This window comes from Exiguobacterium sp. s28, from assembly GCF_018618135.1.
GTDB classification, from domain to species: Bacteria; Bacillota; Bacilli; order Exiguobacteriales; family Exiguobacteriaceae; genus Exiguobacterium; species Exiguobacterium mexicanum_A.
The window spans coordinates 1-173,115 of the sequence record NZ_JACSLL010000006.1 but is presented as its reverse complement, the minus strand read 5'-3'; the positions used below and the strand labels follow the sequence as shown (position 1 = coordinate 173,115).

Genomic DNA, 173,115 nt, shown 5'->3' with positions numbered 1-173,115 from the left:
ACGCATGCGTTGTCGAAACACTAAAACCCAGCTGGCAAAGTTCTGTACTTTTCGTTGCATTATTGTGCACATTTGTATTGCAAAATACATTCGGCAGTTAGTTTGTATAAAAAACAAGAAATGAAAACAAAATCTTTTCAAAAAATACAGTCACTTTTCGATGAGGAGATTGATCAATTAAATAATTTAATTAGTTCAATGAAAGAACCACGTAACCACTCTTCACACCCTAACGCTTATCAAGTAAATTTGTACCTTTTTTCCCATAGTAAGGAGATAAAGAAAGGATTAAACAAGGTATTAAAAAAATTAGATAAACTATTAGTGATTAAAGAAAAAGATTTTAGTCGAGAAATTGAAAAACGAAATACGTGGGTCGAAAAAAAATTCTCCGAAGTACTTCCTATTAACGTTGAAACTGAAGTTGTTGTGTGCATAGTTTGACATGCAACATATACTATAACTTTAGACAACTATTTGATGTTTTTAGATATCAATAGAGGAATAAATGAACTAATCTAGAGATAAAGTTTATTAGAAATTTTGATTCAATCCTTTTTAACCACAATAAACTATCAACAATTCTTATTAGATAACAAAAAACCTCTAGAACGACATTTAACGTCGTTCTAGAGGTTTTTTGTTATCTTTCCATCCACGCCACCGTCTCCACATGCGCCGTATGCGGGAACATGTCGACCGGTGTGACTTCGACAAGTCGGTAGCCGCGGTCAGCGAGGTAACGCATATCGCGTGCTTGCGTCGCGACGTTACACGACACGTAGACGATCCGCTTCGGTGCCATCTCGACCATCGTCTCGAGGAACGACTCGGCACAGCCTTTACGCGGCGGATCAACGACGATGACGTCTGGATTGACGCCATCCTTCTTCCACTGCGGCAACACATCTTCCGCTGCGCCACACGCGTACGTCACGTTGTCGATTTCATTGACGAGCGCGTTCTGTTTCGCGTCCTCAATTGCTTCCGGCACGACTTCGACGCCATACACGTGCGCCGCTTTCCGGGCGAGGAACAGACTGATCGTCCCGATGCCGCAATAGGCGTCGACGACTTGTTCCGTTCCGGTGAGTTGAGCGTATTCGAGCGCCTTGCCGTACAGTTTCTCCGTCTGGACCGGGTTGACTTGGAAGAATGAGTGCGGGGAAATCGTGAACGTCAGTCCACCGATTTTGTCCTCAATCGTCTCATGGCCATATAACAATTTGTTCGTCGATCCTAAGATGACGTTCGTCTTGTCCGGGTTGACGTTTTGCATAATCGACGTCACGTCCGGGAGACGCTTCAAGATGTCGGCGACAATCTCGTTCACACCTTTGATTTTCGTCGTCTTCGTGATGAGGACGATCATCAATTCACCCGAATGATACCCGTAACGGGCCATGACGTGGCGGATGACGCCGCGCCCTGTCTTCTCATCGTACGCAGGCACACCGTGCGCCGCGAGCACGTCACGGACGACTTGGACGGCCTCATCGTTGCGCTCGTCTTGGATGAGACATTCCTTCATCTCGACGATGTCGTGTGAACGTGGACGATAGAAACCGGCGACGAGGCGACCGGCCTCGTCTTTGAACGGCACTTGCGCCTTGTTGCGGTAACGCCATGGTTCCGGCATGCCGATCGTCTCGTGGACGGGCACATCGAATTGGCCAAGTCGCTTCAACGCATCGACGACACGGTCCCGTTTTTGGCGGAGCTGGCCGTCATAGCTGAAGTGTTGGAGCTGACAGCCCCCGCACTGATAGAAAATCGGGCACGGTGGCTCGACACGGTCCGCACTCGCTTGTTTCACATCGATCAAGCGGGCGAACCCGTACTGTTTATTCGTCTTCGTCACGACAATCTCCACGGTCTCTCCCGGAAGTGCGTTCGGGACGAACAACGTATAACCGTCGACCCGTGCCACACCCGCGCCTTCGTGTGTGAGGTCGTGGATGTGGACGTCGAGACGGTCATTTTTTTGGACTGGTAACATGAGTCTCTCCTTTCCCGATTCAAAAAATAGTGTGTATTGGTTCATACCCGTTCCAAGCGAACGAAAAGCTCGGCGTGTGCGCCACGCCGAGCCGACTCATTCTGCTTTCTCGTTTGACACGTTGAACAGCTGTTTGATCATCTGTTCGCGTTCATACTGGGCGTTCAGGTCTTCCATCTCACGGATGCGCGCGTTCGGCGCGAGCACCGTCAAGTGACGGAACAAGTTCCGCATCTCGCCTGTGCATTCGCCGCCGTACTCACCGTCGATGTTGAGACTCATCGGTTCCGTCGTCGTCTTCATCTTGACGCGTCCCGTCTTGACGTGCTCGACGAGCGGACTCGACAAGTGTTCGCCGCGGAGCAATAAACGGACGACGTGGATGAACTCGAACAAGTTACACTTGCGCAAGATGAACAAGTCGAACAGTCCGTCGTTCAATGACGCGTGCGGTGAGATCTTCTCAAAGCCACCGACCGAGTTCGAATTCGACGTGAGGAAAATCATGACCTCGCCGCTGAACGTGCCCTCGTCGTGTTCGAGCTCGATATACGTCGGCTTGATGAGTGGAAGCTTCTCCATCCCTTTGACGTAATAGGCGAGCTGGCCGAGCGCCGTCTTCAGTTTCGACGGCACTTCATACGACAGCTCCGTCATGATGCCTCCGCCGGCGATATTGATGAAGTAATGGATGTCGCCTTTTTCCCCTTCAATCTCACCGAGGTCGACCGGCATCTCGAACCCGTCACAGATGACGTCGAGGGCACCGACGACGTTGAGCGGGATTCGCATCGCCCGGGCGAAGTCGTTCGTCGTTCCGACCGGGATGAGTCCGATCGTCGGACGCGTGTCGAGCGGAGCGAGTCCCGAGATGACCTCGTTCAGCGTCCCGTCCCCACCGGCCGCGATAATCAAGTCGAACTCGGCCTCTGCGGCCCGAACGGCCTCGAGCGTCGCGTCGCCGATCGCTTTCGTCGCGTACGTCGACGTCTCATAACCCGCATCCTCGAGGCGGTTCAAAATGTACGGGAGTTCCCGTTTGATCACTTCTTTTCCAGATGTCGGGTTATAGATGACCCGTGCGCGTTTTCGTTGCATAATGTTCTCTCCCCATGCTCAAGTCGAGCGAAAAGCGAGACACAAGTGCCTCGCCGCTTGTTTAGCGTTTGGCGATCTCTTCGTGGAACAAGCCATCGAGGAGTGCCGGGTTCGCCATCCCTTTCGTCTGCTTCATGATCTGCCCGATGATAAAGCCTTTAGCACGGTCTTTCCCGTTCTTAAAGTCTTCAATCATCTGCGGATGCGCTTCGAACAAGTCGAGGATGTAGCCGCGGAGCAAGTTCTCGTCCGAGATTTGGGCGAGACCGTTCGCTTCGACGTACGCCTTCGGCTCGGCGCCTTCTTCGATCATAGCTGTGAACACGCGTTTGGCGATCTTCGAAGAAATTGTACCTTCTCCAATCAAACGAATCAACTCCGCAAGCGAGCTCGGTGTCAATTTCATCGTCTCGATCGTATCGTCCGATTTGTTCAAGTGACCGAGCACTTCACCCATGAGCCAGTTCGCGGCCGCTTTCGGTTCGGCACCGGCCGCAGTCGTCGCTTCGAAGAAGTCCGAGAACTCCCGCGTCGACGTGAGCGCCTTGGCATCATAAGCCGACAGGCCGTAGTTGTTCATATAACGTTCGCGACGTGCGACCGGAAGTTCCGGAAGCGTGGCGCGGATGCGTTCTTTCCATTCCTCATCGATCTCGAGACGGACGAGGTCCGGCTCTGGGAAGTAACGGTAATCGGCCGCCCCTTCTTTGACACGCATGAGGATCGTCTTCTTCGCCGCCTCGTCAAAACGGAGCGTCTCTTGACGCATGACGCCGCCCGTGATGAGGAGTTTGCGGTGACGGTCTTCCTCATACTCGAGCGCCTTCAAGACGTTCGAGAACGAGTTCAAGTTTTTGAGCTCCGTCTTCGTGCCGAACGGCTCTTGACCGAACGGACGGACCGAGATGTTACAGTCGCAACGGAGCGACCCTTCTTCCATCTTGACGTCCGAGACGCCCGCGAACGAGAGCACTTCTTTCAAGCGCTCGAGGTAGGCGACGGCGTCTTTCGGTGAACGCATGTCAGCCTCACTGACGATCTCGATGAGGGGTGACCCGGTCCGGTTGAAGTCGACGACCGAGTGTTTCTCGCCCGTGTGGTTCATCTTCCCGGCATCTTCCTCGAGATGGACGCGTTCGATGCGGAACCGCTTCATCTCACCGTCGACTTCGACATCGACATGGCCGTTGAAACCGATCGGCTGGTCGAACTGCGAGATTTGGTACGCTTTCGGCGTATCCGGATAGAAATAGTTCTTGCGGTCAAATTTCGTATCGGTCGCGATTTCGCAGTTGAGTGCCATCGCGGCCTTGATGGCGAGATTGACGGCCTCTTCGTTCAATTTAGGCAAGACGCCCGGGTGTCCGAGACAAATCGGACACGTCTGTGTATTCGTTTCGGCACCGTATGTGCGCGAGCAGCCACACCAAATCTTCGACTTCGTGCTCAGCTCGGCGTGCACCTCGATCCCGATGATCGTTTCAAAGTTCATCGTACGTCCTCCTTAGAGCTGTGGCATCTTGAAACCGCCGTTTGCTTGTTCAAAAGCATGGGCCACGCGGTAGAGTGTTGGTTCACTGAAATGGTTCCCGATGATCTGTAAACCGACCGGGAGACCTTCTGACAAGCCAGCCGGTACCGAGATGGCCGGGATGCCCGCCAAGTTGACCGGAATCGTCATGATATCGTTGGCATACATCGTGAGCGGATCTTCGAGCTGGTCACCGAGTTTGAACGCGACCGTCGGCGCAGTCGGTCCGATAATTGCATCGTAGTCGGCGAATACGTTCGCGAAGTCTTGCTTCATGAGCGTGCGGACCTGTTGCGATTTTTTGTAGAACGCATCGTAATAACCCGAGCTGAGTGCGTATGTCCCAAGCATGATGCGGCGTTTCACTTCTTCCCCGAAACCTTGTTCGCGCGAGTACGTGAACACTTCTTCGAGCGCATCGGCCTCGGCGCGGCGCCCGTAACGGATGCCGTCAAACCGGGCGAGGTTCGAAGACGCTTCCGATGACGCGAGCAAGTAGTACGTCGGGAGCGCATATTTCACCGTCGGGAGCGAGACCGTCTCGACCGTCGCACCGAGCGACTTGAGCGTCTCGACCGCTTGTTCAATCTGTTTACGGACACCTTCTGACACGCCTTCGGCCATGAACTCTTTTGGAAGTGCGAGCTTCATACCTTTGATATCGCCGTGAAGTGATTTCGTGTAATCCGGTACGTCGACCGTCGCTGACGTCGAGTCCATGTCGCAATGACCGGCAATCGCGTTCAACAAGTAGGCGTTATCTTCGACCGTACGAGTGAGCGGACCGATTTGGTCGAGCGACGAGGCGAATGCGACGAGACCGTAACGTGAGACGAGACCGTACGTCGGTTTCATCCCGACGACGCCACAATAGGCCGCCGGTTGACGAATCGAGCCACCCGTATCCGAGCCGAGGCTGAACAAAACTTGACCGGCCGCGACCGTTGCCGCTGAACCGCCTGACGAACCGCCTGGTACGCGGTCTGTGTCCCACGGGTTGCGGACGACTTTGAACGCCGAGTTCTCGTTCGATGAACCCATCGCGAACTCGTCCATGTTGAGTTTCCCGATCGTGACGGCACCGGCATCATGGAGACGCTCGACGACCGTCGCGTCATGGGCCGGGACAAAGTTCTCGAGGAACTTCGAGGCACACGTCGTGCGTGTCCCTTTCGTGACGATGTTGTCTTTGACGCCGATCGGCAAACCGAAGAGCGGGTTGTCCGAGGTCTTGGCGAGCTCGTCCATCCGTTTCGCCTGTTCGAACGCGTCTTCGTTGAGCGTCAAGAAGGCACCGATTTTCTCGTCGGTCGCCTCGATGCGGTCAAATGATTCTTTGACGAGGTCGGATACCGTGACTTCGCCTTCTTTTATAAGCGTATGCAGCTTGGCTACACCGTGATCAAATAAACTCATGAAGGGCCTCCTTATTCAAAGACCGCTGGGACACGGACTTGGCCGTTCTCCCAATCAGGTGCCATCCGTTCGACTTCCTCGCGTGGAAGTGAAGGACGAACCTCGTCTTTGCGTAGTACGTTTTTCAAATCTAGGGCATGGGTCGTCGGGATGACGCCCGTCGTATCGAGTTCATCGAGTTGCTCGGCGAACTCGAGGATTTTTGTCAATTGCTCCGTGAAGTGCGTCACTTCATCTTCTGTGATCGCAAGTCGGGCGAGTCCGGCGACGTGCCGAACTTCAGCTTCTGTGATTCGAGCCAAAGGTTCCACCTCCAACAGTTTTCAATACATCGTCCATTATCATACCACTTTTTTATAAGACAAAAAAGAAAATCCCATCTCGCCAATCTTGATGTCTTTTTTGAAAAGTTAGGGAATGTCCCTGTAATATTGACTCGTTTCCAAAAACGCCTATTCGGTCCGTCCCTCAATCTCATTATGCTTAGAAAGAAGCATTCTTTTTTTCGAGGAGGATCCCTATGTCAATCCGTAACAAACTGATCGTCGCCTTCACCGTCTTGCTCGTGTTGTTGCTCGGGGTGAGCGGCTACTCATTCTATGCATTGAACGCGTCCAAGGCCGCCCAGCAAGATATGAACGTCTCGTGGGTGCCGGGAATGGATCAAATTCATCAAGTCGATAAACAGTTGCTTGAGATTCGCCAACAGATGATGCGCCACGCCTTGGTCGAAGACGAGGTGACGAAGCAAAATGTCGAAACGAACCTCGACACGGGCATCACGATTCTCGAGCAACAGATGAGCGGTTATGAGTCGACCATCATCACGAAAGCCGACCAGGAGCTGTTCGATCAAGCGACGGACCAATGGACGACATTTAAAACGAATATCGAAGAGCTCGTCCGCATCTCGAACGCGGACGGTCAAGCCGCGGCCGATGCCTATATCCGGGACACGGCGACACCGGCCGCCGATGCCCTCTCGAACACGCTCGGTCTGCTCGTCAACTTGAACCGCGACGCGATTCGGTCTGACACGGAATCCGGTGCGGCGCTGTTCGAGCAAGTCCAGTTCACGCTCATGGTCATCATGGCCGCGGCGGTCGTCTTTACAGTATTGATGATGGTATTCATCTTCCGCTCGATCTTCGAACCGCTCAACGAGTTCAAACTGAAGATGCGCGAACTCGCCACGAGCCAAGGCGATTTGACGACCGCCATCCCGGTGAAGCGACGCGACGAGTTCTCGGGACTCGCCCGCGACTTCAACCAATTCCTCGCCAACCTCCGTCAATTGATCCTTCAAGTGAACGGTGTGTCACGCGGGGTGACCGAACAATCCGCTCACATGTACGACGAATTGAAAGCGCTTGATACGTATATGACGACGACCGCCGCGACGACAGAGGACTTGACAGCCGGCATGCAACAGACGGCCGCGAGTGCCCAAGAGATGAACGCGTCGGCCTCCGACATGGAACGGACGCTCCACCATATCGTGACGATGGCCGCCGAGCGAAAAGCCGAGGCCGCACAAGTCGATGCCCGTGCCGTCGCCCTGCGTGACCATGCCGTCGAGGCGAAAGCGTCCGCACTCAGTGTCCTGTCATCGACACGTGTCAATTTAGAGAAAGCGATGCAGGACGCCAAAGCCGTCCGGGAAATCGCGACACTCACGAATGACATCCTCGACATCGCCGCCCAGACGAATCTCCTGTCCTTGAACGCCTCGATCGAAGCCGCTCGGGCCGGTGAAGCGGGACGCGGGTTCGCCGTCGTCGCCGATGAGATTCGAAAACTGGCGGAGACGAGCCGGACGACCGTCGAACGGATTCAAGCCATCTCGACGACCGTGCTCCACTCCGTCGACCATTTAAATGACACGTCGAGCGAGATGCTCGGTTTCCTCGATACGAACGTATTGAAAGACTATGATCAGCTTGAGGAAGCGGCCGAGCATTACAGTGAGGACGCCGGCCGATTCGAGACGACCGCATCAGAATTCGCCGATGCCGCCGTCGAACTCGAACAGTTGACGTCGAATATGATCGGGGTCATTCAAGATGTCGCCGTCACGGTCAACAACGGGGCGCTCGGCACGCAAGAAATCGCCGAGAAAGTGACCATGTCCGTCGACCGCTTCAGCGAGTTGAACCGGGCCACCGAGATGTCCCAACAAAAAATGGATGAGTTGAACGAGTTGATCGGTCAATTCAAAGTATGAAAAAAAGGAAGCGTCCTCGCGTGAGGATGCTTCCTTTTGATTAGGCGGCTGCTTCCCGCAATTCTTTTTTCCGCTCCAATTCGAAACGCTTCGTCTCGGCGACGACGACACCCGACAAGAACAAGAGACCAATCAAGTTCGGGATTGCCATCAGTCCGTTGAAGACGTCCGAAATGGCCCAAATCAGATTCAAGTTCGTTGTCATCGCACCAAGTCCAGCGACGAGGATATACATCATCCGATACGGAACGATCGCTTTCTCCCCGAGCAGATAATAGACCGACCGTTCGCCGTAATAACACCAGCCGATGACCGTCGAGAAAGCGAAGAAGACGAGCGAGATCGTGACGATGAGTTCCCCGATCGGGCCGAGGAAGTAAGCGAACGACGCTTGCGTCAACTCGATGCCCTGGAGCCCGCCCGTATATTGACCGCTCATGACGATTGTCAATCCGGTGATCGAACAGACGATGAGCGTATCGATCAATACTTGCGTCATCGAGACGAGCGCTTGCCGTCCCGGGAAATCGGTCTTCGCCGCAGCAGCTGCGATCGGTGCCGAACCGAGACCCGCCTCGTTCGAGAACACGCCTCGGGCAACCCCGTAACGGATGGCGGCACCGAGCGCCCCGCCGCCGATGGCTTCCGCACTGAACGTGCTCGAGAAGATGGTCGCGAACGCCGATGGGATCAACTCGTAATTGGTGACGAGAATGACGAGACCGCCTCCGACGTATGCGAAGATCATGACCGGCACGAAAATGCCGACGACTTTCCCGATTGATTTGACGCCGCCGAGGATGACGAACGCCGTCAAGACCATCATGCCGATTCCCGTCGCGATCATCGGTACCCCGAACGACGTGTTCAAGGCAAGACTGATCGAGTTCGTCTGGACACCGTTGCCGATCCCGAACGCAGCGATTGATGCGAACAAGGCGAACGTCATTCCGAGCCACCGTTTTTTCAACCCGTGCTCCAAATAGTACATCGGTCCGCCGGCGATTTCTCCCCGCTCATCGACGACGCGATATTTGACGGCAAGGATCGCTTCGGCGTATTTTGTCGCCATCCCGATAAAACCGGAGAGCCACATCCAGACGATGGCCCCCGGACCCCCGAGGACGACCGCCGTCGCGACACCGACCATGTTGCCGGTCCCGACCGTGGCCGCGAGCGCCGTCATGAGTGCTTGGAAATGTGAGATATCCCCGCGCTGTCGCTTCTGCTTCGCGACCTCTGCGTCCGTCTGCTGTTTCGGGATGAACGCTTCTTTCAAACCGACACCGAGACGTGTCACTTGGATAAATCCGAGCCGGAACGTCAAGTAAATCCCGGTCCCAATCAATAGAATCAACAAATGTGGTCCCCAGACGAGATTCGATAGACTCGTCAAGACCGCTTCAAATTGTTCCATGCTAGTTATGCCCCCTATGTATTTCTTGAATTCACTGTTCCTTCATATTTTTCAGAACATTCTCAACTTCGTCAAGTTGACGGGGCACGAAACCGAGACGTTACCGTGTAATATTTTTGTAATATACCTCTCTGACGCTTTGAATGACCTTGATTCCAAATTTAGTATTTGAAATAAATTTGTAATGAGAAACCCTAACAAAAACGGCCTCCCCTCAAGGAAGCCGTCGCCATTTATGATGTGAGCGCCGCGACGACTTCGTCGACGTGCCCGTTCACTTTCACACTGCGCCATTCCTGTTCGATATAACCGTCCTCATTGATGAGGAACGTCGAGCGGACGATGCCGTAGTACTCTTTCCCGTAGTTCTTCTTCAACTGCCAGACGCCGTATAACTCCGACACCTCATGCGTGTCGTCGACGAGCAAATCGAACGGAAGCTCGTGTTTGGCGATGAAGTTTTGGTGCTTCTTCTGGCTATCGGCCGAGATGCCGAGGACGACGGCCCCGTTCAATCTCGGTGTCGCGTCACGGAAATCACACGCCTCGGTCGTGCAGCCCGGCGTCGCGTCCTTCGGGTAGAAATAAAGGACGACTTTCTGACCACGATAGTCCTCGAGCGAGATCATGTCCCCGTTTTGGTTCGGTAATGTGAATGTCGGTGCTAACATGTTGCTTCCTCCTTATCCGAACGACGGGTCGACGAGGTTCTCGTCATAACCGTCAATCGCTTGTTCTAATTTTTGTTTGAGCGGTTCGAGCACTTCGAGATACTCGACCGGGTCTTCTGTCGCGGCTGCTTTTTGGAGCTCCGCCTCATTGTCGGTATACCACGTCCGGTACGCCTCGAAGTAGTCGGTCATCGTGTCTTGATTCTCTGGTACGGTGAGTGTCTCGGACATGAGCAAGAAGACGTTATTGTCGGCTTCAAGCGCCATATAGTCGGTTTGGGCGTTCACTCGGTCGTAAATCGGACCGGCCTCATCTTCCGGCACGTCGGCGAGACGGGCGTTCGCTTCCGGATTCACCCCGTACTCGTTCGCTTCGATGCCCGTCAGCATGACTCCGACTTCTCCGATCACGTCGGCCGGGAGCAAGGCCGGTGTGACGACGAGCTTCCACTCATCCTCTTCTTTAATGGCGACTTTCGAGAGCCGGTTCGGCAGTTCATTGCCGTCCGCGTCTTCCATCTCGTGGACGATGAAGGCGACGTCCCCGTCCTCGTTCACCCAACTCTCGTACATATCGCCTGGTGTGAGCTCGCGCGTCTTCGCGCCTGTCGCCGGGATGGCGGTCAACTCGCCCGCATAATCGATTGCTTTAAGCGCGGCCGCATCCCCGTCTTCGAGTGCTTGTTGATACGACGCATATACCGTCTCAACCGCTTCCGGGAGCGGCGCTTTCGTCTCTTCGGTCGTCTCCTCGACCGGCGCCTCTTCTCCCGTGCCGCACCCCGCAAGCAGGGCGGTGAGGGCGAGTGGCAATATCCACTGTTTCATCGAATCATTCCCTTCACAAGACGTCCTGTACCCCCATCCTACCACGACTCGATTTCGAGCGAAAACGACAAGCTTTTTTGGAAAATTGTTTCACTAGGATTTCACCAAGATTTTCGATACAATACAGACGTAAGCGCTTAACTGCTTGATCACTTTTTAAGGGGGAACGAGAATGATTCCATACAAACATGAACCATTCACAGACTTTACAAACAAAGAGAACGCCGCAGCCATCCAAGCGGCAATCGAGAAAGTGAACGGTGAGCTCGGGAAAGACTATCCGCTCGTAATCGGTGGGGAAAAAGTTACGACGGAAAGCAAAATCACGTCTTACAACCCAGCTAACAAAGAAGAAGTCATCGGACACGTCTCGAAAGCGAACCAAGAGCTCGCGGAGCGTGCGATGCAAGAAGCGCTCACTGCGTTCGACTCATGGCGTCACGTCGACCCGGCCGTCCGTGCCGACGTCTTGTTCAAAGCGGCGAACATCGTCCGCAAGCGCAAGCACGAGTTCTCGGCCTACCTCGTCAAAGAGGCAGGCAAGCCGTGGAACGAAGCAGACGCGGATACAGCGGAAGCGATCGACTTCATGGAGTACTACGCACGTCAAATGCTCGAACTCAAACCAGGTAAAAAAGTCGAGAGCCGTCCGGGCGAATACAACCGCTATGACTACATCCCACTCGGGGTCGGGATCGTCATCAGCCCTTGGAACTTCCCGTTCGCAATCATGGCAGGGACGGCCGTTGCGGCCATCGTCGCCGGTAACACGATCCTCTTGAAACCAGCTTCGACGACACCGATCGTCGCTGCGAAATTCGTCGAGGTCATGGAAGAAGCAGGCTTGCCGAAAGGTGTCCTCAACTTCATCCCAGGACCAGGCGCTGAAGTCGGTGACTACCTCGTCGACCATCCGAAGACACGCTTCATCAGCTTCACAGGTTCACGTGACGTGGGCTTGCGCATCAACGAGCGCGCTTCGAAATTGAACGACGGCCAAATCTGGCTCAAACGCGTCATCGCTGAGATGGGCGGAAAAGACACGATCGTCGTCGACGAATCAGCGGACCTCGAACTCGCGGCCCAATCGATCGTCAAATCGGCATTCGGTTTCTCAGGTCAAAAATGTTCGGCTTGTTCACGTGCCGTCATCGTCGACAGCGTGTATGACACGGTGCTCGATCGCGTCGTCGAATTGACGAACGAACTCTCGGTCGGCAACACGGAGCAGAACGAACACTTCATGGGACCGGTCATCGATGCGGCCGCGTTCAAGAAGATCACATCATACTTCGATGTCGCCAAAGAAGAAGGCAAGATCGTCGCCGGCGGAAAAGCTGACGACTCGACAGGCTACTTCGTCGAGCCGACGGTCGTCGCCGACGTCGCACCGAAAGCACGTCTCATGCAAGAAGAGATCTTTGGACCGATCGTCGCCTTCACGAAAGCGAAAGATTTCAAAGAAGCGATCGACATCGCCAACAACACGGAATACGGCTTGACGGGTGCCGTCCTCACGCGTGACCGCTCAAACCAAGAGTACGCGCGTCAGAACTTCCACGTCGGCAACTTGTATTTCAACCGTGGCTGCACAGGCGCCATCGTCGGCTATCAGCCGTTCGGCGGGTTCAACATGTCAGGCACAGACTCAAAAGCAGGCGGACCGGATTATATCCAACTCCACATGCAAGCAAAAACGACGTCTGAGACGTTTTAATCCAAAAGCCCGGCTCATTTGAGCCGGGCTGTTCACTACATAAAGGAGCGCCGACGCAACCGTCAGCGCTCCTTTTGTCATGCCCTCATCCGAGTGCTACATCTAAAATCATCATGATCGTGAAGCCGAGCATCAACGCCATCGACGCCATATCTTTATGCCCATTCTCTTGAGACCCCGGGATTACTTCTTCGACGACGACAAAAATCATCGCCCCGGCGGCAAAGCTGAGCGCGAACGGCAAGAGCGGCTCCATGACAAGCACGGCCCAAACGCCGACCAGTGCGGCCACCGGTTCGACCATGCCCGATAACTGACCGTAGAAAAAACTGCGGCGCCGGGAGAGCCCATCCCGTCTGAGCGGGAGCGACACGGCGGCACCTTCCGGAAAGTTTTGAATGCCGATGCCGATGGCCAGCGCGATGGCACCCGTTAGCGAGGCGGACGGGAAATCGGCTGCGACCGCCCCGAAAGCGACGCCGATGGCCAGTCCTTCCGGGATGTTATGCAGCGTGATCGCCAAGACGAGCAACGTGCTACGCTTCCGTTTCTGCGGACGGAAACCTTCCACTTCTTTTAAGGAAGACGTCGGATGCACGTGCGGAATCAGCTTGTCGACGACTGACAAAAACAGACCACCCACTAAAAAACCGACGGTGGCCGGAAACCAAGCCGGCATCGCGTCTTGTTCCGCCATTTCGATGGCCGGGGCGAGGAGTGACCAAAAACTGGCCGCTATCATGACACCGCCGGCAAACCCGAGCATGCTGTCCATCAACCGCTCGTTAATCGACTTCGTCATGAAGACGATGGCCGCCCCGAGCGCGGTCATCCCCCACGTGAACATCGTCCCGAGCAACGCCTGCATGGCCGGGCTCAGTTGAGCCACCCATTCCCACATCACCATCGTCTCCTTCCACCCTATCCTTTTCCCGGGACGCATGCGTCGCTAACGACAAAAAAAGAGGAGAGCTGGTTCGCTCTCCCCCGTCCAATTAAAACGCGCGCATCAAGTTCGCCATCTCGATGGCCGACGTTGCCGCTTCCCACCCTTTGTTCCCGGCTTTCGTTCCAGCTCGCTCGATTGCTTGCTCAATCGTCTCTGTCGTCAAGACGCCGAAAATGACCGGTACTTCTGACTGATAACTCGCCTGGGCGATGCCTTTCGCCGCCTCATTACAGACGTAGTCGAAGTGTGGTGTCGCCCCACGGATGACGGCACCGAGTGTGATGACGGCATCATATTTCTTGCTCATCGCCATCTTCTTCGCGACAAGCGGGAGTTCGAACGCCCCAGGGACGAACGCGAGTTCAACGTCGTCTTGTTCGACGCCGTGGCGCTTTAACGCATCTTTCGCCCCATCTAGCAAGCGCATCGTGATGAGATCGTTGAACCGTCCGACGACGATTCCGACTTTCAAGCCTTTTCCAACCAAGTTTCCTTCAAATGTATGCATCATGATTTTTCTCCTCCAAAGTGGTTCATTTTTTGTTGTTTCGTCATTCGGTACTTCTCGTTCGCCGCATGGGCGCCGACGATAATTGGGACACGTTCGATGACCGTGATCCCGCACGCTTCCAAGGCATCGACTTTTTCCGGGTTATTCGTCATGAGCCGGACGTTCGTGACGCCGAGGTCACGAAGCATGGCCGCGCTGACCCGGTAATCGCGCAAATCGGCATGAAGTCCGAGCGCCACGTTCGCCTCGACCGTATCAAGCCCTTGTTCCTGTAACTCGTACGCCTTCAACTTGTTGAGCAGACCGATGCCGCGCCCTTCTTGTCGCATATACAAGATGACACCACCTTCGGCTTCCACTTTCGCCATCGCTGTATCAAGTTGTGGCCCGCAATCGCAACGATAGGAGCCGAACACGTCGCCGGTCAGACACTCGGAATGGATACGGACGAGCGGTGCGTGTTCGAGCTCACCTTTGACGAGCGCGACGTGTTCTTCCCGGTCGAGGACGTTCCGATAGCCGATTAATCGGAAGTCCCCTTTCACCGAGGGGAGCGAGACGTCCGCCTCTCGACTGACGAGGTCCGTCTCCATATAGCGGACGAGCGCCTCGATCGTGATGAACTTTAAAGCATGCGCTTCTGCGACGCGTTCAAGGTCCGGCACCCGGGCCATCTCGCCGTCCGGGCGGATGATTTCACAGATGACGGCGACCGGTTCACTTCCGGCGAGGCGCGCCAAGTCGACCGACGCTTCTGTATGTCCGCGTCGTACCGAGACGCCGCCTTTTTTGGCGATGAGCGGGAAGATATGTCCCGGACGTTGGAAATCAGCCGGACGGGCGTTAATGTTCGCGAGTTCGCGCACCGTATGGGCCCGTTCGCTCGCCGAGATGCCCGTCGTCGAATCGACGTGATCGACGCTGACCGTGAACGCCGTCCCATGTGGATCGGTGCTGTTTGCGACCATCGGCTGCAAGTCGAGCCGGACGGCCACTTCTTCAGCCAGGGAGGCGCAGACGAGCCCTTTCCCTTCCGTGATGAGGAAGTTCATCGTCTCTGCGGTCATTTTGTCCGCGAGGACGACGAAGTCTCCTTCGTTCTCACGGTCCTCATCGTCGACGACGATAATCGGTCGTCCCATCTTCAAATCTTCGACTGCTTCTTCAATCGTGTGGAACATTACCATCCCGCCTTTCCATACCCTTGCGACGCCAGTGATTCAAGCGTCATCGGTTTTTGATTTACGAGTTTTTCCATATATTTAGCCAACATGTCACATTCCAAATTGACCGCGTCTCCGGCCTGTTTCATCCCGAGCACCGTCTCACTGTACGTGTGCGGGATGAGCGACAACGTGAACCCGCGTTCGGTGACATCAAACACTGTCAAGCTCGTCCCGTCGACCGAAATCGAACCTTTCGGGACGATGTAGCGGAGGAGCGACGGTTCGCAGCTGATGTCGACATAGACGGCGTTCGCGAGCGACCGTTTTTTCACGATGCGCCCGACGCCATCGACGTGACCCGAGACGAAATGTCCGCCGAAGCGTCCGTTCGCGGGCATGGCCCGTTCCAAATTGACGTTCGTTCCGGGGCGGACCCCGCCAAGACTCGACGCCTTGAGTGTCTCCGGCATGACGTCGACCGAGAAACTGTCGCGGTCGAACGTCGTCACGGTGAGACAGATGCCGTTGACGGAGATGCTGTCACCGAGCTTCACATCCTCGAGGACGATCTTTCCGCTCAGTGTGAGCCGCAGGGATGGACCGTTCCGTTTTACTGCCTTGACACTGCCGATTTCTTCAACGATTCCCGTGAACATCGGACCCCTCCTTTCGCATGATCAGTTTGATGTCGGTACCGACCGTCTCCACCGTTTGAACGTCGAACCGCTCAACTGCATCGAGCGGACCGTCATGATGTGAGCGGTAAAAGCTGCCCTTGCCGCCGAATACGCGTGGCGACTGATACATGACCCACTCGTCGACGAACTGTCCGTCCATGAGTGAAGTGACGAGTGTCGGTCCCGCTTCGACGAGCAGGCGGCCGATGCCGCGTGCGTAGATGTCTTGTAGGACAGCTTCGAGCGATGTGTAGTCGGCGAGCTCAACGCCGCGTTGTGTGAACGCGTCCCGCTTCACTCGATCGTCGGACGTCGTGTAGAGCAATACCGGCACATCGTTCGCCGTCCGGACGAGCTGACTCGAGAGCGGCGTGCGCAACTCACGGTCGAGCACGACCCGGAGCGGTTGCGTCGTCTCACGGTCGAGCCGGACGGTCAGACCTGGGTCATCGGCGAGCACGGTGCCGACACCGGTCAAGACGGCATCGACCGTCGACCGCAGTTCATGGACGTCCCGTCTCGCTTCTGTCCCCGTCACCCACTTGCTGTCACCGTGATCGAGCGCGACTTTGCCGTCGAGGCTCGTCGCTGTCTTCAAGATGACGTAAGGCCGCTTCGTCTCGAGCGAACGCAAGAACGCCACATTGAGCGCTCGTGCCTCACGCTCGAGCAGCCCGACCTCGACGTCAATCCCGGCCGCTTTCAACCGAGCGATGCCGCGCCCTGCGACGAGCGGATTTGGGTCTTCCATCGCGATGACAACACGCTTGATGCCGGACTCGACGAGCAGGTCGGCACACGGCGGCGTCTTGCCGTAATGCGAGCACGGTTCGAGCGTGACGTACATCGTCGCACCGTAGGCGGCAGCGCCGGCCATGCGGATGGCGTGCACCTCGGCATGCGCTTCCCCGGCCTTCAAGTGAGCACCGAATCCGACGACCCGGCCGTCTTTGACGACGACGGCGCCGACGCGCGGGTTGATGCCGGTCGATGAGGCGGACTTGGCCAATTGGATGGCTTGTTGCATGTACTGATTCATAATCTCCCTCCTTGTTTCGCACAAACAAAAAGACCTCAAGGAATGATCCTCAAGGTCTCGGTGGGAGGTGTCGGTCGTCATTTGGGCAAACCAAATAAGCGTTTTCTTTACAGAAAAACGTACGACGAACTACAGGTCGCGTGGACCTGTTCTGTTTCCTTCTCCCATCCAGACTATACTGTCGGCTCTAGAATCGCACTAGATCCACCGTTCGCACACGTGCGCCCGGGTCACGGACTTAAGGCTCGCGCCCATCACCGCCGGTTGGGACTTTCACCCGACCCCGAAGGAATATTTGTTTGTACGATTCCACTTTAGCGCAAAAATAAATCGATGGCAAAACGAAATGCGCAAAAAGGCACCGCTCGAGTGAGCAGCGCCTTCAGAATCATGCCAAGAATAGGACGACGAGGAGACCGACGATCCAGCAATAGAACGAGAAATACTTGAGCTCGCCTTTCGCCATGATGTGTTGGAACCATTTGAGCGAGATGGCCGTGAGCGCATACGAGGCGATGAACGCCAAGATGAGCGGTCCGAACAGTTCACGCGTTTCCGGATTCGTGAACAGCGCCGGTCCATCTAAAATCATCGTCCCGAGACTGACCGGGATGAATAAGAAGAACGAGAAGCGGAGGGCCGACTCTTGCTTGATGCCGAGGAGCATCGCCATGACGATCGTGGCGCCGGAGCGGCTGATCCCTGGAATGAGTGCGACCGCTTGAGCAAGACCAATCAAAATCGCGTCGCGGAGCGTGATGCCGCCGTCCCCTTTGTTCCCGCGCATGTTGCGGATGAACCAGAGCGCGAGCCCAGTCAAGATGAGCGTGTAGCCGACCGTGGCGACTCCACCGAGCGTCTCCCCGATCCAATCACCGAACAAGACACCGAGCAAACCAGCCGGGACGGTCGCGACGAGCAAGAGCCCGATGAACTTAACATCAATCATCGTCTCGTCGCTGCGATCTTTCTTAAATAAGAACGTCCACAGACTGACGACGAGACGGACGACGTCTTTCCGATAAATCGTCAAGACGGCGAGCAGCGAGGCAAAGTTCACGAATATCTCGAACGAGAGTCCCGGTAATTGGATATCGAACAGCTCTTGGAAGATGACCAAGTGACCGCTTGACGAAATCGGGATCGGCTCCGTGAAGCCTTGAATCAAACCGAGCAGTAAGTAGAACAACCATATTGTCATATCGTAATATCCTCTTTTCTTTTTTACATCAATTCCATTATTTTAGCAGACCGTCTCTTTCACTGACCAGCCTTTCAAAAAAAATTCGTTATTTTCAAAACTTTCATTGATTAGTCTGAAAATTAAATTTATTATAGAAGAGTACTCAACTGGTGCAACGGTGATGACCCCATTGGCCAGTTGGGTACTTTTTCGTACAGAATATGACATTTACGCCATCATAAAACTTTTTGTTTACAATTGAACCCATTTAATATTAAATTTGTAATAGAACTGTTACCATTTTTTCAAAGTGTAACCAGGGCTTTAGACCTATCGGTTCATAAAATCGGTTTAAAAAAACTTGAAGAATGCACTTATAAATTGTAAAAACTGGCCGATAGTATGATTGTAGAAGCAACTTCGTCATCTTTGTCGGTTCAGATATGAGTCCATGGAAGGAGGAACCATCATTGAGTCAAACGCTATCCACTAAATCCCACCACTTGTCCACCGAACAGCAGAGGATGATTCACTGTATCCGTCTACTCGGCGACTTGTTGAAGGAACGTCCCCGTCGCTCTGTGTATCGTCGCTTCGCGATGGAACAAAGCTGGCCATCTCCCGAGTCGATTATCCGACAGTTCGGGTCATGGGCAGAGGCGCTAGCCATCGCCGGCTACGAATGGCATGGAGAGGCGACCGTCGACCTCCCAGATAAAATGCCGAAGTACACGCGCGAAGATATCATCGAGACGCTCGCCCTCTACTCGCGCGACATGGGCTCGATCATCACGCTCAAAAAATATCAGGAATGGCGCAAGCTTCATCCGAAAGCACCAAGCCATTACCATATCGTCAAGACGTTCGGCTCGTGGCATGACGCCTGTGCCGAGGCCGGACTTGAAGCGAGTGTGACCTATTCCAAATCCGAGCTCTCGAACGCACTCCGTGAAGCGATTCACGAGATGGGCTTCTCTCTTTCCTTCGAGGCGTATCGCGAATGGGCAAAACGGAACAACAAACCATCCACGAAAGCCATCCTTCATCGTTACGGCTCGTGGTCGGCTGCGATTCACGCGGTCGAGTCAGAAATCTTCAATCAGAAATTATAATCTTTCATTCATAAGGAGGACGCCGGGTATCCGGTGTCCTCCTTTATTTTGTAGGTGTACCGTTGTCGCTCGTCCTTTCGGCGCCCACGCTTTCTGCAGGCAATCCCGGAGCCGCATCGCTTACGCTGCTGGGTCTCCGTCGGATTGCTGTCCTGCAAGAGTCGGGGCGCCGAGGGACGAGCGAATCGAATTCGATTTAATATTCGTTCAACGGCGCCTAGGCCGGTGCCCGAACTCCTAGGGGAGAGCGATGCAAGGATGACCCCGTAAAGCGCGGCACGCGCTGCGGAGGCATCCGCATCGCCCCAGGAACGGAGGGCATCGGCCCAAGCATCGTTCATGTTGATCAGACAAAAAAGGAGAACACCGATGAGCCGGTGTTCTCCTTCATCATTGAATCCGTTCCGTCGACGTGTCGCGATAATGGGCGACACGGTCACGGCCGTTGAATTTCGCACCGACGTACATGGCCCGGTCTGCGTGACGCAGCAACGTGTCGAGGTCCTCATACTCGTGAATCGTCTCGATGCCGATGCTCGCCGTCACCTGGACGCGAATTCCTTCCGAGCCGAACGGATGGTTGCGGAGCGCTTGGCGAATCTTCTCCCCCGTCACGATGGCAGCAGCCTCATCCATGCGTGGGAAGACGAAAACGAACTCTTCGCCGCCGTAACGCGTGACGAGATCCCCGCTTCGGATGAGACGCGTGAACAACGTCCCCGCCTCGATCAACACCTCATCGCCGAACGCGTGACCGTACGTGTCGTTGATCGCCTTAAAATGATCGAGGTCGACCAAGAACACCGACAACGGATACGATGCGACATCGTTCAACCGCTCTTTCGTCCACCGCTTGAGCGCCCGCTGGTTCGGGAGTCCCGTCATCGGATCGGTCAAACTTTCATGTTGGAGACGGTTCCGCTCGTCGATCCGTTCGAGCGACCAGGACAGTGTCTTCAACAGGCGATGGAGCTCGACGGCGATCGCCCCGTCGTAAGCCCCGTTCGCCGTCGTCGAGATCATACAGCTGACCGCGTTCGTCGTGCTCGACACCGGTTGGATGACGAGTGCCGAATGATGGAGCTCGGTTTGATGTGCCTGCAGGTCGGGATGCCACTCATGAAGCGAATCATACACAAAGTATGGTTCTTCCGCGTCGCGGTGCCGTTCGAGTGTGTAGGCGTCGGCGACGGGGGTGGACGTACGGCCGCTGATATCATAAAACGTCCGGTGCCCGTCCCGATTGACTTGGAGCCAGCCGCGCTCGAGCTCGACGACTTCCCGGAGCCCGTTCCAAAACTTCTCGATGAGCAGTTGCTCGTTGTCGACGCGGTACAGTTGCTCTTTCAACCGTTCGACTTGATCGATCTTCGACTGCGTCTCTTCGGTCTCCGTCGCTTTCGATAATCCCATCTTGAGGAGCGACAGGATGAGGAACGTCGCCATCAGCCCCGTGTATCCGAACAGTTGGAACGCCTCGATGGCGACCATCGTGAACAACAGCTCGAGCGAGATGACGAGCCAGTCAAAACGGAGCAAACGCCACATGATCGGGAGCGGGATCCGTTCCCCAATCAAGAACCGCGATAGCAGGAAACTGAAGCCGAGGACGAGGAACAAGACGGCAAAGAAGCCAATCAGCGCCGTACCTTGTTCGAGCAGATGGACGTTCGGTCCAATCTGTCCGCCGAGCCGCAAATAGACGAGCCCCGGCAAGACGAGGAGCATCGCCTCGATCAACGTATTGAGCGGATAGAAATGCAAAAAACGCCGACGTCCGACTTTGTTCGTGAACGTCCGGGCCTGAAACGTGAGTAAGAGGAGCTGTCCCATTAACAAGGCCGGCAACAGGCCGTACAAGAAGAACGTCATGAAGACGAACATCTCATGGAACGTAAAGTGAAGGTGCCGCCGCTTGAGCGGGTTCATGACGAACAGGGCGCCGAGCGTGAAGATGAACCAAAATAACGACCAATCAAACGTACCGATGCCGAGCCACATGTAGGCGAGGATTCCCATGAAGACGAGCGACCACGAGAACCAGCTTCTGATGAGGTACTTCCGAAATCGCATCGTCTCCCCCCTTTTCTTTATCATTCCTACATAGTATGAAGGGTTTTGGTGGAAGATTCCAGCCGTTGTTTGAAAGTTGTGACAATGAAAAAAGATCGCGACTCACGTCACGATCCTGTCATCACTTTGCTTTTAAGAACGAAAAACCGATCGAGCCTGACCCCGTGTGGGCCCCAAGGAGCGGTGCGAGTGTGTCGACCCGAATTTTGGCTTTGTCGCCGAGCTCACGTTTCCACGACTCGGCCAGTTCTGGCACGTTCCCGTGGAAAATCGAGACGTCCGTGCATTCACCCGAATCGATGACTTGACGGAGCGCTTCGAACAACTGGGCTTGCGCCTTCTTATACGTCCGAACCGTTTGATACGGAACGATAAGACCGTCTTCGAAGCGAAGCACCGGCTTCAATTGCAACATATTCCCGATGAGCGCTTTCGACTTCGAGATACGGCCGCCTTTTTGCATTTGTGTCAAGTTTTGCAAAATCAATTCGATGTGGACGTCCTCGGTTCGTTGTTTCATATATGCTTCGACGTCCTCGAGCGTATCTCCACGCTCGACGCGTTCAATCAACTCTTCGAGCATGAGCCCCATCGTGTAGATGCCGGCCCGTGAGTCGATGGCGAGCAGTTTGAACTCGGCGATCTCTGCGCCTTGAACCGATGCCGAATACGTCCCGCTCAAGTCCGACGACAAGTGGACGGCGATGCCCATATCATATTGATCTTTGATGCTCTCATACAAGGTGACGAAGTCGCCGATGGCCGGTTGGCTTGTCGAGACGCGTTCACCTGCGTCGATCCATTCGTACACAGTCTTGGCATCGACCTCGACCCCGTCTTTATACGGCTGGTCGCCTTTGACGACATAGAGCGGAACGATATGGATGTCCGGGTGGTGTTGAATCGAATCAGGAAGGACGACCGTGCTGTCCGTAATATAAGCAATTTTCATGTGTTAGCTCTCCTTCAATCTGAATTAGTACCTGGTAATATTATTTTATCACAGGTGAAGCGGTTTCACTTTTTTTTCAAAATTGAAATCCTATGAAGTTTCACATATTCCCGTCCGCGATGTGCTCGAAACGGGTAAAAGATAACATCGGACAAAGGAGGAATCGGTATGATTCACATTCAGCACGTCAATAAAATCTATAAGACCGGGGATGTCGAGACCGCGGCGTTGAAAGACATCGATTTGACGATCAATGACGGGGCCTTCGTCGTCATCCTCGGCCCGAGCGGGAGCGGCAAGAGTACGCTGTTGAACGTCATCAGCGGCCTCGACACGGTGACGTCCGGGACGATCACGTTCGGTGACACCATCTTGACGGACTTATCGTCCGAGCAGATGACAGCGTTTCGACGCGACCATCTCGGCTTCATCTTTCAACAATATAATCTACTCCAAAACTTGACCGTCTACGAGAACGTTCAAATCGGGGCCGATTTATCGACCGACCCGCTCCCAATCGAAGAGTTGTTGGATCAAGTCGGGTTAGCGGCTGCCCGTGACAAATACCCGTACCAATTGTCGGGCGGCGAGCAACAACGCGTCTCGGTCGCCCGGAGTCTCGCCAAAAATCCGTCCATCATCTTCTGCGACGAACCGACGGGCTCGCTTGATGAGGACAATTCAAAACGGGTGCTCGAACTGCTCGAGCGCTTGAACGAGACGTACAACAAGACGGTCGTCGTCATCACGCACAACACGGGCATCAGTGAGATGGCCGATGACGTCATCAAAATGAACTCGGGACGGATCGTGGAGTATACGCACAATCCGGTCCGAAAAGCCGCTCGCGACATCCACTGGGGGTGAGACAGATGCTGTATAAAAACGTATGGAAGACGCTCGCCGGCAAATGGATGCAGCTCCTTGCCATCGCCGTCATCATCGTCATGAGCTCGCTCACGTATACGATGATGTTTTATGGCATCAGCGGCATCGAAGTGCCGACCGAGGAGTATCTCGCCTCATCGAATCAAGAGGATTTTGCCGTCGAGATGCTGAACCGGGTCACGGAAGAAGAGGCGGCCTTGCCTGAGTTGGCGGACTTCATCGCCTCCGGCCGCTACACGCTCTCGGACTTGCGACGTGTCGACGAGGCGGCGTTCGATGACTTGATCGCGGCACGCATCGACGCCGTCGAGGGCGAGATGGACGGCGCGACGCTTGAGCTCCGCGCCTCGAAGCTATTGACCTACCCGTTCGGCTCGAGCGAACACCGCGGACTCGTCTTGAAAGAAGCGGACACGATCAACGTGTCTTATCTCGAGGCTGGCAAGCGGCCTGAGCAAAACGATGAGATCGCCATCAATGCGAAATACGCCGAAAAGAACGGGATTGAAATCGGTGATTCGCTCGACCTCGGTACCCCTTTCACGGTGAGCGGATTTGTCTTGTTCCCTGACTACACGCTCCCGCTGTTTGATGAGAACTTCTTCAATTTGGATCCCGGCACGCAGACACTCCTTTTGATGACGGACGCGGCCTACGACGAGGTGATTGGAACCGAATCGTTCCGCCTTGCCGGTGTCACTGACGGGACGGTCGTGACCGACGTCGAGCTCCCGTTCGTCATCTCGGTCATGGAAACGGAAAACATCATGCGCAGCGGCGCCATCTATAGCGAGATCTCATCTGGTAAAGCGATGGCGCTCGGCTTGAGCCTGTTCATCGTCTCGATTGCCGTCATCATCGTCGCCATCCTGATTTCGAACATGCTCGAGGCCGAGCGCGGACAAATCGGACTCTTGAAAGCGATTGGCTACAACCGCCGCCAAATCGCGGTCCCGTACCTAGTCTTCATCTTGCTGTTCGCGACGCTCATGCTCGTCATCGGCTATTTCCTCGGGCTCTACTTCGCCGAGCCGCTCAAAAATCTGTACCTCGATTTCTATCTATTGCCGTCCATCACCATCGCCCAAAGTCTGCTCGTGTTTCTCACGGCCGTCTTCGCCCCGCTCCTGTTCTTCGCGCTCGTGGCGGGAGCCGTCATCTATAAAATCATGGGCGAGAGCGCTCTCGCTTTGCTGTCGCCTCGAGACAACGCCTCACTCAATCGACTGAGCCGCATCGTCAGCCGTCTGCTCCGGAACGCCCGCGGCAAGACGAAATTCAAATATTTATACGCCGTCAAAAGCACGGGCAGCTTCATCATCTTCTTTTTCGGTATCCTATTCTCGACGCTCCTCATCGTCTTCGCCCTCATGATGAACGGGGCGGTCGACCGGATGACGGTCGGCGAGTTGAACGAGGCCGACTATGAATATGAGGCGTACACGACGACACAACCCATGCTCGAAGATGGACAAGAGCCGTTCCTCACCTACCCGTTCGCCTTCGCTCAAGACAACCTTGTCACGTTGAAAGGGCTCGATGCGACGAACACACTCTATCCTCTCGAAGACGAAGACGGGAACGAACTGGTACCGAAAGCGGATGAGATCATCGTCAACGCCTCGCTCGCCTTGAAGCTCGGCCTCGAGACCGGGGACACGCTTGACATCGAACTCGACAACGAGACGTTGTCGTACCCGATTGGGGGTATCGCCGACGAATATGCGGGCGATGTCGTCTACCTGCCTCGGGCAACGCTCAGCGAACAATTATCGGGCGGGACGACACGTGATTTGTTCAACGGGATTTACGCGACCGAACGGCCGGACGAGACGGACTATCCGACGGTCATCTCACGAAGCGGTCTGATTGAGCAGTCCCAATCGATCAATGAGTACATGAACTTGATGATGAACGTCATGATCGGCGGATCGGCCTTGATCGCCTTCAGCATCCTGTTCGTCTTGACCGCACTCACGGTCGAGAAAAATTATTACGTCATCTCGCTCTTGAAAGTGATGGGCTACGACCGGCGCGAGGTCCGCTCGATGATTCTCAATAGCTACTTCATCTACGCGCTCATCTCGGCACTGCTCAGCATCCCGATCGCCCTCGTCATCTTGCGGGTTATCATCGTCGTGTTCGCGGAAGATTATGGACTCGTCTTGCCGCTCGAGTTCGAGTGGATTTATCTGCTTTATACACTCGGTGCGGTGACGCTCCTCTTCTTCGCAAGCACGTTCATCAGCCGTCGCAAGATCGATCAGATTCCGCTCCAAGAAGTATTGAAGACGTATCAAGAATAATTTTTCGCCAAATAGGGCATAATAAGAGAAGAGACCAGGCCTCTCCCTGTGAGGGGCCTGACTATTTGAAGAAGAGGATGATTCTTATGAACCGTACACAAGTGTTGCTCGCCATTCCAGGAAACTGGTCATCGGCCGAGGCAGTCAGCGAACAAATCAGTCTACATAGCGAAGGCTACACGATGGCTGGCCTACTGCTGTTAGAAGATGAGACCGGAAAAGCGTTCACGGTCGAAGTCGTCGAGCGCGACCCGGCTCTCGCCGAAGCGATGATTCATGCCAGCTCGGGCGGTTTCACGCCGAAAATCGCGAAAGGGCTTACCCGCCACACGCATATCGTCTATTTGATCGTCGACGTCAATGACGTGACGGACATCGCGGCGGCCCGCCGTGCGGCCAATGCAATCTTGAACGCCGGCGGACTCGGCGTCATGGTCGAGACGGCTGGTGTCGCCTACTCGAAAGACGAATGGCAAGAGTCGAAAGAAGAAGACCTCGCTCTCGACTACTCGCTTCTCACAGCCATCACGGAAGAAGAAGACGCCTACGTCTCGTGGGGCATGAAAGCGTTCGGTCACGCCGACGTCGCCGTACCGGCCACGCTCGAAATTGAAGACGCGATTCACGTCGTCCATTCGTTCAACTTCCACCTCATCTCGGGTGGATCGATGTTCGGAGACGGGGACAGCTTCACGTTCGAGGACGGCAAAACGTTCACGGTCGAGATGGGTGAAGACGAGCGGACGTCCATCGACAACTTGCTCCATAACCCGTTCGGCTTGATTTACCTCGTGCCGCAGACAACTGAAGGTTGAACATGGTGATCGATTCGGACTCCCGTCCAAATCGATCTTTTTTTGATTAATCGATTATAATCGATTATAATTAATCTATACAAATAATAGATTAGAGGTGAATCATATGAAAGAGTCGCCTACGGTTGAGTTCAAGCGAGAACTTACAGACGCTGTCGTTCACGAAGTGATTGCGTTCGCCAACACGCAAGGTGGTGTTCTTTATATCGGTATAGAAGATGATGGTACCGTCCTCGGTGTCCCTAACGCACATCAACAACTCGAAGCAGTATCAAACAAGCTACATGACAACATTCAACCAGATATTCTAGTCCATTTATATTTAGAAGTGGTTGAGCTCGACAAAAAAGAGGTCATAAAGATAGCTGTGGCCCGCGGAACGAGACGCCCTTATCATTTGAAGAGAAAAGGCATGAAATCGTCGGGTGTTTTCATTCGGTACGGTACGTCTGTCACAAATGCCTCTGAAGAAAACATCCGCCAAATGATTATCGAATCAGATGGGACGAACTTTGAAACGATGCGTAGTTTGAAACAGGAACTGACTTTCGAGGAAGCTTCTCACTTTTTTGCTCAAACGAACATCAAATTTGGTGTCGAGCAACAACGTACACTTGGCCTGATGACAGATGATGGCTATTACACAAATTTAGGGCTCCTTCTTTCTGACCAATGCGAACACTCAATCAAATGCGCCCGCTATTTAGGGAACGACAAGCTTGAATTTCAAGATCGTAAAGAATTTAGTGGCTCCATTCTCGCACAAGTCGAATCCGTCTATGAATACCTTAGTCTGAACAATGCCACGTCAGCACGCTTCGTCGGTCTAAAACGGCTCGAGACCGAAAGTTATCCTAGTCCTGCTTTGCGAGAAGCTCTTGTAAATGCCGTTACACATCGCGATTATAGTTTTAGCGGTAGCATCTTGATTCATTTATTCCAAAACCGAATCGAAATCGTCTCGGTGGGCGGACTCGTGAAGGGCTTAACGATCGAGGATATCAATTTAGGTATTTCTCAGAGCCGTAATCCAAAACTAGCCAATGTATTGTATCGTCTGAAATGGATTGAAAGTTATGGTACCGGGTTACAACGAATCAAAGAAAGCTACAAAGAAAGTCTCGAACGACCATTCTGGACTACGAGTCCGAACGCCTTTGTCGTGACGTTGCCTAAACAACAGCTAACGACACCAGACTCTGACGAAAACGAACTCGAACAATGGCTTAGTCAACAGTCCGAATTTACGACAAGAGAACTCGAAGCCTATTTGAATAAAAGCAAAGGGACTGTCCGAAAACTGATCGAACAGTTGATAGCCGAACGAAAAGTGACCCGTGTCGGAAACGGGCGAACGACGCGCTACCGTACGTTAAACTAAACAAGAGCTCACAGACTTTCGTCTGTGGGCTCTTGTTTTGGTTGCGCCCGCATATCGAGCGGCAAGAAATAATGTGCGCGCCCTTCCCACCCGAGTTGATCACTCAACAGGTCGAACGACGTCCGGAAGAAGGCTTGGATGTCATCTGCCCGACTCACGTTCTCAATCGACAAAAAACATTCGCTCATCTCGGCGTCGTAGTAGGCGTCCTCAGGTTGAAGCCGCTCCGAGCCGAGGTCGGTGTATTGAAACGGATACGGCAAGATGAAGAACGTCGGCACGTCGACGGACTCATCCCCGAGCCAAAAGCCGAACTCGATCATGTGCTCGTCGAACGCCGCCTTCTCGATCACCTTGTCCTCGGGGAACGGCTCGAATTTTCCGTAGACGATGAGCGATGACACGTCGAACGTGCCCCAAAACAAGGCCGGCTTCACTTTCCGGCATCGGAGCGGGGCGAGAAACGCTGCTTGTTCCCGCGCCGCATACTGAAACAAGCGTACGCCTTCCTGGGCAGCTAAGGCGTCATAGACGAGCGGCGTCTCGTCTCGGTCGAGCCACCTGATGTCGTGCATCTCTTGCGATTTCGGGTTAATGGTGACGGTGATGCCGGATGCATGGAGTGCGTCGACCATCGCCTCATAATAGGACTTGATCGGCTTCCCGTCCGTCAGCGGAATCACGGTCGTAGCGGTTTCGACCTGCACCGTGATGACCGAGGCCGCGACGTCGACGTCGATCTCGAACAACGTCTCCCCGCTCCAGAGCGGTCCCGTCGAAAATCCATTCACGGTGAGCGGTAACGTGACGTGGGCCCATTGCGGCTCTTGCGGGGCGAGACCGAGTTTGATTTTGCCTAGAATTTGCGACACGAGATGGAGCGTGAGCTTCGTGTCCGCCCATTCGGAGTGGCGTATGATTTCCATCAGCGTTTCCTCATTTCTTCATTCGAACAAGTGACGCAGCTACTCTCCTGATTCCCTGTCCTCGACGCAAACAACCAAAAAAATCCACAGACGAGTGTCTGTGGATTCAACCGCGCATCTCTTGGAGACGCTCGAGTTGATGGGTCAGCTCGCCGATGGGGACGAACCGGGCCCGGCGGAGCGTCTCTCTGCCGTCGAGGAAAAACAGGACGACCGGGACGGTGAAAATCGAGTAGGCTCCGGCAATCTCCGGCACCTGATCCGAATCGATGGCGACCGCCTCGATATCGGGGAACTCCGTCAACATCTCCTCGACTTGCGGTTTGAGCGAGTGGCAGACGCTACAGGTCGGATGCGAGACGTAGACGAGCAATTGGTCTGTATTCGCGATCCGGTCGTGTAACGCCGAAAGTGTGGTGACAGCTTCCATCGAACTCCCTCCTTTTTTGATTACGCGTCGAGCCAAAGCACCCCGACCGTCTCAAAGCCGGCGTGGACCGCGATCGATGGGCAGAAGCGCGTCTTGACGACTTCAATGTCTGGCAATTTCGCCTGGATGAGCGCGACGAGATTGTCTTGCATTTCCGGCGCGAGTGCCGTCTGGACGAAGACACGGTTGTGGTGAATCCCGTTCGCGGCGTGGCGGCGTTCAAGCTCGGTTACCATCTCGGTGTACGCTTTTTTGAGCGACCGTGCTTTTTTGAACGGGATGACTTTTCCGGTCTCATCGAGCGTGATGATCGGTTTGATGTTCAAGATGTTAGCAAGGAACATCTCACCGGACGAGACGCGACCGCCGCGGCGCATCGTTTCCATATTCCCGATAATCATGAAGAAGTTCTTCTTGTCGCGCCACGCTCCGAGCAAGGCAACGATTTCTTCGGCTGATTTGCCTTCGGCCTCGGCGGCGAGCCCGAGTCGGACGAGCTCTTGCTGCGCTTCAAGCGCCGCGTGCGAGTCGACCGTGTATACTTTGAAGCCGGCTGCTTCTGCCGCTGCGCTCGAGTTTTTCACCGTCGAGCTCAACCCGTTCGAACAGTGGACGGCGATGGCACAGTCGTATCCTTCCTCTTTCAAGCGCTCATAGCGCGCGATGAAGTCGCCAAAAATCGGCTGTGATGTCTTCGCCTCTTTCTTTTGGTCGATCATATAGCGGTGCAAGTCTTCGAGTGACAAATCGACTTCGCTATAGCCGCTACCGTCGACGATCAATTGAATCGGAACGATATCGACACCGAGCCGGGCCGCCTCTTCCTTCGAGAAATTGGCCATGCTGTCGGTAATCCATGCGATTTTGGTCATAACAAAAATCCTCCATTGGTCGTTCAATTTTTTCCTAATTCATTATACCTCATTTTTCGGATTCGTTCCTTTTTGACTGATTTGGCCGAAAAAAGACAGCGAGACTCATCGTCGCACTGTCTTCGGCTTCGACTCATCGTGTCGAAATCAACTTCGTATGGGCAAACTCGTCATGCGGCAACTCCGTCTCTTTTCCTGCCTTGATCTGTTGGAGCGCCTTCAAGAGCGGCAGCCCAAGCGTCGCCGGATAGACAACGTCTTTATAAAGCGTCCGCTTCACGACTTGCTCGAGCGAGAGCGGGCGTCCGTCTTGGCTCACGACTTTGATGCCGACGACTTGGTCGCCGATTGTCTGCCCATTTTTGTTGAGCAAGAAATACACTTCTCCGGCGATCGTCACGAGCGTCGGCAAGTAATACCGTTTCACATCTTTTCCGGGAAACAGCTTCTTCCGAATCATCTTCTCGACGAGTTTCGCCGGCGTTTGAAAAATGAATTGATCGATTTGACTGGCAACGGCGCGTTTCCAAATTGGGACTGCCACGTTCATCATCCTCTCGTTTCGGGTCTAGCCTTTTGATTCCTCTTTTGACTTCGCTTGAAACGCAGAAAACGGACAACCCGAGCGGGCGAACAAGTTCGGCGTCACAATTTCGTCATTGTAGTGGCGATGGAACACGTGCGTCGCGGCCGGTGACATGGGCGGGATGAGCCATCCCCATTGCCCGGTCACCTCACGACCTGCGTCCTGTTCGTTCTTCTCGAACCGTTTGAACTGCTTCGCCGCCGTATGGTGATCGACGATCGTCACCCCGGCCCGCTCGAACGACTGTAGGACGGCGACGTTCAACTCGACGAGGGCCCGGTCGCGCCAAAGCGTCCGCTCTTTCGATGTATCGAGCCCGAGCGACGTGCCGACGAGGGGCAATAAATCATAGCGGTCCGTATCGGCCAAGTTGCGCGCCCCAATCTCGGTTTCCATATACCAGCCGTTGAACGGGACCGACGTGAAGCGCAAGCCGCCGATTTCGAGCTCCATATCGGCGATGGCCGGGACGGCGTGCCATTTGACCGTTCGTCCGTCGAATAAGTCGTACGCCTCGTGTCGAATCTCGACTTCGAGCACCGCATCGTCCGGCAGTTCATAGAGCTGGACCTCACGTCCGTCGGTGATGAGAAGCGGCAGGACGTCAAACGCGGTCCCGGCCCCGACCCAGCCGAGCCGTTCGGCTTGCCTCGTGATGGACAGCGAGAGCGGGTCACCAACGATCCCATCTTCCGTCTCATATGCCGCATAGCGGATGAGTTGCGCGTTCAGCAAACGGAACTCGTTCGGGAGCACGGTCATCGTCGAACGGATTTTCCCGTCGTTCGTCGCGTAGCGCAGATGGCCGACGAGCGCCTCAAACACCTCGTCGAACGTCGTCACGCCCCGGGCGTCCCGGACAGTGAGCGTCTGCCAAAACAGCCGGCCGATGCATCGGTTCGAGTTGCGCCAGGCGAGTTTCGCACCTTCCATCAACTCGTCTGTCGTGAGCGTGTACGTCCCGGTCTGCTCCAGCTCGACGGCGATCGCCTCGAGCCGATCTGTATAATCGCCTTCTAGTTGTGAGAAAAAGTGTCGGATTGCCTGCATGTCCATGTTGTCGATCTCCTCTATGTAGTCTGTCCCTCTCATCTTAGAGAAAATCGCTACGGGTTTCTAGTTTTAGCGTACAGAAAAAGCGAGCCGGTGTCGGCTCGCCTTCAGTCTGTCTGATCGATCAAGTCTTTCGCTTTTTGAATCGTGAATCCTCGCGGTTTTTCGCTCTCTAAAGCGGTCAATCGCTTCTCGAGTTCGACCGTCTGTTCATACGACGCCTCATATTGGTAAAGCCCGTTGGCGAGCTCGGTCAGCCGCGTCACTTGAATCGGTAGCGGTGCCATCCCGTCATCTAACAAGATGACGAGGCTCAGGTCACTGTCGACCGGCAGGCGGATTGACGCGTAAAAGGCGATCGTCTTGAAGCCGCGCCGCATGATGACGATTGGTGATGTGCCGACCGCGACGTCTTGGTCGCGCAGGCGTGTGATCGTGATACCGGCGTGAATCAAGCGACTCGAGGACGGAATCGTCTCGACATATTCCTCGATCGGGGTCAGCGTGCCCGCCTCGAGCGCCTGTTCGAACTCCGGCTCTTTGAGCGGACGGCTGAAAATGAATCCTTGGATGACGTGGCAGCCGAACTCGCGGAGGCGGAGCAAGTCGTCCATCATCTCGACGCCTTCGACGACGACGTTCATCCCAAACTCCTCGGCGATGAGGAGCAGGCTCCGAATGATGCCTTGGGCCTTTCGGCTTTGGTTGACGTTATGGGCGAACACTCGGTCGATTTTAATCGTCTGAGCGCTATACGCCTGCAAATAGGCAAGCGACGAGTATCCTTTCCCGAAATCGTCGAAGGCGATCGGGATGCCGAGGTCGTTCAATCGTTCGAACGCTTGTGTGATCTGTTGGGCGTCTTCTAATAGCGACGTCTCCGAGATCTCGACCTCGAGATAGCTTGCCGGGATGTGATAACGGGAGAGCATGTCTTCGAGCACATGTTCGAAATGTTCTTGGTACAAGTATTTGGCCGATACGTTGATCGAGATCGGCACTTTCTTCGGAAGCGTCATCAAATACCGGCACACTTCTTCAATCAACCAGTTCGTCAGTTCGAGGTGCAGGCTGCTCTCCTCGGCGAGCGGGATGAACTCGGCCGGCGAGATCGAGCCCCACGTCGGATGCGTCCACCGCATGAGCGCCTCGGCCCCGACGATTTGCCCCGTCCATGCGTTCACTTTCGGCTGATACATCAGGTAGAACTCTTTGTTTTGAAGGGCATCGCGCATATCCCGCAGCAGTTCATACCGCTTCAACGATTCGATGTCCATTTGTGACGAGTACAGTTCCAGTTGGGCCCCGATCTTCTTATCGGCCCGGTTCATGGCGATACAAGCGTGCTTAATCAATTCGCTCGCCTGTGTGCCGTCCTCCGGATATCGGCTCACCCCGATCGAGATACGGGCGAACAAGTCGTACACGTCGACACGGAAGCGGTGGGTCGAGAGTGAACCGAGCTTCTTGCCGAGTGCGAGCACTTCGGGGTCTTCCAAGCGCCGTGGCAACAAGATGAGCACGTTATCTGCATCGAGATGTCCAAGGAGCGCGTCTTTCGGCAAGAGACGAATCAATTGGTTCACCGTCGCGACACGCCACTCGTCGCCAAGTTCGTAACCGAACGTATGGTTGATCTCCGCGATCCGGTTGAACGACAGCGAGAACAACGTGAACGGATTGCGCTTCCGGGTCAAATGATACACCGATTCGGTGATTGATTCGCGATTCGGCATGTTCGTGATCGGGTCGAGCGAGGCGAGACGCCAAATCTCTTCTTGCTGCTCTTTCAACTGCGTGATGTCTTTGACGAGCGTCCGGAATCCGACGACATGGCCGCCTTCAGAAAAAATGGGTTCCCGATTCTCTTCAATCCATTTGACGTTCCCTTTGGCGAAAATACGGTACGAGAACGTCGACGGTTTGCCGCTCAGCGTCACTTCCCGCGCCTGCTTGATTTTCGGGACGTCGTCCGGGACGACGACTTTTTGCCAATAGTCCGGATGGGCATTGAATTGATCTTCCGTATAACCAAAGATGAGCGAGAAGCCCGGCGTCAAAAACTTGAATTGCTTCGATTCGAAATAGCGCTCAAAAATGACCGAGTCGACGATTTCACACAACTGCCTCACTTTCGATCGTTCCTTCGTCAGTTCTTCTTCGGCTGTGACCAAGTTCGTCACGTCGAACATCGCCCAGGTGACGGCTTTTCGGTCTTTCGAGACACCGACCTTCACAATCAACTCCAAATACTGTTTCATCTTCGGGTTGAAGGCGCGCAGTTGTGTCTCATATTCGAATTGCGAGTGATCGTGAAGCAACGTCTCGATCGCCGCCGCGAACGCGCCCCGGTCGTCCTCATGAATCAGGTTTCGGAAGTCCTCCCGCTTCATGTCGGCGAGCTGTCGCTTCATGTCGGCGAGCTGTCGCTTCGTCAAACCGAGCAGGTTCCCAGTCTGCGGGGAATGATAGAACGTCCCGGTCTCGAGGTCGAGCTCAATCAAAATGAGCCCAGGGATTCGCTCGAACAGTGAGCGACTCACTTTCATCCGATTGTAACGTTCCCGCAACTCCGTCTGCGTCGTCAAATCTTTGACGACCCCGTAAAGACCCGTGATGACCCGTCCCGTATAGAGGGGGGTGTTCGTGATCGACAGATGAATCGAGCGTCCGTCCGCGTTCCGCGCTTGCAGTTCGTAATGCACCGTCTCACCTTGGAGCGATCGCTGATGGAATGCTTGGACCCGTTCACTTTCGGCCTTCGGCAGCCATGAGGCCGGATGGACGAACCGCTCTTCTTCCCCGTTGAACAGAAGCGACAGTTTTTCATTTGAGTCGACGAGTCTCAAGTCACAGTCTAGGACGTAGACGGCGTCCGGATACTGATCGAGTAGCAACGGGTCGATATTGATCCGTTCCCCACGTTCCAATTGTTCAACGTTTGATTCCAATGCATGCTTCCATTGTCGGAAGAAGCCCATTTCCACCACTCCCCGGTGTGACGTTCGTCACATGAATATCGTATTACCTTGATTATATAAGATGAGGCCAGACGGATACGCTTCTGTTTTTGAAAATAAGGGGAACAATCTCTCTTTTGTACATATTTTCAAATTAATGTCATTATTTTAAGCACTAAAAAAGACCACGCACTCGATTGAGCCGTGGTCTCCCGTTTTAGCGTTGTTTCACGACGACCGAGCCGTAAGCCGGTACATCGACCGAGCCCGAGACGCGTTTAATCGTCTTCGTGCCCGCTTGTTTCCCATCGACGATGAGGTTCCATTGCCCGCTCGGCAATTTCACTTTGACCGTCTTGGCGTTGGCGTTGTGCGTGATGAACAAGTCTTTCTTCTGGCCAGGTGCTTTGTCATCGATCGAGTAGCTGATGACGTTCGCTTCGGCTTTGTAGAATTTCAAGTTTTTCTTCACGTCAACCGCTTTCGTCATGCGAAGACCTGGGTTGTCTTTACGCATCTCGATCAAGCCTTTCATGTACTGGACGTCCGCCTTACGGTCAGCGGCCCGTTTCCAGTCCATTTGGTTGATGCGATCCGGTGATTTGTACGAGTTGTGGTCGCCTTCTTTCGTGCGCATGAACTCTTGACCGGCATGGATGAACGTCGTTCCTTGGCTCGTCAAGAGAATGTTCGACGCGAGACGGTGCATCTTCGTGCGGTCCGCTTCCGACGTTTCTGGGTTCGTGAGTTCGAGCTTGTCCCAGAGCGTGTGGTTGTCGTGCGCTTCGACGTATGTGATCGCTTGCGTCGGTTCTTTCGTGAAGCCTTTGATGTCGGCGCTGTAGTCGATTTCGCCGACGATTCCCGTCTTGATGCGGTTCTCAAGGCCGGCTTTACCATTGATGAAGCCGTTGTCCGTGTCGACGAAGACACTGCCTTTCAAGCCGTCGCGGATGTTGTCGTTGAAGTGTGCGACGCCTGGCATCTTGTATGCGTTCTTCTGGTTCGCTTTCTTCGCCGGGTCGAGTGGCGTGCTGAGGTCCCACCCTTCGCCGAAGACGAGGATGGAAGGATCCACTTTGTTCAACGCCGAACGGACTTGGTTCATCGTCTTGACGTCATGGATGCCCATGAGGTCGAAACGGAACCCGTCCCAATGGTATTCTTTTGCCCAATAGACGACCGAGTCGACGATGAGCTTCTGCATCATCTTGCGTTCCGACGCGGTGTCGTTGCCGACGCCCGTTCCGTTCGCGAAGTCGCCGCCTTCAGTGTAACGATAGTAGTATCCTGGGACGATCTTGTGCAAGTTCGACGCCTGCGCATCGAACATGTGGTTATAGACGACGTCCATGACGGCGCGTAAGTTGTTGTCATGGAGGCCTTGGATCATTTGTTTCATCTCGCGAATCCGGACTTTGGCGTCATACGGGTTCGTCGAGTATGAGCCTTCCGGTGCGTTATAGTTTTTCGGGTCATACCCCCAGTTGTACGATGCATCCGGTTTCGTCTCATCGACCGAGGCCGTGTTGTAGTCGTATACCGGAATGAACTGGACGTGCGTGACGCCGAGGTCTTTCATATGGTCGAGGCCTGTCTTCGTCGCTGTCTTCTTGCCGTTGACGAGGAGACGTGTCCCCGGCTCGACGACGCCGAGATATTTGCCTTTGTTCGTGATGCCTGAGTCATACTTGTCTGACGTGACGTCAAAGATCGACAAGTCGCGGACGTGCGTCTCATAGATGATGGCGTCTGTCCGTTTCGCCAATTTCGGTTTCATCGAGTTCCAACGTTTCGGCTTCGTCTCGTTCAAGTCGACGACGACCCCTTGGTCCCCGTTCACACCGACCGCCGTCGCGTACGGGTCGACCGCGCGGACGCTGCCTGACGCGTGCTTGACGTTGTACGTGTAGCCAATGCCATCCAAGTCGCCGCGTACTTCAGCGACCCATGTGCCACGCTCGCCACGCTTCATCGAAATCGTCTTCTTCAAGTCTTTGTCTGAAGCAGGACGCGTTTTCGGCATGTTCCATAGTTCGAGCTTGACGTCTTGAGCCGTCGGGGCCCACAGGACGAACTGTGATTTTGAGTGCTTGTACGTCACGCCGAGCTTGCCGTCATAGGCGTACTTCGCATCGAACTCCGGTGAACGGAGGACGTCGCCCGCTTGGAGCACTTTATCTCCGAACGTCGGATGTTTCGCCGTGATGACCGCCGCCAAGTCGATATCGGCACTGAAGCGGACCGTGACCGATTTGTCGCCTGATTTCTCAACCGACTCGACCGTCGCACCTTCGACCGTCAATTCGCTCAAGAACGTCTCATCGATGACGCGGTTGAGCGTGAGCTCCGCTTGACGGAACGTGTCCGCTTCGAATGAGACGATTTTCGGTGAGCGATCGATCTCTGGTTCTGAGTAGTAGATTGTCGAATCGCCTTCGACGAGCCAAATCTCTTTCGCTGTGCTGAGCGCGAACCGATCTTCCCCATCTTTTTCGGCCCATTCCCCTTTTTTCGTGACGAGCCCGATGAGTTTCTTCGCGTCCGGGTTCGCGAACTTCACGTTCGCCACGCCACCGTATGCGTCCGTCTCATCGAAGTTGATGCTTTGCCCGTCACCACCGTCTGGCCATGTCCAAAGACCCCAGTCGGTATATGTATTGTCGTAACGGAAGTAATGAACTTTCATATCCACGTCCGTTGCTGCCGTCTCCCCGTCCGGGTTCGACGTATAGATCTTCGAGTCGCCTGACTTGATCCACACTTCGGCAACGCCGTCTTTGATCATATCGCTCGTGATGAAGCGGTCGTTCTCAGACCCTTTATCCTTCTCCCAGTTGTCCGTACGGACGATGAGACCGAGCTTTTCTGGTGAATCGACCGGGAATTCGTAGGCCGCCACCTTTCCGAAGTCGTCCTCGCCGTTGAAGGCGAAGGCTTTATTCGGGAAATAATCTGGGTTATTCGCCCAAAGCCATAAGTTCCAATCCGTTTGATTGTCCGGGGCCTCCTGATAGTGAACGACGACGAGCGTCGATTTGCCTTTATCGAGAGCGGACGATGACATCGGAAACATTGAGAATACTAGTGCAAACGTTAGCACAACTGCCCATACCTGTTTCCATCGCTTGTTGACCATGTGGGTCCCTCCTTGTAGCATCAATTTAGGAAAACGCTTACACAAAAATTGTAAACGTTTCCTTTTCGGAATACAATGTTTTTCTAGACAAACACCTAACGCCTTCCACTTTGCGCCATCGGTTGGGAAACCCCCTCTATTTTCCATTTGAAAAACGATTGCATTATTGGTCGATTGGACTATATATAGAAGTTAGGGGAGGAATTTTTAAAATATGTCACTTACGAACCTCATTAACAACTTGATCGCCAACGCCAGTCTGTTGCTGGTGGGCCTCTATATCATTTCGCGCCTCACGAAGCTGGGCGTGACGACGAAGCTCCCGCTCCGGCGTCAAGTCACCATCTCCTTCTTACTTGCCGGGCTATCGATTGTGATTACCCTCCACGGCGTGTTGTGGAACGCGCAAGCCGACTTTCAATACGGGTTTGTCCCCATCATCATGTCGGCGCTCTACTTCGGCCTGCCGGGTGTACGCATCACGTATGTCGCGAGCATTCTCGTTTTGCCGTTCATCTTGAGCGAGACGCTTTTGTTGATCACGTTTCTCGACTACACGCTCGCCGCATCGATTGCTGTCGCTTTCCTATGGTTCCGTGAACGAATCAAGCCGGCGCGGGACATCCGAATCGTCAATGCGATCAGCCTCGGATTCATCTCGTTGTTCTCGCTATTAAACGTCAGCAATTATAATCAAATCGAAACGTATGTGATGACGCTCCTCGCCTTCATCACCATCGGGTACTCGGCCGGATTCCTGCTCCATATCGTCTACGGGGGCATCCATAAAATCCAACGCTCGGAACGGCTCATCTCGAAATATAAAGAAGCGGCCTTCACCGACGCGTTGACCGGACTTGGCAATCGCCGCCGCTTCGAGGAAGAGATGAAGCGCGTCGACGAAGAAGTGATCAATGGAACGCAAGACGTCGCCTTGCTCTTCCTCGACATCGATCATTTCAAATCGATTAACGATACGTACGGCCATGATGCCGGTGATGCCATCTTGGTCGAATTAGGCAACCGGTTGACGAAAACCGCCCGGACCGATGACATGGTCTGCCGCAACGGCGGCGAAGAATTCTCGGTTTTATTGGCCGACTGCACGTTGTCGCAAGGGTTCGTCATCGGCAAACGCTATTTGCGGCAAATCGCCGAAACGCCGTTCTTATTGCCAGACGGATCGTTGATTGACGTCACCGTCTCCATCGGCATCGCCAGCACGTCAGAGTCCAAAATCGCCACGTCGAGCCAACTGATTAAAAAAGCCGACGTCGGCTTATATGTCGCCAAACGGAGCGGACGCAACCGACTCGGCAAGTGGAATGAAAAGAAAGCGAACTAACCCCTGATGCGCGGCATCAGGGGTTCATTAGAGTTTCTTCCATTCTTCTAACGCCTCTAAGGACCAACGATAGCTCAGCTTGAACGTTTCGTCCTTCTCATGCAACACCCGATAATATCCTGTTCCCCGCACTTCTCAGCACACAAAAAACGACGTCCGAATGATTCGGACGTCGTCTGTGTTAATTCCCGTATTTTTTAAACAGTTGATAGTTCTTGTTTCCGCCTGACAAGTTATAGACGTCGGTGAACCCGAGGTTACGGAGCACGTTTTGGGCCGCGTTCCCCGTCACACCGCCGTTGCAATAGACGACGGTCGGCTTGTCTTTGTCCATATCTTTGGCGGCCGCACGTAAATCACCAAGCGGGATGTTGACGGCGCAGTCGACACACGCCTTCTCGAACTGTGCCGCTTTGCGCGTATCGATGATTTGCATGTCCTCACCCGCATCGATCCGCTTTTGCAGCTCTCCCGGCGTGATGAGGCGAGCCGCTTTGTCCATACTGTTCGCGAGCACCATGCCCGTGTACATGACCGGGTCTTTCGTCGTCGAGAACGGTGGCGCATAAGCGAGATCGAGATGGAACAAATCATCGACTTTCGCCTTGAACGTGATCGCCGTGACGAATACGTCGATGCGCTTGTCGACGCCTTCAAAGCCGACGATTTGAACGCCGAGCAATTGGCGTGTCGCTCGGTCGCCGATTGCTTTAATCGTCATGTCTTTTCCGCCCATATAGGCAGGCTTGTCCGGTTTCGTGTTATGGAGCACTTCGATGTCGTATCCGAGCCCGCGGGCCTCACGTTCCGATAGACCGGTCTGCGCGACGGCTTGGCCGAACACCTTGAAGATGCCTGTGCCGAGGATCCCACGGTGTTCAAGGTCGCCCCCTGTGATGAGGTCACCAAGGGCACGGCCCATCTTGTTCGCCGTCGAACCGAGCGGACGCCAAATCGGTTTGCCCGTGACGAGCGAGAAACTTTCGGCGACATCGCCGGCCGCATAGACGTTCTTCACGTTCGTCTCCATCCGCTCATTGATGGCGATCGCACCCGTCTCGCCGATTGTGACACCGATCGATTTCGCCAGCTCCGTGTTCGGACGGACACCGACGGAGAGGATGACGAGATCGGTGTCAATTGTCTGGCCGCTTTCCGTGACAACGCGTTCGACATGACCATCACCGACGAGTTCCGTCACCGTCTCACCGAGCATGAGCTCGATCCCGTTCTTCTCGAGGTGATCCTCGACGCGACAAGCCATGTCTTTATCGAGTGGTGGCATCACTTGCGGGAAACGCTCGATGATCGTCACATCGATGCCGCGCAGTTTGAGCTGCTCGGCCATCTCGAGACCGATGAACCCGGCGCCGATGATCGTCGCGTGCTTCGGGTTCGTCGCGTCGACGAAGTTGCGCGTCGCTTCCGCGTTCTGGATGTTACGGATTGGGAACACGTTGTCCGAATCGACACCTGGAATCGGCGGGATGATGCTCGAGGCGCCTGTCGCGAGGACAAGGCGGTCATAGCTGTCCGTGAACGATTCGCCTGTCTCGAGGTTCTCGACCGTGATCGTCTGTGCGTCGGCATCGATTGCCGTCACGTTATGTCGTGTCATGACGTCAAGTTGATAGCGCTTCTTGAAGAACGCCGCATCGCGAGGCGTCAAATCGTCGCGCGACTCAACTTCGCCTCCGACATAATATGGAATGCCGCAACCTGAGTACGAGATATCGTAGTCGCGGTCGTAAATCGTAATCTGTGCGTCTTCATTGTTACGACGTGCTTTTGCCGCGACCGATGTACCGGCGGCGACTGAACCGATGATGACCAATTTCATAAAAAACACTCCTTAGTAAAATAGTAGGCTGATATATAGTCCGAGCAACGTGATGGCGAGCGTCGGGATCGTCAAGATAATACCGACTTTAAAGTATTGACCCCAACCGATTTTAAGCCCTTTCGTACGGAGCACGTGGAGCCATAACAATGTCGCGAGTGACCCAATCGGTGTGATCTTCGGACCGAGGTCGGACCCGATGACGTTCGCATAGATGAGCGCTTCCCGAATCTGACCGGTCGTATTCGTCAAATCGATGGCGAGCGCGTCAATCATGACGGTCGGCATATTGTTCATGACCGATGACAAGATGGCGGCCAAGAAGCCCATCCCGAACGTGGCGCTGAAGGCGTTCACGGCGAACCAGTCGATGAAGTTGGCGAGCACTTGCGTCAGTCCCGCGTTTTGCAGACCGTAGACGACGATATACATCCCGAGCGAGAAGAAGACGATCGCCCAAGGCGCCCCGCGTAGGACGGACCGAGTCGGCACGGCCGGTGAACGGTTCGCCATGATGAGGAAGAACAACGAGATGACGCCTGCGACGAGCGAGACCGGGATGCCGATGATGTCACTCGTGAAGTATCCGATGACGAGAAGTGCGAGCACGACCCACGACAAACGGAACATTTGATGGTCTTTGATGACCGAGGCCGGCTCGACGAGTTTCGATAAATCGTATTGCTTCGGAATGTCCTTTTTGAAATACAAATACAAGACGAGCAAACTTCCGGCCACGGCGAATACGTTGACGAACACCATCCGCGCCGCATATTCGGCGAAACCGATGCCGAAGAAGTCGGCCGAGACGATGTTGACAAGGTTCGAGACGACGAACGGCAGACTCGCCGTATCGGCGATGAATCCAGACGCCATGACATATGCCAAGACGACCGCGTCCGGCAGTTTGAGCGCCCGCACCATGGCGAGCACGATCGGCGTCAAGATGAGCGCCGCTCCGTCGTTGGCGAACAACGCCGCGACGAGCGCACCGAGCAACGTGATATAGACGAACAGCTTGACGCCACCGCCTTTGGCGATGCGGGCCATATGTAAGGCAGCCCATTCAAAGAATCCAATCTCGTCCAAGATGAGCGAGATGATGATGATGGCGATGAACGTGAACGTCGCGTTCCAAATGATTCCCCAGACAGTACCGACGTCATCCAAATTGACGACCCCAGTGAGAAGGGCGATGACCGCCATCCCCATCGCCGAGTAACCGATGCCGAGGCCTTTCGGTTGCTTGATGATGAGGAAGAGCGTCACCAAAAAGATAATACTAGCAATCCACTGCACAATGAGTTCCTCCAATAGTTCTCTATTTGTTTAGCAAGTCTGTTGCAAGCCGCGAAGCACGAGGCTGACGCCGTCTTCTGTCGACTCGACGTCGAGCGTGACGTTTTCCGCCATGGCTTCGGCGTCGTTCGCGACGGCGAACGTGAGGCCGTCGAAATCTTTGACGTCATCCGTCGCTTCCGGAGCGGCGACGACGAGACCGAGCGTCGGTCCACAGCACCCGGCTTCCGTACAGATGCGGACCGATTTCGTCGCTTCCTCGGCCAGTGCCGCTTTCATAAAGTCAATCGCTTCATTCGTGATGTTCATGTAACTTCCTCCTTTAGTAGTTGTGACAGTGCCGGGTAACCGACCGGCAGTTGTTCTTGCCATGCGAGTAACCTCGGGCGCGGATAGGCGCTCACACGCTCGAGCCAAGGCGCCTCGCTCGCGACTTTCGCCGTCAGCAACTTGCTCGTCACGTCGAGCGGTGTGAACGATTGGTTGACGACCCAGGCGAACGGTTGAATCTCGGCCCGTTCTAAGTCAGCGACGAGCCGCTCGGCTTCATACACTGGTGTCGCTTCAGGTAGCGTCGTGATGACGACGTGTGTCTGTTTCGGATCGCGCAGTTTCGGCAACAGGTCGCGAACCGCTTCCGGGACGACCCCGGTCGATCGTTCGAGTTCGCGGTGATAGCTCTCGGTCGCATCCAAGAGGAGAAGCGTATGACCTGTCGGCGCCGTATCGATGACGACGAAGCGGTCTTTCGCTTTCGCCACTTGATCGGCGAAGGCGCGGAAGACGGCGATCTCTTCGGTGCACGGCGAACGCAAGTCCTCTTCGAGCATCATGCGCTGCTCGTCGTTCATATCCCCCGCTTCCCGGAACACATCCATCCGGTACTTCTCGATCTCGACTTTCGGGTCGATCGCATCGACGGTGAACGTATCCGGGACGTCCAAACCGATCGTAAAGGCGACATGCGCGGCCGGGTCCGTCGTCGTCAAATGGACGGCGTGCCCCCGCTCACTGAGCGCGACGGCGACGAGCGAGGCGAGCGTCGTCTTGCCGACCCCGCCTTTCCCCATCGTCATGATGACGTTCGGTCCGTCCATCTCGATCTCGTCGACGAGACGATCGATGGATCCGTAACGGTTCGTGTCATAACGTGTATCCGGGACGGCGACCGTCTCTCCGTTCACAAAACGGCGGAGCGCCGGGACACCGACGAGGTTCTCATAGGCATATGGCAACGTGAACGTCTCGAGGTCGGCGACGCCGTCTGGAAGTTCGCGGAGCGCTTGTTGTTGACGCTCGATGAACCGTTTCGTATAGCGATCCGTCCCTTCTTTGACTGCGACGATGCCGTTGATAACGAGTTGCATCTGTTCGATCCCGATCGCGTGAAGTTCGGTCGCGGCTCGCGCCGCCTCGACGAGCGTCGACGTCTCGGGACGGGCGACGAGCAACAGCGTCGTTTCCTGGCTGTTGGTGAGCGTCTCGACGGCCCGTTTATACTGCAGTTGCTTATCGGCTAGGCCGGCGAGCGGACCGAGGCAAGACGCACCAGTCGTGTTCGTCTCTAAAAACTCATCCCACGCGCTCGGCAACGTCAACAACCGCAGCGTGTGACCGGTCGGTGCCGTGTCGAAGATGACGTGATCGTACGTCTCACGTGCCGACTCGGACGTCAACAGCTCGGTGAACTGGTCGAACGCCGCAATCTCGACCGTACAGGCACCGGACAGTTGCTCTTCCATCGACTGGATGGCCACGTCCGGCAACACGCCGCGATAAGGGCCGACCATACGTTCCATGTATTGTTGCGCTGCCTCTTCCGGGTCGAAGTTCGCGATAAACAAACCGGTTTCCGGGACGAGGCGCGGTGTCTCGTCAAGTTCCATCTCGAACACGTCCTGAAGGTTGCTCGCCGGGTCGGTCGAGACGAGCAAGACACGTTTTCCGCGGTCAGCGAGCGTCAAGGCGAGGCTCGACGCCGTCGATGTTTTGCCGACACCGCCTTTCCCGGTCAAAAATACGTAACGAGTCGGCTCGATTGTCGTGAAGTCAAAGCGATTCATTCTGACGCGCCTCCTTATTTTTTGAGCGTGATGCGAACTTTCGGTTTCTCGCCTTCTTGCGCGGCGAACGACTCGACCGGGAGTCCTGTCAATTCGGCAATCTCCTCGTTCGTCATATAGGCACCCCGTTTGACGATGTCCCCATCAACGACCGTGAGCGGAAGCGTCTCAAGCCCGTTCGCGATTGCAGCTTGGACATGGGCGTTCTCGACGAAGCGGTTCGGCTCGGAGGCGAGGTTATAACGGGCCACATCAAAGCCGCGTTGTTTCAATACGTAATGGATGGTCGCGATCCGCGTCAGTTCGGGATCAATCGACGGACCACACAGTCCGGTCGGGCAGCACATGGCTGGTTCGAACACTTCAAGTTTCATCGTTGACTCCTCCTTAAATCGCACACTCAGCGTCACAGTCACAACTCGCATCGACCGTCTCGATGTTGTCGAGCAGCTCGACGACGATCGCATAGAACGGGCTCGTCTCATTCAACCGATAGTGAATCCACTGCTTGTCGCGGCGTTCCAACAACAGCCCCGCTTGGCGCATCATCTTCAAATGACGGCTGATGGCCGGCTGCGAGATGTCGAAACAGTCGACAAAACTGCAGGCGCACTGCTCTCCTGCCTGCATTTGCTTGAGCATCGTCAAGCGGGTCGGGTCGGCGAGCACTTTGAGCACTTTACTTAAATCATCTACCGTATGCATCATCATTCTCCTTCTCTGTATAACAAATCCGTTATATAACCTTTACGTTATGAAATTACCATAGTTTTTCATTCGCGGCAATTGTCTTTTCAGAAAAAATCCGGTATGATGAAACACGTTGTGAAAACATGTGTCGGTCGAACGACTTCTTTCATATAATGCGGCGTTTGATCTTCGTGAGACTCGGAGATCAAAGTCAAAAATATATAGAGAGGTGTGTTCTTTTGGAAAAATTGAATACGATCAAACAAGATTGGCTCGGCAACGTCCGGGCAGACGTCCTTGCGGGGATTGTCGTCGCGCTCGCACTCATTCCTGAGGCGATCGCGTTCTCACTCATCGCGGGAGTCAACCCGATGGTCGGATTATACGCGTCATTCATCATCGCCATGGTCATCTCGATCGCGGGTGGTCGTCCGGCCATGATTTCGGCCGCGACCGGTGCGATGGCACTCGTCATCGTCTCGCTCGTCGCGGATCACGGTCTCGAGTACTTGCTCGCGGCCGGTATTTTGACGGGAATCATTCAAATCGCGCTCGGCTATTTCGGCATCGCCCGGTTGATGAAATTCATCCCGCGCGCCGTCATGGTCGGCTTCGTCAATGCGCTCGCGATTTTGATTTTCCAAGCGCAATTGTCGAACTTTGAAGGCGAGAGCTGGATCATCTGGGCCATCGTTGCCGCGTCACTCGCGATTATCTTCTTATTCCCGCGTGTCACGAAAATGATCCCGGCCCCGCTCGTCGCCATTGTCGTCATGACGGTGCTCGCCATCACGCTCGGTCTCGATACGAAAAACATCGGTGATATGGGAACGATCTCAGCAACGCTACCGGAATTTTTATTCCCGAACGTCCCGTTGACGTTTGACACGTTGATGATCATCCTTCCTTACTCGATCTCCCTCGCATTCGTCGGATTGATCGAATCGCTGTTGACGGCACAAATCGTCGATGACATGACAGGTACGGACTCGAACAAAAATCGTGAGTCGCGCGGTCAAGGGATCGCCAACATCATCGCTGGTTTCTTCGGCGGGATGCCAGGTTGTGCGATGATCGGCCAATCGGTCATCAACGTCTCGTCAGGTGCTCGCGGCCGTCTGTCGACGTTCGTCGCCGGACTCGCGTTGTTCCTCATGATCATGACGATGAGCGATGTATTGATGCTCATCCCGGTCGGCGCTCTCGTCGGTGTCATGTTCTTCGTCTCGTATGCGACGTTTGACTGGGGCTCGCTCAAAGCGATGCGTACCGCTCAAAAATCGGATACGGTCGTCATGCTCGTGACGGTGCTCGTCACGGTTGTCACCCACGACTTGTCACTCGGTGTATTCGCCGGGATCTTGACGGCAGCAATCCTCTTCGCCGCAAAAATCTCGAAAGTCGAACTCGATCGCAGTGTAGACGCCGATCGTGCCCGTTACATCGTGAACGGTCAGCTCTTCTTCGCCTCGACGTCTGAATTCGTCAATCAGTTCGATGTGACCGAAGACGCCGAAGCCGGTGTCAAACACGTCACGATCGACTTCTCGAATACCCATCTTTGGGACGACTCGGCCATCGGTGCCATCGATAAAGTCGTCTTCAAGTATCGCGAAGTCGGGATCGAGCCGGAACTATTGAACTTGAACAAAGATTCAGAGAAACTTCTCAATACGCTCGCGCTTCACTTGAAACAACAAGAAGCAAACGCTGGCCATTGATTTGGTCTCTACGGGAGTGGACATTCGCGTTCACTCCCATTTTTTTATCCATGGCTCTACAAAATCGCATATACTAAAAGTAGATTGTGTGAAAGAGGAGGACGTTTCAATGGGAAAGGTATTTTTAGCGGCAGACGGATCTGCCCACTCGAAGCGGGCGCTTGAGAAAGCGATTCAGCTCGCCAAGGCATCAGACGCATCGATTGACATCGTCCATGTCGTCAGCGCCAAAGAATCGAAAGAAGCCGCGCTCAACTCGACCGGAAAACTCGATCTCGAAGCGAAGCGAAAATTGATGTTACAACCGCTCTTCGATCAAATCGTTGCAGCCGGGCTCGAATATGAATATATCGAACTTCGCGGCGAACCCGACGTCGAGCTCGTCAAATACGCGAACCATCAGCCGTACGAGTACGTCGTCGTCGGTTCACGCGGACTGAACACGTTCCAAGAGTTCGTGCTTGGCAGCGTCAGCCATAAGCTTGCCAAACGCGCTCTCGCCCCGGTCATCATCGTCAAATGATGGTCACCCTTTCTCAGCCGAGAAAGGGATTTTTTCTGTTCCATACAGGAAATAAGTACTAGGTGTGGAATGGGATAGTGAACTCATTTATGAAGGAGGAACATAATTGGATATTGCCAACGACTCAAATTTATTGCTCATTTTATTACCTCTCCTCGTCCTGCAGCTCATCTTGCTCGTCGTCGCCTTGATTGACCTGCTCAAACGACAAGAGACGAACGGACCGAAGTGGGTGTGGCTCCTCGTCATCTTGTTCATCAACATCCTCGGCCCGATCGTCTACTTCCTATGGGGACGGACGAAACGATGAACGTCACCCAACTGACGAAACGATTCGGCACGTTCACCGCGCTCGACGACGTCAGCTTTTCGCTCCGACCGGGTTGCACGTCGCTCCTCGGGGAGAACGGGGCCGGCAAGACGACACTGCTCAACATGATTGCCCGCGTGACGACACCAACGTCGGGTCAAATCGTCGGGCACGACGCCATTCGTATCGGTTATTTGCCGCAGCGGCCAGCGCTCTATCCATCGCTCACCCCGGTCGAGACGATCCGTTATGCGGCCGAGTTGACCGGGGTAACGGGTGTCGACCCGGTCAATCTGCTGAAACGGGTCGGACTCGAGCCCGTCGATCGGCCAGCAGCGCACTTGTCCGGCGGCATGCGGCAACGGCTCGGCATCGCTCAGGCACTCGTACATGACCCGGAGTTGTTACTGCTCGATGAGCCGGTGTCGGCGCTCGACCCGCGCGGCCGCCGGGAAGTGCTCGACTTATTGAGCGACTTGAAGCGGGAGCGGATGATTCTCTATTCGACGCACGTGCTCCCTGACGCCGAGGAAGCGAGTGACTGGGTGCTCCTGCTCCGGCAAGGGCGCCTGCTCATGGAAGGGACCGTGACCGATTTGCTCGGTTCGAAGTCCTCGATCCAAGTCCGTCTGTTCAACGACGTCTTGACGGAAGAGGAATGGCGGACGCTCCCCGGTGTCAGTCACGTCACCCGCTCCGGGACGACGTGGGAACTCGAGACGGATGCGAAAGACGTGACGGAACGGGCGCTGCTCCAATTGCTCCTCGAACGTGGTCTCCGGCTCCAATCGCTCCATGTCGGGCATCCATCGCTCGAGTCACTCTTCTTGGAGGTGAACGCCTGATGAAACTGGCCATCTTCAAACAAGAGTGGAAAGAGTCATGGCGCAATAAGCGGATGATTTGGGTACCGATCGCCTTGATGTTGCTTGCGGCCATGCAGCCGCTCACGCTCTACTTCCTCCCGGACATATTAGCCTCGGGCGGCAACTTGCCGGACGGTGCGGTCATCGAGATCCCGACCCCGTCACCGGAAGAAGTGCTCATGTCGGCGAGCGAACAGTTGCGGCAAATCGGACTGCTCGTCGTCCTCTTGTCCGCCATGCATACGTTCAGCCACGAACGGTCGCTCGGCACGCTCGCCTGGCTCAAATCACTGAAAATTCCGGCCACGCGGATCGTCCTCAGCAAATGGGGACATTATTCGCTACTCGCCGTGATCGCGATCGGACTTGCCCAACTGAGTGCCGCCTACTACACGATCGTCTTGTTCGATTCGTTCAATGTCACCGATTTTTTGCTCGCGACCGGACTGCTCATGCTCCATTTCGTCGTCCAGCTGTCGATTTTCTTCATGCTTGCGGCGTTGCTCGAGAGCGGACTCGTCGCCCTCGTCATCACGCTCGGTCTCCACTTCATCATGTCGCTCCTCCTCGGTTGGCTCGAGTGGGATTGGATGCCATGGCGGCTCGGCTCGTTATCGGCCGAGGTGCTCATGGGCGAGAGTTTGCTCGTTTGGCCTATTGTCAGCGGCATCTTATTGATCGCCGCCACGTTGTTCATCGCCTCGAGACGGTTGTTGTTCATCAGCCGTTCATCTTGAGTTGCAAGCATCATGTGAAAGCCATCGGAAAATTCCGATGGCTTTTTAGGTACAACGAATCAAATTAAGAAATATAATTTCCTATTTATGTTACATATCATTGAATTAAAAATACAAAATGGTACACTTTCGAGTAAGTAGTGAAGCGCTTACATTTTAGAGGAGGAACTGTTATGAAGAAATGGATTGGCGGTCTCGCCGCCCTCACGCTCGTCACGTCATCAGTCGTATTGCTCGATGCCGATGCCAAGTCTGTCCCGAAAAAGCCGAAAGTCGAGCTCGGGGTCGACCGGTTGATGGACAATCCTGAAATCTTGGCGGGTAAACGAGTCGGACTGATCACGAATCCGACCGGGGTCGATGCCAACATGACGAGCATCGTCGACTTGTTCCACAACTCCGATGATTTCGAACTGACGGCACTGTACGGACCGGAGCACGGCGTCCGCGGTGATGCACAAGCCGGATCGACGATCAGCTCATACATCGATGAAGTGACGGGGCTTCCGGTGTATAGCCTGTACGGCGCGACGAAGAAACCGACGGCCGAGATGCTCAAAGACGTCGATGTGCTCGTCTTTGACATTCAAGACGTCGGCACCCGCTTCTACACGTACATCTACACGATGGCGTATGCGATGGAAGCCGCGGCCGAGAATGACATCCCGTTCGTCGTCCTTGACCGGCCGAACCCGCAAGGCGGGCTCCGCGTCGAAGGACCGGTGCTCGACCCGGCCTATTCGAGCTTCATCGGCCTCTATCCGATTCCACTCAAACACGGCATGACCGTCGGCGAGTTGGCACGCTTGTTCAACAAAGAATATCAGCTTCAGGCCGACCTCGAAGTCGTCAAGGTGAAAGGCTGGAAGCGCTCGATGTTGTACGAGGACACGGGACTCCCGTTCGTCATGCCGTCACCGAACATGCCGACGACGGACACGGTCAACGTCTATCCAGCGACCGGTTTGTTTGAAGGGACGAATCTGTCGGAAGGACGCGGCACGACGAAGCCGTTCCAGTTGATCGGTGCCCCGTACGTGAAGGCGCATGACTACGCCAAGACGTTGAACGGACTCGAGCTTCCGGGCGTCACGTTCCGCGCTGCCTCGTTCACACCGACTTTCTCGAAGAACGCGGGCAAACTGTCGCACGGCGTCGAAGTGTACGTCACCGAGCCGACGAAGTTCGAAGCGGTCAAGACCGGCATCGCCATGGTCAAGACGGCGCATGACCTGTATCCGGACGAGTTCGAGTTCCTCGCCAACGACTTCATCACGAAACTGACCGGGAACGCCTACGTGAAAGACATGATCCTCGCCGGCGATTCGCTCGAGGCGATCATGGACAAAGTCGACGCCGAGCGCGATGCGTTCTTGCCGATTCGGAAAGAGTATTTGCTGTACAAATGACAACCAGGCAGGCTCAACGGAGTCTGCCTCTTTTTGTAATCAAATGGTAATACCCATTATCGCCCTATTCAATATATTATATGGTTATATTATCGAAAAAGGAGCTTCCCATTTTGAAAAAACCTGCCTCAGTATTGCTCGCTGCCGCCTTGGCGACCGCGTTCACATTTACCCCGCTATCGACTTCGCTCACCGTCAATCCGACGACGGTCGAGGCGTCTTATCGTGAGACGGCCGTCAACACGAAAGGTTACGTCACGGGAATCAGTCAACTCAACGTCCGGAAAATACCGTCAAGCTCCGCGACAAGTTTAGGTAAAATTGTTCGGGACGGCACGATGATGGTCCGGACGTCATTCACGACGAACGGGGCAAGGTGGTACAAAATTCAATGGGGCACAGGTTACGCATACGTTCCGGCCGCATACGTCAAACTATCGACAGCCGAAGTCGCGTTCACGAAGGCGACCTACGTCGCCCCGTCGAGCGTCTACTTGAAGTCGCGTCCGCTCACGACCTCGCCGAACGTCGTGTTCCTCCGTCAAGGGATGAAGCTTGAGACGATCTCGTATCGATACACGGGCACGACGCGCTGGTATAAAGTACGCATCGGGACGAAGACCGGTTATATCTTAGCGAAGCACATCACGTTCAAAGCACCGGCGAGCGGCGTCTTGGCCGAGACGAATGAAGAGCGCCAGGCGGCCGGTTTGTCAGCGCTCTCCGCGTCGAGCGAGGCGAACCGCGTCGCCCAGGTCCGCGCGGATGAGATGGCACGGACGGGACAATTCTCCCACCAGCTCCGTGAGAACGGAAGCCTAGGGAATACGCTCGACGCCTATAACGTCAGCTATCGCGGTTGGGGTGAGAACATCTACATGGGATCGAGCGACCCCGCGCAAGCCGTCAGTGCCTGGATGAACTCGACAGGTCACCGCGCCAACATCTTGAACGAGAACTTCACGCATCTCGGTGTCGGCGCCGCTAAGAACGCACAAGGGTCGACGATTCACGTCCAAGTCTTTTTGACCAAATGAAAAACCGGGAAGTCGCATTGATTGCGACTTCCCGGTTTTTTAGCGGCGTTCGTCTTTCAGGCTTTCAAGGTTTTGCTGGGCTTGGCCCGTCTTCTCTTTGGCCGTCCCTTTCACTTGATCTTTTTGTCCTTCACGTTTGAGCGATTGATTGTCCGACGCTTTGCCGACCGCTTCTTTCGCTTTGCCTGCCGCTTTATCGATTAAGCCATCGACTTTTTTGTTAAGTCCGTCTTTCATGTAAATCTCCTCCTCGTGATATCATGTCTAATTCATGTACCACTCTGAGGAAAACTCAAACATAATGCTCTTTGACGAGCACCCGGAACCGGGGGCGGACGGTCAGCTCGATCGTCGTCACCGTGCGGTTCCGGTCCTCGTTCATGACAATCAATAGCTCGCCATGGTCGCGTCGATCCTCGAGTACCTCGACTTTCCCGACCGTTCGGAGGAGCTGATAATACAGCAACTCCCCCGTCGCGTCTTTCACGTTCACCTCGAACTCGTGATAACTTGGTGAGATTTTGAAGTAGAACGACTCTGTCCCGTTCGAGAAACGGAACACCGACTCGTCGTAATAAAACGGGAGTGTCGTGTCCATCCGTTTCGGCTCGACCGTACAAAACAACGCCCACGCCATCTCGTCCGGAAACTTCTCACTCGACTCTTCTTTATTGAACTGCCACTTTTTCATCGCGATCCCTCACTTCGACTTCCATTAATTGTCTGAATAATTCGACTATTATATTTTATTCGGCAACGGGTTCGGAAGTTCCTGCAAACGGGAACAAAACCTTGTACGCTATTTCACGTTCTTGAGTTGAAAGGAGTTGCGTCCACGTGTCCATCATCGCCCTCGATCACGTCACGAAACGGTTCGGCGAGACGATTGCCTTGAACGACTTTTCACTTCACGTCGAGGCCGGCGAACTGTTCGGCCTGCTCGGACCGAACGGGGCCGGCAAGACGACCGCCATCTCGGTCATGCTCAACCTATATCCGGCCGACAGCGGTTCAATCAAAATCTTCGACCACGCGATGCCGAAGGACGAACTGACGATCAAACGGCGCGTCGGCATCGTCCCACAGCACGTCTCCGTGTACGATCAGCTGACCGTCTTTGAAAACATCCAATTTTTCGCTGAGCTATATGGCTTCAAGCCGTCTGAAGCGAAACAAAAGACCGAGGCTGCCCTCGATTTCGTCGAACTCACCGCGCATCAAAAGAAACGTCCGCCGGAACTGTCCGGGGGGCTCCTTCGTCGTCTCAACATCGCCTGCGGCATCGTGCACGAGCCCGAACTCATCTTCATGGATGAACCGACCGTCGCCATCGATCCACAGTCGCGCAACACCATCCTCGAGAACATCCGCGAGTTGAATCGACGCGGGGCGACGATCATCTACACGTCCCACTACATGGAAGAAGTCGAAATGCTCTGCGACCGCGTCGCCATCGTCGATGAAGGGCGGATTATCGCCGAAGGGACACAAGACGAACTGAAAGACCAAGTCATGACGCTCGAGACGGCCCGCATCAAAGTCGACGCTCTCACCCCAGGCCTCCTCGAACGTCTCGAATCGCTCGAGCGAGTGAAGAAAGTCGATTACGAGGAACCGTTCCTCGAAGTGTCGCTCGAGAAAGACACCCCGCTCGCCCCGCTCCTTGACGTGCTCCATGACGAACGGGTCCGTTTCACCTCGATCACCGTCGACCGTCCGTCCTTGAATACCGTCTTTCTGGCTCTGACCGGCAAGACACTTAGGGAGTGAGTCCGATGAAACTATGGACGTTCATCAAATACGATGTCAAACAGCAACTGCGTGATCGCTCGACCATCTTTTGGATGCTCATCTTCCCAATCATTCTCATCTTCGGGCTCGGCACGATGTTGTCGGCCATCTTCAACAGCAACTTCTCGCTCCCGGTCACGGACGTCGCCTACGTCGAACAGTCGACCGACGACTATCGAGTACCGCTCGAGACGTTCCTCGCCGACGATGACATAAAAGAGTTTATCCGTCTCGTCCCGTATGACAGTCTGGCCGCGGCCGAGACCGGCGTGAATGACGGTGATGCCGACGTCACTCTCCACTTGGACGGTCCTGACGTGCGCTTACTGTACGAGGAACCGTCGACGATCGAGTTCGATGTGCTCGAGGCCGTGCTCCGGCAATATACGGACGTCGCCAATCAGCAAATCACACTCGCTGAGGCGGGCGTCTCCGCCCCTTTTACGCCTGAGTCGTTCATCGACAGTGAGAGCGTCGACTTGTCGGGCCGGACCCCGACGTCACTCGAATATTTCACCGTCACGATTTCCATCATGACAGCGCTGTTCGGCGCCTTCTACATCACGGGCATGCTCAGTGAGGAGCAACCGATGACGGGGAGCTATCTTCGGATCCAAGCCGCTCCCGTCAAACGAATCGAGTATCGCCTGGCCCGCAGCTTGAGCCGATACACGCTCATCTTCCTGCAACTTGTGCTCGTGTTTTGGTTCAGTCACTTCGTGTATCGCAGCTTCTCGCTCGACTACGTTCACTTCAGTCTATTGTTCGTCTCTTGGCTCGCCCTCGCTTTATACGGTACGGCGTTTGGTTTCTTCATCTCAAGCTTGCCCCGTATCTCGCGCGCGACGAAAGACGCGATCGTCAACGGGTTCGTCGCTATCATCATGATTCTCTCTGGCGGCTATGTCCCTGGTTTCGACCAAGTGACGCTGAGCGTCGTGCCGTGGGCTAAGTACGTCTTCATGCCGATCTTCATGCGGGAAGGGATGCTTCAGGTGCTCTTGCGCGGTGGAGACACGTCCGTGTTTTGGCAAAGTCTCGGTTGGCTCGCCATCCATCTATTCGTCTTTGCCGGGATCAGCCTGCTGTTATGGAAAGGGGTGAACCGCCGTGGTGCTATTTAGACATGTCGCCAAACGTATGCTCCGAAAAAAAGGGCTATGGGTGTTCACGTTCGTCTCCGTGTTCGGATTCGCCCTCATCCTGTCGTTCCTCAGCTCGACGTCCGCCTTGAACGCCTCGATTGGCATTCTCGACCGCGACGGCGGAACACTCGCCGGTCGTGTGATTGAAGAGGCGGGACGGTTCGGTTCGGTGACACCGCTCGAAACGGACGAGACGGATGAAGCGTTGCTACAAGGACAAGACATCGTCTTAGTGATTCCGGACGGATTCAGCGAGGCGCTCTTGGATGGCGAGACACCGCGATTGTCGTTCAGTGCGACCGAAGGGAGTGACGCCGCATTGATTGAACAAGCGCTCAATTCACACTTGTCCCGTGAGCGACAACTATTGATCGCAAGTGAGTTTGACGAGGAACGGTTCACCGAGCTCGCCGAACGTGAGACGGAAAACGGCTATACCCTCTCGAGTGAGCCGTTCCAACAGAGCGTGGCGACGACGGAGCGGACGCAGGCGTTCCTCGGCCTCTTGTCGTTCGTCATGATGTCGGCGTTCCTTCAGTTCATCCCGTTGTTCGTCGCCGACGACCGGGACGAGAAGATTTATTCGCGCCTATTTGCGGCCCCGGTCACGCCCCGGCGTTACATCGGTTCGCTGTTCGTGTCGTTTTGCGCGGTCGGGCTGCTCTACGTGCTCATGTTGCTCGCCTTCAGCGTTGTCCTCTATCGACAGGACATACTCGCGCACCTACCTGTCCTCACGCTGTTGTTTATCGTCTATTTATTCGTCTGTCTCGCCATCGGGTCGCTCATCGCCATCCTGGCGACGAACCGGGAGAAAGCGAATATTTGGCAAACGTCCGTCACGATGGCTGCTGCCATCACCGGCGGTGCCTTCATCAGTCTGACGTGGCTGCCTGATACGCTCCAGGTCGTCGGACGCTTCTTGCCGACGTACTGGTTCAATTACGGGGTCGCCCAAATGTACGAGGACCATTTCCCACTCCAATCCGTCCTCATCATGCTCGGGATGGCGCTCGTCATCTTCCTCCTCAGCGCCTGGACGTTGAAGAAACGGCCGCTCACATGAAAAAGGAGAGCCGCGATGGCTCTCCTTTTTATAATGCTTCAATCACCTCTGTAACGTCGGCACGACTTTCTTGAAAAACACCTCGACGAGTTCAGGGTCGAACTGTCGGCCTGCTTCTTCTGCGATGACCGCGAGCGCTTCGTCGAGCGTCTTCGCTTTCCGGTATGGGCGTCCCGTCATCATGACGTCGAACGTGTCCGCGATCGAGATGATGCGTGACGCGAGCGGGATCTGCTTTCCGCTGATGCCTTTCGGATAACCGTTCCCGTCCCATCGTTCATGGTGGGCGAGCACGATTTCCGACAGTGGACCATACTCCGGCACCGTACTCAAGATGTTGTAGCTCACTTCGGGATGACGTTTGATTTCACGCCATTCGGCCTCGGTCAACGTGCCCGGCTTGTCTAAAATCTCATTGCTGATCGCGACCTTGCCGATATCATGCAGTGTCGCTGCCGTGATGAGTTCGTTCACATCGGCACTCGTGAAGCCCATCGCCCGTCCGAGTTGCCGTGACAGCTCGGCGACGCGTTGCGAGTGCGCTTCCTCGCGCGGGATTTTCTCGTAGAGCGTTCGCATGATGAGCTGAATCGAATGATGGCGTCGGCTTTGTTTCTCCGACACTTTATGGTGATACATCCGGTCCTCGGCCAAATTGAACACTTCCGCGATGGAGAGTGCGTCATCTTCCTTCACCGCTTCCCCAAACGATGCCGAAATCGGCAGCCCTTCGATCGATTTGGCAAGGAACAGTTGGCTCAGGCGATCGGACAATCGGTTCGCCTCTTCAAGTGACGTATTCGGCATGATGATGACAAACTCATCCCCACCGATTCGAGCGACCGTATCCTTCCCTCGAATCTCACGTTTGAGCGTCATCGTCGCCTCGATTAACAAGCGATCCCCGACGAGATGACCGAACGCGTCGTTCGTCAGCTTCAACCCGTTGACGTCGACGACGATCAAGGCGAGCGGATAATAGTCCGGCTCGTCGTACGTGATGAGCGCCTCATCGAAGTAACGGCGATTCTTCACCCCGGTCAACTGGTCGTGATAACTCAAATACTCGATTTCCATCTCATATTTCTTCTTCTCGGTCACGTCACCGATATAGCCGTGCCAAAGGACGTGCCCTTCATCGAGCTTCTCTGGACGCGACGATCCTAAAATCCACGTCGTCCGACCGTCGGGCGTCAGGACGCGAAACTCCGCATCCCAAATCGTCAAGTTCTCGTACGACGTCTCGATGCTCGCCATCACGTTCGGATAATCTTCGGGATGGATTTTTGAGAACACGAGACCCGGGTCTTGTTTCATCTCTTCGAACGTGATACCGGTCAGCACCTCGAACCCCCGGCTAAAGAATGGGAAGTGGAAGCTGCCGTCCGGGCGCCGTTCGAACTGATAGATGGCACCGGGCACTTGATCGGACAGCTTCGTGAGCAATCGGTCCCGCTCGGCGAGTTCTTCCTCGAGCTGGACGCGTTCCGTCACGTCTTTGGCGACTGCGTAAATATAGTTGCCTTGGACTTTTGAATGCCACTCGATTGATCGATAGTCTCCGTCGATCGTCCGGTATCGGTTGACGAAACGAAAGATGTCCTTCCCTTCTTCGAGCAAGGCGAACGCTTCATTCGTCTTCTCGACGTCATCGGGATGAATCAGGCTCGTGAAGTCCATGTTCTCGAGTTCTTCGAGCGGAAACCCGAGCACACGCTCCCACGCCACGTTCAAATGGAAAATCTCATGATTGGTCAGGGACATGATGCACTCCAGGTCGACGGTGGCGAACCCTTCGAACATCGACTCTTTCGCATCTCCGATTTGCCGGTCCGCTTTTGTCATCTGTTCGAGGATGTGCACGATATACAATTCGACGAGCCCAAGGCGGCTCGCCTCTTTATTTCCTTGCATGACAATCGTCAAATCCCCGTAAAAGACACCGTCCTTCTCGATTTTAAACAAGACGACTTGGCCAAGGTCAAAAATCCGTAAAATATTTTTGATCAGTCGTTTCGGCAACACCCCGTCGACGAGCGGTAAAATGTCGTCAAACACGATTGGGCTCGGTGCCTCGAGTAACTTGGATCGTTTCGAGCTCATCGGCCATTTGCGGCCGACCGGATGGAACCCGAGGACGTCGAGACTGCGCTCGAGCAGTTCATCAATGCCCGAGAGCGCCACGGTCGAGTACGTCTGCCCATCATCATCGACTAAATTGAGCGTCACGGCCTTGGCGCCGGTGAACCCTCGAATCTGGTCGAGGAAATGTTGGTTCATTAATAATTCACGTCCCGTCGTCACGAAGCGGTGCGACACGTTGACGAGTTGTTTCAGCGCATTGTTCTCTTGGACGTGCGGTGTGATGTCGTGGAACAGCGTCGACACATAACCCGGACGCTCGCTAAAGACAGACAGTTCATACCAGGCCTTGTTGCGACGCGAGAAATGTTCGAACGTGATGGCTTCGCCACTGCCGACGGCCCGCGCGACTTGGACGATCCATTCCCGTTCGCTATATTCAAAATCTTTCAACTTGTCGGTGATCCGTCCACCGAGAAAATGTTCACGCTTTGCTTTCATGATGCGCTCGAACGCTTCGTTCACTTCATGAAACTCGTAATCGACGGGCTCCGCCGCCTCATCGTAGAGCACTTTAAACTCGACGTAGCCTTGGGGCATATGGCGCAACAAGGATTGAAATTTGGTCTGGTCTAAGTCTGCCACGTCGGTCCCTCCTCCGTTCAATTCTACTTTTCAGTTTACCTCATTTCTTACAAATTCCCTATATTTTCCGAATCGATTCTCGCCAATATGCGCACATTAAGTTTTTGTAAATGACACCTCACGGCTTGCACCTCCCCATCTCGATTGTTAGTATGATTACGAAAACCGATATCGAAAACCGATTTTAAGGAGATGATACACGTGGAAGACCGCGTTCTTCGAAAACTGTTTCTCGGTTTTATCCATATCCATATCTTGCACCACGCCTCTGAGCACCCGGTGTACGGAGCTTGGATGGTCGAGGAGCTCCGCGAGCACGGCTACTCGATTAGCGCCGGCACGCTCTATCCGATTTTGCACTCGATGGAACAAGACGGGCTGCTCGTCCGGACGAACGAGCTCGTCGCGGGTCATATCCGGAAGAATTACACGACGACCGAAAAAGGCCTCGTCGTCTTGGCGGAAGCCCGTCAAAAAGCGTATGAACTATTCAAAGAAATTAAGGAGTGAAGCACATGTCCAACCAACGCGTAACGTTCAAAACGTTACTTGAGATTTTATTCGTATCGACCCGGCTCGGCCTGACCTCGTTCGGCGGACCGGTCGCCCACCTCGGCTATTTCCATGAGGAGTACGTCCGCCGTCGCAAATGGATGGACGAACGCGCCTATGCCGACCTCGTCGCCCTCTGTCAGTTCTTGCCGGGTCCGGCGAGCAGCCAGGTCGGCATCGGCATCGGGATCGTCCGTGGCGGCATCCTCGGCGGGATCACGTCGTTCATCGGGTTCACGGCCCCGTCCGTCATCGCCCTCATCTTATTCGCCCTATTGGTATCGGGACTCGACGTCTCAGACGCGGGCTGGCTTTATGGATTGAAAGTCGTCGCCGTCGCCATCGTCGCCCACGCCATTCTCGGAATGGCCGGTAAATTGACGCCGGACGCGAAGACGCGGACAATCGCGTTCTTCGCACTCGCCGGAGTCCTGTTATGGCAGACGACCTATAGCCAAGTGCTCGTCATCTTGCTCGCCGGACTTGCCGGGTTCTTGCTGTTCAAACCGCAAAACCTCGACGTCAAGTCGGCTTCGTTCCCGCTCTCGAAACGACTCGGGGCGACGCTTCTCGGACTGTTCGGGGCGCTCCTCGTCATCTTGCCGATCTTACGGGAGACGATCGAGAGTCAATCGGTCGCCATGTTCGATAGCTTTTACCGCGCCGGGGCCCTCGTCTTCGGCGGCGGCCACGTCGTCTTGCCGCTCCTCGAGCGCGAACTCGTACCGGCCGGTTTCTTAAGTGAAGAGGCGTTCCTCGCTGGTTACGGGGCCGCCCAAGCCGTACCGGGACCGCTCTTCACATTCGCGTCTTATCTCGGGACGGTCATCAATGGCGTGCCGGGAGGTTTGCTCGCCACGCTTGCCATCTTCTTGCCGGCGTTCCTGTTGATCCTCGGCGCCTTGCCGTTTTGGGATGCACTCCGTCGCAACCCAAAAGTCGCCGGTGCGCTCATCGGTGTCAACGCTGCCGTCGTCGGGATTTTGATCGCCGCCTTCTATCAGCCGATCTTCACGAGCACGGTGAACGGTGCGGTCGACTTCGTCTTCGCTGCTTTCTTGTTCGCCATGATCGCGTATTGGAAGATGCCGCCTTGGGCGCTCGTCATCGTCGGGGTCATCGGCGGGATGATCATCGGCACGTTATAACACGAAAAAGGGACTTCTTCGCGAAGTCCCTTTTGTCATGGCCGCCATTTCCAGCGCATATAGTTGATGAACAGCTTCACGTACGCCAACTGTTCACGGACGACGTACTTCAGTTTTGTGGCCGTCGGCGTTCTCGCATACAGTGCGTCGGTCGAGAGCCCAAAGTACAGGCGTCCGACGAGCCGGGCCCGCCTCACATGAAAGTCGTTCGTGACGACGGTCAGACCAGACTCTCCACTCCAAATCGAACGGCTGAACAGAAAGTTCTCATACGTCGACGTCGACTCCGCTTCGATATGGATTCGCGCCGCATCAATGCCACGTGCCGTCAACTCCCGGGCAATGACGCGGGCCTCCGCCATCCCTTCATCAGGTCCTTGTCCCCCAGAAGCGATGAGTTCGACGTGCGGATATTGATTCGCGTATTCAGCCGCCGCTTCAATCCGGTGCAACAAGGCACGGGACGGTTGAATCCCGTTCACTTTTGCACCGAGGACGAGGACGTAGCGATACGTGCCGTCAGCGTTTCTTTGTGCCATCTCTCTCACCTGCCTCGGGATGATTATAGCAATCTTTTTAAAATCGAGGGACAACGAAGGACCGATGGAATTTCCACCGGTCCTTCGTTATAGCCGCCAAGTCACATAAAGAACTTACCAATCGGATGTGATTTCGCTTTGTCGAGTTGTTGCTTCAACGTCTCGATTTCTTTAGCCAAACCTTCTTTCTCAGATTCAAGTTGCTTCACCGTCGTTTCAAGGGTGGACACTTGCTTGTCCTTGTCACGATTCGAACGGTTCGCCGCAATTAAGTCACGTTTCACTTGGTTCGTGTTCTTACGGGCTTGATCTCGTTCTTCTTTCGTTTGCTTACGGAGCGCTTCTTTCTTATCGAGCTTCCCTTCTAGCAATTGGGCCGTCCGATAATAGTTGAGCTGTTCGTAACGGCTGTACGGATACACCGCCTCCACTTCGACAGCAGGCCCGCCATCGGCGATCACTTCTTGGAGCAATTGCTCCAGACGAGTTTGGGGGACCACGTCTCGGAATTCTTGGTCGACCAACTCGGCTGAGAATGTCGAGAGTTCAGCCCGGTACGACTCGTCCTGTAGGCGCTTGATTTCATCACCAATCGAGCCGCTCTTATAGCCGTCATACTTTTTCCCGATACCGCCAAAGTTAATTTTAGCAGCGTCACGCCATGACTCTGGAGTGATCAAGCCGTGGTAGCCTTTACTGCCGACGGCAATCGTTGGCTTTCCGACAGCCATGGCTTCGAGTGCCGCTCGACCTGGAGCGATAATAAAGTCGGCTTCGCTCATCGTCTCTGGAAGCTCTTCCTGACTGAGCCAGCCGAGCCATTCGATTTTTTGGTTCGTCCCTTCAACGGTCTCTTTATACCGTGCCTCGTACTTCTCGCGCTGAGTCCCGTCTCCAATCACATACCAATCAATCGGCATTTGTTGGACGCGCTCATCTTTCAAACCGTCTAAAAAGACGTCTAAAATAAACAGCTTATCTGGGTCAATGCGGGATGAGAACATCCCGACGAGACGTTCTTTCTTACGCGCTGGTTTTTTCGGTTGGAACAAATCCGATACCCCGTTCAAGATGACTTCTACTTTCGTGGCAATCTGTGGACAATGGTCCACCAAATACTCCGCGATTTTTTCAGACACGGCAATGACTTTTGAGATACTCGTATGGTACTGATCGATGTCATCGTGATACATCCCATGAATGACGAGCACGAACGGAATATTCTTTGCCTCCGCCACCGCGACACCGAGTTGGCGAGAGTTGAACGGGTGCGCATAGACGACGTCGAACGGCAACTCAATCAACTGCTTGATCACGTCTTTGACATTCTCGTTCGTATAGTCCGTCTCGATGACGGTCCCGCCGAGCGAGCGAATCTCATCCGCAAACGGACCTGGTTTCGAGACGACCGTGATATCGTGTCCATGTTTACGTAAATGGCGGACCGACGCTAAAATGTGAAGGTGCAACCCACCCATCGCCGAGTGGAAAAATACAGGTAACAGAATCCTCATTTGATTAATCCCTTCTCAATTTTGTGTGATATACAGCTTAGAACGACTCTTCGTAATCCCCAGACATCCCGGAGATGCGGTCGTTATGCATGAACAAGACGAGATCGACATCGTTCTCTTCGACGTAGTCCGTGATATCGACTTTTCCTTCCGCATAGCGGACGTCAATCGCCGAAACAGTCCCGAACGATTCACCGAGGAAGCCGAGCACCGGGTTGGCGTACGAGTCCTTCAAGACGAGCACGTGCAAGTCGTTGACCGGATCCTTCTGCTCGATGCGCAGCTGTCTATAGTTGTCCTTCATGAACACTTTATAGAAGTCAGAGAACCGTGCTGTTTCTTCGGCTTCTTCGCGGGCGATGACAGAGTGACCGCAGTCATCGCCATTCCGACAGACCTCGGTCGTGAAGCCATCTTTCGGTTCCAACCATTCCAAATAGTCGAGTTTCTCGACGTACGGGAGTGAGATCTCACGGGCGTGCGAGCCGAAGTACGGTTGGTCGATCTTGAACGTCTCCATGTCGGACGCCTCAAGTTTCGGTACATCCTTATAGTCTTCTTGGAGCCGCTCGATGATTTGTTGATACCCGAGGAAAGCCCCGTGGACGTTCCAATGGTGGTCGTTATAGAAATAGATGTCTTCCATCGGTTGATTGAAGATTGTCTCGCCGAGGTCGATGAGTTCGAACTCGGCCCCTTCGACCGCGTCATGTAAATTGCCGCGGCTCTCCAAGTCCCCGCTCATGACGTAATCCGGAATCAACTCATTTTTAGAGGCGAAAGCCGGTTTACTTGGAGCTGAGGCGAAGTAGACCGGGACGTCCTGTTCTTGCATCGCCTCCCCGAATTCCGGGAACAGGCGCTTCATGTTGTCAAACCCGCGCACCGGCTCGTCCGGACTGATGAGCACATCATTATCGAGGGCGAGCACCCCGTTATTGACTTGTTGTCGGAAAACGTTCTTTTGGAAACCGGCCTGGAGCCCCATCCAACGGTCACGTTGGAACACTTGGTCACTCGAATAGGTTTCAAACGCTTCCATATAGGAGCCATCGCGCACGGCCTTGACCGATGCTTCCGGTTGTTGTGCGAGTTCACGCCCTTCTAACACGGACACTTCCCGATCTTGACCGAACCAATACGTGGCCAGACCGAGAAAAAGTACGCCTAGAAACACACCGAGCAATAGAAAGTCAGCGAACCAGGACTTTTCGAGCCCTTTCGGTTTTTCTTTGATCGGGCGTGGACCAGGCTTTCGAGAATCTAACGGCTTCTGCATCGTATTGCTCCTTTCTCTTTAGAAGCGGAAGTAGATAAATGGATTGAACGTGCTCGACACGATATACGAAATCGATAAGAAGAAGAGCACGGTCACGCCCGTCACACGGACGAGTCCGACGATGCGACGAGTCGTCATCGATTTCGTCTCATCGAGTTCTTGGCTCAATAGTTTCCCGACGACGATGCGCGGGATTGGCGTTGCCCCTATGATGGCGATCGTGAGGACGACACCGTATTGAACCAAGTAGTAGAGCGCTTGTTGGTCGAATAGCGGACCGCCGTGAAGACCGAACATCGCCTGTAAATAACTGATCGCATATGGGAAATCGTCGGCTCGGAAGAACACCCAACCGATGATGACGACGAACAGCGTGAACGATAGCGATAGCCAAGACGGCATCGCTTTCAACCATTTCCCAAGAAATGCACGTTCGAGCATGATGAATACCCCATAGTATACACCCCAGGCGATGAACGTCCAGCTCGCCCCGTGCCATACACCGGTCAAGAGCCAGACGATGGCCAAGTTACGATACGTCTTCCACTCGCCTTGGCGATTTCCGCCGAGCGGGATGTAGACGTAGTCTCGGAACCAGCTTCCGAGAGACATGTGCCATCTGCGCCAAAACTCCGAAACGGAACGTGAGATATACGGGTAGTTAAAGTTCTCTAAGAAGTGGAACCCAAACATGCGCCCTAGCCCGATGGCCATATCCGAATAACCTGAGAAATCGAAGTAAATTTGGAGCGAATAGGCGATGACCCCGATCCAGGCGAGTGTCGTCGACATCTCGCCGGCCGGCATGCCGAAAATCTGGTCGGCGACGTAGCCGGCACTGTTCGCTAAAATCATCTTCTTTCCGAGACCGATGACGAAGCGCTGAATCCCAGACACGAAGTCATCGATCGTCTCGCGCCGGTCGACAATTTCATCGGCGACCGTCTGATAGCGGACGATCGGTCCGGCAATCAATTGCGGGAAGAACGAGACGTAAAGTGCCAAGTCGAAAATGTTGCGCTGGACTTGACCGTCTTTGCGGTACACGTCGATGACATAACTCATCGCTTGGAACGTGAAGAACGAGATGCCGAGCGGGAGCGGGATTTCCGGGTCGTTCAGCGAGAAGCCGAGGACGCTGTTGACGTTCTCGACGAAGAAGCTCGCATATTTGAACACCCCGAGCATCCCTAAGTTCCCGAGCACCATGAGCGTCATCCATAACTTGATTTTCTTTTCATGTTGTCGGTCACGATCGACGAGCCGTCCGAAGACGTAGTTCATCACAATCGACGCGAGCATGATCAAGACGAATCGCGGTTCGCCCCATGCATAGAAAAACAGACTCGCGGCAAGCAAAATCATATTTTTGACGGGACGCGGCGAGATGAAGTACAAACCGATGACGATCGGCAAGAAATAGAATAAAAAGACGGTTGAACTAAATAGCATCTGAGTTAGTCCCTTCCTACAAGATTACTCCTCAAACGAGAGATATAAATCGTCGAGTCGAATGGTCCGGGGCTCCGTCGTCTCAATCACATACTTGTAAGAGAGTTTGAAATACTCCGCACCTTCGACTTGAGGAATCGACTCCTCGATCTGGTTGACGCCCGGGTTGAGCGTCAACTTGAAGCGTTTGTTCGAGACACGTTCCTTATCTTTATATTGCATGAAATACATCTCGAGCTTCACGGTCGCATCGCTGAGCACGTGAATCTGTGTATCGAGGCCAATTGTCTTACAAGGGTCCATCTTGGCGTCGGGTAAAAACATTTGTGACGGCGGGATTTCAAATTTCAAATCGAACAGTTGCACATAAATCGAGTCGGACTCACTCTCCGGCATGAACGTAACTTCTGTCTTATACCCTTCTTCACGCATCCGTAAATGGTCTTTTTGAAAGCCGCGCGGATAATAATGATAAATCGCAGGGCGAATTCGTTTGACTGCCATATCGTTTCCTCCGTTTATAAGAAAAGAGTCGCCGTACGCATGTACGAGACAACTCTTATTCTTTTACATTAAGTTATTAGAAATCCGTTGCCAAAATGGCGTCGACGATGCGTCGTGACGCTTCCCCGTCACCGTAAGGGTTCGAGGCTTTCGACATCTTCTCGTAAGCCGTTGCATCCGAAAGAAGCTCATCAGCGAGACCGAAGATGACTTCTTCCTCGACACCAGCGAGTTTCAACGTACCAGCGGCCACGCCTTCCGGACGTTCCGTCGTATCACGAAGGACGAGGACCGGAACACCGAGTGACGGTGCTTCTTCTTGCACGCCGCCTGAATCCGTGAGGATCAAGTGCGAGATTGACGCATAGTTGTGGAAATCGAAGACGTCGAGCGGCTCGATCAAGTGAACACGGTCGATGTCGTGCAAAATCTCGTTAGCGAGTTCACGGACGACCGGGTTCATATGGACCGGGTAGACGACTTCGATATCATCATACTTCTCGATCAAACGACGGACGGCACGGAACATGTTGCGCATCGGCTCGCCGAGGTTCTCGCGACGGTGGGCCGTGAGCAAGACGAGACGGCGGCCTGATTCACGGATTGAGTCGAGCAACTCGTTCGTGTAGTCTTCACGGACCGTCGTTTTGAGTGCGTCGATGGCCGTGTTGCCCGTGACGAAAATCTTGTCTTCCGGTTTGTTTTCACGAAGCAAGTTCTCTTTCGACGTTTCCGTCGGTGCGAAATGAAGGTCGGCCATCACGCCTGTGAGCTGACGGTTCATCTCTTCCGGGAACGGTGAGTACTTGTTGTACGTGCGAAGACCCGCTTCGACGTGTCCGACCGCGACTTGGTTATAGAACGCCGCGAGCGATGCCGCGAACGTCGTCGTCGTGTCACCATGGACGAGGACGATATCCGGTTTCGTTTCAGCGATGACTTCACCCATGCCTTTGAGCACGCGTGACGTCACGTCATACAACGTTTGTTTGTCTTTCATGATATCCAAGTCGTAGTCTGGCTTGATTTCAAACAACTCGAGCACTTGGTCGAGCATTTGACGGTGTTGCGCCGTGACGACGACGATCGGTTCGACCCCTTCACGTTTCTTCAACTCGAGGACGAGTGGTGCCATTTTAATCGCTTCCGGGCGTGTCCCGAAGACAGTCATTACTTTTTTCATCGATTCGCTAACTCCTCTTCTGTGAGCGGCGGCAAGATATACGTCTCGCCGAGCTCTGTAGATTCGACAACGGTTGTCCGGCGTTTCAACTTATCCGCTTTAAACGCGTCTTGTTGGTCTTTCGATAAGTTACGGAACCATCTTAAAAACTTGTTGTATTCACGTGCGACTTCTTCGACCGGTCCGTATTCGCGGACCTCGCCGAACTCGAGCCAAAGTCCGAGCGTACAGAACTGCCGGACTTGTGACACGGAGTGGCTGATGAAGAAAATCGTCTTGCCTTGATCCTTGAACTCGTTCATCTTCGTGAGACACTTGTCGGTGAACGTTTGGTCACCGACCGAGAGCGCCTCATCGATGACGAGGATATCAGGGTCGATATTAATCGAAATCGCAAATCCGAGACGCGACTTCATCCCGCTCGAGTATGTCTTGACGGGTTGATAGATGAAGTCACCGATATCGGCGAACTCGACAATCTGTGGCGTCAGCTCGGCGATTTGTTGTTTCGTCATCCCGAGCATGAGCCCTTTCAATTCGATATTCTCCATCCCGCTCAAGTTCCCGTTCAAGCCAGACGAGATCGCGATGAGCGCCGTCTTGCCTTTTAACTGGATTTGACCGTGGGTGGGCGGCATGACATCCGCGAGCAGGTTCGACATCGTCGATTTTCCTGACCCGTTGATGCCGATGATGCCGACGACTTCGCCCGGCGGCACTTCAAACGTGACGTTCCGGAGCGCATAGAATTGCTTCCCGTTCGTTTTATTGAGGAAAATCTCCTTCAATTTGTCGGTCGGCTTGTTGTATAACGTATAACGTTTTGACACGTTCTCAAATTTAACTTGATACATGATAGCCTCCTCAAATGTAATCGATGAAATATCGACGGAAGCGCATATGGATCATCGAACCAACAAAGAAGAGGACGAGCACGATCGCCCAGTAGTAGAGACCATACGCCCAGTTGTTCGCGAGCCAATCGGTACCGAGGAACATCGAACGATAGCCTTCAATCAAGTAATACAATGGGTTGACTTGAAGAATATCTGCGAGACGGCCGGTCGGAACCCAAAAAATCGGCGTCAAGTACATGAGCATTCGCATGAGCGATTGCAATAAGTTTTGTAAGTCGCGCACGATGGTCGTCAGTGCGGACGTGATTAACGCTAGCGAGTAAAGTAAGGCAAGAGCACTGATCGCCAAGTAAATGAACCAAAGCGAATGCAGCCCCATCGGATAGCCGAACGCCCACATTAACACGTAGGATACCGCCACTAAAATGGCATGGCGATAAAACAACGATAACAGGACGTACGCAGGAATCGTTGAGATTGGAAAGCTCATCTTAGAAACTAACCCAATCTTCGAATAGACAGACCGAGCCGTGGAAGTGATTGCCGCGGCAATAAAGAACCAGACGACAATCCCCGCAACGAGCCATGGCAGAAACGGCACGCCATCAATCGGCCTGCCGCTTCGAATACCAAATCCAAATACAAACCAATAGACTGCGATTTGCAGCAATGGCGTGACGAATTCCCATAAAAATCCGAGGTACTGCATTGAATAGTTGCTCTTCGTCTCATACGTCGCGAGACGCATGATCAGATACTTACTCGATTGCAGTTCTGAAAGAATAGCTTTCGCGGATTTAAACATGTGAATTCACCTTGAATCAACGTACGAGATTCGTTTCCTTTGTAAATTTGTACAAGTTGCCGTAGTTTACGACAGCCACATCGTCGCCAGCCGGCTTCACGATGTTGCGCGTGTCAAAGATCATCGGACGACGCATCGCTCCGCTAAGTTCAGCGAAATCGAGTGTCTTGAACTCGTTGTGGTCGACGAGGACGAGGACGAGGTCCGCATCTTGAATCGCTTCTTCTTTCGATACGAGGTCGAAGCGGCTCGATGTCGACTTCTCGACGTGGCCGTCATGAACCGAGATGTTCACGCCGCGGTCGAGCAAGAGCTCACAGATGTCGACGGCTGGGCTTTCACGCATGTCGTCGACGTTTCCTTTGTACGTCACGCCGAAGACAGCAACTTTCGCGTCTTCGATGCCCGCAACGAGCTTCTCGACGTTGTCGGCCACGTAAGCTGGCATCGAGACGTTCGTCTCACGCGACAAGTTGATGATTTGAGCGAGGTCAGGTGACTTCGCGACGATGAAGTACGGGTCGACCGCGAGGCAGTGACCACCGACGCCAGGACCTGGGCTATGCAAGTTGACGCGCGGGTGTTTGTTTGCCATCTCGATGACGTCGAGGACGTTGATGTCGAGGTCGTTACACACTTTAGCGAGTTCGTTCGCGAGGGCGATGTTGACGTCGCGGAACGTGTTCTCCATGAGTTTCGACATTTCAGCCGTCTTCGCATCCGTCTTGACGATTTCGCCTTCGACGAATGTGCCGTAGACACGTGCGCCAGCTTCCGCACAGGCAGGCGTGATGCCGCCGACGATACGGTTGTTGTGCACGAGCTCATGCAAGATTTGTCCTGGAAGGACACGCTCTGGGCAGTGAACGAGGAAGATGTCTTCGCCGACGACGAATCCAGCTTCTTCAACGATCGGCTTGACGAAATCGTCCATCGTACGTGGCGCGATTGTCGACTCGACGATGATGACGTTCCCTTTCTCGACGAATGGAAGGACTTTACGTGTCGCGTCCAAAACGTAAGTGAGGTCGCACGACTTGTGCTCGTCATCATTGTTTGGTGTCGGTACGGCGATGATGAAGGCGTCCGCTTTCTCCGGTGAGAGTGACGCACGGAATTTACCTTTTGCGACGACGTCGGCGACGACTTCGCCAAGACCTGGCTCTTCGATGTGGATTTCGCCACGGTTCAATTTATCTACGACGTTTTGAGAGATATCTACCCCAACGACGTCGACGCCGTATTTAGCGAAGACTGCCGATGTCGGCAAACCAATATACCCAAGACCTACTGTACATACTTTCATTTGTAGTAACCTCCAAGTGTGTGTGTGCCCTGCGATTTCTCAGTGCGAGCATGTCCATCATTTTATTTCAGTTTCGACAATAAAACAATACTCATTATACTCTTGAACAAATCAGCCGAGCAATTACATTTTAATGACAAATCAATGTTTTTCCGTTTCGGACAACGCCTCTAGTATAAGCTGTTCCAGCTTTTTAGCAAGTGTTTCGACCGCGAAGTGCTCAAACGCATAGGCTTGAAGCGGTTTTGCGGCTTCGAGCAAACGGTCTGAATCGTCGGCGTATGAGCGAATGATGTCGACGGCGTCGGACACATTTTCGAGCAATAAGTCGTCCGGATAGATCGTCTCGCTTCCCGTCCAGTGACGGATGAGCGGATACGTCCCCGACGTCATCGCTTCGGCCGGAGCCAAATGGAAGCTCTCGAGATCGCTCATCGAGAGGACGAAACCAATCTTTTGCAACCATTCCGGCACGTCGTCGCCGTGGCCGTCGAACTGGACGCTCGATTGGAATTGCGGCTCTTCGAGACGGGCGAGCAACTTGTCGTAATACGCCCGCTCCTCTTCCCGCTTGTTGATCCAGTAGATCTCGTTCGGGTGATGTCCTTTAATGAAGAGTTTATAGCGGCTGTCTTGTTGTAACAGCTGCTCGAGCAAATCGAGCGCCAAATCGAGCCGCTTCAGTTTCGGGTTGACGCCGATCATACCGAGGTGGAACGTCAAATCTTGTTTCACTTTCGGCTGCGCCAAACGCTTGCCGTCGACGGCGTTATAAATCATCGTCATCTTATGGCGCGGAATGCGGAACAGACGGTACATCTCTTCGAGCATATACGGCGAGACGAGGATGATTTTGTCGATATTGTGCAAATTGTATTGGCGCGGGAACGGTGTCTCTTTCTCTTGACGGTGAATCCGGACAATCAGCTTCTGGTGCGGCAGCTTATGCTCCGAGTACCAGACGGCGTTGCCGAGTCCCCACTCACAGAAGATGATGTCGGCCTGCTCAAGACATGCCTTACTATGGTTGACGTTGTGAATCTTATGGCCATCCCATTGATCGACGAGCACGTTGAAGCGCGGGTTCTCCGAGAACTGCTTCATGAACAGCTTCAAGAACTTCAAGTCATGACCGGCGAAAACGATCGTCAACTTCTTCATCCCCCACAACTCGTCGCGCAGACGCGCGTACGTGTTCGTGAACGTGTAGTACTGGGCCATGTCGTACAGACGCTTGGCGGCCTCACGGTAGATGCTAGCGTCCGTGAGCGCGAGGCGTGCCTTGTCGATGAACTCCGTCTCCGAGTTGACGAAGAGCGGATAGTCCGCCCCGAGAATGAGCTCGTGCATCGGGTTACGGTTGAGCAACACCGGTTTTCCGAGCGCACCGTATTCGAGCAGCTTCGTCGACAGCTCGAGCGAGGCATCGAGTTCCGGATGGCGCCAAGATACGCCGACCGCACTCGACTCGATTAACGTCTCGACGTCGCGGCGCGGGATGCCTTTCAGCCACGTCACGCCTGAATCGTGACCGAGTCGATGTGTCACGTCTTTGCGGAAGTTCGGGTTGTTCGGGTCTTGATTGAACTTGTCCCCGGCGACGTGCAACTCGGCCGCCGGATGCGCGGCGCGCAGTTTCGTGAACGCCGTCAAAATCTCGCTCGAATACCAGAGCGGCGCGAATTTGCCGGTATAGACGAGGCGGTCGTTCGGTTTCGTGAACGATGGTGTCGCTTCTTTCACGTTCGGAATCATCGGGTTCAAGATGAGGAACGGCCGCTCCGTCGGGAGGAACGTCTCAAAATAATCCTTCATTGCCGACGTCTGGCAAAGCATGCGAGCCGAGCGTGAGGCGATTTGCTTCAAGCGGGCCAATTCTTCGTCCGACGCCTGCGTATGGTCGTGCGTGAAATCCGTGATATACGTCCACGTCTTCGCCATCGTGTCTTCATATGCTGACAAGTTGTAGGCGAGCTGGAAGCCGCGGATGAACGCCAAGTCGTACGACCCGCTCATCATGAGCTCATGGATGAGCTGGGCCGCTTCAGACGGTTCAAGCACTTTCTTCTCGTAATAAGGTTCGTCCTTCTTCGGCGACGTCTCGCTGAACACGTCGAGGAAACGGACGTTCGGCAACTCACGAATCGACGCCGTCACTTCCGGTTTCACGATTGAGCGTTTCAATAAGATATCGACGTGAATCGACGGGTCTTGTTTCAACATATGAACGACGGATGTCAGCCAGATGGCCGACCCGTCGATCAAGTTCAAGTTCACGTCCCCATAGACGAGGACGCGGAGCGGTGCTTTCGTCATAACGTTACCTCCTGGACCATTGCGTCGGAGAGATTAGCTCCGCCTTTGACGTATTGATACGGGTCGATGCTGAAGATGCGCTCCCCGGACTGGGCCAGTTCTTGGAGTGACGCATCTTTCGTCAACACGTCGAGCGCCTCTTTCACACTATAGAAGCGGAGTGCCGCCGGTTTGACGAGCGAGCGTGTCGGCACAGCGTCGAACACGTAGCGATAGCTCGCATCTGTGTCTTGTTTCTCGAGCGTCCCGTCAAACGTGTAATGGTCGCCTTTCGTCAAGATATTGGCGTCGGCATAACGCGTCGCCAAGATATAGTCGGACACGTACGACGGGCCGTAGTAGTCTTCCCGGTTGACGTACGCCATCCATTCGAAGCCGTCCAAAATCTCGGACAAGGCGTTGTACTGCGTCAAATAGCTGAGCATGAACGTCGAGATCTCCTCGGTGTTGTACTCGTTATAGACGTCGATGTAACCGTCGAACTTGTCGAGGAACACGACGAGATGCGTGTGGGCATAGTCTTGCGCTTGATAGATCGACACGACACGCTCCATCTCTTCTTTCGAGCGGACGATGGCGACCATGGCGACTTTGGCGTGATCGACCCGATACGGGATGCCGATCGCACCGACGACTTGGGCAAGTCGTTGCGTGTACGTGTGATACGTCAACACGTGACGCATCCCGCGCATGGCGACGTCCTCATAGAACGCGTCATCCGTCAACAGCTTCTTGAACGTCTCGTCGAGCATGGCATCTCCCTCATCGAGGAAGACGTAATCGCCAAGCATTTGTTTGACGCCAATCGAACGCGTGCTGACGACCGGTGTCGCACAGGCGAGTCCTTCGAACACACGACGCGAGAACATCGTCGGCGAATCGTTGACCGAGTTGACGTTCAGCATAACTTTGAAGCCTTTGTATGCTTTCGCGATCTGGTTATATTTCAAACTGCCGCGAATCGAGTCACGGAACTGCTCCGGGAATTGGAGCTGGTCCGTCTCGCCGCGTTGGTTCATCTCATAGTTGCGGTCATAGATGACGAGGCCGTAACGGTTCGCCGCGGCGAACAGACGGTCCATATCTTGACGACGCGACTCATGACGGTTCGCATAATACGAGCCCGCGAACGACGCGTACGGTTCACGCGTACCCGGCAAGCGAATCGGATTGTGCTCTTTCGGTTGTGCGGCGAACGGGAGCGCGCCGACGCGGTCGTGACCGCAGTCGCGGATATAATCCTCGACCCGGTTCTCGTCAGTCGTGTAGACGTAGTCAAACCGTTTGGCCGTCTCGATGAAGCGATCGTAGTGGATCGGGTCTTCCTTGTTCCAGAACACGGTCGGGATGTTGTTATGACGGCACCATTCGAGCAGGCCGTCGAGTTCTTCCCACGTGTTCGTGCCGTATTTGACGATTTTCTTCTCCCACGCCCCGGCGTTCCCTTTCCACGCCGACTCGACCATCAAGAAGTCCGGCTGTTCATCGGCAAGGACGGCCGTCCAGTTGTCCGGTGTGAACGTGATCAAGTCACATTCCGGACGGTACGATGCGGTCGTGAACTCATCGAAGATGGCCGCGACTTTCAGTTCGTGCAGCTCACGCGGCACGGCACGGAAAAGACGGGCCTCACGCACGTCGAGCCATTCCGGGCTACGCGTCCGGTCGCTGATGATTTCCTCGGTGACACGAATCCGGTCGATGACCGCTTCTCCGTCCCCGTCGACACGAAGCGCAAAACGGAGGCGACGCGCCTCTTTCTCGAACTCGAAAATTTTCTCTGAACCGAGTTGGACTTGCTGCATATTCAATCGGCCTTCCGTCGAATACGTGATGATATAGAGGACGACGTTCGTCCCTTCGCCCATCTCCCCATCGACCGTGACCCGGTAACGACTGTTCGATTTGACGTCGAACAAGAAGTCGACCGGCAACAGTTTGAAGCTGTTGTTCGTCTCGGCGTACGAGATGTAACGGCGATTGCCTTCCCCGGTCTTCAACTTGACGACGAGCTGGTCGTGTTTATGTTTCAGTTTGATCGTATCCGGCGTCGGCACCGTCCACATCGACGGTTTGAGCGACAAAATTTCTTCGCGACGGACGCTCTTCTCGCGGACCATACCGAGCTTCAATCCATGGAGCTCACCGTGACCTGAGAAACGGACGAAATAGCGGACCGTTGTATGGCTCGGTGTCAGGCGGATAATGCCACTCAGTCCGAGCGGGACCTCGATCATCTGGTCTTGGCCGTCCGCCGTGTACGTGACGACGAACAGGGAAGCGTTCGCCGTGCCGGTCACCGTCCCTTTTAAATAGAAACGATAGACGTCATCGTCCATGTCCCCGAGCGGGAAATCGATGGCACGTTTCGTGTTCACGTGCGGGAGCGCCGACTCGCCGACGCCGAAATGGACGTACTGGCTGCCGACGCCGTGAAGCAACAGTTTATCGTCTTCGAAGTCGACGACGCGGTTGATCGCCGAGATCAACTCGAGCTGTTTTGGTGTCAAATCGATGCGATAGTCGAAATCAGCGTCTTGCATATGGTAAGCCATACCTTCGACATCCCAGAGCGAGACACCGTTGACGTTCAACTCGATGACGCTATAAGAGCCTTTCCCTTCCGTCTCGATAGCGAAGCGGACTCGCGTCTCGTTCGCGAGCAAGGCGATGTCGGTCGGTGCCTGATTGTAGACGAACACGTCACGTGAGTGCTTGTTCCGTTGGTAGAGCGACACTTTCACGACGGGATTGACGTCTCCTGTCGCCTTCGCCCGAAACTGGACGTGCAGATGACGAGTTGATTTTGAGAACATTTGCTTGAGGTCAAGCGCCTCTTCTTTTCCATCCGCTCGGTACGCGAGTGCGACCGCTTCCGGCCGTGAGACGATGACGTCCGCTCCTTCTAAGTGCACCGCATTCGATGCGGTATACCAATTCGGGACGATCGGTCCCCCTTTACGGGAAATCACGCGATTGCGCGTCTTATTGATGATTCGTTTCCCGACGCGACGTGAGCGCTGTAAACCAAGATGTGCCGCACGACGTGCTTTCGTTTGCCAACCCATATGTCTTTCCTCCAAACTGCGGGGTTGTTCCCCTCGATTTCACTAATAAGGAAGCGACACATCACATGTCGCTCCCGGTTGGTCATTTTCGTTTGACGATTTTGCCGACGCGGCTTCGGATGGCCCGCACTTTAAGGAGTACTTTGCCGACTTTAGACTGTGTCAAACTTTGATATTTACGATTGATTTGAGTAAATTTCCGACTCATTTGGTGATAGCGTTTATCGGCCTTCTCGACTTCTTTCGAGATCCACTCTACCGTATAGAGCAGTTCGGCGTAACGATGCAAGAGACGTTGGTATTGTTGACCCCTGATCCGGTATTCACGTTGAAGTCGTTTATTCTCCTCGATTTGTTCAGCGAGCTGCATCTCGAGAAGGTTCTTTTCTTGTTTCAATTGTTCACTCATGGTTGTCACCTCAACGGAATACGTCGAAATATAGACGTTTCAATTCATTTTTTTGACCGCTCTCGTACAGATCGATGAACTGTTTGAAGCGCGGGCTTCTCGGTTCGAGCGGCTTGAACTGCTCATAGATGGCATATAACAGGTCCGCATTGCCGAGGAAGTCCTCTTCCCGCGACCGGCGAATGAACTGGAGATACCATAGCTCGAAGAACCGTTCAAAGCGCGTCTCGCGGTAAACGTCGAGCACACCTTCACGTTCGAACGCTTTCGCTCGGGCCGTCTCACGCAAGAGACACTTCTCGAAGTAACGGCGTGTGATCGTGTTGACGGTCGACCCGGCCACGGCCGCGTAATAATCGTGGATCGTCAAATCGACGAGTGCGACCCGTTCTGCCGACAAGAACATCTCTTGGAAGAAGAGCGAGTCTTGACCGACCGCACCGATGACTTGCTTCAATCCGTTCTCGACGATGAAGTCGCGGCGGATGACCATCGCCTGGATGCTTTGGACTTTGAAGTTGTGCTCGAGCAAGTAGGCGCGTGGATCTTCGATCATGCGAATGCCATCTTTTTCAAGCCCTTCGAGTTCAATCATCGCCTCACGGTTCGACAGCTTCAACATACTGCCGACGGCGAGGTCGAGTCCCGGTTCGCGTGTCATCAACTGATACAGCTCATGATAGCCGTCGTTGACCGCCTCGTTATCCGGGTCGAGGAACGCGATATACGGAGTCGTCGCGAGCTCGACGCCCTTATTACGGGGGCGTGAGGCACTGCCGCTGCCGCCATCCGCGAACGAGTACATGTAGACGTTCGCATGCTCACGTGCCAAGCGCTCGACGTAACGAGCCGTCTCGTTGTCGGTCGAACCATCGTCGACGAGCCAGATTTCCATGTCGTCAAACATCGAACTCCGCTTCAAACTGAAGAAGCATTTGTTATACAAGTAACGGCCGTTGTTATATACCGGCACGACGACAGACAGTTTATAGTCACGCGGTGCGTTCGGCGAAACGCTGACTTCACCTTTGACGAGCTCGTATCGGTCAATCGCATAACCTGGTAACGTGCGTGTTTTGAGCGTCCGCGTCGCGACTTCTTTTAGCGACAACTGTTCGGCGACGAACACCGAACGGTGGACGTCGGTCACGTCCGTCACATAGTCATGTTCCGGGCCCGTGACGAACGTTTCGCCGTCGAAGTAGGCCGCTTTCGTCACGAACGAGACGTCCGTGTATTTGAAGGCGTTAATCATGTCTTCCAAGTAGTACGCCTCATACGTATAGGCCGAGTCAAAGAATGCGACGAACGCCGCTTCTTGTAAATCGGTCTCGGTCACGGCGTCCGCCATGCGGAAACGGATGCTTGCATACGTCTGTGCGTCGATCATCGCTTGGAGACGCGACTCGTCACCCGAGCCGACGACGAGGACAGGGCGGGCCCCGAGTGCCTCCGTCTCGAGTCCGAGCGCGAACAACATCTCTTCAAACCGGTCGTGTAGCGTATGGCCGCCCATAACCGTGCGAACACCAGACAGTTGCTGGCGGACCATCTCGTCTTCTGTCTTGAACATGCTCAAGATTTGTTTTGCGTCCAACCGCCCCGTCGCGATGAACACGTTTGGGAAATCGTTGTTGACGGCGATATTATAGTTCGTCAAGACGAGATTGCCGCGCGCCTGTGCATCATAGATCTCTTGGGCGCAGTAAGTCGGACTGTTCTTCACTTCGTTGACATGAAGAATCCAGTCGACCGATTTTTTCAAGTCACCCATATTCGTCTCGCTGGCGACGAGATATGGACGATACGTCTCAGCGACTTCTGTATGTTGATCACGGTTCGACTTCGTCACAAAGAGTTGATGGTCCGTCTCTAGCACACCGTCCATCAATTTGTTGACGTCGTCCATGAACACGTTGCGCATCGGGAACTCGTTCGTGACGAGCACATCGTTCAGACGCGGGCGCGTCATCCCGATCGGATTGTGGAGCAGTTGGTTGACGAACGGCTTGATGACGAAGACACGGTCATGGTTGCACAGTTCCGTGTAATCTTGAACCCGTTCTTCGTTGGCCGTAAAGACGACATCACATTTTGCCGCGAGTGATGCGAAACGAGCGTAATGGTTCGTATCGGCCTCGGTGTGGAACACGGTCGGGATGTCCCGATAGTTCGCTTGTTTGATCAGTTTTTCGAGCCATTCGCGCGAATGTGAACGTGGTGTCCCCATATGCTCAAAACTTGTCGCCGCTTCTCCTGGAAGAATCGGGCTGATCATCAGGAACTCGATGTTCACACCGGCATTGATGAGTTCTAAAAACTCGGTGACCGTACTGAACGTATGGATGTTGCAGACGTTACGCCACGTCTCGGCCCGTTCGACCGGTCCGACGAACGCCACGTCGATGAGTTTCTTCTTATAGTAATACGCGGTTCCGTTCGACGACGGGAATGAAGCCACGTCGCTCGGGAATCGCTCGGACGCCGTGTCCCATTCTTGTTCGAGAGCCGTGTGGTAGGCTTCGAGTTTGGCGTCGTCCCAATACGGGAGCTGGGCTTTCTTCGTCAAAGACGGCAAGTCGTTGATGAGAACGACATCGCCTTCATCTAGTGGTTCTTTTTGTGAAATCCGTTCCCGTTCGGCACGTACCCATTTCGTGTGCGCTTGAACGTCGGACAATAATCGTCTTACATCCATTAAATTCGCCTCATTCTTTCATCATGTCGTATCGTAGGCTTCACACCTACACCCTCTGTCATAGTATCAAATATCAGATAGGCAAGCAATTTCAGTCAGATGACAATCCATTGACCCGTCCCTCTTGTCGTATACCCGACTTTCACGACCATTAACAAAAAAACACTCCCCTGAAAAAATCAGGAGAGTGAAACTGCTTAGTTTGCTGCTGTGTCGACGATGCGACCTTCCACTTTCGGCTCAACGGTTTTGAGACCGGCCACATGGTCACGCAAGTTTTCCCAGTCCGAGAGACCGAGGTCTTGAACGCGTCCTTCTGTATAAGCTTTGCCTAGTTCTTCGAAGCCGTCGCCGCCTTTGGCCGTGAAGGCGTTCGTCGCGACTTTATATGTCGTCGTGTCGTTCGCAACGAGGACGTATGCGTCGTCTTTCAAGTACTCGATTTTTGTCACGCGTTCGCCTGACGGTTTCGAGCTATCGTACGTCACTTTCAAGCCAGCCACGTGAAGGAAACCACCGTTTTCGCTCGGAAGCGGTCCGACGCTGCGCTCGAACGTTTGGTAAATCTCTGTCCCAGTGAGGTCAGCGATGGCGAGCGTGTTGCCGAACGGAAGCGTCGTGAGCACTTCGCCGATCGTGATTTCCCCTTCATCGATGGCTGCACGGATGCCGCCGCCGTTTTGCATCGCGCCGATGACGTCCGCGTTGAACGTCTTCGCTTTCGCGAGCATACCGTCTGTGATCAAGTTACCAAGCGCCGTCTCGTTTTTACGGACGCTCTCACCTGTCGTGTTACCGATGTCGCTCGTACGCGGGTTCGTGAGCGCTGCCGTCGCTGTAGCGCCGGTCGGTTGGTTTTTCAAGGCGTCGACATCTTCTTTGAACGGCGCGAGGAGTTGCGTCGCTTTCGCGTCTGCTTCAAGTTTCGACACGTCGATGACCGAACCTTCATGTGCGACGACTTTACCGTCATGGTCGAACGTGACGTCGAGTGTGCCGAGGTATTGGCTGTACTGGTACGCTTGGACGATGATGGTCGGGTTATCCGAATCCGCGTTCTTCACGACCGGTTTCGTAAGCAACGAGTGCGAGTGTCCGCCGATGATGACGTCGATCCCTTCAACTTCTTCTGCAAGGATTTGATCGTTGTCGACCGCTGGGTTGTCATCATAGCCTAAGTGCGTGACCGCGACGATGTTGTTGACGCCAGCTGCCTCGAACGCTGCCACGGCTGCTTTTGCTTCCGCGATGTAGTCTTGGAATTGCGTGTCGCCTGGGCTGGCGATGTCAGCCGTCTCTTCTGTTGTGAGACCGAAGAATCCGACTTTGACGCCGTCCACTTCTTTGATGACACCTTCATAGAGACGACCGTTGTATGGCTTGTCCGTCACCGCATCGCGGTAGAGCGATTTCAAGTTCGCATCAGCTGAGAAGTCGAGGTTCGAACTGACGAACGGGAAGTTCGCATAGCGGATGAACTTGGCAAGCTCTGCGTTGCCGTCTTCGTCGCCGCCGAGGTCGAACTCGTGGTTTCCGAGCGTCATCAAATCGTATTTCATGTAGTTCATGAGTTTCAAGTCAGCCATACCTTCAAACTTGTTGAAGTAGAGCGAACCTGAGAATACGTCCCCCGCATCGATCAAGAGAGCGTTCGGCTTCTCGGCACGAACTTGCTTAACGGCTGTCGCGCGTTTCGGCGCCAAGTCGAGTGAAGCGTGCGTGTCGTTCGTGTGCATGAATGATACTGTATTCCCACCGACCGAATATGGAAGCTCAGCTTCGATTGTGCGGCCGTTGCTCGTGAACTTCGCATGTGCCGTGAACGATCCGATTTTTGACGTATCGATGCCATGGACGCGGACGAGACGCTCGACTGTACCGTTCGCAAAGCGAACATCGAGACGAAGTGCGCTCGGCACGTTTTCCCCTTGTTTGAACGAGAGTGCTTCAGCCGGCTCGATGGCGACCGGATAGTTCAAAACGCGGACGCGCTTCTCGACTTTCAACCCCTTGCCGAGAACGATTCCTTTCGCCGTTTGATATGTACCGAGTTTGTTCATCTTGACCGAAGACTTGTACCAGTGAATCTTGGCCCCTTTGTATGTCTTGTCGAGTGACGCGTCGAGGTCCCCTCCGCGGACGAAGTCCGTTTTCAGTTTGACCGTCTTCGCTTTCGGTGCCGCGTCAGCTGTCGCTGCCGGAACGATCGATGAAGCGGTGATGGCCGCCACAGCGAGTGAAGCGTACAACTTGTTCGTTTTACGTGTGAGCATTTGATTTTCCCCTTTCAAATGTGGTGAAGCAGAACTAAAACGAATGATAGCGCTTACAATGTCTGACGGAGTACAATTGGCCTTGCTCCCTATTCCGTCTTCAGACCTATCGTTTCAGAGACCACTCTCCTCTCTAAACATATCCAATTCCACTAGTAAATACAATTAATTTTTCGTTAATTCCGTGTATCTTTTCCAAAAAATCCCCCGACTGCAACATCGAGGGATTCCTTGGAAATTGAAACACGTTAGGCAAAAAGCCTTACTCCGCTTCAATCAACTCATGAACTTGTGTGAACGGACTCGATGCCCCAGCCTTCAAATGACCGTGCTCGATTTCTTGAAGACGCAGCGCCTCAAGTTGCATCTTTGAGGCCGCGCCCCATTTGTTCGGTCCACAGTCACGGAGGGCGACCGTCCGGACCATGAACTCGGTCGTCTCAGCCGTCGCATCGAACTCGACCCATACTTGGTTCGGGCCGCCCCAGGCCGCGATATCCTCGGACAAGTACAAGACCCCGTCGACCCAAATCTCGTAGCGCATCCGTCCTAGGCCAAGGGACGACCGCTTTTCGAACGGGTTGAGCACGTTCAAGTTCAAACGATATGTCTGACCAGGTTTCGTCGTCAAGATTTGCGAGTAGACCATGTAGTCCCCTTTTTTCATCGCGTTCGCTTCAAGATGATACGACACGTTCGTCGTCAAGCGACGTACGTTCAACGGGATCGTCGACTCGTCCAACCGTCCGCTCGTGATCACCCCGTTCAACGGCATCCAGTCTTGGTCGAGCGTCGGATGCAGATAATCGCGCATCGTGTCGCGTTTGTTCACGCCCCAGAACGCGAGCACCGGCCACTCATGACCGATCACTTCATAGAACAGCTTTGCGTATAGACGGTCCCCATATTCAGGCGCGAGGAACAACTCGAGGATGGCCCGGGCGTTGAACGGAATGTACGTCTCGAAAGCGACGTCGCTCTCGGCGAGCACTTGCTGGTGCCACATGCCCATCCGGTACTCCCAATATAACAAGTCGTACGGGTCATACCCGTGGAGCGTCGCCTCGGTCAACCCGACCGCTTCAACGTAAGACGTCCATAACGCGACGACACGGTCATCTTCCCGCGACTTCCATGAATAGCAACGAATCGCGCCTTCGACGGTGAACTCGGCCGGGAGGGTACGGTTTTTCCGGTAAAAGGCACGACCGATCTCGAGGATGTTCGACCGTAGATGTCGCGTCGGCCGGTCGTTGTACAGCTTCATATATTCATAGGCGTGGGCATGACCGTGATTTGACGTCACACTTTGGCGCATCATATCGCGAAACGGTTTTGCCTCGTCCGCTTGTTCGAACGCTCGGCCGTCGACCGGGATGATACGATGGGCGAATCCGAGGTCGCGCGCCATCATCGTGGCGACTTCCGCATCGATATCGAGCGACTCGACGTGCGCCACGTTTTGGTACGTGAACGCCTCAATCTCAGCGAGGAACGGTTTCAGGAGCGCGAGCGACAGACGGCTGTCGATCCCGGCCGTGAGGGAGAAGATGATGCGTTCGTCTGTCTCGAACAGCTGATGCAACTGGTTGTCGAACCAGGTCCGGAGCGGTTCGATCGCCGCCTCGACTGGTAGCGATTCAAGCGGACGCCGTGGATAATAACGGGTCATCACACATGACCCATCGACGAAATGGTTCGGAACGAGAATCCGGATCGTCTCATAGATCGTGAAGTGACCCGGCAAGTGGTAATGGTTGTGTTGACGCAACTCGCTTGAACAGAGCGGGTGCGGTGCGGACTGGACGTCTTCTTGCAACAGCTCTAAATGACTGGCGGCCCGGAGCGGCGCTTCTGTCGTGAAGTAGACGCCGCGCATCCCTGTCGCATCGTGGTAGAGCCGGACGGATGCCTCGTCGCCACGAATGAGCACATAACGACCGCCCATGAAGTCGAGTGATTCGTGGAACGCTTCCGTCGTTTCTGCGCTCAGTCGCGCAAGCAAGTTCATCCGGTCACGCTTCATCGCTCGGATGTCAATGACATCCCCCATAGCGAGCATCCACCGATTTCCATTTTGAATCAAGTCGACCTGAGTGATTGGGTCATAGTAAAAGAAGTCACCGTTCGGCAAAGTGACCATATCCCACCCGTCACGTGTGGTCTGTGTCGGCGTCATTAAAAATCCACGTTGATAAGCTTGCATCGTTTTCCCTCATTCTATAGTAAATTCTTGCCTCGACTCGAAAAAAGATGAGCACCGGACGTGCCGGTAACTCATCGAGATTGACTGATGATGGTCATCCAAATATTAGAGGTAGAACCCGCTGCTTTTGCATAGTCAGCCGGTTTAGCCAAATTGAGCTGAACACCGTTTTGATATAAATACAAGTGGGTCACTCTCCCGCCACCAGAAGCCCCGATCGTGATGCCTCGTTTCGTGAGCGTCTCGTCCGGTTCGGCAATGATAGAGACGACCGAATCGCCGCGATCACGACGGACGATGATCGTCCCACGTTTCGGGTCGATTTCGGCCCCTGTGAAGCCCATCGGTTTATGACTGCTGTTCGAGTGTATGTATAGGCCTTTCGCATCTAACCGTAGCGCCATCCCGCTAAATCGCAAATCGTTTCCCAAGGTAGACGCATGAAGCTTCACTTTCGCCTCGGCTTCTTGGTTTTGTTGATAGATGACGCCAGATAAAATCAGACAGACCAAGACGAACGTCCTGACGAGAAATTGGAACTTTCGTCTCTGTTTCCGTTGTGCACGACTCATAATACCCCTCCAAATTATATATTATCCCTAAAGAAAATAGAACCAATATAATAATACCTTATTTGTTTTAAATTTCCATAATTTATTGGGATTAATATGTATTTTTTTCAGTTTACTACATAGTAAAACCGGCAGCGTCAGACGCTACCGGTTTCAAGATGGCTCCGCCCGAAGGCTTTGCTCTATTTAACCCTAAGGGAGGGTCAATGAATGTCAGCGCTAATTACTTAGCGATGTTCACCGAAGTGAACAATGGGTGTTTGTTGTTCGCGAGGTCGAGGACTTCGAACGCAGCACCTGGTTTGAGCGTGAGCGTTTGAGCCGTCTCAGCCGGAGTCAACACACGGTCAACCGTGATTTTGACTTGGTTCGACTGCGATCCCATGACTTCTGAGACTTTCGCAGATTTCGCGAGGTCTTGGTCGCCGACGAAGAGTTTGAAGTCTTCATAGCCGTCCTCGATTGAGTAGTCTGCGATCGACTCATCGAACGTGAGCGTGATGATCGCGTAGTCGCCTGACACGTTGTTCGACGTGAGAACTGCCGAAGTGAGACCTGGAAGGTCGTTTTCAGCGAACTTCTCGTTCAAGGCGAGTGTATCCATGACGTTGCCCGCCACGTCTTTAACGTTTTGGATTGTGAACGCGTATTTACCAGATGTCTGGATCGCGCCTTCTTTGAGCGTCAACTTGATGACGTCACGTTTCTCGTTCGTGAAGACGGCTTTCTCAGCGATCGCTTTGCCTTCGATCAAGAAGTTGCCCAAGTAGAGTGATGATGGGTCAAGTTTCTCGCTGAACTTGAGGTAAAGTGTGCTGTTGTCCTTCTCTTGGAAGTAGTAGCCATCGAACGTCGGCTTCTCTTTCTCGATTGGGCTCGATGTGATTGAGAACTTGATTGATTGAGCCGCGCTCGCGTTGCCGACGACATCCTCTACGAGGTTCTTCGGAAGCGTGACCGAGTAGTTTCCAAGTTCAAGATCCGAGATCGGCGTCTTGATTTGGTTCTTCGAGTAGTACGAAGCGTCTGTCCATGCTTTGACTTTCTTCTCGACACCGTTCGGCGTGATGTACGAACCGACCATCTCACCATCGTAGAGCGCGTTCACTTCTTCAGAGAACGTGAGGACGAGGTGGTTCTTGCCGTCGATGACTTTCACTTCTGCTCCAGTCACAGTCGGTGCAGTCGCATCGTTTGTGAAGTTGACGAGTTTCGTTGACGCTGCGCCGTAGTTGCCAGCGAGGTCGCGGAACTCAGAAACTTTCACGTCGATTTGACCGATGAACGTGCTGTCACGGACAGTGAGGACTTTGCCTGACTCGTCGAGCCATGCGTTGTCGTCAAGGTCAGCTTCGATGTCACCGTTTGTAAGCGTGATTTTCGCAACATGGTTGTAACGATCCACATAGACAGCCTCAGAGAATGTCACTGTGAGGTAGCCCGGTTTCGAAGACGACATGCCGACGACTGCAGGTGCTACACCGTCAACGACTTTCTTCTGAACGACCTTCGTCACTGGATTTGGTGTGATGAAATTGCCAGCGAAGTCACGGAGACCGACGAGTGTCAACTTGTAGTCTTTGCCTGCGACGAACTGAGCGTCTGACAAGTCAAGGATGAACGACTTACCGTCCCACGAGAGCTTGTCGACATCAACTTTGTAGCCAGCGCCAGAAGCGTCTGTCAACTCAAGTTTCTTCTCAAGCGCTTCTTCTGAGTCAACGTTGACCGGCTCAGAGAACGTGAACTTCACGCGGTTGTTTTCAAGATACTCAGGATCGTTAAGGACTGGGCGCACGTTATCTGTGAGCGTGTAGATTCCTTTGAACGGTACGAGATCTTTGCCGTCAAGACCTTTGATCTTCGAGCTGGCAAGCACGGCGTAACGGCCGTCGAATGTCTTCTCGGCGCGAACGACGAGCGTTTTGCCGTCTTTCGAGAGTGTGCCGCGAAGTCCTTTGAGGCGTTGTGCATCTGGAATGTGATCGATTTCGACCGTTCCATCTTTGAGCATGCCGTTATCGAGGAGCGTGCTCGCGTCAACCGGTTTAGAGAAGTTGATTTGAAGCTCTTTGGCGTTGAGCAACTCGACGCTTGATACCATCGGTGCTGACTCGACGACTTTATACTTGAACGATTTCGAAACCGTTCCATACGCTTTGTTCGAGTAAGTGAACGTCGCAGTGAACTCGCCGACTTGCGACGTGTCGATACCAGACCATGAACCCGGCTTCATGTAGACGCGGTCTGCGAATTTGACCGGCTGCGAGCGGATACCTGAGACGGCTTGTCCTTTTTCGAAGACGAGCATTTCTTTCGGTCCGATCACTTCTTGAGCGTAGTTCAAAACGCGAACGCGCTTCTCAACTTTGATGCCCTTCCCTTTGACGAAACCTACCGCCGTTTGGAAGACACCGAGCTTGTTCATGTTGACTGAAGACTTGTACCAGTGAATCTCTGATCCGTGATACGTCTTGTCAAGCGCTGCATCCAAGTTCCCTTGACGTACATAGTCCGAGCTGAGCTTGACGACAGGCATTGCCGCTGAAGCCGACATTGCTGGTGCGACCGCTGCCGCTGTCACTGCAAACGCTGCCGCTGCCGTGACAAATTGTTTTTTGTTTGCCATCTTGTTTAAATCCTCCCTTTGGTAAAATGCGATTTCTGCGTCTTCGACTCCCCCTCGTCCTCTCGATCACGCCTCAAGGCACCCTTACTGCCATGAGTTATGTATAGCATCGATAGGACTTGGGTCATACAAAAACAGGTATCTAAAACCATACATTGACTTTTAGCCTATGCATCGTCCCAGATTGCTTACATCCATAATATACATAACGTTTCCAATTGAAACAAGCGACTTTTTATCGAAAAAGGGAAATGATAATGCATTTTCGTATTTTTATTTAGAATATTCAAGACGCCCATTCAGAATTACCAGTGTGATTAAAATCGCATAAAATCAACAAAGTAAGCGCTATCAACGTTTTTAATCAAGATCAGACTTCTGTCATCGGATTCGATTTTTATGAAATGAATGATTAAAATATAATTTCCAGTTATCGTTTTGGATTTTACATTTAATAAACCTATATTACCTTTAATTTACATTTAATTATGTGAGTAATGTTTTTTAATAAACCAATTCATTACCAATTAAGAACTTCTACTGATTCGTCCGACACGAATTACGCTTTTCGAATAGGACTTTTGGGTCAGATGAATATGGACGATTCATAGCCGGTGAGACGTTTTTTCTTCAATACGACAGAAAATATCCAGTAAATGGTTATCGAGAAATCGGAGTATGGTTCTTGTATTGTCATTTTGCTAAATGATCACACACAAAAATCGCCCTTCCTGAGAAGGGCGATCTGAAGTATTGCTTTTTAATATCCAGCGTAGCTGAGTGATTCGATGAAGGCGCGTTTCTCGCCAGCGTAGAGCGGCCATTTGACGACTCCTTCGCTGCCTTCCACCGTGACGATAATCCGGTTCTGTGGACGGACGTTCGTTTTGATGAACTGAATGAGTTTTGCATCCGGCTCAAAGATGTACCACTCCCCAACCGAACCATCCTCATACTCCATGTACTCGACCTCTTCCGGGTCAATGTTCACTTTGTATGACTTGCTGCCGACTTGGATGCGGAGCGTATCCATATCGAGGTAACCTTCGTCTGATTCGATGTCGACGAGAAACGCCATATTCGCTTTTGATGGCTTCCCGAAGAAGACAGGCGCAAACGTCTCAGCGTAGCGGACGTCCCCTTCGCTATCGAACACCTCTTTATGAAGCGTGATTTGGCCAGGCAAACGATAGAACTTGTTGTATAGCGCATGTTGCACGCCGAGCTTGAGGGCGCCGCCTTTATTGCCGGCTCCGTCTACTACATACAACTCAATCGGTTGTCCGAGCTTTTGTTTCGGGATCTTGATGACAAACTTCCCGGTCGACATGACTGGGGCTTTATACGTCTTCGTCCCAATCTTCGCATAGACAGTTGCATACGCTTCGGCCGTACCAGTGATTGCCGTTGCGGTCGTCGTCACGCTCTGCGTAACGCGTGGACGCATCGGGGCACGACCGTCTTTGATGACTTTCGTCGAGCGCGTGAGGCTCGTCGCCCCCTTCGCGTCGACTGTCGTCGCCCGGATGACCGTGCCGATCGGAAGGACTGCTGTCGTGCGGCGATAGACGCCTTTCGCGTCATAACGTGCCGTGTACGTCGCGTTCCCGACTTGAAGCGTCAATTTTGCACCCGGTGTACCGGTCACGACGATGTGACGGGCCGTGCTGTTGACTGTGCCGATTTTCGGCGTCGCCGGACGTGCGGCCGGATCGACCGCGACGACGACTTGTGTCGTCTCGCTGACGTTTCCGGCAGCGTCACGCAAACTGACCGAGATGACTTTTCCGACCGACTGCGGGCTCATGTTGAATTGAGCCGTTCCTGCCTCTGTGACGACGCGCGTATACACTTTGCTGTTGATGCCAATCAAAGCTGTCGTACCGGCCTCGCCTTCGATGACGATTGATTTCGACGTGTGGAGCGGTGTCGAGACGACCGGTGCAAGTGGCGCCGTGACGTCGACCGTCTCGACGACCGGTGGCTCTTCTGTCGTCGAGCCTTCTGCTTGTGCTTGAAGCGGCAAGAGTGGCGAGACGATGAGCGAACCGGCTAAGAACAACTTTAAATACGATGAATGATTCATGACTTTCCTCCATTATCTAGGTTTATCATTATTTTGGTTGGTTTCCCTATTTTATTGTAATAACATCTCTAAGAAAAAGTTCGTTTTTTTAAACATCAGGTGAATGATTTCATAAAAAAACTGCTTTGGATGTACCAAAGCAGTCCTCCCTATCATACTTCATGAATCATCGTCGCCTGGCCGCCTTGCCAAAGCCACGTGTCGTTCTCTTTCACATAGACATGCAGCACCCAAAACCGGCCTTCGTAGGCGTTCGTTCCGAGGATGAAACGCTCTTCAAGCAATAGTTGCACGAGGGCGATCTCGCCTGCTACCGTCTCGTCGAACGTGACGGTCTCCTGCGTGATCCACTGGACCGACGCTGGGTCGACGAACTGATCTAAAAACGTTTCTTTATCGAACTGACGTCCGCTCGAGTCGACGTAACGAAACTCGTCGTGCATGATGCCGCGCATCGCGTCCAGGTCGCCCTTGACTTGAAGCGCGGCCCGTTCGTCAGAAAGTTGTTTTAAGTTGATTGTTTCCATTGATGTACCTACCTTTCGCGTCCATCATAACATACTCGTATGCTCGAGTCGTCCCACTCGTAATGGCCGTCTCAATTATTCGATTGTACGTAACCACATCGGTACTATTCTTTTTCTTATCCCCTATTCCCTGTATACTTAGCAATATACAATTTATCCCATTTAGAAAGGACGATGCTTATGGATTTGATCGACCCGTTCATCTGGCAACTCGTCATCGTCCCTATCCTCACCATCGGGACCGGTGTCCTCATCGCGTTACGATTCGAAAAGGCTTATATCGCCCCGCTCATCACGTTGGTGCTCAATCTCGCAATTGAAATGACGATGGGCCTCGTGTACTACGGGACGCTCACTTCTCCATCGTCTTGGAATTGGCTTTTCCCGATTCCCTCGTTTCTCATCGCCTATACGTTTCTCAGTAAACGGAAGACCGAGCGCCAGATAGAAAAACATTCCTGAGCCCTAATCATTCTGACAGTTTCGATATTGACATTCTGACTTCAGCCCGTTAAAGTAACGATAACATTCATACGAACTCGCGATGAGAAAGAAGAGTAGCGTGAAGATACGTCTCCAGAAAGCCGGTGGTCGATGTGAACCGGTGACGTGTTGCACGTGAATGGGCTTTTGAGCGTTCAGACCGATACGTAGGCTCTGACGGGTCCTCCCGTTACCGAGGACAGCGAATGATGGTTCGCGATGAGTGGGGAGGCGCGAAGTCTCTCAACGAAGGTGGCAACACGGGGAAATCTCCTCGTCCTTCATGTCCGATCGGGCATGAGGGGCGGGGAGATTTTTTGTTTGATTGCTTGGAGGTGTTCGGGTGATGTCCCGCGGATATAGGCACCACGGTCATCATAAACAAATAGTACATGTCCTGCTTCCTGATGAATGAACTGAACGGCAGGATACGACATGGCCCAGCCACGCAGTCGTGGTCTCAATGGTTGAAAGTCTTGGTGACAAATCGCCTCCAACAAACGAGACATCCGGATCTGGTCTCGATCAGCAATCGGCACGATATACGTCCAGAGCGTCTCCTCCTCTTCTTCGGAACGAATCAACGCCGTCTGAAAGCGGAGCGATTTGTCGCGAATCAATCGAAACATACCGGTGTTGCCCGGGTGATCACCATAAACATGATACACGAGCGTGAAGCCCTCACCGTTCGGAAACAAGGTGTCGAACAACCCCTTCGCTTTTCGTATCACGGCATCGAAATACGCTTGATTCAACTCATCCGATTGATCGAGAAACGGACTTAATTCTTCTTCTAGCTCGATGTGCTCAGTGAGCGCATCTCCTGAGAATTGATTCGGTTTTAAGATGTGCATCATAGTTTCCCCTTTTCTCTCAAATTATAAGGAGGTTATCGATATGAAACAACTCATCATCAACGGCGACGAACTGACACCGGTGGCAATCTTCCACCGCTTAGAAGGTAAACGAAAAGTGTTGCTCGAGAGTCGCGCCGAAGGCAAGCACGGCCGCTACTCGATCATCGCTTCGAACCCAGTCGAGACGATTCGCGCCAACGGCAACGAAGTGACCGACGCATCCGGCACGATGCACACGGAAGATCCGCTCGCCTTGTTGTCGGAACTGGTTGCGCGGGACACACCGGACGCCCCCTATCCGTTCATCGGCGGTGCCGTCGGCTATATCGGCTATGACATGCAGCGCGTCTATGAACCGATCCCGAATACCCCGAGCGAGACGCGTGGTTTGCCGGACGCCTTGTTCCAACGATATGAGACGGTCGTTCTCTATGATCATGTCGAAGAGCAGGTCATCGTGATCGACACTGGAAATGATGATGCTACAAATCGGCTAGACCACGTCAAACGAGCCCTCGAGACAGCGAAGACACACGAACTTGCCCCCGTCGTCCGCACGAGTGAACGCGTGTTGACCGGCAAAGAGGAGTTCGTCGAACGCGTCTTGCAGGCGAAAGAAGCCATCCTCGCCGGAGAGGTGTTCCAACTTGTCTTGTCCCAACGCATCGACGCGACGTTCACCGGCGATCCGTTCCACTTTTACCGGACGCTTCGGAAACAAAACCCGAGCCCGTATTTGTTCTATATCGATCTCGGCGAGGTGATCGTCCTCGGGGCATCACCAGAGAGTCTCGTTCGCGTCGAGGGAAATCGCGTCTCGACGAACCCGATCGCCGGCACCCGCCCCCGCGGCAAGACAATCGAAGAAGACGTGCGTCACGCTGCTGATCTCATTCAAGACGAGAAAGAACTCGCCGAGCACCGGATGCTCCTCGACCTCGGTCGCAACGACATCGGCCGGGTCGCCAAAGTCGGCTCGGTCACGATACCGAAACAGATGGAAGTCGAGCGCTTCAAAAACGTCATGCATCTCGTCTCCGAGGTCGAAGGTGAACTGCGCGACGACTTGAATCCGATTGACGCGCTGCGGGCCTGTCTCCCGGCCGGTACCGTCTCGGGCGCCCCAAAGATTCGAGCGATGCAGCTGATTGACGAATTGGAAACGGTGAAGCGCGAAGTATATGCCGGGGCCGTCGGCTATCTCGACGTCCGGGGCGGCTATGATTTCGCCCTCGCCATTCGGACGATGGTCGTTCAAGGTGACACGGCCTATGTCCAAGCCGGTGCCGGCATCGTCTACGACTCGGACCCGGTGTCAGAATATGAAGAGACGTTGCATAAAGCCAAATCCCTACTGGAGGTGTTCGCATGATTCTACTCATCGATAACTACGACTCGTTCACGTATAACGTGTATCAAGATGTCGCCCGGTTCAGCGACGTCTTGGTCGTCCGCAATGACGAACTGACAATCGACGCGATTCGCGACCTCAATCCGGCTGGAATTATCATCTCTCCGGGTCCAGGTGGCCCCCTGGATGCCGGTGTCTCGCTCGATGTCGTCCGCACCTTGTCCGGCACCATCCCCATCCTTGGCGTCTGTCTCGGACATCAAGTCATCGCCGAGGCGTTCGGTGGCACGGTCGGTCGGGCCGAACAGGTCATGCATGGGAAGACGTCCGTGATCGAGACGACCCCGGGCGTCTTGTTCGACGGGAGTCCGAGTGAGGTCATGCGCTACCATTCGCTCGTCGTCTTGGAGACGGACCTCGTCGTGACCGCTCGCACGCATGACGAGGTCATCATGGCGCTCGAACATCCCGAGCACCCGACATATGGTGTCCAGTTCCATCCCGAATCGACTGGAACGCCAAACGGACGTGACGTGTTCAAGCGCTTCGTCGACTTGTGCCATGCAAAAAGACCGAGGAACGCGTCCTCGGTCTGAGCGTCAGGCCTTCAAGAAATCTTCCATTTGGAAGTCATGTTTGTCGAGCATGATTTGGTCCGGCGTCACGCCATTTTGACGCAATTTGGCAATCGTCTCATGCAAGAAGTCATCGCTGCCGACAAGGTAAAACAGTCCGTCTTTGTCTGCGGCGAGCGTCTCGACCAGCTGGTAATAGTCCGGACGATTGTCGACGAACTCGGCCGTGAATCCATTCGTTGACGCGAACACATCGTTAAACAAATATTCTTTCGACGAGTCGACGTTCAACGAGTGGAGGTGCGGCACACCTTCCCCGTTCGCCAAATACGCGAGTACGAGCGGGCGGAACGTCGCAATGCCGACCCCGCACGATAACAGATAGACGTTCTTCCCTTCCCGCTTCAATGGCACGTTCGAATGCGTCTTGAAGATGGCGACCTTGTCCCCGATGTTCATGTCACGCAAGATTGATTTGAACGTCGAACATTCCGGTTTGACCCGCGTCGTGATCCCAATCGCGCCTTCATGCGGCAACGTCGAGATCGACATGTGCCGAATCAACGTCCGGTTCGGTTTGTCTTCTTGATTGAAGCCTTCGAGCGCGAAGTGCGTGTGCGCGCCTTCTTCCCACGTGAAGCCCTCGGGCAGTTCCAGTTTGAACGTGTATGTATCTCGCGCTTCCTGCACGACTTGTTGAATTGGTGTCCAATAAATCTGCATGCTGATCCCCTCCTTCTATTAATAGACCGCGATCGGTCCATACGGTCCTTGAATGATCTCCAGTTTCGTCTCAAAAATGTCAGATAGGATGTCGGCGTCCATAATCTCTTCGACCGTACCAAAGGCGGCGATGTTCCCGTCTTTCATCGCACAGATGCGGTCCGAATATTTCGCCGCGAAGTTGATGTCATGGAGCACCGTGACGATCGTCCGTCCAAACTCGTCGGCGACGTGCCGCAAGTATTCCATCATCTGGACCGAGCGAGCGATATCGAGGTTGTTGAGCGGCTCGTCGAGGAGCACGTATTCCGTCTCCTGACAGAGCACCATCGCGACGTACGCCCGTTGGCGCTGTCCGCCCGACAATTCATCGAGATAGCGATGCTCGAGCGACGTCAGATCGAGGAAGTCGATATATTTCGAGATGATCCGTTCGTCCTCTTGCGTCAACCGCCCCTTCGAGTATGGGAAGCGTCCAAAGCCCGCGAGCTGACGGACGGTGAGACGCGTCACGAAATGATTCTCTTGCCGTAAAATCGTGACGATTTTCGCCAAGTCTTTCGATTTCGTGCTCGACACGTCCATCCCGGCGACTTGGATTTGACCCGCGTCTAAATCGAGCAAACGGCCGATCATCATGAGCGTCGTCGATTTCCCGGCCCCGTTCGGTCCGATCAACGATGTGAAGCCGGCCTTCGGGATGTCAAGATTGATTGGTCCGATTTGGACATCATCCGAATACGATTTTTGTACTTGTTCCAATTGAATCATAGCGATTTTCTCCTTAAAATGACTGCCAAGAAAATGATGCCGCCGAACAGTTCGATGATGACGGACACGACACTCGGTGTATTGAGAATGTGATACATAAAGAAATACGCGCTCGTCAACACGAAGAATCCAAGCGCGAACGCCATCGGAAACACGTATTTATGATCGTACGTCGCTGCCACTTGATAGCTGAGCGTCGCCACCAAGAATCCAAAGAACGTCAACGGTCCAATCAGCGCCGTCGATACCGACATGAGAAGCGAGATCAAGACGAGCGTAAAGATGACGCTCCGGCGATGGTTCACCCCGAACGATGTCGCCACGTCTTTCCCGAGTGCGACGACATTCAAGCGATTCGAGAAACTATACAACAACGTCCCGACGACAATCACAATCGGAATGACGATCGGGAAGTAGGCGGCATCGGCATGCATGACCGATCCGAACAGACGGGCCTGCAGGACGTCGAACTCGGATGGGGCGAGCATGCGTCGCATGAACGAGGACACCGAATTCAATCCCGTCCCGATGATAATCCCGACGAGAAGCATCAGTTGCAGGTTGCCGTATTTCCCGGACAAGAGCCAGCCGTACAAGAGCAGACTCATGAGCACCATGAGGCCAACTTGGGTCAAAAAGGCACCGGTTCCCGAAAAACCGATTAATGCCCCTGCACCGAAGAAGAAGATCATACTCGTCTGAATCGTCGAGTAGAGCGCGTCGAACCCGAGTAACGATGGCGTGATGATGCGGTTGTTCGTCACCGAATGAAACGCGACCGTCGCCAAGCTTTGACAGAGCGCGGCGATCGCCATCGTGATGACGGCGACGACCCGACGCTCGACGACCGGGACGAACGACGGTGAGTCGAACGGGACCGGATTGTTGTAGACGAGTAACCCGAACGCACAGAGCAGTCCCCCGACGATAAAGAAGGCCAGGAACAACCAATAGCGGCGCTGTTCTCGTTTCGAACGGAACGCCGTCGCACACCGATCGTCTGTATGCACGGACCGACCATCAACATCGTATGCTTCCCGATGCTTCGTCTTATTTTCAATAAGTGTGCTCATCGTACCCCTCCCGTCTTCCGTTGTCTCAAGAGAATTACGATAAATACGATTGACCCGACCGTACCGAGAATGAGCGATACCGGCAATTCGAACGGCATGATGATCGTCCGCGAAATCAAATCGCTGACGAGGACCGTTCCCATCCCGATGACGCATACCCACGGCAAGTTGCTGCGGAGGTCGTCCCCGCGAAACATCGAGACGATGTTCGGGACGATCAGCCCGAGAAACGGCAGATTACCGATGACCGTCGCCACGACCCCGACCGCGAGCGCGATCAATCCCGTCGCAATCAAGATGAGACGATTGTAATTGACGCCTAAGCTCGTCGCGATGTCCTCGCCGAGACCAGCGAGCGTCAACCGATTCGCGAGGATGAAGATGAAGAACGTGACGAGGATGATGAGCCACAAGTATTCATACCGTCCGACCTGAACTGATGCGAACGACCCGACGAACCAACCTTCGATTGTCTGGCTGGCTTGAAAGAATAGACCGAGAAACGTCGACACGGCCGAGACGACCGCCCCGAGCATGAGTCCGATAATCGGGACAATCAACGACGAGCGGAGTTTGACCGAACGCAGAAACCAGAAGAAGACCATCGTTCCGATGAATGAAAAGACGATTGCCCCCGTCATCCGCATCATGAGCGTCGGAGCCGGGACGAGCAGATACACAGCGAGCAGGCCGAGCCCCGCCCATTCGAGTGTACCTGTCGTCGTCGGTTCGACGAGACGGTTCTGTGTGATCAGTTGCATGACGAGCCCCGACATCGCCATGGCGGCACCGGTCAACATGATGGCGACCGTGCGCGGAACGCGGGTGATCCAAAACATGTCCGACCCGCCTTCTTGACGAATGTCATAGACGCCGGTCACGAGCGAAAGGCCCGCCAATATGAACACCACGAGCATTGCTACGATAAAGGACTTCGTCCAAATGTTAGAAAAGGAGGGCTGAGACAATGTCTCAACCCTTGCTGTCATTGGTTTTTGCACAACGTGACTCCCTTATTTCGAAAGCGCGGCTGCGATATCGTTGAATAGTTCAGAATAAGTTTGAATCGACTCGTTGATGTACGTATCGTTCGGCGCATACACGATTTTTTCGTCTGTCACGGCTTTCGTTTTTTGGAGCGCCGGTGCGTTATCAATCACGTCCGCTGCAGGCACTGCGTCTTCCATGCTTGAAATGGCCGCATCACGGTCGAGGACGAACAACCAGTCCGGGTCACTCTCGGCAATCGCTTCGACCGAGACCTCATCCCCTTGATGGTCCCCTGTCGTTTTCGCTACTTCGAGGGCTGGTGTCCAGTCAAAGATGTCATACATCGGTCCGAAGACACGTCCTGTGTTCGGTGCCGAGAAGCCGATATTTCCGCCCGAGACGATGACTGACATCACCGTGTCTTCACTGTCGTATGCCTCTTTCACACTGTCAATCGATGCTTCGAAGCTCGCGATGAGCTCATCTGCTTCCGTTTCTTTTTCAAAGATTTGTCCGAGTGAGCGCGTCGTTGTCTCAAAGCCTTCGACCAAGATTTCACCTGGCGTGCCCGCATCTTCCGGGAGCTCGATGTTCAAATCGATGACGGCTGCTTCCGGTACCAACTTTTTAATGTCGTCGTAGTAGTCGGCGAATCGTTGGCCGACGATGACAACATCCGGATCCACACCGGCGATCGCTTCTAAGTTCGGTTCATTGTGCATCCCGACGTCCACGATGTCTTTATCATTTTTATAAGGCAAGTCCGCTGGAATCAATCCGATTGGGGCGGCGACCAAGTCGATTTCCCAATCTGAGAGCGTCTCGAACGTTCGGTTGTCGAGCGCGACGACCTTCTCCGGGTTGACAGGCACATCGATTGTTCCATGTGCGTCCGTGATTTCAACTGTTTTCGGTGCTGTCTCCGCTTCCGCGCTTCCTGCGTCTTTCGTCTCGTCCGTGCTACCGCATGCGGCTAGCGTGAAGACGATTGATGTGAGCATGACTGCTGCTTTCCATTTCCCCATTCTTTCCATCTCCCTGTGTATCTGTTTTTGAATGACGACCTTCTCAGTGAGTCCGCAACCGTTTCACGATTCTGCTCTATGTATGGATACTGACGCTTTCTCACTGATAATGATTATCATTATCGTTTTCATTGAGAAGCATAACAAACAAAAAAAGGTTGTGCAATGCCAAATTTTCAAATTGGAAATGGAAATATTATTCTTTCTATCTAATGCAAACAAAAAAAGAAAGCAGCTTGTGTGGCTACTTTCCAGATTATACGGCTATTCTTTTTCTCGTTTTCTTTTCCGACCCCAAATGCTGTAGGTGATAAATAAAACAAGTGTGTATGTGAGTGAGAAGACGATGATTTGCAAAATACCGTTCGGAAGAATTTTTGAGATGAACATGAGTGAGAACAAGATAGACATAATCATATGGGGACCGCGCCTATCTTCTGGCAAATTGCGCCAATAAATCAAGACAAGCGCTAATGCGAGCGGTCCGCACAATGCGAGCAAGATGAAAAACGGAACAGGACGCATCAAAAATGGCACGTTTGATTTATCACCCCTCATGCTTCCGAAATCCCATTAGCAAGCAACAACAGAAAAATCCAAATCGATAGCGGCACGATCAACCCAAGATTCCCAACGAGGCTGAACACACGTACCGTCTTCTCTTTCGAGAATAGGCCCCAAATCAATGTGGCGATCAAGGCGATATCTAAAGCGATATACACCCAGATGGCCGTCATCAAGTCCAAATTCGGAAAAAAACGAGCGTTCAAGGTGAACAGCGCCACGATTGTCAGAATCGAAAGTCCAAACGTTACGTAGAGCGGCGCATAGTGGCGTCGAATCATGTAATCACCTCACTCTTCTGTTGGACCATCTGTCGGCAACGAAGGATGCACGTCTCGACGTAACTATCGAGCTGGTGTGGCAAAAACATCGTATACGTCCCTTCCTCTGTCGCCTCCGCATCCCGCTCGACTTTCACGACGAGTTCACGTAGTTCATTCGTCGCATGATTTTTCAACGAAGTGAAATCGAAGACACCTAGTCGTTGAGCTAGGCGTGCATTATACGCATCAAAATCGGCATAATACATCGCCTGCTTTTCCGGGTCATTCGTGATGACTTGCTTGAGCCATCCCTTGTAGAAACCTTGTAGCCAAATCTCGTCCGCGACGAGGTGGCAATAATAACCGAGCCGGAACGATGGATTCTCGTTCGCACTGTCCACCCAGTACTGTTCGATGTCGAGCCGACGTGTCAAATCCTCATGTCGCCCCGCATAATAATGTGTGATTTCCTTCGCCGTTGACGCATCGGGTGCAAGATTCCCTAACAGAAATGTCGTTTGATCAATACCCTCTAAATATGGCCATACTTCGTTCGCAATGACGAGATGCATCAGATGAGAACCCATTCGTGCCCCTCCCTCTTTTTTCAATCAATCATCCAAAACCGATTCGGCTCTAAAAATCAGTTGCCACTTCTATCCATTATGGTACTATGGAAAATAGTGCAAAATAACCACGTCGTATTTTGATATAGGGATAAGGAGTTTTTTAATGTCACATACCACTACACCTGTCGCTGACACTGCGGGCAAAGGCCCGAAGAAGTTTCGGCCTGAAATCGAGGGGCTTCGTGCTGTCGCGGCGCTTCTCGTCGCGATTTATCACATTTGGCTCGGACGAGTGTCTGGTGGGGTCGACGTCTTCTTTGTCGTCTCCGGCTTCCTCATCACGGCCTCCCTCTTGTCACGTTATCGTCGTCTTGGGAGCGTCAACTTCTTTGATTACTTATTTGGTTTGTTCAAACGGCTGTTTCCGGCGGCGTTCTTCGTCTTGGCCGCCGTCACCATCGCTAGTTACTTTTTCTTACCGAGCGTGCGTTGGGGACAGACGATTCAAGAACTGTTCGCCTCGGCCCTCTATTTTCAAAACTGGGAGCTCGCCTTCAGTGCCGTTGACTACTTGGATGCAGGAAATGACAAGAGTCCGGTCCAACACTTTTGGGCGATGTCGATTCAAGCCCAGTTTTACGTGATCTGGTTCTTCTTGATCACCCTCGCCATCTTTTGGGTGAAGCGTAGCAAAACAGAAGACATTCGACCCAAGCTACTAGCCATCTTCATCACCGTGTTCATCCCATCGTTCGCGTATTCGGTTTGGATGACCGGTCATAATCAACCATGGGCCTACTTTGACACGTTCGCTCGCGTCTGGGAGTTCTCACTCGGCGGTATCCTGTTCTTGGTCATCTCGAAAATCCGACTCGCTCCGCTCGCCTCGACGATTGTCGGTTGGCTCGGGCTGGCCACACTCGTTTCGACGGGTCTCCTCTTAGACGTCGGTGGCGTCTTCCCGGGTTACGTCGCCCTCTTGCCGACGTTCGCCGCGGTCATGATTTTAGTCGCAGGTGAAAACGGGAGTGCGTACGGTGTCGAGCGCTTGCTCGGCTCGAAACCGCTCGCGAAGCTCGGCAGCCTGTCGTACGGCTTCTATTTATGGCATTGGCCGCTCCTGACGTTCTATTACGTCTGGAAAGGGGCGACCGACGTCTCGCTTGCGGACGGGGTCGGTATCATATTGATTTCGCTTGCGTTGTCCTACGTGACGACGTCCATCATCGAGCGCCCGGTCCGGACACTCAAGACGAAGACGAACTATCATCCGAAAGTCGTCGGGACGCTCATCGCGTTCATGTTGCCCGTCCTCGTGATGAACGTCGCTTGGCAGGCCAAAATCGAGGCCGAACAGAGTGAACAGCTCTCGCTCGCCACGTCACCGGACTATCCGGGTGGCCTCGTCTTCACGGATACGTTCGCAAACACACCAGAACTCCCGTACATCCCATTTGATGCGGACATTGTCAACGATCGCTCAGAACCGTTCTGGGACGGCTGTCACGCTCCCGTACCGGAGACGAACGTGTTGACGTGCGATTACGGTGAGACGGAAGACCCACTCTATAAAGTCGCCCTCGTCGGCGGTTCGCACTCGAGCCACTGGCATCCGGCGCTCAATACGTTCATCAAAGACGAACGGATTCACCTCGTCAATATGACGAAGAGCGCTTGCCGCTTCAGCACGGGCATCATCGGTAACTACCCGGAATGTAACGAATGGAACACGAAAATCGTTGATGCTATCGTCGAGGCGGACGTCGACCTCGTCATCACGATGGCCGATATCGGACATCAGGAGAACATCGGTGTGCCGGAAGGTTACGTCGAACGATTCAAACAACTCGAAGCGCTCGATATTCCAATCTTTGCGATTCGGGACACGCCGTTTTTCGACAATCGAGTCCCGGCCTGTCTCGCCGAGTTCGGCCGTAACGCCGATGAATGTAGCGTTGACCGCGAGAAGACGTTACCAGCTGTCAGTGACTGGGATCAGCTGGCCGACAAACCGTCCAACGTCTACTATTACGACTACTCGGATTACATCTGTGAAGAAGACGTATGCCGCCCGGTCATCGGTAACGTCGTCGGTTATGTCGACAGTAACCATATGACTAAGTCGTTCAATGAGACGCTTGCCCCATTCGTTCGTGAAGATTTGATGGCTTTGCTCCAACAATTAAAACAACCCGCAACGCAAACCGACTGACATGCGCGCTCCTCTACGAAGAGGGGCGCGTTGTTTGTGTTCACGTTCAAATCTCGACTACAATGACTTTATTGATTTTCAATAGAACGAGGAGGAAGCACATGCTAAAAATTAATTCCTTATTCCGGACCACCATCCGTATGATTCGCAATCTAGGCGACGCTCCAATGAAAGGAATGCGTTGATATGGGCTTCGTCTATCTCGTCGGTGCCATCGTCTCTGAACTGTTCGGTTCGAGCATGTTGAAGCTGAACGCGACGACAACGAGCCGCCTGCCCGTTCTCGGTGTCGCCTTCGGTTACGTGACGGCATTTTACTTGTTGTCGCTCGCCCTCCTCTCGATCCCGCTCAGTTTCGCTTATGCGTTTTGGAGCGGGGTCGGCACGGCCGCGACGGCGCTGATCGGCTTCCTCGTCTTCAAGGAACAAGTCCGGATTCAGACCGTTGTCGGCATCGGGCTTGTCATCGTCGGACTCGTCTTGATGAAACTATGAGGAGGGAAATCATGAAATCATATGGAATCTTACTGTTATCGATTGCGTTCGAAGTGCTCGGGACGTCGATGTTGAAGCTGTCGGACGGATTCACCAATCTGTTCCCGAGTCTCGTTCTCTTAATCAGCTTCGCGATTTCGTTCACGTTGATGGGCATCGTCTTGAAGACCATCCCCCTCAGCATTGCCTATAGCGTCTGGGCCGGACTCGGCACGGTCGCGACCGGGCTGATCGGGGTGTTCGTGTACGGTGAAGTGCTGTCGACCTTGAACAGCATCGGCCTGATCGTCATCGTGCTCGGCGTCATCGTCATGAATCTTGGAAAGCGGGAGGAGCAACCCCATGCTGGCTGACTTGATTGAACAACAGGAACGGGCATTGCTGACGACCGAAGTACGCACATCACCTGAGCACTTGCACCGTCTACTCACGGATGAGTTTTTTGAAATCGGCAGTTCGGGGCGCATGTTATATCGGACGGCATCTGCCGCCACAATGGACCTCGGCGAGATTCACATCACCTTATCCGACTTCTCACTGGACAGCGTTCAAGACGACGTCGTCCTGGCCACGTATCGGACCGAAGACCACTCCACTGGACACATCGCCTTGCGCAGTTCGATTTGGGTGAACGTTGATGGCCAGTGGAAGATGCGTTTCCATCAAGGGACAATCGTTCCGCCTTCTTGACACTAAATACGTCACCTCAAAAGGGCGTGTCCCAATCGACACTCCCTTTCATCATACCTGGTTCATTTTTGTACATACCTCTCATGTTCATTTTGCTTATAATCAAGCCATCCGATGAGGTGAAAGGAAGATGAACATGAGTCAACACACAAAAAAGCAATGGTTTCAATCCGTTCGTCCGAGGCGTTCCGTAGAAGAACAACTGGCCCTCAAAGCGTCGCGTGAAGCGAAATTGACGTTCGAGCCGACCATCCCGCTCGATGCCATCCGTAAAAAACGACCGACCGTCACCGTCACGTTCACGGTCGGCGGCTTCGGCGTCCATAACGAGTCCACCTTCACGTTTTTTGAAGATGGCGCGGTCAAACGGGAAATCATCTGGCGCGAAGAGTTTGACTTGAGCACGGCGATCCCCAAGTCCGGTTGGTACAACGAAACAGATGCCTTCCGCGTCCATGAGCGATTCGTGTCGCTCGTCTCCCATCGCTGGCCTGAAGTGTTCGAAGAGAAAGGATGCTTCACGATGGACGGGACGCAGTGGAACTTCACCGTGAACCGTCACGGCAAACTGTTGCACCAGCATAGTGGCAGCAACGCCTATCCTTCCAATTGGAAAGCTGTCACCGAACTGTTCGGGATCTCTTGAACGAAAAAAGAGCACCCACAGCGGGCACTCTCCATTCAGAGGGCTTGAATCATCTCGACTCGATTGCCGAACGGGTCGCGAAACTCGAACCGGTCGAATCCAGGAATCGGGATACCCGTGAGCCGCTCAATCCCTTCCGCCTCGAGCTTCTGTCCCCATTCCGCCAAATCGGTCACGGCGTAGGCGACGTGTCCTTTCGTCGACAGCCGGTCAACCCCGTCCTCGGTCCCGACGTGGACGCTACGGTCGCCGACCTCGAGCCAAAACCCGCCCCGTCCTTGAAGCGACGCCGGTTTCTCGATTTCTGGAAGACCGAGCACGCCGCAATAAAACGCACGGGCACGGGCTTCCTCCCCTTTCGGGATCGTGATTTGCACGTGATGGATGCCTTGAATCATGTCGTTTTCCCCTTTCGATACGTCAACCCCACGAACTGAAGTTTTTGGTTGAACAGGCGCGGATACGCGAGATAGCCGACCATGACCGCCGAGATCGACGCGGTCGTCAAGATCAGAAATAAGATGAGCAACTGATACAACACGGCCTCCATCGGGTCGGCCCCGCCGATGATGAGACCGCTCATCATACCCGGGAGTTGGACGAGCCCCATCGTCTTCTGCGCCTCGACGGTCGGGATCATGCTCGTGCGGATGGCGCTCTTCAAACTGCGCTCGATCGCCGCTTTCGGTGTGCCGCCGAACGACAAGATAAGTTCAATCACTTCATCGCTCCGCTCGACCTCGTCTTTGAACTTGTTCAAGAACAGGAGCGACAACACCATACAGTTCCCGATGACCATGCCGCTGATTGGGATGACTTTCTCCGGCTCGAACGGGATGATGCCGAGTCCGAGCATGAGGCCCATCGTCAACGTCTCGACCGTGACGAGCGTGAGCAGAATCATCCATGTGATGCCGGGGATGCCGTCCCCTTTCTTGATGATGTTCTGTGTCGCCGCCCCAATCATGAGCAGGATCATGAGCAACATGAACACCGGGCTGTCGCTCTCGAAGACGAACGTCAAAATATAGCCGATGATGAGCAACTGAACAATCGACCGCACCGTCGCAATCAAGATGTCGCGTTCGAGTCCGAGTTTTAAGAACAGCGCCAAACCGAGCGGGATGGCGACGAAAATCAACGAGGTCATCAGTTCGATGAACGTCATAGCTCTTCCCCCCTCACGAAACGACCGATCATCGGGTTGTCCGACTCGTCGATGAACGTCGCGTCGCCGAACTCAATCAGTTCCCCGTTTCGCAAAAACCACATGTCATCACTGACACGGCGGGCTTGATCGAGGTCGTGCGTAATCCAGACGACGGTGACCCCGAAGTCTTTTTGCAGCCTGACAATCAATCGCTCGATTTCTTTCACCGTCCGATAGTCGAGGCTCGCCGTGATCTCGTCCAATAACAGCACGTCCGGTTTGTTGACGAGCGTCCGGGCGATGGCGACCCGACTTCGTTCCCCGCCCGACAACGTCTTGATCGGTTGGTCGAGCGAGATCCCGCCCAAGTCGACTTTCTGCAACAGGTCCGCCGCCCGCTCACGTTCGAGCGTCTCGCCGAAGATGGCTTTCGGCAGGTTCATGTTGTCGTACACCGTCCCGTCAATCATCGGCGCACTTTGGAACGCCATACCGACACGTTGGCGCAACTCGATGACGTCAATCGAATCGATGTTCTCCCCTTTAAAATAAATCGCGCCGGCGTCCGGCGATAACAGGCCGTTGATGTGCTTCAGGCACGTCGTCTTACCGGCACCGCTCGGACCGACGAACGTCGTGATCCGTCCTTTCCGAAAATAACCCGTCACGTTATGTAAAATGTCTCCATGACTCACGTTCTTGAATTCAATAATATGCATCGGCGTCGCCTCCCATCATGTCATGATGTCTGTCTCAAAAATACATGTATAAGTTGTCTGAACTCACAGTCTATACCCTTCCTCGACCACAACATCACCATTCGCGTCGAGTAGCGGGGTGATGCCACTACCGGTCCCGACCCACGTCTGGATATAGTTCACGCCGGTGGCCGTATCGACGAGAATGGTGATTTGACCGAGTTCCGGCAGTTGTTCCGTCAACTTGACGTGAAACCGTTTCGTTCCCGCCGCTTCTTCTGCTGTTTTCTTTTTGAATAGCATTGTATCCCGCCTTTCCCTAGTTACTTCTCATCATATCTTTTATAATCGAAATGATAAAACAAATACCTTCTTAGAGGTGCATCGTGAAAACATATGACAAAATGCTCGTCGCCATCTATGAACCTGATTGGAACTGCCATGCCGATAAAGGGGCTTGGCTTTATGTCGCGCAACCGAAAGATACAAAAAAGGGATTGTTCCGCCTACCAAACTACATTTACTATTTTATCTCTCTTGATGAAAAAAGAATGCCGTCCGAGTATGGGGTCGTCAAAACAATTTCACCAAGCATCACCGCAAGAGATCTTGCCGAAGCTGACTACGTAAGCCGAAACAAAGACGTCTCCTCTATCACGGAAGAAATCATCGAGGAGTATGAACGATTTTTGACGACAATAAATGCTCAACCAGAACATACCCCAATGGCCGTCACGTGGTTCGAAAAGCTGTTCCCGATAAAAGAAAAAAGATTGAAAGTTCATAAGAAGTTTTTCAGCGGTCTTACAAAAGAAGAGAAAGCTGAACTCTTTGAAAACTGATTTAACCTCATGCAGGTTTGTGAGTAACTTTGTTCGAAGGCAGAATTTATCTTGTTTACATTAAAGTAATGTAAATCGTAAATCATCTATCTGCTAAACCTATTCATTTAAGGCAAAAATAAATAGGTTTATTCAATTTTGACCTAGTTCAATCTTGTAAACATAGTCATTCATGCGAAAAGTGACTAGGTTTACGAGATTATGATTATAAAACGACTCGTGTCTTCTAAAGCAACGTGAGAAAAAAACTTCATATCTCATCTGTCTCACCGCCCATGTGAAGAGTCTTATACTCATTCTAACGTCGAATGTATGTAAGGCTCTTTTTGTAAATGTTTGATGAAACAGACAAAAAAACACGCCACTCTCGGCGTGTTTTTCATGAATAGCTCCGCTCGATGACGAAGCTCGTCTTATCCCCTCTGAAGTAGGACCGTGAATATTCGATCGTGCGTCCCGAGGCATCCTCGGTCACCGTCTCGATATAGAAACACGGTGTGCCGAGCGGACAGTCGAGCAACCCACTCACTTTCTCATCGGCTAGCGCGATTTCGAGCGACTCCGTCGTTTTGGCGACATGGACGTCATGGACTTGCGACAGCGTCTGGAAGAGCGAATGCTCGGCCTGGTCTTTCGTGATGCCCGGTGCGATCTGCCACGGGATGAACGATACCTCGTACTGCGTCGGCTCCCCGTCGGCATGACGGATCCGCTCAATTTTTTGAATCGGCGCCTGTTCGTCGACGGTGAACACGTCTGCGAGTTGTTTCGTCGCCGAGACGAGTCAACCGCTCACGAAAGAAGACGGGACGTTCCGCTACACGAATCGTTTTCTGACGGAAGTGGCGCCAGACCCGGAACTTGTCTATCTCGAGTGGAAAGCCCAAATCGAGGCGTTTCGCGCGACGGGTCTCCCGCTCCATCATCTCGACAGTCATCACCACGTTCATGGCTGGCCGGCGCTTCAAGACGTCATCGTCCATCTCGCTGAAGAATATGGCACGACGTTTCGGGCCTTAACGACACTCGACGCACGCCGGGATTTGTGGGTGACCGAACGGTTCAGTGACGCGTTCTATGGCGAAGGTGTCTCTGCTAACACGCTCGATGCGATTCAACCTGGTGGCTCGATTGAGGTCATGGTCCATCCGGCCGACCTCGATCCCGTGCTCCCGACCGTCACGTCTTACCTCGACGAACGTCTCATCGAGAAAGACCTCCTCACATCGTATCAACGCCCCGGGTGGTGGGCATAACAAAAACGAGCTCCTTCACGGGGCTCGTTTTCGTCATAGCTGAAAGTGTTCCTTGATTCGTTTCGCGACCGTCGCCGCATCGAGATGTGTGTTGTTGATGCGCAAGTAGTTGTCGACGTCGAGTTCCCCGTCTCGTGAATTCAAGCGGTACAGCGTCGCCGTCTGCTTCAACTCGCCTTCCGACCAGGCGATGTCCCGCTTCGTCGGTTTATGCGTCAACCGGTTCTCCGTCGTGTTCCGGACGAGCCGTTCCTCGATGTCCGCCTCGAGCTCGACGTAATAGATGTCGGCCCCGTTCGACTCGAACAGATCGGTCACTTGTTTGATATACGCCCAATCCTCTTCCAAGTCGAACGCCCAGACGAACGTGAAGATCATCCCGTCCAAATCACTTTTCGCGACCGCGTCGAACAGCTCATGGCGGAACAGTTGGACGAGGCGACGCCCTTCCGGTGTCCCGTAACTGAAGAACGGACTGACGAGGTCGATCGTCATATGGTTATGAAACAGCTTCAAGTCGGTGATTCGTGCGAGCTCTTGCCCGACCGTCATCTTGCCGACGGCTTGCGGACCAAATAAGACTACAAATTTCATGGTTTTCCCTACTTTCCGGATGCTTTTTGTTATTCTAGCATGCCATATCGGAGACAAGATACAATATCCCACCTCATTTTCTAACATTTTCCTTTTCTAAGTCGATATAATGAGAAGTGAAACTATAGACCTGAGGTGCTACATATGTATAAACGTTTATTCAGTTTACTTCTCTTATTCAGTTTTTTCTTGGTGGCTTCCGTCTCCGCAGAAGCGACCGCCCTATTAATCAAGGTCGACACACCACTCCTCGTATCGATGGAAGACAGTGATAGCTTGACCGTGTTACCGAAAGGCACAGCCGTCACTGTTCTCGATCGGTCCGATACCCACGCCCTCGTATCAGTAGGTGAACAGACCGGGTACGTCCCGAACGAAGTCCTCGCCGAACCGGTCACGAAAACTGTCATCGCTGAAACGGACCTGCTGGATGAAGCCGGGAATGCGGTCGAGTCTTTATCATACGGTGCGACCGTGAGCATCTACGATTTAGAGGACGAGGCCACACTCCTTCGCATCGTCGGCGCGACGGCTCGATTCGTCCAACGTGCTGCGCTTGCCGATACGGCGCCTCCACTTCTTGGGGAGACACGTTATGTGAAATCGAAGACTGACTTGTATGCATCGCCGCGCACGGGTCCCGTCGTGGGGCAATTGCCACTCGGACAAACCATCACCGTGTTCGGACAAACGAACGGATATTTCCGCATCCAATCGGGTGACCGCTATCGCTATGTACCGGCGCGTGCCCTTTCAAGTCGCCCCGTCAAAACGACGGAACGGTACATCTCAAAAGATACGTCCTTGTACGCCGATGCGACCCAATCCACTCGTGTCGGGACGGTCAAGCGAGGTCAACGCATCAGTATTTACGGACAAGTCGGGAGTCGGTCGCGCGTCTTCACAGGCGGGCAGTATCGATTCGTTCAAACGAGTCATACGAGCACGACCAAACCTGCCCCATTGAAGACCGGTCAACGCTACATCACAAAAAACGCCACTCTTTACAGCGAATCGTTCAAACAAATCGGGACGTTGAAGCGCGGAGCACTCGTGAACATTTATGGGACATACGGGAAGTACACGCGCGTGTTCACGGGCGGACAATATCGCTTTGTCGCAACCAGCCTGACGAGCACGAAGAAGCCGCCGCTCTATGACACGACAGGTAAACGTTACGTCAAGTTCGATGAGGTCGAGGTATATCAGGCCGCGTCCACGTCTTCTAAACAAGTGACCGAGTTCAATCGCGGACGGTTGATTGAGACATACGGTACGAGCGGACATTACACACGCGTCAAAATTGGGACGAGCTATCGTTTCGTCGCCACTGCGTACTTGAGTCTAAACAAGCCGCTTCCGAAACCGAAAGTCGGGACCGTCTTCTACACCCAACTCAGCGGGACACCGTACTTCTCGAACGATATCGCCTATACTCGTCCAGCCGGACAGTTAGCACGCGGCGCCAAGCTCGTCGGGCTTCGCTCGATCGATGACGACTTTTGGCAAGTCCGGCTCGCATCCGGTAAAAAAGTATATGTCTTGAACCCGTATATTGCCAAGACGAAACCGAAGGCGGTCGCGGCGAAAAGCGTGAACGTCAAAGCGCATTATCACACGTTCAAACGCACACCGTTCTATGCGAATCCGTACGATACGAAACCGATCGGGTACCTCGACTCGAACCGACGGGTCTATCCGCGGTCCCTTCACGGCGATTCGTATTTGATTCAAGACAGTTGGCGACCGGTTTACGTGAAGAAGCAGGACATCCGTATGAAATCGGACCCGTTACTCGCGTCACGTGGCAACACACAAGCCGAGCGCATGATTGCGGCGGCTGCGAAACATCTCGGGACGCCGTACACATGGGGTTCGCAGTCTCCGCTCAATGGCGGGTTTGACTGTTCCGGACTCATTCATTACGCGACCAACCAAGCCGGTAAAGTCGGCGGACGGACGAACGTGAGCGGTTATTGGCAAAGCAACCATTTCAAGAACCGCCGGACGAATATTTCGAGCGGAAAACGAGGCGACATCATCTTTTTCCACGGGACGTATCGCAACGGACCGTCTCATATCGGCATCATGCTCGACAAAGAGACATTCATTCATGCCGGTGGCGAGATGCTCCAAATCAACTCGATTCATGATCCGCAGTGGCGCCCTCATTTCCTCGGCTACAAATCACTTTAATTCAAACACGCCTGACCTCATGGGAGGACAGGCGTGTTTTTTGGTAAACCCGTATGTTCGAAACATAAGATTGTGTAGAAGCGGGAAAATAGGAGTAGCCGCTATCGCTTGTCCGTCTCAAAGGGAGGCCCACCATATGCCGAAGGACCCTCAACTCGAGCGCTACGTCCTGCGCGTCTCCGTCGTCTGCTCGTTCTTTTTCGCCGTCGCCGGAATCGTCGTCGGCTATTGGCTGTCTTCCGCCTTCATTCTCTTCGATGGGATTTATTCGTTTTTAAGTGTCATTATGAGCTGGATCTCACTTCGGGCCGGCGTCTATATGTTGACGACCGATAAGCGGTTCCCATTCGGCAAAAGCTTGATTGAACCGCTCATCATCCTATTCCAGTATGGCGTCCTCTTGTACGTGATCGTCGACGCCTTCCTCGGGGCCATCGACGACGTCCGCGCCGGCGGCAATGAACTCGTCCTCGGTGGAGCTCTAGTCTATTTGGCCATCAGCGCCGCGGTGACATACGGTATCTTCCGCTACTTACGCACGTTCCAGATGAAGGCGAGCTCTGGTCTCGTCAGTGCCGAAATCGTCCAATGGCGGCTCAGCTTCATCTTGACGGGCGGGGCCCTCGTCGGCTATTTGATTGCCCAAGTGCTAGTCTGGCTGTCGTTCGACGCCATCTCTCCTTACGTCGATCCGGTCATGCTGATCATCATCACGCTTTGGCTCGTCAAGACGCCGCTCATCGAGATGTGGACCGCCATCAAAGAGTTGATTGGGATGAACACGGAGACGCCGTACAGTAAACAAATCACGCTCACCATCCTTCAAGTCGCCCATCACTATGACGTATTGAAAACGTATGTCCGGACGACCAAATCCGGCAACATGCTGTTCATCGAGATCGACCTCGTCGTCCCGGAAGACTATCGATATGACAAGATCGCCGAGCAGGACCGCATTCGTCAGAAGATTGAGGACGCGCTCGCGTTCTTGCCGTATGAGAAGTGGCTGACAATCTCGTTCACGCAAGATAATCGCTGGGCCGAATGAAAAACGAGCGACCCGCAGTCGCTCGCTTCGTTCATGCTTCAAACGCTCGTCGCAATACTTCTTCCTCCTCGGCATGTCCCAAATTCCGATTCACGACCCGCTCGACGTCGAGTCCGAGCTCCTCTTTCAACAAGTTCGCGCTCCGATCTTGGCCGATGATGACGACCTCACTCCACTTGTAATGCTTATGCAGTTTACGAATCTCTTCGGCGATGTCCCGATAGAATTGATGGATTTGGTTCTCTTTCCGGCTATCGAATTGATCCACTTGGCTGCTCGATGAAGCCTTACCGCCCGCACCGCGCCCTTGATAGCGTCTCCATTGGTCAGTGTCTAAATCAAGATCGAACACGACGACGTCCTCGACTTCACCGAGTCTGGTGTCATATGCCGTAATGCTGTCAAGCTGGGCGAGCAAGATACCCGTGTTTGGGAACTCGGCGTCGAGTCTCTCGATTTGATCCAAGTTCGGTTTGTCCCCGTAATGGAACTCGTTGTCGACATCGAGCTGTAGGAAGTGCAGTTCGAACAACCCGTCATTCCCTTCCGCGAATAAGACGATGCTACGCAACAACTTATGCTCATTACTTAATATCTCGTGTTCAGCCCGTTCGCGAAGCTGTTTGAACGCCTTCCATTTCGCCTCATCTCCGCTCGCCTCGACTTCTTGCTCGAGCCGGCGCAACTCGTTTTTCAAGTGAATCTCCCATTTGCCACGCTCACTCGGTTTCGTGCTCAAGTACAGACTGAGTACTCCCGCCTCCGCATTGTGAAGTTGCTTGATTTTACCTAGTTCAGTTGATAATGCCATGTCATTCCCTCCTTAGTAGATGAAAGCAGCAAGTATCCCCGTGATGAACACGGATGTGATGGTCACCGTCGAAAACCCAGCGACAATCATTTTCGGTAATATCTCATCCTCGATGACATGCACCTCCTCTTCCGTCTCCCCGATACTCTTCGCCGCCTCCTCGCTCAAGATGAGCGTGCCCGGGAATCCGTACAGCGCCGTCAATCCGATCGCCATCGACATCTCTTTCGAATAGCCAAGGAAGCGTCCGACGATGAGTGCGAACAACAGCAATCCAGATACCCCGAGGACGAACGAGATAGTAATCGGGACGATCAAATCGAACAATGCGCTCGGTGATAGCGTCGCGAGCGGGCCGAAGATGATGAGAAGAATCGCAATCATGATGAGACCATAGGCATCGATTCCGTTCAACGCGTTCGCTTTCAAAATCTTAAAGCGGCGCAACACAATCCCGAGAATCAAGGCGATGACGAACGTGTTCAAGTAGCCGTTCGTCCAGCCGCTCAAGACGGTCGAGATGAGGACGACTACCCCCATGACGAACAGCGTCCCCGCCGTCGTATGAAATGCGGCCGGTAAAATCGAATCGTCCGTCTCGTCATGGACGACCGCGTGCTCTTCCGGTGTGACGAGGGTGCCGTCGCGATGTGCCGTCCGGATGCGACGCGCTTCTTTCCGTAGGATAATGGATGTGAGCGGAAACCCGATCAACCCTTGCGTCGCCGCAATTAACACTGGGAAGACGGCGACCGAGACGAGACCAGCGTTTACCGCCGCGTCTTGGACGAGGATGATGGAAATCGTTCCGCCGCTTATGGCTGCGATCGCACTGAGCACGTAGTTCGTGTCGAGGAAAAACTGACCGATGCCATATAGGAAAGCAGCAATCCCGAGGACAGCGGATACCCCGATGACGAACGTCTTCCATTGTCGTTTGAACTCATCGAGGCTGATGAGCGTCCCAAGGTGGACGATGACGAGTCCGACGACCGTCTGACCGAGGGTGAGTAACGAAGAGGAAGGCAGTAAATCTTCTGGGAATAATCCTGATTTGAAGCCGATGAGAAAGATGACCGAGGCGACGAACAGAGACGACAGGAGCGCTTTCGTCTTTTTGGAGACATAGTCGCTAATCGTCCAAATCAGCATGACGATCGTGAAGGCGAGTAAGGAGTTCATGCCGGAATCCCCTTTCAGGATTGAGTCCTACATCAACGAGTTGAATCACCGGAGAACTTCGACTGTTTGCGGAGCGCATATAGTTTTTGAATGTTGAGAAATGTGACTTTGAGGACAGCGTAGAGCGGGACGGCGAGCAACATACCGACGAGACCGGCGAGACGCCCCGCCACGAGCAGGACGAGCGTGATAGTGATGGGATGAACACGAAGTGACTTACCTTGGACGAGCGGTGAGATGACGTTGGCGTCAAGTTGTTGGACGATGGTGATGGCGATGATGACGTAGATGGCTTTGACCGGTTCATCGATGAACGCGATCAAGACGGCAGGTGCGGCCCCGAGGAACGGACCAAAATACGGGATGATGTTCGTTGCGAAGATGAACAGACCGAGCGGCAGGAAGAATGGGACGTCGAGCAACCACAAAGCGATTGTCGCGAAAAAACCGACGAACGTACAGACGATGAGCTGGGCCCGGACGTAGCGTTTAATCGTCTCGTGCATGTCGTGCAGGATGTGACGGGCGTCCTGTTCATATGTCGGTGGAATCCAGCGGACGATTGCGCTCGAGAGCTTACCGCCGTCAATCAACATAAAGACGTACAAGAACAAGGCGATGAACAACGTGAACAGTCCGGAGACGATGAGGGCGAGCAGACGGCCGAGCGACCCGGCGACCGAACCGATGACGACTCCGAGCGCATCGGCCAATTGGCGGACCCACGTCTCGACGGACGTCGCGTTCTGTTCGGCGTACTCCCGAAACCAACTGTACTCTTCGAGGCGAGCGTACAATAACAGGAATTGACGATAACTCTCTTCGGCGAAGCGCGGGAACGTGTCTAGCAAGGCGAGCAGTTGCCGCGTGATGAGCGGGCCGAGCGTCAGGACGAATACGACGGTCAATAAGAGCAACAGCAACAGAATCGCCAAAATCGCGAGCGACCGGCGCTTGAACTTCAGTTCCAACCAATCGACGAGACCGACCGTCAAATAAAACAAGATGCCGGCGAATAAAAACGGGGTCAGGACGGTGGCGAAAAAGATACCGATCGGATAAAACAAGAACTCGACTTGCTTGGCCATGAACACGATCGTCAAGATGAGCAACACCCAAATCCCATTACGAAACGCACGGGTCGTCCAAAAGGGCTGCATGTCGGTTTCCCCTTTCTGAAACGTTACATTAGTTCTTTCCCGTTTTGAACAAGTTCAGTCCACCTACCTGTTTCGTATGTGCCCCCGACAAATATTTGTTTACCCCCGCTTCATATGAGGAATAGGCATATCATCTATGTTTATAAAGGAAGGTGTCATCCCGTGACTTGTCCACGCTGCGGAGCGAAGACCCGCTCGAAAACTACTGTTTGTCCGACGTGTGGCCATCGCCCGCGTCGCTTGAAATGGATTGCTGTCCCTATTGTCATCGCACTCATCGCCTTCGTCTCGTTTTTGACGAACGCCTATCTCACCGACACTCCGCGCTCGAGTGAATCGCTCGCCGACAAAGTCGATTTAAACATCACCGAAGATACGGTCTCGGCCGACGGGGCCACCACCGTCGACCTCGAGACGTTGCAAGATAGCTTATATACGATTGGAACGGGCTCCGGCTTTTTGATTAGCCCGCAAGACGTGTTGACAGCGGCCCATAACGTCGCCGGCATCACTCGCGTCACATTGAAACAAGGCGATGAGACGGTGAATGGCACCGTCGTCGGTCGGACCGACGCCATCGCCGTCATCCGCATCGAGAAAGTGAAGGCGACACCGCTCTCGTTCAGTCACGCGATTGTCGGACCGGACGAGCCGGTGTTAACGCTCGCGCCGGATGAGCAGATCGAAGGAACGCTCACATTCGAAGAAGACAGCTATAAACGGGAATTCGATTTACCGAACCGTGCCGTCGGCAGCCCAATCGTCACGGCCAATGGCCGGGTGCTCGGCCTTCACTTGGTGACGAAGACGCTCCCGGTCGCCTTGTTCGAACAAGACGTATTGTCGTTCCTCGAGTCGGACACCCCGGCCCCGCCCCCGACGAAAAAACGCAGTACGCCGGCCGCTGAACTGGCTCCGGTCGCACCGATCACACCGGTCCCAAAACGAGAGGACCCGGCAGAACCCGCTCCGGCTCCAGAACCGGAACCGACACCGGAACCAGAAGCTGCTCCCGAAGCTCCAACTGAAACCGAGGAGCCAGCAGAAGAACCGGCTCCGGTCGAAGAGGAAGCACCAGCCGAGCCGGAACAACCGGCCGAAGAACCTGAGACGCCTCCCGTCACAGAACAACCGACCGAACCTGACGTCCCTGTGACCGAACCGGCGGAACCGGTCGAGCCAGAGAAGCCAGCCGCTCAGGAGAAAGAAGCGGAAGCACCGGCACCGGTCAAAAAGCAAGACAAACCGAACACAAAACCAAAGACAGATCAGCCCGACACAAAGCCGAAACAAGACAAGACCGACAAACCGGTACCACCGTCCGTCACCGAGGAGAAACCGGACGCAACTGACGCGACCGAGGATGTCCCGGACGAGCCGGCAGAAGACGAAGAAAGCACGCCATCTGAATGATGGCGTGCTTTTTCATGTGTCTTTTCGAGAGCGCCGCTGCACGTTGCCGACCGCGGCCCCGAACAACAGCAGGATGATCGACAACATCCAAAACGGCATCACGTCCTGCAACAACCAGACGATCAGCGCACTGATGGCGATGACGACGCCCATCCATAAGAAATTCGACTGTCCCATTCAATTCACCTCGACACCATCATAGCACATCGATTCGATGCGCCGTCGCCCGGGGCGGCAGCGAGCGGGTCATCTTCTCATCATGCTCGACGCGCACCTGTTGACCGACGGCGAGCGGTGTCTCGTCCTCTCGTAGCGGCTCCTCCCAATGAAATACGATCCCATCGAACGGCTCGGCATCCAAGTTCGGCGCGACTCGAATCCGCGTTGGCTCGAGCTCGACGATATACCCTGTGAACGTGACCATCTCCATTCCTCCCTTTCCTCGGAAATCCTTCCCTTTTCTTTTCCCATTTTTTGAAATTAATCTACTCGTCCGTCCAATTGCTCGGTATAATGAAGCCACACTCATGAACTTGGGAGGGACCCTCATGAAACACACCATCGATTTACACCATCCAGATTTTCAACGCACCTTCCTTGAGATGATGCTCCTTGAAGAACTGATTGACGATTATAACGCCGAGTCCATCGAGTCGCTCATCGTCCGCGGCGAGACGCACTTTCCCGAGGACCCGTTCTTCCCGGCGATGCGGGCGTATCCGCTCATCCGCGAAGGCGAGTTCGGCCGGGCCCGCGCCGTGCTCGAAGCCGCGGGCGAAAAAGGCGACCATTACATGATCCACTGCCTTCATGGCCTCTTGAGCGATGATACGAATTTCACGTTCGAGGCCGAGCAGCATTTCCTTCGCGCCGTCGAACGCTATCCGGACGTGCCGATGGTCCAACGCGCGATTGCCGTCCATTACTTCAACCGCAAGTTTTACGGGGAGGCCGGACTCCACTTGATGCATTACGTCCGGCTCGCCGGGTTCAACGAAGAGACCGTGCCAATGCTGCTCGAATTCTTCCAAGCGTTCGATGAGATCCCGCTCGAGATGAACGATGAGCTCCTCAAGGTGGCCATCGGATACTTGAACGCGAACCCGCGCAACCCGCGCGCCCACTCGCTCTATGCGTCCATCTGTAGCCATCGGGTCGAGATGCTCGTCAAGCGGTTGCCGGAAGACAATCATCAGCTCGACGACGAGACGATCGCGATGCTGCTCGAGGTCGAAGAGCACGGCATGTGGAGCGCGACATATGACGACAGTGAGGACCATATGTTCCGCGCCATGTTCGCCGATTATATCGACAACGTCGTCTTGCCGAACACGTCGAAACTCTATGTATATCGCTTGCGTCTCCGCTACTGGTACCACCGGCTCACGCACCGCTTGACCGGGGGTTACGGGGACTCGATGCGTTCGTCGTAAACAAACAAGGGGTCCTGCCACCGCATGTCGGTGACTGGACCCCTTGTTTTTATCCCATATACGGATGAATCGGTCCGCGCAACTCGAACGAGTAGTCCTCGTGGTTAACGATACCGACGACCTGGTCGCTTTCGAGCAACTGCATCAAAAACTCGGCCATCTCTTCGGCCGTATGATACTTCTCGACGTTTTGGCTATAATCAAAGTCCTCTTCTTCGCGGGCACGGTTCGCAAAGCCGGTCTCCGTCGCGGCCGGTGCGAGCACTTTCGCCCGCAGTTTGTCCCCGTCGTTCATGAGCTCTCGGGCGAGCCCTTCCGTGTACGCACTGACGAAGAATTTCGACGCGCTGTACGTGACGCCTTTTTTGGCGATGTGATAGCCGACGACGGACGCGACGTTCACGAGCGTCGCCCCTTCGACGTTGTGATAGTCCCGGACGTACAGGCTCGAGAGCACCGTCAACGCCTCCACGTTCAAGCGGATCATGTTCTCGATTTTTCCGACCTCGACGTCTTTCACGAGATTCGAGTCTCCGAACCCGGCGTTATTGACCCACGTCTCGATATCGAGATCGGCGAGTGACTCATACAATCCGTACACGTTCTCGCTATAAGACAAGTCTTTCGCTTTGATGATGACGTCACTCTTCGGTGAAATCGATTTGATCTCACTCCGCAGCTTCTCGAGTTCATCGTGACGACGCGCCACGAGCACGAGCGACTTCCCTTGTTTGGCGAATTGTTTCGCCGCTTCATAGCCAATGCCTGAACTTGCCCCGGTGATGACGGTATATTTCATAATCCTGTCCCCTTTTCACTGTAATCGAGATCGATATCTCTCTTCGGCAATTCCCCTAACCCTGCCCCCTCAATCCTTGGAACACGCAAAAACCGTCCTCCCCTGGACAGGAAAGGACGGTCCACATTACGTTTGGAAGCGACCGATGAGCGTCTGCAAGTCACCGGTCATATTGCCGAGCGACTCGGCGACACCGTTCAACTCTTGAATCATCGCGAGCTGGGCGTCGGCCGTCTCACCGACACTACGCATCGTCTCGGCCGTGCCTTCACTGTCACTCGCCATATGGATTGCCGCTGTCGCGACTTGTTTCGTCGTCGTCGCAATCTCGCTCGAGGCGACCCGGATCTGTTCCGTGTTCTCGACCGAGGCGTGCAATTGCCCGACGATTTGTTGGAACGACGCCGTCGCTTCTTCGAGCAACGCCGTGTTCGTCTCGACGCGACGGGCACTGATGGCGTGACGTTCGAGCACCGCATTCGATTGCGTTTGAATCGATTCGATCAAGCCGGCGATTTGGGACGCCGATTGTTTCGACTGTTCCGCAAGCTTGCGGACTTCTTCGGCGACGACGGCGAAGCCTTTCCCTTGTTCCCCGGCCCGGGCCGCTTCGATGGCCGCGTTCAAGGCGAGCAGGTTCGTCTGGTCGGTGATCGACTGGATGACCTCGGTGATGAGGGCGATCTCGTCTGACTGTTGTTTCAACGCCGTGATCGACTGGCCGGTCACGACCGTCTCCGATTCGAGCGCGAGCACTTCTTGCTTCGCTTGTTGAATCGTCTGTTCCCCGCGTTCGGCGAGCTTCAGACTCGTCTGGACGTCTTGACTGATCGTCCCGATCGACGTGGCGATCCGCTCGACGCCTTCGTCGGCCGCCGCGACCGCCTGTCCGCTCTTCGAGGCAGCCGCCGCCTGGTTGACCGTCTCACCGACGACTTGTTCAATCATCCGCGTCGTCTCCTCTGTCTGCGACGACATCTCTTCCGTGCTCGCGTACAGTTCTTCCGACTGCGCCGTGATTTCTTGGGCGTTCCGGCTCACTTCGTCGATGAGTTCGCGGAGATTGCCTTTCATCTGGTTGAAGCCAAGCATCAACTCGCCGATTTCATCGCGCGTGAGCGCTTGTAGGTCAGCACGTGTCAAATCACCGTCAGCGACGATGCCGACCTCGTCCGATAGTTGGCGAAGCGGGACCGTGACCATGCGTTGGAGGAAGTAGCCGGCGCCAAGCGTGAGTACGAAAATGATGACGGCAATCACTGCAGAGTATATCAATGCACTTTGACCTCGGCTCTCAAGCTGCGCTTGCTTCGCCAACATCGCGGCTTCCGATTCGGCTTGCATCGTCTCGCCTGACTCAATGATCGATGCCGTCACATCCGGCATCAACCGGAGCGCGAGTCGGTCCACCGTCTCTTGATCATCCGCGTCGATTGCTTGAATCAACTGTTGTGCTAAGTCATCGTAACCTAACGCGTATGACATCAAGTTCTCTAGTTCTTTCGTCTCTTCTGTCGAAGGCGAGAGTTCTAACAGGGCGTTGATTGCTTCTTTTTTCTCTTCTGACCCTTGCTGCTCTGCTTCAAGCCGGGCCGGCTCTTGTTCAAGAATATAACCACGCAGGCCATACGCCTGACGGACCATCCCTAACGATAGTTCATCGGCCGCCTTCATCCGCATGACATCTGATGAAATCATTTCTTCATATCGGCTCGTCGCATCGTTCAGCGCCATCAGATTGTAACCCATCCCGATTACGACGAGTAAAAGAATCATTCCAATCCCGCCAAACAGTTTCTGCGTCAATGTGAGTTGATTTAGCCTTTTTTTCATCTTCTCGAGGAACGCGTCCTCTCACACCTCTATTTCTATCAAATTTTGGAATCACATGATTTCTATCGGTTTGTGCAAACGGTTTTCCACATTTGTTTCCAATTCTTTTATCGATTGACCTTATTTACGAGTCTTATGTTCCATTTTTTGTCACAAAAAAACCGCAGCTCCTCACGGCTGCGGCCTCGTTTCATAACTTGAACTGTGACACACGATTCGAAAGTTCGATCGCTCGTTGTTCGGTTTCGTGCATCCGAGTTTGGACGTCGTTGAACCGCTCGACGGACAGTTGGACTTTCTCCGAAATCGATTGCGTCCCGTCCGCCCCTTCCGTCACGGTCGTCGCGACTTCTTGGATGACGTGGAGGATACTGTCGGTCATATGGCGGAGTTGGAGCGCGTTCGTCTCGAACGTCTGTGCCGTCTCCCCGAATACGGTCGCATCCGCTTCATATTGCGTGGCCGACTCCTCGAGCCGGTCGTAATCGGCGAGCACTTTCGTATCGAGGAACGTCAACATATCAGCCGAGCTCGTGTTGAGCCGGGCGACCGAGTCGATGACCGTATGCGATACCGCTTGAATCTCGTTCACCGTCTGGCGCGAGTTCTCGGCGAGCTTACGAATCTCCGAGGCGACGACGGCGAAGCCGCGACCGGCATCCCCGGCCCGGGCCGCCTCGATCGATGCGTTCAAGGCGAGCAAGTTCGTCTGGTCGGCGATGGTTAAGATGGCGCTCGTCAAGACGCGAATCTGTTCGACCGACTGCGCGCCTTTGATCGCCTCGTCGAGCTCGATGCGCTTCTTGTCGATGATGGCGTTCGCTTCTGTCTTCGAGGCGACAGCCTGCTCACGGAGCGCATGGGCCCGACGCTCGACATCGCTCGCTGTCTTGGCGCTCTCGTTCGAGAGGTCGACGATTGTATCGATGGATCCACCCATCTCGACCGTCGACGCACTCATCTCTTGCGACGACGCGGCCGTCTCTTCCATCCCAGCCGTCAATTCTTCGACCGTGCCTGACGTCTCTTCCATATAACGGCTCAATTGTGTCACTTCCGTCGCCACTTCTTTCGACGACACCAGGACGACTTTCGCCGTCTTGTCGACATCGACCATGATGTCGCGCAACGTGGCGAGGAACGTGTTGAACGAGCGGCTCACTTGAGCGATCTCATCGTTCGACGTGACCGGGATGGCCATCGTCAAATCGCCGCCTTGCGAGGCCAATTCGTCAAATTTCTCTTGGAGCACCCGCATCGGTTTGATGATTGAGCGCAATAAGCTCAGTCCGAGAAACAAGAGAAGGACGAACGCTCCGATCGTCACGACGAGCAGTGCGATGAGCGACTGCCCGAACTCGCGTTCCATGTCGGCGCCGACGCGTTCTGATCCTTCCGAGTTATAAGCAACGAGTTCGTTCAGGCGTTGCGTGAAGTTATCGTATGTCGATTGTGACTGGGCGTCATAATACGAACGGGCCATGCCGTTATTGCCGGACGTGCTGAAGATGAGCATGTTGTCCGATACGCGCTGATACATCTCCCACTGCCGACTGAAGTTGGCGAACAGCTCTTTGTCTGTCTCGCCCGTCGCCGTCTGTTCGTATTTCGGGGCAATCTCATTGATGCGCGTCCGAATGTCTTTCATCTCGGTCATCAATTCTTCTTTCGCGGCCGCGTCTTCGGTCACGATGTGTTCGAGCTCGAGCGCGCGATAGTTCGCCGCGAGCGTATTCAGTTCATGGGCGTAGTCGAGCCCTTTGCTCCAGTTATTGACGATATCATCGCCTTGCCGGTTCGCATCGGCGAGCGATAAGAGCGAGTAGCCGCCGACCCCTGCGACCATGAGGAGCGCGAGGATGACGAGTCCCCACAGCTTTTGACGGATGGTCAGGTTCTTGCCGGTCACCCGCTCCCCTTCACGCGTGCTCGACTTTCGCCACTTCGGTTTCCATTGAAAGCGCCGGACGTTCAAACGGTTCCGCAACACCTTCCACTTCTGTTTCACTGACATATGTATCTTCCCCTCTCGCGTGCAACGTTTCTTCCTATATCGTCTTGACGTCGAGGAATCTAAAGGAAATTGACCAAAATAAAAAAAGATGACTGAAAACTCAGTCATCTCTTGACTCGTTATTGGACGTTCAACACGGTTTGCGTGCCTTCGATCATCTTGATTTCTGTCCATTTGACGACGCTCTTGCCGAGTGGGTCGTTGGCGACCATGAAGTCGGCGAGTGCTTGAACTTTTAACGGATCGACCGGTTGTTTCACGTTATTCAAACGGAAGCGTGATACTTTATTGAACATATCCAAAAATGCGATTTCTACTTTAGTCTCAGTCATGGGTTAGTCCTCCTTGGATGTGGGTGTGATTAGACGAGATCGTATTCGCGAACGACCGACACGGTGAAATCTTCTTGCTCGGTCAAGTCGAGCATGAGGTGGCCGAACGCCTCGGCGTTGTCAGCCGTGAGCGCCGCCCGGATCGGACCGAAGCGCTGCGTTTTCTTCGTCGGTTTCAAGCTGTTCAAATCATGGTGCGTCGTCAAGACGAGCGTCGCTTTCTTTTCAGTCAATACGGCCATGGGGGATGGCTCCTTTCAGGGATGGATTACGATTCGGATGGATAGGTCGAGTCGAGACGCTCGAGCAATTGAATCATGCGCTCAAGGCGCGTCTCAATCCGATGGAGCAGATAGAGCGAGACGACGATCGGGAAGCCGAGATTCGAGATGAGTTCGGGCCAGCTCATGTGCCCACCCGCTCATCGGACAAGGCTCCGGCGGAACGCTTTAATACACGCATCAGGGGTTCCTCCAATTAGAACGTCACGTGGAACTCACGCGACACGACGTATGCGGCGGATTCGACCGCAAGAAGCGGGATCAACAGATCACCGAACTGCTTGATCTCCTCGGTCTCCATCCGCGCACCGAGTGGACCGAACCGGACGAGCTGACGCTTTTCTTTGCCGTCAACGAGCCGCTTCGTGTCGAGATAAAAGACGCTTGCGTATTCTCGATACACTGCCATATGTCTCACCTCCTTCGCCCCTATTAACCGAAGTTGGTGAATGTTTGCTCATATTTAGTTGTTACCTTTTTGTAACGACTATAGACCCATTCTGAATGAAGGCGCATTCATCGTCTCGAATCGGCTTTATTCCTTGAATTTACATACCAATTAGGGTATCTTAATAGGCGTCAACCGAATTTTGAAAACACGCCTAAAGTCCCACGAATTCATTTCCCCACTTTGAAAAAACTGACAGTTAATTACTTGAAAATGGGGTACTATACGGAGGAGGGCATTTTCGAAATGACCAGTTTGACTTGAAGAAGGAGATACTCTAGATGAACAGCTTAGACTTCGCACTCAACACTTCTATTCCTTCCGCTCAACTCGACTTCGACCATACCGACCTGACGTTTTACGCGACCGACTGGGATGATTATCGCCCTGAAAACGCGAAGCCGTTCCTGTACAACGAACGCCCATTGACCGTCTATCCACTAAAAGAACTGAGCCGTGCGTTTCATGTCGCCGGGATTCCCCGTAGCCAGCAACAGCTGATCAAATGGGAAACCGACGGCGTCTTGCCACCGACCCCGTTCACGATGGGACGCAAGCGCTTCTATACGGAAAATCAGATTCGGACTATCGTCGACATCGCATTGGAATGCGGACTACGGCCCCGGACACACGTCAAAAAGACGAACTTCTCCGAGTTGGCCCATAAAGAATTGGCGTACATACTCCAGTTAGAATTAAAAACCAAACTGCCGCATGAATGAGCGGACATGAGACAGCCCTTCCTGACGATTCAGGAAGGGCTGTTTTTGGATGGACGAGGGGCGATGGCGCTCAAATACAAATCAAGCGATGTTTCGACCTCTGTAGCGACCAGATTGATAAAGTCGTTGTACATTTCTGTCGTATGCGCCCGATCTCGCGCATTGTAATAACTCAGGCGATTTTCGACTTTGATGACGACAGGCGGATAACCGGACTTCATCAACTCCAAATTGAGCAATAACCGAGACGTACGACCATTTCCATCAATGAACGGATGAATCCCCACGAACTTAGCATGCAATAAAGCACCCCGTTCAACTGGATGCATCGTATTCGTCTCTGTTTCATACCAATTTATCAGCTGCTCCATCTGTTCTTGAATGAGATAAGGAGGCGGCGGCACATGAGCGACTCCGGCAATAAACACTTGCTGATCCCGATAGACGCCTGCATACGCATCATCAATGCCTTTCAAGACGAGACGGTGCAAATTTTTAATTTGCCACTCCGTCAGCGGCTCTTCACGTCGAACAATTTCTTCGACGTAGGAAATGGCATCTTGGTGGTTGATCACTTCTAGATGTTCTCGCATCGTCTTCCCGCCAACCGTTATACCTTCCAACACCACTTTGGTCTCGTTGATTGTCAACGTATTTCCTTCAATGGCATTCGAGTTATATGTCCATTCTAAAAAGAGTTTTGCTCTCAAACTTTGAAGCGTATATGTCGGCAGCGGTCGGCTTTGATCTAGTTGCTCTTTTTTATTCGTCAGTTGCTCAAACATATAGCCCGCTTCCTTTCTTAAAGTGTTAGTGATTCTATTATACGCTTGTTACCCAGAGCAAGTCGATTTCGATGGAACGCCCCAATTCATGACACATGCGAAAAAGCACGATATCTCAATTCCCACAGACGGGTTATGCATCGTGCTTTATTTTTTATAACTTCTCTCGTGCCGCTTCGGGGATGTCCGCGACCGACACTTCGTCGTATGACGTAACCTCATCTTTATTTTTGACGTACAACTTCAAGTACGCCCCGTTCCGAAGTTCTTTCGCCGCTGTAACGTGACCGCTTGTGGGTCCCCGTCCTTCGTCAGCGCTTCCGTCGAGTAGACGTAGCGGCGGACGACGTCACCCGAGTCGAGTGTCGTCTCTTCCACTTCCGTGACCTCCCCGACTTGCACGTAGACATGATCCTTCCCAATCCGTTGCCAATCGATATTGACGAGCCCAATGATGACGACGATGAGCGCGAGGCTCGCGATGATTCCTTTTTTCATGATGTTCTCTCCTTCATATCACTTGTTTCGTGAACCGTCGTACGGTCAACACGTAGTAGAGCGCATAAATCGCGCTGTATACACCCATCCAGACGAGCACCGGCACCGTGAAATCCATCGCCAGCAATCGTGAGAATGCGACGAGGGCGACCGAGGCGTGCACGATCCCGAGTGAGAACGGCGCCCGGAACACAACGGCAATCTGTTGACGGATCGTCCGTTTCACATCCCGCTTCGAGATCCCGACTTTCCGCAACACCGCGTATTTGGCCCTGTCCTCCTCGGCCTCGGTCATCGTCTTGAAATAAATGATGCTGCCGGTGGCGACGAGGAAGACGAGTCCGAGGAAACTGCCCACGAACAACAGCGCGCCGTGCACGATCATCGCCTCGCTATACAACGCCGTCGCGCTCGAGAAGTTCGCCTCAATCGACAACGACTCGGATAAGGCGGTCTGCTCTTTATAATCGGCGACCGAGACGGCCTGATACGCCAACGCCTCTCCCGGCAGTGCCGTAAACACGTCGTCCGGCGTGACGAGCAGCAAGCCACCGAACGTCATGACGTTGAGCGGTGTCTTCTCATAACGGGAGGCGACTTCAGGTGTCACGCCATCAAGCTCGACCGCGGTCACGTTTTCTGAGAACCGCTCGTCATAGAACGGGTCAATCAAATAGACCTGGTCAGAGGCTAGCGTTTCAGGTGTATCCCAGCCCATGTCGGACGCGACGTCACGGAACGTCGACTCGTCGATGACGCCATATTCACGTTCTCCCATCTCTCCAGCGACACGGATCGACTTCTAGGGGATTAGCAAGCAAAGGGAGACCCAGCAGCGGCAAAGTCGCGATGCGCCTCCCTGCTTGCCCCAGAAAAGCGAGTCGTATCTGGGCGGACAAACAAAAACCGCAGACATTTGATATGTCTACGGTCCATTCAGAAGGATCCGCTCAACGGAGCGAATCCTTTTTCGTTGTGTCATAATCCTCAATCCACGTCTCGAGCTCGTCAACCGGGAGCGGACGTGAGAACAAGTAGCCTTGCATCTCGTCACAACCGAGCGAACGGAGCGTGTCGAGCTGTTCCGGTGTCTCGATGCCTTCGCACACCGTCTTCAATTCGAGCCCACGAGCGAGCTCGATGATTGACTGGACGATGACGTTTCCGGTCGGGTCGTTGTCCGTCACTTGGATGAACTGACGATCAATTTTGATCTCGTGGATCGGATAGTGCTTCAAATAGACGAACGCCGAGAATCCGGTCCCAAAGTCGTCAATCGAGATCGAGAAACCTTGTTCCCGGAAGGCGATGAAGCGTTCGATGACGTGCTGTTGATTCTCCATCCCGACGCTCTCGGTGATCTCGAACGTCAAATAGTTCGGACAGACGTCCATCTCTTTGACGATTTGGCCCAACTTCTCGACGACCCCGTCCGATAGAAAATGACGAGCCGACAAGTTCAGTGCGAGTTGATACATCCGTCCCGAGGCGTGCCACGTTTTCAACTGACGGCATGCCTCGGCGAGTGCCCATTCCTCGAGGGCGATGATGACGCCCGTCGACTCGGCGATCGGGATGAAGTCGAGCGGTGGGATCAACCCGTGTTTCGGATGAATCCAACGCATCAATCCTTCAAATCCATTCAGTTTTCCGGTCGCCGCTTCGATCTTCGGCTGATAATAGAGTGTGAACTCGTTCAAGGCGAGCCCTTTACGGAGGTTCATCTCAAGCGTCAGGCGTGCCGCCGCTTTCTCGCTCATCTCCTCTTCGTAAAAAGCGATTCCTCCACGCTGCACGTGACGCTCATTGGCCGTGATCCGAGTCGTATCCATCATCTCGAGCGTCGAACGTGACTTGTCCTCGATCGAGATAAAGGCGCTCATCGTCAAGACGACATCGAGTTCCCCGACTGCGAACGGCTCGTTCGTCACCGTCTCGCAAATCAAATCGGCGTATCCTTTGACTTTGATTCGGTCCCCGTAAGGCGTCCATAGCAAGAAACCGGATTGAGAAATCCGCGCCAAGAGCGAGACGTCGACGACTTGCTGGATTCGTTCTGACAGTTCGATGACGATCTCGTCTGCCCGTTGGATACCGATCGCCGTCTCGACGGAGCGGAACTCGTCCGCCCGCAAATAAATCAATGACCCGAGCTGATGCGGCGTCTGTTCCCGGAGCGCGTCCACCCGTTCGATGAAGCCGTTCAAGTTCATGAGTCCGGTCTGTTCATCCGTATAGGCGAGCTTGGCGAGATGGTCGTCGATCTCTTGGCGGTCGAGCCGGAGATAAAGGATGGCGATAAAATCGGACAGCGTGCTGACAATCAATTCCTCGATAAACGTCCATTGCCGCGGCTCAAACGTCTCGCAACAGATGACCCCTTTGGCCCGATTGTTCGCATAGATCGGCGCGTCGAGCATCGAGTACACCCGCTGCCCTTCCACGAAATGTTGTTGGTACAAGTCCTTCACCCACTCATGGGTCCGGACGTTCTCAAACGGCAACACCCGGTTCGTCCGCAGGGCGTCGAAATAGACAGGTGCGTCCCCACGCATGACCGTCAATGCCGGTTCACTCGGGCCACTCTCTTTCGAATAGGCGACTTGGCAACTGATCGATGCGTACGTCTCGTCAAAGTGCCAAATCGAGACCGTATCGACGTTGAGCATATCGGAGACGACTTCGCACATGTAATGAAGCGTCTGTCGCACCGCTTCCTCCGTCACGTCGGGCATCCGGACGAGTTCGAACAGTTTCTCTTGATGTTGTCGGTATGTTTGTGATGAATTGTTCCCCTCGTTCATAAGTCCCCTACTCTCGTTCAAACGTTTTGCATTCATGATAGCACGAAAAGATATATAAATAGGTTTCCAAAATTCAACAGAAAGTCAATTTTCGATTACCCTGTTTCTTTAGTACTTCTTCTTCGTCCACGCCCAAAATTATTGACCTTATTTTCAACGGAATCCACTGATTGAGCCATTTCCACCATTGCTTGCCGTATGTGTAAACCCTACAATAAACTTGTATCGTTTTACCTGTCGATAATTGTCAATTGAAATTGAAGAGAAGGAAGTGACCCCATGTCCCCTAAGTCCGGCCTCATGTACTCATTCGCAGCCATCGCCGCCGTAAGCATCATCGCCCAGGCCGACGAAGTCGCAGCAGCCAGCACACACGTCGTCCGTGCCGGTGACACACTTTGGTCGATCAGCCAAACACATAACGTGTCGGTCGCCCAGTTGAAAGCAAGCAACAACTTAAGCTCTGACCGTCTCGCCATCGGCCAAACGCTCAAATTGAGCGGGAGCGCCCCGAGCACATTAAAACCCGCCGCTACAACGGCGACGTCAAGTTCGACGCAAGTGACGACAGACGCCTTGAACATGCGCCTCGCCGCAGGCACATGGCATAAAGTGCTCGTCACGATCCCGAAAGGCCAGGCGCTCAAGCCGATTAAAACGAGCGGTGCCTGGACGAAAGTCAGCTATGGCGGAAAGACCGGGTGGGTACATAACGGCTACTTGACGACCGCATCCGTCAAACCGGCCACACCGAGCACAACGACTCCAGCCACACCGTCTACACCGGTCACATCAAGCGATGCTACCGTGACGACAGCCGACTTGAACATGCGCCGCGCCGCAGGGACGTGGCACGACGTACTCGTCACCATCCCGAAAGGCCAAGCGCTCACACCGATCAAAACGAGCGGCACTTGGACGAAAGTCAGCTATGCCGGGAAGACCGGTTGGGTACATAACGGCTACTTGACGAATTCATCCGTCAAACCGACTACTCCAACGACGCCGAGCCAACCGGTCGCACCGTCGAAGCCGGCCATCAAAGAAGAGAGCATCAACCAGTCTTACGTCACGACGGCGAATTTGAACGTCCGTCAAGGCCCAGGGATCGGTTACGCCCTCGTCACGAACATCCCGAACGGCACGACCGTCAAAGCGACGAAACAGAGCGGCACGTGGGTGTACGTCACGTATAACGGCAAGAGCGGTTACGTTAGCACCGGCTACTTGAAACAGACGACGACAGCACCGAGCGCGCCGGTCACTCCGAACGCCGGAGACGGTGGTGCGGGCAACGAATCGTTCGACTATGTCGTCAATACACCATCGCTCAACGTCCGCGCCTCGGCCTCGACAAGCTCTGCCGTCATCGGCAGCGTCACGGCCGGACAGACGCTCCGGGTCGTCCAAACGTCGAACGGCTGGCATCAAATCTATATCGGCAACACGACCGGTTTCGTCGCGGCGTCATACGTCAAAGCGGTGCCGAAAGGTTCTACGACGGCACCGTCAGGCTCGTCTGACGGACTAGCGAAGAGTCTTGCCGCCATCGCGGTCGCCAAGAAATATGTCGGCACGCCTTACATCTGGGCGTCCTCGAACCCGGCCAACGGTGGGTTCGACTGCTCTGGACTCATCTATTACGCCTACAATCAGGCAGGCTACAGCGTGCCCCGCACGAACGTCGCCACGTATTGGTCCGGGTCTTATTTCGGGACACAGCTCAGCAAGACGTTCGTCCCGAAAGCAGGCGACCTCGTCTTCTTCGAGAACACGTACACGGCCGGCCCGTCACACATGGGTATCATGATCGATTCGGACACGTTCATCCATGCCGGGACGTACGGACTCGGCTACAACACGATCAGCAAAGAGCCATATTGGAAATCACGCGTCATCGGCTACAAACGACCGTGACCTTCGGCGCATTGGAAGACCCGACCTTTGTCGGGTTTTTTTTCGTGGGGCAGGATTTCCCTCGAAAGACTCGAACACGAAAGATAGAATGGGAAGAGAAAGAAGGAGGTGTCCGATGGGAAATAATCGATTCGCTAAAATTCCGTACCGAACTTACACGATGGCCCTCGCCGTCGCTTGTCTCATCGGCGTATTGTTATTCGGGCTCGGACTGAGCTATTACTGGAAAGAAAAGCACGTCGCCGTCGATGAAACGGTGCGCGACTTGAATCATGCCTCTGACTTGGCCGGGGTCGAGTCGTACCTCGTCTTGCATCACGCGGCCAAACTGTACGAGGCGAACTCCGAGCAACCGACCGCCCTGTTGTCGACCCCGTACCGTGAACGGGCGCTCCAATACAATCTTCAATTGCTCGACGACTTCGAGACCGGGGTCGATGAACGGGAACGGGACGCCCTGCTCCGTTTCTCTGAACAGCTCGAGGACACGTTGAACGAAGACGGGTCGAGCCGATTCGAGTCCGTACCGTTCGACGTCATCGAGTCGATCAATCGGCGCTGGCTCTACCAAGGTCTCGAGCGGACCGCCCAGGCGAACACCGCCTATGAATTGACCGACGCCGTCATGCGGATGCAGATGGCGTTCGTCGAAGGTGTGACGAACCTGCTCGCCGAGACGCCGGACCGAGACCAGCTCGACTTCGAGGTCTCGACGATCGCGAACGAGGCTCGACTGATCGAAGACATCGTCGCGACCGATCCGTCGCTGAAAACCAAATCGGTCGAAGACTTGATCGAGAGCGCGCTCGCCCTCGGACGTGTGACGGCCGCCAATTCGACACTCGAGGCCCGTTACGTCAACGGGACGAGCTTCTATGAGGATTCACACGCCGCCCTTCAAACCGTGCGGTCGACGGCAGATGACACGCTCATGGCCGAGCGTGACCGTTACGGTACGCTCGCCATCGCCGCCCTTCTCATCACGATTCTGTTGTCGGCCGGGCTCCTGCTCGCCCTATGCTACACACGCAAGATGTATGCCCACGACTTGGCGCACTTGAAGGCCCGTGCCCTCGCCATCGACCCGAGCACGGAACCGGTCGCGGAATCGTTCCCGCCGAACCATGACTTCCGCGGCATCGAGGACGAACTCCGAGAGATTGCCGTCAGTGTCCACTCGACGGTGCACACGCTCGAGACACAATCGGACGACCTGCTCCGGTATCACGAGCGCTGGTCGTCGCTCTTCTCCGAGACGGGACTCGCCATCGCCTTGATCGATGACACGTACGACTTCATCGAACGAAACGATGTGTTCCGCCAGTTCTTTGGGGAACGCAACTTGTATGAGATCAACCAACTATTCACCGACACGGGACGCCGCCTGTTGCGCGAGGCGCTCGCCGGGGTGACGGAGAACGGGACGAGCGCGCAGTTCATCTTGCACTTGAAAGGTGAGCATGTCCGCTTCTTGAACGTCAAAATCATCCCGCTCAAGCGCGGCGAGACGCTCACGTATTACCTCATCCTCGAAGATGAGACCGAGCGCGTCGAGCGTGAGCGCAAAGTCGACCGGCTCGTCCGCTTCGACCTCGCCACCGAGCTCTATAACGAGTACGGTTTCCTCCGCGCGTGGGAGAAACAAGACATCGACGGCACGTTCCTGTTGATCAAACTGAACGACTTCCACCACCTCGTCGACTGGTATGACCCGACGTATGCCGACCTGCTCATGACCGAGTTCGCCCGACACGTCGAGGACCGGCTCGAGAAGTACGCGCACCACTTGTTCGGCCGCTACCGTGACGATACGCTCATGCTGTATGTGAAAGGGCTCCGTAACGTCGACGAGACCGAGTTGCTGGAGCTGTTCCCGACCGAGCTGTTGATCAACCAGAAACGCCAGACCGTGCATCTTCAAATCGGGGCGACCCATACGACGCCGAACTACAACGACTGCCTGTTCGAGGCGACGAAGGCGCTCCAACACGCCAAAGAGACGCGGACGCCTTTCGTCTGGTACGACTCGAGCATCCTCGCCCAGCTCCAATGGGCCGCCTTGATTGAACAGGCGCTACCGGAGGCGATCGAACAAGGTCATATCACCGTCGCCTATCAACCGCAAGTCGAGTTGAAGACGGGCCGTGTCGTCGGGGCCGAGGCGCTCGCGCGCTGGCAACACCCAGACATCGGCTACGTGCCGCCGAATGAGTTCGTCCGCATCGCCGAACGGTCCGATCAAATCCTTTGGTTATCGCATTCGATCCTTGATTTGGTCGTGCAACAGCTCGTTTCCTGGCGCGATACCCCGTTCGCCGACATCTCGTTGTCGTACAACTTGTCGGCCCATTCCGTCGACCCGTCGATCGTCACGAAGCTGCGTGACTTGGTGGAGACGTATCCATGGCTCCCGGATCGGTTGAAAATCGAGCTGACCGAGTCGGCCGACATCATGTCACACACGAACGAGCTCGAGCGGCTCGAAGATATCGCCGACCTCGGCTATTGCCTGTCGATCGACGATTTCGGTACCGGCTACGCCTCGTTCGAAGCGATTTGGCACTTGCCGATCCAAGAAGTGAAGATCGACCGCATGTACGTCAGCGGAAAAGCGAAGGACAGCACGTCGTTCCTCCGCGCAGTCTCCCGCTTCGCGAGCGAACAAGAACTGACCTCGCTCGCTGAGGGGATCGAGACGAAGCAAGACTTGGACCGCATCCTCGCCGAAGGCGTCGAGCTTGGCCAAGGTTATTACTACGCCCCGGCCCTCGACACGATTGCGTTCGAGGCGTGGGTAAATGAAAAAAGAGGCCGTCTCACTTAAGTGAGGGCCCCGCTCGACCGGCTGACACATGTCAGCCGGTTTTTCGTTTGATGAGATTAAAGACGAGCTTCAGCACGATCAACAGTCCGATGACAGGCAGGATGACGGGCAGCGAACCGCGCGGCAATAAGCCGAACACGATGAACACCGTCATCCCGATGGCGAAGAACAGCTTGACGCCCCGCTCGTGTCCCTCGAACTTCTCCCAGCGCCAGACGAGAAGCAGTAACGTCAGCGGCGCGAACAAAAACGTCAAGAAGAAGAACGGCATATGACGTGTGTACCAGGGTTGGGTCATTTCAATCGTACCTCCTCATACAACGCTTCCGTCGCTTCGTTCGACTCAACGTTCACGTAGATCGGCTTGCCGCTCCAGTCGATGCGAACGGCGGCCTCGATATCCCGGTCGAGGAAGACGAGCACGTCCTCCCCGCCTGTCGTCCGGAAGTGACCGGTCAAGCGTGAGCCGACGGCGGCACCGTTCGTCCGGCGGTCAAGGCTCGGCCGATACGTCAACGTGACGGTTTCGATGTCATCGTACGGAATCGTCTCGCCGTAACTGCCCTCGATGACGAGCGCCGAGTCGGTGAACGTCACCTCGGTCGGTTGGTTGAACCAGAACAAGAGACCTCCGACAAAACCCAAGATGAGCGTCAAGACGAGGACGAGCGGGATGAGCCGTTTTTTGCCGCCGGGACGAAGTTTCCCGCGCTCATCAAAAATATTCCCGTCATACTTTTGGCTGCGCCAAAGCGTGACGACGACGAGCAAGACGATGAGCAGGAAGAACGGCTCGAGCGGGATGTCGAGACCAGACATGTCGATGGCGGCGATGACGAGAAAGATGCTTGCGATGCCGTAACACATGAAGCCGAGCAATCGTGCCACCGCCTTGATGTCCACACGCGCCTTGTCCTCACGCTTCATCGTGTTATATCCCGAGATGAGGAAATGCCAGCCCAAGCGATGGACGGCAAATCCGAGCAAGAATAAAATGAGTGCTGCAATCACGAGTCCCCACATAGAGGTGTCCCCCTTTCTACTATAGTGTACGAGAAAAACGGGCCGAATGTTTCAAAATCATAAGGCGTGCCAATGACTTGGACGATATTTTATACTGGAGTCAGAACGCTCAAGGAGGAATTCGATGTATCGGACAAAAGCAGACTTTCTACAAGATTGGACCAAGTCCTCGACCGGCACGCTCGACGTGCTTCGCGCCGTCACCGACGAGGCGCTCGGCCAGGAGATTGTTCCCGGTCATAACTCACTCGGCTGGATCGGTTGGCACGTGACGACCGCGCTCGGTTATTTCACGAACTTGCTCGGCTTCCGGCTGTCGGCCCTGAAGAGTTTGACACAACCGACCGACGCGGCACTGATCGCCGATCAATATGCGCGTTACGCCGATGAGATCGCGAAGGCGGCCGAACAGTTCTCGGACGAGTACCTGCTCGAAGAAGTCGACGTCCACGGCGCGAAGCAACCGCGCGGTGCCGTCTTGCGCATGATGATCGACCATCAGACGCACCACCGCGGCCAAATGACGGTGCTCCTCCGTCAAGCCGGACTCACGGTCCCTGGCGTCATGGGCCCGACGAAAGAACAGATGAAGGCGTGAAAAAAGGCGAGGCCCCGCGGGGTCTCGCCTCTCGTCACATCGATGACGGCGTATTCGCCTTGTTTTGCATCCGGCCAATCCCTTCGTATTGGACAGTACCCGGGTCGCGTGCATATTTCCATGCGTTACGAGCGTCAATCAACCGTTTTGTCCGCATCCCATCGAACGCTTCCGGCTTCAAGTTGACGAGCTCGTCCCATTCCGTGACGAGGATGGCGACGTCCGCTCCTTTGAGCGCCGCCTCGACCGTCATCGCCTGTGGATAATCCCACTTGGCGAGCGGATCGTAGCCGATGATGTCGATTTCACGCAGCGCCAAGTGGCGAGCGAGCGTGACCGACGGTGCGTCACGCATATCGTCCGTGCCCGGTTTGAAGGCGAGACCGAGGAAGGCGACCTTGAGGCCGCTCTTATGCTCGACTTTCGAGGCGACGTAACCCATCTGGGCGTCGTTCGAGTGCATGGCGGCACTGATGACCGGCAAGTCGAGCTCGTTCTCGTGGGCGACGTTCAAGAGCGCGTGCATGTCTTTCGGGAAGCACGAGCCCCCGTAACCGAGGCCGGCGTTCAAGAACGAACGTCCGATGCGCGGGTCGAGACCCATCCCGTCGGCAATCGTCGTGATGTCCGCCCCGGCCTTGTCGGCGAGACGTGCCAAGTCGTTGATGAAACTGATTTTCGTGGCGAGAAACGCGTTCGAGGCGTACTTGATGAACTCCGCGTCAATCGGCGACGTGCAGACGAGCGGGACGCCGAGGCGTCCATAGATGCCTGCGAGTTCCTCGCACATCTCGAGGTTGTCACTGCCGATGACGACACGGTGCGGTTTCAACACGTCGGCGAGCGCGCGCCCTTCTTGGAGAAACTCGGGGACGATGGCGAACGTGTGGGCCGGGTACATGATCGACAGCATGTCGGTCGTCCCCGGTGGCACGGTGCTGCGGATGATGATCTTTTGTTTCGACTTCACCTCGGACAAGGCCGCGTCGACGAACGTCAAGTCACAGCTGCCGTCGCTCTTGCTCGGCGTACCGACCGCAAGGATGAGGTAGTCGACCGTTTCTGTGTCGGCGATCGAGTCTGTGAACGTGATCGAGCCGGGATAGTCACGTAACACGTCTGCCATGCCCGGCTCGTGGAACGGGACGTCCCCGCTCATGAGACGAAGCAGTCTCGGTTGATCTTTCTCGACACCGATGACCTCATGCCCCGCTTTCGCCAGTCCGCACAGGGTGGCCAGTCCGACATAGCCAAGGCCGATGATTCCAAATTTCACGATAGTTCCTCCTTCAATAGTCTTCTCCTAACAGTAACGAAAAGCGGCGAGCAAGGGAAGGCTCTAACACTCTGTGAATATTCTCTGCTATAATGAGTCAAAATGAGGCTAGAAAGGAATAACCGCATGGGATTGCTCGCTTTCTTTTTGATTTCGCTGTTCGTGTTCTACTGGTTTCCTATTCGAGGTGGACTCAAGACTTTCCTGCTTATCTTGATCATGATCAGCGGATGGCTGTCGATTTTCGAGCTCGTCGCGATCATTGAAGCCCGTCCATGGGTCGCTGCCCCGGTCCTCGCGCTCATCGGTTTGTTCGTTTGGAAGTGGCGCAAAGACAGACAAAAGAAACAAAACAAGCAACAAAGCATTTGACAGCGTCGAGTGCTTTTTTCAGTTGCCACATAACTTTTTAAGAATGATGGGAAAGTATTTTTTTGATGCTATCATACTTGCATCGCACCGTTTTTTTGAAAATAAGGGGAGACTATTATGACTTTTTACGGGCTCGACATCGCACCTTGGATCGAACCACTGGCCCAGTTCGTGTTTTGGTATCCGTTCTTCATGGCGCTGTTTTGGATCTCGGGCGCCCTCTTGTTCAGCTTGACGCGAGAGAAAGAGGAAGAACTCGACTTGAACGAGCGGGAATGGCCGCTCATCAGCATCTTGATTCCTTGTTATAACGAAGAAGAGACGATCGCCGAGACGATCGAGTACTTGGACCGCCTCACGTATCCGAACTTTGAGATTATCGCCGTCAACGATGGCAGCCGCGATAAGACCGGCGACATTCTCGTCGGGCTCGCCGACGACTACGAGCGTTTGCGCGTCATCGACTGTCACGAGAACCGGGGCAAGGCGAACGCGTTACATATGGCCGCCCACGCCGCCCGCTCCGAGTATTTGCTATGCGTCGACTCGGACGCGTTCCTGAGCGAAGAGGCACCGTACTATCTCGTCCGTCACTTCTTGAACCGCGGCGAACGCGTCGGGGCCGTCACCGGCAACCCGCGCATCCGTAACCGCGACACGCTCCTCAGCCGGATGCAACTCGTCGAATACTCGTCGATCATCGGCTCGATTAAACGCACACAGCGCGTCATGGGGAAAATCATGACCGTCTCCGGCGTCATCGTCATGTTCCGGAAGAAAGCATTGCTGTCGGTCGGGCTCTGGGACCGCGACATGATCACGGAAGACATCGCCGTCTCGTGGAAGCTCCAGAAGAACTTCTGGGACATCCGCTACGAGCCGCGCGCCCTCTGCTGGATGCTTGTCCCGGAGTCGATCTCTGGTATTTGGAAACAGCGCGTGCGCTGGTCGCAAGGCGGACAGGAAGTCGTCTTGCGTCACTTTGACATCTTCAAAGACTGGCGCCAGCGACGGATTTGGCCCGTCTATATCGAACAGGTCATCAGCGTCCTCTGGGCGTATGCATGGCTCATCGTCACGGTGTATCTGTTCGTGACGGCCGACACGTGGCAGGACATGTTGATTTGGTTCACATACAACTCGTTCGCGCTCGTCCTCGTCAGCCACGTCCAGCTCATCATCTCGCTCTGGAACGACGCCCGTTATGATAAAGTGTTCAAATATTACCTCTGGGCCGCTTGGTATCCGGTCATCTACTGGATGCTCAACACGTTCGTCGTCATCGCGGCGACGCCAAAAGCGATCAAGGCCCGTGTGAAAGGAGGTTATGCGACATGGACTTCACCAGACCGGGGGACACGGAGAAGCAGCCTGTAAGTGAGTTATATGATTACGAGCAAGAGATTCTCGTCAAGACGAAACAGAACGTGTTCCGCAAAGGGATCGAGCTGTTGCTCACGGTCGTGTTCTGGTTCTACACGTTCATCGTCACGTGGTTCTTCTTGAGCGCCGTCGTCGACGTGAACGACCGTTATATCGCCGTCCTCAAGACCGCGATGAACGTCACGAACGCCGACATCCGCGAACTGCTCTACTTCGGACTCGTCTCGTCGTTCGTCGCCGCCCTATTGCTCTTCCTTTGGCGGACGTACAACAAGCGCAAGTACGGCCCGCTCAACCGCCGCCAGATGCCGACAGACACGACGCTCGACGATTGGCTCAAGCTCGACTTGATGGAACCGGAAGATATCGCTCGACTTCAATCGGATAAGGTCATCGTGTTCACCGAAAATCCAGTGAAAGAGTTGAAATGATGCGCTACTTCAAATGGATATTCGCGCTCCTATTGATTGGGGGCATCGCTTGGAAAGTGTACGACGTGTCCTCGACGACACATGAGGACGTGCCCGATGCGGCGCTCCTCCCGACCGAGGACGTCTGTCTCGGGCTCAACTATCACCGGGTCAAACGACCGAACACGTGGAACAAGCTCGTCGAGAACGTGACCGGCTCGTCCGAACTTGTCCGCTATAACGTCTACGCCGACGAGTTCGAACAGCAGATGACGTGGCTCCAAGAGGAAGGCGTTCACTTCGCGACACAGGACGACTTGCTCGGCTATCGCGCCGGTGAGCCGATTCCGGACAAATGCGTGTGGATCTCGTTCGATGATGTCGACCATACCGTCTACGAGAACGCGTTCCCGATTTTACAAGCCAAGCAAATCCCGTTCACGCTGTTCATCATCACCGGTCACGTCGGCGAGGCGTTCCAAAACTTGGACCTCGCCCCGTGGACCGAATTGAAGGACATGCAGGCGAGCGGACTCGCCGACTTCGGGACACATACGCATGACATGCATTATGTCAAAGACGGAGGCGCCGTGTTCTTGCCGGAAGATATGCAAGACGAGCTCCGGCAAGATTTGGAGACAAGTGTCGCCGCCATCGAGAAGAATCTCGGGACGCGCGTCACGACGATCGCCTATCCGTTCGGCAACACGAGCGACGCCGTGACCGAGACGGTGCAAGACCTCGGCTTCGAACAGGCGTTCATCTTGAGCCCAAATCCGATCACGCCGGACAACGACCCGTTCTATTCGAACCGGTACTTGCTCGATGCCGAACTGTTCGAGCTGTTCGTCAAACCGTATTTCGAGAATTGATGATGCACCCCCTCGTCACTGACGAGGGGTTATTTTTAGTCTTCCGGTACCTCGACTTCGTCGCCCGCTTCGATGGTGCCGTTCATGATGTGTTCCATTTCCTCCAAACTGAACGCGTCCACGAGCTGGATACCGTCGACATACACCGTCGGCACGTACTTGACACCAAAGTCGCGCGTGAACAGCCGTGAGTTCTGGATGCCGATATCGACGTGGTTCTCAAGCAGTTCGTCCACATTCAGGTTGAACTCAGAGGCGATTTTTTGGACATGGGCTTCCGTCCCGAAGCCGTCCGACCCCGAGTCGTGTCCGATGGCGCGCTGCACTTCATAGTAGCGGTCCGGGATGAGCCGTTCCACGTTATAATCCACGTTCGCGAGCAGTTGCGACTGTTCGTTCAACAAGACGAGTGGCTGTCCTTTGAACGTCGCCTCACCCTTGTCAATCCAGCGCTCCTCGATCTCCGGTAGTACCTCTTCCATCCACTTCTTGCACCACGGACAACTGTAGTCGAAGACGAACACGATCTCGTGCTCGCCTTCCCCGAGCGCGACTTTATCCTCGAGCGGTAGCTCGTACTTCGTGTATGTGTACAGTTTCGTCGTGTCGACGGCCTCGCTTTGGCTACAGGCTGCGAGGATGACAATCAAACCTATGAGCAAGAATAGAAATCGTTTCATGTATAAACCTCCATTTGTTCAATAATTCACATATATAGTTATAACACGTCTGCCTGACAGACTCGAGTGACGTTCTGATGAAGATTGCCTGAGCTAATGAAAAAGAAGCGCCCCGACTTTAGTCAGAATCGCTCCATCACGACAAATTCGTTCTTTTGACCGACGTCCACGAATCCGTGCCGGACGTAAAATGCAACCGCCCGCTCGTTCGTCGCCTCTACGTTCAAGCGAATCCTCCGCTTACCAATCCGTCTTACTTCTTTAAACAGCACCTCGAGCAATGTGTGTCCGCTCCTTGGCGGGGCCTCCGGCAGTACGCAAATATGACTAATGAATACGATGTCCGTGTCCATGTAAGCCGAGAGCAATCCTACGAGCCGTCCATCTTCCCACAATTCGAATGACGTCGCCCTGTGTTGAAGCTTCGAAGCGTAGTCAAACAAGTCGACCCGGTCAGACAGTTTCGTCGGGAACAAGCCGTCACACGCCTTGAGATGGGCCACGTAGTCTTCGACCGACCCGCGACCGAGCGTGATCATACGTCCTCCAACACGGCGACGCCGAACCCGTCCCGTCCGAACGCGTTTCCATTATAGAGAAGGTAATGACGTCCTTTCATCTCGAACACGTGCGGATAACATTCCATGTCGGCGTCCCAGCCATTTACGCTCCGCTCGAACCCGAGCGCCGCGTCATCCCGCGTCCAATCGACGAGGTCGTCCGAGTAGGCATACCCGAGTCGATAGCCGCGCGCCGGGTCGGTCCGGAAGCCGAACGTGTCTCGGAAGCAGAACACCATGTGATAGCGTCCGTCCGTCTCGAACACTGTCGGAAGTGCCTGGCTCTCGTTTCGGATGGCGTCTGGTACGACACGACCATGGCGCGTGAACGTCTGCCCGTCCTCGGATGTGGCGAGGGCGATTTTATATGTCCGCTCCGCCACGCCGTCCGGGCCTTCCCGCCACGTCGTCCCGTAAATGTAATACATATATTGTTGTTCGCGGGTGACGACGAACGGATCCCCGACGAGGAACGGTTCGTCCACACTTGCCGACAGAATCGGTCCGTCACCGAGCCGTTCGAACGTGACACCATTATCGTGGCTGACCGACAACCCGATCCCTGTCTCGACTGATACCGACTGGCGTCGGCTCCATCCGCTCGTGAAGCCGTACAAAGCATCGTTCGTTCGAGTGACATGGAACGGGAAGATGCCGTCCTCATCAAACGTGCCGAGCTTGCCGAGCGGGATGACGGGTTCGGTCGAGACGCGAATCACGTCGAACGTGTGCGTCATGTCGACGTAGCGGATGTGGCTCTTGAACATGTCTCCGTCTGGTTCCCGCGTCGAGAAATAGATGCGGACGAAATCGTCGAAGACGAGCGCCTGCGGGGACTGGGCGAACGCCGAGTAGTCCCCGAAGAAACCATACGGTTTAGGGTCGAAGATGTGTCCGAGCTTCTTCCATCTCATGTCGTCTCCTCCTTCCGTTCGGCGATGCCGAACCCGGCCCGCCCGACCTCATTGCCGAGATAGAGCAAATAACGTTTCCCGTTCAGCGTGAACGTGTGCGGATAGGCGACCATCTCATCGTCGAATCCCGTTTCCGCTCGCGTGAACTTCATGACTGTATCGTCCCGGGTCCAATGAAGGAGGTCCGGCGACGATGCGTAACCGAGACGATACGTCCGTTCCGGGTTCTTCCGATAATCGGTCGCCTCCCGATAACAGAAAAACATATGGTAGCGCCCGTCCTCATAAAACACGTCCGGGCTTGCCTGCGCCTCGTCGGGAAGCACGCTGTCAATCAAGTCGCGGTGCTGTTTCGTCCAGGTCACGCCATCTGTTGACGTAGCGAGCCGAATCTTATACACCGGCTCTGGTCGGTCCCCGTCCATGATCCATTCGCGCCCGGCGATATAGAACAAGTACCACGTGTCACCGAAACGTCGAATTTTCGGACCGCTCAAAATGAACGGTTCATCGAGCGTGTACGACAGAATCGGTCCCGTCCCGACGCGTTCGAACGTCTTGCCCCCGTCCTGGCTGATTGCTTTGCCGATGTTGACGTTGAACGGGACCGACACGGTGCGCGTCCACCCCCCGTAATAGGCGTGCACCTCGTCACCGACATCAATCACCGTGAACGGATAGATGCCGAACTCGTCGAACGTCCCGCGTTCACCGAGCTCAAGCACTGGTCGCTCGCTCACTCGGAGGATGGAGAAATCGTCCTTGTCGACGTCGACATAGCCGCTGTAACTGACGTAGCGTCCGTCGACCGGCTTTGGTCGACAGCTGAAGTAGATGCGCAAATACGTGTCGCGTTCGAGAACACATGGTCCTTGCGCGAATGCGTCCATCCAGTCAAGTGCCGCATCGCGTTCAGGACTGAATAAGAGGCGGCGATTGATCCATTCAAATGACGTGTTGATCGTTTTCATAGATTTCTCCCTTTCCCCGCAGAAGCTTTTTAATTTTTCGCTTACACTTGTCTACAACTTTCATACGAGCGTGTACGCGTTAAGAAGTTCACGAACTTTCGCCTTCGAATTGAACATAAGGACGTCAATCATCGATAAGTCAGGAACGAATGGGTTATTGAATTGACGATATTCGACAGGCTCCATTTTAATAAAATTTAGGGGTACACCCGCACCAGCGAACGTTTCTTTATGGTAGAGCGATTGACCGCCAATCGCGTTAATGTAATGTCCCGCATGCAAGTGTCGACACATCTCAATGACCAAACTCTCACACTTTAATGACCGATCGTAGTCAAGCGATGAAGAGACCAAAAATTCGGTTTGTAGACCTACGTAGTCACGAATCTCGGTCAATAATGTCTCAAGATAAACGGCGACGTTCTGTTCCTCATCCTGCATGATGCGCTCAAGCATTGGCATGACGTCCGCATAAAATGGGGCATGTTGATACGCATGACGCAACAATCTTAGTTGGTAGCGATCATGTACCGAATCGAGAATCCGGGCATGTTCGCGGATGTGACGATGCTGCGTCATGTGATCGATTTTTATATGAATTGGTTTGGTATGTCCTTCAAGTAAAATCCGATTTCGATGAATCCACCCTTTCTTAATGAACTGAACATCGTCAAATATCACAAATTTATCCACGGCACCCATCAGTTGAAAGTAACCCAGATAGGGGAAGTAATAGGGTTGCATAATTGCCAACTTCAATTTTGCCACCTGCCTTTAGTTTATTGTTAGCTCCCGGGCTCGAATTAACCATTCCGTCAAAATGGGATGCCGTACCATCATGTAAGGTCGTATTCGTTCTCTGCCGACGAAACGTTCGAGGTACCGATCATAACGGGGCGATTTTAATGCATCGTAGTCTCGTCTGAGACGATGTAGTCCCACTTCGAATGAGATGCGGGACACCTCCATCTCCTGATGAAATCTTTTGCCCGTGTACGCGTCGAACTCGTCGAGAAACTGTAGGAACGCCTCGATTCGTTCGATTCCTCGAGCCCGATCTGTCTCATTCCAAATCGTCGTGACAGAGCCGGCCACACCGTAGCGGTACACGCTCATCACTTCTGGAATATAGTAGGCATAACCTTGACTTGCGACGTGGAGTTTAATGGCCCCATCAAATGCAGGTGTCTCACTCAACCAGTCTGTGATAGTCGATGTCGATCCATTGCGGTATAACATCGACATCGTCGGGATGAATCCGAGCAATTGGAGCTCTCCCGCGTGATAGGTCCTCGGTTGGAGGGACGCGTATTTTCTGTTTTCAGGCATCCAAGGGACGACACGCCAGTCGGTATGTAGGATGCCGTCCGTTTCTACGTTTGAGTCATGAAAACAAAGCGTACACTCTGGATGGGACTCCATATAGTCGACTTGCTTTTGTAATTTTTTCGGGTCCGTCCAGTAGTCATCTCCGTCACAGAGTGCAATGTATTTACCGCGTGCCCTTTCGTCATTTAACAGGTTAACGAACACACCTTTGGAATATTGATTTTCCGTCTGATAGATCACACGGATTTTATCGGGATACTTTGTCTCATAACTTCGAACAATATCCGCTGTGCGATCCGTCGACGCATCCTCGTGAATCAATATCTCCACTTCGAAATTCGTCTCTTGCATCAAAAAGCCTTCAATCGCTTTGGCGATATACGACTCGTGATTGTACGTGATGCAATTGATACTGACCATGACCATGCCATTCTCCTCCTTTGATTAGCACACCTCAGCGATGTGACATTTGAATTCCACCCATACGAGTTAAAATGTGTGGCGAATGGACAAAATATAGATTTTGACTTGAGTGAACGTTTGTCGAACCAATCGCTTTTCACTCGGGTCAAACCCGATTCCCCACATGATGAGCATATAGACGAGCATCAACACGAAACCCTTCAAGGCGAGTTCGAGCAAGTTCGTGGCCGGGAATAGCTGGTGGATGCCCCAGCCGAAGACTGTGTACATCACGATTCCAGGGAGCAACTTGACGTGACAGCGTTTGAAAAAATCAACGACATCTAATCCGAGGACTCGTTGATAGATCACGTTCATATAGAAGACAAGCCCGACCGTATTGCCGATACAAATCGCCATGGCCGCACCAATCGGACCATATATCGGTATGAGCAACGGTGATAACGTCATACTGATGGCAGCGACAATGATTGAGGCATATGAACGGTATTTTACTTTGTTCTCAGCAATCAGCGTCGTGTTACCTATGTCTTGCGTCAACGTGATCAAGCTCGGAGCAATCAACAGCAGGGCGATATAGTATGAGTCGTGAAATTCGTTGCCGACCCATAATCCCATAAACTCTTTTCCTAGAATGAAAAACGTGCTGACGATCAACCCCACGATGAACAGTTGGATGCGTCCGATGCGAACGAACAACACCCCGATTTCGCCTCGTTCGTCTCGCGACAACAGCCGACTCACTTTCGGTAAAAATAAGAACCCTAGCGAAGAGGCAATCGTCCAGACATACCCTTCAATCACCATCCCGACCGAGAATAAGGCAATCGAGGCGCTGCCAGCCAAAATCCCGAGCAGACTCGGGGTAATGTTCAATACGAAACGTTGCGCGACGAGTGTGACCGTACTCCACGAAGTGAACGAGAAAATCTCCTTGTAAATCGCCTTGTCATGACCCCGGAATTGCGGTCGCATCGCTGTTCGTTTTCGTATAATCATGTATTCGATGAACAAAATGAAACTTCCTACGAACGCATGAACGATGACAAGCGCATACAAGCCGTATCCGAACAATAGGGCGATGACCATAAGTAGAACGGTGAACACTTTCTCTAGCAATTGTAAGAAGTTCGCTTGGATAAATAACTCGTGAGACACGAGAATCCCCGAGAACGGCTTCAGTGGAAACGAGACGACAATGTAGAAGCCAGCGATCACATATAGGATACGAAGCTTATCGAGCTCATCTGCCGTAAGTCCCCCGTAAATCGTATCAATCAAAAAGTAGACAATCGATAAAATTACGAAGAGCGTGAACGCAATCACTGCGAATAGCTTGTAAGCAACACCTAGAAATCGGGCCGCCTGATCTTTGTCTCCTTCCGACATAAATTTACTCAAAAATCGTGACACCGCAGCATCGAGACCGAAATCCATCGCAAACATACTGACGAGTGAGAGCGTGAGCATGTATAGGCCGTAGTTGGCTTGGCCAATCTCACTAATCATCCACGGCGTATAAATCAAACCCGAGAGGATACTAAAGAAAATCGTCGCATACGACATGGCCGCGCCATACTTGATTTTGCGAGTACTCGCCACCTCATCGAAATCGTCATGTGCCGACATGTTTGACTCACCTCGTTTCCTTGCACTGAATTCAGATGTCCTCAGATGTTTCGATCGCTAAAATCATACCTGTTGATTTCTTGTTCAACCGGTTCAGAGAGAAGCAGAATGAAACGATGGTCCCTTGCTTAAAGCTTGTCAGTAACTTCTTTGTTTCTTACGAAGCATCGATGTTGGATTGCCTTGAAACGGTTCCATGGTGACAGCAGTCGCCGAAGTGATACCGTCTCGTCGCAACACTTTCCCAATCGTTCGCCAAATAATGGTCCAGTCCCCGCGCCACGTGACACGGTCAACATACGCTACATCGAGCGCAAAACGTTCTGTCCAGGACAGACGGTTCCGTCCACTCACTTGGGCCAGTCCCGTCAATCCTGGTCGTACGTCGTGACGTCGCCGTTGAACGTCGTCATAGAGAGGTAAGTATTCGACAAGGAGTGGCCGAGGTCCGACGAGTGCCATCTCGCCTTTAATGATATTAAGGAGACTCGGTAACTCATCGAGGCTGAGCGAGCGGAGCAGTTTTCCGAAACGGGTCAGACGTAGTTCATCAGGGAGCAGACGACCAGCCTCATCACGTTCATCTGTCATCGTACGAAATTTATACAGATAAAAGATGACCCCGTCTTTTCCAGGCCGAGCTTGCCGAAACAAGACGGAAGGACCTAAGTTGATTCGTACGAGAACCGCAATTCCTAAAAGCAACGGACTGAGCAACAATAACGTCACACTTGCGATCAGCACATCTTGCGGATACTTCACATATCGCGCATACATGAGATTCCCTCCTATTCAACGGATGAATACATGTCGTGATAATACGTTTGATAAGCACCGGTCACGATATGTTCGACCCAATCCGAATGGGCCAAATACCAATCAATCGTCTCTTCGATTCCGAATTCGAAGCGATAGCGAGGCGTCCATCCGAGCTCCCGCTCTATTTTACTGGCATCGATGGCGTAACGTCGGTCGTGCCCCGGACGGTCTTGGACCAATTGGATCAGCGCTTCGGGTCGGCCAAGTTTGTGGAGGATGAGCTTCACAAGTTCCAAATTCGTCTTTTCATTATGGCCGCCAATGTTGTACACTCCTCCGAATGTGCCCGAGCTACGGACGAGATCGATTGCCTCGCAATGATCACTAACATGAAGCCAGTCACGGACTTGCTGGCCGTCCCCGTAAATCGGGAGTTTTTTCTCGGCCAGACAGTTGTAAATCATGAGTGGAATCAGTTTTTCTGGAAATTGATAAGGGCCGTAGTTATTGCTGCAACGCGTCGTCTTGACCGGTAGACCAAACGTCTCATGGTACGCTCTCACGAGTAAGTCAGCACTTGCTTTTGAAGCGGCGTAAGGACTATTCGGGGCCAGGGGAGATTCTTCTGTGAAGTATCCATCCGAACCAAGTGAACCGTATACCTCATCGGTCGAGACGTGTACGAAACAGACCCCTTCCCGATAACGTCGGCTATGTTTATCGTTCGGCTCAAGTTTCCATTGCCGCATCGCTGTATCGAGCAACACTTGTGTCCCAAGCACATTCGTCGTGAGAAACACTTCCGGTTCAGTGATGCTCCGATCAACGTGAGACTCGGCAGCGAAATGAACGATTTCATCCACCTCGTACATGTCAAAAAGTTGACGGACGGCTTCTCGGTCCCGAATATCGACTTTATGGAAATGATATAGCGCATCTGTTTGCATCAGCTCTAAATTTTCTAAGTTTCCGGCATACGTGAGCGAATCCACATTAAGAATTCGGTACGTGGGATGTTTTTCCCGAAATTGCCTTATGAAATTTGAACCGATGAACCCGGCTCCGCCAGTCACGAGGATCGTTCGCATCTACTTCACCACCTTCCTTAGCGAGTGATAAGAGATACTGTCCGTAATCGGTCATTTTTAATGTTGATCCAATATCGTGTAGTTCGTCTCGGGAGATGAATCCGCGACGCCAAGCAATTTCTTCTAAGCAAGCGATGTAATACCCTTGACGCTCTTGAACCGTTTGCACGAAAATCGAAGCTTTAATCATGCCTTCAGGTGTCCCTGTGTCGAGCCACGCCATACCACGACCGAACAAGACGACGTTCAACTCGCCCCGCTCGAGATACATATTATTGATGGATGTAATTTCAAGTTCGCCGCGCGAAGACGGTTTTACTTCTTTGGCGAACTTTACGACTTGATTGTCGTAAAAATATAAGCCTGGTACCGCATAGTTCGATTTTGGGACATCGGGTTTTTCTTCAATCGAGACGACTTGATGCTGATTGTCGAATTCCACGACGCCGAAGGCACGGGCGTCCTTTACCGGATAGCCAAAAATTGTGGCCCCTCGTTCCTTTTGCTGCGCTTGATGCAAGAAACGAGTCAAGTCGGGTCCGTAGAACACGTTATCCCCTAAAATCAGACAGACCGAATCGTCACCGATGAAATCGGAGCCGAGAATGAAAGAGTCCGCCAGACCGACCGGTTTAGCTTGTACTTTGTATGTGATACGGATCCCGATCTGGTGGCCGTCTCCAAACAATCGTTCATACCCGCCGATGTCTTTCGGTGTCGAGATTAACAAGATATCTCGAATCCCTGCCAACATGAGGACCGACATCGGATAGTAAATGAGTGGCTTGTCATAAACCGGCAACAGTTGTTTCGAGACGGCTTTCGTCATCGGATAGAGACGTGTTCCGTTCCCACCCGCTAAAATAATCCCTTTCATGTCATCACTCCTTTCTGAACAACTTTGCATATGCGTGCAACGTCTTCTTCACTTAGTTCTGGATAGAGCGGGAGCGTCAAAACACGGTCGGCAATACATTGGGCGGTCGGTGTTCTTCGGCTCGCGAAACGGTTCAAGTTCCAGTCATAATCTGTCACGAGCGGATAGAAATATTTACGGCTGTAAATCCCTTCTCGTTCAAGCATGTCATGTACCTCATCACGTCGATTCACTTTGTTTGTGAACACAATTGGATAATAGGAATGGTTCGTCTGGACGCCTGGTTGTGGAGACAATAAACGGATACCTTCGACCTTTCCCAAACGTCGGTCGTACGAAGCGCGCACTCGGCCCCGAAGTTCGAGCAGCTCATCGATATGACGTAAGTTGCAGATGCCCATCGCCGCTTGAAATTCGTTCATCTTGGCGTTCCCTCCCGGTTCTTTCACCGTTTCGGGTCCAACAATCCCAAAATTCTTCATACGGTTGAACCGTTCTTTCAACTGAGGGTCATTGAACGTCAAGGCACCCCCTTCAATCGTATGGAACACTTTTGTCGCATGAAAACTGAACATAGAAACATCTCCATATGTCCCGATCCCTCGACCGTTCACGGTCACTCCGAACGAATGGGCCGCATCGTAAATGACTTTCAATCCGTATCGTTTCGCGATTTCCTCAATCGCCTCGACGTCACAAACATTCCCGTACACATGGACCGGGAGGATAGCCGAAGTTTTCGTCGTAATCAAACGTTCGAGTTTCGTCGCGTCGAGTGTATAATTGTCTGCCCGGATATCGCCATATACTGGTGTCAATCCTTTACGAATCAGCGCGTGGCTTGTCGAAGCGAACGTGAACGGCGTGGTGATGACCTCACCTGTCAGTCCAAGCACTTCAATCGCAGTCTCGAGCGCCAAGTGCCCGTTCGTGAACAGCGCCACGTTCTCTACCTTCAAATAGTCTTCAAGGGAACGTTCGAGTTGTTGATGTTTTGACCCGTTGTTCGTTAACCAACGCGTCTCCCACAAGGCTTGTATTTCAGCTATATACTCCTCGAACGACGGCAGGACCGATTTTGTGACCGGTACCACTCTCGGAACGAGCTTCGGTACAGGATAAGGTGGAGACGTGGGAAGGACGGTCGATTGGAGATCAGCGATGTGTAACATGAGACACCTCCTGAGTGACTTTACAGTGTACGATGAGTGACGTTGTGTGGTTGATGGTTAACTGATTGTCGTGGGTCGCTCGCTCCCTTCCATACTTCTCGCCGGACGTAGTCCGTGTAGGATAAAAGGATGCGCACCACTTTGTCGGACACGTTTGACATACTGTAATCACTCACGAGGCGAGGTTGCGTCTGCTCCATAACTACGAGGAGACCTTGTAAGATGCGCTCTTTCTGAAGACCGACCATAGGGACGGCTGCCTCTTCCATCGCTTCTGGACGTTCATGTGTCTCACGAATGTTGAGCCCCCGCAATCCGAGGATTGACGACTCCTCACTGATTGTCCCGCTATCACTCAATACTGCTTTCGCATGAAGTTGCAAATGATTGTAATCGATAAAGCCGAGTGGTTTTAGCAAACGAATGTGTGGGTGGAACTCGATGCCTAGCTCTTCGATTCGCTTCATCGTTCGCGGATGTGTACTGATGATAACTGGCAGATCGTATTGGGTCGCAATCGCGTTTAAACTATCGACGAGCGCTAAAAAGTTTGTGTCCGTATTAATGTTTTCTTCTCGATGGGCCGAGACAAGAAAATACTGGTCATGCTTCAAATCGAGCCGTTTCAAGACATCGGAACGTTCAATCGCTTCTCGTTTAGAGGCGAGCACCTCATACATCGGACTGCCCGTTTTGATGATTCGTTCCGCCGGCAACCCTTCCCGTAACAAGTACTCCCGGGCAATATCGCTGTACGTCAAATTTATATCGGCCGTATGGTCAACGATTTTCCGGTTGATTTCCTCTGGGACGCGCTGATCGAAACATCGATTCCCCGCCTCCATATGAAAAATCGGGATTTTCCGACGCTTCGCGGCGACGGCGCAGAGGCAGGAGTTCGTATCTCCGAGGATTAACACGGCGTCGGGACGTTCGGTTTCAAGGACGGGATCGATACGGATGAGGATATTGCCAATCGTCTCGATTGGCGTCCCGATGGCAGCGTTCAAAAAATGATCCGGTTTCCGAAGATTAAAGTCATCGAAGAACACTTCGTTTAACTCATAGTCATAATTTTGTCCCGTATGAACGAGCACGTGCTCAATCGCTTCAGACTGCTCAAGTTTGTGGATGACGGCTGATAATCTTATGATTTCTGGACGCGTCCCGACGATAGTCATCACTTTCAAACGTTTCATGTTGCACCTCCTGGAAAATTGTATCCGGGTTAGCTGGATCGAAAGCTTCATTTACCCACATGACCGTCACGAGGTCTGTCGTGCCGACATTCTCAATGTGGTGCGTGTAACCAACTGGGATGTCGACGACGCGCATCATCTCTCCGCTAACGTGGTAACTGATCACGTCGTCCTCCCCAATCTTTCGAAACCGAATGATCGCGTCCCCACTGACGACTAAAAATTTCTCGTTTTTCGTATGATGCCAGTGATTACCTTTCGTGATTCCAGGCTTGGCAACGTTGATCGACACTTGTCCACGGTCTGGTGTTCGAAGAAATTCGGTGAATGACCCTCGATTATCCTCATGTATCGTCAAGTCGTAGGCAAAATCGTCGACAGGTAAATAACTGAGATACGTACTATACAATCGTTTCGTGAAGGAATCATGAAGCATAGGAACGGCAAGTGTCTTGCGACTATTTCGAAACGATACGAGCAACTCCGCAATCTGTCCGAGTGACACGGCCGGGTGCGTCGGAACTTCTCGGAAATAATTTTCTTGCTCGCTAGGTGTGTCAATCAGTTCGAGAAGCGAAGCAATCACATCATCGATATAGGCCAGCTCCATCATGCGGTCCGGCTCATGAATATCAAGCGGCAACCCTCGTGCCACTCGATAACAAAACGTGGCGACGACGCTGTTATAATTCGGCTGACCCCACTTTCCAAACAAGTTTGGAAACCGATACAAGTAGACACGCCGACCGTTCGTCAACTGCTCACGCATGAGTAGTTCCTCCGCTAAGCGTTTGCTGCGTCCGTAGGGATTATCAAGCTCGGCTTGGACAGAAGAAGCGAACATGATTGGCGCAAGATTCCCTTGTTTCGTCAACGTGTCAATCAGATGCTCCGTGAACCCGACATTTCCTTCTATAAAATCGGTTTCTCGATTGGTTCGATTGACACCCGCCAGGTGATACACGAAGTCTGTCCGCTCGCAATAGGTTTCGAACGTCTCCATCGCCGTGTCTTTCGTGCAGAGCAGCAATTCGTGACCTTTCCCTTCGAGCGTCGCCACTAAGTTTCTTCCCACAAATCCATTCGCTCCTGTAATCAAGATGTTCATGACACTTTTACCCAGCTCGCAAGTTCTTCTTGGATATAAGGGAGCGTGAGTAGCAACTGTTTCACTTGTTCGACGTTCAGTTGCTCCGTGTTCGCTGAGTTATACTCGCCTTCGACCGTTAATTGTTTGCTACCTTCATTGAAATACTTATCGTAGTTCAAATCACGCGTGTCGGCCGGAACCCGGTAAAACCCACCCATATCTTCCGCCACGACGTTCTCCTCCCGTGTCAACAGCGTCTCGTAGGATTTTTCCCCGTGTCGTGTCCCAATCACTTTAATTGGGTTCGTCGCGTGAAAGAGTTCGAGCAACGCCTGAGCTAGGACACCGATTGTCGACGCAGGTGATTTTTGGACCATGATATCGCCGGCGTGCGAATGATTAAATGCGAAGACGACGAGCTCGACCGCATCTTCTAAACTCATCAAAAACCGGGTCATGAACGGGTCGGTCACAGTGAGCGGCTCTCCTCGTTTTATTTGCTCAACGAAGAGTGGGATGACCGAACCTCGAGAGGCCATCACGTTACCGTAACGTGTCCCACAGATGAGCGTCTGGTTCGGTGCCACTGCTTTCGCTTTGGCGACGAACACTTTTTCCATCATCGCTTTGGAGATGCCCATCGCATTGATCGGATAAGCAGCTTTATCGGTCGATAGACAAATCACTTTCTTCACGTTCTGTTCAATCGCCGCATTGAGCACGTTGTCGGTACCAAGGACGTTCGTCTTTACCGCCTCGAGAGGGAAGAATTCGCAAGACGGGACTTGCTTGAGCGCTGCCGCATGAAATACATAATCTACGCCGTACATGGCGTTCCGGACGCTATTGATATCACGCACGTCGCCGATATAGAATTTCAATTTGTCATCGTGATACAGCTTGCGCATATCGTCCTGCTTTTTCTCATCTCGGGAAAAAATTCGAATTTCTTTAATATCCGTTTTCAGGAACCGTTGCATGACCGCATTACCGAATGAGCCGGTTCCACCTGTGATGAGTAACGTTTTATCTTTGAACATGGCCAATTCTCTCCTTTTTCATGATGTCTTTGAGCGGCTAAGGTGTTGGCATCGAATTGGTCTTACATAACTAAGGATGATACTACGTTGATACCCGACTCGTTTGAAAATAGGAAGGATATGTGTATCATCTTTTTGAAAGATGTTTGATTCTTCCTTGCCCTTTTAATGGAAAAGACACCCTGGTTAGGATGTCCCGGCAATTTGTCGAAACACTCTGTACCATCTCGACACCGCGTCCACTCAAATCGGCCGCACGTATGAAGTCATCAAACTCTCCAACATATATCTCTCTCATTTGTGTTGCCAAAAGAACAAGTACGCTTGTTCATAACGGACAAATAAGAGGAGAAGCATCGTGAGCGCTGTATAGTAGACTAATAGTCGCTCCCGCCGCTCAAACGATCGGATTAATTCAGGAATCAATAACATGATGAAGATAGAAAAATATTGGACGACCCGCATCATCGATGGATGGATGAACGTAAGGGGAAGAAAGCAAAGAGCAATCAATAATGCATTCAAGTAATGGGTCACTTTTGGATTGGCAGCAATCATTTGTTCGCGGCGCCACAGGGAAACTATCGTGATGACGAGCAACATGAATGAGAAGTTTCCCGTCCCAGCCCCGGTATAATATTCATACTCTGCATACCCACTGATTGTTCGGAAAAATTCAAACAGTTGGACACGGAAGACGAAGAGGAACGGAATGAGTGCACCCATAAACAATACATAGCGCGTCGTAATCGTCTTCGTGGCTAGAAAATAAAACGGAATGAACACGAGAGCCGATTTATGGATTGTGGCAGCCACGAGGACTACACCAAGGAAGGGCCAAAATCGACGCTGCTGGATGAAATGATAGCCAATCAATACGGCGATTGCCGTCGCAAGCGTTTGACGGATGCCGGTGATGGCAAAGAAAGCATAAAATAAAGTCGAGAAGATGATAAAGCTGAGAAGCGGCTCCATGGAATTACGGTAAATCCAAATACCGAATGGGACGAGGAACAAGACGGCGACGATTACCAAGTACCATTGGTAGTTGTCCGTCATGAGTTGTGTCATCTTTTGAAAGATATAGTATCCAGGATCCCGGCCATCCGCGTCTCCAAATAAGATTTGAACAAAGTTCTCTCCGAGCCGACTCCACGAAATTGTTTTCGTCTGATCGTACATCCATTTGTACTGTAGCGTGTCCGCACCGATGCTCATATGGCGAAATCCGGATAGCACAATCCATTGGAACGTCGCCAAGCCGACAAACAGTGCTTTGCCGTGACGGATTCCTTCATCGCGTAAAAGGAGGAACGCCCAGGCGATGAGCAAAATCATATTCAACAGATAGATCACCATACGATTTCCTCCTTTCTCCTCTTAGCGATAACGAAAGTTCACGACCCCACGGTAAGTCGTGACGAGATGATGATAAAGTGTCGACCACACGCGCCAACGAAACTGCTCCAGTTTCGTCAAATAGGCATCCCCATGGAACCGAGCAAATAGGTCCTCTTGCGTCCCACGATCGGTCGAACGATAGAGCGCCTGAAACGATGTACGGATATGACGGCGGGACGGCTCGGCCTCAATGCTGAGACGCATCAATAGCCGTTCAAAGAAACGGGCCGTCTCTAGCGGAGCGAGCTCTGCGATTCGTTTCGTCTGTTGCTTGGCGTGAACACGTGACAATACGTGCTTGTCAGTCGTGACAACGAACGAATAGCCAGCGAGCGCGATCTCAATCCAGCAAATCCAGTCTTGGATGTATCGATATGTCATCGGGAATCCGCCTACTTCTTCGAGCGCTCGTCGTGGAACGAGGAGGGCACAGCCGCTCAGACAGGAATCGAGCAGTAAATGGTCGAACATCTCCTCGCTCGTGAACGATCCTCTCACTCGTTTCCGAGGTCGATAAATCGAACGCCCTGTCTCATCGATAAAACCGGTCCCGCACGACAAGACGGTCGTCGCGGCTTGAGGACCGAGACGCTCTAATTGCCGGACTTGTGCCTCAATCTTCTCCGGTAAATAAAGGTCGTCATGGCTGAGCCACGAGAACCACTCGCCTCGCATCTTCTCAATGCCTAGATTGAGCGCGGTTGATACTCCTCCGTTTGACTTTTCGTAGTATCTGATCCGAGTCCCAAAGCTACGAGCAATCTCAGCGGTCGCCCCGCCATCGGTCGACCCGTCATTGATCACCAGCACCTCGATTCGCTCATACGTTTGAGCAAGGGCGCTCTCGATCGTTTCTTTTAGATAGTCCGCTCCATTGTAGACGGGGATGACGATTGAGACGAGTGGACGTTCCATTCTGGATTCCTCCTTTTATCGTGAACAAGGCTTTCATAAACGTTTAGATAATCCATGACCCGCTCTTCCATTGAAAAGGAGGAACGTGCATGTTCGACGCAGGAATCCGCATAGTCTTCCTTACCGAGTCGTCGAATCTTTTCGATTGCGCCCAATACGTCCTCGATCCGGTCGGGCGCTACGACTTCACCACACGTTCTGGGGACCAGCTCTGGGTTCGCTGTCGCATCAAGTACAACGACCGGCGTCCCCGAGGCCATCGCTTCCGCAGTCACTTTCCCGAACGATTCTTCGACCGATAAGTTGAGAAATACATCTGCGAGCGCATAATAATCAGCCAACTCCTCGATACGATTCGTCGAAGGAATATGAATCACATTCACCGGTAACGTGATGTCGGGGAGGTCTCCGACGAGCAACAAACGTGCTTCTGGCAACGCTCGTGCCACTTTTAAGAAATCAGACAACCCTTTTGAATCGTCCCAGGAACTAGCGACGCCTAATAGAATGAAACGGTTTTCGAATCCAAGTGCCGCCCGTAACGCCGATGTGTCACGAGGGTAGAAAATATCGAGGTCGACCCAGTTATGAATCCGCTGAATCACTTTCGCATTACCGAGGAGAGAGAATCGCGCCTCCATCGTGATCCAATCGGAGACGCCGATGACGGCGAGTCGCGGGATACGTTCGAACCAGCGTTGTTTGTCGTGCCACATCTCGGCAGTCCGATCAAGACCCCAACTCGGATTATCTAATTTGAGTCTCGGGCAGCTGCCGCAGCCATCACGCCAACGCTCACAACCGGTCCGTGTATAATGTGTGCACTTCCCGGTGTAAAACCAACAATCGTGGAGCGTCAATACCGTCGGCGTGTCAGTGTGACGGAGCCAGTTAAACAAGGTATCGAGATGGATGTAATTGGAGTGAAGATTATGCAAGTGGACGACGTCAGGCTTGTACGATTCGATAAAATCGATGAGTTCAACCGTCGCCCCTTTTGAAAAATAGCCTTGTTTCCCGCTCAAGCGGGACAAGAAGGCATGTCGTTTTTGATCAAGGGATGAACCGATGCGGAACCCGCTTCCCGTATCTGGCCCTGTCGCATAAGCGACGACACTCTCATGGCCAAGGGCAAGCGCTACGGACGAAATCTCTTTACAGATTCGTCCTGTACTTTTTTCATCATGGATGGCATTGATGTGTAAAATCCGCATGGTTCTCCCTCCTTACTCGTACGTATAGGCGTAGTAGGCGTCCTTGCCGCCTCGTTCCCGCTTGTTCATGACAATCCCTAGCATATGGGCGCCAGACAAGACGAGCTGTTCTTTCGCCTTTAACACGAGGTCTCGATTTGAGTTGTCACACCCGACGACGAGGATTGTCCCATCGGTCTCACTCGCCAGCAATCGGCTGTCGGCCACGTGCATGAGCGGCGGCGCATCTAAGATAATCAAGTCGTACTTTTCCTTCACCTCATCCAACAGTTGCTTCATCATCGGCGATGCCAGCAGCTCCGACGGGTTCGGCGGGATTGGACCCGCTGCCAACAAATGCAGCTTCGGCACTTTCGTCATTTGAACCGAACGATCGAACGTCGTCCGTTTGGCGAGGACGGTGGATAGGCCCGTTTGACCCGCTAGTTGGAACGTGAAATGGACCGTCGGCTTGCGCATGTCACAGTCCATGAGCAACACTCGTTTCCCGAGCTGGGCATAGACGATGGCCAAGTTCGAAGCCGTCGTCGATTTCCCTTCGCCCGATGACGCCGATGTGACGACAATCGTCTGCAAGGTCGCGCCGAGCGCCGTGAACTGTAGATTCGTCCGAATCGTTCGATATTGTTCGGCGATCGGGGATTTAGGATTGGCTAACGTGATGAGGCTACGCCCGGAATCACGATGTTTGTCTCGTTTCTTTGACAGGTGGAACATGCGGATCTTCTCCTTTCGGCTCTTTGCCAGCCTCAGCTTTTGGTTTTACTACCTTCGGGTTCATATCACGCTTTTCAATGACCGGGATTGAACCGATGACCGGCATGGACAGAATCAGTTCGGCCTCCCGTTCATCATGAATCCGTTTGTCAAACGTATGACGAATCAAGGCCAGCACGCCTCCGAATACAAACCCTGCCAGCAGTCCAATCCCGGTGTTCATGACGACACTTGGAGCAATCGGTTCGCCTGGTACGACAGCTTCCGATAGGATGCGAACATTGTCGATGTTCATCAAGTCCGGAATCTCACTGGCGAACACGCGCGTGATGACGTTGGCGATTTCAGCAGCGACGACAGGATCGCCATGCTGGACGACGATGTTGATGACTTGCGATTCTTCCTCACTTTCAACGAGCAAGATCTCGCTGATATCCGCCGGTGCTTGTGCCACTCTCTCCTGCACTTCATTCAAGATAGCCGGACTGCGCATGATGACCCGGTACGTGTTCACAAGGGATAGTGAAGACGAGACTTGTGCACTATCGACCACATTCGTACCCGCCTCTTCCTTCGGTACAATCAACACCTGTGTCGAAGCTTCATAGGTCGGTTCAATCACATATTGGCTTAAATAGTAGGCTGCCCCTCCGCCAATGAGGATCATCATCAACAGAAGCAACATATTTTTCTTGAACACCCCGAATATTTCGGAAAGTAACATCGTTTGACTATTCACATGTAAGCCCTCCTTCAGACAAAGTTTCGTAGACAAGAATCAAGTCGTAATCTTGAGGTCGTTCTCTGTCTTTACTCCTTACCCGACGCTCATTGCAAATTGAAAAGAAATAGCTACCATCTTTTCATGAACTATCATGACGGCTTATCTTGAACAAATTGCGAGTATATGCGTCGCATCTCCGATTTGGAGTGGTCGACGTCGAACGCCTTGACCGATTCGCTGTTATGGAGCCCCATCTGGTGGGACAAATCGAAGTCGAGCTGCATCGTCCGGATGGCCCGGGCGAATCCCGAAGCATCTTCCGGCGAACATTTATAGCCGGTCACCCCGTCGATTGAATAGTCGTTGATGCCATGTACGTTCGACGTGATCAGCGGGAGTCCCGCTGCCATCGCCTCTAGCGCGGCCATGCCGAGCCCTTCCCGCTTCGATGGGAACACGAAGCAGTCCGACGCCTTCATCACTTCGATGATGTCGTCCCGGAAGCCAAGCAAAGTGACTTGTCGCTCGAGTCCGAGCTCACGGATGAGCCGCTCGAGATTTTCCTTGTTGTCACCCGTCCCGGCGATCAAATAACGGAGCGTCGGTTCCTTGAGCGAGGCGATGGCGCGGATGATCGTCTCGTGGTTCTTGTTCTCGTTCAACTCACCGACGGACAACAAGACGAAGTCGATGTCGCTATCGATACCAAGTCCGCGGCGCTTGAGCGGACGGTCGATGGTGACCGCCTCGATTTTCTTCGTGTCGACACCAATCCCGGGGATTCGAAACGTGTGCGACGTCTTGAACGTCTGTGCCCGCGAGAAGTCTTCCTCGTTGATGGTGACGATCGTGTCGGTCAGACGGGCGAGTGTCCGTTCGACGGGATAATACAGCATCCAGTTGAGGGATGGGCTCCCTTTGAAGAAATGAAACCCGTGCGCCGTGTACATGCACGGTGTGTGCGTCTGCCGTGCGACGAGTCGTCCGACGACCCCGCCGATCGGCGAGTGGCAGTGGATGAAGTGATAGCTGTTCGCCTTCATCACGGCCTTCAACTGTTGGTAGGCCCGGACGTGGCCGTTCATCTTCTTAATGTCGCGCTCGAAATCGATTTGGTACAGCGTGACACCATTTGCTTCTAGGTCCTGTTTGATGCGGGCGATTTTCTCAGGTGAGTACATGCTGCCCCACTCGAAGTTCGTGGCGACGTCCACCTCATATCCCATCTCTTGCAGCATGCGGATGTTGTCTCGGTTGAAGCTCTCGATCATGGAGACGACCGAGGCAACCATGAGCACTCGTTTCATCGTTTCTCCTCCTCACACACGTTTCCGGAAGTAGTCGACACCACGCAGCATCAAGACGAGTGGGACCGTCTGTTCATGTTTACAAAGCTGAAAGAACGTCCGCCATTTCATATCGAAATGATGCATATCCATCTGCGAGTAGGCGCGTTTATACTCTTCTTGTTGGAGCACTCGTTTCAGTGACTCGGCCTGGGCGAAGAGTGACTTCGGTGCTGTGAGCTCGTTCAAGCCAATGCCAATCATACTGAGGGCGATTCGATTATAGAGCGCGTGATTGTACTCCTCTCCAAGCTGATGGGTCTCGATGTAGCGCATCAAAATATGAAAGAACTGCAGGCGTGAGGCGATGAGATCGTCGTTATATACACTCGTCTCCGACTCGGCATTGGTTTTGCGGTAATGATAGATTGGATAATCGATGTAAATGAAGCGTTGGCAATGTTCCAACGCCTGGATTTGAAAATACAAATCGATGAACGTGCCGTATGGACCGCCAAATGACAATTTTTTGATGAGGTCACGATGATAGAGCGTGATGCAGTTTGAATTGAGCGCATCCACCGTTTCAGGATGAGCGAGTTCCTCACCGACGAGTCCGAACAGACGGCGGTGGACGTAACGTCTCGTTTCTTCTGCGTTATACGACAAAAAATCCGCTTCAAAAATTCGTTTCGGGAGCGAACGATCGTTGTATTCACGGACATACGTCCCCATGACGGCATCGGCGCGCTCAGCCTCTGCGTGCTCGACCAATAATCGAATCGCATCTAAATCAAGCCAGTCATCGCTGTCGATGAACATGATATACTCGCCCGATGCCAATTGAAGACCTCGATTTCGACAAGACGAGCATCCTCGATTCGTCTGGCTCATGACACGAACCCGTGGATCTTTGTCGTAGGTCAGGGCGATGTCGAGACTATGATCTGTACTGCCGTCGTCGATGCAAATGATTTCGAGATGGGGATACGTTTGATGGACGAGACTGTCGAGACACTGTCTCAAGTAGGCGCTTGTGTTATAGATAGGTACGACCAGACTGACGAGCGGGGTAAGGTTTGGCATGTGGGTCACTCCTTCTAGGTTGTCGGTTCATGATGTATGGGACAGGTATGAGTCTATCCTCGTTGTTCCCGTAAGCTGTTTTGGATAACTCACAAACGGAATGAGCCGTGGATAATCTTTTTGTGAAGTATAAAAAACGAAAAAAAGCCGACCCTTCGGTCAGCTTTGCAAATTACTGTAACTGTTCTTGTCGCAAGTTGTGGAAGATGTTGTCGAACAGTCGCTCATTCACGCGATCCGACACGTACGAGTTGTGTGGGGTGAGCGACACCCATTCGAAGTTATAGAGCGCGTGATCGGATGGTAGTGGCTCCGTCTCGAAAACATCCAAGGCGACCCCGAAAAACTTACCTTCCTCGAGTGCGGCGATGAGCGCCTCCTCGTCGATGATTGATCCGCGCGCAACGTTCAATAAGACGGCGTCTTCCTTCATCGACGCAATCGCCCCTTCGTCAATCACATGATACGTGTCATCGGTGAGCGGCAAGGCGACGACGACGACATCGCTCTCCGCCAAGACGTCGTGCAACTCATCCATCAGCACGTAACGGTCGACGAACGGCACCTGTTTCTCACGATGCCCGACACCGATGATTTTCATATCAAACGCCCGGAGCCGTGTCGCGACCGCCTCTCCGACATGACCGAGTCCGAGCAAGGCCACGGTCTTCCCGGTTAATTCGCGTAACCGTCGTTCCTTTTCCCAATGCCGGTTTGCCTGTTTCTCACGAAACGCCGCCCCATGTTTCATGAAGTCTAGCAGTTGCCAAACGACCCATTCGGCCATCGGCACGGCATACGTGTCACCGGCATTATAAATGCGGATGTCTCGCTCCTCGAGCTCGTCGAGCGGGAGACGATCGAGTCCGGCGCTGACGGCTTGGACGAAGCGTAATCGTTTGAAATCATTGATATTGCGATATTGGAACACATTGTTACAAATCAAGCCCTCGACTTCGGAGACGTCGACGTCCGTCACGTCCGCTTCTTCACGGAGCGTCGTCACCGAATAGCCGAGTCGTTCGAGTTTTGCGAGTTGTTCAGGAGTCAACCGCACTCCTGTCGACAGCAAATTCATGACAAGATCCCCTTCTGGTTCTGGATTTCCGTCGTGACGGCATGCACGGTCGAGACGAGGCTCAACCTGTTCATTTCCAGCCACTCCGGTGTCGCGTGTTCGAGCTGTTGCTCGTACGCTCTAATTTTCCATACCCCTTCTTGGAAGATTTGTGCCTGTTTAGCATCAAATTTTCCGATTGCCCCAATATTACAAAAACTGCGCGACAGGATGGCGAGCGACGAACCGAGCCTCACGTGTTCCCCAAGCACCTTCTCGGCTGGAAGCTTTCCTTCCCTGATGCGTGCGATGCCGCCGAATCCGTATGGGATGCCCGATGCTTGAATTTGACGAGTGACTGCCTCGACGGTCCCATTAGCAAGCGGCTCAAATAGGAAACTTTGACCGTAACTCAAATGGAGGTCGTTCAAGCCGATATGGATATAATCGATGCCTGACAACTTGAGCACGTCCGGCATACAGACGACGGCCTCCTTCGTCTCACACAACAGACAGACCTTGGCCCGCTTGTCAACGAGCTCGATGAACGTCGCGACTTCGTCGACCGTCTTATAGTACGGCAACATGACGACGTCCGCGCCGCGATTGACAACTTCATTGATTTCATAACGAGAGGCTTGGAAAATCGGATTGACGCGCACGAGCAGCTCGGCATGCTTCAAAACGGCACGCAACCGGCTCACGTCGCGAATCGCGTGGCGTGAGATGACCGTATCAAGATGACCTTGACGTTCTTCTTTCCCATTCAGCTCTAAATCGACGAACACCCAGTCGACCCCGTTCTGTTCGGCGAGCAGCGCAATCTTCGGCTGGTTCGTGACATACATCAGTTTTAATGGCATGACGAGCACTCCTCCCATCAGTGGATTATCTTAAGAAATTAGCCCGACCGACAAACAACAAAACGGAAATGTGGATAATGCTTTTAGATTGTTAATCGAAAGTTCTCAATTTTTGGAACAAGTTCATTTGTAAGAAGTCACACCTCTTCCCTTCGAATATGCTTTGACATCAAATCATGTTCGCAACTTCCTTTTTATTTTGTTTCAAATATAGGGAATCGGAAATAACTAACGTACAGAACAATATTTTCGACAGGTTTCGGCAAAAAAGGGGTGACCAATCATGGAATGGATTGTGATTTTTGGTGCAGGCGGTCACGCACAAGTCATCATCGATATTCTTGAGTTGATGGGACTCTACCGGATCGCAGGAATTTATGACGACAACCCAGCCTTAATCGGTAAATTTGTCGCCGGGTACCCCGTGCTCGGTCTCGTCCATTCCAACGTCGTCGCCAAAAAAGGCATCATCGGTATCGGTGACAACGTCCAGCGCGAGTCACTCGAGCGCGCCATCCGCGGACGGACACCAGACTTTGAATTCGTCAACGCCGTCCATCCGAGCGCCGTCATCGGCAAGAACGTGATTCTCGGTGAAGGCACGGCTGTCATGGCCGGCGGCGTCATCAATCCGAACGCCGTCATCGGCCCGCACAGTATCATCAACACGATGGCGTCGGTCGATCACGACTGTGTGCTCGAACCGTTCGCGTCAATCGCCCCGGGCGCGCATCTCGGCGGCAACGTCCGTGTTGGTGCCCGAACGTTCGTCGGTATGAGCGCGACGGTGATCCATAACGTCCACATCGGACACGACACGGTCATCGGTGCCGGTGCCACGGTCGTCAAGGACATCCCGAACCACGTCGTCGCCTACGGATCACCGGCCAAACCGATTCGGGGGAGGGTCATGAACGAACGCTACTTGTGAACACAAAAATGAGGTCTCCCCGCGCCGGGTGACCTCGTTTTTTCATTTCAGCTCGCGATGCAGTTCGCGGTCGGTGATATAATCCGGCTCGAGTTTCAAGATGACCCGGTCGAAGGCACGCTGGAGGCCAAACATCCCCATGCAGAGCGCTGCGAACAAGATAAAGAAGGACGGACCCGCCGAGCCGGAATCGTACCATCCGAGAAGCGCGTACAGCATGACCAATCCGCCTAACGTCAGCCAAAACGGCAACCGGACGAGCCGCTGATACGTCGCATTGTCGTTGAACGAGGCCCGGATTGACCCAAGTTTCCATTCGCGAATGGCCAACGGAATGACGCCGAGAAAACCGAAACCAAGCAAGAGATATTCAGATTGTTCGACCGTCCGGATGAGTGTCCCGGTGATGATGAAAGAAGCGACTGCTAAAATGATGGCCCAGCGTTGACTTTGTTTTGCGTAGTCAACAAGGCGCCGGATATGTTGTTCACGTCTCATGATTTGGACTCCTTTTGTGATTGTTAATCTGTGTACGAATCTTTCTTATAATCGGTTTCAATTGAGCGTTATACGTTTAATTTTTACAGGAGAACTCAAATATCACAAATTGATGAAAATTGTGATTTTGAATTAATTTTCTCAATGGTCCAATAAAAGTACATGAAATTTTTACTTTATATCGGGTATTAATTTATCAAGGAGATGAGCTAATGTGAAAGTACAAAAAGGATTCAAATTTAGAATTTATCCGACAAAGGAACAAGAAATCTTGATTATCAAGACACTCGGATGTTCCCGCTTTGTCTTCAATCATTTCCTTGCAAAATGGGAAGAAACGTATAAGACAACCGGGGCAGGACTCTCTTATAGTTTGTGCTCTGAAGAACTACCTTCTATGAAAGATGAGTTAAAATGGTTAAAAGAAATTGACAGCACAGCTTTACAGTCCTCGTTGAAACATTTAGCAAATGCATACGATCGTTTCGTTAAGAAAAAAAATAACCCCCCTCGTTTTAAATCGAAGCGAAATCCACTTCAGTCCTACACGACAAACATTCAAGGCAGTTCACAAAACCCTGATTTATCAATCAATGGGGACCAACTAAAATTACCAAAATTGAAATGGATTCGTTTCTCAAATTGTAGGAAGGTTGAAGGACGCATTATCAATGCTACAATTCGTAGAACTGCTTCGGGTAAGTACTTTGTATCTCTTTTAGTGGAGCAAGAAATAGAAGAGCTACCAAAATCAGGATCTTCAGTAGGGGTTGATGTTGGCATCAAAAACTTCGCAACCTTATCTGATGGTTCATTCTACAAAAATGAACGGTATTTTAAGTCGCTAGAGGCGAAACTTGCACGCGAGCAGCGGAAGCTGTCACGTCGGCAATTAAATGCTCAAAAAAAAGGTATAAAATTGTCTGAGGCGAAAAATTATCAGAAACAAAAGCTTAAAGTTGCCCGCCTACACGAGAAAATCGCCAACAAGCGTAATGATTTCCTGCACAAAGTTTCGACTCAAATCGTCAAAAACCACGACGTAATTGGAATCGAAACACTGCAAGTAAAGGATATGCAAAAAAATCAAAGTTTCAGCAAATCTATTTCAGACGTTGGCTGGTCAAAATTTCATCGCATGTTAGAGTACAAAGCAAAATGGTATGGCAAACAGCTAGTCAGGGTCGACAAGTCATTCGCCTCTAGTCAACTTTGCTCCAGTTGTGGCCACAAACACGAAGATGTAAAACACCTCTTCCTACGTCACTGGAGATGTCCAAGTTGCGGAACCCATCACGACCGAGATATTAACGCAGGAATAAATTTAAAACAAGAAGCCGAGCGTATACTAGCTTCTTCAACCGTTGGGACAACGGGGGTAGCCTGATTATGTTCTGACCCCTAGGTTAGATCAGCCAGGAATCTCTGACCTCTCGATGTATGGAGGTAGAGAGCGTTCAATTGACGCAAACCCAAAAAACTATTTTAAAGAAGTATAAATGATAAGAAATGTCATTAGAAGTGAAAAATTATCACTTGTGACAAATTTAAGAAATCTGAATATTTGTAAATGTAAGCGTTGACATTTTGTTTTGGCACGTGCTACATTTCAAGTATCAAATAACAACTGAACGGTCTCCTGCGCAGGAATGTTACCTTTAGTGGGCATAACCTGACTCGAGTCAGATGGTAGACGTGATTTCACGTATCTCATCTGACACGGGTCAGGTTTTTTATTTGACGCGAACGTAAAATCCAATGGAAAAGGAAGGTATGGACATGAAATACGAACAGCTCGCACGCGACATTATCCAGCAAGTCGGCGGCAAAGAGAACGTCAACAGCGTCGTCCACTGTATCACCCGTTTGCGCTTCAAATTAAAAGACGAGAGCAAGTCCAACACGGAAGCCCTCAAAAACATGGATGGTGTCGTCACCGTCATGAAGAGCGGCGGCCAATACCAGGTCGTCATCGGCAACCACGTCCCCGACGTGTATAAAGCCGTCGTCGAAGTCGGCGGTTTCCAGAACCAGTCACCGATCGAAGAAGAGGAAGGTCCGAAAGGATCATTATTCAGCCGGTTTATCGATATCATCTCTAGCATCTTCACCCCTGTCCTCGGCGTCTTGGCCGCGACCGGGATGATTAAAGGGTTCAACGCCCTCTTCGTCGCCCTCGGTTGGCTCGACGCCACATCCGGCACGTATCAGCTGTTGAACGCCATCGGCGACTCGCTGTTCTACTTCTTCCCAATCTTCCTCGGCTATACGGCCATTAAGAAGTTCGGCGGCAGTCCGTTTATCGGGATGGCCATCGGGGCGGCGCTCGTCTATCCGACGCTGTCGACGCTCACGGCCGGTGACCCGCTCTACACCGTTTTCGCCGGCACCATGTTCGAGTCACCGATCCACATCACGTTCCTCGGTGTGCCGGTCATCTTGATGACGTATTCGACATCGGTCATCCCGATCATCATCGCGGCGTTCTTCGCAGCGAAGCTTGAGAACTTCTTGAAGACGGTCATTCCGGACGTCGTCAAAATGTTCATCGTCCCGCTTCTTACATTACTTATCATCGTCCCGCTCACGTTCATCTTGATCGGACCGATCGCGACATGGGCCGGTATGTTGCTCGGTAGCGCCACGGTCGCCGTCTACAACTTGAGCCCGCTCGTCGCTGGTCTCTTCCTCGGTGGCTTATGGCAAGTGTTCGTCATCTTCGGTTTGCACTGGGGACTCGTCCCGGTCGCCATCAACAACTTGACATCACTCGGCTCGGACCCTGTACTCGCACTCGTCTTCGCAGCTTCATTCGCGCAAATCGGTGCCGTACTCGCAGTCTTCCTTCGCATTAAAAATCAAAAGATCAAAACGCTCAGTATCCCGGCCTTCATCTCAGGCATCTTCGGCGTCACCGAACCGGCCATCTACGGGGTCACGCTTCCACTTAAAAAACCGTTCATCATGAGCTGTATCGGTGGTGCCGTCGGTGGTGGAATCATGGGCATCATGGGTACACAAGTGTATATGATTGGCGGACTCGGCGTCTTCGGTTACCCGTCGAACATCTCACCGGAAGGACTCACGACCGGCTTCTACGGATCACTCATCGGGACGGCCGTCGCCTTCGTTGTCGGTTTCGTCTTGACGTACTTGTTCGGTGGCGTCAATAAAGCGGTCGCCGCAACGCCACAACCAGAAGTCACACCGGTCGCAGAAGAAGTATCAGCGACAAAAGTCGACCAAGAGCAGATCCTCAGCCCACTCGCAGGCAACGTCGTCAACTTGAAAGACATCTCGGACGTCGCCTTCTCATCCGGTTCACTCGGCCAAGGCGTCGCCATCGAACCGACGGAAGGCAAGCTTGTCGCCCCGGTCTCGGGCACGGTGTCCGCCCTCTTCCCGACGCATCACGCCATCGGCATCACGACCGAGACGGGCGCTGAGGTGCTCATCCATATCGGCATGGACACGGTTCAGTTGGAAGGCAAACACTTTAAAGCACACGTCACGCAAGGCGAGTTCGTCGAGAAAGGACAGTTGTTGATCGAGTTCGATCTCGACGCGATCAAACGCTCCGGCCGTGCCCTCACGACACCGGTCATCGTCACGAACCGGAAAGTGATTTCACCGAACAAAGCGTCACACGTCCAAACGGGCGAAACGATTTTCGTCATCAATGAATAATGTGGGAGGGCCTGTCCCTCCCCTACTTTAGAAAGGATGGATTTAATGAGTTTTCCAAACGGATTTTTATGGGGCGGCGCTATCGCCGCGAACCAAGCTGAAGGTGCGTACTTAGAAGGCGGCAAGGGCTTGACGACGGTCGACTTGTTGCCGACCGGGAAGAAGCGGTTCGACGTCATGTTCGGCGACTTGCCGTCACTCGAGCCGGTACCTGGTGAGTTTTATCCGTCACACGAAGCAATCGACTTCTATCACCGCTACAAAGAAGATATCGCGCTGTTCGCCGAGATGGGCTTCAAGGCACTCCGCTTGTCGATCTCATGGGCCCGCATCTTTCCGAACGGTGACGACGCCGAGCCGAACGAGGCCGGTCTTCAATTTTATGACGATGTCTTCGACGAACTGTTGAAGCACGGTATCGAACCGGTCGTCACGATCGCCCACTTCGACGTACCGGTCAGCCTCATCCAAAACTACGGCAGTTGGCGCGATCGCCGCGTCGTCGACTTCTTCGAGACGTACGCGACGACGCTGTTCACCCGCTATAACGGCAAGGTGAAATATTGGATGACGTTCAATGAGATCAATATGCTGCTGCACTTGCCGTTCATCGGCGCCGGTCTCGTCTTCGAGGACGGTGAGGACAAGCAGCAAGTGAAATATCAGGCGGCCCACCATCAGCTCGTCGCGAGCGCGAAAGCGGTCAAGGCGGCGCACGCCATCAATCCCGACATGCAAGTCGGCTGCATGCTCGCGGCCGGTCAGACGTACGCCTACTCGTGCAACCCGGACGACGTCTTGGACGCGATGGACAAGGACCGTGAATCGTTCTTCTTCATCGATGTCCAGTCGCGTGGCGAATACCCAGGCTATGCCAAACGTTTCCTCGACGAAAACGGAATCACGCTCCAAATGGAAGACGGCGACCTCGAGCTGTTGAAACAGCACACCGTCGACTATATCGGCTTCAGCTATTATGCGAGCCGGACGACGAGCACGGACCCGGAAATCAACGCATCGACCGAAGGCAACATCTTCAGCTCGCTCGAGAACCCGTTCCTCGAGAAGTCGGAATGGGGTTGGACGATCGACCCGACCGGCTTCCGCATCACGGCGAACCAACTGTACGACCGCTATCAGAAACCGCTGTTCGTCGTCGAGAACGGACTCGGTGCCGTCGACGCACCGGACGCGAACGGCTACGTCGAGGACGATTACCGCATCGACTATATGGCGAAACATATCGAACAGATGCATGAGGCCATCAAGGACGGCGTCGAGATTCTCGGCTATACGAGTTGGGGCCCGATCGACTTGGTCAGCGCCTCGACCGGCGAGATGAAGAAACGTTACGGCTTCATCTACGTCGACAAGGACAATGAGGGTAACGGGTCCCTCACCCGCTCGAAGAAGAAGAGCTTCGATTGGTACAAGCAAGTTATTGCGACAAATGGTGAAGAAGTGACGCTTGAGGCGTCGGTAGAGAAATGAGAAAAGCAGCTTCGGCCGAATTGGCTGGAGCTGCTTTTCTCATTTACAAATTAGTTATCAAAATTTCTGGTTTCTAAATACTCTTCAAACTCATCCTGACTATCAACGAATGACGGTAATTCGTGACTCTCAGCACAACCTTCGCAATAGTATGTCTTATTTTCGTATTCATCTTCGAATTCAGTTGAATATTCAGATACGACATACTGTTTACAATCATCACAACGTACTATGTCTTTTCCTTTCAACCGTTTTGTCAAACATGTTTCACAAATTTCGAATTCTGATACGTCATCAATACTTACTAAGACTTTTACTTCTCTTTTGCATTCGTCACACACCTTCATAACGTTTACCCCCTTTAAGCTTAAAGTTCTCCAGTTTCTAGATACTTCACCAACTCCAAATCAGTATTAAAAGCTGACAATTCCATTGAAGAATTAGAATTCATTCCTCTTTGATGAATTTGCGCTTCAAGTTTGTTATCGCATTCTTGTTTATGAACAGTGTAACCTGCAATATATTGACCTTTTACATTTCTTTCAATGACTACTAACGCATTCTTTTTATCATAAATTTGAGAATTACAACTATAACATTTGAAATAATTCATTTAGCTCACTCCTCTGAGAGTTACATTTAATAAACTTTCCAAGTATCTATTTCAAGTCGAAACGTCGTGTTGAAACTATAAAGTTCCTTACTGAACTATACTAGGTTTCATGCATGGTGTTCTTAACCGGTCTTCTTTGAGATATATCTCTTCTCGACAACAGTTGCTTCCAATAAAAATAGTTTTGTTATTGTTCACTTCTCAGATACAACTTTCTATGCAAATAACATCGATTAAGGAATTACTACTTTTGTAAAAAAAGTAGTAATTTAAAAACACTTATTTAAAATTTGTTGTTATTATATATGTATCAAATAAAAATCTTAATTACAAGGAGGAATTTAACATGAACGCTTTCGGTACTCACCCAGGAAGTTTAATAAAAGAGCGAAGAAAAGCTTTAAAGATGACGCAATCTCAGCTTGCAGAAAGAACCGGTATTCATAGAAGTAGTATTATCCGTATAGAAAAAGGTGATCCTATAAATCAAGAAGATTGGTTTGATAAAATTGGTGAGGCATTAAAGTTTTCATCTGAAAAATTAAAAAATAATTATGAATCTTATTTTCAAAAAAGCTCACTTGAATTCAATCCTTTATCATACTCCTTAGATGATTTATTTAATTTTATGAGAGAAGAATCAAAAAACAATTGGATAAGCGAATTTATTAATCGTAATGATGGTGATTATGAAATATTTAGTGTAAATCAACCAATGCTCTCGAAATACAGAAATGGTCGTGTTTTAATTGAGCGATTTCAAGTTGCTATCCACTTACTTACTTCTGCCCTCATACATCCAGAAGTAAGCCATGACATTAAAGAAATTAGGCATAGTTCTTTCAACATTAGTTCATCAATTGATTCTTGGAAAAAACTCAAAAATGACTCAAACCTCACTTTTAAAGATATGAAGGAAAATTATTCCCAAATACTCGAAGATACCCGCAAAAATTACTCGTTCTTCTTGAAAGAATTGCTAAATAAAGCTTCTAATCATTACTGGTTAGCATCAAATTTAAGTCACCCATATGAGATTGGGAAGCAACCAGCAAAACTAATTGAAGAATATGCTGTGGAGAGACTTTATGACTTTACTGAAGATGTGTACAGAATGTATATTGCGACTGATTTCATTATGAATGTTTTAAATAAGGTGAGCATATATGAACTAACTGACGAAAGAAAAATTTCAGAATATCTGAAAACCATGCATCCTGAACAGTTATTTGATTGATAACTTATTCGTTTGTGTACCTCGTTGTGTATTGCTGACACTTTGATTTTTCGAGCGTTTAAGAAATTAAAAATTAAGCCCACCATATGATAAGTTTAATTTTTTAATAGAATAACACTTTATGTACCACATCAATAGATGTCCTAGAGTAATATGATTCCCAGAGATTCAGCTCAGCTGGATACACCAACTTGACGCCGGAGATGGCAAAACGCTGCATGGACCTCGGCACACACGCCGTCGTCGACGGCGGGGCCATCACGCGGCCACAACAGATTACGGCGCGGTTTGAAGAGGCTATGTCTTTTGCTGTCACTCCAAAATAAGCAAAAACGTGCTTCGCTCCGATTAGTTAGAGTGAAGCACGTTTTTTATTGGAAGTCGGCTCTTGCCGTCAACGGATAATCCCCTACCTCCCACGTATGGTCTTTCTGAAGCGTCGCATCGGACACTAAGAAATAATCGTACCCGACTTCATCTGGACGGTTCGGCACCGGGTCGTTCCAAGTCGTGTCCAAGTGATACCAAGCACCATCGAGCTTCACGAGATTCCATGCGTGTAACCCGGTCTGGACCTCACCTGCAATATATTTCGCTTCCACCCCCGCCGCTTCTAACAACAATAACGTCGTCAAGGCATATCCTTCGCACACCCCTTCGCCATTAAACAGGATGGAGTAAGGCGTGTACGGACTCGCTTGGCTATCTAAATTGTAAGCCGTGTTCAAGACGACATAATCGTTTATGTACTTCACTTTCTCAAAGTCGCTCAATCCGACTGGCATCTCCGCGACGACTTGGTCGACTCTCGCTTCAATCTGTTTCGCTTCCTCGATGTTCATATCGTAAGCCAACTCGACATCCAGGTCGATATAGCCGCCATGATCGCGATACTCGGTCTCTCCGCCGCGTGACAGGCGGAACACGTAAATATGGTTTATCTCGAGCCAGTCCCACGCCTTGTCCATCGTCTGTTCAAAATCTCGACTTTTGCCGATATAGCGAATGCTGAACGTTTTATCGAATTGACTCATATGATAGGCGAGTGCCTGACCGAGCTCCTCTGGTGATGCGACTTGCGCCGGCAACTCGAACGTCTCGTCGAGAATCGTGGCCGATGAACTCGCCACTTGTGCTGAACCGGGCCAATCCATCGTTTGCACCTCATGATAGGCCGCATACCCGCCGACTAGACTCACAGTCAACATCATCAACACCAACGCGCTCCGTCCCGTCACCGTCACCGAAGACCAGATGGCCGAGCGTTTGTTCTTAATCAACCGATTCAGCTCATCGCTCACAAGTTGCTCCAACTCGGTTCGCTTCATCTTCACTTTCGAATGGACTTGAAACACGACTGTTCGATATACCGGGTCGAGCAGATCAAACTGTTGGGCCGGGTGATGCTCTGCATGTTTTAATTCATCGCGAATCCCTTGAAGTTCTCGTCGCAAAGCCCGATGAACGAGTCTTGTAGCACGTCCGGTCCTGAACAAAAGCACGGCCACTCCTCCGCTTAATCCAACAATCAAGATATACATCATCATCTTCACCATAGCCGCTCCTCGCATCGTTGTTTACCAGCTAGAATATTTTCCCTACCTGCCATTCTCTATAAGTATATAATAACTGTATAAACAATATATGGAAGGTGATATTTGATGAACATTAATACATATTTGAAAGAATACGCCCACACCTTACTTGGCGATGGTACACATATCGCGCCGAATGTACCCGATAAAAAACTGAACGGGGCCATTAAAAATTATGCAGAAGACGCGCTCCCGGAACACGTCGTCGTCTTGTATGATTCAACGCTCTTCAAAAGCGGCAAGGAAGGCATGCTGTTTTTAGGGGACCGCTTCTACTTCAAACCGTTGCTCGAAAAGCCGATCTGCGTCTACTACAAAAATTTACAGCGCGTCGATTTGGACCGCGAAGTCACGTATAAGAATGATAGGCGAAAAGAGAAACTTCACATCGTCATGCACACCGAGCAATACGACTACAACCTGTCCGACAAACTCGCAACGTATAACGTCGAAGGCGTCGTCGAGTTATTGAACGGCATCGCCGCCTTGAAAGACAAGGAAGACGAACTCGTCAACGTCTCACAGGTCACCCCACTCGCCGACTTGCCGGAAACGTATAAGCTCACCTATTTAAAGGTATTGGCTAATTTCACGTTCGTCGATGACCAAAAGATTGACGCCCAAGAGTATAGCGAACTGATGTCGCTCGTCACCCGGATTCATCTCAGTTCAGACTATCGGTTGCAACTACGGGGCTACTTGAGCAATCCAGACGAACATACCCCGACGATTGCGTTGATTGACGAGTTACGCATCTTGTCGACGACCATCGACTTCTCCATCGTCGAGAAATCGTTATTCAAAGACTTACTCTATCTCTTCAAACTGAAGCGTCCCCTCTCGGCTTGGTTCGAGAATAAATTCCTTGAAGAGTTGAAAGAGGTTCTATCCATCTCGCGCGAAGAAATCGAACTCATCTCCAGCGCCATCCAAAGCGACGAGGACATTTTGACATTCCGCAAAAACGACTCAGAGATCGCCAAATCGATGAAAGACTTGGCGGCAAAAGCCGCCGCGGTCGGCGTCCCGCTCACAGCCATCTATTTGTCGGGTTCGGTCGTCGGATTGAGCGCGGCCGGTTTAACGTCTGGTCTGGCCTCCCTCGGCATGGGTGGACTTCTCGGCTTCTCGAGCATGTTCACGGGCATCGGGGTGTTGGTCGTCATCGGAGTCGGCACGTACCAAGGTCTGAAAAAAATCACGGGCATGAAAGACATCGAGAACAACAAACAACGCGAGTTCATGCTACAGGCCATCATCCGCAACACGCAGCAAACCCTCAACTGTCTGCTTGAGGACATCAATGAGATCTCGAATCGACTCGTTGTCGCGATTCAACAAGGGAACGCCAACTCGGAGAAAATCAACCAGCTCTCGAACATGTTGCAAATGCTCAGTCAGAGTGCCCAGTTCAGTGCCGACAAACAAGTCCACTCTCAAAAAGAACAAATCATCACGCAGCTGCCTCCGAAACTGAGTACCGTTCGCTTAGACGAGTTGACGTCGAAACCGACGTATCAAAAACTATGCGACTACGTGTATGCGTGCTATACACCGCAACCGATTCAGCTTGATGATTTGACGTTCAGTTCCGAGGAAGAGCTCGTCTTAAAAGAGAGGCTCACCCTAGAAGAATTGGAACAGTTACACGAATCGTTCCAAGCGATAGGCTACTTTGAAATGTCAGGCGGCGGTCTGGCGGAAGTGACTGGTGGGGCGAAGCGTCTTGTCAAAAACGTCTTCGGTGACAAATGAAACAATCCGAACAAGACATGATTGATAAGGCAAAGGCGTTACTCGTCCAGCAACATCAAGCCGCAAAGGCCGAGCAACGATTAGGTGACATCCATTCACACTTGAATCAACTTGAAGACACGCAAGATGCTCAATCGGCAGCCCTCGACAATTTGTTCGACGACATGATGCGACTCATGAATGGACAGGCACCACAGACAGCGTCACCTCAGTTGGCGCCGTTAGCTGTTCCGACATTCGACGACTTGGAACCAGTCCAAGTCTCGGACGTCTCTTGGGATATGTATTTGGCCGAACTCGATACGTATGCGGCACGATATGATGTGACCGGGCTCGACGATTCGTTCGCCCATCTGTTGACGGCACGACAGCGCCATAATTTGGCTACAACGTTTAAAGAAGAGTTCTTGCTGAAGGAAGCGGAATGTGACCGCTACGACTATATGATTGCGTCCTTCAGTGGTCTTGCCGCTGGATTGATTGACAGTTTCTTCGTCGGTTCTCCAACGGACAGCAAACTCCGGAGTTGGTCGGATGAGAAAGTCGACAACGTCGTCATCAAGTTTGCGAATCTCGTCTGGAAACAAGATAAAAAGAACGGGGCCCGCCTCCGCAAGCAACCGGATTCGATTGCGAGCGCCATCGGCTTTTTGGAGCGCCGGTTTAAAGTGAACTACGATGCGCGTTACGCACAGGATTTGAAGATGGGCGAAGCGACACTGAATATGCGTCCGTCGGACCACCATTTGAAATCGCTCGCCCACGCACCGGACATCATCGGCTTATTCTTCTCGCTTTTGGATCAGTTCACGGGCAAGGCGAGCTTCGTCTCGGACGGCCGCCTGCTTCGACTCGAACCAAAAGAAGACGGTACGCAGCGGTTACAAGGTGGGAACCTATTGGCCAAATTGTTCGCCGGGTTTGCCAACTGGTTAGGTCACCTCTTATCTGACGTATCAGGGTCAAGTGGTGTGCGCGGACACGACAACGGTCGTCGCGGCGCCGGTATCCCCCTCCCATTCTTTGAGCTGTTTCAATTCGCCGACTTTGGACAAGTTTCGCATATCGGCAAGACACTCTCGTTTGCCGACTTCTCGACGAAAGTGTTCGAGAGTGGATATGATGCGCGACACGGCGTGGCGATGGCAGTACCGGTCGTGTTCAACGAACTCGTCATCCGCCTGCTTTGGGGATTGAAGAGCCTGTTTTATCACAAGAACGGCTGGCTTGAATCGATTCCCGTCGGCAACAAACCGACGCTTCGGAAAATGCTGCTCGTCGGTCACGGTGCGCTATGCCTGACCGATGGAATGGACGCCTATATCCGAAGTGGCAACGTTCCGATTTTATTTGCGACGCGCTTGAACTACGTCGCCTGGAGCCGCTTCGCGTTCGCCTCGATGCAAGAACTGAAGCATGTGCTCGGGAAAGACGTGTACGACTGGAAAGCGGTCGATACCCATCTTGAGCAAGAATGGAAGAAGCTTAGCGGTGAATATTACTAAGTACACATTCAATGAAAAAACACCTGAAACTTTGGCTAAATGAACAGCCTGTGTAATGCAAAATAGGAGTGCAGAAGTGTGCAACGGAAACGTACACAACTCTGCACTCCTATTTTAGAAAAGAAAAAGGACTTGCC

The 173,115-nt window shown here is 53.1% G+C and carries 160 protein-coding genes, 2 pseudogenes, 1 riboswitch and 1 other annotated feature; of the genes and pseudogenes, 51 read left to right on the top strand and 111 right to left on the bottom strand.

Going from position 1 to position 173,115, the window contains the following annotated elements:
* Positions 1 to 102 precede the first annotated feature (102 nt).
* Complete coding sequence (locus KNP78_RS08785; protein WP_214823726.1) at positions 103 to 444, top strand: hypothetical protein; 342 nt, start codon at positions 103 to 105, stop codon at positions 442 to 444.
* A gap of 199 nt (positions 445 to 643) precedes the next feature.
* Here the strand turns inward: KNP78_RS08785 and rlmD are convergent, their stop codons facing one another.
* The 5 genes from rlmD to gatC all read right to left on the bottom strand — a co-directional run bounded on the left by rlmD (position 644) and on the right by gatC (position 6,346).
* Positions 644 to 1,999, bottom strand: a complete 1,356-nt coding sequence (gene rlmD / locus KNP78_RS08780; protein WP_214823724.1) for a 23S rRNA (uracil(1939)-C(5))-methyltransferase RlmD — start codon at positions 1,997 to 1,999, stop codon at positions 644 to 646.
* A 96-nt stretch (positions 2,000 to 2,095) separates the two neighbouring features.
* Positions 2,096 to 3,097 carry a diacylglycerol kinase gene (locus KNP78_RS08775; protein ID WP_214753993.1) on the bottom strand — a complete coding sequence of 334 codons (1,002 nt, stop codon included), beginning with the start codon at positions 3,095 to 3,097 and terminating at the stop codon, positions 2,096 to 2,098.
* A 61-nt stretch (positions 3,098 to 3,158) separates the two neighbouring features.
* Entirely contained in the window at positions 3,159 to 4,589 is a 1,431-nt protein-coding gene (gene gatB / locus KNP78_RS08770; RefSeq protein WP_021066489.1) for an Asp-tRNA(Asn)/Glu-tRNA(Gln) amidotransferase subunit GatB, read from the bottom strand.
* A gap of 12 nt (positions 4,590 to 4,601) precedes the next feature.
* Entirely contained in the window at positions 4,602 to 6,044 is a 1,443-nt protein-coding gene (gene gatA / locus KNP78_RS08765; RefSeq protein ID WP_214823722.1) for an Asp-tRNA(Asn)/Glu-tRNA(Gln) amidotransferase subunit GatA, read from the bottom strand.
* An 11-nt stretch (positions 6,045 to 6,055) separates the two neighbouring features.
* Positions 6,056 to 6,346, bottom strand: a complete 291-nt coding sequence (gatC, locus tag KNP78_RS08760) for an Asp-tRNA(Asn)/Glu-tRNA(Gln) amidotransferase subunit GatC (protein ID WP_021066487.1) — start codon at positions 6,344 to 6,346, stop codon at positions 6,056 to 6,058.
* Between the two features lie 218 nt (positions 6,347 to 6,564).
* Between gatC and KNP78_RS08755 the strand changes: the two genes are divergently transcribed.
* The gene (locus tag KNP78_RS08755) at positions 6,565 to 8,268 is read left to right on the top strand and encodes a methyl-accepting chemotaxis protein (RefSeq protein WP_214823713.1); all 1,704 of its coding nucleotides are present in this window, start codon (positions 6,565 to 6,567) and stop codon (positions 8,266 to 8,268) included.
* 40 nt (positions 8,269 to 8,308) lie between these two features.
* Here the strand turns inward: KNP78_RS08755 and KNP78_RS08750 are convergent, their stop codons facing one another.
* The 3 genes from KNP78_RS08750 to KNP78_RS08740 all read right to left on the bottom strand — a co-directional run bounded on the left by KNP78_RS08750 (position 8,309) and on the right by KNP78_RS08740 (position 11,184).
* The gene (locus tag KNP78_RS08750; RefSeq protein WP_214796903.1) at positions 8,309 to 9,685 is read right to left on the bottom strand and encodes an alanine/glycine:cation symporter family protein; all 1,377 of its coding nucleotides are present in this window, start codon (positions 9,683 to 9,685) and stop codon (positions 8,309 to 8,311) included.
* Between the two features lie 233 nt (positions 9,686 to 9,918).
* Positions 9,919 to 10,356, bottom strand: coding sequence for a thioredoxin-dependent thiol peroxidase (gene bcp / locus KNP78_RS08745; protein WP_034778758.1), 438 nt, complete (start codon positions 10,354 to 10,356; stop codon positions 9,919 to 9,921).
* Positions 10,357 to 10,368: 12 nt separating this feature from the next.
* Positions 10,369 to 11,184 (bottom strand): nuclear transport factor 2 family protein, encoded by an 816-nt coding sequence (locus tag KNP78_RS08740; protein ID WP_214754001.1) that lies wholly within the window; start codon positions 11,182 to 11,184, stop codon positions 10,369 to 10,371.
* A gap of 172 nt (positions 11,185 to 11,356) precedes the next feature.
* Between KNP78_RS08740 and pruA the strand changes: the two genes are divergently transcribed.
* Positions 11,357 to 12,901: an L-glutamate gamma-semialdehyde dehydrogenase gene (gene pruA, locus KNP78_RS08735; protein WP_034778762.1), complete on the top strand. Its 1,545-nt coding sequence runs from the start codon at positions 11,357 to 11,359 to the stop codon at positions 12,899 to 12,901.
* 85 nt (positions 12,902 to 12,986) lie between these two features.
* Here pruA and KNP78_RS08730 read toward each other — a convergent pair whose 3' ends face one another.
* The 6 genes from KNP78_RS08730 to KNP78_RS08705 form a co-directional block, all read right to left on the bottom strand.
* Positions 12,987 to 13,802 carry a ZIP family metal transporter gene (locus tag KNP78_RS08730; RefSeq protein WP_214823711.1) on the bottom strand — a complete coding sequence of 272 codons (816 nt, stop codon included), beginning with the start codon at positions 13,800 to 13,802 and terminating at the stop codon, positions 12,987 to 12,989.
* Positions 13,803 to 13,896: 94 nt separating this feature from the next.
* Entirely contained in the window at positions 13,897 to 14,361 is a 465-nt protein-coding gene (gene ribH / locus KNP78_RS08725; protein ID WP_305798045.1) for a 6,7-dimethyl-8-ribityllumazine synthase, read from the bottom strand.
* Positions 14,358 to 15,542 (bottom strand): GTP cyclohydrolase II, encoded by a 1,185-nt coding sequence (ribA, locus tag KNP78_RS08720; protein WP_214823710.1) that lies wholly within the window; start codon positions 15,540 to 15,542, stop codon positions 14,358 to 14,360. Before ribA ends, ribH begins: the two co-directional genes overlap by 4 nt.
* The gene (gene ribE, locus KNP78_RS08715; protein WP_214823709.1) at positions 15,542 to 16,183 is read right to left on the bottom strand and encodes a riboflavin synthase; all 642 of its coding nucleotides are present in this window, start codon (positions 16,181 to 16,183) and stop codon (positions 15,542 to 15,544) included. The genes ribA and ribE overlap by 1 nt, the downstream gene beginning before the upstream one ends.
* Entirely contained in the window at positions 16,164 to 17,243 is a 1,080-nt protein-coding gene (ribD, locus tag KNP78_RS08710) for a bifunctional diaminohydroxyphosphoribosylaminopyrimidine deaminase/5-amino-6-(5-phosphoribosylamino)uracil reductase RibD (protein WP_214823708.1), read from the bottom strand. The genes ribE and ribD overlap by 20 nt, the downstream gene beginning before the upstream one ends.
* A 152-nt stretch (positions 17,244 to 17,395) precedes the next feature.
* Positions 17,396 to 17,538, bottom strand: a riboswitch (FMN riboswitch).
* A 93-nt stretch (positions 17,539 to 17,631) separates the two neighbouring features.
* Complete coding sequence (locus KNP78_RS08705) at positions 17,632 to 18,444, bottom strand: undecaprenyl-diphosphate phosphatase (RefSeq protein ID WP_214823707.1); 813 nt, start codon at positions 18,442 to 18,444, stop codon at positions 17,632 to 17,634.
* 452 nt (positions 18,445 to 18,896) lie between these two features.
* On the opposite strand from KNP78_RS08705, the gene KNP78_RS08700 reads away from it, so the two are divergent.
* Complete coding sequence (locus KNP78_RS08700; protein ID WP_233004553.1) at positions 18,897 to 19,538, top strand: homing endonuclease associated repeat-containing protein; 642 nt, start codon at positions 18,897 to 18,899, stop codon at positions 19,536 to 19,538.
* A gap of 390 nt (positions 19,539 to 19,928) precedes the next feature.
* On the opposite strand, the gene KNP78_RS08695 is transcribed toward KNP78_RS08700, so the two are convergent.
* Both KNP78_RS08695 and KNP78_RS08690 read right to left on the bottom strand, forming a co-directional pair.
* Positions 19,929 to 21,611, bottom strand: coding sequence for a GGDEF domain-containing protein (locus KNP78_RS08695; RefSeq protein WP_034778778.1), 1,683 nt, complete (start codon positions 21,609 to 21,611; stop codon positions 19,929 to 19,931).
* A 121-nt stretch (positions 21,612 to 21,732) separates the two neighbouring features.
* Positions 21,733 to 22,563, bottom strand: coding sequence for a DegV family protein (locus KNP78_RS08690; protein ID WP_214706973.1), 831 nt, complete (start codon positions 22,561 to 22,563; stop codon positions 21,733 to 21,735).
* Positions 22,564 to 22,731: 168 nt separating this feature from the next.
* Here KNP78_RS08690 and KNP78_RS08685 point away from each other — a divergent pair, with 168 nt between their 5' ends.
* The 4 genes from KNP78_RS08685 (at position 22,732) to KNP78_RS08670 (ending at position 27,953) form a co-directional block, all read left to right on the top strand.
* On the top strand, positions 22,732 to 23,430 hold the full coding sequence (locus tag KNP78_RS08685) for an ABC transporter ATP-binding protein (RefSeq protein ID WP_214823706.1): 699 nt from the start codon (positions 22,732 to 22,734) through the stop codon (positions 23,428 to 23,430).
* A 5-nt stretch (positions 23,431 to 23,435) separates the two neighbouring features.
* The gene (locus tag KNP78_RS08680) at positions 23,436 to 25,757 is read left to right on the top strand and encodes an ABC transporter permease (RefSeq protein ID WP_214823704.1); all 2,322 of its coding nucleotides are present in this window, start codon (positions 23,436 to 23,438) and stop codon (positions 25,755 to 25,757) included.
* 86 nt (positions 25,758 to 25,843) lie between these two features.
* Entirely contained in the window at positions 25,844 to 26,572 is a 729-nt protein-coding gene (locus KNP78_RS08675) for a DUF4261 domain-containing protein (RefSeq protein ID WP_034778786.1), read from the top strand.
* A 106-nt stretch (positions 26,573 to 26,678) separates the two neighbouring features.
* Entirely contained in the window at positions 26,679 to 27,953 is a 1,275-nt protein-coding gene (locus KNP78_RS08670) for an RNA-binding domain-containing protein (RefSeq protein ID WP_214823702.1), read from the top strand.
* Between the two features lie 8 nt (positions 27,954 to 27,961).
* On the opposite strand, the gene KNP78_RS08665 is transcribed toward KNP78_RS08670, so the two are convergent.
* The 7 genes from KNP78_RS08665 to pulA form a co-directional block, all read right to left on the bottom strand.
* Positions 27,962 to 28,879, bottom strand: a complete 918-nt coding sequence (locus KNP78_RS08665) for a DUF5996 family protein (protein ID WP_214823700.1) — start codon at positions 28,877 to 28,879, stop codon at positions 27,962 to 27,964.
* 106 nt (positions 28,880 to 28,985) lie between these two features.
* Positions 28,986 to 29,309: a thioredoxin family protein gene (locus tag KNP78_RS08660; RefSeq protein WP_214710921.1), complete on the bottom strand. Its 324-nt coding sequence runs from the start codon at positions 29,307 to 29,309 to the stop codon at positions 28,986 to 28,988.
* Between the two features lie 20 nt (positions 29,310 to 29,329).
* Positions 29,330 to 30,181: a DegV family protein gene (locus KNP78_RS08655; protein WP_214823692.1), complete on the bottom strand. Its 852-nt coding sequence runs from the start codon at positions 30,179 to 30,181 to the stop codon at positions 29,330 to 29,332.
* 133 nt (positions 30,182 to 30,314) lie between these two features.
* Positions 30,315 to 30,731 carry an RDD family protein gene (locus KNP78_RS08650; protein WP_233004560.1) on the bottom strand — a complete coding sequence of 139 codons (417 nt, stop codon included), beginning with the start codon at positions 30,729 to 30,731 and terminating at the stop codon, positions 30,315 to 30,317.
* A gap of 18 nt (positions 30,732 to 30,749) precedes the next feature.
* Positions 30,750 to 31,823 carry a nitric oxide synthase oxygenase gene (locus KNP78_RS08645; protein ID WP_214823672.1) on the bottom strand — a complete coding sequence of 358 codons (1,074 nt, stop codon included), beginning with the start codon at positions 31,821 to 31,823 and terminating at the stop codon, positions 30,750 to 30,752.
* A 104-nt stretch (positions 31,824 to 31,927) separates the two neighbouring features.
* The gene (locus KNP78_RS08640) at positions 31,928 to 34,801 is read right to left on the bottom strand and encodes an EAL domain-containing protein (RefSeq protein WP_214823670.1); all 2,874 of its coding nucleotides are present in this window, start codon (positions 34,799 to 34,801) and stop codon (positions 31,928 to 31,930) included.
* A 196-nt stretch (positions 34,802 to 34,997) separates the two neighbouring features.
* Positions 34,998 to 37,919: a type I pullulanase gene (gene pulA / locus KNP78_RS08635; RefSeq protein WP_251128505.1), complete on the bottom strand. Its 2,922-nt coding sequence runs from the start codon at positions 37,917 to 37,919 to the stop codon at positions 34,998 to 35,000.
* A 214-nt stretch (positions 37,920 to 38,133) separates the two neighbouring features.
* Between pulA and KNP78_RS08630 the strand changes: the two genes are divergently transcribed.
* A complete protein-coding gene (locus tag KNP78_RS08630; RefSeq protein WP_034778795.1) occupies positions 38,134 to 39,264 on the top strand; it encodes a GGDEF domain-containing protein in 1,131 nt (376 codons plus the stop codon).
* A gap of 181 nt (positions 39,265 to 39,445) precedes the next feature.
* Here the strand turns inward: KNP78_RS08630 and KNP78_RS08625 are convergent, their stop codons facing one another.
* From KNP78_RS08625 to KNP78_RS08600, 6 genes are read right to left on the bottom strand one after another with little or no spacing between them, the layout of a single operon-like run.
* Positions 39,446 to 41,104: an FAD-dependent oxidoreductase gene (locus KNP78_RS08625; RefSeq protein ID WP_214823668.1), complete on the bottom strand. Its 1,659-nt coding sequence runs from the start codon at positions 41,102 to 41,104 to the stop codon at positions 39,446 to 39,448.
* 12 nt (positions 41,105 to 41,116) lie between these two features.
* Positions 41,117 to 42,403 carry an arsenic transporter gene (locus KNP78_RS08620; RefSeq protein ID WP_214823666.1) on the bottom strand — a complete coding sequence of 429 codons (1,287 nt, stop codon included), beginning with the start codon at positions 42,401 to 42,403 and terminating at the stop codon, positions 41,117 to 41,119.
* 30 nt (positions 42,404 to 42,433) lie between these two features.
* Positions 42,434 to 42,712, bottom strand: a complete 279-nt coding sequence (locus tag KNP78_RS08615) for a Fe-S cluster assembly protein HesB (protein ID WP_214823664.1) — start codon at positions 42,710 to 42,712, stop codon at positions 42,434 to 42,436.
* Positions 42,709 to 44,466 carry an arsenical pump-driving ATPase gene (gene arsA, locus KNP78_RS08610; RefSeq protein ID WP_214823662.1) on the bottom strand — a complete coding sequence of 586 codons (1,758 nt, stop codon included), beginning with the start codon at positions 44,464 to 44,466 and terminating at the stop codon, positions 42,709 to 42,711. Before arsA ends, KNP78_RS08615 begins: the two co-directional genes overlap by 4 nt.
* A gap of 14 nt (positions 44,467 to 44,480) precedes the next feature.
* Positions 44,481 to 44,840, bottom strand: a complete 360-nt coding sequence (gene arsD / locus KNP78_RS08605; RefSeq protein ID WP_214823660.1) for an arsenite efflux transporter metallochaperone ArsD — start codon at positions 44,838 to 44,840, stop codon at positions 44,481 to 44,483.
* Between the two features lie 13 nt (positions 44,841 to 44,853).
* The gene (locus tag KNP78_RS08600; RefSeq protein ID WP_052090154.1) at positions 44,854 to 45,171 is read right to left on the bottom strand and encodes an ArsR/SmtB family transcription factor; all 318 of its coding nucleotides are present in this window, start codon (positions 45,169 to 45,171) and stop codon (positions 44,854 to 44,856) included.
* A gap of 224 nt (positions 45,172 to 45,395) precedes the next feature.
* On the opposite strand from KNP78_RS08600, the gene KNP78_RS08595 reads away from it, so the two are divergent.
* The 7 genes from KNP78_RS08595 to KNP78_RS08565 all read left to right on the top strand — a co-directional run bounded on the left by KNP78_RS08595 (position 45,396) and on the right by KNP78_RS08565 (position 51,759).
* Positions 45,396 to 46,877 carry a SulP family inorganic anion transporter gene (locus KNP78_RS08595; RefSeq protein WP_052090155.1) on the top strand — a complete coding sequence of 494 codons (1,482 nt, stop codon included), beginning with the start codon at positions 45,396 to 45,398 and terminating at the stop codon, positions 46,875 to 46,877.
* Positions 46,878 to 46,986: 109 nt separating this feature from the next.
* Positions 46,987 to 47,400, top strand: a complete 414-nt coding sequence (locus KNP78_RS08590; RefSeq protein WP_034778808.1) for a universal stress protein — start codon at positions 46,987 to 46,989, stop codon at positions 47,398 to 47,400.
* Positions 47,401 to 47,506: 106 nt separating this feature from the next.
* Positions 47,507 to 47,710, top strand: coding sequence for a PLD nuclease N-terminal domain-containing protein (locus KNP78_RS08585; protein ID WP_084592848.1), 204 nt, complete (start codon positions 47,507 to 47,509; stop codon positions 47,708 to 47,710).
* Entirely contained in the window at positions 47,707 to 48,555 is an 849-nt protein-coding gene (locus KNP78_RS08580; protein WP_034778809.1) for an ABC transporter ATP-binding protein, read from the top strand. Before KNP78_RS08585 ends, KNP78_RS08580 begins: the two co-directional genes overlap by 4 nt.
* On the top strand, positions 48,555 to 49,313 hold the full coding sequence (locus tag KNP78_RS08575; protein ID WP_034778811.1) for an ABC transporter permease: 759 nt from the start codon (positions 48,555 to 48,557) through the stop codon (positions 49,311 to 49,313). The genes KNP78_RS08580 and KNP78_RS08575 overlap by 1 nt, the downstream gene beginning before the upstream one ends.
* Positions 49,314 to 49,486: 173 nt before the next feature.
* Positions 49,487 to 50,722, top strand: coding sequence for an exo-beta-N-acetylmuramidase NamZ family protein (locus tag KNP78_RS08570; RefSeq protein ID WP_034778813.1), 1,236 nt, complete (start codon positions 49,487 to 49,489; stop codon positions 50,720 to 50,722).
* Between the two features lie 113 nt (positions 50,723 to 50,835).
* Entirely contained in the window at positions 50,836 to 51,759 is a 924-nt protein-coding gene (locus tag KNP78_RS08565; RefSeq protein ID WP_034778815.1) for a CAP domain-containing protein, read from the top strand.
* A gap of 39 nt (positions 51,760 to 51,798) precedes the next feature.
* Here KNP78_RS08565 and KNP78_RS08560 read toward each other — a convergent pair whose 3' ends face one another.
* Both KNP78_RS08560 and KNP78_RS08555 read right to left on the bottom strand, forming a co-directional pair.
* A complete protein-coding gene (locus tag KNP78_RS08560) occupies positions 51,799 to 51,996 on the bottom strand; it encodes a CsbD family protein (protein WP_034778818.1) in 198 nt (65 codons plus the stop codon).
* Positions 51,997 to 52,051: 55 nt separating this feature from the next.
* Positions 52,052 to 52,450, bottom strand: a complete 399-nt coding sequence (locus tag KNP78_RS08555) for a hypothetical protein (RefSeq protein WP_034778820.1) — start codon at positions 52,448 to 52,450, stop codon at positions 52,052 to 52,054.
* A 146-nt stretch (positions 52,451 to 52,596) separates the two neighbouring features.
* Between KNP78_RS08555 and KNP78_RS08550 the strand changes: the two genes are divergently transcribed.
* Genes KNP78_RS08550 through KNP78_RS08540 form a run of 3 tightly spaced genes read left to right on the top strand, consistent with a single transcriptional unit; the run spans position 52,597 to position 55,761 of the window.
* Positions 52,597 to 53,529 (top strand): ABC transporter ATP-binding protein, encoded by a 933-nt coding sequence (locus tag KNP78_RS08550; protein WP_034778822.1) that lies wholly within the window; start codon positions 52,597 to 52,599, stop codon positions 53,527 to 53,529.
* Between the two features lie 5 nt (positions 53,530 to 53,534).
* A complete protein-coding gene (locus KNP78_RS08545; protein WP_235420211.1) occupies positions 53,535 to 54,674 on the top strand; it encodes an ABC transporter permease in 1,140 nt (379 codons plus the stop codon).
* Positions 54,661 to 55,761, top strand: a complete 1,101-nt coding sequence (locus KNP78_RS08540; RefSeq protein ID WP_214823658.1) for an ABC transporter permease — start codon at positions 54,661 to 54,663, stop codon at positions 55,759 to 55,761. The genes KNP78_RS08545 and KNP78_RS08540 overlap by 14 nt, the downstream gene beginning before the upstream one ends.
* 42 nt (positions 55,762 to 55,803) lie before the next feature.
* On the opposite strand, the gene KNP78_RS08535 is transcribed toward KNP78_RS08540, so the two are convergent.
* Positions 55,804 to 58,488, bottom strand: a complete 2,685-nt coding sequence (locus tag KNP78_RS08535) for an HD domain-containing phosphohydrolase (protein WP_235420212.1) — start codon at positions 58,486 to 58,488, stop codon at positions 55,804 to 55,806.
* Between the two features lie 201 nt (positions 58,489 to 58,689).
* Between KNP78_RS08535 and KNP78_RS08530 the strand changes: the two genes are divergently transcribed.
* On the top strand, positions 58,690 to 58,998 hold the full coding sequence (locus KNP78_RS08530; RefSeq protein ID WP_034778829.1) for a PadR family transcriptional regulator: 309 nt from the start codon (positions 58,690 to 58,692) through the stop codon (positions 58,996 to 58,998).
* A 5-nt stretch (positions 58,999 to 59,003) separates the two neighbouring features.
* Entirely contained in the window at positions 59,004 to 60,188 is a 1,185-nt protein-coding gene (gene chrA / locus KNP78_RS08525; protein ID WP_034778831.1) for a chromate efflux transporter, read from the top strand.
* A 35-nt stretch (positions 60,189 to 60,223) separates the two neighbouring features.
* Here the strand turns inward: chrA and KNP78_RS08520 are convergent, their stop codons facing one another.
* The 19 genes and pseudogenes from KNP78_RS08520 to KNP78_RS08430 all read right to left on the bottom strand — a co-directional run bounded on the left by KNP78_RS08520 (position 60,224) and on the right by KNP78_RS08430 (position 88,411).
* Positions 60,224 to 60,727: a YdcF family protein gene (locus tag KNP78_RS08520; RefSeq protein ID WP_052090156.1), complete on the bottom strand. Its 504-nt coding sequence runs from the start codon at positions 60,725 to 60,727 to the stop codon at positions 60,224 to 60,226.
* 101 nt (positions 60,728 to 60,828) lie between these two features.
* Positions 60,829 to 62,241: a glycosyltransferase gene (locus KNP78_RS08515; protein ID WP_214823656.1), complete on the bottom strand. Its 1,413-nt coding sequence runs from the start codon at positions 62,239 to 62,241 to the stop codon at positions 60,829 to 60,831.
* A 37-nt stretch (positions 62,242 to 62,278) separates the two neighbouring features.
* Positions 62,279 to 63,520, bottom strand: coding sequence for a DHHW family protein (locus KNP78_RS08510; RefSeq protein ID WP_214823655.1), 1,242 nt, complete (start codon positions 63,518 to 63,520; stop codon positions 62,279 to 62,281).
* 18 nt (positions 63,521 to 63,538) lie between these two features.
* Positions 63,539 to 64,972, bottom strand: a complete 1,434-nt coding sequence (locus tag KNP78_RS08505; protein WP_034778837.1) for an MBOAT family O-acyltransferase — start codon at positions 64,970 to 64,972, stop codon at positions 63,539 to 63,541.
* A 24-nt stretch (positions 64,973 to 64,996) separates the two neighbouring features.
* Positions 64,997 to 65,476: a hypothetical protein gene (locus KNP78_RS08500; protein ID WP_034778840.1), complete on the bottom strand. Its 480-nt coding sequence runs from the start codon at positions 65,474 to 65,476 to the stop codon at positions 64,997 to 64,999.
* Between the two features lie 76 nt (positions 65,477 to 65,552).
* Positions 65,553 to 66,659 carry a non-hydrolyzing UDP-N-acetylglucosamine 2-epimerase gene (wecB, locus tag KNP78_RS08495; protein WP_034778842.1) on the bottom strand — a complete coding sequence of 369 codons (1,107 nt, stop codon included), beginning with the start codon at positions 66,657 to 66,659 and terminating at the stop codon, positions 65,553 to 65,555.
* Positions 66,660 to 66,739: 80 nt separating this feature from the next.
* Positions 66,740 to 67,516, bottom strand: a pseudogene (gene tagH, locus KNP78_RS08490) (teichoic acids export ABC transporter ATP-binding subunit TagH); the annotation flags it as partial.
* Positions 67,517 to 67,523: 7 nt separating this feature from the next.
* The gene (locus KNP78_RS08485; protein ID WP_034778846.1) at positions 67,524 to 68,321 is read right to left on the bottom strand and encodes an ABC transporter permease; all 798 of its coding nucleotides are present in this window, start codon (positions 68,319 to 68,321) and stop codon (positions 67,524 to 67,526) included.
* 16 nt (positions 68,322 to 68,337) lie between these two features.
* The gene (locus tag KNP78_RS08480; RefSeq protein WP_214754072.1) at positions 68,338 to 69,627 is read right to left on the bottom strand and encodes a nucleotide sugar dehydrogenase; all 1,290 of its coding nucleotides are present in this window, start codon (positions 69,625 to 69,627) and stop codon (positions 68,338 to 68,340) included.
* Between the two features lie 141 nt (positions 69,628 to 69,768).
* The gene (locus tag KNP78_RS08475) at positions 69,769 to 71,943 is read right to left on the bottom strand and encodes a glycosyltransferase (RefSeq protein WP_214823654.1); all 2,175 of its coding nucleotides are present in this window, start codon (positions 71,941 to 71,943) and stop codon (positions 69,769 to 69,771) included.
* Positions 71,940 to 75,011, bottom strand: coding sequence for a CgeB family protein (locus tag KNP78_RS08470; protein WP_214823653.1), 3,072 nt, complete (start codon positions 75,009 to 75,011; stop codon positions 71,940 to 71,942). The genes KNP78_RS08475 and KNP78_RS08470 overlap by 4 nt, the downstream gene beginning before the upstream one ends.
* Before the next feature lie 82 nt (positions 75,012 to 75,093).
* Positions 75,094 to 75,420 carry a hypothetical protein gene (locus tag KNP78_RS08465; protein ID WP_034778855.1) on the bottom strand — a complete coding sequence of 109 codons (327 nt, stop codon included), beginning with the start codon at positions 75,418 to 75,420 and terminating at the stop codon, positions 75,094 to 75,096.
* Positions 75,421 to 75,430: 10 nt separating this feature from the next.
* Positions 75,431 to 78,118: a glycosyltransferase gene (locus tag KNP78_RS08460; protein WP_214823652.1), complete on the bottom strand. Its 2,688-nt coding sequence runs from the start codon at positions 78,116 to 78,118 to the stop codon at positions 75,431 to 75,433.
* Between the two features lie 197 nt (positions 78,119 to 78,315).
* Entirely contained in the window at positions 78,316 to 80,391 is a 2,076-nt protein-coding gene (locus KNP78_RS08455) for a bifunctional metallophosphatase/5'-nucleotidase (protein ID WP_214796872.1), read from the bottom strand.
* A 262-nt stretch (positions 80,392 to 80,653) separates the two neighbouring features.
* Positions 80,654 to 82,597 (bottom strand): asparagine synthetase B family protein, encoded by a 1,944-nt coding sequence (locus KNP78_RS08450; protein WP_214754082.1) that lies wholly within the window; start codon positions 82,595 to 82,597, stop codon positions 80,654 to 80,656.
* Between the two features lie 71 nt (positions 82,598 to 82,668).
* On the bottom strand, positions 82,669 to 83,169 hold the full coding sequence (locus KNP78_RS08445; RefSeq protein ID WP_214754084.1) for a hypothetical protein: 501 nt from the start codon (positions 83,167 to 83,169) through the stop codon (positions 82,669 to 82,671).
* Between the two features lie 223 nt (positions 83,170 to 83,392).
* Complete coding sequence (locus KNP78_RS08440) at positions 83,393 to 85,798, bottom strand: Ig-like domain-containing domain (protein ID WP_034778864.1); 2,406 nt, start codon at positions 85,796 to 85,798, stop codon at positions 83,393 to 83,395.
* Positions 85,799 to 86,558: 760 nt separating this feature from the next.
* Positions 86,559 to 87,884, bottom strand: a complete 1,326-nt coding sequence (locus KNP78_RS08435; protein ID WP_052090158.1) for an Ig-like domain-containing protein — start codon at positions 87,882 to 87,884, stop codon at positions 86,559 to 86,561.
* 152 nt (positions 87,885 to 88,036) lie between these two features.
* Complete coding sequence (locus KNP78_RS08430; protein ID WP_034778866.1) at positions 88,037 to 88,411, bottom strand: nuclear transport factor 2 family protein; 375 nt, start codon at positions 88,409 to 88,411, stop codon at positions 88,037 to 88,039.
* Between the two features lie 180 nt (positions 88,412 to 88,591).
* On the opposite strand from KNP78_RS08430, the gene KNP78_RS08425 reads away from it, so the two are divergent.
* Entirely contained in the window at positions 88,592 to 88,873 is a 282-nt protein-coding gene (locus KNP78_RS08425; protein ID WP_052090159.1) for a hypothetical protein, read from the top strand.
* Positions 88,874 to 88,946: 73 nt separating this feature from the next.
* Positions 88,947 to 89,179: a binding site (T-box leader), on the top strand.
* On the opposite strand, the gene KNP78_RS08420 is transcribed toward KNP78_RS08425, so the two are convergent.
* Positions 89,176 to 89,748, bottom strand: a complete 573-nt coding sequence (locus KNP78_RS08420; protein WP_214754088.1) for a DUF3885 domain-containing protein — start codon at positions 89,746 to 89,748, stop codon at positions 89,176 to 89,178. Its footprint overlaps the feature before it by 4 nt.
* A gap of 43 nt (positions 89,749 to 89,791) precedes the next feature.
* Here KNP78_RS08420 and trpE point away from each other — a divergent pair, with 43 nt between their 5' ends.
* Together trpE and KNP78_RS08410 are read left to right on the top strand one after the other, a co-directional pair.
* The gene (gene trpE / locus KNP78_RS08415; protein ID WP_214754090.1) at positions 89,792 to 91,123 is read left to right on the top strand and encodes an anthranilate synthase component I; all 1,332 of its coding nucleotides are present in this window, start codon (positions 89,792 to 89,794) and stop codon (positions 91,121 to 91,123) included.
* Entirely contained in the window at positions 91,120 to 91,698 is a 579-nt protein-coding gene (locus KNP78_RS08410; RefSeq protein WP_214754092.1) for an anthranilate synthase component II, read from the top strand. Before trpE ends, KNP78_RS08410 begins: the two co-directional genes overlap by 4 nt.
* A 3-nt stretch (positions 91,699 to 91,701) precedes the next feature.
* Here KNP78_RS08410 and KNP78_RS08405 read toward each other — a convergent pair whose 3' ends face one another.
* The 7 genes from KNP78_RS08405 to KNP78_RS08375 form a co-directional block, all read right to left on the bottom strand.
* Complete coding sequence (locus KNP78_RS08405) at positions 91,702 to 92,400, bottom strand: ferredoxin--NADP reductase (RefSeq protein ID WP_214754094.1); 699 nt, start codon at positions 92,398 to 92,400, stop codon at positions 91,702 to 91,704.
* Positions 92,401 to 92,418: 18 nt separating this feature from the next.
* Positions 92,419 to 93,171, bottom strand: a complete 753-nt coding sequence (locus KNP78_RS08400; protein ID WP_214754096.1) for an iron ABC transporter ATP-binding protein — start codon at positions 93,169 to 93,171, stop codon at positions 92,419 to 92,421.
* Entirely contained in the window at positions 93,168 to 94,244 is a 1,077-nt protein-coding gene (locus KNP78_RS08395; RefSeq protein ID WP_034778878.1) for an iron chelate uptake ABC transporter family permease subunit, read from the bottom strand. The genes KNP78_RS08400 and KNP78_RS08395 overlap by 4 nt, the downstream gene beginning before the upstream one ends.
* Positions 94,241 to 95,233: an ABC transporter permease gene (locus tag KNP78_RS08390; protein ID WP_251128268.1), complete on the bottom strand. Its 993-nt coding sequence runs from the start codon at positions 95,231 to 95,233 to the stop codon at positions 94,241 to 94,243. Before KNP78_RS08390 ends, KNP78_RS08395 begins: the two co-directional genes overlap by 4 nt.
* A gap of 24 nt (positions 95,234 to 95,257) precedes the next feature.
* Positions 95,258 to 96,259, bottom strand: coding sequence for a siderophore ABC transporter substrate-binding protein (locus KNP78_RS08385; RefSeq protein ID WP_214823651.1), 1,002 nt, complete (start codon positions 96,257 to 96,259; stop codon positions 95,258 to 95,260).
* 554 nt (positions 96,260 to 96,813) lie between these two features.
* Complete coding sequence (locus KNP78_RS08380) at positions 96,814 to 97,104, bottom strand: hypothetical protein (RefSeq protein WP_214823650.1); 291 nt, start codon at positions 97,102 to 97,104, stop codon at positions 96,814 to 96,816.
* Positions 97,101 to 97,673, bottom strand: a complete 573-nt coding sequence (locus KNP78_RS08375; RefSeq protein ID WP_214823648.1) for a zinc dependent phospholipase C family protein — start codon at positions 97,671 to 97,673, stop codon at positions 97,101 to 97,103. Before KNP78_RS08375 ends, KNP78_RS08380 begins: the two co-directional genes overlap by 4 nt.
* Positions 97,674 to 97,818: 145 nt before the next feature.
* On the opposite strand from KNP78_RS08375, the gene KNP78_RS08370 reads away from it, so the two are divergent.
* From KNP78_RS08370 to KNP78_RS08350, 5 genes are all read left to right on the top strand, one after another.
* Positions 97,819 to 99,867, top strand: coding sequence for an acyltransferase family protein (locus KNP78_RS08370; protein WP_214823646.1), 2,049 nt, complete (start codon positions 97,819 to 97,821; stop codon positions 99,865 to 99,867).
* A 186-nt stretch (positions 99,868 to 100,053) separates the two neighbouring features.
* Positions 100,054 to 100,362 (top strand): DMT family transporter, encoded by a 309-nt coding sequence (locus KNP78_RS08365; protein ID WP_214754102.1) that lies wholly within the window; start codon positions 100,054 to 100,056, stop codon positions 100,360 to 100,362.
* An 11-nt stretch (positions 100,363 to 100,373) separates the two neighbouring features.
* On the top strand, positions 100,374 to 100,715 hold the full coding sequence (locus tag KNP78_RS08360; protein ID WP_214823644.1) for a DMT family transporter: 342 nt from the start codon (positions 100,374 to 100,376) through the stop codon (positions 100,713 to 100,715).
* Positions 100,705 to 101,052 (top strand): nuclear transport factor 2 family protein, encoded by a 348-nt coding sequence (locus KNP78_RS08355; protein ID WP_214823642.1) that lies wholly within the window; start codon positions 100,705 to 100,707, stop codon positions 101,050 to 101,052. The genes KNP78_RS08360 and KNP78_RS08355 overlap by 11 nt, the downstream gene beginning before the upstream one ends.
* Before the next feature lie 136 nt (positions 101,053 to 101,188).
* Positions 101,189 to 101,698, top strand: coding sequence for a hypothetical protein (locus KNP78_RS08350; RefSeq protein WP_214823641.1), 510 nt, complete (start codon positions 101,189 to 101,191; stop codon positions 101,696 to 101,698).
* A gap of 35 nt (positions 101,699 to 101,733) precedes the next feature.
* On the opposite strand, the gene KNP78_RS08345 is transcribed toward KNP78_RS08350, so the two are convergent.
* From KNP78_RS08345 to KNP78_RS08330, 4 genes are all read right to left on the bottom strand, one after another.
* Positions 101,734 to 102,096 carry a VOC family protein gene (locus KNP78_RS08345; RefSeq protein WP_214823640.1) on the bottom strand — a complete coding sequence of 121 codons (363 nt, stop codon included), beginning with the start codon at positions 102,094 to 102,096 and terminating at the stop codon, positions 101,734 to 101,736.
* A complete protein-coding gene (locus KNP78_RS08340; RefSeq protein WP_214751501.1) occupies positions 102,093 to 102,866 on the bottom strand; it encodes an ABC transporter permease in 774 nt (257 codons plus the stop codon). Before KNP78_RS08340 ends, KNP78_RS08345 begins: the two co-directional genes overlap by 4 nt.
* Positions 102,863 to 103,567 carry an ABC transporter ATP-binding protein gene (locus KNP78_RS08335; protein WP_214823639.1) on the bottom strand — a complete coding sequence of 235 codons (705 nt, stop codon included), beginning with the start codon at positions 103,565 to 103,567 and terminating at the stop codon, positions 102,863 to 102,865. Before KNP78_RS08335 ends, KNP78_RS08340 begins: the two co-directional genes overlap by 4 nt.
* 63 nt (positions 103,568 to 103,630) lie before the next feature.
* Positions 103,631 to 103,849 carry a DUF6440 family protein gene (locus tag KNP78_RS08330; protein WP_034778903.1) on the bottom strand — a complete coding sequence of 73 codons (219 nt, stop codon included), beginning with the start codon at positions 103,847 to 103,849 and terminating at the stop codon, positions 103,631 to 103,633.
* 83 nt (positions 103,850 to 103,932) lie between these two features.
* Here KNP78_RS08330 and KNP78_RS08325 point away from each other — a divergent pair, with 83 nt between their 5' ends.
* A complete protein-coding gene (locus tag KNP78_RS08325) occupies positions 103,933 to 104,388 on the top strand; it encodes a hypothetical protein (protein WP_034778906.1) in 456 nt (151 codons plus the stop codon).
* Between the two features lie 379 nt (positions 104,389 to 104,767).
* Here the strand turns inward: KNP78_RS08325 and KNP78_RS08320 are convergent, their stop codons facing one another.
* Positions 104,768 to 105,142, bottom strand: coding sequence for a GntR family transcriptional regulator (locus KNP78_RS08320; RefSeq protein WP_235420213.1), 375 nt, complete (start codon positions 105,140 to 105,142; stop codon positions 104,768 to 104,770).
* Between KNP78_RS08320 and KNP78_RS08315 the strand changes: the two genes are divergently transcribed.
* Complete coding sequence (locus tag KNP78_RS08315) at positions 105,135 to 105,644, top strand: ChbG/HpnK family deacetylase (RefSeq protein WP_371819206.1); 510 nt, start codon at positions 105,135 to 105,137, stop codon at positions 105,642 to 105,644. The genes KNP78_RS08320 and KNP78_RS08315 overlap by 8 nt on opposite strands.
* Positions 105,645 to 105,677: 33 nt before the next feature.
* Here KNP78_RS08315 and KNP78_RS08310 read toward each other — a convergent pair whose 3' ends face one another.
* On the bottom strand, positions 105,678 to 106,238 hold the full coding sequence (locus KNP78_RS08310) for an AAA family ATPase (protein ID WP_214823638.1): 561 nt from the start codon (positions 106,236 to 106,238) through the stop codon (positions 105,678 to 105,680).
* A gap of 144 nt (positions 106,239 to 106,382) precedes the next feature.
* Here KNP78_RS08310 and KNP78_RS08305 point away from each other — a divergent pair, with 144 nt between their 5' ends.
* Positions 106,383 to 108,434 (top strand): SH3 domain-containing C40 family peptidase, encoded by a 2,052-nt coding sequence (locus KNP78_RS08305; protein ID WP_214823637.1) that lies wholly within the window; start codon positions 106,383 to 106,385, stop codon positions 108,432 to 108,434.
* Positions 108,435 to 108,570: 136 nt separating this feature from the next.
* Positions 108,571 to 109,482, top strand: a complete 912-nt coding sequence (locus tag KNP78_RS08300) for a cation diffusion facilitator family transporter (RefSeq protein WP_214823636.1) — start codon at positions 108,571 to 108,573, stop codon at positions 109,480 to 109,482.
* 31 nt (positions 109,483 to 109,513) lie between these two features.
* Here KNP78_RS08300 and KNP78_RS08295 read toward each other — a convergent pair whose 3' ends face one another.
* From KNP78_RS08295 to KNP78_RS08285, 3 genes are read right to left on the bottom strand one after another with little or no spacing between them, the layout of a single operon-like run.
* On the bottom strand, positions 109,514 to 110,293 hold the full coding sequence (locus KNP78_RS08295; protein WP_214823635.1) for a VLRF1 family aeRF1-type release factor: 780 nt from the start codon (positions 110,291 to 110,293) through the stop codon (positions 109,514 to 109,516).
* Positions 110,294 to 110,305: 12 nt separating this feature from the next.
* Positions 110,306 to 111,475 (bottom strand): hypothetical protein, encoded by a 1,170-nt coding sequence (locus tag KNP78_RS08290; RefSeq protein WP_214823634.1) that lies wholly within the window; start codon positions 111,473 to 111,475, stop codon positions 110,306 to 110,308.
* A gap of 32 nt (positions 111,476 to 111,507) precedes the next feature.
* A complete protein-coding gene (locus KNP78_RS08285; RefSeq protein ID WP_214823633.1) occupies positions 111,508 to 112,635 on the bottom strand; it encodes an AI-2E family transporter in 1,128 nt (375 codons plus the stop codon).
* Between the two features lie 162 nt (positions 112,636 to 112,797).
* Here KNP78_RS08285 and KNP78_RS08280 point away from each other — a divergent pair, with 162 nt between their 5' ends.
* On the top strand, positions 112,798 to 114,048 hold the full coding sequence (locus tag KNP78_RS08280; RefSeq protein WP_214823632.1) for a hypothetical protein: 1,251 nt from the start codon (positions 112,798 to 112,800) through the stop codon (positions 114,046 to 114,048).
* 12 nt (positions 114,049 to 114,060) lie between these two features.
* Here KNP78_RS08280 and KNP78_RS08275 read toward each other — a convergent pair whose 3' ends face one another.
* Together KNP78_RS08275 and KNP78_RS08270 are read right to left on the bottom strand one after the other, a co-directional pair.
* Positions 114,061 to 114,225, bottom strand: coding sequence for a hypothetical protein (locus tag KNP78_RS08275; RefSeq protein WP_034778922.1), 165 nt, complete (start codon positions 114,223 to 114,225; stop codon positions 114,061 to 114,063).
* A gap of 19 nt (positions 114,226 to 114,244) precedes the next feature.
* A complete protein-coding gene (locus KNP78_RS08270) occupies positions 114,245 to 114,472 on the bottom strand; it encodes a DUF3221 domain-containing protein (RefSeq protein WP_214823631.1) in 228 nt (75 codons plus the stop codon).
* Between the two features lie 124 nt (positions 114,473 to 114,596).
* Here KNP78_RS08270 and KNP78_RS08265 point away from each other — a divergent pair, with 124 nt between their 5' ends.
* The gene (locus tag KNP78_RS08265) at positions 114,597 to 115,481 is read left to right on the top strand and encodes a tetratricopeptide repeat protein (protein ID WP_251128502.1); all 885 of its coding nucleotides are present in this window, start codon (positions 114,597 to 114,599) and stop codon (positions 115,479 to 115,481) included.
* 49 nt (positions 115,482 to 115,530) lie between these two features.
* Here the strand turns inward: KNP78_RS08265 and KNP78_RS08260 are convergent, their stop codons facing one another.
* The 7 genes from KNP78_RS08260 to KNP78_RS08230 all read right to left on the bottom strand — a co-directional run bounded on the left by KNP78_RS08260 (position 115,531) and on the right by KNP78_RS08230 (position 121,149).
* The gene (locus KNP78_RS08260; protein ID WP_214823630.1) at positions 115,531 to 116,280 is read right to left on the bottom strand and encodes an SDR family NAD(P)-dependent oxidoreductase; all 750 of its coding nucleotides are present in this window, start codon (positions 116,278 to 116,280) and stop codon (positions 115,531 to 115,533) included.
* A gap of 126 nt (positions 116,281 to 116,406) precedes the next feature.
* Entirely contained in the window at positions 116,407 to 118,113 is a 1,707-nt protein-coding gene (locus KNP78_RS08255) for a methyl-accepting chemotaxis protein (protein WP_084592853.1), read from the bottom strand.
* Between the two features lie 190 nt (positions 118,114 to 118,303).
* Complete coding sequence (locus KNP78_RS08250) at positions 118,304 to 120,127, bottom strand: methyl-accepting chemotaxis protein (protein WP_214823629.1); 1,824 nt, start codon at positions 120,125 to 120,127, stop codon at positions 118,304 to 118,306.
* A gap of 119 nt (positions 120,128 to 120,246) precedes the next feature.
* Positions 120,247 to 120,459 carry a DUF2922 domain-containing protein gene (locus KNP78_RS08245; protein ID WP_034778930.1) on the bottom strand — a complete coding sequence of 71 codons (213 nt, stop codon included), beginning with the start codon at positions 120,457 to 120,459 and terminating at the stop codon, positions 120,247 to 120,249.
* A 29-nt stretch (positions 120,460 to 120,488) separates the two neighbouring features.
* On the bottom strand, positions 120,489 to 120,701 hold the full coding sequence (locus KNP78_RS08240; RefSeq protein WP_058764453.1) for a hypothetical protein: 213 nt from the start codon (positions 120,699 to 120,701) through the stop codon (positions 120,489 to 120,491).
* Positions 120,702 to 120,727: 26 nt separating this feature from the next.
* The gene (locus tag KNP78_RS08235) at positions 120,728 to 120,868 is read right to left on the bottom strand and encodes a YvrJ family protein (RefSeq protein ID WP_016510821.1); all 141 of its coding nucleotides are present in this window, start codon (positions 120,866 to 120,868) and stop codon (positions 120,728 to 120,730) included.
* 68 nt (positions 120,869 to 120,936) lie between these two features.
* Positions 120,937 to 121,149: a hypothetical protein gene (locus KNP78_RS08230; RefSeq protein WP_029594867.1), complete on the bottom strand. Its 213-nt coding sequence runs from the start codon at positions 121,147 to 121,149 to the stop codon at positions 120,937 to 120,939.
* A 320-nt stretch (positions 121,150 to 121,469) separates the two neighbouring features.
* Here KNP78_RS08230 and KNP78_RS08225 point away from each other — a divergent pair, with 320 nt between their 5' ends.
* Complete coding sequence (locus KNP78_RS08225) at positions 121,470 to 121,910, top strand: MerR family transcriptional regulator (protein ID WP_034778934.1); 441 nt, start codon at positions 121,470 to 121,472, stop codon at positions 121,908 to 121,910.
* 29 nt (positions 121,911 to 121,939) lie between these two features.
* Here KNP78_RS08225 and KNP78_RS08220 read toward each other — a convergent pair whose 3' ends face one another.
* From KNP78_RS08220 to KNP78_RS08205, 4 genes are all read right to left on the bottom strand, one after another.
* Positions 121,940 to 122,695 carry a Fic family protein gene (locus KNP78_RS08220; protein WP_214823628.1) on the bottom strand — a complete coding sequence of 252 codons (756 nt, stop codon included), beginning with the start codon at positions 122,693 to 122,695 and terminating at the stop codon, positions 121,940 to 121,942.
* A gap of 243 nt (positions 122,696 to 122,938) precedes the next feature.
* On the bottom strand, positions 122,939 to 123,193 hold the full coding sequence (locus KNP78_RS08215) for a DUF1093 domain-containing protein (RefSeq protein WP_371819204.1): 255 nt from the start codon (positions 123,191 to 123,193) through the stop codon (positions 122,939 to 122,941).
* Positions 123,194 to 123,206: 13 nt separating this feature from the next.
* Positions 123,207 to 123,971: an FtsX-like permease family protein gene (locus KNP78_RS08210; RefSeq protein WP_214823627.1), complete on the bottom strand. Its 765-nt coding sequence runs from the start codon at positions 123,969 to 123,971 to the stop codon at positions 123,207 to 123,209.
* A gap of 172 nt (positions 123,972 to 124,143) precedes the next feature.
* On the bottom strand, positions 124,144 to 125,997 hold the full coding sequence (locus KNP78_RS08205; protein WP_214823626.1) for a sensor domain-containing phosphodiesterase: 1,854 nt from the start codon (positions 125,995 to 125,997) through the stop codon (positions 124,144 to 124,146).
* A 279-nt stretch (positions 125,998 to 126,276) separates the two neighbouring features.
* Here KNP78_RS08205 and KNP78_RS08200 point away from each other — a divergent pair, with 279 nt between their 5' ends.
* Positions 126,277 to 127,914 carry a C40 family peptidase gene (locus tag KNP78_RS08200; protein WP_251128501.1) on the top strand — a complete coding sequence of 546 codons (1,638 nt, stop codon included), beginning with the start codon at positions 126,277 to 126,279 and terminating at the stop codon, positions 127,912 to 127,914.
* Positions 127,915 to 128,029: 115 nt separating this feature from the next.
* Complete coding sequence (locus KNP78_RS08195) at positions 128,030 to 130,738, top strand: EAL domain-containing protein (RefSeq protein ID WP_214823625.1); 2,709 nt, start codon at positions 128,030 to 128,032, stop codon at positions 130,736 to 130,738.
* Between the two features lie 31 nt (positions 130,739 to 130,769).
* Here KNP78_RS08195 and KNP78_RS08190 read toward each other — a convergent pair whose 3' ends face one another.
* Complete coding sequence (locus tag KNP78_RS08190; protein ID WP_214823624.1) at positions 130,770 to 131,036, bottom strand: hypothetical protein; 267 nt, start codon at positions 131,034 to 131,036, stop codon at positions 130,770 to 130,772.
* Positions 131,033 to 131,761 (bottom strand): DUF3784 domain-containing protein, encoded by a 729-nt coding sequence (locus KNP78_RS08185; protein ID WP_214796838.1) that lies wholly within the window; start codon positions 131,759 to 131,761, stop codon positions 131,033 to 131,035. Before KNP78_RS08185 ends, KNP78_RS08190 begins: the two co-directional genes overlap by 4 nt.
* A 124-nt stretch (positions 131,762 to 131,885) precedes the next feature.
* Here KNP78_RS08185 and KNP78_RS08180 point away from each other — a divergent pair, with 124 nt between their 5' ends.
* Entirely contained in the window at positions 131,886 to 132,359 is a 474-nt protein-coding gene (locus KNP78_RS08180; protein ID WP_058764471.1) for a DinB family protein, read from the top strand.
* Between the two features lie 34 nt (positions 132,360 to 132,393).
* On the opposite strand, the gene KNP78_RS08175 is transcribed toward KNP78_RS08180, so the two are convergent.
* Complete coding sequence (locus tag KNP78_RS08175) at positions 132,394 to 133,635, bottom strand: UDP-glucose dehydrogenase family protein (protein WP_214823623.1); 1,242 nt, start codon at positions 133,633 to 133,635, stop codon at positions 132,394 to 132,396.
* 126 nt (positions 133,636 to 133,761) lie between these two features.
* Between KNP78_RS08175 and KNP78_RS08170 the strand changes: the two genes are divergently transcribed.
* The 4 genes from KNP78_RS08170 (at position 133,762) to KNP78_RS08155 (ending at position 136,672) form a co-directional block, all read left to right on the top strand.
* Complete coding sequence (locus KNP78_RS08170; RefSeq protein WP_034778963.1) at positions 133,762 to 134,007, top strand: hypothetical protein; 246 nt, start codon at positions 133,762 to 133,764, stop codon at positions 134,005 to 134,007.
* A gap of 117 nt (positions 134,008 to 134,124) precedes the next feature.
* Complete coding sequence (pgaC, locus tag KNP78_RS08165; RefSeq protein ID WP_214823622.1) at positions 134,125 to 135,384, top strand: poly-beta-1,6-N-acetyl-D-glucosamine synthase; 1,260 nt, start codon at positions 134,125 to 134,127, stop codon at positions 135,382 to 135,384.
* Positions 135,342 to 135,821: a poly-beta-1,6-N-acetyl-D-glucosamine biosynthesis protein PgaD gene (pgaD, locus tag KNP78_RS08160; protein ID WP_214823621.1), complete on the top strand. Its 480-nt coding sequence runs from the start codon at positions 135,342 to 135,344 to the stop codon at positions 135,819 to 135,821. Before pgaC ends, pgaD begins: the two co-directional genes overlap by 43 nt.
* A complete protein-coding gene (locus KNP78_RS08155; RefSeq protein ID WP_214823620.1) occupies positions 135,821 to 136,672 on the top strand; it encodes a polysaccharide deacetylase family protein in 852 nt (283 codons plus the stop codon). The genes pgaD and KNP78_RS08155 overlap by 1 nt, the downstream gene beginning before the upstream one ends.
* Before the next feature lie 35 nt (positions 136,673 to 136,707).
* Here KNP78_RS08155 and KNP78_RS08150 read toward each other — a convergent pair whose 3' ends face one another.
* The 23 genes from KNP78_RS08150 to KNP78_RS08040 form a co-directional block, all read right to left on the bottom strand.
* Positions 136,708 to 137,352, bottom strand: a complete 645-nt coding sequence (locus KNP78_RS08150) for a thioredoxin domain-containing protein (RefSeq protein WP_214823619.1) — start codon at positions 137,350 to 137,352, stop codon at positions 136,708 to 136,710.
* A 122-nt stretch (positions 137,353 to 137,474) separates the two neighbouring features.
* Positions 137,475 to 137,891, bottom strand: a complete 417-nt coding sequence (locus tag KNP78_RS08145; protein WP_214823618.1) for a GNAT family N-acetyltransferase — start codon at positions 137,889 to 137,891, stop codon at positions 137,475 to 137,477.
* On the bottom strand, positions 137,888 to 138,826 hold the full coding sequence (locus KNP78_RS08140; RefSeq protein ID WP_214823617.1) for a glycoside hydrolase family protein: 939 nt from the start codon (positions 138,824 to 138,826) through the stop codon (positions 137,888 to 137,890). The genes KNP78_RS08145 and KNP78_RS08140 overlap by 4 nt, the downstream gene beginning before the upstream one ends.
* The gene (locus KNP78_RS08135) at positions 138,823 to 139,797 is read right to left on the bottom strand and encodes a glycoside hydrolase family protein (protein WP_214823616.1); all 975 of its coding nucleotides are present in this window, start codon (positions 139,795 to 139,797) and stop codon (positions 138,823 to 138,825) included. The genes KNP78_RS08140 and KNP78_RS08135 overlap by 4 nt, the downstream gene beginning before the upstream one ends.
* 60 nt (positions 139,798 to 139,857) lie before the next feature.
* On the bottom strand, positions 139,858 to 140,541 hold the full coding sequence (locus tag KNP78_RS08130) for a WbqC family protein (protein ID WP_214823728.1): 684 nt from the start codon (positions 140,539 to 140,541) through the stop codon (positions 139,858 to 139,860).
* A gap of 30 nt (positions 140,542 to 140,571) precedes the next feature.
* Positions 140,572 to 141,552: a glycosyltransferase gene (locus KNP78_RS08125; protein WP_214823615.1), complete on the bottom strand. Its 981-nt coding sequence runs from the start codon at positions 141,550 to 141,552 to the stop codon at positions 140,572 to 140,574.
* Between the two features lie 63 nt (positions 141,553 to 141,615).
* Positions 141,616 to 143,178 carry an oligosaccharide flippase family protein gene (locus KNP78_RS08120; RefSeq protein WP_214823614.1) on the bottom strand — a complete coding sequence of 521 codons (1,563 nt, stop codon included), beginning with the start codon at positions 143,176 to 143,178 and terminating at the stop codon, positions 141,616 to 141,618.
* A 138-nt stretch (positions 143,179 to 143,316) separates the two neighbouring features.
* A complete protein-coding gene (locus KNP78_RS08115) occupies positions 143,317 to 143,955 on the bottom strand; it encodes a sugar transferase (RefSeq protein WP_214823613.1) in 639 nt (212 codons plus the stop codon).
* An 11-nt stretch (positions 143,956 to 143,966) separates the two neighbouring features.
* Entirely contained in the window at positions 143,967 to 145,025 is a 1,059-nt protein-coding gene (rfbB, locus tag KNP78_RS08110; protein ID WP_214823612.1) for a dTDP-glucose 4,6-dehydratase, read from the bottom strand.
* Positions 144,931 to 145,902: a glucose-1-phosphate thymidylyltransferase RfbA gene (gene rfbA, locus KNP78_RS08105; RefSeq protein WP_214823611.1), complete on the bottom strand. Its 972-nt coding sequence runs from the start codon at positions 145,900 to 145,902 to the stop codon at positions 144,931 to 144,933. Before rfbA ends, rfbB begins: the two co-directional genes overlap by 95 nt.
* Entirely contained in the window at positions 145,899 to 147,074 is a 1,176-nt protein-coding gene (locus KNP78_RS08100; protein ID WP_214823610.1) for a DegT/DnrJ/EryC1/StrS family aminotransferase, read from the bottom strand. The genes rfbA and KNP78_RS08100 overlap by 4 nt, the downstream gene beginning before the upstream one ends.
* 20 nt (positions 147,075 to 147,094) lie before the next feature.
* Positions 147,095 to 148,273, bottom strand: a complete 1,179-nt coding sequence (gene wecB / locus KNP78_RS08095; protein ID WP_214823609.1) for a non-hydrolyzing UDP-N-acetylglucosamine 2-epimerase — start codon at positions 148,271 to 148,273, stop codon at positions 147,095 to 147,097.
* The gene (locus KNP78_RS08090) at positions 148,194 to 149,381 is read right to left on the bottom strand and encodes a polysaccharide biosynthesis C-terminal domain-containing protein (protein ID WP_214823608.1); all 1,188 of its coding nucleotides are present in this window, start codon (positions 149,379 to 149,381) and stop codon (positions 148,194 to 148,196) included. Before KNP78_RS08090 ends, wecB (KNP78_RS08095) begins: the two co-directional genes overlap by 80 nt.
* Positions 149,378 to 150,403, bottom strand: a complete 1,026-nt coding sequence (locus KNP78_RS08085; RefSeq protein ID WP_214823607.1) for a polysaccharide biosynthesis protein — start codon at positions 150,401 to 150,403, stop codon at positions 149,378 to 149,380. Before KNP78_RS08085 ends, KNP78_RS08090 begins: the two co-directional genes overlap by 4 nt.
* A gap of 294 nt (positions 150,404 to 150,697) precedes the next feature.
* A complete protein-coding gene (locus KNP78_RS08080) occupies positions 150,698 to 151,762 on the bottom strand; it encodes an EpsG family protein (RefSeq protein ID WP_214823606.1) in 1,065 nt (354 codons plus the stop codon).
* Positions 151,763 to 151,783: 21 nt separating this feature from the next.
* Positions 151,784 to 152,719, bottom strand: a complete 936-nt coding sequence (locus KNP78_RS08075) for a glycosyltransferase family 2 protein (protein WP_214823605.1) — start codon at positions 152,717 to 152,719, stop codon at positions 151,784 to 151,786.
* A complete protein-coding gene (locus KNP78_RS08070) occupies positions 152,662 to 153,933 on the bottom strand; it encodes a glycosyltransferase (RefSeq protein ID WP_214823604.1) in 1,272 nt (423 codons plus the stop codon). Before KNP78_RS08070 ends, KNP78_RS08075 begins: the two co-directional genes overlap by 58 nt.
* A 12-nt stretch (positions 153,934 to 153,945) precedes the next feature.
* Positions 153,946 to 154,650 (bottom strand): CpsD/CapB family tyrosine-protein kinase, encoded by a 705-nt coding sequence (locus KNP78_RS08065; RefSeq protein WP_214823603.1) that lies wholly within the window; start codon positions 154,648 to 154,650, stop codon positions 153,946 to 153,948.
* The gene (locus KNP78_RS08060; protein WP_214823602.1) at positions 154,613 to 155,389 is read right to left on the bottom strand and encodes a YveK family protein; all 777 of its coding nucleotides are present in this window, start codon (positions 155,387 to 155,389) and stop codon (positions 154,613 to 154,615) included. The genes KNP78_RS08065 and KNP78_RS08060 overlap by 38 nt, the downstream gene beginning before the upstream one ends.
* Before the next feature lie 134 nt (positions 155,390 to 155,523).
* Positions 155,524 to 156,681, bottom strand: a complete 1,158-nt coding sequence (locus KNP78_RS08055) for a glycosyltransferase family 4 protein (protein WP_214823601.1) — start codon at positions 156,679 to 156,681, stop codon at positions 155,524 to 155,526.
* A 12-nt stretch (positions 156,682 to 156,693) separates the two neighbouring features.
* Entirely contained in the window at positions 156,694 to 157,746 is a 1,053-nt protein-coding gene (locus KNP78_RS08050) for a glycosyltransferase family 2 protein (RefSeq protein ID WP_214823600.1), read from the bottom strand.
* A gap of 172 nt (positions 157,747 to 157,918) precedes the next feature.
* Positions 157,919 to 158,824 (bottom strand): NAD(P)-dependent oxidoreductase, encoded by a 906-nt coding sequence (locus KNP78_RS08045; RefSeq protein ID WP_214823599.1) that lies wholly within the window; start codon positions 158,822 to 158,824, stop codon positions 157,919 to 157,921.
* A complete protein-coding gene (locus KNP78_RS08040; RefSeq protein WP_214823598.1) occupies positions 158,821 to 159,666 on the bottom strand; it encodes an aldolase/citrate lyase family protein in 846 nt (281 codons plus the stop codon). The genes KNP78_RS08045 and KNP78_RS08040 overlap by 4 nt, the downstream gene beginning before the upstream one ends.
* Before the next feature lie 283 nt (positions 159,667 to 159,949).
* Between KNP78_RS08040 and KNP78_RS08035 the strand changes: the two genes are divergently transcribed.
* A complete protein-coding gene (locus tag KNP78_RS08035; protein ID WP_214823597.1) occupies positions 159,950 to 160,597 on the top strand; it encodes an acetyltransferase in 648 nt (215 codons plus the stop codon).
* A 42-nt stretch (positions 160,598 to 160,639) separates the two neighbouring features.
* Here KNP78_RS08035 and KNP78_RS08030 read toward each other — a convergent pair whose 3' ends face one another.
* Positions 160,640 to 161,095 carry a hypothetical protein gene (locus KNP78_RS08030; RefSeq protein ID WP_214823596.1) on the bottom strand — a complete coding sequence of 152 codons (456 nt, stop codon included), beginning with the start codon at positions 161,093 to 161,095 and terminating at the stop codon, positions 160,640 to 160,642.
* Between the two features lie 214 nt (positions 161,096 to 161,309).
* Here KNP78_RS08030 and tnpB point away from each other — a divergent pair, with 214 nt between their 5' ends.
* The 3 genes from tnpB to KNP78_RS08015 all read left to right on the top strand — a co-directional run bounded on the left by tnpB (position 161,310) and on the right by KNP78_RS08015 (position 166,273).
* Positions 161,310 to 162,482 carry an IS200/IS605 family element RNA-guided endonuclease TnpB gene (gene tnpB, locus KNP78_RS08025; RefSeq protein ID WP_214823595.1) on the top strand — a complete coding sequence of 391 codons (1,173 nt, stop codon included), beginning with the start codon at positions 161,310 to 161,312 and terminating at the stop codon, positions 162,480 to 162,482.
* A 392-nt stretch (positions 162,483 to 162,874) separates the two neighbouring features.
* The gene (locus KNP78_RS08020; protein ID WP_214823594.1) at positions 162,875 to 164,782 is read left to right on the top strand and encodes a beta-glucoside-specific PTS transporter subunit IIABC; all 1,908 of its coding nucleotides are present in this window, start codon (positions 162,875 to 162,877) and stop codon (positions 164,780 to 164,782) included.
* A gap of 36 nt (positions 164,783 to 164,818) precedes the next feature.
* Entirely contained in the window at positions 164,819 to 166,273 is a 1,455-nt protein-coding gene (locus KNP78_RS08015; protein WP_214823593.1) for a 6-phospho-beta-glucosidase, read from the top strand.
* Positions 166,274 to 166,323: 50 nt separating this feature from the next.
* Here the strand turns inward: KNP78_RS08015 and KNP78_RS08010 are convergent, their stop codons facing one another.
* A complete protein-coding gene (locus KNP78_RS08010) occupies positions 166,324 to 166,620 on the bottom strand; it encodes a hypothetical protein (protein WP_214823592.1) in 297 nt (98 codons plus the stop codon).
* Positions 166,621 to 166,640: 20 nt separating this feature from the next.
* Positions 166,641 to 166,886, bottom strand: a complete 246-nt coding sequence (locus tag KNP78_RS08005; RefSeq protein ID WP_214823591.1) for a hypothetical protein — start codon at positions 166,884 to 166,886, stop codon at positions 166,641 to 166,643.
* Positions 166,887 to 167,232: 346 nt separating this feature from the next.
* Between KNP78_RS08005 and KNP78_RS08000 the strand changes: the two genes are divergently transcribed.
* Together KNP78_RS08000 and KNP78_RS07995 are read left to right on the top strand one after the other, a co-directional pair.
* Positions 167,233 to 168,123: a helix-turn-helix domain-containing protein gene (locus KNP78_RS08000; RefSeq protein ID WP_214823590.1), complete on the top strand. Its 891-nt coding sequence runs from the start codon at positions 167,233 to 167,235 to the stop codon at positions 168,121 to 168,123.
* 191 nt (positions 168,124 to 168,314) lie between these two features.
* A pseudogene (locus KNP78_RS07995) lies at positions 168,315 to 168,449 on the top strand (N-acetylmannosamine-6-phosphate 2-epimerase); the annotation flags it as partial.
* A gap of 45 nt (positions 168,450 to 168,494) precedes the next feature.
* Here the strand turns inward: KNP78_RS07995 and KNP78_RS07990 are convergent.
* Positions 168,495 to 169,670, bottom strand: coding sequence for a transglutaminase domain-containing protein (locus KNP78_RS07990; RefSeq protein WP_251128506.1), 1,176 nt, complete (start codon positions 169,668 to 169,670; stop codon positions 168,495 to 168,497).
* A 114-nt stretch (positions 169,671 to 169,784) separates the two neighbouring features.
* Between KNP78_RS07990 and KNP78_RS07985 the strand changes: the two genes are divergently transcribed.
* Entirely contained in the window at positions 169,785 to 171,473 is a 1,689-nt protein-coding gene (locus KNP78_RS07985) for a hypothetical protein (RefSeq protein ID WP_214823587.1), read from the top strand.
* Positions 171,470 to 172,978 (top strand): hypothetical protein, encoded by a 1,509-nt coding sequence (locus KNP78_RS07980; protein WP_214823586.1) that lies wholly within the window; start codon positions 171,470 to 171,472, stop codon positions 172,976 to 172,978. Before KNP78_RS07985 ends, KNP78_RS07980 begins: the two co-directional genes overlap by 4 nt.
* The last annotated feature ends 137 nt before the right edge of the window (positions 172,979 to 173,115 follow it).

Bases quoted from the DNA above. Each gene is read 5' to 3' on its own strand.
- rlmD (WP_214823724.1), bottom strand. From the start codon at position 1,999: ATGTTACCAGTCCAAAAAAATGACCGTCTCGACGTCCACATCCACGAC.
- KNP78_RS08775 (WP_214753993.1), bottom strand. From the start codon at position 3,097: ATGCAACGAAAACGCGCACGGGTCATCTATAACCCGACATCTGGAAAA.
- gatB (WP_021066489.1), bottom strand. From the start codon at position 4,589: ATGAACTTTGAAACGATCATCGGGATCGAGGTGCACGCCGAGCTGAGC.
- gatA (WP_214823722.1), bottom strand. From the start codon at position 6,044: ATGAGTTTATTTGATCACGGTGTAGCCAAGCTGCATACGCTTATAAAA.
- KNP78_RS08755 (WP_214823713.1), top strand. From the start codon at position 6,565: ATGTCAATCCGTAACAAACTGATCGTCGCCTTCACCGTCTTGCTCGTG.
- KNP78_RS08750 (WP_214796903.1), bottom strand. From the start codon at position 9,685: ATGGAACAATTTGAAGCGGTCTTGACGAGTCTATCGAATCTCGTCTGG.
- bcp (WP_034778758.1), bottom strand. From the start codon at position 10,356: ATGTTAGCACCGACATTCACATTACCGAACCAAAACGGGGACATGATC.
- KNP78_RS08740 (WP_214754001.1), bottom strand. From the start codon at position 11,184: ATGAAACAGTGGATATTGCCACTCGCCCTCACCGCCCTGCTTGCGGGG.
- pruA (WP_034778762.1), top strand. From the start codon at position 11,357: ATGATTCCATACAAACATGAACCATTCACAGACTTTACAAACAAAGAG.
- KNP78_RS08730 (WP_214823711.1), bottom strand. From the start codon at position 13,802: ATGTGGGAATGGGTGGCTCAACTGAGCCCGGCCATGCAGGCGTTGCTC.
- ribH (WP_305798045.1), bottom strand. From the start codon at position 14,361: ATGATGCATACATTTGAAGGAAACTTGGTTGGAAAAGGCTTGAAAGTC.
- ribA (WP_214823710.1), bottom strand. From the start codon at position 15,542: ATGTTCCACACGATTGAAGAAGCAGTCGAAGATTTGAAGATGGGACGA.
- ribE (WP_214823709.1), bottom strand. From the start codon at position 16,183: ATGTTCACGGGAATCGTTGAAGAAATCGGCAGTGTCAAGGCAGTAAAA.
- ribD (WP_214823708.1), bottom strand. From the start codon at position 17,243: ATGAATCAGTACATGCAACAAGCCATCCAATTGGCCAAGTCCGCCTCA.
- KNP78_RS08705 (WP_214823707.1), bottom strand. From the start codon at position 18,444: ATGACAATATGGTTGTTCTACTTACTGCTCGGTTTGATTCAAGGCTTC.
- KNP78_RS08695 (WP_034778778.1), bottom strand. From the start codon at position 21,611: ATGCGATTTCGGAAGTACCTCATCAGAAGCTGGTTCTCGTGGTCGCTC.
- KNP78_RS08690 (WP_214706973.1), bottom strand. From the start codon at position 22,563: ATGAAAATTGCTTATATTACGGACAGCACGGTCGTCCTTCCTGATTCG.
- KNP78_RS08685 (WP_214823706.1), top strand. From the start codon at position 22,732: ATGATTCACATTCAGCACGTCAATAAAATCTATAAGACCGGGGATGTC.
- KNP78_RS08680 (WP_214823704.1), top strand. From the start codon at position 23,436: ATGCTGTATAAAAACGTATGGAAGACGCTCGCCGGCAAATGGATGCAG.
- KNP78_RS08675 (WP_034778786.1), top strand. From the start codon at position 25,844: ATGAACCGTACACAAGTGTTGCTCGCCATTCCAGGAAACTGGTCATCG.
- KNP78_RS08670 (WP_214823702.1), top strand. From the start codon at position 26,679: ATGAAAGAGTCGCCTACGGTTGAGTTCAAGCGAGAACTTACAGACGCT.
- KNP78_RS08665 (WP_214823700.1), bottom strand. From the start codon at position 28,879: ATGGAAATCATACGCCACTCCGAATGGGCGGACACGAAGCTCACGCTC.
- KNP78_RS08660 (WP_214710921.1), bottom strand. From the start codon at position 29,309: ATGGAAGCTGTCACCACACTTTCGGCGTTACACGACCGGATCGCGAAT.
- KNP78_RS08655 (WP_214823692.1), bottom strand. From the start codon at position 30,181: ATGACCAAAATCGCATGGATTACCGACAGCATGGCCAATTTCTCGAAG.
- KNP78_RS08650 (WP_233004560.1), bottom strand. From the start codon at position 30,731: ATGAACGTGGCAGTCCCAATTTGGAAACGCGCCGTTGCCAGTCAAATC.
- KNP78_RS08645 (WP_214823672.1), bottom strand. From the start codon at position 31,823: ATGGACATGCAGGCAATCCGACACTTTTTCTCACAACTAGAAGGCGAT.
- KNP78_RS08640 (WP_214823670.1), bottom strand. From the start codon at position 34,801: ATGGGCTTCTTCCGACAATGGAAGCATGCATTGGAATCAAACGTTGAA.
- pulA (WP_251128505.1), bottom strand. From the start codon at position 37,919: ATGGTCAACAAGCGATGGAAACAGGTATGGGCAGTTGTGCTAACGTTT.
- KNP78_RS08630 (WP_034778795.1), top strand. From the start codon at position 38,134: ATGTCACTTACGAACCTCATTAACAACTTGATCGCCAACGCCAGTCTG.
- KNP78_RS08625 (WP_214823668.1), bottom strand. From the start codon at position 41,104: ATGAAATTGGTCATCATCGGTTCAGTCGCCGCCGGTACATCGGTCGCG.
- KNP78_RS08615 (WP_214823664.1), bottom strand. From the start codon at position 42,712: ATGAACATCACGAATGAAGCGATTGACTTTATGAAAGCGGCACTGGCC.
- arsA (WP_214823662.1), bottom strand. From the start codon at position 44,466: ATGAATCGCTTTGACTTCACGACAATCGAGCCGACTCGTTACGTATTT.
- arsD (WP_214823660.1), bottom strand. From the start codon at position 44,840: ATGAAACTTGAAGTGTTCGAACCAGCCATGTGCTGCCCGACCGGACTG.
- KNP78_RS08600 (WP_052090154.1), bottom strand. From the start codon at position 45,171: ATGCATACGGTAGATGATTTAAGTAAAGTGCTCAAAGTGCTCGCCGAC.
- KNP78_RS08590 (WP_034778808.1), top strand. From the start codon at position 46,987: ATGGGAAAGGTATTTTTAGCGGCAGACGGATCTGCCCACTCGAAGCGG.
- KNP78_RS08580 (WP_034778809.1), top strand. From the start codon at position 47,707: ATGAACGTCACCCAACTGACGAAACGATTCGGCACGTTCACCGCGCTC.
- KNP78_RS08575 (WP_034778811.1), top strand. From the start codon at position 48,555: ATGAAACTGGCCATCTTCAAACAAGAGTGGAAAGAGTCATGGCGCAAT.
- KNP78_RS08570 (WP_034778813.1), top strand. From the start codon at position 49,487: ATGAAGAAATGGATTGGCGGTCTCGCCGCCCTCACGCTCGTCACGTCA.
- KNP78_RS08560 (WP_034778818.1), bottom strand. From the start codon at position 51,996: ATGAAAGACGGACTTAACAAAAAAGTCGATGGCTTAATCGATAAAGCG.
- KNP78_RS08555 (WP_034778820.1), bottom strand. From the start codon at position 52,450: ATGAAAAAGTGGCAGTTCAATAAAGAAGAGTCGAGTGAGAAGTTTCCG.
- KNP78_RS08545 (WP_235420211.1), top strand. From the start codon at position 53,535: ATGAAACTATGGACGTTCATCAAATACGATGTCAAACAGCAACTGCGT.
- chrA (WP_034778831.1), top strand. From the start codon at position 59,004: ATGTCCAACCAACGCGTAACGTTCAAAACGTTACTTGAGATTTTATTC.
- KNP78_RS08520 (WP_052090156.1), bottom strand. From the start codon at position 60,727: ATGGCACAAAGAAACGCTGACGGCACGTATCGCTACGTCCTCGTCCTC.
- KNP78_RS08515 (WP_214823656.1), bottom strand. From the start codon at position 62,241: ATGAGGATTCTGTTACCTGTATTTTTCCACTCGGCGATGGGTGGGTTG.
- KNP78_RS08510 (WP_214823655.1), bottom strand. From the start codon at position 63,520: ATGCAGAAGCCGTTAGATTCTCGAAAGCCTGGTCCACGCCCGATCAAA.
- KNP78_RS08505 (WP_034778837.1), bottom strand. From the start codon at position 64,972: ATGCTATTTAGTTCAACCGTCTTTTTATTCTATTTCTTGCCGATCGTC.
- KNP78_RS08500 (WP_034778840.1), bottom strand. From the start codon at position 65,476: ATGGCAGTCAAACGAATTCGCCCTGCGATTTATCATTATTATCCGCGC.
- wecB (WP_034778842.1), bottom strand. From the start codon at position 66,659: ATGAAAAAAGTAATGACTGTCTTCGGGACACGCCCGGAAGCGATTAAA.
- KNP78_RS08485 (WP_034778846.1), bottom strand. From the start codon at position 68,321: ATGTTTAAATCCGCGAAAGCTATTCTTTCAGAACTGCAATCGAGTAAG.
- KNP78_RS08480 (WP_214754072.1), bottom strand. From the start codon at position 69,627: ATGAAAGTATGTACAGTAGGTCTTGGGTATATTGGTTTGCCGACATCG.
- KNP78_RS08475 (WP_214823654.1), bottom strand. From the start codon at position 71,943: ATGACGAAAGCACCGCTCCGCGTCCTCGTCTATGGGGACGTGAACTTG.
- KNP78_RS08470 (WP_214823653.1), bottom strand. From the start codon at position 75,011: ATGGGTTGGCAAACGAAAGCACGTCGTGCGGCACATCTTGGTTTACAG.
- KNP78_RS08465 (WP_034778855.1), bottom strand. From the start codon at position 75,420: ATGAGTGAACAATTGAAACAAGAAAAGAACCTTCTCGAGATGCAGCTC.
- KNP78_RS08460 (WP_214823652.1), bottom strand. From the start codon at position 78,118: ATGGATGTAAGACGATTATTGTCCGACGTTCAAGCGCACACGAAATGG.
- KNP78_RS08455 (WP_214796872.1), bottom strand. From the start codon at position 80,391: ATGCTCACACGTAAAACGAACAAGTTGTACGCTTCACTCGCTGTGGCG.
- KNP78_RS08450 (WP_214754082.1), bottom strand. From the start codon at position 82,597: ATGCAAGCTTATCAACGTGGATTTTTAATGACGCCGACACAGACCACA.
- KNP78_RS08445 (WP_214754084.1), bottom strand. From the start codon at position 83,169: ATGAGTCGTGCACAACGGAAACAGAGACGAAAGTTCCAATTTCTCGTC.
- KNP78_RS08440 (WP_034778864.1), bottom strand. From the start codon at position 85,798: ATGGCAAACAAAAAACAATTTGTCACGGCAGCGGCAGCGTTTGCAGTG.
- KNP78_RS08435 (WP_052090158.1), bottom strand. From the start codon at position 87,884: ATGAATCATTCATCGTATTTAAAGTTGTTCTTAGCCGGTTCGCTCATC.
- KNP78_RS08430 (WP_034778866.1), bottom strand. From the start codon at position 88,411: ATGGAAACAATCAACTTAAAACAACTTTCTGACGAACGGGCCGCGCTT.
- KNP78_RS08425 (WP_052090159.1), top strand. From the start codon at position 88,592: ATGGATTTGATCGACCCGTTCATCTGGCAACTCGTCATCGTCCCTATC.
- KNP78_RS08420 (WP_214754088.1), bottom strand. From the start codon at position 89,748: ATGCACATCTTAAAACCGAATCAATTCTCAGGAGATGCGCTCACTGAG.
- trpE (WP_214754090.1), top strand. From the start codon at position 89,792: ATGAAACAACTCATCATCAACGGCGACGAACTGACACCGGTGGCAATC.
- KNP78_RS08410 (WP_214754092.1), top strand. From the start codon at position 91,120: ATGATTCTACTCATCGATAACTACGACTCGTTCACGTATAACGTGTAT.
- KNP78_RS08405 (WP_214754094.1), bottom strand. From the start codon at position 92,400: ATGCAGATTTATTGGACACCAATTCAACAAGTCGTGCAGGAAGCGCGA.
- KNP78_RS08400 (WP_214754096.1), bottom strand. From the start codon at position 93,171: ATGATTCAATTGGAACAAGTACAAAAATCGTATTCGGATGATGTCCAA.
- KNP78_RS08395 (WP_034778878.1), bottom strand. From the start codon at position 94,244: ATGAGCACACTTATTGAAAATAAGACGAAGCATCGGGAAGCATACGAT.
- KNP78_RS08390 (WP_251128268.1), bottom strand. From the start codon at position 95,233: ATGACAGCAAGGGTTGAGACATTGTCTCAGCCCTCCTTTTCTAACATT.
- KNP78_RS08385 (WP_214823651.1), bottom strand. From the start codon at position 96,259: ATGGGGAAATGGAAAGCAGCAGTCATGCTCACATCAATCGTCTTCACG.
- KNP78_RS08380 (WP_214823650.1), bottom strand. From the start codon at position 97,104: ATGATTCGACGCCACTATGCGCCGCTCTACGTAACGTTTGGACTTTCG.
- KNP78_RS08375 (WP_214823648.1), bottom strand. From the start codon at position 97,673: ATGGGTTCTCATCTGATGCATCTCGTCATTGCGAACGAAGTATGGCCA.
- KNP78_RS08370 (WP_214823646.1), top strand. From the start codon at position 97,819: ATGTCACATACCACTACACCTGTCGCTGACACTGCGGGCAAAGGCCCG.
- KNP78_RS08365 (WP_214754102.1), top strand. From the start codon at position 100,054: ATGGGCTTCGTCTATCTCGTCGGTGCCATCGTCTCTGAACTGTTCGGT.
- KNP78_RS08360 (WP_214823644.1), top strand. From the start codon at position 100,374: ATGAAATCATATGGAATCTTACTGTTATCGATTGCGTTCGAAGTGCTC.
- KNP78_RS08355 (WP_214823642.1), top strand. From the start codon at position 100,705: ATGCTGGCTGACTTGATTGAACAACAGGAACGGGCATTGCTGACGACC.
- KNP78_RS08350 (WP_214823641.1), top strand. From the start codon at position 101,189: ATGAGTCAACACACAAAAAAGCAATGGTTTCAATCCGTTCGTCCGAGG.
- KNP78_RS08345 (WP_214823640.1), bottom strand. From the start codon at position 102,096: ATGATTCAAGGCATCCATCACGTGCAAATCACGATCCCGAAAGGGGAG.
- KNP78_RS08340 (WP_214751501.1), bottom strand. From the start codon at position 102,866: ATGACGTTCATCGAACTGATGACCTCGTTGATTTTCGTCGCCATCCCG.
- KNP78_RS08335 (WP_214823639.1), bottom strand. From the start codon at position 103,567: ATGCATATTATTGAATTCAAGAACGTGAGTCATGGAGACATTTTACAT.
- KNP78_RS08330 (WP_034778903.1), bottom strand. From the start codon at position 103,849: ATGCTATTCAAAAAGAAAACAGCAGAAGAAGCGGCGGGAACGAAACGG.
- KNP78_RS08310 (WP_214823638.1), bottom strand. From the start codon at position 106,238: ATGAAATTTGTAGTCTTATTTGGTCCGCAAGCCGTCGGCAAGATGACG.
- KNP78_RS08305 (WP_214823637.1), top strand. From the start codon at position 106,383: ATGTATAAACGTTTATTCAGTTTACTTCTCTTATTCAGTTTTTTCTTG.
- KNP78_RS08300 (WP_214823636.1), top strand. From the start codon at position 108,571: ATGCCGAAGGACCCTCAACTCGAGCGCTACGTCCTGCGCGTCTCCGTC.
- KNP78_RS08295 (WP_214823635.1), bottom strand. From the start codon at position 110,293: ATGGCATTATCAACTGAACTAGGTAAAATCAAGCAACTTCACAATGCG.
- KNP78_RS08290 (WP_214823634.1), bottom strand. From the start codon at position 111,475: ATGAACTCCTTACTCGCCTTCACGATCGTCATGCTGATTTGGACGATT.
- KNP78_RS08285 (WP_214823633.1), bottom strand. From the start codon at position 112,635: ATGCAGCCCTTTTGGACGACCCGTGCGTTTCGTAATGGGATTTGGGTG.
- KNP78_RS08275 (WP_034778922.1), bottom strand. From the start codon at position 114,225: ATGGGACAGTCGAATTTCTTATGGATGGGCGTCGTCATCGCCATCAGT.
- KNP78_RS08270 (WP_214823631.1), bottom strand. From the start codon at position 114,472: ATGGTCACGTTCACAGGGTATATCGTCGAGCTCGAGCCAACGCGGATT.
- KNP78_RS08265 (WP_251128502.1), top strand. From the start codon at position 114,597: ATGAAACACACCATCGATTTACACCATCCAGATTTTCAACGCACCTTC.
- KNP78_RS08260 (WP_214823630.1), bottom strand. From the start codon at position 116,280: ATGAAATATACCGTCATCACCGGGGCAAGTTCAGGCATTGGCTATGAA.
- KNP78_RS08255 (WP_084592853.1), bottom strand. From the start codon at position 118,113: ATGAAAAAAAGGCTAAATCAACTCACATTGACGCAGAAACTGTTTGGC.
- KNP78_RS08250 (WP_214823629.1), bottom strand. From the start codon at position 120,127: ATGTCAGTGAAACAGAAGTGGAAGGTGTTGCGGAACCGTTTGAACGTC.
- KNP78_RS08245 (WP_034778930.1), bottom strand. From the start codon at position 120,459: ATGACTGAGACTAAAGTAGAAATCGCATTTTTGGATATGTTCAATAAA.
- KNP78_RS08240 (WP_058764453.1), bottom strand. From the start codon at position 120,701: ATGGCCGTATTGACTGAAAAGAAAGCGACGCTCGTCTTGACGACGCAC.
- KNP78_RS08235 (WP_016510821.1), bottom strand. From the start codon at position 120,868: ATGAGCTGGCCCGAACTCATCTCGAATCTCGGCTTCCCGATCGTCGTC.
- KNP78_RS08230 (WP_029594867.1), bottom strand. From the start codon at position 121,149: ATGGCAGTGTATCGAGAATACGCAAGCGTCTTTTATCTCGACACGAAG.
- KNP78_RS08225 (WP_034778934.1), top strand. From the start codon at position 121,470: ATGAACAGCTTAGACTTCGCACTCAACACTTCTATTCCTTCCGCTCAA.
- KNP78_RS08220 (WP_214823628.1), bottom strand. From the start codon at position 122,695: ATGTTTGAGCAACTGACGAATAAAAAAGAGCAACTAGATCAAAGCCGA.
- KNP78_RS08215 (WP_371819204.1), bottom strand. From the start codon at position 123,193: ATGAAAAAAGGAATCATCGCGAGCCTCGCGCTCATCGTCGTCATCATT.
- KNP78_RS08210 (WP_214823627.1), bottom strand. From the start codon at position 123,971: ATGGGAGAACGTGAATATGGCGTCATCGACGAGTCGACGTTCCGTGAC.
- KNP78_RS08205 (WP_214823626.1), bottom strand. From the start codon at position 125,997: ATGAACGAGGGGAACAATTCATCACAAACATACCGACAACATCAAGAG.
- KNP78_RS08200 (WP_251128501.1), top strand. From the start codon at position 126,277: ATGTCCCCTAAGTCCGGCCTCATGTACTCATTCGCAGCCATCGCCGCC.
- KNP78_RS08195 (WP_214823625.1), top strand. From the start codon at position 128,030: ATGGGAAATAATCGATTCGCTAAAATTCCGTACCGAACTTACACGATG.
- KNP78_RS08190 (WP_214823624.1), bottom strand. From the start codon at position 131,036: ATGACCCAACCCTGGTACACACGTCATATGCCGTTCTTCTTCTTGACG.
- KNP78_RS08185 (WP_214796838.1), bottom strand. From the start codon at position 131,761: ATGTGGGGACTCGTGATTGCAGCACTCATTTTATTCTTGCTCGGATTT.
- KNP78_RS08180 (WP_058764471.1), top strand. From the start codon at position 131,886: ATGTATCGGACAAAAGCAGACTTTCTACAAGATTGGACCAAGTCCTCG.
- KNP78_RS08170 (WP_034778963.1), top strand. From the start codon at position 133,762: ATGGGATTGCTCGCTTTCTTTTTGATTTCGCTGTTCGTGTTCTACTGG.
- pgaC (WP_214823622.1), top strand. From the start codon at position 134,125: ATGACTTTTTACGGGCTCGACATCGCACCTTGGATCGAACCACTGGCC.
- pgaD (WP_214823621.1), top strand. From the start codon at position 135,342: ATGGACTTCACCAGACCGGGGGACACGGAGAAGCAGCCTGTAAGTGAG.
- KNP78_RS08155 (WP_214823620.1), top strand. From the start codon at position 135,821: ATGCGCTACTTCAAATGGATATTCGCGCTCCTATTGATTGGGGGCATC.
- KNP78_RS08150 (WP_214823619.1), bottom strand. From the start codon at position 137,352: ATGAAACGATTTCTATTCTTGCTCATAGGTTTGATTGTCATCCTCGCA.
- KNP78_RS08145 (WP_214823618.1), bottom strand. From the start codon at position 137,891: ATGATCACGCTCGGTCGCGGGTCGGTCGAAGACTACGTGGCCCATCTC.
- KNP78_RS08140 (WP_214823617.1), bottom strand. From the start codon at position 138,826: ATGAGATGGAAGAAGCTCGGACACATCTTCGACCCTAAACCGTATGGT.
- KNP78_RS08135 (WP_214823616.1), bottom strand. From the start codon at position 139,797: ATGAAAACGATCAACACGTCATTTGAATGGATCAATCGCCGCCTCTTA.
- KNP78_RS08130 (WP_214823728.1), bottom strand. From the start codon at position 140,541: ATGCAACCCTATTACTTCCCCTATCTGGGTTACTTTCAACTGATGGGT.
- KNP78_RS08125 (WP_214823615.1), bottom strand. From the start codon at position 141,552: ATGGTCATGGTCAGTATCAATTGCATCACGTACAATCACGAGTCGTAT.
- KNP78_RS08120 (WP_214823614.1), bottom strand. From the start codon at position 143,178: ATGTCGGCACATGACGATTTCGATGAGGTGGCGAGTACTCGCAAAATC.
- KNP78_RS08115 (WP_214823613.1), bottom strand. From the start codon at position 143,955: ATGTATGCGCGATATGTGAAGTATCCGCAAGATGTGCTGATCGCAAGT.
- rfbB (WP_214823612.1), bottom strand. From the start codon at position 145,025: ATGCGAACGATCCTCGTGACTGGCGGAGCCGGGTTCATCGGTTCAAAT.
- rfbA (WP_214823611.1), bottom strand. From the start codon at position 145,902: ATGAAAGGGATTATTTTAGCGGGTGGGAACGGAACACGTCTCTATCCG.
- KNP78_RS08100 (WP_214823610.1), bottom strand. From the start codon at position 147,074: ATGTTACACATCGCTGATCTCCAATCGACCGTCCTTCCCACGTCTCCA.
- wecB (WP_214823609.1), bottom strand. From the start codon at position 148,273: ATGAAACGTTTGAAAGTGATGACTATCGTCGGGACGCGTCCAGAAATC.
- KNP78_RS08090 (WP_214823608.1), bottom strand. From the start codon at position 149,381: ATGAACATCTTGATTACAGGAGCGAATGGATTTGTGGGAAGAAACTTA.
- KNP78_RS08085 (WP_214823607.1), bottom strand. From the start codon at position 150,403: ATGTTCAAAGATAAAACGTTACTCATCACAGGTGGAACCGGCTCATTC.
- KNP78_RS08080 (WP_214823606.1), bottom strand. From the start codon at position 151,762: ATGGTGATCTATCTGTTGAATATGATTTTGCTCATCGCCTGGGCGTTC.
- KNP78_RS08075 (WP_214823605.1), bottom strand. From the start codon at position 152,719: ATGGAACGTCCACTCGTCTCAATCGTCATCCCCGTCTACAATGGAGCG.
- KNP78_RS08070 (WP_214823604.1), bottom strand. From the start codon at position 153,933: ATGCGGATTTTACACATCAATGCCATCCATGATGAAAAAAGTACAGGA.
- KNP78_RS08065 (WP_214823603.1), bottom strand. From the start codon at position 154,650: ATGTTCCACCTGTCAAAGAAACGAGACAAACATCGTGATTCCGGGCGT.
- KNP78_RS08055 (WP_214823601.1), bottom strand. From the start codon at position 156,681: ATGAAACGAGTGCTCATGGTTGCCTCGGTCGTCTCCATGATCGAGAGC.
- KNP78_RS08050 (WP_214823600.1), bottom strand. From the start codon at position 157,746: ATGCCAAACCTTACCCCGCTCGTCAGTCTGGTCGTACCTATCTATAAC.
- KNP78_RS08045 (WP_214823599.1), bottom strand. From the start codon at position 158,824: ATGAATTTGCTGTCGACAGGAGTGCGGTTGACTCCTGAACAACTCGCA.
- KNP78_RS08040 (WP_214823598.1), bottom strand. From the start codon at position 159,666: ATGCCATTAAAACTGATGTATGTCACGAACCAGCCGAAGATTGCGCTG.
- KNP78_RS08035 (WP_214823597.1), top strand. From the start codon at position 159,950: ATGGAATGGATTGTGATTTTTGGTGCAGGCGGTCACGCACAAGTCATC.
- KNP78_RS08030 (WP_214823596.1), bottom strand. From the start codon at position 161,095: ATGAGACGTGAACAACATATCCGGCGCCTTGTTGACTACGCAAAACAA.
- KNP78_RS08020 (WP_214823594.1), top strand. From the start codon at position 162,875: ATGAAATACGAACAGCTCGCACGCGACATTATCCAGCAAGTCGGCGGC.
- KNP78_RS08015 (WP_214823593.1), top strand. From the start codon at position 164,819: ATGGATTTAATGAGTTTTCCAAACGGATTTTTATGGGGCGGCGCTATC.
- KNP78_RS08010 (WP_214823592.1), bottom strand. From the start codon at position 166,620: ATGAAGGTGTGTGACGAATGCAAAAGAGAAGTAAAAGTCTTAGTAAGT.
- KNP78_RS08005 (WP_214823591.1), bottom strand. From the start codon at position 166,886: ATGAATTATTTCAAATGTTATAGTTGTAATTCTCAAATTTATGATAAA.
- KNP78_RS08000 (WP_214823590.1), top strand. From the start codon at position 167,233: ATGAACGCTTTCGGTACTCACCCAGGAAGTTTAATAAAAGAGCGAAGA.
- KNP78_RS07990 (WP_251128506.1), bottom strand. From the start codon at position 169,670: ATGATGATGTATATCTTGATTGTTGGATTAAGCGGAGGAGTGGCCGTG.
- KNP78_RS07985 (WP_214823587.1), top strand. From the start codon at position 169,785: ATGAACATTAATACATATTTGAAAGAATACGCCCACACCTTACTTGGC.
- KNP78_RS07980 (WP_214823586.1), top strand. From the start codon at position 171,470: ATGAAACAATCCGAACAAGACATGATTGATAAGGCAAAGGCGTTACTC.